Below are 229,137 nucleotides of genomic sequence, written 5' to 3'. Positions count from 1 at the left end.
CCGACCTGCTCGAACGGCTGCGTGACCTGATCGTGCTCCAGCAGGTGCCGGACGCCGCCGGCAAGGGCCTGATCGACGGCCCGGCCGACCAGATCGAGCGGATGGCCGCCCAGGCTCAGCAGCTCGGCCCGGCCACCCTGTCCCGCTGCGCCGACATCGTGCACAACGGCCTGGTCGACATGCGGGGCACCACCGCGCCCCGGCTGCTGCTGGAGCTGATCTGCGCCCGGATGCTGCTCCCCGGGGCCGACGACTCCACCGGCGGCCTGCTCCAGCGCCTGGAACGGCTGGAGCGCCGGCTCACCCTGGGTGGCGGGGAGCTGCCGCCGGCCCCCGCCGGCTCCGCACCCCCCACCACCTCCCCGGAGGTACGCCCCACGGCCCCCGCCCCGGGGGCGGCTGCCGCCGCGTCCGACCCGCTGACCGCCGGCCCGCCGGCGGCTGCCGGTGGGCTGACCGGGGCGGCCGCCGCCCGTGCCGCCGCTGCGGCGGCGGGTACCCGTGCCACTTCGCCCGGCCCGCGTCCCGCTCCCGGCGATCCTGCCGGCACGGCGGACACCCGCCCGGACCCGGCCGCCGGCATGGGGGTGGGCGGTCCCGCCGCCGACGTTCCTGCCCAGGGTGGCCCGACCGGCCCGGCCTCCGCTCCTTCCGCCGGGTCGACGGGTTCCGGGGCGGTCGCTGCCAGCCCGACCGGCGCCGACCCGGCCTCCGCCGGGCCGATGGCTTCCGGGGCGGTCGCTGCAGGCCCGATGGGCTCCGACCAGGGCTCCGTCAGGCCGACCGGATCCGGTGGTCCCGCCGTCGGCCAGCCGGGTGTCGAAGCGCCGGTCCGCCGTCCGGTGCCGGCCTCGGCGGTGATGCCCGACCCGGCGACCCCGGAGCCGCCCCGGCCCGGTGCCGCCGCGCCCGGTGCGCTCGACGCGGTCGCGGTGCGCCGGGTGTGGCCCGAGATCGTGGCCAAGGTCAATCGGGTCAAGAAGCCGGCCGCGGCGCTGATGCGCGACGCGGTGGTCCGCGACGTGGACGGGGACGTCCTGGTGCTGACCGTCAAGTCGCCGGTGCTCGCGCAGATGATGGGCGCGCACACCTCGGTCCTGGCCGACGCGCTCTACGAGGAGTTCGGCGGTCGCTGGCAGATCCGCTGCGAGGTGGCCGGTGAGCGGGGCGGCTCCGCGCTCGGCGGCCCGGCCCGACAGTCCGCTCCGCCCCGCCCGGCAGCCGTTCCGGGTGCCGACGCCGGTGGCCCGCCCCGTCCGACGGCCGTTCCTGGTGCCGACCCCGGTGGCCCCGGTGGTGCGGGCGGCCCGGCGGTTGCCAGCGGTGGTTCCGTGGGGCCGGCGGTTGTGGTGGGCGTCGGGGTGGACCGGGGCGGTCCGGCCGGTGCCGCGTCGGCCCCTGCTGCCGGGCGGGCGGATGCGGGCGAGCCCCGGCGCTCCGGCGTGCCGGCGGTCGGGGAGGCCGCGTCGGGCGCTGCTCCGGCTGAGGACGAGGAGGACTGGCCGGAGGCGGCCCGTCCGGGCGGGGCCACGGCCACCGCGACGGCGGCTCCCGCCGTGTCCAGGCCGGCTCCCGCCGTACCGCAGCCGGTCGGACCACCGGCCAGCCCGGCACCGCCCGCGGCGGGTGCGTCCGGCGGGCCGAAGAGCAGTGCGATCGCGGCGGCCCGGGCGGCTGCGGCGGCGGCTGCCGCCGGCACCGCCAAGGGGCCGCGCTCAGCTCAGCCGGCCCGCAAGACGGCCGACGCGGACTGGGCCGGTGAGCCGCCGTACGACCCGGACTACGACGGGCCGGTGCGTGGCGGTGGCCGGGTCGCCCCGGCCGCCCCGGCCTACGAGGGGTTCGACCCGGGCGACGAGCCGCTGGACGAGGTGATCGACGAGCGGACCGCCCGGCAGTCGAGCGAGGAGCAGGCGGTGCAGCTGCTCCGGGAGGCGTTCGGCGCCGAGACGATCGACGAGGTGGACGCGCGCTGACGCGCCGTTCCCCGGACGGGACCACCGGCCGCCCCCGACTAGGCTGGGCGCGGCCGAGCAGACGAGTGCGAGAAGGAGCCCTCCGTGCGCCCAGGTGGACAGCCGAACATGCAGCAGATGCTGAAGCAGGCGCAGAAGATGCAGCAGCAGATCGCCAAGGCGCAGGCCGAGTTGGCCGAGGCTGAGCTGACCGGCACCGCCGGTGGTGGTCTGGTCACCGCGACCGTGTCCGGCTCCGGCGAGATCAAGAGCATCAGGATCGACCCGAAGGTGGTCGACCCGGAGGACGTCGAGACCCTGGAGGACCTGGTCGTCGCGGCCCTGCACAACGCCGCCGAGGCGGCGAAGGAGCTGACCGACCAGAAGATGGGTCCGGTGGCCGGCGGCATGGGCGGCCTCGGCCTGCCCGGATTCTGACCCGCGGATGTACGAGGGTGCCATCCAGGACCTGATCGACGAGCTGGGGCGGCTGCCGGGCGTCGGCCCGAAGAGTGCCCAGCGGATCGCCTTCCACGTCCTGTCGGCGGATCCGGCCGACGTCAACCGGCTGGCCGGCGCGCTGCGCAAGGTCAAGGACCTGGTCCGGTTCTGTACCACCTGCTTCAACGTCGCCGAGTCGGAACAGTGCCGGATCTGCCGCGACCCGCGCCGCACCGACGAGGTGATCTGCGTGGTCGAGGAGCCCAAGGACGTGGTGGCGATCGAGCGGACGGGTGAGTTCCGGGGCCGCTACCACGTGCTCGGCGGGGCGATCAACCCGCTGGAGGGGATCGGCCCGGACAACCTGCGTATCCGGGAGCTGATGAGCCGGCTCAGCGCGGGCACGATCCGGGAACTGATCCTCGCCACCGACCCGAACACCGAGGGCGAGGCGACCGCGACGTACCTGGCGTTGATGGTCAAGCCGATGGGGATCGCGGTCACCCGGCTGGCCAGTGGCCTGCCGGTCGGCGGCGACCTGGAGTACGCCGACGAGATCACCCTGGGCCGGGCCTTCGAGGGCCGCCGCGCGGTCTGAAACCCCCTGCGCCCGGGTGGGTGGTCCGGCGCTGCCTACCGTCGCTGGTTGGTGGTCCGGCGCTGCCCACCGTCGCTGGTTGGTGGTCGCAGCGTTCCGCCGTCCCATGTTCGTGGAGAGTTGTTGCTGCTGGGGCGGCAACAACTCTCCACGATTCACTGCGACATGCCCGCTGGCCGGCACCCGTGGTGGGGTGCCGGCCAGCGATGTCTCTCGAGGGTGCGGGTGGGGGTCAGCTGTTCCAGTGGTCGGTGACGAGGTCGGCGGCCTGCTGTTCCCACTGGGCGTAGTGGTCGGGGTAGGCGGAGACCTGGACGGTCTGGGCGGCCTTGGTCAGGGGCATGTCCTGCCAGCCGTCGACCTGCTTGAGGCCCTTGAGGAACGCGGTGGTGGCGTACTCGGGGTCGGTGATCTGCTCGACCGTGCCCCAGCCGGAGGACGGGCGCTGCTGGAACAGGCCCTGGGAGTCGTGGTCGTTGCGGTCGCCGAGGTGGCCGAGGTTCTCCAGCTTCGACTCCTGCAGGGCGGTGGCGATGGACACCACGGCGGCGCGTTCGTCCATGCCCGCCTTCTTCGTGGCGGCGATGATGGCCTTGACGTTGGCGGTCTGCTCGTCGTCGAGGTCGATGCGGGACTGGTCGCCCTGCACACCGTGCGGGATCAGCTTGTCCTTGTCCACGGCCGGCTTGTCGGCTTGGACGGTGGTGGTGACGCCGGTGGTGGGGGTGGTGGCGTGGGCGTGGGTGGCGGGGCCGGCGAGGATGCCGCCGGTGAAGGCGAGGCCGGCGATGCCGAGGGCGGTCTTGCGCAGGATGGTGGTGTTCATGGGGGGCTCCTTCGGGGGTCGACACCCTGGCTCCCGGCCGGCGAGGGTCGGGGTGCGCCTGTCCCGGGGGACTGGCGCGGCGGGTGTGGGCACCACGTCGGGCGCTCGTGCGGGGGGTGGGGTGCGGCGGGGCCTGCCCGGGGGGCGGCCGCTCGTGCCGAGTCAGGTGTAACGACCGCCGGCCCCGGGTCATTCCACCGGGGGCGGCGGGACCTGCCGGGGGCGGCGGGGTCTGCCGGGGCGGCGGGGTCTGCCGGGCGGGGGTGGGATCTGCCGGGCGGGGGTGGGGTCTGCCGGGCGGGGGTGGGGTCTGCCGGGCGGGGATCCGCCGGCTGGGGATCCGCCGGCTGGGGTGCTGCTGCGGGTCGTACGCAGGGTGTAACGCCGTCGACCCGGCCGGGATTCCGGCCCGGCGGCGCCGACGGTCACCGGACACCGACCCCTCCGCGCTCGGAGCCGGCGAAAACCCCCGTGGGCAGCCCGCCGGACCGGACATCCGGGGGTCCGTCGGGCACCCGGGTGGCCCGCGCGGAGCGCGGGAGGGGGCGGGGTGACGGTGGGTGAGCAGCGTCGGCAAGCCGTTTCGGATTATCCGCCGATTTCCCCACATCGCGCCGCAGCGTCGCTGTGACAGTCCCGTTTGTCGGGGGATCTGCCGGTGTCAGACAAAGCGGTTGGTGTCGGCTTGGTAGCGATTGCCTAACGGCCGTTCCGCTTCGGTGTGTCGTGTCATAGCCTCCCGCTCACGGACCGAGCCATGGACCGGCGTTGTTCAGGCGGATGACAGAGGTGAGAGATGCAGGCGAGAAGGCTAAGGACGGCCGTGAGCCTCGTGGCCGTTGCAGCCCTGGCGGTCGGCGCGGCCGGCTGTGCGGAGAGTGACCGCGGCGATGACAGCAGTGGCGAGGCCAAGACGGGCGGCACCTTCATCTTCGCCGGTGCCGGTGACCCGAAGAACTTCGACCCGATCTTCAACGACGACGGTGAGTCGTTCCGGCCGGTCCGGCAGATGTACGACACCCTGGTCCAGCACAAGCCCGGCACGGCCGACCTGGTAGGTGGCCTGGCCGAGAGCTGGGAGCACGACCCCGAGGGCAAGGTCTGGACCTTCAAGCTCCGCCAGGGTGTGAAGTTCCACGACGGCACCCCCTTCAACGCCGCCGCGGTCTGCTACAACTTCGACCGCTGGTACAACATGAAGGGCGCCGCCGCCCAGTCGCAGATGATCTACTACCAGGACGTCTTCGGCGGGTTCGCCAAGAACGAGGCCGAGGGTGCCGGCGAGGCGCTCTACAACAAGTGTGAGGCCAAGGACGACGGCACCGCCGTGGTCACCCTCAACAAGTACAAGGGGGCGTTCCCCGGCGCCTTCGCGTTGACCGCGCTCTCGATCGCCAGCCCGGAGGCCCTCAAGAAGGGTGACGCCGACACGGTCAAGCAGAACGGCGACTCCTTCGAGTACAGCTCGTTCGCGACCACCACCCCGGTCGGCACCGGCCCGTTCACCTTCGGCGGCTGGGACAAGGCCAAGAACGAGATCACCCTGAACCGGAACCCCGACTACTGGGGCGAGAAGGCCAAGGTCGACAAGGTCATCATCAAGGTGATCAAGGACGAGAACACCCGTAAGCAGGAGCTGCGGGCCGGCACCGTCCAGGGCATCGACTTCCCGGCCCCGGCCGACCGCAAGGCGCTCTCCGGTGAGGGCTTCCAGGTCCTGGACCGCCCGGCCTTCAACATCCTCTACCTGGGCATCAACCAGAAAAACCCGAAGCTGAAGGACCTGCGGGTGCGGCAGGCGATCGCCTACGCCCTCAACCGCGAGCAGCTCGTCCAGACCAAGGGCCCGGGTGGCACCAAGGTCGCCGACGAGTTCATGCCGGACACCGTGCTCGGCTACGCCCCGGACGTGCAGAAGTACGAGCACAACCCGGACAAGGCCAAGCAGCTGCTCAAGGAGGCCGGTGCCGAGGGGCTGACCCTCAACTTCTACTACCCGCCGGACGTCTCCCGGCCGTACATGCCGAACCCGCAGGAGATCTTCACCGTTCTCGCCAACGACCTGCAGGCCGTCGGCATCAAGGTCAACGGTGTGCCGCGTCCGTGGAACGGTGGTTTCAAGGACGACGTGCAGCAGTTCGGCAAGCAGGACCTGCACATCCTCGGCTGGACCGGTGACTACAACGACCCGGGTAACTTCGTCGGCACCTTCTTCGGCCGGGGCAAGGTCGAGTTCGGCGACCAGGCCATGACCGAGATGTTCGACGCGATCGCCAAGGCCGACGGCACCGTCGACGAGGCGGGCAAGAAGGCGGCCTGGGAGCAGGTCAACCGGGACATCGCCGCCAAGTGGCTGCCGGCCGTGCCGGTCTGGCACGCCCCGCCGGCCATCGTCGTCACCAAGGACGTGCAGGGGATGATCGCCAGCCCGTTGACCGACGAGCGGTTCAACACGGTCAGCGTCAACAAGTGACGTCAGTCGGCTGACGCCGTAGGCGTGCATCGGCCCGGGTCGGAGCAAGTGCCGACCCGGGCCGATGCCGCGACCATCGAGAGTCTGGTGTGTGAGAGATGTTGCGAGTCATAGTCCGCCGCCTGCTGCAGCTGGTGGTGACGCTGATAGCGCTGTCCGCGCTGATCTTCGTCTGGCTGCGGAACCTGCCCGGTGGGCCGGTCGAGGCGCTGCTCGGCGAGCGGGCCACCCCGGAACGCCGGGCTTTGCTGATCAAGGCCCTCGGTTACGACCAACCGATCCTCGTGCAGTACGGCAAGTTCATGCAGCGGGTCCTCACCGGGGACCTGGGCAACTCGATCCGGACCGGTGACCCGGTCACCGACGTCATCGCCCGCGCCTTCCCGGCCACCATCGAACTGGCCGTCGCCGCCATGATCATCGCGGTCGGCCTGGGCGTGCCGCTGGGCTACCTCGCCGCCCGCTACCGGGGCCGACTCCTCGACAACCTGACCATCGCCGGCACCCTGCTCGGCATCTCGATCCCCATCTTCTTCCTGGGCTACCTGCTCAAGGACGTACTCACCCAGGACATCCACTGGTTCCCGCCGTCCGGGCGGATCAGCACCGGGATGGACAACACCAGCGTGACCGGGTTCTACGTCCTGGACGGCCTGCTGACCCGGGAGTTCGACGCCAGCGCCGACGCGCTCTGGCACCTGATCCTGCCGGCGATCACGCTGGCCACCATCCCGCTGGCGGTGATCGTGCGGATCACCCGGGCCAGCGTGCTCGACGTGCTCAACGAGGACTACGTGCGGACCGCCGAGGCGAAGGGCCTGCGGCACCGCACCATCCGGGGCCGGCACATCCTGCGCAACGCCCTGCTGCCGGTGGTCACCACCATCGGCCTCCAGACCGGCGCGCTGCTCTCCGGTGCGGTGCTCACCGAGAAGGTCTACAACTGGGGCGGCCTCGGCACCCTGATCACCGACTCGATCAGCGGCGGCCGGGACTACCCGGTGCTCCAGGCGATCATCCTGCTCGCCGCGCTGGTCTTCGTGCTGGTCAACCTGCTGGTCGACCTCTCCTACGCCTTCATCGACCCGAGGGTGCGTGTGCGATGAGCGATCCGACCACCCGTCCCGGCGTGGGCAAGCCCCGTACCGGCGACAGCCCCGCCGACCACCCGGCCGGCACCCCCGCCGACCAGCCCGGCCAGGCCGGCGAGAACCCGACCGGCGATACCCCCACCGGCCGGGCCGGAGACAGCCCGGCCGAGCGGCGGGAGCGCAGCATCGGCCGGCTCGGCGACCGCAAGCGGGCCCGGCTCGACGAGCTGGCCCGGGCCACCGCGGACCAGGGCGGGGTCAGCCTCTACCGGGACGCGCTGCGCCGGTTGCGCCGCAACCCGGTGGCCATCGTCGGCTTCGTCATCGTCGGGCTGTTCGTGCTGGTGGCGCTCTTCGCCCCGCTGATCGCCCCGCACGACCCGGTGCAGCGCTTCGACGAGCTGACCCGGGACCTGACCGTGGACAGCATTCCGGGTGCCACCGCCGGGCACCCGTTCGGCTCGGATCCGCTCGGCCGGGACTTCCTCTCCCGGATGATCCACGGCAGCCGGCAGACCCTCTTCGTCGGCGTGCTCGCCACCCTGATCGGCCTGACCCTGGGCGTGCTGCTCGGCGCGGTCGCCGGTGCCTTCGGCGGTTGGGTCGACGTGGTGCTGATGCGGCTCACCGACGTGATGCTGGCGCTGCCCAGCCTGCTGCTGGCGATCACCCTGGTCGCGATGGCCAGCCGGTCGAGCCAGTGGACGGTCATCTTCGCGGTGGCCATCGTCAGCGTGCCGATCTTCGCCCGGCTGCTACGCGGCTCGATGCTGGCCCAGCGGGAGAGCGACCACGTCCTCGCCGCGCGGGCGTTGGGCGTCAAGGAACGCAACATCGTGCTGCGGCACATGCTGCCCAACTCGTTGACCGCGGTGATCGTGCAGGCCACCCTGACCTTCGCGGTGGCGATCCTGGACGCGGCGGCGCTGTCCTTCCTCGGCCTCGGCGACCCGGACATCAACCGGGCCGAGTGGGGCCTGATGCTCGGTGTCGACGGCCAGCGCTACTTCGAGGTCCGCCCCGAGCTGGCCTACTACCCGGCGTTGGCGATCATCGTGGTCGCGCTCGGCTTCACCCTGCTCGGTGAGGCGATGCGCGAGGCGATCGACCCGAAGAACCGGCGGTGACGGCGGTGCGGCGGGCCGGGGTACGACCCGGACGACCGGCCGTACGGCGGGCCGGGGTGGCCGGTCGCCCCGGGCTGGGCGGGAACCCGGCGGGCCGGCGACCGCGGTCGGGAGCGAACCACCAGCACAGTGAGGAAGTGACCCGATGAGCCTGCTCGACGTACGCGACCTGAGCGTGGTGTTCCAGCGGCGGGGCGAACGGCCGTTCACCGCGGTCGACCAGGTCAGTTTCACCGTGGAGCCGGGGCAGACCGTGGGCCTGGTCGGTGAGTCCGGCTGCGGCAAGAGCGTGACCAGCCTGGCGATCATGGGGCTGCTCCCCAAGCGGGGCAACCGGGTCACCGGCGAGGTGCTGTTCGAGGGCACCGACCTGCTCGGGCTCCGCCCGGACGACCTGCGGGACCGGCGGGGCCGGGACATCGGCATGATCTTCCAGGACCCGCTCTCCTCGCTGAACCCGGTCATCCCGATCGGGGTGCAGGTCGCCGAGGTGCTGGAACGGCACCGGGGAATGGACCGGCGCAAGGCGCTGCGGGAGGCCCGGGAACTGCTCGACGCGGTCGGCATCCCGGACCCGGACCGCCGGCTGTCGGAGTTCCCGCACCAGATCTCCGGCGGCATGCGGCAGCGCGCCCTGATCGCCATCGCGCTGGCCTGCAAGCCCCGGCTGCTCATCGCCGACGAGCCGACCACCGCGCTGGACGTGACCATCCAGGCGCAGATCCTCACCCTGCTCAAGCAGTTGGTGGACGAGACCGGCACCGCGCTCATCATGATCACCCACGATCTCGGGGTGGTGGCGGGCCTCTGCGACACGGTCAACGTGCTCTACGGCGGCAAGGTGGTGGAGCGGGCCGCCCGGCACGACCTGTTCGCCCGCCCCCGGCACCCGTACACGCACGGGTTGCTCAGCTCGGTGCCCCGGCTCGACTCGGTGCGGGGCGAACGGCTGCACGCGATCCGGGGCTCGGTGGCCGACAACATCCCGTGGGTCGAGGGCTGCGCCTTCGCACCCCGCTGCGACAACGTGGTGGACGCCTGCCTGGACGGCCCGCCACCGTTGGAGCCCACCGCCTCCGGCGGCGACCTGCGATGCAACAACCCCGTTTCGGAGGAGGTGGCGGTGCCGTGACCGAGCGGACCGGACCTGAGGACGACACCGTGGCCGAGCCGACGGCAGCCGCACCCGCCGCGACCGCGCCGACCGGAGCGCGGGAGGACACCGGAACCGGGCGGGCCGGGGCCGGGGCGGAGCGGCCGCTGATCGAGTTGCGCGACGTCAAGGTGCACTTCCCGATCAAGAGCGGTCTGCTCTTCGACCGTACCGTCGGATACGTCTACGCGGTCGACGGCGTGTCGTTGTCGATCAACGCGGGTGAGACGTACGGGCTGGTCGGCGAGTCGGGGTGCGGCAAGTCGACGCTCGGCCGGGGCCTGCTCCGGCTGGTCGAGCCGACCGACGGCGAGATCGTCTTCGACGGCACCGACGTCCGGGCGCTCAAGGGCGAGGCGATGCGCCGGACCCGCCGCCGGATGCAGATGATCTTCCAGGACCCGTTGTCCAGCCTGGACCCCCGGCAGTCGGTGGAGTCGCTGCTGGTGGAGGGGCTCAAGGCGCACGGGCTGGCCGACGACAAGGAGGCGACCAGCCAGCGGCTGCGGGACACCCTGAAGGCGGTCGGCCTGCCCGCCTCGGCGTTGAGCAAGTACCCGCACGAGTTCTCCGGCGGGCAGCGGCAGCGGATCGGCATCGCCCGCGCGCTGGTGCTCGACCCGGATCTGATCGTCGCCGACGAACCCGTCTCCGCCCTGGACGTGTCGATCCAGGCCCAGGTGCTCAACCTGCTGGAGGACCTCCAGAACGAGCGCGGGCTGACGTACCTGATCATCGCGCACGACCTGGCGGTGGTCCGGCACATCGCCGACACGGTCGGGGTGATGTACCTGGGCGGGCTGGTGGAGGAGGCGACCAGCGACGACCTCTACCGGGAGCCGATGCACCCGTACACGAAGGCGCTGATGTCGGCGGTGCCGGTGCCGGATCCGCTGGTGGAGGACCGCCGGGAGCGGATCCTGCTCGCCGGTGACCTGCCGTCGCCGACCAACCCGCCGCCCGGCTGCCGGTTCCACACCCGGTGCCCGTGGGCGCAGCCGACCCGCTGCGCCGACGAGCGGCCGGCGCTGCGCGAGGTGGTCGGCGGGCACCGGGTGGCCTGCCACTTCGCCGAGGACATCGCCGCCGGTCGGCTCCGCCCGCACGAGGTGGAGCCGGAGCTCGTCCGACCGGACGACGGCGGTGCGCCGGGTGACCCCGGGGAGCTGATCCCCACCCCCTGAGCACACGACGAGGGCCGCCTTCCGCGGGTACGGGAAGGCGGCCCTCGTCGGCGTGTTCCCGCCGGGTCGGCGCGGTGTCACCCGCGCCGACGGTGAGCACGGTGCCGGTCAGCCCTCGGGGCGGTGCAGCAGGGCGACCGCGACGGTGTGCACCGCGTCCAGGTCGGCCGGGTCGGCCAGCTTGGCGGTCCCGCCGGTCACCGCGTACCACTCGTCGGCGTCCTTGTACTGCACGGTGAGGGTGACCTGGCCGTCGGCGTACCGGGTGAGCAGGGTCAGCTCGCCGGTGACCACGCCCACCTCGTCGGTCATCACCCCGCCGGGGCCGGGGACCAGGTCGGCGGTCAGTTCCCGGGGCGTGCCGGTGCCGCCGGCGTCGGCGGTCATCCCCGCGCCGGGCACCCCGGCCGACGCGGCGGGTCTGCCGTCGGCGGTCATCCCGGCGGTGGTCGCGCCGGTCGCCGGTGCGGCCCGGTCGACCCCGCCCCCGTCCGCCCCGGAGCCGCCCCCGGTGTCGGCGGCCGGCCCGGTCGGGTCCGGGCCGGCGTCGCCGTCCGGACCGGTCGGTGTCACCGCTTGCTCGCCCATGTGCACCCCCCCAACATGTCGCTGATGGCGGCCTTCTCGGCGCTGGTCACCGTCAACCGCCAGTGGTGCTTCACCGTTACCCAGTGTTCCGCGTACGTGCACCAGTAGGCGCGGTTCGGCGGTTTCCACTGCGACGGGTCCTGGTCACCCTTGGACCGGTTGGAGCTGGCAGAGACCGCGAAGAGCTGCGGCCGGGTCAGGTCGTTGGCGAAGTCACCCCGCTTGGCGTCGTCCCACTCGTCGGCACCGGAGCGCCACGCGTTGGCCAGCGGCACCATGTGGTCGATGTCCACGTCGGAGGGGTCGGTGAAGGTCCGCCCGTCGTAGACGCTCTCCCACCGCCCACCGACGACGTTGCAGCCGGAGAGACGGATGTCCTTGCCGTCCCGCTGGAGCACGCTGTCCCGGACGTCGCAGTTCTTGCCGGTGTCCCGCCAGTGCGGGAAGCGGTTCCGGCTGTAGCCCTTCATCGAGCCGGCCTCGGCGACGGTCAACTCCGAGAGTTGCTCACCGACGTTGCCGGCGTTGGCGGGAGGTGCCTCCGGCTCCTCCACCGAGACGTCACAACCACCCACGCCGAGGGCGAGCAGCGCGGCGAGGGCCGCCGCCACCGCCGCGCGGCCTCCTGATCTGGTACGCACAGACGACACCTCTCCAGCTTGCGGGCTTCCGGCGATCCCGCACAGTACCCAAGCACGGTTTCCGCGTTTCGTGGCGTCTCCGGCCCGGCCCGGGCAGATTGGTACCCATGACCGCACCGGCTCACGCACTGCGCATCCGTACCCCGGCCGGGCGGGGGACACTACTCGCCGCCATCCTCGCCTCGGGCATGGTCTTCCTGGACAGCACCGTGGTCAACGTGGCGCTTCCCCGGCTGGGTGCCGAACTCGACGCCACCGTGGCAGGTCTCCAGTGGACGGTCAACGGGTACGCCCTGATGCTGGCGGCCTTCGTCCTGCTCGGCGGGTCGCTGGGGGACCGGTTCGGCCGGCGGCGGATCTTCCTGATCGGAGTGGTCTGGTTCGCGGTCGCCTCGGTGCTCTGCGGGCTCGCCCAGGACACCAGCCAGCTGATCGCCGCGCGGTTCCTCCAGGGCGCGGGTGGCGCGCTGCTCACCCCGGGCTCGCTGGCGGTGCTCCAGGCGAGCTTCCACCCCGATGACCGGGGCCGGGCGATCGGCACCTGGTCCGGGCTGTCCGGCGTGTCCACCGCGCTCGGCCCGTTCGTCGGCGGCTGGCTGATCGACGCGCTCTCCTGGCGGTGGATCTTCTTCATCAACCTGCCGCTCGCGGTCGGCGTGCTACTGGCGGCGGTGCGCTGGGTGCCGGAGAGCCGGGACGAGAACGTCTCGCGCAGCGCCGGTCGACGGTTCGACATCGCCGGTGCGCTACTCGGCGCGGCGGCCCTGGGTGGGCTCACCTACGCCCTGATCGACGCCCCGGTACGCGGGGCCGGCTCCTGGCCGGTGCTGCTCGCCGCCGGTGCCGGTGTCCTCGCCGCGGTCTCCTTCGTGCTGCTGGAACGGCACCGGGGCGAGGGGGCGATGCTGCCCACCACGATCTTCGGCAGCCGGCTCTTCTCGGTGCTGAACGTCTTCACCGTGCTGGTCTACGCCGCGCTGAGCGGGTTCACCTTCTTTCTCTCCGTCTACCTGCAGAACGTCGTCGGCTGGTCGGCGCTGCGGACCGGGCTGGCCACCGTGCCGATGACGGTGCTGCTGCTGCTCGGTTCGGCACGGGCCGGGGCGCTGTCGGCGCGGATCGGCCCCCGGCTGCTGCTGACCGTCGGCCCGGTCGTCGCCGCCGCCGGCCTGCTGCTGCTGCGCCGGGTCGGGCCGGGCGCGTCGTACTGGTGGGACGTGCTGCCCGGGGTGCTGCTGTTCGGGGTCGGGCTGACCCTGGTGGTCGCGCCGTTGACCGCGTCGGTGCTGGCCGCCGTCGCGGACCGGTTCGCCGGGGTGGCCAGCGGCTTCAACAACGCCGCGTCGCGTACCGGCGGCCTGCTCGCGGTGGCCGCGCTGCCGCTGCTGGTCGGCCTCTCCGGCACCGGCTACGAGCAGGCCGCCGCCCTCACCGGGGCGTTCCGGGGCGCGATGGCCTGGTGCGCCGGCCTGCTGCTCGGCGGCGCGCTGCTGGCGGCGCTGCTGGTCCACCGTCCGCCCCGTGCCGAGCCTGCCGCCTAGCCGTGCCCCCTGCCTAGCGGGTCTGCCGCCTAGCCGGGCCTGCCGCCTAGCTGTGCCGGCCACTGCCGGCCCCCTGCGGGATCGCCGCCCCGCAGGGGGCTCCGGAGTCAGTGTCGGGCGCGGTTGGTGGCGCTGGTCACGGCCTTGATCGAGGCGGTGACGATGTTGGGGTCGGTGCCGACGCCCCAGACCGTCCGGCCGTTGATGTCGCACTCCACGTAGGCGGCGGCCTGGGCGTCGCCGCCGGAGGAGAGCGCGTGCTCGTGGTAGTCGAGCACCCGTACCGCCACCCCCACCGACTGGAGTGCGTTGACGTACGCGTCGATGGGGCCGTTGCCGATGGCGGTGAGCGTGCGCTCCGCGCCGTCCACGGTCACCTGGGCCTCGATCTCGACCTTTCCGTCGACCGTGGAGATCGTGTAGCCGGCCAGCGTCAGGACCGGCTCGACCTGGTGGTCGAGCAGATAGTTGCGGGCGAAGATCTGCCACATGGTGCCCGGCTCGACCTCACCGCCGTCGTGGTCGGTGACCTGCTGGACGACGCCGGAGAACTCGATCTGGAGCCGGCGCGGCAGGTCCAGCTGGTGCTCGGACTTCATGATGTACGCCACGCCGCCCTTGCCGGACTGCGAGTTGACCCGGATGACCGCCTCGTAGGTGCGGCCCAGGTCCTTGGGGTCGACCGGCAGGTAGGGCACCCCCCAGGTGAAGTCGTCGATCGGCACCCCGGCCGCCTCGGCGTCCCTGGCCAGCGCGTCGAGGCCCTTCTTGATGGCGTCCTGGTGGGAGCCGGAGAAGGCGGTGTAGACCAGATCCCCGGCGTACGGGTGGCGCTCGTGCACCGGCAGCTGGTTGCAGTACTCGACGGCCCGCTTGATCTCGTCGATGTTGGAGAAGTCGACCATCGGGTCGATGCCCTGGGAGAACAGGTTCAGGCCCAGGGTGACCAGGTCGACGTTGCCGGTGCGCTCGCCGTTGCCGAACAGGCAGCCCTCGATCCGGTCGGCCCCGGCCAGCAGGCCCAGCTCGGCGGCGGCCACCCCGGTGCCCCGGTCGTTGTGCGGGTGCAGGCTCAGCACCAGGCTGTCCCGGCGGGGCAGGTGCCGGTGCATCCACTCGATCGAGTCGGCGTACACGTTGGGGGTGGCCATCTCGACGGTCGCCGGCAGGTTGATGATCAGCTTCCGGTCCGGCGTCGGGTCGATCACCTCGATGACCTTGCCGCAGACCTCCACCGCGTAGTCCAGCTCCGTGCCGGTGTACGACTCGGGCGAGTACTCGTAGTAGATGTCGGTGTCCGGGGTGTGGATCTCGGCGTACTTGCGGCACAGCCGGGCGCCCTGGGTGGCGATGTCCGCGATGCCGTCGCGGTCCAGGCCGAAGACCACCCGCCGCTGGAGGGTGGAGGTGGAGTTGTAGAAGTGCACGATCGCCCGGCGGGCACCGCGCAGCGACTCGAAGGTCCGCTCGATCAGGTGCTCCCGGCACTGGGTGAGCACCTGGATGGTGACGTCTTCGGGGATCAGGTCCTGCTCGATGAGCTGCCGGACGAAGTCGAAGTCGGTCTGGCTGGCCGACGGGAAGCCGACCTCGATCTCCTTGTAGCCCATCTGCACCAGCAGCTGGAACATCCGGCGCTTGCGCTCCGGTGACATCGGGTCGATCAGCGCCTGGTTGCCGTCGCGCAGGTCGACGGCGCACCAGCGGGGGGCGGCCTCGACGTGCCGGGTGGGCCAGGTGCGGTCCGGCAGGTCGATCCGGAACTGCTGGTGGTAGGGCTGGTAGCGCTGGTACGGCATCCGGCTGGGACGTTGCCGGGCGATCGGGTCGGTCTCGACGTCGGTGAAAGGTTGAGCCATGACGGAGTGCTCCCGTGGGTCAGGTGGCGTCAGCATGCGAAGGTGTCGGCGCCGGGCGGCGGTGCCCGGACGGCTGCCGAGAAGTGGTTCGGATCTGCTGGACGGCGCGGTTCGACTCCGCGACGGGGTGCCGGCCGGTCAGGCCCCGTCGCGGCGACCAAGGAGAAGGTACGCCCGCCACATGACAGGGTGACCCTACGTGATGAGACGGGGGGTGGGAAGGCGGGTCCGGACTATGAGATGGGAATCGCACCCAGAGGTCTCCAGCCCTGGTCAGGATGTCCCCGGGCTCGGCACGGCCGCCGCCTGCTGCCCCAGCGGCTCGCCGGCCACCACCGGCCCGGCCAGCGGCACCGTGTCCGGAGCCGGGCCGGGCGGTCCGGCCAGGGTCAGCGTGCCCAGCGCCGCCCGGACGAAGGTGAGGGTGCCGTCCGGCGCGAAGCAGTAGATCCCGACGTCCAGCGGAGGGGTCAGCGAGGCGGCGGTGCTCTCCACCGCGTAGCACCTTCCGGGCACCCCGGCCGGCGCGGTCGCGGCCGAGACCGACAGCGCGGTACGCCGGTCGGTGAGCACCGCCAGCCAGTCGGTGAACGGGTGCTGCACCCGGGGATCCACCCGGCGCGGCACCGCGTCGTCGCGGTCGCCCAGCCGTGCGCAGGTCGCCGGATCGGGACGGCCGGCCGAGGGCAGCGCGCACTGGAACAGCCCGGCCGGGGTGGCGGCGAGCGCGATGTCGGCCGTCCCGCCGAGCGCGCCCCCGGGCACGTCCACCCGCCAACTGCCGTCGTTCGCGCTGGTCACCGTGATGTCGCGGGTCGGTCCGCCGGTGCCGGACAGGGTGTACCGGGCGGTCAGGTGCCGGTCCCGGGCGGCGGCGGCCAGCGCGGCCAGCTCCTCCCGGGCGGTGTCCCCCGGGGCGGGGGCCGGATCCGAGACCGGCGCGGTCGGCGGCGCGCTGGGGCCGTCGGCGGTGCAGCCGGTCAGCAGCACCAGCAGCACCGGCAGCGCCAGCAGCACCGGTGGTAGCGGCAGCCCCGGTGGTAGCGGCAGCACCGGCAGCGCCGGCCGGAACGGGGTCGGGACGACGGTCGGCCGGCGGAGGGAACGACGCGGGCGGTCATGCACCGGGTCATTCTGCGCCGGACGGCCGGGCGTCACCGCCCCGTCCGTGACGGGTGCACGCCAGCGTCACCGCCCCGCGCATGACCGGTGCGGGCCGGCGTCACCGCCCGTGCGTGACCGGTGCGGCGCCCCGCGCGGGACCGGTCCGCGCCGGGTGGCGGGCCGCTGCCGAGCCCGTCCGCGGCGCCGTCCAGATCGGCGACCTGCGCCGGATGGTGGGATCACCTGACCCGCACTCGCGTACCGCCCGATACCCTGGGGTGGTCTGACACGCGCCGCCGGACTTCAGCCGGCGGCGTCGGCACGCTCAGGGTCGTCGCTGGGAGGGAGTGCGCCGTCGTGGCACTCGTGGTGCAGAAGTACGGCGGGTCCTCCGTCGCCAACGCCGAGCGGATCAAGCGGGTGGCCGAGCGGATCGTCGCCGCCCGCAAGGCCGGCGACGACGTCGTGGTGGTGGTCTCCGCGATGGGCGACACCACCGACGAGCTGCTCGACCTGGCCAACCAGGTCAGCCCGCTGCCGCCGGGCCGTGAGCTGGACATGCTGCTCACCGCCGGGGAGCGGATCTCGATGGCGCTGCTGGCCATGGCGATCCACAACCTGGGGTACGAGGCCCGCTCGTTCACCGGTTCGCAGGCCGGCGTGATCACCACCTCGGCGCACGGCCGGGCGCGGATCATCGACGTCACCCCCGGGCGGCTCAAGGGCGCGCTCGACGAGGGCGCGGTGGTGATCGTGGCCGGCTTCCAGGGGGTCTCGCAGGACACCAAGGACGTCACCACGCTGGGCCGGGGCGGCTCGGACACCACCGCCGTGGCGCTCGCCGCCGCGCTGCACGCCGACGTCTGCGAGATCTACACCGACGTGGACGGCATCTTCACCGCCGACCCGCGGATCGTGCCGAACGCCCGGCACATCAAGCACATCACGTACGAGGAAATGCTGGAGCTGGCCGCCTGCGGCGCGAAGGTGCTGCACCTGCGCAGCGTCGAGTACGCGCGCCGCGCGGGGCTGCCGATCCACGTCCGTTCGTCATACTCGACCAACACCGGCACCATGGTCACCGGATCGATGGAGGACCTTCCCGTGGAACAGGCGCTGATCACCGGGGTTGCCCACGACCGCAGCGAGGCGAAGATCACGATCGTGGGGGTGCCCGACGAGCCGGGGGCCGCCGCCAGCATCTTCGACACCGTGGCCGGTGCCGAGATCAATATCGACATGATCGTGCAGAACGTCTCCACCGAGGGGACCGGCCGTACGGACATCTCGTTCACCCTGCCCAAGGCCGACGGGCCGACCGCGATGGCCGCGCTCAGCAAGATCCAGGAGCCGGTCAAGTTCAAGGGCCTGCTCTACGACGACCACGTCGGCAAGGTGTCGCTGATCGGCGCGGGGATGCGCTCGCACCCGGGTGTCGCGGCCGGTTTCTTCGCCGCCCTCGGCGCGGCCGGGGTGAACATCGAGATGATCTCCACGTCGGAGATCCGGGTCTCCGTCGTCTGCCGGGACACCGATCTCGACCGGGCGGTCCGCGCCATCCACGACCAGTTCGAGCTGGGCGGTGACGCCGAAGCCGTGGTGTACGCGGGGACCGGGCGGTAGCCCCGGTGGCGTCGCTGCCCACCCTGGCCGTGGTCGGGGCGACCGGGGCCGTCGGCACCGTGCTGTGTGACCTGCTCTCCTCCCGGCGCAACGTCTGGGGGGAGATCCGGCTGATCGCCTCGGCCCGCTCGGTCGGGCGCACCATGCGCTGCCGGGGGGAGGAGCTGACCGTCGGCGCGCTCACCCCGGAGGCGTTCGACGGCGTCGACGTGGCGGTCTTCGACGTGCCCGACGAGGTGTCGGCGCACTGGGCGCCGATCGCGGTCGACCGGGGCGCGGTGGTGGTGGACAACTCCGGCGCCTTCCGGATGGAGCGGGACGTCCCGCTGGTGGTGCCCGAGATCAACCCGGACCAGGTGCGCCACCGGCCCCGGGGGATTCTCGCCAACGCCAACTGCACCACGCTGACCATGATCGTGGCGATCGCCCCGTTGCACCGCGAGTACGGCCTGCGTGAGCTGGTGCTCGCGTCCTACCAGGCGGTGTCGGGGGCGGGCCAGGCCGGGGTGGACGCGTTGCAGCGGCAGCTCGGCAAGGTCGCGGGGGACCGGGTGCTCGGCTCCCGACCCGGCGACGTCCGGCAGGCGGTCGGCGACGAGCTGGGGCCCTTCCCGGCGCCGCTGGCGTTGAACGTGGTGCCGTGGGCGGGCTCGCTGGTCGACCAGGGGTGGTCCTCCGAGGAGATGAAGATCCGCAACGAGTCCCGCAAGATCCTCGGCCTGCCCGACCTGAAGGTCTCCGCCACCTGCGTACGGGTGCCGGTGGTGACCGGCCACTCGGTCGCGGTGCACGCGGTCTTCGGCACCGAGGTGGACGCCGAGAGCGCCCGGGAGGCGCTGCGCAACGCCCCCGGCGTGATCCTGGTCGACGACCCGGCGGCCGGTGAGTTCCCGATGCCGATCGACGCGGTCGGCACCGACCCCTCCTGGGTCGGCCGGATCCGTCGCGCCGTCGACGACCCGCGCGCCCTCGACCTCTTCGTCACCGGCGACAACCTCCGCAAGGGCGCCGCCCTCAACACCGCCCAGATCGCCGAACTCGTCGTCCGGGACCGCTCCCGCTGACCGGCCCGCCGGTCCCTCGCGGTCACCGGGACGTGCCTGTCGCCCGCCGGTGCCCTGCCGTCACCGGGACCGGCCCGCCCGTGCCTGGTGCTCACCGGGACCGGCCCGCTCCGCCTCACGGGGTGGCGAGGTGCACGGTGTCCCGCCCCCGGCTCTTGGCGGCATAGAGGGCCTGGTCGGCGCGGTGCAGGGTGCGGTCCGCCGGCTCGCCCGGGTGGGGGAGGGCCACCCCCACGCTGATCGTCCGGCCGGTACGGCGGGCGGCCTCGACGAGCCGTCCGGCGATCCGGACCGCCTCGTCGGGGTGGCCCACCTGGATCACCGCGACGAACTCGTCGCCCCCGGTGCGGTACAGCTCGTCGCCGTGCCGCAGGGCCGCCTCCAGGGCGCGGGCCAGCCCCACCAGCAGCCGGTCCCCGGCCTGGTGACCGTAGGTGTCGTTGACCGTCTTGAAGCCGTCCACGTCGATGGCGAGCAGCGCGGTGCTGCCGGGGCTGGCCGCCGCGATCCGCCGCCCGAACGTGCCGGTGTGCGGCAGCCCGGTGAGTGGATCGAGGCTGGCCTGCTCGCGAAGCTGGGCCAGGGTGCGCAGCCGCTCCAACGCGCCCCACGCCTGGCCGGCGAGCAGCTCCATCAGGTTGACCGTTGTCGGGTCGGGGCGCAGCAGCCGGTCGTCGGCGACCAGCAGCACCCCGCCGCCGTCCGGCGGGCCGACCGGCACCGAGACCAGGGTGCGGACCCCGGCGCGGGCCAGGGCGGCATGCTCCTCGGTGGGCGGGCACCCCGCCTCGCCCAGCGTGTACGCCGCGCCGTACCGGTGTGCGCGTGCGACGAGCCGACCGAGCTGCTCGGCCGGTGCGTCGGCCAGGGCGGCCCGCACCCGCGACTCCAGCTCCCCGGGGGTGCCGGTGGGTGCGCCGAGCCGGGGACCGCGTCGACCGGCGAGCACCAGCACGGCGGCGGAGAGGGTGGAGACCTCGCGGGCGGCGGCGAGCGCGGCGGTCATCAGGTCCCAGTCGGTGGGGGCGGAGGTCATCGCGGTGGCGTGCCGGAGCAGCTTCTCGCTGCGACTCTCGGCGGGTGGCCCGCCCAGTGCGGTGATCCGGGCACCGAGGCGTTCGGCGACCCGCTCGGCGGTCTCCCGCCACGGGGCGAGCTCCACCGGCCCGCTCCACTGCAGGTCGAGTACGCCGACCGGTCGGCCCGCCGGGTCGCGTACCGGCACGCAGACCTCGGCGGTGACGTCCGGGCGCAGCGGCAGGTAGTCGGGATCGGCGCCGACGTCGGCGACGGTGGCGCCCGCGCCGGAGGCGTACACCCGGCCGACGATGCCCGACTTGGGCGGGACGGCGGAGAACACCTGCCAGGCGCCGGTCGCGGCGACACAGCGCAGCCGGTCGTGGACCTGGAGCAGGACGGCGACCGTGGCGGGGACGTACCGGGCGAGCGCGGTCACCGTCCACCGGCAGGCCTCGGCCGGGGTCGACGCCATCGGCAGCCGGACCGTGACGTCCCGGAGGACTCGCTCGTGATCCACGTTCTTCCCAGGTGCGCAGGACCCGGCGGGTGCCGGGAGCTGCGACCAAGCGTACTCAGCAGGGCACGGGCCGCCCACGACAAGATCATTTACGGTACGCGTGCCCCGGCCGCCGGTCGATAGCGTGGGAACCCGGGCGCGCGGGGAGGAGCCGGGGTGGAGTTGCTGTGGTACGTCGCCTACGGCTCGAACCTGCACGCCGCCCGGCTCGGCTACTACCTCGCCGGTGGCCGGCCGCCCGGCGGGCTGCGGTCGTACCCCGGCTGTCGGGACCGCCGACCACCGCGCCGGACCGTGCCGGTGCGGATCCCCGGCGGCGTCTACTTCGCCGGGGAGTCCCGGGCCTGGACCGGCGGGATGGCCTTCTACGACCCGGCGCTGCCCGGCGTCGCGGCGGCCCGGGGCTACCTGCTCAGCCGGGCACAGTTCGCCGACCTCGCCGCCCAGGAGATGTACCGCCCGCCCGGCGACGACCTGCCCGCGCTCGACGTGGCGGTGGCCGACGGCCGGGCCGCCCTCGGGCCGGGACGCTACGAGACCCTGCTGCGGGTCGGCACCCGCGACGGGCTGCCGATGCTCACCTTCACCGCGCCGTGGCGGGCGGCCGACGTGACGTGGACCCCGCCCGCGCCGGTCTACCTGCGGATGATCGCCGACGGGCTGCGGGAGGCGCACGGCTGGTCGCCGGCCGGGACGGTCGACTACCTGGCCGACCGGCCGGGGATCGCCGGCCACTGGACCCGCCCCCGGCTGGCCGCCCTGCTCCACCCGGCGGGGGAGTGCGGGTCGGTGGAAGGGACGCCGCCGCCGGACGATCGCGTCGTCCATGATCGCCATTAAGGTCCCACTGCCGGGACTGGCGGACCGGTTTGCCGGCGCGACGCCTTTCGAGTCCACAGTTGACGGTCGGCACCGATAGCCTCGGCCCACTTTCCGCGGTCGGCGTCCTCCGACACCGGCCCGTGAACCTGTGGGGGTACGTGTGAAGAACAACAGGCTCGTCGGATTCACCGCAGCGCTCGCCGTCGCCATCGGCTGCTCGCTCACCGCCGCTGCGCCGGCCCAGGCCGCCACGCCGGCCGTGGAGATCACGAAGGTCTACTACAACTCCCCGGGCACCGACAACCGCTCCAACACCAGCCTGAACGCCGAGTACGTCAAGCTGACCAACCGGCGCAGCAGCACGCTCAACCTGAAGTCCTGGACGGTGCGCGACAAGTCCAACCACGTCTACACGTTCTCCGGCGACTTCCGGCTCGCCAAGGGCGCCAGCGTTTACCTCCACACCGGTAAGGGCACCAACACCGCCGCGCACCGGTACTGGGGCTCCGGGAACTACGTCTGGAACAACACCGGGGACACCGCCTACCTGCGCAACTCCGCCGGCAGCAGGATCGACTCCTGCAGCTGGGGGAGCAAGGGCAGCTACACGTACTGCTGACCACCGGGGCCGGTGACGGCCCGCACGGTACCCACGGTGACCGGAGCGTTGAGGGGCGTACTCCGGACATCGTCCGACCGTCCCGGGAAGGTGGCCGGCGACTCCTCGCACCGGGGGTCGCGGGCCGGTTCCCGGGGCGGTCGACCCGTCTCCACCCTCCGATGCCCCTGCCCCGGGCCTCCCCGCCGACCCTGCCCAGGGCCTGCGGGCGGGTGCGTATCGGTCGTTTCTGCCATGCTGGGCGGGTGACGGTGACCTGGCGACACCTACCCACTCCGGCCCGCGAGATCGCGGTGGCCGCCACCGAAGCGGTGGAGGCCGCACAGGCCCACGACGGCGCGACGTACGACCGGGCGGTGCTCCGGCTCGCCGGTGCCGACCGTGCCGGGCTGGTCCTCGGCGGGATGGTCCGGCTCCTGCTGGAACAGGCGCACCCCGACGGGCTCGACGGCAGCGACATCCGGCGGGTGCTGGAACACTGCATCCGGTCGGCCGAGACCTGGCAGCCCGACGTCGATCCGCACGTCGTGCTGGTGCTGCTGGCCGGCGCGCTCGGGATCTACGATCCGGCTGACGGCGACGCCTCGCCCGATCCGGTGACCGTCGCCCGGCACGCCCCGCTGCTGGTGACCGACCTGCTCGAGGTGACCGGGATCCCGTTCGCCGGTTGTCTGGAGGCGGCGTTCAGCGAGGTGGCCCGCACCGAACGCCACGACGACTGACCGCAGGCCGACGGCACCGCCCGGCCGCTGCGGCGTCACCGCCGGGTCAGGGGCTGGCGGCGAGGAAGACGAACGCCGCGAGCAGCACCAGGTGCACCCCGCCCTGCAGGACGGTGGCCCGGCCCGGCACCACGGTCAGCACCCCGGTGACGACGGTCAGCGCCAGCAGGGTCAACTGGGTGCCGCCGAGGCCGAGCAGCAGCGGCCCGTCCAGCCAGATCGAGGCGAGCGCGATCGCCGGGATGGTCAGGCCGATGCTCGCCATCGCGGAGCCGAGCGCGAGGTTGAGACTGATCTGCACCCGGTCCCGCCGGGCGGCGCGGGCGGCGGCGAGGGTCTCCGGCAGGAGCACCAGCAGCGCGATGACCACCCCGACGAAGGCCTGCGGCAGGTTCGCCGCCGCGACCCCGGCCTCGATGGTCGGGGAGACGGTCTTCGCGTCGCCCACCACGGCGACCAGGGCGACGACGAGCAGCACCAGACTCGTCACGGCGGTCCGTCTCGACGGCGGATCGGCGTGCCCGTCGCCGTCGGAGTCGGGCACGCTGCCGGCGAGGGCGGGCACGATGCCAGCGGAGGCGGGGGAGGCGGGCACCCCGCCGTCGGCCTCGGGCACGCCGCGGGAGGCGGGCGCGCTGCCGGCGGGGGTGGGGGCGCTGCCGTCGCTGGTCACCGGGAGGAAGTAGTCCCGGTGCCGGCCGGTCTGCACCATCACGAACAGCCCGTACAGCGCGAGCGACGCCACGGCGGCGAAGGCGAGCTGGGCGGGGGAGAACTCCGGGCCGGTCTTGCTGGTGGTGAAGGTCGGCACCACCAGGCTCAGGGTGGCGAGGGTCGCCACCGTGGCCAGCGCCCCGCCGGTGCCCTCCGGGTTGAACACCGCCACCCGCCGCCGGAGCGCGCCGAGCAGCAGGGAGAGCCCGAGGATGCCGTTGCAGGTGATCATCACGGCGGCGAAGACGGTGTCCCGGGCCAGCGCCTGGGTCTTGTCGCCGCCACTGATCATCAGGGTGACGATCAGGGCGACCTCGATGACCGTGACCGCCACCGCGAGCACCAGTGAGCCGTACGGCTCGCCGACCTTGTGGGCCACCACCTCGGCGTGGTGCACGGCCGCCAGCACCGCGCCGGCCAGGAAGGCGGCGACCACCGCGACCAGCGGACCCGGTAGCTCGCGGTTCCAGGTGACGAGCAGCAGCAGCACCGCGAGGACGGGCACCACCACCGTCCAGTCGGACATCCGGGGGCGGAGCAGCGCGGGCATGCCGTACACCTTGCCAGGAAAACCGGGTCGTCGCGCCGTGCCGGGCGGCGGACGCCGCCCCGAGCGTGGTGGTCCGCGCGGTCACGCCATGCGCGTGGTGGTCGGGGCGGTCACCGCCCCGCGCGTGGTGGTCGGGGCGGTCACCGCCCCGGCTCGACCACCGCTGCCTCGCCCGGGACGCCCCGGTCGACCTCGACCGGCGGGTCGCCCGGCCGCCGCCACGACCGGTAGTGCCGGAAAGCCATCGGTAGACCCCGCGCGGTGTACGGGTCGGCGGCGTCCATCACCTGGAGGTGCAGGTGCGGCTGGGTGGAGTTCCCCGAGTTGCCGCAGTCGGCCAGCTCCTGCCCGACGTCGACCGGGTCGCCCACCGCCACCCGGGCCGACCCGGCGCGCAGGTGGGCGAGCAGGACGTACCCCCGGTGTCCGGCCAGCTCGACGATCACGTGGTTGCCGGCGACGGCGCCCGCGCCCCGGCGGACCCGGGCCGCCTGGGTGAGGGCGTAGGCCAGCAGCGTCGACGGCGACCGGCGGGCCTCGTGGTCGACCTCCCCGTCGTGCACCGCCACCACCCGCCCGGCGGCGGGGGCGAGGATCGGCCGTCCGAAGGCGAGGAACCGCTGCGGCGGCTCGGTCGCCAGCAGCGTCCGCCAGTCCCGGACGGTCGCCGTCCGTCGCCCCCGCACAGCCACGAAATCCATCGCGTACGTGGTGGCGAAGAGGTCGGTGCCGTGGCTGGGCACCCGCCGGGCGGGGCTGTTGCGCACCAGCCAGGTGCCCCGGAACGGCAGGGCGAGCACGACCGGATCGGGGATCGACATCGGGCTCCTCCGTGGCTGATGGGCCAACGGTACGACTCCGCTGCCACCGGCATCCCGGGGGCGAATCCGGCCCGGTCGTGACGTTCCACATCGGCCGGACAATTCTCCCGATAAAAACAGTACGCCCGTTCCGAATGGTCGGCGCGGCGGCGTTCAGTCCATGACCCGACAGGCAGGCGTATTGCCTGACGTAAATCGATAGATGATGCTCTCGATGGCGGGCATCCGCCATTTATCGAGAGGGTGCAGATGAACAATTCGCTCCGAAGAATCCTCGCCCTGGTGGGCGTGGGTATCGTACTGCCGTTCATGGCCGCGCCGGCCAACGCGGCAGCACCGGGACCGCTGAGCGTCGAGGCGGTGGCAGCCATGACGCCGGAACGACAGGCCACGGTGCTCGAACCGCTGCGACTGGCGGCCGACGCGGTGGCCCAGGTCGGCCAGGGCACCCGACCGGACATCTACACGCAGGTCGAGATGGCCGCCGACTACCGGTCGATCAACGTCTACCTGACCGACGTGCGGCAGGGACGCGCCTTCATCGCCGCGGTCCGTCGGGTCAACCCCAAGGTGAACACCCGGCTGATCAACGTGGTGCAGAGCAGGAAGTCCCGGCAGCAGCTCCGGCAGGAGATCACCGCCCTCACCGAACGCACCGACCTGCCCTTCACGGTCGGCCTGGCGGGCAGCTCGGTCGACGGCAGCGTCATCGAACTCGCCGTGGACGACGCCCGGGCCGCGCACGCCTACCTCGCCTCGCCGGCCGTCGCGCAGCGGCGCGCCGCCGCCGACGCCACCGAGATCCGTATCCGGCAGGCACCCCCGTCGAAGCCGCTGAGCCGCTGGAACGACACCTCCCCGTTCTACGCGGGAGCAGCCCTCGGGCCGGCCTACGGAAGCGAGTCCTACTGCACCAGCGGCATCCCCGCCGTCAGCACCTGGGACGGCCGGCAGTGGCTGGTCACCGCCGGCCACTGTTACAACGTCGGCGACAACGTCTCGGCGGCCGGCGGCAATTACATCGGCCAGGTCAAGTACAAGCGGGCCGATCTCGACTCGGTATTCATCGAGGCGCCGACGTACCGATACACGTGGGACGGCGTCGACGCGACCGGCTACGCCCGCTATCTCAACGGCGTACGCAATGTGGCGGTCGGCGATTTCACCTGCCAGCTCGGATACAACTCGAAGGTCGTCTGCAACATCAGAACGGTTTACGCGGGCAATGCCAGCTGGGTCGTGAACGGCACCACCGTCTGGGGCAGCTACGGCGTACCGAACGGCGGCGGCATCGTCGGTCGCGGTGGCGACAGCGGCGGGCCGGTCATCTACCTCAACGACCCCAACTCCCGCCAGCTCAACGGCATCGTCAGCGTCGGCTACGGCTGCGGCGCGTCCGGCTGCACCACCGGGCTGGGCTGGGTCGACGTGTGGTCGATCTTCAACGGGTTCTCCATCAAACTGAACCCGTCCTGACCTGACCGACGGGTTCCGGCGGGCACGGCTGACCGTGCCGCCGTCGTCCCCGACAGCGCCAGGGGCCACTCTCTGTTGCAGGGAGTGGCCCCTGACCGTCTCACCACGGCACCTTCCCGCCGTCGTCGAAGAACCCGCCGCTGGGGCACTCCCGCCCCAGCGTGGCCAGCCGCACCACCACCGCCGCGCCCTCGGCCGGCGTCCGGGACAGCTGAAAGGGCAACCCTTTGGCGAAATCCGTGTCACAGGCGCCCGGCGCGATCGCGTTCACCAGGATCCCGTCCCCGGCCAGCGCCTTCGCATACTGCACGGTCAGCATGTTCAACGCCGCCTTGGACACCGGATAACCCAACGACGCCGGCATCCGGCTCAGATAGTGCGTCGCGTCGGTCGTCCACGCCATCGACGACGTGCCACTGGACACGTTCACGATCCGCGCTCCGGTCGAGCGGCGCAGCAGCGGCAGCATCGCCTCGGTCACCGTCACCACCCCGAACAGGTTCGTCTCGAACACCTCCCGGATGCCGTCCAGCCGGGCCGCACCCGGTGCCTGCGCCGTCAGGTCACCGCTGATCCCCGCGTTGTTGACCAGGATGTCCAGCCGGCCGAACCGGGCACCGATCTCCTCGGCGGCAGCGGCGACCCCGGCCGGATCGGTCACGTTCAGCCGGATGGCCGACGCGCCCTCGATCTTCGCCGCCGTCTCCGCGCCCCGCTCCGGATCCCGGGCACCGACCAGCACCGTGATCCCCAACTCGGCGAGGCCCTCGGCGACGGCCCGCCCGATCCCCTTGTTCGCCCCGGTCACCAGCGCGATGCGTGCTCCACTCATGCCCCGAGCCCATCACCGGCAACGCCTGCGGACCAGGACCGAACCGGTCCGTGGCGATACCTTGGCGGTATGGATGACGTCGAGACGCGCGAACTGCGCTACTTCGTCGCGGTCGCCGAGGAGCTCCACTTCGGCCGCGCCGCACAGCGCCTCGGCATCGCCCAGCCACCCCTGTCCCGAGCGATCCGCCTGCTCGAACGCCGGATGGGTGTCACGCTGCTGGAACGCACCAGCCGCGCGGTCCACCTCACCCCGCCCGGCGAGGTGCTGCTCACCGAGGCCCGCGGCGCGCTCGACGCGGTCGAGGCGGCGATTCGGCGTACCCGAAAAGCTGCCCGGACCACCCCGCACCTGACCCTGGCCCTCAAACCCGGCGGCGACGCCGGACTGCTGCGCACCATCCTCGACCGCTACGCGGCATCGCCGGGGGCCGTCCCGGTCGACCTCGACTTCCGGGTCGGCGGACGCGCCGCCATGGTCCGCGACGGCCGCGCCGACCTCGCCCTGCTGCACCGGCCGCAGAACGACCTGACCGGCCTGGACAGCGAAGACCTGCACACGGAGGACCAGGTCGTGCTGCTGCCCGAGGGCCACCGGCTCGCCGGACGCGCCACCGTGTCGATGGCCGACCTGCACGGCGAGCCGATGCCCCGCTGGCCCGAAGCCCGCCCCGGCGTCACCGGCCACCCGGTCGCCGACAGCAACCAGATGCTGCACCTGATCCAGCTCGGCCGCCTGATCGCGGTCGTCCCGGAATCGGTAGGCGAGTACCTGCCCCCGGGCCTGATCAGCCGCCCCGTCCTGGACGCCGACCCGGCCACCCTGGTCCTCGCCTGGTCGCAGACCAGCACGTCACGCGAGGTCGCCGCCTTCGTCCGCGCCGCGGTCACCGCCTGACACCGGCCCACCGTCGCAGCGACACCCGCGCAGCACCTGCCCGCCCACCGCGTCGGGCACCACGTCGACCCCGTGCAGCCGTACAGACCTGCTTGTACGTCACTGCTGCACAAAGCACTAGAGGGCACATCCATGGATCGGATGTGCCCTCTGACCTCTGTCGGGGTGGCCGGATTCGAACCGACGACCTCTTCGTCCCGAACGAAGCGCGCTACCAAGCTGCGCCACACCCCGAGGCGTGCGGTGAAATAGTAGCCCACCCGCTCCGCCGATCAAACTCGGTACCCCCGGCACCGGCGAGGGGCTGGCCGGCACCCGCCTCTGGCCTGCCCGTCCCCATGATCAGATTGCCGAAATGCTGACGACACGCCGTCACGACTGCGCGAAACGGCAATCTGATCATGGGTGGAGCGGTGGGGGCAGCAGAGCGGGGAGGGCCGGGAGGGCGGTGGAGGCAGCAGAGCGGGAGGGGTGGGAGGGGCAGGGCGGGTGGAGCAGGGCGGAATCGCCATGGGTGGAGTGGGTGGGGTACGGGTCGGTGGGGTGGGGGCGGGAGGAGGCGGGGTCAGCGGGGGGTGAGGGTGAGGATGCTGGCCTCGGGTGGGCAGGCGAAGCGGACCGGGGCGGTGGGGTGGGTGCCGAGGCCCGCCGAGACGTGCAGCCAGGAGTCGGAGCCGGGCCAGCGGTGCAGGCCCTTCGCCATCGACCGGGGCAGCCCGCAGTTGGTGACCAGCGCGCCGTAGCCGGGCACGCAGACCTGGCCGCCGTGGGTGTGCCCGGCGAGCAGCAGGCCGAAGCCGTCGGCGGCCATCTGGTCGAGCAGGGCCGGTTCCGGGGCGTGGGCGAGCGCGATGGACAGGTCGGCGGTGGGCGGGACCGGGCCGGCGACGGCCGGGTAGTCGTCCTGCCCGATGTGCGGGTCGTCCACGCCGACCAGCTCGACGACCCGGCCACCGGCCTTGATCGAGGTCCGCGCGTTGTTGAGGTCCGCCCAGCCGGCCCCGGTGAGCACGTCCCGCAACTCCTCGTACGGCAGGGCCGCGCCCTCGGTGTACTCCCGGTCGGGCAGGAAGTAGGTGAACGGGTTCTTCCAGACCGGCCCGGTGTAGTCGTTGGAGCCGAAGACGAACGCGCCGGGATAGTCGAGCAGCGGTTGCAGGGCGCGCAGCACCCCGGGCACGGCGTCGGGGTGGGCCATGTTGTCCCCGGTGACCACCACCAGGTCCGGGTCGAGGGCGGCCAGCGACGCCACCCACTGCTGCTTGCGCCGCTGGTCGGGCATCATGTGCAGGTCCGACAGGTGCAGCACGCGCAGCGGCTCGGCGTCGGCCGGGAGCACCGGCACATCGAACCGGCGCAGGGTGAACATGTTGCGTTCGACGAGGGACGCGTACGCCAGGGTGGCCGCTCCGGCGGCGACGGTCCCGGCGGCGAGGCCGAATAGTGTGCGCTTTCGCATGCCGACCAGGGTAGTTTGACCGTCCATGAGCACGCTGAAGGACCGCCTGACCGCAGACATGCGCGCCGCTCTCAAGGCGCGTGACGAGCTGACCACCTCCACGTTGCGGATGGCCCTGGCCGCCGTCGGCAACGCCGAGGTCGCCGGCAAGGCCAAGCGCGAGCTGTCCGACGACGAGGTGCTCGCGGTGCTGACCAAGGAGGCGAAGAAGCGCCGGGAGGCGGCTGCCGCCTTCGCCGACGCCGGCCGCGCCGAGCAGGCCGACAAGGAGACCGCCGAGGGTGCGGTGCTCGACCGCTACCTGCCGAAGCAGCTCTCGGAGCAGGAGCTGACGGAGCTGGTGTCGGGGGCGCTGGGCGCGGGCGGCTTCACCGAGAAGTCCCAGATGGGCCCGGCGATGAAGGCGGCCCAGGCCGCGGTGGCCGGCCGGGCCGAGGGTGGTCGCGTCGCCGCCGAGGTACGCCGACAGCTCGGCCTCTGACAGGTTGACAGCTCGGCGGCGCTGACCGCCGGCAGCGCGGCCTCCGGCAGCTCGGCGGCGCTGACTGCCGACAGCTCGGCCTCCGGCAGCCGGCCGTCGATGGCTCGGTGGCTCTGACACCCGTACCGCCGGTTGGTCCGGTGGATCGGTGCGGTGGATGTGCGACGGGCGGGCACCCCCGGTGGGGTGCCCGCCCGTCGGCGTCGGTGCGGGGTCAGTTACCCGGTGGGCGGCCCGGTGGGTTGCCGGGCGTGTTCCCGGGGGTGCTGCCGCCCCCGCTGCTCACCTCGAGGGTGACCACGCCGCCCTTGATGGTGCGGCCTTCGGGGCTGGTGCCGGCGACGGTGCCGGCCGGGCAGTCCGAGCTGATCTTGTTGTCGGAGACGACCACCGAGAAGCCGGCCTCCTTGAGTTCGCCCCGGGCGCTGTCCACCGACTGGCACTTGACGTTGGGGATGGACCGCTGGTCGCCATTTATGATCTTGCCGTTGGGTGGAGTGAACTCGATGCCGGGCTTGCCCTTCATGGCGTCCCGCAGCGTCTGGTAGACCGCCGGGTTGATGCCGGTGGGCGTGTCGTGACCCATCTGCTGGTTGGTCTGCGCCCAGTCCGGGTCGGCCATGATGCCGGCGACCGCGAACTGCTTGGTCATCGCCACCAGCGAGGAGGTCTTCTCGCTGTCGGTGGTGCCGGACTTGCCGGCCACCGGCTTGCCGACGATGCCCCGGACGTTGCGGGCGGTCGCCCCGGAGCACTTGGAGACCGACGACCGGTCACCGACCGGGCAGCGGGCCGCGTCCACGGCGGCCCGGGCCACCTCGGTGGAGATGCGCTGCTCGCAGCGCGGGTTGGCCACGTCGAGCTTGTTGCCCTCCGGGTCCTTGATCTGCTGCACCGGGATCGGCTCGCAGAACTTCCCGTCGGCCGCCAGGGTGGCGTAGGCGTTCGCCAGCTCCAGCGGGGTGGTCAGGGAGACACCCAGGGTGAACGCGCCCCACTGGTCGGCGCCGCCCTCCTTGGTGGCCCGGCGGGCGTCGTCGCTGCTGCGGAAGGTGATACCGAGCTTCTGCGCCGCCTTGATCACGTTCTCCGCACCGACCTGCTGCTCCAGCGGGACGAAGTAGGTGTTTACCGAGTTGCCGAAGGCGGTCCACATGTTGTGCACGCCGGCCATGCTCGCCGAGGCGTTCTTGGGGCAGTAGAAGTGCGTCCCCGGGCAGGCGGCCGGTGAGCCCTGCTCGACGATGTACTCCGACTTGAAGACCGGCGGCGAGTTGATCGAGTAGGCGAGCGGGACGCCCTTCTCCAGCGCGGCCACCATGGTGAACATCTTGAACGTCGAGCCGGCCTGGTAGCCGGTGATGCCCTGGCCGCCGCTGAGCAGCGGGTTCACCGTGTTGGGGTAGTTGCCCCGGATCTTCTTCTTGGCCTTCTTGGGGTCGCTGGAGAGCTTGTTCTGCGGCTTCTTCGGGTCATCGATCTTGAAGTTCCGGTTGACCGACAACGCGCGTACCCGACCGGTGCCGGGCTCGATCGCGGCGACCATCCGGGCGGCCTTGCTGTTCACCCCGAGGTTCTTGCGGACGGCCCGGTCGGCGCCGTTCTGCGCCTGCACGTCCAGCGTGGTGGTGATGGTGTAGCCGCCGCTCTTGAGCCGCCGCTCCCGGTCGTACGTGGTGGAGCCGAAGGTCTCCTGCGCGAGCCACCAACGGTAGAAGTAGTCGCAGAAGAAGCCCCAGTCCTTCTGGTTGGTGGCGACGCAGCCGTTCGGGGTGCGCTTGTCCTTCACCACCAGCTTGACCGCCTTGGCGGCGTCCGCCTCCTGCTGAGTGATGGCGTTCGTCTTGACCATGTTGTCGATGACGTAGTTGCGTCGGTCGAGCGCCAGCGGGTAGCCGCTGCGGGTGGTCGGATCGTTGGTGGTCGGCGCCTTGACCATGCCGGCCAGCAGCGCCGCCTCCTCGATCTTGAGGTTCTTGGGGGACTTGCCGAAGTAGACCTGGCTGGCGGCGAAGATGCCGTACGCGCCGTTGCCGAAGGAGGCGAGGTTCAGGTAGCGGGTGAGGATCTCGTCCTTCGAGAACTCCTTGTCGACCTGGAGGGCCAGCTTCATCTCGCGCAGCTTGCGCTCGCTGGTGTCCTCGGTCGCGGCGACCACGTCCGCCGGGTGGGTGGCCGAGTAGGCGATGGCCAGCCGGACGTACTGCATGGTCAGCGTCGACGCGCCCTGCTGGGAGTTGGCGCCGGACTGGTTGTTGACGAAGGCCCGGGCGATGCCGTTCAGGTCCACGCCGTTGTGCTTGTAGAAGTCGTGGTCCTCGGCGGCGATGATCGCCTTCTGCATGAAGGGGGAGATGTCGGCGAGCTTGACGTCGCGCCGGTTCTCGTCGTAGAGCGTCGCCAGCGGCGTCTTGCTGTCGTTGGCGAGCAGGTAGCTGATCTGTGGCGCGCGGGCCACGGTCAGCTCCTTGGGTAGTGCGCCGAACGTCTCGGCGCCGGCCTTGGCCGCCAGGCCGGACATCGCCACCGCGGGGAAGGCCGCCGCCGCCACCACCACACCGGCCAGCAGGCCGCAGATCAGTAGCGATGCGGCGTTGGTGAAGACATTGTGGTCACGTTTCCGCATCCAGGTCACCTCGACAGGGTACGCGAGTAGGGAACGAGGGGCGCCGGGGCGTTCTTTCCCCATTTCCTGCGTGCGCCGACCTCGTTGTGCTAAACGCACGACCCCCGGTGCGTGGTTGCGTGTGACCCGCGCCGAGTCTCCACCGATCGGTGGAGCCCGCGCAGCGTTTTCACGTACTTCGGCGGGGTAAGCGGCGGGCGAACGCCCGGGACGCCGGGACTGTCCGGAATGCTAGATTTTGGCCGACAACGTTGCGTAATCGTGTGACTACAGAGCATGATGGTGGCGGCGACAGGGCCACACGTCGTTCGTGCCTCCTTGGGGAAGGAAGGGCCGGACGGCCGGGGGGATCGACGGCTGGTCGCACGAGGTCGGTAGGTACTGCAAGGGGGGACGGGAACAGATGGGGATGATCACTGACTGGCCGTCGCTGGCGGCGTGTCAGAACGGGGATCCGGACGCGTTGTTCGTACAGGGCGCCGAGCAGAACGTGGCGAAGCGGATCTGCCGCAGCTGCCCGGTGCGGTACGAGTGCCTGGCCGACGCGCTCGACAACCGCATCGAGTTCGGCGTGTGGGGCGGCATGACCGAGCGGGAACGTCGCGCGCTGCTGCGCCGGCACCCACAGGTGGCGAGCTGGCGCAAGATGTTCGAGGCGGCGATGAAGAAGAACGCCAAGGACAAGCCCGGCAAGGACAAGATCCTGGTCACCGCCGCCGGCTGAGCCGCCCACCCGGCGGGTGGCCGGCCCGGTGGGCCGGTCACCGGTCAGGGCCGGCTGATCGCCGCGCCGATCGTCCGCAGCCCGTCGACGTCGTGCACGTCGGCGGGCTGCGCGGTCACCGACACCGTCGGCACCGCCGGGAACGCCTCGGTGAACCGCAGGGCCACCTGCTCCTCGCGGGCCGCCTGCTGGGCCAGGGCCGCGTGCGCCCGCAGCACGTCGACCACGGCGTCGTGCCCGCCCAACCCGGCCAGCCGGTCGGCCGCCGCCCGGCTGTCCGCCGCGTCCAGGGCCACCGCCGGCCGGTGCACCCGGTTGAGCACCAGCCCGGCCAGCGGCATCCGCTCCGCGCCCAACCGCCCGGCGAAGTAGGCCGCCTCCCGGACCGCGTCCGGCTCCGGCGTCGCCACCAGCAGGAACGCTGTCTCCCGGGCCTGCAGGATCCGGTACGTCTGCTCGGACCGCTGCCGAAAGCCGCCGAACATCGAGTCCAGGGCGGCGACGAAGCCGGAGAGATCGGTCAACAACTGCGCGCCGAGCACCTTCTGCACCACCCGGGAGAACATTCCGAAGCTGGCGGTGACGAAGCTGAACATGCTCCGCCCCCCGCTGCGGGCCGGGGCGAGCAGCAGCCGCAGCATCCGGCCGTCGAGGAAGCGGGAGAGCCGGGCCGGGGCGTCCAGGAAGTCCAGCGCCGAACGGGACGGCGGGGTGTCCACCACGATCAGGTCCCACTCGCCCCGGGCGTGCAGCTGGCCCAGCTTCTCCATCGCCATGTACTCCTGCGTGCCGGCGAAGGTCGAACTCATGGCCTGGTAGAACGGGTTGGCGAAGATCTCCGCCGCCTTCGCCGGGTCGGTGTGCTGGAGCACCACGTCGTCGAAGGTGCGCTTCATGTCCAGCATCATGGCGTGCAGCTCACCGCCGCCGGCCTCGACGTCGATCCCCTTGACCCGGCGGGGGGTGTTGTCCAGCTCGGTCAGGCCGAGCGACTGGGCCAGCCGGCGGGCCGGGTCGATGGTGAGCACCACCGTCCGCCGGCCGTGCCGCTCGGCCGCCCGCAGCGCCAGCGCCGCCGCGGTGGTCGTCTTGCCCACCCCGCCGGCGCCACAGCAGACCACGATCCGCACGCCGGGGTCGGCGAGGATCTGGTCGACGTCCAGCACGGGCGCCGCGTCTTCGGAAGGCACCAAACGAGCGTATCGGGCCGGTGGGGTCCGTGCGTCCGTGCCGACGTGAGGTGTGCGTCAATCCGCCCGGCGGAGGATCTCGGCGAATGCCGTCAACCCGGCGGAGTCCACCCCGTCGGGCAGCAACGGCAGCTCGGTCAACGGCCGTCCGAGCTCCGCCAGGTCGGTCCGCAGGGAATCCTCCAGCTCCCGTCGTACCTGCTGGTCCCGGGCCTCGCCGGCCAGCCCGGCCACGGTCGCCGGGTCGGTCGGCAGCCCGGCGGCGGCCAGCCCGCGCTTCAGCTCCGCCCGGGTCACCTCCCGGCCGGTGGTCAGCGGCGGGCGGGCGGCGTTGACGATCACCCGGCCCACCGGGAAGCCGAGCTGGGTCAGCTCGGCGATGGCGTCCACCGTCTCCTGGACCGGCATCTCCTCCAGCAGCGTCACCACGTGCACCGCGGTCATCGGGGAACGCAACAGCGCGGACACCCCGTCGCTCTGGGTCTTGATCGGGCCGACCTTCGCCAGCCGGGCGGTCTCCGCGGTGACGTTGAGGAAGCGGCCGATCCGGCCGGTCGGCGGCGCGTCCAGCACCACCGCGTCGTACACCCGGCGCTGGCCGACGGTGCGGGTGGTGGCCTCCTTGACCTTGCCGGTGAGCAGCACGTCCCGCAGACCGGGCGCGATGGTGGTGGCGAAGTCGATCGCGCCGAGCTTGCGCAGCGCCCGGCCGGCCGCGCCGAGCTTGTAGAACATGTCGAGGTACTCCAGCAACGCCTCCTCGGCGTCCACGGCCAGGGCGCGCACCTCGCCGCCGCCCGGGGCGTCGGCGAGGTGACGCTCGGCGTACGGGAGGGGTTCGACCCCGAAGAGCTGGGCGATGCCCTGCCGCCCCTCCACCTCGACCAGCAGGGTGCGCCGACCGTCGGTGGCCAGGGCGAGCGCCAGCGCCGCCGCCACGCTCGTCTTGCCCGTGCCGCCCTTGCCGGTCACCACGTGCAGGCGGGACGGCCACCCGGTGCCGGCCGGGTCGGCCGGCCGCTCAGCTGCTCGCACCGGTCGAGCCTATCCACCCCCCGGGGTCAGCCGACCTCGCAGACCCACCAACCCGTCTTCCGTACCACGGTGAACCGCAGCTGCTGCTCGGCGATCTTCTCGTCGGCGGTGGTCATGGTCAGCTTGGTGGAGACCGTGGCCCGGTCACCGTTCTGGTTGTCGACCGTCGGGGTGGACCAGCGGAACCGCGGGCTGGTGTAGGTGGTCGCGTACTTCTGCACCTCGGCCACCTTCGCGCTGATCTTCTGCTGGTCGCGTGCCTCCGCGCAGACGAAGTCGGCCGCCCTGCCGGCGTCCCGGTCCTGGTAGACGGCGGTGAGGAAGCCGTCGACCGCCACCGTCGGCTCCTTGGCGCCCGCTCCGCTCTCGCGGTCGCGCAGGGCCATGAAGGCGAGCGTCCCGCCGCCGCAGAGCACCACGGCCGCGGCCACCGCGAGCGAGGCGACCAGCGCACCGCGTCGCCGTGCCGGTGCCCGGTACGCCGGGTAGCCGGGCGGGCTGTCGGACGCGGAGCCGCCGGGGGTGGCCCTGCCACCCGGGTCTGACTGGTCGTGCCGCGACGCCGGGACGCCTGGCGATCCGCTCGGGCCACCGAACGGTGGTTGGGTCATGTGGTCCCCCGGGGGATGGGGCGCCGTCACCGCCCCTGGCGACGACGCGGGTACGGGCGCGGCGGGCGACCCCTGATCGCCCGTCCGAGGCGCAAGGGTATCGGTCGATGGGCGGCCCGTGGCGGACTGTTCACGACGTGCGAGGGAGCGCGGTCAGCTTGCGGACCACGCGAGTGTCGCATATGTGACTTTCGGTGTTCGGTCGTGCGCGTCCCGTTGTCCCCCGCACCGGCGGGGTCCTACGTTCGTCCGGGTGTGGGGGAGCGGATCGGGTCGGCGCCCGGTCCGGTCGGCGGTCAATCACGGTACGAGGCCGGAGGCAGGTACATGCGCGACGCGGAGAACATCGCCCGAGCCCAGTTCTCACCAGGGGACCGGGGGAGGCGGGCCGGTTCGACCGGCGACGCGGACGGGCTGGGTGGTGGGCTGCCGGTGAACGAGCGGTCCTACCGGCGCTGTGCCGAACCCGCCGAGGTGCTGCGGCTGCTCGGCCGCTCCGCCGAGCGGGGCCGCGACGACGACGACCCCGGCTACGTCATCCACCTGCCGATCCGGGTGGCCGACCTGACGGCGGCGACCGCCCTGGCCGGCACCGTGGCCACCTCGCTCGGTTTCCTGGTCGAGCTGGACGCCGGCGAGACGACCGTCTCCACCGTCGACGACCAGAACAACCGGCACCGGGTCTTCTGCGACCTGCTGCTGCCCGACCGGTCCCGCTGCCCCCAGCCGTACGACCACGCGGGGCAGTGCGGTGAGCTGCCGACCACCCCGGAGCAGCGTCCCGCGCCCCGGTCGTAGCCCGGACCGTAGGCTGTCGGCGGAACAGTCCACGTCAGGCAAGGGAGCCCTCCACCGATGCAGAAGTGGGAATACGCCACGGTCCCGCTGCTGGTCCACGCGACCAAGCAGATCCTCGACAACTGGGGCGAGGACGGCTGGGAACTCGTCGCCGTGGTGCCCGGCCCGAACCCGGACCAGTTGGTCGCCTACCTCAAGCGCCCCAAGGGCTGAGGGTCCGACGATGAGCAACGGACCCCACGCCAAGCTCGCCGAGCTCGGCCTGACCCTGCCCGACGTGGTGCCGCCGGTGGCCAGCTACGTCCCGGCCGTGCAGTCCGGCCAGCACGTCTACGTCTCCGGCCAGCTGCCGGTGGCCGAGGGCAAGCTCCTCGCCACCGGCCAGGTCGGCGCGGGTGTCTCGCCCGAGCAGGCCAAGGATCTCGCCGAGCGGTGCGCGCTGAACGCGCTCGCCGCGGTCGACTCGCTGGTCGGCCTGGAGAACATCGTCAAGATCGTGAAGCTGACCGGTTTCGTGGCGTCCGCACCGGGCTTCCACGGCCAGCCGGCCGTGATCAACGGGGCGTCCGACCTGCTCGGCGCGGTCTTCGGGGAGGCCGGGCGGCACGCCCGTTCCGCCGTCGGGGTGGCCGAGCTGCCGCTGGACGCCCCGGTCGAGGTCGAGCTGATCGTCGAGGTCGGCTGAGCCACCGCGCCGTCCCGCGCCGCGGCGCGCGGCAATGAGCCACCGCCCCGCCGAGCCACCGCCGCGCGGCGCGGTAACGAGCCGCCGCGCCCCGCGGTAACGAGCCGCCGTGCGGCAACGAGCGGCTCGTTGCCGCAGTGCGTCGTTCCCTGGTCCGCCGGCCCGGTGGGCACCACGACCCCCGGGCCGGTCGGCCGATGGAAAGCCGCGAACAACCACGAACCGGATGCACCGACTCGGCAAGATCGCGGGGAGTGGCGGGCGGGGTCGTACGATCGCAGCCATGACCGGGCATGTGACGGCACCGCCGGCCGGGCTGGCCGACCGGCTGCCGGACTGGGTGACGTTGCTGCGTGCCCCCAACCCTGGGCCGATGACCCTGGAGGGGACCAACACCTGGCTGCTGCGCGCCCCCGGCGCGGAGCACGCCGTCGTCGTCGACCCGGGGCCGGCGGACGAGGCGCACCTGGCCGCCGTCGCGGCGTGCGGGCCGGTCGGGCTGGTGCTGATCACCCACGGGCACCCGGACCACACCGAGGGCGCCCCCCGGCTGAGCGAACTGCTCGGCGGGGCACCGGTACGCGCCGCCGACCCGGCGCACGCCATCGGCGGTGCGCCGCTGACCGGGGCGGCACCGCTCGACGCGTCCGGCCTGACGGTCGACCTGGTGCCGACCCCCGGGCACACCGCCGACTCGCTCTGCTTCCTGGTGTCGTACGGCACCGAGCGGGTGGTGCTGACCGGGGACACCATCCTCGGCCGGGGCACCACCGTCGTCGCCCACCCCGACGGCAACCTCGGCGACTACCTGGCCAGCCTGGAGCGGCTCGGGGCGTACCGGGGGATCGCGGCGCTGCCCGGGCACGGCCCGGCGCTGGCCGACTGCGGTGCGGCGGCCGACTTCTACCTGGCCCACCGCCGGGCCCGGCTCGACCAGGTGCGGGCCGCCGTCGCCGCGGGCGCCCGCACCGCGCCCGAGGTGGTGGCGACGGTCTACGCGGACGTCGACCGGTCGCTGTGGTGGGCCGCCGAGTGGTCGGTCCGCGCCCAACTGGAGTACCTGGGAGTGGAGCAGCCGTGACCTGCCCGGTGTGCGGCACGCTCGCCGTCCCCGGCGCGCGGTTCTGCCACAACTGCGGGGCGGCGTTGCCGGCCGCCGCCACCCTGCCGACCGCCGAGCGTCGGGTGGTCACCGTGCTCTTCGGTGACCTGTCCGAGTTCACCTCGTGGTCGGAGGACCTCGACCCGGAGCGGGTCGGCGCGGTCACCGACCGGGTGCTCGCCGCGCTCGCCGGTGCGGTCAAGACGTTCGGCGGGCACGTGGACAAGCTCACCGGCGACGGGATCATGGCGGTCTTCGGTGCCCCGGTGGCCCACGAGGACGACGCCGAGCGGGCCGTCCGGGCCGCCCTGTCGATGCAGCGGGCGGTCCGCCGGGTGCTCGACGACGAGCGCGGCGGCGGGGCGCCGCTCGGCCTGCGGGTCGGGCTGAACACCGGGGACGTGATCGCCGGCATCCAGGCCGCCATCGAGTACACGGTCATCGGGGACACCGTGAACACCGCCGCCCGGCTGGCCGACGCCGCCGCCGTCGGCGCGATCTACGCCGGTGCCCGGACCTCCTCGGCCACCCGGCACGTCGCCTCCTGGCGGGTGCTGCGCCCGCTGCGGCTCAAGGGCAAGCGCGAGCCGGTCGAGGCGTACGAGCTGCTGGGTCTGCTGGACGCCCCGGGCACCCGGTCGGGGCTCGGTGACGAGGCGCCCTTCGTCGGGCGGGAGACCGAGATCGGCCGGGTCGCCGGCCGGCTCGCCGAGGTGATCGACCGGGGCGAGCCCCGGGTGCTGCTGATGACCGCCGAGGCGGGGATCGGCAAGTCCCGGTTCGCCGCCGAGGTGGAGCGCCTCGCCGCCGGCTACGACGTCGGCGCGGGCCGGTACGCCGCCCACAGCGGCGCGCGGGTGCTCTCGGTCCGCTGTGCGGCCTTCGGCGAGCGACGTCGGCTGGCGCCCCTGGCCGACCTGGTCCGGGCCGCCGTCGGCCTGCCCAACGACACCTCCACCGCGCTCACCCGGCCGGCCGTGGAGGAGCGGCTGCGCCGGCTCGGCCAGCGCCTCGGCCGGCTGACCGCCGACGCACCGCCGATCGGCGCCGACCAGCTGCTGGCCCTGCTCGGCTACGCCGAACTGCCCGCCGGCAGCCCGGGTGAACAGGGCGGATGGGGGGCCACCCCGCCGGCCGCCGACGCCGAGGCGGTGCCGGTGGCGGTGGCCGGGCTGCTCAGTGCCCTGGCCGCCGAGGCGCCGCTGGTGATCGTCGTCGACGACCTGCACGACGCCACCGCCGAGACCATCGACGCGCTCGGGGCCACCCTGTCCCGGCTCACCGGGCCGGTGCTGGTGATGCTGCTGGGCCGCCCCGAGCTGGTCCGGACCGCGGGGGCGTTGACCTGGATCGCCGACGCCGAGGTGCAGCCGCTGCCGCCGCTGCGCGGTGCGGACGCCTCCCGCCTGCTCACCAGCTACCTCAACGGCGGCCGGCTGCCCCAGGCCGACGCCGACCGGTTGCTCGCCACCGCCCAGGGCAACGCCTTCTACCTGGCCGAACTGGTCACCCTGCTGCGGGAGCGGGGAGCGCTGACCGCCGGCCCGGACGGCGGCTGGCGGCTGGTGCCCGGCTCGCTGGGCAGCCGGCTGCTCTCCCGCGACCTCGCCGCCGTACTGGCCGCCCGGATCGACGCCCTCCCGCCGGAGGCCCGGTCGGCGCTGCGGGATGCCGCCGTGGTCGGTGACGTGGTGCCGGCCGGCGCGTTGGAGGCGTTGCGCGAGCAACGGGCCGGGCGGGACGGCCGGCCCGCCGCGGTGGCCGCGGTCGAGCTGGAACGGGCCGTGGAGGAGCTGCTGCAACGCCGGATGCTGCACCGCACCCGCAGCGGCTTCGCGTTCGCCACCCCGCTGATGCGGGAGGCCGCCTACACCGGGGTGAGCAAGGCGGAGCTGGCCGAACGGCACGCCGCGCTGGCCCGCTGGGCCACCGGAGCGCCCGGTTCGTCGGTCGCCCCGCCGGGCGGGTTCACCGACGCGGCCCGGGACGACTTCGTGGCCGAGCAGGTCGAGCGGGCCGTCGCCCTCGCCGACGCGGTGAAGCTCCGCCCGGATTCGCCGGCCCGCACGGTCGCCCCGCTGGGGGTGGCCGCGCTGGGCCGGGCCGCCCGCCGGTCCCTCCAGGTCGGTGAGCCGGCGTTGGCCGTCGAGTACGCCGAACGCGCCGCCGAGCTGGCCCGCGAGGGGATGCCCCCGGCCGACCGGGTGGCGCACGCCCGCGCCCTGCTCCAGGTCGGCCGGGCCGGTGACGCGCTCGCCTTCGCCGAGAAGATCGCCGCCAACGCCGGTGACGACGCCGGCACCCGGGCCAGTGCCCTGCTGCTCGCCGGCCAGGCCCACCAGACCCTGGGCGACCAGGGCCGGGCGGTGGCCTGCTGGCAGGAGGCGTTGCAGGTGGCCACCGCCGGTGAGGTGACCAACCTGCGCGCCTCGGCGATGCGCCGGCTGGGGATGGCCGACTTCGTCGCCGGCCGGCTCGGGCAGGCCAGCAGCCGGCTCGCCGCCTCCTACCAGATCAGCCTGGCCGCGAAGGACCTGCGCGGGCAGGCCTGGGCGTTGCAGAACCTCGCCTGGGTCACCACCACCCGGGGTGACTTCGCCGGCACCGACGCGGTGCTCGGTCGGGCCGCCCGGCTCTTTGCCGAGTTGAAGGACCCGTACGGGCGGGCCTGGCTGCGCGGCACCACGGCCTTCGCCCGGCTGTTGGCCGGGCGGCTCGGGGAGGCCTGCCGGCTGGCCGGGATCTTCCTGCCGTTCGGGGAACGGGTCGGCGAGGCGTGGGCGGTGGGCACGTTGCGCGCGGTCGAGGCGTTCGCCGGGGCCGAGCTGGGCGAGGTGGCCGAGGCGGACCGGGCGGCCCGCCGGGCGTACCGGGACTTCGCGGCGGTCTCCGACGACTGGGGGCGTGGGTTCGCCCTGGTCGTCCGGGGGGTGGTGGCGCGCGGGCTGGGCGAGCCGGAGCACGCCGCCGACCTGTTCACCGACGCCCTGGCGTACGCCGGCCGGACCTCGCACCCGCTGCTCACCGGGATGGCCGGCACGCTGCGGGGCTTCGTGGCGTTGGACATGGGCGACTGCGAGACCGCCGAGCGGGACGCCCGCGCGGTGCTGACCGCCGTCGAACCGCACAACCCGCAGGCTCCGGCGCAGGCCGCGCCCCGGGTGCTGCTGGCCACCGCCCGGCTCGCCGCCGGGGATCCGGCCACCGCGGTCGGGTTGCTCGCCCCGGTGGCGACGACCGCCGCGAAGACGGCGACGCTGCTCTTCTCCCGCCGGCAGACGTTGGCCCGCTACGCGTCCGCGCTGCTCGCCCACGGTCAGTCGGAGCAGGCGTTGGACTGGGCGCGGCGGGCGGTCGCCGCCCCGGCGGAGGACGTCCGCAGTCAGGTGATCGGGGCGTGCGTGCTGGCCGAGGCGCTGGCGGTCGCCGGTCGTCCGGTCGAGGCGCTGGCCAGCGCGCAGGAGGCGGTGCGGCTGGCCTACGCGACCGAGCAGCGCAGTGAACGGGCCAGTGCCGACGCCCTGCGGGACCGGCTGGCCGCCGGGGTCTGACCGTGGTCGGGGCGGCCGTCGGGTGGGCGCGGGCCGGTGCGGGCAGGTCGGGGCGGTCGGTCGGGGCCGGAGGGCAGGTCTGTCGGTTCCGGTGATGTGCCCGTCGGTGGGGACGGTTAGCGTGTCACTTCACGCGACCGCCCCTCGGTGCCGGTCGTGCCGTCGGGGTGGGGGGACAGATGAGGTTGCCGCGTTCGGGTGCCGGCTGGACGATCGCGGTCTTCGGGGTGCTGGCGGTGCTGCTCGGCGCGCTCGGCCTGGTGTGGCCGGAGGCGCAGCTCAGGATGCTCGGCTTCGCGGTGCCGCAGACCCGGGCGGCCGGCGACTACACCGGCACGTTCCTCACCGCGTCCTCGATGGCCTCGTTCAACATGGGGGTCTACTACCTGCTCGCGGTGGCGACCGAGTGGCGGGCGTTCTACCGGTTCACGGTGGTCTTCCGGTTGGTCACCTTCACCGTCTTCACGTTGACCGTGCTGGCCGACGTGGCGCCGGACCGGTTCATCGGGGTGGCGCTCTGGGAGGGGGCGGGCGCGCTGGCGACCGCGCTCGGCCTGCGGTGGGACGCCCGTCGATCGGTGACCGTCGTCGCCGATGGGCACGGTAGCGCTCCCACCTCTCCGGCGGGGTCGACGAAAGGCCAGGTCAGCGACGTTTCCGAGGATGCGGAGATCGGGTCGGCCGCTGCCGGCCCGGCCGCTCCCGCCGGTACGGACCGCTGAGCGGCCCGGCGGAACAGGTATTTTCGAGCCGTGACCGAGACCCCGCCCGGCGCCGCCAGGCTGCCCATTGTGCCCGGTCTGACCGACTTGCAGGTCTTTGCCCGTGGCGGGTACGCCACCGTCTACCGGGCCACCCAGATCTCCGTGGGTCGGGAGGTCGCCGTCAAGGTGGAGAACCGCACCCTGGACAACGAGCGTGACCAGGCCCGGTTCCTGCGGGAGGCACGGGCGGCCGGTCGGATGTCGTCGCACCCGCACGTGGTGGACCTCTTCGACGTCGGGGTGACCGTCGACCGGCACCCGTACCTGATCATGGAACTCTGCGACGGGTCGTACGCCGAACGGATGCGGACCTCGCCGCTCGACGCCTCCGAGACCCGCGACCTCGGCATCAAGATCGCGGATGCGTTGGCCCACTCGCACGCGGCCGGGGTGCTGCACCGCGACGTCAAGCCGGCCAACATCCTCCACTCGCACTTCAACTCGGCGGTGCTGGCCGACTTCGGGCTGGCGGTGCTGGCCGAGGCGCGGGACGCCTCGGTCACCCTGGAGGTGCTCACCCCGGCCTACGCGCCGCCGGAGATGTTCAACCACAGCCCGCCGTCGCCGGCCGTCGACGTGTACGCCCTCTGCGCCACCCTCTACGCGGTGATGACCGGCCGCCCCCCGCGCTGGCAGACCGAGCGCAACCCGAGCCTGGTCACCGTGCTGGAGATGTTCCACCAGCCGATCCCCGACCTGCCCGGGGTGTCGAACGAACTCGTCGACGTGCTCCGCGCCGGGATGTCCAACGACCCCGACGCCCGCCCCTCCGCGCTCGAACTGCGCGACCTGCTCACCGCGCTGCCCCTCGACCCGGCCCCCGCCCCGGTCAGCGGTGCGCCGGTCTCCGGCGGGCCGTCGGGCGGCGGTGGGCCGTACTCCCCCGGGTGGACCACCGGCCATCCCGGATGGACCACCGGCCAACCCGGGCGGACGACCGGCCAGCCCGCACCGCGCCCACCCGCCCAGGACGACCAGCCGACGGTGGCGCACGGCGAACGTCGGCGGCGGCGCTGGTTCTTCGGCGGGGCCGGGGTGCTCGCGCTGGCCGCCTCGGCGAGCGCCGGGGCCTGGGTCGCCGGTGGTGCGCCGCCGGTGGCCGGGCCCACCGCCTCCCCGACGACGGTCGGCTCGTCCAGCCCGGCCGCCCGCTGGGGAACCCTGCCCGGCTGCGCGGCCGACGGCACGGCCGCGACCCTGCCGCCGGGTGCCCGGTGCGCCCCGGTGCTGGAGTGTTTCGGCCCGGTGCGGCTGCGTGCCGACCGGGCGGAGGCTCCGCAGCTGTCCTGCGAGGGGCGGCACACCTGGGAGACGTACGTCGAGGGGCAGCTACCGGCCGCGCTGGCCGGAGCCGGGCACGCCGTGATCAGCGCCGACCCGACGGTCCGGGCGGTGTGCAACGCGCGGACGTTTCGGCTGACCAGCGGGATCGACTACACCAACGGCTGGCGGCTGGAGGTGTTGCCGCCCGCCGAGCAGGATCTCGACCGGACCTACCGCTGCCTCGCCGGGCGGGGGGTGGACGCGCTGGTCGCACCGACCCTCACTGGTCGCTGACCTCGCGCACCGACACTGACTGGTCGCTGACCTCGCGCATCCGATTCAGCCGGCTGAGCACCGCGGCGGTGTCGAGCGCGTCCAGGGTGTCCGCGTCGAGGAACGAACCCGCCGCCAGTTGACCGGGGACGGGCACGGCGACCGGTGCCTCCCCGGGGTTGCGCTCGCGCAGCGCGGCCAGCGCGGTGCCGGTCACTGTCGCGAACACGACACCGAGCAGGGCCAGCCCCACCGTCAGGATGCCGGCCGGATGCCGGAAGGCCAGCACCACCAGCACCACACCGGTCGCCAGCGCGCCGACCGTCGCCACGGTCCGCGCGCCCGGTCTCAGGATTCGCCTCACCCGACAAGCATGGCCCGGATGGGCGCGCTGTCAATCCGTACGGCTCGGTGTGGTTGACCGTTCTGCTGACAGTGACGCCGTCGGGGTGGCGACACCGGCCGGCCGGGCGGCGGGGCGGGGATGGATACGAGCGGCTACTCTCGGTGTCCCCCAGGCTGTCCGTCAGCGAGGTGCGCCGATGAACGACACGTCCGCCCGCCACCGGGTCCGATCGGTCGCCACCACCCTGGCGGTGGCGCTGACCCTCACCCTGGCCGCCGCCGCGGGCTGCGACAACCGCCGCGAGCCGTCCCTGCCCTCGGTGCGCGACAAGCTGCGGGAGTCGCACATCGACGGTCAGTCGAAGATCAAGATCGGGGTGGCCACCACCGAGCCGCTGATGGGCGAGCTGCGCAACGGCGCACACGTCGGCTTCGACGTGGAGATCGCCCGCTACGTCGCCTCCTACCTCGGCTACGAGGGCGACCAGCGCATCGAGTGGGTCTCGGTGACCACCGAGGACCGGATCCCCGCCCTCCAGGGTGGCGTGGTCGACCTGGTGGTCTCCAGCTTCTCGATCACCGAGGAGCGGGAGAAGCTGGTCAGCTTCGCCGGGCCGTACTTCGTCACCACCCAGGAGGTGATGGTGCCGACCCGGCTCAAGGACAAGATCCGCACCATCGAGGACCTCCGTGAGCCGGCGTACAAGGTCTGCACCAGCGGTGGCTCCACCACCGAGGCCGAGCTGGCCAAGCACGACGTGAAAGCCCTGGTGGTCAAGGAGGTCGGCGACTGCGTCAAGGGCATCCGGGAGGGCCGCTACGACGCGGTCAGCTCCGACGAGACGATCCTCGCCGGTTTCCTCTCCCTCTACCCGACCGAGTTCGAGATCGTCGACATGCCCTTCGGCACCAGTGAACTGCTCGGCATCGGCGTGCCGATCGGTGACCCCGCCCTGCGCGACCTGGTGGCCTTCGCCCTCCAGAAGAGCTACCTGCAGGGGCGCAGCGGGATCAGCAGCCCGTGGCTCACCGCCTACAACCGGACCCTGGGCCCGTGGCTGAAGGCGGAGAAGGCCCAGCCGCAGCCGCTCAAGGTGCCGGAGCTGGTCGACTTCGACGACAAGGCGCCGACCCGGTGACCGCCCCGGCCGTACCGCAGGAGCTGGGTGGCACCACCGTCGCGGTGCGTGACGGCTGGGATCCGGCGGTGGAGCGGCGGGCGCGGGCCAGCCAGTCGTTCTGGACGGCGGTGGTGGGGGTGCCCGCCATCTTCTCCGTGCTGCGCCTCGGCGTCGAGGCGGGCGGTGAACTCCAGACCACGCTGCTGCTGGTGGCGAACGTCGGGCCGGTGAACCTGCTGGCCGGCTTCCTCACCACCGCCGCCCGGCTGCTCTCCACCGGCCTGGTCGCGGTCTTCGCACTCGGCGCGGTGCTGCGGGTCAGCGTCGAACGGATGCCGCCCACCGTGCGTCGCCCGCTCTTCGTCCGCTGGGCGGACCTCACCCCGGCCTGGTTCGTGCTGGCCAGCTTCCTCACCGCCCTGGTCACCTGGCAGCTGCTCTACCTGCCCCTGCTGCTGCCGGCGTTCGTGGCCGCCTTCCAGCTCACCCCGGCGCGACTGCACGAGCACCTGCTGCCCCGGGTGCTGATCGTGGTGGCGCTGCTCGCCGGCTACGGCTGGCTGCTCGCCCCCACCCTGGTCGACGCGTGGCAGCAACGGGAACTGCTCGCCCTGACGCTGCTCGTCATCCCGCCGCTGCTCGCGCTCACGGTGACCGGCCCGCTTCCCGGGGCGGTGATCCGGCCGCTCGCCTCGGTCACCGAGGCGGCGGTGCTGGCCATGCTGGTCTGGGCGGCGCTGCCGGTGATCACCACGCCGGTGCTGCCGCTCACCGTGACCACCGTGGAGTCGAGCCCCGGTGTCACCGAGGACGTCCGGGGGCACGTGGTCACCGTGGACGACGTCAACATGGTGCTGCTCCAGGAGCGGGGCGGCGTCCGCTACGTGCCGGTGGACGACGTCCGCGCCCAGGTGCTCTGCCCCAGCGAGGAGGAGCTGCCCCGGCACCGGCTGCGGATCCGGGACTACCACGTCGAGGACTCGCTGCTGGAGGGGCTGGGTCGGCGGGTGCGGCCGGTACACCGCACCGACGCGGCCTGCCGCGCGGTGAACTGACCCCCAGGTCAGTAGGACTTCTCCTGACCGAGTACGTGCTGGGCGACGAAGTTGAGGATCATCTCCCGGCTGACCGGGGCGATCCGACCGGCCCGCACCGCGCCGAGCAGCGTCGCCACGCCGTACTCGGTGGTCATGCCGGCCCCGCCGAGGGCCTGCACGGCGGTGTCCACGGCCAGCGCGGCGGCCTCCCCGGCGGCGTACTTGGCCATGTTGCCGGCGACCCCGGCCTCCAGGTCGCGGCCCGCGTCGTAGAGGGTGGCCGCCTTAGCGATCATGAGCCGGGCCAGCTCCACCTGCACCGCCGCGTGCGCCAACGGATGGGACACCCCCTGGTGCGCGCCGATGCTCCGGCCACCCCAGACCTTGCGGGTGGCGGTGTAGTCGGTGGCCCGCTCGATGGCGTACCGGCCGGTGCCGACACCCATCGCGGCGACCGTGATCCGCTCCGGGTTCAGCCCGGCGAACAGCGCCGGCAGGCCGGCGTCCAGCGACCCGCCGACCAGCGCGTCGGCGGGCAGCCGGACGTCGTCCAGGTAGAGCAGGAACTGGTTCTCCGGGGAGACGATCTCCATGTCCAGCCGGGACCGGGTCAACCCGGCCGCATCGGTCGGCACCAGGAACAGCGCCGGCTTCAGCTTCCCGGTCGCCGCGTCCTCGGTCCGGGCGACCACCAGCACGTACTGCGCCTCGTCCACGCCGGAGATGTAGCACTTGCGGCCGGAGAGCAGCCAGTCGTCGCCGTCGCGGCGGGCCACCGTGCCGAGCCGGTGGAAGTTCGACCCGGCGTCCGGCTCGGTGATCGCGAAGACCACCTTCAGCGAGCCGTCGGCGAACCCGGGCAGGAAGCGCTTGCGCTGCTCCTCGGTGCCGTGCCGGTTGATCACGGTGGCGGCGATGGCCGGCGACACCACCAGCAGCAGCAGCGGGCAGCCGGCGGCGGCCAGCTCCTCGCAGACGATGGCCAGCTCGGTCAGGCCGCCACCGCCGCCGCCGTACTCGGTGGGGACGTTGACGCCCAGGTAGCCGAGCCGACCGGCCTCGTCCCACAGCTCGGTGGTGTGCCCGCCGGATTTCGCCTTCTCGACGAAGTAGGAGTGGCCGTACCGGCGGCCCAGCGCGCGGACGGCATCCCGGAGCTGGTCCTGCTCCGGGGTGAGGTCGAAGTTCATCGGGGTGCCTCCTCGGGGTCGACCACGGCCAGCACCGCGCCGGTCTCGACCTGCCCACCGGCGGGCACCGGCAGGTCGGCGACCACGCCGTCGGTCGGGGCGAGCACGGGGTGTTCCAACTTCATCGCCTCCAGGGTCAGCAGCAGGTCACCGGCGGCGACCCGCTGACCGACCCCGACGTGCACCCGGGCCACCGTGCCGGGCAGCGGCGCGAGCAGCGACCCGACCGCCAGCGCCGCGCGGTGCAGCGGGAAGCGGGGCAGCGCGGTCAGCTCCGTCGCGCCGTCCGGGCCGTCCACGAAGACCACCGACCCCGCCCGGTGTACGCGGAACGCCTGCCGCACCCCGGCCACGTCGAGCAGCACCCGGTCCGGTGCGGCCGTCACCAGCGCCACCACCGGCCCCGGTCCCGTGGTGGACGGGTCGTCCGGTGCGGCACCCGTGCCGTCGGGGGACGTCCGGTCGGGCTCGGCGACGGTCCGGCCGGGCTCGGTGACCGTCGGGTCGGTGGACCAGTCGGCGAGCGCGCCGGAGCGGTCCAGCCGGTAGCGCACCTCGATCCCGTCCCCGGTCGTGGTGGCGTACCGGACGACCTGGGGGACGGCCGGCACGTTGCGCCAGCCCGACGGGAGGCCGGCGAGCACCCGGGCCTCGGCCCGTCGCGCGGCGGCCCCGGCCAGCGCGGCGGCCAGCGCGGCGACCGGGAGGCGGTCGGGCGGCAGCAGCGGCGCGAAGACCTCGGGGTGCGCGGCCAGGAAGCCGGTGTCGGCCTGCGCCGCGCCGAACTCGGGACTGCGCAGCACCCGGACCAGCAGGTCCCGGTTGGTGGCCACCCCGTGCAGCTCGGCGCGGGCCAGCGCCCCGGCGAGCAGCCGGGCCGCCTCCGCCCGGGTCGGCGCCCAGGCCACCAGCTTGGCCAGCATCGAGTCGTAGTGCACGCCCACCGTCGAACCGGTGCACACCCCCGAGTCGAGCCGCAGGCCCCGGGTCGGGGCGAACTCGCCGGCCACCCCGGGGACCGCGAACCGGTGCAGGGTGCCGGTGGCCGGGCGGAACCCCTGCGCCGGGTCCTCCGCGCAGAGCCGCACCTCGATGGCGTGACCGTCGGTGGGCGGGGTCGCCGGCACCGGCAGGGCGCCACCCTCGGCGACCAGCAGTTGCAGCCGTACCAGGTCCAGCCCGGTGACCGCCTCGGTGACCGGGTGCTCCACCTGGAGCCGGGTGTTCATCTCCAGGAAGAAGAACTCGCCCGTCGGGGCGAGCAGGAACTCCACCGTCCCCGCCCCGACGTAGCCGACCGCCCGCCCGGCGGCCACCGCCGCCGCGTGCAGCCGCTCCCGGACCCCGTCGGGCAGCACCGCCGGGGCCTCCTCGACGAGCTTCTGGTGCCGCCGCTGGATCGAGCAGTCCCGCTCACCGAGCGCCACGACCGTACCGGCGGTGTCGCCGAAGATCTGCACCTCGACGTGCCGGCCGCGCTCGACGTACCGCTCGACGAAGACCGTGCCGTCGCCGAACGCGGCGGCGGCCTCGCGGCGCGCGGACTCCACGGCCGCCAGCAGGTCGGCGGGGTCACGGACGACGCGCATCCCCCGCCCGCCGCCCCCGGCGGACGCCTTGACCAGCACCGGAAAGTCGGTGATCTCGTCGTCGTCGGTCCAGGAGGGCAGCATCGGCACCCCCGCCCCGGCCAGCAGTTCCTTCGCGGCGATCTTGTCGCCCATCGCCGCGATCGCCCCGGCGGGCGGGCCGACCCAGGTCAGGCCGGCGTCGACCACCGCCGCCGCGAACCCGGCATCCTCGGCGAGGAAGCCGTAGCCCGGGTGGACCGCGTCCGCGCCCGTGCGGCGGGCCGCGTCCAGGATCAGCTCGATCCGCAGGTACGTCTCGACCGGCGTGTTCCCCGGCAGGCGGACCGCCTCGTCGGCCTCGGCCACGTACGGCGCGTCCGCGTCGGCGTCGGAGTGCACGGCGACCGTCGCCACACCCAGCGCCCGGCAGGTGGCGAAGACCCGCCGGGCGATCTCCCCCCGGTTGGCCACCAGCAGTTTCCGAATCACCCGTGCCCCCTACATCCGGAAGACGCCGAAGCTGTCGGCGCCCTTCACCGGTGCGTTGTGGATCGCCGACAGGCAGAGCCCGAGGACGGTACGGGTGTCCCGCGGGTCGATCACCCCGTCGTCGTAGAGCCGGCCGGAGAGGAACAGCGCCCCGGACTGCGACTCGATCTGCTGCTCGACCATCATCCGCATCGCCGCGTCGGAGTCCTCGTCGTAGTCCCGGCCCCGGGCGGCGGCGGCCTGCCGGGCGACGATCGACAGCACCCCGGCCAACTGCGCCGGCCCCATCACCGCCGACTTCGCGTTCGGCCAGGTGAACAGGAACCTCGGCTCGTACGCCCGGCCGCACATGCCGTAGTTGCCGGCCCCGTACGAGGCGCCCAGGTTGACCGTCAGGTGCGGCACCGTCGAGTTCGCCACCGCGTTGATCATCAGGGCGCCGTGCTTGATGATGCCGCGCTGCTCGTACTCGGTGCCGACCATGTAGCCGGTGGTGTTCTGGAGGAAGACCAGCGGGGTGTCGGTGGCGTTGGCGAGCTGGATGAACTGGGCCGCCTTCTGCGCCTCCGCGCTGAACAGCACCCCCCGGGCGTTCGCCAGCACGCCGACCGGGTAGCCGTGCAGCTCGCCCCAGCCGGTGACCAGGGCGGTGCCGTACGCCGGCTTGAACTCGTCGAACTCGCTGCCGTCGAGCACCCGGGCCAGCACCTCACGCGGGTCGAACGGCACCTTCAGGTCGGCGCTGACGATGCCGAGCAGCTCCTCCGGGTCGTGTCTCGGCGGGCGGGGGGCCGGGTCGCGCGGCGGTGGACCCTGCTTGCGCCAGTTGAACCGGCGGACGCACCGCCGGGCCAGCCGGATGCCGTCCCGCTCGTCCTCGGCGAGGTGGTCGGCGAGGCCGGACGTGCCGGCGTGCATCGCCGCGCCGCCCAGCGACTCGTCGTCGGTGACCTCGCCGGTGGCCATCCGCACCAGCGGCGGCCCGGCGAGGTAGACCTGTGACCGGTCCCGGATCATGATCACGTGGTCGGACATCCCCGGCACGTACGCCCCACCGGCGGTGGCGTTGCCGAAGACCACGCTGACCGTGGGGATCCCGGCGGCGGAGAGCCGGGTCAGGTCGCGGAACACCCGGCCGCCCGGAATGAAGATCTCCGCCTGGGTGGGCAGGTCCGCACCGGCGCTCTCCACCAGGTTGACCATCGGCAGCCGGTTCGCCAGGGCGATCTCACCGGCCCGTCGGGTCTTCGCCAGCGACCACGGGTTCACCGCGCCGCCGCGTACCGTCGGATCGTTGGCGACGACCAGGCACTCCACGCCCTCGACCACGCCGATGCCGGTGACCACGCTCGCCCCGACCGGGAAGTCGGTGCCGTACCCGGCGACCGGCGACAACTCCAGGAACGGGCTGTCCCGGTCCAGCAGCAGCTCGATCCGCTCCCGAGGCAGTAGCTTGCCGCGCCCGTGGTGCCGGGCCACGTACTTCTCCCCGCCGCCGGCCCGGGCCTGGTCGAGCGCGGCGTCCAACTCGGCGAGACGTTCCCGCAGCGCGTCCCGGTTGGCCACGAAGGCCGGCGCGGCCGGATCGACCGCACTCTCCAGCGTCGTCACGGAATCCCCCCGTTCGTTCGCGACTGCGGGGCTCGCAAACCCGGCTCACTCCTCGCGCTCACAGGCCCAGACCTTTCGCGATGATCTCGTTCATGATCTCGGTGGTGCCGCCGCCGATGCCGAGGATCCGGGCGTCCCGGTAGTGCCGCTCGACCTCGGCGTCACGCAGGTAGCCGAACCCGCCGTGCAGTTGCAGCGCCTGGTCCACCACCTGGTCGCAGGCGGCCACCGCGACGTTCTTCGCCATCGCCACCTCGGTCACCACCGGCTCGCCGGCCGCCACCCGGGCTGCCACCTGGTGCACGTACGCGCGGGCCGCCTCGGCGCGGGTGTGCATCTCGGCCAGCCGGTGCCGGACCAGTTGCCGGCTGACCAGCGGACGGCCGAAGGTGGACCGGTCCCGGCACCAGCGGGTCGTAAGCTCCACGCAGCGCTGCGCGGTCGCGTACGCCTGGGTGGCCAGGGAGAGCCGCTCGGTGGCGAAGTTCTGCATGATCGCCAGGAAGCCGGTGTCCTCCTCGCCGATCCGGTTGGTCACCGGCACCCGGACGTCGACGAAGGACAGCTCGGCGGTGTCCGAGCAGTGCCAGCCGAGCTTGTCCAGCCTCCGGTCGACGGTGAACCCGGGGGTGCCCTTGTCGACCACCAGCAGGTGCAGCGATCCGCTGCCCGGGAAGTCACCGCAGACCGCCGTGGTGACGAAGTCGGCGCGTACCCCGCTGGTGACGTACGTCTTGGACCCGTTGACCAGGTAGTGGTCGCCGTCGCGGCGGGCGGTGGTGCGGATCGAGGCGACGTCGGAGCCGCCGTCCGGTTCGGTGATCGCCAGCGCGCCGATCAGCTCGCCCGCCAGCGTCGGCCGGACGTACCGGGTGACCAGGGGATCGTCGGCGGCGGACGGGCGGGCGGCGAGCCGGCCGCCGAGCGTCCCGCCGGTGCGCGCCCCGGCCGCCGCGACGATGTGCGGCAGCGCGATGCCGTGCGTGAACAGGGCGGCGACCAGCCCGGACGAGCCACCGGACCGGATGATCTCCTCGGTGACCACGATCGCGTCGAGCAGGTCGCCGCCGCTGCCGCCGACCGACTCGGGGAAGCCGACGCCGAGCAGGCCGATCTTCGCGGCGGTGGCGTGCAGCGCCCGGGGGACCTCGCCGGCCCGCTCCCAGTCGGCCAGGTGCGGCAGCACCTCCCGGGTCACGAAGGCCCGGGTCAGCTCCCGCAACTGCCGCCGCTCGGGCGTGTCCACGATGGTCACCGGTTCGCCTCCCCGGCTGTGGGCGGGCCGGGGGTGAGGGCGGCGGGCAGGTCGACGACGCGGGAACGGAGCAGTTCGCCGAGCGCCTTGGCCTGCGGGTCGAACCGGGTGGAGGCGGCCACCCCCTGCCCGAGCAGGCCCCGGATGACGAAGTTGACCGCCCGCAGGTTCGGCAGCTCGTACCGTTCGACGGTCGACGCGGCCGTCTCCGGCAGCAGTTCGGCCAGCCGGTCGACGGTCAGCCACTCCCGCAGCCACCCCCAGGTGGCGTCGCTGCGCGCCCAGACGCCGAGGTTGGCGTCGCCGCCCTTGTCGCCCGACCGCGCCCCGACCAGCTCGCCCAGCGGCCCCCGCCGGGTCGGCCCGACCGCCCGTGCCGGTGCCGCCCGCGTGGGCTGCGGCGGAGCCGGGGTGCGTTCTGTGGCCGGTGCCCCGGTGCGCGACGGCGGGGGGACCGGCAGCCGGGTGCCGTCCGGCAGGACTGCCACGTGGGGCACGTCGGCCTGCGGCACGGCGTCGGCGGTGAACACGCCGTAGGGGGTGGCGTCACCGGGCAGGGTGGTCAGCGTGCAGCCCGGGTAGGAGGCCAGGGCCAGCTCCACCGCCGCCGCCGAGAACGCCCGCCCGGCCCGCGCCCGGTCACCGTCGCGCAGGTGTACGTGCAGCAGCGCGCTCGCCGTCTCGGTGTCGGCCGCGTCGGGACGGTCGGTACGGGCCAGGGTGAACTCCAGCCCGTCCGCGCCGACCGCCGCCTCGACCTGCCCCCGCACCAGGGCGGCCTTGGCCGGGATGTCCAGCCCGCAGAGCACGAAGGTCATCGAGTTGCGGAAACCGCCCAGGTTGTTGACGCCCACCTTGAGGGTGGCCGGCGGCGGGGTGCCCCGCACCCCGTCCACCCGGACCCGGTCCGGTCCGTCCTGCCGCAGCCGTACCGTGTCCAGCCGGCTCACCACGTCCGGGCCGAGGTAGTCGGGGCCGGCCACCTCGTACAACAGTTGCGCGGTGACCGTTTCGACGGTGACCGCGCCGCCGGTGCCGGGGTGCTTGGTGAGCACCGACGAGCCGTCGGGACGGATCTCGGCGATCGGGAAACCGGGCCGGTGCCCGCCGTCGGGCAGCTCGGTGAAGAAGCTGAAGTTGCCGCCGGTGACCTGCGCCCCGCACTCGATCAGGTGCCCGGCGACGGTGGCTCCGGCCAGCCGGTCCAGGTCGTCGGGTCGCCAGCCGAACCGGGCGATGGCCGGCCCGACCGCCAGCGAGGCGTCGGTGACCCGCCCGGCGACCACCACGTCGGCTCCCGCGTCCAGGCAGGCGGCGATGCCGAACGCGCCGAGGTAGGCGTTGGCGGTGAGCGCGTCCGGCCGGGGCAGGGAGTCGCCCTCGACGTGGCCGACCCGGACGCTGAGGCCGAGCCGGTCGGCGAGCGCGCCGATCGCGGTGGCCAGCCCGGCGGGGTTCAGGCCGCCCGCGTTGGTGACGATCCGCACGCCCCGGTCCAGGGCGGTGCCGAGGCAGCCCTCGAGCTGGCGGAGGAAGGTCCTCGCGTAACCGAGGCCCGGGTCGCGCAGCCGGTCCCGACCGAGGATCAGCATGGTCAGCTCGGCCAGGTAGTCGCCGGTCAGCACGTCCAGCTCACCGCCGTCGAGCATCTCCCGCCAGGCGGTGAACCGGTCGCCGTAGAAGCCGGAGGCGTTGCCGACCCGCAGGACGCCGGTCATGCGGCGGCCCCCTCGCGGTCGGCGCGGCGGGCACCGGCGACGCGCGGCGGGGCCAGGAACCCGGCGGCTTCGTCCTCGACCAGTCGGCCCGGGGCGGTGGTCGAGCTGACCGGGGCGTGGAACGCGGCGACGAGCGTGTCGAGCTGCTCGGACTCGTCGGTCAGGTCGGCGAGCAGGGCGGTCGGGTCGACCATGGTGCCTCCGGGCGGGTGGGCCGATGAGCGCGGATCAGGTCGGGTCGGTGGAGCCGGTGCGGCCGGTTGGGCCAGCGTGGTTGTTCGGGTCGGCGTGGCCGGTCGGGCCGGTGCGGGTCGGGTCGGCGTGGCGGGCGGAAGCGGACGGGTCCGGTGGCCGGGGGTTTCCGGATCGCCGGTCAGCAGCTTCCGGGGTGAGCAGGGTGGCGAGCTGGCGCTTCCAGGTGTGTAGCAGGGCGGTGCGGCGGGCCGAGTCGTCGTTGAGCAGATTGGCCACGCCGAGCCCGCGGAGCAGGTCGAGGGTGGCCTGCACCGCCTCCCGGACCCCGGGTCGACGCTCGTCCACGTCGAGCAGCGCGACGGTGAGCCGGTGCATCTCCCGCCCCACCCGGGCCTCCAGCGGCACCAGCGCGTCGCGCAGCTCCGGGTCGGTCCGGGCGGCCACCCACAGCTCCAGCGCGGCTACGAAGAGCGGCCCGGTGAAGGCGACGCCGAGCAGGTCGACGACGCGGTCGAGTCGCTGCGGCCCGACCGGCAACGCCTCGGCCTCGACGCGCAGCTCCTCGGCCCGTCGCTCGGCGAGGTGGGCGACGGCGGCGGTCACCAGCGCCGCCTTGGTCGGGTAGTGGTGCAGCTGGGCGCCACGGGAGACCCCGGCGTGGGTGGCGATCACCGTGGTGGTGGTGCCCGACCAGCCGTAGCGCACCAGGCAGTCGACCGTCGCCTCCAACAGCCGGGCGCGGGTGGCGCGGCTGCGCTCCTGCTGGGGGACGCGGGTCGATGCGGGGGCCACCGGGACAGCGTGCCGCCGCCGAAACAAACAGTCAAGCCTGACTTTTTCTGCCCGGTGTCCCGTCCCGGCGGTCTGCCGGTGCCCGGCCCGGTGCTCTGCCCGGGGATCCGGCCCGCCGGCCCCTCCGGTTTGCCGGCCGCCGGCCGCCGGCCCGTCCGGTCGCCGGTCAGCGGCCGTCGCGGGGGGCGAAGGCGGTCAGCGCGTCGAGGTCACCGTGCCGGGAGCGCAGGTACTCGTCGGCCCAGGCGGCGGCCTCCGGATAGGCCGACCCGGTGGCGACCCGGGCGCACGCCGCGTCGACGTCGAACGTCGTCCGGCGCAGCTGCACCCCCGGGCCGAGCAACGCCCAGTACGCCCCCGGCCCGCCGTACGGCATGCCCACGCTGCCCGGATTGACCACCCGGCGGCGGTCGACCAGCCGGGTGAACGGCATGTGGGTGTGCCCGCAGACCACGGTGCGCACCTGCGCCGGCAGGCCGGCGAACACCTCCGCCCAGCGGGCCGGCCGGGAGTCGACCAGCACCACCTCCGCGTCGTCCCGGGGCGTGGCATGGCAGAAGAGCACCGGGCCGAGGCCGACGACGGGAAGGGTGAGCGTCAGCGGCAGTCCGGCCAGCAGGGCCACCTGGTCGGCGCGGAGCTGGTCCGCCGCCCAGTTCGACACGTCGTGCTCCGACGGTCGGCCGGCGCGGGCCTGGACCAGCTCCCGGTCGGCGTTGCCACGTACCCAGCGGACCCGGTCACCCAACCCGACCAGCACGTCCAGCACCTCGACCGGCTGCGGGCCGGCCGCCACGTCACCGGTCACCACGATCAGGTCGGCCGTGGCCACCTCCGGCTCGGCCAGCACCGCCTCCAGCGCGGGCAACGCACCGTGGACGTCGGAGAGCACCGCGACCCGTTCCAGCATCCGTCCACGGTCACCCGGCGGCAGCGCGTTGTCGAGACATTCTGCGCCGGGCAGACACCGGACCACGGCACCCGGCCGGTACGCGCACCGGCCCGGGACCGCCGGTCGCGGCGGCCTCGGGCCGGTGTTCACCTGGGTGCCCGGTCAGGCCCGGGCCGGTGCGTACGCGGGTGTCGGGTCAGACCCGGGCGCGGCGGGCGAGACGCTCCGGGTCGAGGATGATGATGCTCTTGCCGTCCAGTCGCAGCCAGCCACGGGAGGCGAAGTCGGCGAGCGCCTTGTTGACCGTCTCACGGGAGGCGCCGACGAGCTGGGCGATCTCCTCCTGGGTCAGGTCGTGGGTCACCCGCAGCACGCCACCGTCGCGGGTGCCGAACCGGCCGGCCATCTGGAGCAGGTTCTTGGCGACCCGGCCCGGCACGTCGGTGAAGATCAGGTCGGCCAGCGAGTCGTTCGTCCGGCGCAGCCTACGGGCCAGCACCCGGAGCAGTTGCTCGGCGATCTCGGGCCGGTTGTTGAGCCACGGGCGCAGGGCCTGCTTGCGCAGCCGTACCAGCCGGGTGTCGGTGACCGCGGTGGCGGTGGCCGTACGCGGACCGGGGTCGAAGAGCGACAGCTCGCCGACCATGTCCGACGGACCCATCACGGCGATCAGGTTCTGCCGGCCGTCGGCCGCCCGTCGCCCGACCTTGATCTTGCCTGACAGGAGGATGTAGAGACTGTCGCCGGGCTCGCCCTCGTTGAAGACGATCTCGCCCTTGCGGACGTCGATCGTCTCCATCTCCTTGGCGAGCGCCTCGGCAGCCTCCGGGTCGACACCCTGGAAGATCCCGCTGCGAGCCAGTACCTCATCCATCGCGCACCTCCGGTTGCGCGTTGCCGTCCCTCGGCCGGGTCCGCCGTCCGCTGATCCCTCGCGCGCCGCCAAGTCTAGGCGCATGTGAGGACGAATCAGAGCTGCACCCCTGGAAACTTGATCGTTGGGCGTAACCTCGGCGACCCGATCGGCCATTACCATCGTCCGCCCGAACCACCTGGTCACCGGTAGTCGGCGCCGCTGGTCGTAGGGTGTCCGGGTGCTGAGCGACCCGGTGCTGACCCACCGCCCCGAGGACGGACAGGACATCCCGCTCCTCGTCTGGCGGGCGCACCCGCCGCTGCGGGCGGTCAGCTCCGGCCCGCTCGGCGGCGGTGTGGGCGTCCGGCACTGGGTGGTCAACGCGACGGTGCCGATGTCGTACCACCGGGACGACCCGGCGGCCCACCTGACCGCGCTCGCCGACCGGCTCGGCCTCGACGGACCGGGGGTCGGCCTGCTCACCGGCGTGGACGTCGCCGAGGTGGCCGCCCGCGCGGACACCGGGGTACGGGCCTGGGCCACCGTCGGCCTCGGCACCCCCCTCTGGGCCGCCGCCCCGGCGCAGCCGCCCGACACCCCGACCCAGCCCACCGCCCCGGACCGGGCGCTCGACACCCCGACCCAGCCCACCGCCCCGGTCGCGCGGGTCGGGACGGTCAACGTCGTCGTCTACGTGCCGGCGGCGCTCGGGGACGCCGCCCTGGTGAACGCCGTCGCCACCGCGACCGAGGCGAAGTGCCAGGCGATCCGGGAACTGGGCCTGCCGGGCACCGGCACCCCCACCGACTCGGTGACCGTGCTCTGCCCGGCCACCGGGCCGGCCCAGCCCTACGGCGGTCCCCGGTCCGCCTGGGGGGCCCCGCTCGCCCGCGCGGTCCACGCGGCCGTCCTGGCCGGCGGGTCGGTGCCCTGCGTCCCGTGGTCGCAGCGGCGGACGTGCTGAACTTCCGTCCGATCGGCCGTCGTCGGTCGATTACCCGCCCGGTAGCGTCGCGGGCGATGTACTCTGCCGCCTTCCCCCAGCCCCGTCCCCGCCGCCGCGCCGTGCTCGCCTCCGGTGCGCTGCTCGCCGTGCTCCTCGCCGGCTGCGCCCAGCACGACACCCCGGACCCGGTCTGGCGACCGGGCGGCGGCGGTGGTGCCAGCGGCTCCCCGGTGCCGACCACCGGGCCGACCGGCAAGGACGAGGCGGTCACCCTGTCGGCCACCGGGGACATCGTGATGGGGATGGCACCGTCCCGGCTGCCCGCCAACGGCGGCAAGGGCTTCTTCGACGAGGTGAAGGGCGCGCTCAAGGCCGACCTGGTGATGGGCAACCTGGAGGAGCCGCTCACCACCGACACCGGCACCGGCAAGTGTGGCGCGAACGCCAGCAACTGCTACCAGTTCCGCGTCCCGCCGGAGTACGCCGGGCACCTCAAGGACGCCGGGTTCCAGCTGCTCAACCAGGCCAACAACCACGGCTACGACTTCGGCCCGCAGGGCTACGAGAACACCCAGCAGGCGCTGGAGAAGCACGGTCTGAAGCACACCGGAGCGCCGGACCAGATCACCGTGGTCGAGGTCGGCGGGGTGAAGGTCGCGGTGGCCGGCTTCTCGTCGTACCCCTGGTCCAACAGCCTGGTCGACATCGACGCCGCCAAGGGGGTCGTCGAGAAGGCCGCCACCATGGCCGACCTGGTGGTGGTGCAGGTGCACATGGGTGGCGAGGGGTCGGACAAGACCCGGGTCCGCCCCGGCACCGAGATGTTCCTCGGCGAGAACCGGGGCGACCCGGTGAAGTTCTCCCACGCCATGATCGACGCGGGGGCCGACCTGATCGTCGGGCACGGCCCGCACGTGCTGCGTGGGATGGAGTTCTACCAGGGCCGGCTGATCGCGTACAGCCTGGGGAACTTCGCCGGGGGCGCCCGCTCGCTCAACCCGACCGGCCGGCTCGGCTGGGGCGGGGTGCTGAAGGTCTCCCTCAAGCCGGACGGCAGCTTTGCCGGCGGTTCCTTCACCTCCACCCGGATGAGTTCGGTGGGCAAGCCGGGGCTGGACTCCGCCGACCAGGGGCTCGGCCTGGTCAAGCAGCTCAGCGGCAACGACTTCCCGCGTACCGGGGCGCGGTTCGACGGCAAGGGGAAGATCAGCCCGCCCGACGCCGGCTGACCGGGCGGCGTGGCCCGGCGGCGCGTCGGGGCGGCGACGTAGGCTGGCCGGCGTGACCATCAGCTCTCCCGGCCGGGGCGAGACGGACCTCGGCCGTACCCGGCGTGCCCGGCGGATCGGTCGGGCGTTGACCGAGGCGCACCCGGACGCCCACTGCGAACTCGACCACTCCACCGCGTTGGAGCTGGCCGTCGCCACGATCCTCTCCGCCCAGTGCACCGACAAGAAGGTCAACGAGGTCACCCCCAAGCTGTTCGCCCGCTACCCGACGGCGGCCGACTACGCCGGGGCGGACCGGGCCGAGCTGGAGGAGCTGATCCGGCCGACCGGTTTCTACCGCAACAAGACCGACTCGCTGATCAAGCTGGGTCAGGCCCTGACCGAGCTTTACGACGGCCGGGTTCCCGGCCGGCTGGCCGACCTGGTGACGCTGCCCGGGATCGGCCGCAAGACGGCCAACGTCATCCTGGGCAACGCCTTCGACGTGCCGGGGATCACCGTCGACACCCACTTCCAGCGGCTGGTGCAGCGCTGGGGGCTGACCGTCCAGACCGATCCGGTCAAGATCGAACACGAGATCGGGGCGATGTTCCCGAAGCGGGAGTGGACCATGCTCTCGCACCGGATCATCTTCCACGGCCGGCGGGTCTGCCACGCCCGCAAGCCCGCCTGCGGGGCGTGCACCCTGACCCGGCTCTGCCCGTCGTACGGGCTCGGGCCGACCGAGCCGGCCGCCGCCGCCAAGCTGCTCAAAGGTCCCCGCGCCCGGGAGCTGGCGGTCGCCGCCGGGGTCGACCCGGAGCTGGTGCCCGCCCAGGCCACCGTCGCGGAGGCACCGTGAGGCGTCGGCTCGCCGCGCTGGCCGTACCGGTGCTGCTGGTCCTCGCCGGCTGCACCGCCACCACCGGCCCGCAGGACGCCGCCGCCGGCCCCGAGCGGGGGCGGCCCACCCGCCCGTCGCCGTTCGCCGACTGCGCCACCCTCACCGCCCCGCCGGCCACGCCCCTTGCGTCCGGGTCCGCCGGGGCCGGTGACGGCGGGGGTACGCCCGGCAGCCCGGACCCGGCCGACGGCGGCAGCCGCCTGCCCGAACTGGTGCTCTCCTGCTTCACCGGCGGTTCCCCGGTGGCGTTGCGCGACATCCGCGGCCCGGCCGTGATCAACGTGTGGGCCTCCTGGTGCCCACCCTGCCGCAAGGAGCTGCCCGCGTTCCAGCGGCTCAGCGTCCGTGCCGCCGGCCAGCTCCAGGTGATCGGGGTGAACAGCCGGGACAGTCGGGACGGCGCGCAGGCCATCGGCGAGGACTTCGGCATCCGCTTCCCGGTGCTCTTCGACCAGGGCGAGGCCCTGCAACGCGAGCTGCGCCGCTCGGCTGTCCCGTTGACCCTGCTGGTCGACGCGCAGGGGCGGGTCCGGCACACCGACACCTCCGGCGCACTCGACGACGCCCGCCTCGCCGACCTGGTCCGCCGCCACCTCGGCCTGGCGGTGCCCGCGTGACCTCCCACCCCCGGGTGGCCCCCGGTCTCCGGCCCACGGCGTCGGCTCCCGGTTTCCGGCCTGCGGTGTCGGTCGCCAACCTTGAGCGCGCGGCGTCGGCTCCCGTCGCCCGCCCGGAGCCGGGGCGATGAATCCCCGTCCGCCGTCCTGGCTCGACCCGCTGGTGGACCGGCTCGGCACCGCGCGGGCCGAGGACTTCACCCGGCTGACCACCCCCGAGGAGGGTGGCCGGGAGAGCGCGGTGCTGGTGCTGCTCGGTGAACAGCCCGGCTCCGGCCCCGACGTGCTGGTCCTCCAGCGGGCCGCCACGCTGCGCAACCACGCCGGCCAACCGGCCTTCCCCGGCGGCGCGGCCGACCCGGGGGACGCCGACGCGCGGGCCACCGCGCTGCGCGAGGCGAACGAGGAGGTCGACCTCGACCCGGCCAGCGTGACCGTCCTCGCCGAGCTGCCCAGGCTGTGGATCCCGGTCAGCTCCTTCGTGGTCACCCCGGTGCTGGCCTGGTGGCACAGCCCGCACCCGGTGCACCCCCGGGAACCGGCCGAGGTCGCGCACGTCGCCCGGCTGCCCGTCGCCGAGCTGGTCGACCCGGCCAACCGGATGCGGGTCCGGCACGCCAGCGGCTGGATCGGGCCGGCCTTCTCCGTCCGCGGCATGCTGGTCTGGGGGTTCACCGCCGGGGTGCTGGACGCCCTGCTGGAGATGGGCGGCTGGGCCCGCCCGTGGCCCTGGTCGCGGGTGGTCGAGCTGCCGCCGACCGGGGCCACCCCGGCCCCCTCGGCCGGCACCGAGGAGGCCGACGAACTGGCCGGTCCCCGGACCTGACCGTCACGTTCCGCAGCCGCGGCGCCGTACCGGTGTCCGGTGCACGTACCCTTGACCGGTGTCGGCCGTGGATCTCGTTCTGCTCCTGCTCATGCTCGTGTTCGCGATCAGCGGATACCGTCAGGGCTTCGTCATCGGGGCGTTGTCGTTCTCCGGGTTCTTCCTGGGCGCGCTCATCGGCCTCCAGCTCGGGCCGATGCTGGCCCGCCAGTTCATCGACAGCGGGACGAGGGTGCTGGTCTCCCTGGTCGCCGTCTTCGGGCTCGCCGTCCTCGGTCAGGCGCTCGCCGGCTGGCTCGGCTCCCACCTGCGCCGCACGATCACCAACGACACCGCCAAGCGGGCCGACGACATCGGGGGCGCGTTCGTCTCGATCCTCGCGGTGATGCTGGTGGCCTGGCTGGTCGCCGTCCCGCTGGGCTCCTCGTCGCTGCCCTGGCTGGCCGCCTCGGTCAAGAACAGCGCCCTGCTGACAGTGGTCGACCGGGTCCTGCCGGACCAGGCACAGGAGCTGTCCACCGCGCTGCGGGACACCGTCGACACCAACGGGTTCCCCGACGTCTTCAACGGCCTGGGCCGTACCTCGGCGCGCCAGGTCGCCCCACCGGACCCGGCGCTGGCCGGCTCCCAGGTGGTGGCGAACAGCCAGCGGGCGGTGGTCAAGGTGCTGGGTTCCGCGCCGAGCTGCTCGCGCCGGATCGAGGGCTCCGGCTTCGTCTACGCCGACGACCGGGTGATGACCAACGCGCACGTGGTGGCCGGCACCCGCTCGGTCGCGGTCGAGCTGCGCGGCGAACGGTACGACGGCGAGGTGGTCGTCTACGACCCGGACCGCGACCTGGCCGTGCTGTACGTGCCGGGGCTGCCCGGCCCGTCCCTGCGCTTCGCCGCGGGACAGGCCGGCAGCGGCGCGGACGCGATCGTGCTGGGCTTCCCCCTCGACGGCCCGTACGACGCCCGCCCGGCCCGGATCCGGGACGTGGACCGGATCGAGGGCCCGGACATCTACAACGCCAGCAAGGTGAACCGAGAGATCTACACGATCCGGGCGCTGGTCCGCAGCGGGAACTCCGGTGGCCCGCTGGTCTCCTCCAACGGCCTGGTGCTCGGGGTGATCTTCGCGGCGGCGGCGGACGACCCGAACACCGGGTTCGCGGTGACCGCCGAGGAGGCCCGACCGGTGGCGCTGGCCGGCGCGGAGCGTACCCGCGGGGTGGGCACCGGCGACTGCACCTGAGCCCCGCCGACGAGCCGACCGGGCGCGGGAGCCGGGCTCAGCCGGCGGCCGGGGCGGGGGCGGGCGGGGTGTCCCCGCCCGCCGGGGTGAGGCCCGGCAGCTTGGCCCGGCCCCAGGTCAGGGAGCGGTCGAGCACCGCCCGCGCCATGATCGCCACACAGGTGCCGCCGTTGACGAAGGACGCCACCACGTCGCTCGGGTGGTGCATGCCCCGGTACATCCGGGTCAGCGCCACCCCGAGCGGGACCAGCACCAACAGCGTCCACCAGGTGACCTTCCCGGCGGTGCTCTTCGCCCGCAGGGCCAGCAGCAGGGCGATGCCGACATAGAGGGCGACCGCCGCCGAGGTGTGGCCGGACGGGAAGCTCGACGTCGGCGGGGAGACGTCCATGTGCTCCACGGCGGGCCGACGCCGGTCGATGGCCATCGTGGTGAGCAGGAAGACCAGCGCCTGGGCGGTCACCGCCGCGCACAGGAACAGCGGCTCCCGCCAGCGGTGCAGCACCAGCCGCAGCACCAGCGCCACCAGCACGGTGACCGTGACGATCAACTGGGTGCTGGCCAGCGTGCTGAACACCAGCGAGACGTCGTTCCACCCGCTGGTGCGGTCGGCGGCCAGCTCCCGGTTGACCGCGTCCTCCACGGTGAACGGCCAGACGTCCGGGAGCACCCGGGTCACCAGCAGCCCCAGCAGGACCATGGCGGAGAGCAGCAGGGACACCGGAAGGAGGACCCGCTTGGCGACCTGCGCGACGATGGTGGACATGGGCCGCCCAGTACCCCGGACGGCGGCAGGCTACGCGCGCGGGTCGACCAGTTCCGGCGCGACCCCGTCGACGGCGGTGCGGCCAGCGGGCAACCCGGCCTGCTCCCGCCAGGTCCGGAACGCCGCCGCGGTGGCCGCCACCACCGCGCCGCCCAGCAGCCAGCCGCCGAGCACGTCGCTGGCCCAGTGCACGCCCAGCGCCACCCGGCTCAGCCCGGTCACCCCGACGAGCAGCACGGCGACCGTCCAGAGCAGCAGCCGGCCCCCCGGGCGGCCCCGGGCGAACGGCAGGAACACCAGCAGCAGCACCCCCGCCGCGAGGGTCGCGTTCAGCGCGTGCCCGGAAGGGAACGAGAACCCGGCGGCCCGGGCCACCGGGTCGAGCAGCTCCGGCCGGTCCCGCCCGACCAGCAGTTTCAACAGCGCGCCGAGCGCCCCGCCGACGGCCATCGTGGTGACCACCCAGAGCGCCAGCCGCCGCGAGCCGCGACGCCACACCCACACCACCACGGCCAGCGCGGCGACCCGCAGCGGACCCGGTGAGAAGACGTGCGTCCACGCCTTCATCACCCGTACCCAGCCCGGATGGTCGGCGGCGAACCGGTGCAGGGCCGCGGTGACCGCCGCGTCCAGCTCGTGCAGCGGGGTCCACGACCCGACCACCAGCACCGCCAGCAATGCGAAGGGCACCAGCACCAGGAACGCCGCCACCGCCGCCAGGGTCAACCGCAGCCCGAGCGAACCGTCCCGGTCCAGGCGACGGTCCCGCCAGGACCGACCCGACGGGGACACCGAGGAACGCGGACCGGGGGAACTCATGCGGTCTGCTCTACCCACCCGTACGCGAAATCAGGCCCGCTTCAACGACCCCACAGCCGGAACCGGCGGACCATCAACGCCACCCCGATGACCAGGGCGACCGTCACGGCGACCCCGGTCCACAACCGGCGCGGGGCGGCGTCGTCCGCACCGCCGGCCGGCTGGGCCGTCCACCGGGTGTGCTGCCGGGGCGCGGTGAAGCCGAGCGGGTCGCTGCCGGTGCCGCCGGCCCGGGTGTCCGCGACGGAACCGGGGGCCGGGCCGAACCCGGCCACCCCGGGGGAGTCGTTGTCGTCCAACGGGTTGCGGTGGATCAGGGGCAGGTCGGCGGTGAGCGCGGCGACCGGGTCGACCATGCCGTACCCGAAGCGGTCGTCCCGGCCGGGGGGACCGATGTCCTTCGCGGTGCCCAGCAGCCGGTTGACCACGTCACCGGCGGACATGTCGGGGTAGCGGGAGCGGACCAGGGCGGCGGTCGCCGCGACCAGCGGCGCGGCGAAGCTGGTGCCCTGCACCCCCCAGTAGTTGCTCGGCGGGCGGGCCCCGACCAGGCCGGTCGCCGGGGCGGTCAGCGTCGTCGGGTGGCCGGTGATCGAACCGGACCAGAGGTTCTCGCTGTCGCGTTCCAGGCCGGCCACCGCGATCACCCCGGGCTCCCGCGCCGGGTACCAGACCTTCGACGTGGTGGACGTGGCGACGTTGCCGGTGCAGGCGACCACCACCACGTCCCGGGCGAACGCGTAGTCCAGCGCGGCCGCCAGGGCCGGACTGTCACCGCTGCCGCCCAGCGACAGGTTGATCACGCGGGCGCCGTTGTCCACCGCCCAGCGCACCCCCCGGGCGACGATCATCGCGTCGTCGTAGCGGTTCTCGTCGTCGAGCACCCGGACCGGCAGGATCCGGGCGTCCGGGGCGAGCCCGACCACGCCCCGCCGGTCGTCGCCGCGCCCGGCGATCAGACTGGCCACCGTGGTGCCGTGCCCCACCGGGTCCGGCTCGTCCGTGCCGCCGGGGGAGACCAGGTCCATCCCCGGCAGCACCTGGCCGACCAGGTCGGGATGGCCACCGTCCACCCCGGAGTCGATCACCGCCACCGTGACGCCGCGGCCGGTCGAGGTACGCCACGCGGTCGCCGCGTTCAACGTGTCTAGCTGGAACTGGTCGTCGCGGACCCGGTCGGCGCGGGCCTCCACCGGGGCGAAGTCGGGCTCGGCCAGCGGACCGGCGGCGCGCGGCACGACCACCGTGGCCGGCTGGCCGGCGAGCACGGCCGGTCGGGCCGGCGTCCCGGCGACCGACGGCCGGTGCCCCGGGACGACCGACGGCGGGGCCGCCACGACAGCCGGGGCCGCGCCGAGCACGCTGACGGTGGTCGCCGCGACACCGAGCAGCGCCCGCCCGGCGAACCGGTGCAGCGCGGTCGGAGAGCCCTGCCGAACCCTTGTCACATCGTCAGCCATTCATCGCGCGGGACACCTGCTGCTCGGAGATTACCGGTTCCCCCTGCCGAGACGGCACGTTCCGACACACCCGGATCACGGCGGCGGCAGATGTGCCAGCTGCACGAGGCGTACGCCCTCGCGCCGGGTGACCAGCCGACCACGCCCCGCCGGCAACGGTCCCGGCCGCACCGCGCCGACCAACGGCCCCTCGTCCGGGCTGCCGCTCATCACCAGACCGGCGGTGGACAGCTCCCGCAACCGCTGCACGATCGGCTCGTACTGGGACCGGCCGGCGCCACCGCAGCGGCGGGCCAGCACCAGGTGCAGGCCGACGTCGCGCGCCTGGGGTAGGTGTTCCTCCAGCCCGTGCAGCGGGTTCGCCGGACCACTGGCCACCAGGTCGTAGTCGTCGACCAGGATGAACAGCTCCGGGCCGGACCACCAGGAGCGGTCCCGCAACTGCGCCGGGGTGACCCCCGACCCGGGCAGCCGGTCCCGCATGTAGCCGGCGACCGACTCGATCAGCTCGGTGGTGTGCGCGGCCGCCGTGCCGTACCCGATCAGGTGGTCGGTCTCGACGGTGCCGAGCAGGCTGCGCCGGTAGTCGACCAGGATCACCCGGGCCTGCTCCGGGGTGAACCGCTCGACGATCGAGGTGGCCAGCGCCCGCAGGAACGACGACTTGCCGCACTCGGCGTCGCCGAAGACCACGAAGTGCGGCTCGGTGGCGAAGTCGAGCAGCACCGGTCGCAGGTCCGCCTCGGCGATCCCGACCGGGAACGCCAGGCCGGTGCCGGCGGTGCGGTCCAGCTCGGCGTAGGGCAGCACCGGCGGGAGCAACCGGACCCGGGGCGCGACCGGCCCCGACCAGGCAGCCCCGACCGCCTTCACCAACTCCGCCGGATCCCCGCCGGCGAGCTGTGGCAGGGCGGTGAGGAAGTGCAGGCTCTGCGCGGTGATCCCCCGCCCCGGCTGCTCCGGTACGCCGGCCGCCGCCGCCCGCTTCACCACCGAGTCGGACGGGTCACCCAGGCGCAGCTCCAGCCGCGAACCGAACAGGTCCCGGATGCCGGGCCGGAAGTCCAGCCAACGCACCGCGCTCGCCACCACGTGCACCCCGTACGACAGGCCCCGGGTGGCCAGGTCGGTGATCAGGGGTTCCAGGTCGTCGTACTCGCCGCGCAGGGTGGCCCAGCCGTCCACGACGAGGAACACGTCACCGAACGGGTCGTCGGTGGGCTGACCGGCGGCGGCGAGCGCCCGACGCCGCTCACGCCAGGCGGCCGTCGACTCCACCCCCAGCTCGGTGAAGCGGCGTTCCCGCTCGGCGAGCAGGGTGGCGATCTCGCCCACGGTCCGCCGGACCACCGTCGGGTCGGCCCGGCCGGCGACCCCGCCCACGTGCGGCAGCTCCCGCAGCGCGGTCAACCCGCCGCCGCCGAAGTCCAGGCAGTAGACCTGCGCCTCGGCCGGGGTGTGGGTGAGCGCGAGCGCGCAGACCAGCGTCCGCAACGCCTGCGACTTGCCGCTCTGCGGAGCGCCGACCACGGCCACGTGCCCGGCCGCGCCGCCGAGCGCCAACCACAGCAGGTCGCGGCGCTGCTCGTACGGCTTGTCGACGACCGCCACCGGCACCTGGAGACCACCGTGCAGCTCCGGATTGGCGAAGCCCAGGCCACGCTGCGGGTCGACGACGGGTGGGCCGAGCAGCTCGTCCAGGGTGGGCGCGTGCTCCAACGGCGGCAGCCACACCTGGTGGGCCGGCGGTCCCTGCCCCGCCAGCCGGCCGACCAGCGCGTCGAGCAGGCTCTCGGTCTCCTCCTCGCCGGCCGGCGGGGGCACCGCGACGGCCGGTTCCGGCACCGGCACGAGATGGGTGGAGAAGGCGAGCAGCCGGGCCGCGCCGCCCGCCCCACCGGTGGCCGTCGCACCCCGGCGGCGGACCGGGCCGGAGACGTACGCGGCCCGGAACCGGACCAGCGGGTCGGTGCCGGCGCGCAGGTAACCGTGCCCGGGGGAGCGCGGCAGCTCGTGGGCGTCCGGCACCCCGAGCACCGTGCGGGACTCCAGCGCCGAGAAGGTGCGCAACCCGATCCGGTACGACAGGTGGGTGTCCAGCCCGCGCAGCCGCCCCTCCTCCAGCCGCTGGCTGGCCAGCAGCAGGTGCACGCCGAGGGACCGGCCCAGCCGGCCGATCTGCACGAACAGGTCGATGAAGTCGGGCTTGGCCGACAGCAACTCGGAGAACTCGTCGCAGACCAGCAGCAGCGACGGCAGCGGGGCGAGCGGGGCACCGGCCGTCCGGGCCCGTTCGTAGTCCCGCAGGCCGGCGAAGTTGCCGGCCCGGCGCAGCAGCTCCTGGCGGCGCATCAGCTCGCCGTTGATGGCGTCCACCATCCGGTCGACCAGCGGCAGCGCGTCGACCAGGTTGGTGATCACCGCGGCGGTGTGCGGCAGCCGGTCGAAGGAGGCGAAGGTGGCCCCGCCCTTGAAGTCGACCAGGACGAAGTTGAGCTGCTCCGAGCTGTGCGTGGCGGCCAACGCCAGGACCAGGGTGCGCAGCAGCTCCGACTTGCCGGACCCGGTCGCCCCGATCAGCAGCCCGTGCGGGCCCATCCCGTCCTGCGCCGACTCCTTGAGGTCCAGCTCGACCGTGCCGCCGTCCGCGCCGACGCCGATCGGCACCCGCAGCCGGTCCCGGGGCGAGCGGGGCAGCCAGCCCTGGTCGGCGGTGAACCCCTCCGGGTCGCCCAGCCCCAGCAGCTCGGGCAGGCCGGGTTCGGCCCCCGGGGCGGCCTCGGTGCCCCGGGCCGCGGCGGCGAGCCGCAACGGGGCGAGCCGCCGGGCGACCGCCTCGGCGTCGGCGACGGCCAGCCGGTCGGCGGTGCCCACCTCGGCGTGCCCCTCGGCCGACCAGGAGTGCAGCCGGCCGGCGCGGACCTCCAGCAGCAGGGCGAAGCGGTCCAACAGGCGCGGTGCCGGGGTGTCCAGGTCGAGCACGGTCACCGCGTCGATGCCGCCGTCGCCGGTCAGCTCGGTGGCGTCGGTCAGGTCACCGCCGTCGAGGAGCACCACCACGTGCGGGCCGTCGGTGGCCGGCCCGGCCGGGCTGAACCGGGAGCGGCTGGCGAGCACCTCGTCGAGGAGCCGTTCCAGCTCGACCGCGGAGCTGGTGACCAGCCGGACCGGGCCGAGCGCGTCGACCCTGCTCGGATGGTGGGCGTGCGGCAGCCACTTCACCCACTCCCAGTGCCGACGCCGTTCCGGGCCGGCGCAGACGGCGACGAGCAGCTCGTCGGGGGCGTGGAAGACGGCGAGCTGGGTGACCATGGCGCGGGCCAGCGCCTGCGCGTCGGGCGATCCGGTGCCGCCGCTCTGCGCCGTCCCGCCGGTGCCGCCCGACGGCCCACCCCGGACGAAGACCCGGGCGAAGCTGCGCAGCGAGAGCGCCACCGGCAGGTCCGGCACCACCGAGTACGCGTCGAGGAAGCGCCGCAGCGCCCCGGCGGTCATCGGCTCCAGCTCCTCCAGGGGGCGGGTGACCGGTGGGACCAGCGGGGTGGCCAGCGTCTGCGGCCCGACGGCGACCCGGACCACGCCGAAGTCCGGGTCGCCGGGGCGACGTTCCCAGACCCGGTGACTGTCCACCGTCGACCAGAGCCGCCCCGGGTCGGGATGCCGGTAGTACAGCCCGGCCCGCTGCTGCCGGGCGGTCTGCCGGACCCGTCGCCGCAGCGCGGCCAGGTGCCGCAGGTACTCCCGGCGGGCGGCCATCATCTCCGACTTCTTCGGCGTGCCCGAGGCGCTGCCCCAGGAGGTCATCAGCATCGCCACCGAGGAGAGCCCGAACATCCCGCCGACCACGTACGAGTAGGCGCCGCCGCCCCGGCCGAACATCATCGCCATCGCCACCGTGCCGCCCAGCATCGGCAGCACCATCAGCGCCTGCTGCCAACGCCCGCCGGTGACCACCGGGATCTCCGGCGGACCCTCCACGGGCAACTCGCCGACCGGGATCTCCGGGGCGGGTCGACGTGGTGGCCGCCTGATGACGACAGTGGACAAATCCACCTCCCTGTGGCGCTCGGTAACCCGAACCTGGCTCATCGTAGGTAAAGTGCGCGTCGTCCGTCAGCCGCCACCTCCTATCGATATGGAGTCCAGTCGATGACCATCGGGCTGGCCAGGGTCACCATCAGCGCCCCGGGACGACGCCTCGACGTGGCCCTGCCGGAGCAGGTCCCGCTGGCCGAGCTGCTGCCCGAGGTGCTGCGGCACGCCGGGGAGGGGCTGGCCGACGACGGCGAGCGGCACGGCGGCTGGGTGCTGCGGCGTACCGACGGCGCGGTGCTGGTGACCGCCCAGCCACTGCTGCCGCAGGGGGTGCGCGACGGCGAGGTGCTGCACCTGGTGCCCGCCCGGGAACAGTGGCCCGAGCTGGAGTACGACGACGTGGTCGAGGCCATCGCCGAGGGCGCCCGTCGGCGGGGCGCCGCCTGGTCGCCGCCGGCCACCCGGGCCGCCGCGCTGGCCGGCGCCGGGGTGCCGCTCGCCGTGGGACTGCTCGCCGTGCTGCTGGCCGGGCCGGGGGAGACCGCCGGCTGGGCCGCCGGAGGCACGGTCGCGCTGCTGCTCACCCTCGCCGGCACGATCGCCTCCCGGGCGTACGGCGACGGCCCGACCGGGGCCACCCTCGGCGGCTACGCCCTGCCGTACGCCGCGGTGGCGGCCGCCCTCGCGGTCAGCTCCGGCGACCCGGTCGGGGTGTTCCGGCCGCTGCCCTGGCTCGGTGCGCCCGAACTCCTCGCCGGTGCGGTGGGGCTGCTCCTGGCGGCCGTGCTGGGGCTGTTCGGCGTCGCCACCCGGCTCCGGGTCTTCGTGGCCGGCGCGACAGCCGGCGCGGTGGGCGCGCTCGCCGGCCTGACCGGGCTGCTGCTCGCCCCGGCCGGCACCGCCGCCGTCCTGCTCTGCGTGCTGGTCTTCGCCCTCGGGGCGGTGCCGCTGCTGGCGATCCGGCTGGGCAGGGTGCCGCTGCCCCCGATCACCCTGCCCGCCGGCCCGACGGGCGGCCCGGACGGGGTACGGGACCTACCGGACCGGGAGCGGGTGCACGCGGCGGTGGCCCGCAGCGAGGAGATGCTGACCGGGATGCTGATCGGGCACGCCGTGCTGGTCGTCGCCGCGGTGCTGGTGCTCGCCGCGAGCGGCGGGGTCGCCGGGCCGGTGCTGGTGGCGGTCGGCTCGGCGGTGCTGGTGCTACGTTCCCGGCTGTTCGTGGCCGTCCGGCACCGGGTGCCCCCGGTGACGGCCGGGCTGGCCGGGTTCGCGGTGCTCGGCGCGGTGCTCGCCGGCCGGGCCGGGGCGGCGGGGCTGCTGGCGTTGAGCGGGGGCGGACTGCTGCTCGCGCTGGTCGCCGTCGCGGCCGGCACGTCGTACGCCCGGCGGCCGGTCTCGCCGTACCTCGGTCGGTTGGCCGACCTGACCGACACCGCGCTGGTGGTCTCGGTGGTGCCGGTGGCCTGCGCGGTGCTGGACCTCTACGACGCCGCCCGGGGCCTGCTGGGCTGACCGCCCCCGCCCGGCCGGTCAGGTGGGCGGCCGCCGCGCCCGGTTGGTCAGGTGGCGGCCACCGCGCCCGGCCGGTCAGGGGGGCGGAATGGTCGAGCGGCCCGGACCGACGGGTCCGGGCCGCTCGGTGGAACGGGTGGTTCAGTGTCCGGTGCCGCCCTGCGCCTCGGCGTCGCGGGCGCGCTGGTAGGACGCCCGAACCTCGGCCTCGGCCTCGACCCGGCCGACCCAGGTCGCGCCCTCGACCGACTTGCCCGGTTCGAGGTCCTTGTAGACCTCGAAGAAGTGCTGGATCTCCAGCCGGTCGAACTCGCCCAGGTGGTGGATGTCGCGCAGGTGCTCCTGGCGGGGGTCCTCGTAGGGCACGCAGAGGACCTTGTCGTCGCCGCCCTTCTCGTCGGTCATCCGGAACATGCCGATGGTGCGGCAGCGGATCAGGCAGCCCGGGAAGGTGGGCTCGGGGACCAGCACCAGGGCGTCCAGCGGGTCGCCGTCCTCGCCGAGGGTGCCCTCGATGAAGCCGTAGTCGGCCGGGTACTGGGTCGACGTGAACAGGGTGCGGTCCAGCCGGATCCGGCCGGTCGCGTGGTCCACCTCGTACTTGTTGCGGTGACCCTTCGGGATCTCAACCGTGACGTCGAAATCCATCTCCCACGCTCCCTCGTCTGCCCACGCTGGCTGAACGGAACCACTGACGCCCCCGAGCGGATGAATGGCCACCCGCCGGCTCCGGACGCCGCATAGTCTTCGGACCGAAGTAGTGTCACCCAGGCGAGTTCGGCGGCGGGAGGAGGGGGTCGTGGGGAGGGAAGATTCACACTACCGCCCGGAGGGGGTTGACGGGCGGGGATCGGGCCGGTCCGTGACCGGCGGGGCCACCGGCCGGGTCTCGGTGCCCGACGCGAGCGTTCCCCGTCGCCCCGACTCGGCTCCCGTGTCGCCGTCCGCCGCTCCGGCCTCGGGGCCGCCGCTCGTCGGTCCGGCCTCCGGGCCGCCGCCGGCCTGGCGACCGCCGTCCGTGGCCACCGCCGGTCGGGCGGCCGTCGGGTCCGCCCCGGTCGCCGCGCCGCCGAACGGCGGTGGCCCGCCCCCGCCCGCCGCGCCCCCGCCCGCCGCGCCCCCGCCCGCCGCGCCGCCGCGCCGACGTCGGCGGTGGCTGCCGGTGCTGCTGGTCGTCGTGCTGCTGGTCGGCCTCGCCGGGGCAGCGGTGGTCCTCCGCCCGGGTCCGGTCGCCGGCTGGCTGGGAGCGGAGGCCGGCACCCCGTCGGCCGCCGCCCCGCCCCCCGAGCCCGCCCCCGCCCCGGTGCTCGCCGGCCCGGACGCCGCCGCGCCGCAGCCGACCGCCGCCGGGGTACGCGCCGCGGTGGAGCCGCTCACCGACGCCCCCGCCCTGGGCAGCCGGGTCAACCTGTCGGTGGCCGACGTGGTCACCGGTGAGTCGCTGTACGCCAAGGGGGGCGACGACGCGACCGTCCCCGCGTCGGTCACCAAGCTCGCGACCGGGGTGACGGTGCTGAAGGCACGCGGTCCCGGCTACCGGATCGCGACCCGGGTGCTCGCCGGGGCGAACCCGGGCGAGGTGGTGCTGGTCGGCGGCGGCGACCCGACGCTGGCCGTCGACAAGAACGGCTTCTACCCCGGCGCGGCCCGGCTCGACACCCTCGCCGCGCAGGTCAAGCAGGCCCTCGGCGGGACCGCCCCGACCAGGGTGGTGGTCGACTCCACGCTCTTCCCCGGCCCGGTCCACGGCCCGGGCTGGGACGCGGACATCCCGACCGGCGGCTTCGGCGCGTCGATCACCGCGCTGATGACCGACGGTGCGCGCCGGGATCCGGTGCGGGCGCGGAAGACCTTCGCCGACTCCCACGGCGCGGCCGAGCGGTACGCCGAACCGGACCTGGCCGCCGGCCGCTCGTTCGCCCGGCTGCTCGGCCTGCCGCAGAGCAGGGTGGTCCGGGGCACCGCCCCGGCGGCCGGTGGGGCGGGAGAGACCGGTGCGCCCGCGCCCGGCACCGAGCTGGGCAGAGTCGAATCGCTGCCGATGGTCCGGCTGGTCGATCTCATGATCAGCGACAGCGACAACGTGATCGCCGAGGCCCTGGCCCGGCAGGTCGCCCTGGCCCGCAACCAGCAGGCCTCCTTCGGCGGCGGGGCGGCGGCGATGGACGAGGTGATCGGCGAGCTGGGTCTGCCGGCCGACGAGATCAGCCTCGCCGACGGCAGTGGGCTGTCCCGCAGCAACCGGATCAGCCCCTCGCTGCTCACCGACCTGATCGCGACGGCCGGTAACGGCACCCATCCGGAACTCACGGCGATCTTCGGCGGCCTCCCGGTGGCCGCCTGGTCGGGCACCCTCGGTACCCGGTACGAGTCGACGGCCACCGCCGCGGGGGCCGGCGTGGTCCGGGCCAAGACCGGCACACTGACCGGGGTGCACGCCATCGCCGGCCTGGTGACCACCCGCGACGGCCGGCTGCTCACCTTCGCCGTGCTCACCGACCAGGCCCCGGCGGGCGACCCGGAGGTCACCCGGGCGGCGCTGGACCGGATCGCCGGCGCCCTGGCCGGCTGCGGCTGCCGCTGACCTGACCGGCGGCGAGTGCCGCTGCCGGGCTGCCGCCGGGCGGCCGGGCACGAGGTGCCCCACCCCGCGCGACCGGCCGGGGTGTCGCGGCGCGGGTACGGTGGGTGCCATGGCGCAGTTCGTGGACTGGGATCTGGCCGCCGCCACCGCTGGGGCGCTGAGCAAGTCGGGCCCCCGCGTGTCGTACGCGGAGGCCACCGAGGTGGTCGGCGAACTACGCCGGCTCACCGACGAGGCGGCCGGGCACGTCGCCGACTACACGGGGCTGCGCCCCCAGGTGGATCATCCGCCGGTGCGGGTGGTGGACCGGCGGGACTGGGCGGCCACCAACATCGCCGGCCTGCGTGAGGTGATCACCCCGCTGGTCAGCCGGCTCTCCGGGGACAAGCCGCCCGGCGTGCTCACCGAGGCGGTCGGCTCCCGGCTCACCGGGGTGCAGGCCGGCACCGTGCTGGCGTACCTGTCCGGCCGGGTGCTCGGCCAGTACGAGGTCTTCTCGGCCGACCCCGGGCAACTGCTGCTGGTCGCGCCGAACATCGTCGAGGTGGAACGGAAGCTGGGGGCCGACCCGCGGGACTTCCGGCTCTGGGTCTGCCTGCACGAGGTCACCCACCGCACCCAGTTCACCGCCGTACCGTGGATGCGGGCGTACTTCCTCGGCGAGGTGCAGGCGTTCGTGGACGCCTCACAGGGCACCGAGCACCTGGCCGAACGACTGCGCCGGGGGGTGTCCACGCTCTCCGACGCGGTGAAGGACCCGGACAGCCGTACCAGCGTGCTGGACATCGTGCAGACCCCGGCGCAGCGGGCCGTGCTGGACCGGCTCACCGCGCTGATGACCCTGCTGGAGGGGCACGCCGAGTTCGTGATGGACGGCGTCGGCCCGCAGGTGATCCCCAGCGTGGAGCGGATCCGGGCGGGGTTCGACCGACGTCGTGCGGCGGGCAATCCGCTGGAGAAGGCGATCCGCCGGCTGCTCGGTGTGGACGTCAAGATGCGCCAGTACGCCGAGGGCCGCAAGTTCGTGCACGGCGTGGTCGAGCAGGTCGGGATGGCCGGCTTCAACAAGATCTTCGGTTCGCCGCTGACCCTGCCCCGGCTGGACGAGCTGGGTGACCCGGCCGCCTGGGTGGCCCGGGTGCACGGGCCGACCGGCGCCACCCCGACCGCCGGCTGAGCGGTGGGCGGCCGGCGTACCCCCGCTCTCCCGGAGGTGGCCGGGGGGCGGCCCGGGGCGGCGCCCGCCCCGTCGGTGGCCGCCGTCCGGGTCGCGGTACGCCGCGCGCTGGCCGGGCTGCCCGCCGACGGACCGGTCCTGGTGGCCTGCTCAGGCGGGGCTGATTCGTTGGCTCTCGCCGTGGCCACCGCCTTCGTGACGGCCCGCCTGGGCCGGTCGGCCGGACTGGTAACCGTCGACCACGGGTTGCAGGCCGGGTCGGTCGAGCGGGCCGCCGCGGTCGCCGAGTGGGCCGGGCAGGTCGGGTTCGATCCGGTCGAGGCGGTGCCGGTGACGGTGGCCGGACGTCCCGGTGGCCCCGAGGCGGCGGCCCGGCAGGCCCGCTACCAGGCGTTGACGGACGCCGCCCGACGACACCGGGCCGTCGCCGTCCTGCTCGGGCACACCCGCGACGACCAGGCCGAGACGGTGCTGCTGGCGCTCGCCCGGGGCGCCGGCCCGCGCGGGTTGGCCGGGATGCCCACCCGGCGGGAGATGGCCGGGGTGCCGCTGCTGCGTCCACTGCTCGACGTCACCCGCGAGCAGACCCGTGACGCGTGTGCGGCGCTGGGCCTGGTCCCCTGGCAGGATCCGCACAACACCGATCCGTCGTACGCCCGGGCCCGGGTCCGCGCCGACGCGCTGCCGGCGCTGGTCGCCGCCCTCGGCGTGGGGGTGCGGGACAACCTGGCCCGGACGGCCCGGCTGCTGGCCGCCGACACCGCCGCGCTGGACGACCTGGCCGCCGCCGCCCTCGCCACCCCCCGGGCCGGATCCGACGGGTCCGCGTCCGACGCTTCCGCGCCGGACGGGTCTACGTTCGACGGCTCCGCGCTGGACGGTTCCGCGCTGGACGGTTCCGCGCTGGACGGTTCCGCGCTGGACGGTTCCGCGTGGGGCGGTTCCGCGCTGGACGGTTCCGCGCTGGACGGCTCCGCGCGGGGCGGTCCGGTGCGCGACGGTTCCGCGCCGGTCGGGTCCGGGGTGCGGGCGGGGGGCGGGCTGTCGGTCGCGGCGCTGGCCGGGCTGCCGGGCGCGGTACGTGGCCGGGTGCTGCACGCCTGGGCGCGGGAGTTGGGAGCCGCCCCCGGTGCGCTGTCCCACCGGCACGTCGACGCGCTGGACGCGCTGGTCACCGCCTGGCGTGGCCAGGGGCCGACCGCCCTGCCGGGTGGCCGCCGGGTGGGTCGCCGCGACGGTCGGCTGCTGCCCGTCGACTGATCCCCGTCGACTGCTCCCCGGCGGCGTTCCCGGCCGGCGCGAGAGATCGGCCGGTGCGGGTGGTCGGCCGGCCCGGTGCGGTAGACATGGCGGGTGACGTACCCCCGGCGTACCCTGTTCGCCCCGCACGGTGCCGTCTCGACCAGCCACCCGCTCGCGGCGGCCGCGGGCCTGGCCGTGCTGCGGCGCGGCGGCAACGCCGTCGACGCGGCGCTGGCCACCGCGATCACGTTGACCGTGGTGCAACCCCCGTCCAACGACATCGGCGGTGACCTGTTCGCCATCGTCTGGGACGGCGACCGGCTGCACGGCCTCGCCGCCGCCGGGCGGTCACCGGCCGCGCTGACCAGGGAGCTGGTGCTGACCGCCACCGCCGGGGTGCCGGTGGCGGCGGTGGACGCGCTCGGCGGCGCGCAGGCGGCCGGGCCGGCGATGCCCGCCCGGGGCTGGCTGCCGGTGACCGTGCCCGGTGCCCCGGCGGGCTGGCGGGACCTGCACGACCGGTTCGGTGTGCTGCCCTTCGCCGACCTGTTCACCGACGCGGTCGGGTACGCCGACGACGGCCACCCGGTCTCCGCCGGCACCGCCGCCACCTGGGCGCGGGCCGTGGCCCAGCCTGTGCCGACCGACGTCGAGTACGCCGAGTTCGACCGGGTCTTCACGGTGGCGGGCCGGGCGCCGCGCCCCGGTGAGCACTGGCGCAACCCGGCGGCGGCCCGCACGCTGCGGCTGATCGCCCGGACCGGCGCGGACGACTTCTACCGGGGCACCATCGCCGAAGCACTGGACCGGCACGCCGCCCGTACCGGTGGCTTCCTCACCGCCGCCGACCTGGCGGCCCACACCTCGACCTGGGTCGACCCGGTCAGCGTCCGCTACCGGGACCACGAGGTGTGGGAGCTGCCGCCGCCGGGGCAGGGGCTCGCCGCGCTGTCGGCGCTGGGCATCCTGGACGGCCTCGACCCGCCCGGCGACCCGGTGGAGCGGGTGCACCGGCAGGTGGAGGCGGTCAAGCTCGGCTTCGCCGACGCGCACGCGCACGTGGCCGACCCGGAGCGCATCGACGTACCGACGGCCGGCCTGCTCGACCCGGGCTACCTGGCGGCCCGGCGGACGCTGCTCACCGACCGGGCCGGTGACCCGGTGGCGGGCGACCCGGAACGGGGCGGCACCGTTTATCTGTGCACGGCCGACGCCGACGGCCTGATGGTCAGCCTGATCCAGTCCACCTACCTGGGGTTCGGCTCCCGGGTGGTGCTGCCCGGGTACGGCTTCGCCCTGCAGAACCGGGGTACCGGGTTCCGGCTCGATCCGGGTCACCCCAACGTGGTCGGACCGGCCAAGCGGCCGTTCCACACGATCATCCCGGGCTTCCTGACCCGCGACGGCGCCCCGGTCGGCCCGTTCGGGGTGATGGGCGGGCACATGCAGCCGCAGGGCCACCTCCAGTGGGTCGCCGGGACCGTCGACGGCGGCCTCGACCCGCAGGCCGCCCTCGACGCCCCCCGTTGGTACTGGCACGCTGGCCGGACGCTGCTGGTCGAGCCGGCCCTGGCGGCCGTGCCCGGCCTGGTCGCGGGGTTGCGCGCCCGGGGCCACCAGGTGACCGTCGCGGCCGAGCCGTCGGTCTTCGGGTACGGGCAGGCGCTGCGGCGGGCTCCGGCCGGCGGCTGGGTGGTCGGCACGGAGCCCCGGGTCGACGGCGCGGCGGTGGGCTACTGACCTCCGACCGGGGGCGCGGCGCGGGGGGTCAGCCGGCGGGGACGCGGTCGCGGAAGGTGGTGCGGTAGCCCTGCGGGGTGGTGCCCACCCGGCGGGCGAAGTGGTGGCGCAGGGCGGCGGCGTCGGGGAAGCCCGAGTGGTCGGCCACGCTCTCCACGCTGAGGTGGGTCTCCTCCAGCAGCCGACGGGCCAGCAGCACCCGCTGGTTGGTCAGCCAGTCGTGCGGGGTGGTGCCGGTCTCGGCCCGGAACCGGCGGGCGAAGGTGCGCGGGGACATCCCGGCACGGGCGGCCAGCTCGTCCACCGTGGTCGGCCGGTCCAGGTGCCCCACCAGCCAGCTCAGCACCGGTTCGAGGGTGGGGGCGTCGGGGGTGGCCGGGATCGGCGCCTCGACGTACTGGGACTGGCCGCCGTCGCGGTGCGGGGGGACGACCATCCGGCGGGCCAGCCGGGTGGCGGTGCCCGAGCCGTGCTCCTGCCGGACAAGGTGCAGGCAGGCGTCGATGCCGGCGGCGGTGCCGGCGCTGGTCAACACCGGTCCGTCGGCCACGTAGAGGCTGTTGCAGCGGACCCGCGCCGACGGGTGCCGGCGTTGCAGCTCGTCGGCGTACTTCCAGTGGGTGGTGCACTCCCGGCCGTCGAGCAGGCCGGCCGCGCCGAGCACGAAGGCCGCGGAACAGACGCTGAACACGTAGGCCCCCCGGTCGGCGGCCCGGCGCAGCGCGGCCAGCACCGCCTCGGGGATCTCGCCGCCCCGGGTGTAGGCGGGGACGGCGACCAGGTCGGCCTCGTCGACGGGGGCGAGGTCCGCCTGCGGGGTGAGGCCGAAGCCGGACGCGGTACGGACCGGGCCGCCGTCGGCGGTGCAGACGGTGAACCGGTAGCCGGGGAAGCCGTCCTCGGTGCGGTCGGTGCCGAACACCTCGGTGAGTACGCCGAGCTCGAAGACGGCCACCCGGTCCAACGCGATGACGGCTACCGATCGGATCATGTGACGAGGGTAACCGCAGTGCTGGCAGAAAATCGAGGGGGTATGGCATTTCTGCCACTGTTCCGGTGCCCGTGGACGGCGGAAACTGGAGTCAGTCCGGTGCGCACCGGCGGCGAAAACCACTCAGATGATCAGAAAGTGAGCGCCGCCATGGAGTTCCTCCTGCTTCTGCTCCTCCTCGCCGTGCTGGCCGCCGCCCCGGCGTCCGGCCTGACCGCCGACACCCGCGACTCCGCCGACTGGAAGCCCACCGACGAGGGGCGTCGCTGGCGATCCCGGGTCTGCTGACGTGATTGCTCCCGGTCTGTCGGAAAAACCCGTGGCGGGGCCGCGCCGAAAGGTGCGGCCCCGCCGACGGGAGCCGGCCGGCGTACGGCAGGCTAGGAGCATGGCTGACGGCTCCTGGTACGACGCCGACATCGATCACGTGATCATCTCCGAGGCGCAGATCCGCGAGAAGACCGCGGAGCTGGCCAAGCAGGTCTCGGCGGACTACGCCGGAGTCACCGACGGACTGCTGCTCGTCTGCGTGCTCAAGGGCGCGGTCATGTTCATGGCCGACTTCGCCCGCGCCCTGGGCCGCCAGGGTCCGCCCGTCGAGCTGGACTTCATGGCCATCTCCTCGTACGGCCAGGGCACCACCTCCTCCGGGGTGGTACGCATCCTCAAGGACCTGGACCGGGACATCGCCGGCCGGCACGTGGTGGTCGTCGAGGACATCGTCGACTCCGGCCTGACCCTGTCCTGGCTGCTGCGCTACCTGGAGTCCCGGTCGGCCGCCAGCGTCGAGGTGGTGGCCCTGTTCCGCAAGCCGGACGCGGTGAAGGTCACCGTCCCGGTGAAGTACGTGGGCTTCGACATCCCCACCGAGTTCGTGGTCGGCTACGGCCTCGACTTCGGCGAGCGCTACCGCGAACTGCCGTACGTGGGCGTGCTCAAGCCCGAGGTCTACGCCCGCGCCTGACCCGCCTGACCCGCCCGGCGGTCCGACCCGCCTGGGTCGCCCGTCATCGAGCCGACGTCCAGCGGGCTCCCAGCCAACCCGGCTACCGTGGGCTCCGGTGGCGCGGAGCAGTTCCGCGTCCGGCACCCCGACCCGCACGACCGGGCGGTCGGTGGGGTCGGTGCGCAGTTCCCGTCACGCCGGCTGAACCCGGTACGCCGTCCGTGGGGCTCCGGGCTGGCAGGCCCGCCATTGCGGGGGCTCGCAAGCTCGCTCCTCGCGCGCGTGAGGTCACGAATGTGCCCGACTGCGGGGCTCGCAAGCTCGCTCCTCGCGCGCGTGAGGTCACGAATGTGCCCGACTGCGGGGCTCGCAAGCTCGCTCCTCGCGCGCGTGAGGTCACGAATGTGCCCGACTGCGGGGCTCGCAAGCTCGCTCCTCGCGCGCACGGTGTACCGTCGAATGACCGCGGTGCGGCAGTTTGCGCGCCTCGGGGTCGAGGCCGGCCCGCACGGCGGCTCGACGCCGCCATCGGCGGCGACACCATTCAGACGGTCAGGACGTCGATCAGGAGGATGCGGGCGCCTCGGCGCTCGACAACAGCATGGAACGTACGCGTTTCTTCCGCCGACCGGTGGTCTGGATCATCCTGGTCATCCTCGGCGCCGTTGTGCTCAGTCAGCTGTTCACCGCTGGTCCCAGCTACCACCGGGTGGACACTTCCGTTGCGCTCGACCAACTGCACACCGCCAAGATCAACAAGGTCGTCTTCCAGGACAAGGAGCAGACGCTCCAGCTCAACCTGGCCGAGAAGACCAAGTTCGGCGACACCACGACCGACCGGATCGAGGCCCAGTTCCCGTACCAGGCCGGCGAGCAGGTCTGGAACGAGGTCCTCGAGGCCAAGGCGGCCAACCGGGTCACCGGCCCGGCCGACGCCAAGGTGTCGTCCGACAGCATCTGGGTGAGCCTGCTGGTCAACCTGCTGCCCATCGCGCTGCTCGTGCTCCTGCTGCTCTTCTTCATGTCGCAGATGCAGGGCGGCGGCTCCCGGGTGCTCAACTTCGGCAAGTCCAAGGCGAAGATGATCACCAAGGACACCCCGAAGACGACCTTCGCGGACGTGGCCGGGGCCGAGGAGGCGGTGGAGGAACTCCACGAGATCAAGGACTTCCTCCAGAACCCGGCCAAGTACCAGGCCCTGGGTGCCAAGATCCCGAAGGGCGTGCTGCTCTTCGGGCCGCCCGGTACCGGTAAGACGCTGCTGGCCCGCGCGGTCGCCGGCGAGGCCGGGGTGCCGTTCTACTCGATCTCCGGCTCCGACTTCGTCGAGATGTTCGTCGGTGTCGGCGCCAGCCGGGTCCGCGACCTCTTCGAGCAGGCCAAGGCGAACGCCCCGGCGATCGTCTTCGTCGACGAGATCGACGCCGTCGGCCGGCACCGTGGCGCCGGCATGGGCGGCGGTCACGACGAGCGCGAGCAGACCCTCAACCAGCTGCTCGTCGAGATGGACGGCTTCGACACCAAGGGCGGGGTCATCCTGATCGCCGCCACCAACCGGCCGGACATCCTCGACCCGGCGCTGCTGCGTCCGGGCCGGTTCGACCGGCAGATCCCGGTCGACGCCCCCGACATGGAGGGCCGCAAGGCGATCCTGCGGGTGCACGCCAAGGGCAAGCCGTTCACGCCCGACGTCGACCTCGACGCGGTCGCCCGGCGTACCCCCGGCTTCTCCGGGGCCGACCTGGCCAACGTGATCAACGAGTCGGCGCTGCTCACCGCCCGCAAGGAACAGCGGGCGATCAGCAACGACTCGCTGGAGGAGTCGATCGACCGGGTGATCGCCGGGCCGCAGCGCCGGACCCGGGTGATGAGCGACCAGGAAAAGAAGATCACCGCGTACCACGAGGGTGGGCACGCGCTGGTGGCCTGGGCACTGCCGCACGCCGCACCGGTGCACAAGGTGACGATCCTGTCCCGGGGTCGCTCGCTGGGGCACACCCTGGTCCTGCCGACCGAGGACAAGTACACCCAGACCCGGGCCGAGATGATCGACACCCTGGCGTACGCGCTGGGTGGTCGGGCCGCCGAGGAACTCGTCTTCCACGAGCCCACCACCGGGGCCGGCAACGACATCGAGAAGGCCACCCAGCTGGCCCGCGCGATGATCACGCAGTACGGCATGAGCTCGAAGCTCGGCGCGATCAAGTACGGCACCAGCGGGGACGAGCCGTTCCTCGGCCGCAACATGGGCCACGAACGGGACTACTCCGACTCGGTGGCCGCCGAGATCGACGGCGAGATGCGGGCGCTGATCGAACTGGCCCACGACGAGGCCTGGGAGATCCTGGTGGAGTACCGGGACGTCCTGGACAACATGGTCCTGGAGCTGATGGAGAAGGAGACCCTCTCCACCGCCGACATGGCCCGGATCTGCTCCCGGGTGGTGAAGCGCCCGCCGATGGCCCCGTACAACGGCTTCGGCAAGCGCCTGCCCTCCACCGAGCCGCCGGTGCTCACCCCGGCCGAGAAGGAGAAGTTCACGGCGCAGGCGACGGCCGACGGCATCTCCGTCGGCGGCTCCTCGAACAACTCGGACGGTCTGCACTGAACACCGACGCCGCGGCCAGCCCCGACCAGTCGGGGCTGGCCGCCTCGTCCACCGAGCCCGGTGACGAGGCGCTCGACTACGTCGCCGCCCGACTGATCAGCGGAAAACTCAACGGCCGCCCGATCGAGGACACCATGGACCTCGGCCGGATCGAGAAGGCGGTCCGCGAGATCCTCATCGCGGTCGGGGAGGACCCCGACCGCGACGGCCTCCAGCAGACCCCGGCCCGGGTCGCCCGGGCGTACGCCGAACTCTTCGCCGGCCTCCGGGTCGACCCGGCCCAGGTGCTCAGCACCACGTTCGAGGCCAACCACGAGGAGCTGGTGCTGGTCCGGGACATCGACGTGATGAGCCTCTGCGAGCATCACCTGCTCCCGTTCCGGGGCAGCGCGCACATCGGCTACATCCCCGGCCCGGACGGCCGGATCACCGGCCTGTCCAAGCTGGCCCGGCTGGTCGAGGTCTTCGCCCGCCGCCCGCAGGTGCAGGAGCGGCTCACCGCACAGATCGCCGACCTGCTGATGAGCAAGCTGCAACCACGCGGTGTCATCGTGATACTGGACTGCGAGCACATGTGCATGGCGATGCGCGGCATCCAGAAGAGCGGCGCCAAGACCATCACCTCGGCGGTCCGCGGCGTGCTCCAGCACGACGCGAAGTCCCGCGCCGAGGCGATGTCGTTGATAATCCCCCGCTGATCCACCGCCCGACGTCGGCGCAGGGCAGCCGCCGCGCCGGGTCAGCCGGTCAGCAGCGCCAGCATGAGCCCGGCGGCGGTCACCACCGCCGGCACCAGACAGGTCAGCAGCCCCAGCCGGGGCGTGCGGTCCCACCGGCCGTCGGCCCCCGGCGGGAACAGCCGCCCCACCCCCACCCAGCCGGCCGCGAACGCCACCGCCGGCATCGGCAGGCCCACCAGCAGCGCCGCCACACTCACCGGCCCGGGGCCGGCAGCCAGGAACACCAGGAGCTGCACCACCGGTACGACCAGCGCCAGCGGACCGTAGACCAGCAGGTTGCGCAGCCGGGGCGGCCAGCCGGCGGGACGCCGCGGACCGCGGGCCGCCAACGCCGCGTCGGCACCCGCCACCCAGCCCTGCGCCGTCCGAAGACCGGTCAGCACCGCGGCCGGGCCACCCCCCATCGACCGGGCGGCCTCGGTCACCTCCGGTGGCGTGGGGACCAACGAGATCGCCGGCACGCCCAGGTCCCGCAGCCGGGCGTGCTGCGACGCCAGCCGGGCGCGTACCCCGGTCAACTCCGTGCGGGCCGTCTCCACGGCGTGGGACTGCGCGGCGGCGGCCGTCGCCGCTCCCCGGCGTACCCCGTCGAGCTGGCGGGCGGCGGCCAGGTAGTCGGTCCAGGCGGCGGCCACCGACGGAGCCGGCCCGCCACCGCCGCGCTGCCGGACCGGCACCGCCGTCACGGCGTCGTCGATGCTCATCCCCGGTCCTCCCCACGGCCGACCCGGCACGTCCCCGGCCGGCTCCTCCTGCGGTCGGTCATGGCTGGTCCTGGCCCGGATCTCCCCGTGGTCGGTGCCGGCTGGTCCTGATCCCGGGCGGTTCTTCCTGCCGTCGGCCCTGGCAGGTCCTTCCCGCTGCCGGTCATGGCTGGTCCTGACGGCGGTCGGCCTGGTCCGGTTCGGCCTCCGGCCGGTCGGGTCCGGGCTCGTCGGCGGCGGGGCGCGCCGGATCCGCCTCGTCGGCGAACGGCACCAGCACGGTGCCACGGTCGTCGGGGGAGTCCCAGAGGACCACCCGGTCCGGCCGGGGACGCCACGGCACCGGTCGACCGAAGACCGGGGCGAGCTGGGCGCCCGGCACGTCGACCGCGGCCACCGCGGCCAGCTTCCCGACCTCACCGTCCGGCTCCACCAACCCGGCGAACGGTGGCACCGTCCGCCACCAGCCCAGCAGGTGCCGGCCCGCCGCCGGCCCCTCCCGCAGCAGCGCCCGCAGCCGGTCCACCGGCAGCTCCACCGCCGACGGGGCGTCCACCCCGAACACCACCAGGTAGGTGGGGCCGGGGCCGTCGACCACGGTCAGCAACCCCGGGCCGTCGACCATCGACACCCGCTGGCAGCCGGCCAGCTCGGCGGCGAGCGCGGTGGCCTGCGGGGTCGACCCCTCATCCAACGGGGCGATCACGAACTCCACGGTGCCCGGCGGATGGTGCGCGGCGGTGCTCCGCGCCGCCGTCGCCAACAGCGAGGCCGCCGCCCGACCCGGTCCGAGGACGGCCAGGTTCCGCCCCGCCACCGGATCCAGCGGCACCGCGACGGTCGTCCGGGCCACGTCCACCGCCCGCCCCAGCAGAGCCGCCGGGGCACCGGAGCGGCCAGCCACCGCCGCCCGCATCCGTGGATCGTTGCGGAGCAACGGTCGGGCCCAACCGGCGAACACCACCGGCGGTACGGCATCCTCCGGCCGGGCCGCGAACAGCCGGTGCCGCAGTCGCTCGACGACCTCCGGAGCATCGTGCGGGTCGGGGAACCGGACCAGCCGCTCGTGTCCACGGGTCGCGCCGCGCGGCCCACCGAGCCCGCCGGCGGTGTTCACCACCGCACTGCCCACCGCCAGGCCGGCGGCGGCGTCGTTGGTCGGCATCAACACGGGGCCGCCACCGGCGAGCGCCACCCGCACCGGGAACTGCCCCAGCACCGAGTCCCGGGGCGCCGGCCCCGCGCCGACGCCCAGGTCACCCGCTCCGGCCAGGACCAGATGGACGCCGTACCCGCGCCCCGACCGGGCCAGCCCGTCCAGCCGGGCCAGCACCTCGGCGGCCACCGGATCGCGATCCGACAGCAGCAGCGGAAAGTTGTCGACGACGCAGACCACGCGCGGCAGTGTCTGGTGGTCGCGCAGCTCCGCGAAACGCTGACCGCCGCCCCGGGCCGCCGCCTCCTCCCGCCGGTGGATCTCCGCCGTCAACTGGTCGAACAGGTCCCGGACGTATTCCGGGTCGGCGGCCATTCCGGCCGCCCGGACCTGCGGCAGCCAGGACCGGTCCCGCTCGGTCTGGAGGAACTCCACGAACGACTCGCCGTCGCCCAGGTCCACCAGGTACAGGGCCAACTCGTCCGGGCCGTAGCGGGCGGTGAGGCCGAGCAGGGCGTTGGTCAGGAACGCCGACCGGTCCGCGTCCGACCGGCCGCTGACCAGCCAGTGCGGGGTCAACTCGGTGAACCCCACGGTGACCGGCCGGCCGCCGGCGTCCCCAACGGTGGTGGACAGGCCGTCGACCGACGTCGTCGTCCACAGCTCCGCGTCGGCGGGTGGCAGAAGCTCGGCGAGACCCAACCGGGAACCCGCCTCCACCCGATCGGCCAGCCGACGGCAGACCGCCCCGATCAGCTCCGGACCGGGATCGTCGTCCACCAGGACAGGACAGTTCAGACCCCCCGGCGCATCGGTGCCCGGCCCGCTGAACGAACTGCCTGGCGGATCCCCCAGCAGCGCGTACGAGGTGCGCAGCCGGACCGGCGTGGCCTGCGGCAACGGCGGCCGGTCGGCCACCGGCCAGCCGGCGACCACCAGATGCAGGCCAGCCCCCCGCCCCCGCTCGGCCAGTGCCACGATCCGGTCCAGGTCGCTCGCACCGGTGGACTCGGGCAGCCCGGCGATCACCAACAGCAGCGTCCGGTCATGTCGGCGGGGCCGGCCGGCCCCCGGAGAGACCCACTGCTCGGCCTCGGTGAGCACCGCCCGCAATCCGGCCACGTCGGTCGCCGGTGGCGGCAACAGACCAGCATCGGCCAGCGCGGCGAACGGTGCGAAGGTGCCGACGGTGAAGTCGACGCCCCGGGGGTCCGGCTGAGCGGTGTCGTCGGTGCCCCGACTGTCCGGCTCGACGGAGGCCCCGGTGCGGGGCTCGGCAGGGGTGCCGGTGCCGGGGGTCTGATGGTCGGCGGGGGCGCCGGTGCTCCGGGTGTGGTGGTCGGCGGGGGCGCCGGTCCTCCTGGTGTGGGGCTCGACGGAGGTGCCGTCGACGGCGCGCACCAGGAGGCAGCCGGCCGGGGTAGCCGCCAGCAGGCGTAGCAGCACGGCCCGCAGCAGGCCGACCACCCGGAGGTCCCGGACGTCAGCGTCGATCGTCAGATGTCCCGAGCCGAGCAGTGGCACCAGCGCCGGGAAACAGGCGTTCTCGAGCGCTGCCCCGGTGCCGATCCGGACGAAGGGCGGATTCTCCTCGCCACAGGGAGCGTCCGCCGCCAGGCTCTCCAGGTCGCTGCCGGCCCACCCCGGAGCGAGGAGCGCGGCAGCGGAGCGCAGCCGGTCCGCCAGCTCGTACTGGCGACGCTGGTCGGCAGGGGCCGGACGGATCTCGTCGAGGACCGCTGCGGCAGCGGTGGCGCTGGCAGCGGCGCGGCGGTGCAGGGCAGCGGCGCGGTTGGTACGAGCCCTCGGACCGGCCACCGCGTCCACCCCTCTTTCCGAGGTTGGAAACCTCCCCGACTGCAGACCGTATCCCAGCCGGGGCCGGTGTCCCGGGAAGCACGACGGCGATGCGCCGGGCTTGTCGCACATGGCGATGGATTCTCACCTCGCGAGGTTGTCCTGTCACGATCCGCAGCTTCCGGGGCATTGGGTACGGGGCGCACAGCCGATAGCCTCAGGGGGTGGAATCAGTGCAGCCCCCCGCCGGTTCCCAGGTGTCCCGTGTACCGGCGCAGCGGACCCCGCCGGACCAGCTGGCACCCCCGGTGCCGCTGCCGGCGCCGGTGCGTCCACCCCGTCGGCTCCGGACCGTCCTCACCGTCGTCGCCGGGGTGCTGGCGTTGCTCTGCGTGGGGGGCGGGGTGACCGGCTACCTGCTGTACGACCGAGCCACCACCCCCGACCGGAGCGCTCCCGACGTGGTGGTGGACAACTACCTCCGCGAATTCCTGGTCAACGAGAACGACATCCGCGCAGGCCTCCTCAGCTGCGAGGGAAACCCTGATGGACTGGCCGAGCTGCGAGCGCTCCGCGACGACCTTCGTAACAGGGAGCGTCAATTCGCGACCACGTTTACGATCAGCTGGGGTGCACTTCCGACGCAGCGATACGGCCAGACGGCACAGGTGGAGACCGATCTCATCCTCTCAGCCGCCGTCGACGGTATTTCTCAAAGCGATCGACAGCGATGGCGATTCCAGACGCGCCTTAACGACCATTGGAGAGTCTGCGAGGCAACCAAGGTCATCTGAGATCACTCGATCCACAGCAGATGGACTGGTACCTCCAGTGTGGTGGGCGGTTGCCCGCGCCAGGCCCACCGGTACCACTCCAGTTCCGACGTGACCCGGACACAGATGTCGCCGTCCGCGCCCGAGTAGGACTCGGTCACCGCGCGAAGGTCACGGTGTTCGACGGAGTCCTCGACATGCACCACTCGACGGCCGCTGACGGCATCCGTCTCGAAGACAGGAGTGGGGGGGCGGTGTGTGGGTCCGTCCAGGGAAACCAGCCGGATGGCCTGTTCGCGCGTGGAGCCGGCGGCGGCAGCGGGCCGGTCGGCCAGGGTCTCCACCCAGACCCTCTCCACCGGGACTAGTGGCGCGAAGACCTCCACCTGGTCGGACTCCGCGCGGTACCACTCGTGTTCGGGGATGATCGGCACGTACGTGCGACTGCCCTGCACGACCCGTTCGTCAGCGCGTAGGTCCCCCCGCCAGCCGAGGCCGGGCAGCCCGACGAGGACGCGACGGCCACGCAACTCGACCCGGCCGGTGGCGGGAACGATCTCGATCGGCCGTGGTGGCAGGGGTGCCCAGTCGGGCTGACCGGCGAAGGGGTCCGGCAGCGGTCCGGTCATCGTTTCGAGGGCCTCATGCCGACCCGTTCAGCGGTGCCCCGCGCTGACGCATGAAAGGCACCGGATTGATCCCGCCAGCGAAGCTGCGATCACTGTCTACGTGCACCTCGAAGTGCAGATGTGGGCCGGAGGAGTTCCCACTGCTGCCGACCAGTCCGATCACTTCTCCAGCCTTGACGAGTTGCCCAGGGACCACCCGGGGCTTTTCGATCATGTGACAGTAGCGGCTGATGTAACCGCCGGCGTGCAGGATGTCGACGAACCAGCCACATCCACCTTTTCCGGGGAAGCCGTCGACATCGCAGGTGCGGTTCCCGTTATGGTCCGGGTCGCAGCGGGCGACCAGCACCCGACCGGTGGCGGCCGCGTGGATCTCGGTTCGCTTGCGGGCACCGATGTCCACCCCGTTGTGCCGTGGCCGGCTGGCGGTACGGAACCCGGAGCCGACCCCGCCGTCGATCGGAGCGGTCCAGCCGGAAGCGGCGATGGCTCGCGCGGAAGCACGGTCGCATACCGAGCGGTCGGCGATCTGGACGGTCCGCGCGGCGCCACCGGCGAGCGCGTTGACGATCTGACTGGCGACGTCCTCGTGCTTCGCGTAAGCATCGGGGTAGGCGCTGATCTGCACCTTCTGGGCGGCCCGGGTGAGGGGCATCCGCTCCCAGCCGTCGACCTTCAGGAGCTTCTCGTAGAACTTGCGGGCGGCGTAGTCGGGGGACATCCGTTGTGTGACGCTGCCCCAGCCGGCGCGCTGCTGGAACAGGCCGACGGAGTCGTGGTCCGAACCGACGCCTTCGTTGGGGATTCCGCGGGAGCCGGCGACGGTGCTGTTGGACAGGTTCCGCAGGGCCGACTCCTGCATCGCCGTGGCCACCGCGATCACCCAGCCTCGGGGCGGCACCCTCATATCCTCCCCGACTTTGATGATGACCGCCGCGTTGCGGAGTTGACTCGTCCCGTACTGGGACATCCGGGGCATCTTGCCGGTCACGTTGACCCGACGCCCCTCCTCGCACTGCTGTTCCTGCGACACCAGGATCTCCGGGTCGCCGCCGAGGTTCGTCAAGAAGAACGCCGCACTGCCACCACCACAGCAGAGCAGCGCGAGGGTGCCCGTCAACATGGCTGCGACGGCGCCGGTCCGGAGCTGGCGGCGCGGTGGCTTCCCCGAGGTCGGCGTCTCAGCAGTCATTCCCGCTCCCAGTCCACGGCGTCCACCAGCCAGCGGCCGTCAGACGCAACCAGCTCCAACCGCAGCCGTCCGCCCTCCAACGGAACCCACACCTCCGCGAACATCGCCGTTCGAGGCCGGAGCGTCGGGGCACCCGTGACCTTTCCAGCCGGCACCCCGGCCGGGTCGACACCGGCCAGCTTCTCGGTGAGCGCGGGTGTGGACAGCGGTCGAAGAGCCGACTGCCACTGCTCCGCAGGAGCTGTGGACCCGTCGAGCCAGGCAGTGGTGAACCGAGTCGCGGTCTGTTCAGGGGTCAGTTCTCCGGGCCGGGTACGCGGGGATTCCGGCGCCGGGGTGGCGATGACACCATCGTCGCCTTCTTCAGGGTCGACAGTGGTTATCGGTTCACGGGGGCGGCTGCTCAGCCCCGTCGTGAGGTCGCTCGGACCGGAAACCAGACGGGCTGTTCCGATCACACCGAGCACCAGCACGGCGATCATCAGCGCGATGCCGAGCCGGGAACGGATCAGCCGGGTGAAGAGCAACTCCACCGCTCGTCTCATCGTCATCACCTGGCCTCGGAGCGTATCCGGGGGGTGGGCTTGACCGGCACGGGTGCTGGTGCGGCGGAGTCGGGCCGGTAGACGACAAACGAGGGTGCTTCCTCCGGCACATCCGGCTCGGTCCAGGATGCCGCCGACCGCCGACGGGGGCGGGGTGCGACAGTGGGGCGGCCGCTCTCACGCGGCGGCGAAGTCGGCTCGGTCTCCTCGGTGTGCTCCCGGCCGTCCGGCCGTTCCTGCAGGGCTGGTGAACCGACGGAGGAGTGGCTGGGATCCTCCCGTCGGGCCTCCGGTCGCAGCGTTGCCGGCTCCAGGGCCGCGCCCCGCCGCCGCGTACTCTTCGGCTCGGCCGTGCCGCCGGGTTCGGCGACGTCCAGCCGGGCGGCGACCCGCATGTCCCGGAAGAACCGGCGGTGCCACGACCCGGCGGAGCCCACCGCCTCGCTGCTGTCCTTGCCGCCCAACTGGGTGATCCGGCGATACGGCCGAAGCAAAAGCCAACCGACCACACCGCAGAGCCATACCAGTACCACCTGGAGCCAACCGGGCAGGGTGGGGGTGCTCATGATCAGGTCCACGGCGAACAGGTAGATCGCCGCTCCCGTACCGAAGATGGCGATGTTGAAGACGGCAGCGACCACGGCGTTCGCCAGCCGCCGCAGCCCGGCACTGGCCGGGCGGAGCAATCCGATCGTGCCCAGGATCGGGGCCGCGATGACCGCCCATCGGAAGATCATGAAGCCGAGCAGGACCAGCAGGGATGCGGTGAGGTCGAACATGGCGAAGAGCAGCGAGGCGAGAACGGCAATGAATCCGGCCCCGATCCGGTCCATGTCCCTCTTGCCTTGCAGGTATTCATATGCTTCAGGGTCTTCGATCTTGATCTGGTCGGCGACGGTCATCCATTGCTGCTGCTTCGCCTTGATGGTCGAATCCCGGGTGGCCGGGTTCTGCCGCAGCTTCTCCGCCTCTTCCCAGGAAAGCGACTTGGCGTCGTAGAGGGCTGCCCCGTACTTCTTCGCCATCTCGTTGTCCGCCGAACCCAGAACGCCCCGCAACCAGTTTCGGTACAACATCGACTCGGTGGCGGTGTCGCTGGCGCGGACGGCAGGTGGGCGTTTATCCACACATGCTTCAGGATTCGGCAGGACACATCGGTCTGGCGGTATATCTCGGGTCGCAGGACCAACTGCGTCGTGGACGATACCCAGCGAGGTGATGAGGGTGCCGTCGGCGATGTTGGCGGACTTCACCGGCCAGGCTGCCAGTGCGGTCACCGCGACCATCACCAGCAGTGCCCAGCCCGCGGTGGTCATGGCGTTACTCATGTCCGACTGGCGGGAGCGCCAGAGTAGGTAGAGACCCACCACGCAGAGCGTCACGATGCCGAAGACACTGAACACCTTCTGGTAGACGGCCTTGGTCGCCTTCTCGACCAGTGGGTCGGCCCAGTTCCACATCGACCGCGGATCCCAAGCACGTTCCCGCAGCGCGTTCGAGGCACCGACGACCGCGGTGGCCATCATCAGTTCGCCGTTGGCGACGGTCGTGGTGAACTTGTAGTCCGGATGCAGCAGGGTGGAGGCGCAGCCGCCGTCCACGTCGTAGGTGTTGAAGCTGTATCCAGCGTAGCCGTAGTCGCTGTAGAGGCCTTTGGGACCGGGGAGTTTCGACGCGTCGGGCCGGGAGGAGAACCAGCCGGCCAGGCCGGAGTCGGGGGCAGAGGGTACCGGTGGCTTGCGGCAGTCCACCTCGTTCTCGCTGACCTGCTTCAGGCCCTTGACGCAGGTGCGGAAGTCGGCCTGCCACTCCTTGGTCGTGCAGAGGTCCGCGGCGGCCTGTGCCGTCGCGGGTGGCCGGGCGTACGCCGGTGTGGCCCCGATCACCGGCCAGGCGATCGTGGCACCGGCGAGTACGCCGAGTGCGAGGAGGAGCGCCGTGATCCGTGCCCGGGTCCTCGCCATAGTCACGCCTCCAGATCAGCCAGGACGGTCGGCAGTATCCCGGCGGCCTGGGCGACCGCGGCGGGGGTGGTGTCGAGGTGGTCGAGCAGCCCCTCGACGTACGACACGTCGACCCGGACCTTCTGCACCCGGCCGTCCACGTCGCGCATGACGAACTCGCGGAAGCCGAGCCGGGTGGCGGAGGTGGTGTCCACGGCGGACAGGGAGGCGAGGGTGGCCTCGTAACCGTCGTCGACCGGAACCCGGAGCAGCCGGAGCGCCTCGGAGGCGATCTCTGTGTCCTCGGCGATCCGGCCGACGAAGACGGTGGAGACGAGGTTCTGGACGTCGAGGCCGAGGATGTCCTTCGGGTTCTGCGAGGCGACCAGGGCGGCCAGGTTCCACTTGCGGGAGTCCCGGGCGAGCCGGACCAGGAAGGAGCGGCCGGAGCGCCAGCCTTCCATGAAGTGCGCCTCGTCGAGGCCGACGAGTTTGCGGGATGACATCGATCCGCCGTAGCAGCGGCGTACGGCGAGACGGTGCGCGGTGTGCAGCATCGGCAGGGCGAGTGCCTCCTCGGCCGACCAGTACTCGCGTTCGATCTTGAGGTCGGGCAGCCGGAGGCCGGCCATGGTGATCACGGTGAGCGCCGCCCCCGCGCCGAGCAGCCCCTCCGGCGGGCGACCGAAGAAGAGCATGGCCAGGGGCATCTCGGCGGTGTCGAGCAGCAGGTGGGCCAGTTCCCGGCCGGCGTCGTCGTCGAGCCCCTGGAGGCAGGTGACGACGTCGTCCAGGGTGGAGGTCTCCTCGGCCGGCACCTGGCGTACCGCGTGCCGGAACAGGGTGGCGGTGGACGCCTCCCGGGCCACCTGCGGCGGCACCAGCATCATGCAGATGTCCTGCACCAGCATGCGTCGCTCGGCCCGGGCGTTGGAGACGGCGATCTCGAACTCCCGGTCGCCTGCCGCGCCGGTGCTGAACTCGCTGCGCAGCGGGGTGGGGATGAGCGCGTACGGCGCCAGCGTCCCCGGCTCCGAGCCGGTCAGGTTGAGTACCCGGGCGTAGGGCTTGAGCTCGGGCATGGCGCAGAGCCGGGCCAACGGGCCGGACGGGTCGAGCAGGGTGACCTGAACGCCCCGGCGGGCCGCCAGGTAGCCGAGCGCGCCGAGCAGCGTCGACTTTCCACCGCCGGGTTCGGCGACGAAGACGGCGAGCCCGGAGCGTTCGCGTACCTCCATCGGGAAGTGCAGGTCGAGGAAGACCGGCCGACGGCAGGTCCCGGCGGTACGCCCGATCAGGTCGCCCCGGCGGTCGCCGACGGTCGACGCCGCCTGGGGGAGCGCGGCGGCCAGCAGCGGCACCGGCATCCGGCGGACGTAACCGGTGTTGGCGATCGGTTCGCCGGGAATGAACTCCCGGGCCAGCCAGTCCTGGTTCTTGGGGTGTTGCAGCGAGATGCGCAGTTCCCGGGAGTAGAGCTGGATGAGCCGGCGGGCTCGTTCCATGCACTCCTCGCGGGTCCGGCCGCCGACGGCGATCCGGTGCCAGCCGTGCGCCCGCGCGGAGTCCACCGGTAGGCCGGTGGTCATCTCGTCGCCGATCACCAGCGCCCGCTTGGCGAGTCGTTCCAACTCGGGCGGGGCGTCGATGCCGTGCTCGGCGTAGTCGAGCTGCTGCGACCGGATCATGCGCAGCCGGTGTTCGAGGTTGCGGAAGGAGTCGCCCGAGCCGAGGATGTCGACCCGGGTGGAGATCTCCATCGGCCAGGGCAGCCGCTCGTGGAAGTGCAGCCAGGGCTCGTGTCGTTCGGGGATCTCCAGCGGCTCCATCCGGCCGACCGCGAGTACGGCGACGTGCCGCTCCTCGCCGGTCATCCGGTTGACCAGCTTGACCGTCGTGCCGTACGGGGTGCGGTAGCGCTCGACCTGTTCGGTGAGGGCGAGCAGGTCACCGCGTTCCCACCGGCCATTGGTCACCGGGGAGAGCGTGCCGGGCGGGGCCATGCAGAGGGCGACCGAGCGGTAGAGCAGCCATTCCAGCTCCTGGGCGGTGACCCGCCGGCCGCGCATGCCGAAGCTGCCCAGCACCTCGTCGAACTGTTCGACGGTGCGGCCCAGTTTGCGGCGTTCCCCGTCGGCGGTGCCCTTGCCGAAGGCCCGCAGGAGCCGTTCGGTAAGGGAGTCGCCGAGGGAGCGGCGGGCGAAGGTGACCCCGAGGTAGGTCTGCCCCTCGGCGTGGTTGACCGACATCAGGTGCTGCTGGGCAGCGACCAGGTGGTCGGCCCAGCCGTGCGTGCCGGGGACGTCGGGCAGCGGTGACGCGGTGTGCGCGTCGATGGTGCGGGCCCACTCGTCGGCGGGGAACGGCCGGGTGGTGCGGCGCAGGTGCAGCCGGAAACCGGCCAGACCGGCGTACTGCTCGGAGATCGCCGAGAGTAGCGCCTCACGTTCGGCGTCCGGGCGGAACGCCCACCGGACCTCGGGGAGCCAGTACCAGGCGGTCACCGTGTTGGGGGTGAAGGTCAGGTGACCGGCGATCTCGGTGATCGCCAGTTCGATGGAGGGATCCCGGTCACCGAACTTGATCTTCGGTGGGCGTACCCGGACCGGTTTGGTCGGAGCGTTGCGGCGGCTCGCCGCGCGCTCCCGCGGCGTGACCAGGTCCCGGGGGCCGGGGTCGGTCCGCTCGGGCTCGACGAGGTCGCGGGGGGCCGGCTCGGCGGCCAGCGCGCCCGCCGGGCCGGTCACGGCCTCCACCCGGATTGGTTCGACGGTCTCCGGCCAGGCCGCCGGTGCGGTCTCCACCGGGCCGGGCCGGGGCCGGGCGGTCAGCACCCCGTCCCGGTGGGCCTGGTCGGCACTCTCCCGCCGGGCCGTCTCGGCAGCCTTCCGCCGGTCCCGCTCGTCGGCGTCGCGCCGGGCGGCCTCGATGGCGTCGCGCCGGGCCGCTTCGATCGCCTCGCGTCGGGCGGCTTCGGCGGCCTCCCGGCGGGTCTGTTCGGCGGCGTCGCGGCGGGCGGCCTCGGCGGCCTCCCGGCGGGCCTGTTCGGCGGCTTCCTGTTCGGCTGCTGCGCGCCGGGCCTGCTCGGCCGCCGTGCGGCGGGCCGTCTCGGCGGCGTCGCGGCTGGCGGCTTCGGCGGCCTCCCGGCGGGCCTGTTCGGCGGCCTCGCGCCGGGTGCGGTCGGCGGCCTCCCGGGCCCGCTCGGTGGCCTCGCGGCGGGCCCGCTCGGCCGCCTCCCGGGCGGTCAGCGGCTCACCGGTGTCCCGGGGGAACAACTCGGCCGGGACGATCCGGCGGGGCGCCCGCTGCGGCGTCTCGGCGTTCCGGTCGGTGGTCGGCGTCGTGGCCAGCCGGTCGCCCTGCTGGTGCGGAACCCGGGTGCGGGCGGGCCGCTCGGTCGGCGGGGCCGCCTCGATGGCCGCCGGGGGCGCCTGCGCCTCAATGGCCGCCGGTGGGGTCGGCCCTGTTGGTTGATGCGGGACGGGCGGGTGCTCCCGGCCGTTGCCGCGTCGCGTCGGGGTGCCCGGGGTAGGGGCGCCACCCGGGCGCGGGCCGCCGCCGAAGAGGTCGAGGAAGGGGGAGTCGATGTCGGTGCCGTCACCGATCAGCATCGGCGGGGCGGGGGCCGGCTCGACCGGGGGGGTGGTGCCACGACCGGGGGCGGGTCGGGGCGGCTGGAAGACGCCCACGCCGCCCTGACCCGGGCCGGTGAGCAGGGCCGGATCGTACGGCTCGTCGTCCGGCAGCTCCTCCTGGGGGTAGTCGAACGACCGCGCACGGTTACCGTGCGGGGCGCTGTGTCGTCCGGCCGGGAAACCCGGCGTGGAAGAGCGACTCATTCGACCGCCTCACCCATCTGGTCCGACTGCCCGATTCGGGTACGCCCGGTCATGCCAGTTCCTCCCGGATCCTGATCCGGCTGCCGACCAGGCGGGGATCCCGCAGCTCGGCGGCCGGTTCCCGGGTGCGTCGCCAGTCGGTGAGGGCGGTGCGGATGACCATCCGCGCCGGCCGGTCCGGGTCGACGTACCGGAAGATGAACGAGGTGCTCACGATGGCGAGGGCGATCTCCCAGGCGGGGAAGAGCTCGACCTGCAACGTGAACAGCCAGTGGATGAACATGTAGAGGGGCACGAGCAGCATGAACAGCCCGTACTGGGCGTACGGCAGGTGGACCGGAAGGGTGTAGCCGGGCGGCCCGAGGTAGACCAGGCGGGCCCGGTAGATGTCGTCGTCGGTGCGCAGCCGCATGTCTCGCCCGCGCCTATTCGAAGATCAGGTCGATCAGGTAGTCACCGATGAAGAAGAGTGTGGCCGCGCCGGCGATGAAGGCCAGCCCGACGATCGCGATCGCGGAGCTGGTGAGCACCTTGGAGATCTCGCCCCGGCTGGCCCGGCCGATGAAGATGACCCCGAGCACGGCGAGCAGGATGGGTGCGATCTTGCTGGCGAAGAAGGTGACGACACCGTTGGTGTCGATGCCCTTGGGGGCCGGTTCGGCGAGTGGCGCCGTCGCCAGGGTGTGCAGCACCTGCGCGACGCCGGACGACGTCGTCTCCACGAGCTGGTAGGCGATCACTGGAACCTCCCCATAACGCGGCCGGCGGTGCCGCGGTGGTGCAAAAGGTAAGCCTGGCGGGAATGTGCTCGATCTGGGCAGCGCGATTGACGCCCTGCTGGTTTCTCGCCACGCAGAGTGGCGAGATTTGGGGGGATTCTCCCGCTTTGGCCCTCCCTCCATGCTTCGCCGACTCTTGATGCTGGGCAATTCCACAGCGTACGGGCCGCCCCCCTTTGCGACAAGCCGCGAAGACTCGACCCGATTCCGCCCCGACGGCCGATAGTACACCTGTGCCAATCAGCACGTCAGTGCCCACGTGGAGCGGCCGGTGGGGGTCCGCTGGGCACGGCGGCGCGACCGGTACCGTCTAGTCGTGACCGATCTGGTACGGACGCGGAATCCGGTGGTGATGGGCGTCCTCAACGTCACGCCCGACTCTTTCTCCGACGGTGGTCGGTACGCCGATCTCGATGCCGCCGTCGCACACGGGGTGCGACTGCACGGCGAGGGCGCGCACCTGGTGGACGTGGGCGGCGAGTCCACCCGGCCGGGTGCCGACCGGGTCGACCCACGGACCGAGGCGGGCCGGGTGCTACCGGTGATCCGGGAACTCACCGCGGCCGGGGTGCCGGTCAGTATCGACACCACCCGGGCGTCGGTGGCCGAGGCGGCCGTCGCCGCCGGTGCCGTCGTGGTCAACGACGTCTCCGGTGGACTGGCCGATCCCGACATGGCCCGGGTGGTCCGCGACGCCGGCTGCCCCTGGGTGCTGATGCACTGGCGGGGGCACTCACGCGGGATGCGGGAACTGGCCAGCTACACCGACGTGGTCGTCGACGTCCGGACCGAACTCGCCCAGCGGGTCGACGACGCGCTGGCCGCCGGGGTGGCCGCCGACCGCCTCGTGATCGACCCCGGGCTCGGCTTCGCCAAGACCGCCGCGCACAACTGGGAACTCAGCGCCCGCCTGCCGGAGCTGCTCACCCTCGGGCTGCCCCTGCTCTTCGGCGCCAGCCGCAAGTCCTACCTGGGCCGGCTGCTCGCCGACCCGGACGGCACCCCGCGGGACACCGACGGCCGGGCGGCCGCCACCGTCGCCACCAGCGTGCTCGCCGTCGCCGCCGGCGCCTGGGGGGTCCGCGTGCACGACGTCCGGGGCACCGTCGACGCGCTCGCCGTCTGGTCGGCCACCGGCCGCCCCCGGCTCGCCGCCCCCACCGGCACCCCCGGAGCGGATCCGACCGGCCGGGCCGTCGCACCGTTGGAGGCCGGCCGGGCCACCGGGGCGCTGGACCACCCCGGTTCGCCGAACGCTGCCGGTTCGCCGAACGCTGCCGGGTGGCCGGACCACACCGGGTCACCGGACGGTGCCGGGTGGCCGGACAACGCCGGGTGGCCGGACAGCGCAGGGCGGCCGGACAGCGCCGGGCGGCCCCCGCCGGGCGGCGGGGACGACCCGGATCGGACCGTCCGGGGGAGGGCGGAGCGATGACCGACCGGATCACCCTGACCGGGCTGCGGGCCCGGGGCCGGCACGGCGTCTACGACTTCGAGCGGGCGCAGGGCCAGGAGTTCGTGGTCGACGCCGTCCTCGAACTCGACCTCGCCCCGGCCGCCCGCTCCGACGAGGTGACCGACACCGTGCACTACGGCGAACTGGCGGAGCGGCTGGTCGCGGTGCTCACCGGCGAGCCGGTCAACCTGATCGAGACGCTCGCCGACCGCCTGCTCGCGGTCTGTCTGGCCGAACCGCTGGTCGCCGCGGCCACGATCACGGTGCACAAGCCCGAGGCCCCGATTCCGCACACCTTCGCCGACGTGGCGGTCACCCTGCGGCGTACCCGGTGACCAGGGCGGTGCTGTCGATCGGCAGCAACCTGGGCGACCGGCTGGGCCACCTGCGCGCCGCGGTGACCGGCCTCGGCGAGGCGGTGCTGGTCGTCTCCGGCGTCTACGAGACGCCCCCCTGGGGGGACGCCGAGCAGCCGGCGTACCTGAACGCGGCGGTCATGGTCGCCGACCCCGCCGCGGCCCCGCGCGACTGGTTGGCCCGTGCCCACGCCGTCGAACGGGCCGCCGGCCGGACGCGTGACCCGGCCCGCCGGTTCGGGCCGCGTACCCTCGACGTGGACGTCGTGGCCGTCTGGGACGACGCCGGTCGACCGGTGCTCAGCGACGAACCCGAGCTGGTCCTGCCGCATCCCCGCGCCCACCAGCGCGCCTTCGTGCTCCGACCGTGGATCGACATCGACCCGCACGGCCGGCTGGCCGGGCACGGCTGGCTCACCGACCTGCTCAACGCCGAACCGGTCGCCGGGGACGCCCTCGAACTGACCCCGCGTCCCGATCTTTCGTTAGAGTCGGACGTATGAACCAGTGGAGCCGGCCGGCATGACGCAGCCCCGACCGCCCCGTGACCAGGAGCCGGACGGACCGAGGATGGGGCCCACCCGGTTCTCTACCCTGCTGGTCGCCGCGCTCGCCGCCGCCGCGGTGGCCTGGCTGCTGATCAGCAGCTTCTACTACAGCGGTACTCCCCGGCTGCCCTGGCTGCCGGTGGTCACCCTGGCGGCGCTCGCCGTGCTGGAGGCGTACGCGGCGGTCAACACCCGCAGCCGGATCGAGCGCAAGCCCGGCCGGGAACCGGTCAACCCGTTGCTGGTCGCCCGGTTCGTGGTGCTGGCCAAGGCGTCCGCGCTGGCCGGGGCGATCTTCCTCGGTTTCTACGCCGGGCTGACCGGCTGGCTCTTCGCCGAGCCGACCAACGCCGCGATCGAGGACCGGCCGGCCGCCGGGGCCGGCGCGCTCGCCTCCCTGGCACTGGTCGCCGCCGCGCTCTGGCTCGAACGCTCCTGCCGGGTTCCCGAGTCCGAGGACGACGTCGACGACCGGCAGGACCGCCCCGGGCGCTGACCGAGGGGTTACGTCCGGCCCTGCGCGCAGGTACGGTGCCTGGCGACCGGAGAACAGTCAGCCGTCGCCGGGGACGGCCGGTCACCTGGGAGGCGCACCGCATGGTGTACGACGATCCGGGCCGGGCCGCATCGGCAGAGGTGCCCGGGGCCGCGGCGGAGAACGTCTTCGACGATCCGGCGCAGGGCGAACCGGGCCGGGACCGGCTCGGCGTGCACGTGGCCTGGGAACTGGTCCTGCTGGTGGCGCTCGCGGCGCTGGCATACCTGCTCTGGCGGGAGGACCCCGACGCGCTGCGCGGGGACGGTCTGCGGCGGCTGCTCGTCGACGCGGTCGCACTGGGTCTGCTGGTCGTGGCCGCCGGGCTGAGCCTGCGTACCGCCGCGGTGAACCTGGCTATCGGTCCGGTCGCCCTGGCTGCCGCGCTGCACTTCGCCGAGCAGGGCGACCGGGGCATGTCGACGGCGCTCGTCCCGGCCCTGGTCGCCGCCGCCCTGGGCGGGCTGGCCCTGGCCTGGGCGGTGGTGGTGCTGCACGTCCCCGGCTGGGCGGCCAGCCTTGCCGCCGCCGCCGGGATGATCGTCTGGATCGAACGGTGGAAACTGCCGGTGGCGGTGCAGGCCGACTACGACCCCCGGCGCAACGCCTACTACCTCTTCGCCGGCTTCGCCGCGGTGGCCGTCCTGCTCGGAGCGTTCGGCGCGATCCGGACGGTGCGCCGGCTGGTCGGCCGGTTCCGTCCGGTCGCCGATCCGGCCCGGCGGCGCGGGATGGCCGCCGCCCTGGTGACCGCTGCCGCGTTGACCACCTCCACCGTGCTCGCCATGCTCGCCGGGGTGCTCGTCGCCGCCAACGGGACCGGGCCGGTGACACCGGGGTCGGGACTGGACTGGACGGTGCTCGCGGTGGGCGCGTCCCTGCTCGGCGGCACCAGCGCGTACGGCCGGCGCGGTGGCATCTTCGGTGCCCTGCTCGCGGTCGCGCTGGTGGTGACCTATCTGGCCTGGGCGGCCGAGACCGGTGCCGCGACCGACCGCTGGGCCGTCGGTGGGGCGGCGCTGGCCGCCGGCCTGCTGGTCACCCGGATGGTCGAGACGTACGGCCGGCCGCGTACCGCCCGGGGCGAGCCGGTCGAACTGCCGCCGGTGCGGGACGGGGCGATCAGCTCCGGTTGGTCGATGCCCCCTGCGGGTGAGGCGCGCAACTGGACCCCGGCGCTGCCGGAGCGGACGGCCGACACCGACACCCCGCCCGACCCCTGGGAGGCCCCCCGGTGGCAGCGTGACCCGCCCCGCTGGGACACCGGCGACCGGTGATCCGCCGCCGTCCGGTGGATGCCCGGGCGGGTCGGTCCGCGCCCCCGGCCGGGCCGCGACCGGTGACCGGGCGGCGGGGACGCGGTGCGCCCGGGCGCGGACGACGGGCCGGGGAGGATCTCGCCGGTTAGGCTCGCGGGCATGACCGAGACTCCTTCCGCCGGCACCGGCCACACCTTCGACCAGCTCGACGCACTCTCCACCGAGGAGTTGCGGGAGCGGGCCTTCGCGCGGGCGCGGGAGCGACGCGACGTCGGGTTCTTCTGGTCGGTGCTGCGGCACCTGCCGAACGCCGACGAGGCCGCCGCCCTGGACGGGGCGCCGAACTCGGTCGGACCGACCATCGACGAGGCGGCGGCGTTGTGGCGGGAGCTGACCGGCCACGGTTACGAGGAGTCCGCGCCGCTGCTGCGGGCGGCCTTCATCGACTACCTGATGAAGCACTGACCGGCCGCGCCGCCGGTTGGCGGGAGAGGTTCGCCGGCCGGGGCGGGTCGGGAACCTCCCGCCGCACGGCCCGCACCCGACGCCCCCGGACCGTGCGGGGCTACGGCACGGCCGCCGGCACCGGCACCGTCGCCGCGCTCATCCTCGTCGGTGTCTGCGGCAGTCCCTGGTACGTCGGCTGGGCCGAGGACCACACCGACCCGAACTCCGCCGGTGGCTGGTACCTGCGGTTGCTCGCCTGGCCGGCCTGGCGGGTCGACCCGGCGGACCCGGACCACGGGGTGCTCGCCACCGACCTGCGGGCCATCCTGTTGCTGGTGTCCGCCGCGGCGCTGCTCTACCTGCTGCCGGCCGGTCAGGTGGCCCGGGTGCCGGGTTCGGCCAGCCAGTTCTTCTCCGGCTGGGCGGCGTACATCCTGGCCGGGGCGGCGGCCACCCTGCTGGCGGCGCTGCTCACCGCGGACGGCCCGCTCCAGGCCGCCTTCGAGACCACCGCCACCGGTGCCGGCTACGGCTTCTTCGCCGGCTGGATCATCGGTCTGGCCAGCCTGGGCGGCCGGGCCTGAGCCGCCGGTCCCGATCCTGCCGGTCCCGATGCGCGGGCCGCCCGGGGGGGGGCGATCCGCGCTGCCGCTGCCGGACCGGGCATCCGGACCCGGCCGGCACACCGACCCGGACGCCGACCGGCTGGCTAGCTGCCAGCCTGCCCGAGGTCGAGCACCCGGGCCCGGCTGAGCGTGCCGGCGGGGCGACCGTCGGCGGTGACCACGACCGCGTCCGTGCCGGCGGTCAGCATGGCGGCCAGCGCGTCGTACGCCGACCGGCCCAGCGGCAGCTCCGGCAGGGTGGCGTCGGTGACGGTGGCGTCGGCCTCCCCGTCGAGCACCTCCCGGGTGACCGGGGTGACCGCCAGCCGGCGGATGCCCCGGTCCGCGCCGACGAACTCCCGGACGAACGGCGAGGCGGGCGTGCCGAGCAGGGCCGCCGGGGTGTCGTACTGCTCCAGCCGCCCCCCTTCGGAGAGCACCGCGATCCGGTCACCCAACCGGACCGCCTCGTCGAGGTCGTGGGTGACCAGCACGATGGTCTTGCGGACCTCGGCCTGGAGCCGGAGGAACTCCTCCTGCAACCGGCTCCGCACGATCGGGTCGACGGCGGAGAACGGCTCGTCCATCAGCAGCACCACCGGGTCGGCGGCCAGTGCCCGGGCCACCCCGACCCGCTGCCGCTGCCCGCCGGAGAGCTCGTGCGGGTAGCGGCGTCCGAACTGGGCCGGGTCCAGCCCGACGAGCTCCAGCAGCTCGCCGCTGCGCCGTCGGATCCGCTCCTTCGGCCAGCCGAGCAGCCGGGGTACGGTGCCGACGTTGGTGGTCACCGTCTGGTGCGGGAACAGCCCCACGTTCTGGATCACGTAGCCGATGCGCCGTCGCAGTTTCACCGGGTCGACCCGGGTGATGTCCTCGTCGCCGAGCAGGATCCGGCCGCCGGTCGGCTCGATCAGCCGGTTGACCATCCGCAGCACCGTCGACTTGCCGCAGCCGGACGGGCCGATCAGCACCACCAGCTCGCCGGCGGTCACCTCCAGGCTCAGTTCGCGGACCGCCTCGGTGCCGTCCGGGTACCGCTTGCGGATGCCGTCCAGCCTGATCGAGGCGGCGCTGTGTCCTGCGTCGCCGGTGCCCCCGGGGGTAACGTCCACGTGTGTCCTTCCACCTGAGTTACCGGGCCGAGCCGGGTAATCCGTGGTTCTCCTGGCAGTATGTGCGGGACAACTCTGACACCATTCTCGCCGCGTTGCGCGAGCACGCCTCGTTGACCGGTCGGGCGGTGCTGCTCGCCGCCCTGGTCGCCCTGCCGCTGGCGGTGCTGGCCTACTGGTACCGGCGGCTGACCGGCCCGATTCTCGCACTGGCGGGGGTGCTGTACACGGTCCCCTCCCTGGCCCTGTTCGCGTTCATCGCCCCCTACCTGGGCATCGGCGCGGTGACCGTGCTGACCGTGGTGGTGCTGTACGCGCTGCTGGTGATCGTCCGCAACGCGGTGGCCGGGCTGAACCAGGTCCCCCCGGAGGTCCGCGACGCCGCCGAGGGCATGGGGTACGGCCGGTGGGCGCGGTTGTTCCGGGTCGACCTGCCGCTGGCCCTGCCCGGCATCCTCACCGGCGTACGACTGGCCACCGTCTCGACGGTGGCGCTGGTCACCGTCGGGGTGGTGATCGGTCGGGGCGGCCTGGGGCAGTTGATCTTCGCCGGGTTCCAGAACAACTTCTACAAGGCCCAGATCATGACGGGTACGGTGCTCTGCGTCCTGTTGGCCCTGGTGCTGGACCTGATCCTGGCCGGCGTGGGCCGGCTGCTCACCCCCTGGCTGCGGAGCCGACCCCGATGACCCCCGCAGTCGCGAGCGGAAGGATGGTCCGGTGAGCGCGAGGAGTGCAGCGCAGCGGAGCCCCGCAGTCGCGAGCGGAAGGATGGTCCGGTGAGCGCGAGGAGTGCAGCGCAGCGGAGCCCCGCAGTCGCGAGCGGAAGGATGGTCCGGTGAATCCGGTGCAGCAGGCGGTGGTCTGGCTCAACGATCCGCTGAACTGGACCAACCCGGGTGGCGTGCTGGACCGGATCGGGGAGCACCTGAGCATGTCCGCCGCGGCGGTGCTGCTGGGTTGCCTGGTGGCCTGGCCGGTCGGCCTCTGGCTGGGGCACTCGGGACGCGGTGGCGGCGCGGTCGTGCTGATCTCCAACCTGACCCTGTCCATCCCCACCCTGGCGCTGTTGACCATCCTGCCGCTGACCTTCCTCGGTTTCGGCCGTCCCTCGGTGGTGGTCGCGCTGGCCGTCTTCGCGGTGCCGCCGCTGCTGGCCAACGCGTACACCGGGGTGCGGCAGGCCGACCCGGAGGCCCGGGACGCGGCGCGCGGGATGGGGTTGTCCGGGTGGCAGGTGCTGCGCCGGGTGGAGCTGCCACTGGCGGTGCCGTACCTGGCCGCCGGGTTCCGGACGGCTGCCGTGCAGGTGGTGGCGACGGCGGCGCTGGCGTCGTTCGTCAACGGCGGCGGACTGGGGCAGATCATCCGGGCCGGCTTCGGGCTGGACATCGCGGCCGGTGGCGGGCAGATCATCGCCGGTGGGGTGCTGGTGGCCGGGCTGGCGCTGGCGGCGGAGGGGGTGTTGGCGCTGGTCGAGCGGGTGGTGACGCCGCGACCGCTGCGGCGTGCCCGCCGGGGGGCCGACCGCCGTGCGGCGGACGCCACGGCGGGAAATTGATCTGCCGCGTGACGATCAGGTGACGAAAGTCCCGCTGAGTTTGTCGGTCGGTCCTGGAGGATATTGGCTGGAACTTGCGGGCGGCGACCGTCGCCCGTCGGACACGCGGCCGGCCCTGTTCGGGCCGCGCCGGGACACGGAAGGCGGGCGCGATGCGCGCACGGACACGGCTGGCGGTAGGCGCGGTGGGCGCCCTGACCATGGCGGGTCTGTTGACCGGGTGCGGGGATGCCGGTTCGTCCGGCACCGATGCTCCGGAGCAGGGGGCGAGCGGCGCGGGCTGTGCCCCGGTCGCCGGTGAGCAGCTGGTCGTCCTCGACGACGACAAGAAGCTCCAGAACACTGACAACATCATCCCGGCGGTCAACGCCAAGGTGGCGAACCCGCAGCTCCTCGCCGCTCTGGACAAGGTCTCCGCCGCGCTGGACACGCCGAAGCTGATCGCCCTCAACAAGGCGGTCGACGTGGACCGCAAGACGCCGAAGTCGGCGGCCGAGGAGTTCGCCGCCAGCACGGGCCTGACCACCGGGATCGCCAAGGGGCCGGGCGGGCCGATCGTCGTCGGGGCCGGCAACTTCTCCGAGAGCCAGACCCTGGCCGAGCTGTACAGCATCGCCCTGACCGCGGCCGGCTACCAGGTCAAGGTGCAGCAGATCGGCAACCGCGAGCTGTACGAGCCGAGCCTGGAGAAGGGCGAGATCCAGGTCGTTCCGGAGTACGCGGCGACCATGGCCGAGTTCCTGAACACCAAGGCCAACGGCAAGGACGCCACCCCGGTCTCCTCGCCGGAGCTGGGCAAGACGGTCAGCGCGCTGAAGTCCGAGGGCGACAAGGCGGGCCTGACCTTCGGCACCCCGTCCGCCGCCCAGGACCAGAACGCCTTCGCGGTGACCAAGGCGTTCGCCGACAAGTACGCCCTGAAGACCCTCTCCGACCTGGCCGCCAAGTGCTCCGGCAAGGAGACCGTGCTGGCCGGCCCGCCGGAGTGCCCGCAGCGGCCGAAGTGCCAGGCCGGTCTGGTCGAGGTCTACGACTTCAAGGCCGGTTCCTTCAGCTCGCTGGACGCCGGTGGTCCGCAGACCAAGAACGCGCTGAAGACCGGCACGGCCAGCGTCGGCCTGGTCTTCTCGTCCGACGGCGCGCTCGCGACCGGCTGAGCCTGTGCCCGGTCGCGGTCGGGGCGTTGCCTACCGACCGCGACCGGGGCGGTCCGGGGGTGGCCGGTCGTCCGCGGTCGGCGGGGCGGTGCGGTGGCCCGTCGACACGCCCGGCCCGGCCACGTCGTACCGGCTGAGATCGGGGCATTTCTGCCGTGGGACCGTTTCCACTCCGCTTACTTCTCGGTAGGCTGCACAGCCATGCCCTCCCCGGTGGTCTCCGAGAAGCGCAGTCCGCAGCTACTGACCGTGCTGTTCTGGGTCGGTGTGGCGTTCGCGCCGGTGGCCGCCCTGATCCTGCTGTTCGCCGACGGCAACGGTCCGCTCCGGTTCGCCGCGGTCCTGGCCATCGCCGCGGTGGTGCTGATCGGTCTGTCCATCGCGCTGCGGGCCGACGGCGGCACCCGGTCGTCCGGTGCCGAGGTGCAGGACGAGTTGGCGCAGCTCCGACGCGAGTTGCGTAGTGAGATCGTCGCCGCCGCCCAGCGGGGCAATCAGGCGTTGGACCAGTCCCAGCGGGCCGAGGAACAGGTCACCGCGTTACGGCGGCGGCTGGACGCGGCCACGGCCGTGATCGCCGCTCCCGACGGTGGCCCGCCGGTCGCCGACGAACGGGCCGGCGGGGCGGGCCGGGCCCGGATTCCGGCCGTCGAGCCGGAGCCGGAGGCCCCGGTCGGTCGTCGCCGGGCGGTCGCCGAGGAGGCCCCGGCGGACTGGGAACGGCCGGAGGCCGCCGAGCCCGCAGTGGCGGGCCGGAGCCGGGTCGCCGCCGACCCGGAGGCTGTCGCGCCGGCCGCCCGTCGGCACGCCCCGGAGCGCCCGGCCACCGGCCGGACCGGCGTGTACGGCGCGTCCACCCGGGAGCGTGGCACGGTGCCGTCGGCGGCCGGCTCGGCGGCGCGTCCCCTCGGGGTGGTACGGCACACCGAGACCGTGCACGTCACCACCCGGCACACCGTCGTCGACGGGGCCGATCCGGCGGGCGGTGGCTACGGCGGGTACGCCGGCCGGTGGGCGGCCGGCTCGCCAGAGTCCTCCTGGACCGGCGGGGAGCCGGAGCGCTCCTGGTCGGGCCAGGTGGAGTCGGACGACCGGGGTTGGTCGACTCCGCCGGACGAGCGTGCCCGGCCGGCCCGCCCGGCATCCCGCGACGAGCGTGCCTGGCCCGCCGCCGACCCGTCCTGGCGGGCGCCGGACGCCGACGGGCACTGGCGGGCGCAGGCCACTGACGCGCCGCCCTGGCGGGCGTCAGCCGCCGATCCCTCCCGCGGTGGTTCGACCGACGTCGGCCCTTCCCGGGGCGGGCGGGTCGACGACCGGCCGGAGCCGGCCCCGTCGGAGCGTCCCCCGGTCGGCGGGGAGACCGACGGCTGGCTCGGCGGCCGGGCCGGATGGACCGCCAGCGCCGAGCCGCCCTCGCGTACGGGATGGGCCGGGGACCGTGCCGAGCCGTCCCCGCATGCGGTCCGCGCCGGTGACCGGTGGGCCGAGGTCCGCGACGACGGGCACGCCCGGGAGCTGCGGGTCGGGGAGCGTCAGGCGGAGGTGCGTGCCGACGGTGCCGGCTACCACTACGCCGACCGCTGGGCCTCGGTCCGGCGAGAGGACCCGCACCGGGACGCGCCGTACCGCGACGAGCCGGAGCGGGGCGGCGAACAGTGGGGTGCGGGCCGCCCGGCGCGGGACGAGCGTCCGGCGCTGCCGGCCGGTGGCGTTCCGGTACCGCAGCAGTGGCGGGAGGCGTCCCGTGGTCAGCGGCCCGCCGAGCAGTGGCCCGACCGGCCCGCCGAGCAGTGGCCCGACCCGCCCACCGGTGAGTGGCCCGCCCCGCCGGCTGAGGAGTGGCCGGCCCGCACCGCCCAGGCCACCCCGCACCGGTCGGCGCGTGAGCCGGCCCAGGAGTGGCCGGCCCCGGCCGGGCAGCCGGCGGCGGAGCGGTCCGCGCGGGTGGCCCAGCCGACGCCGGACTGGCCCGCGCAGGCCGACGGTCAGCGGTGGGGAGGGCAGCCGACCGAGCCGCGGCGGGACCGGGCGCCGGTGGTGTCCTGGCGTACCCCGGAGCCGGAACCGGCTGACCGCCGGCAGTGGGACGGCGAGCAACGCTACGGCTATCCGCCGCAGGACGACGCCCCGCGCGCCGGTGGCCACTGGCGCTGACCGGTCGGCGGACCCGCGCCGCGCGGGATCCGGCGGTTCACTTGTCGATGTCGCCGACCACGAAGAACATCGAGCCGAGAATGGCGATCAGGTCGGGGACCAGGCAGCCGGGGAGCAGGGTGGCCAGCGCCTGCACGTTGGCGTACGACGCGGTGCGCAGCTTGAGCCGCCACGGCGTCTTCTCCCCCCGGGACACCAGGTAGTAGCCGTTGATCCCGAGCGGGTTCTCCGTCCAGGCGTAGGTGTGTCCCTCGGGGGCCTTGACCACCTTGGGCAGCCGGGTGTTCACCGGCCCGGTGAGCTGGTCCACCCGGTCGAGGCACTGCTCGGCGAGGTCGAGGGAGGCGTACACCTGGTCGAGCAGCACCTCGAAGCGGGCGTGGCAGTCCCCGGCGGTGCGGGTGACCACCGGCACGTCGAGCTGGTCGTACGCCAGGTAGGGCTCGTCGCGGCGCAGGTCCAGGTCGAGTCCGGAGGCGCGGGCGACCGGCCCGGACGCCCCGAACGCGGCGGCGTCGGCGGCCGACAGCACCCCCACCCCGACGGTGCGGGCCAGGAAGATCTCGTTGCGTCGGATCAGCCGGTCCAGGTCGGGCATCCGGCGGCGTACCTCGGCGATGGCGGCGCGGGCCCGGCCGGTCCAGCCGGCGGGGACCTCCTCCTTGAGCCCGCCGACCCGGTTGAACATGTAGTGGATCCGGCCGCCGGAGACCTCCTCCATGACCGCCTGGATGGTCTCCCGCTCCCGGAACGCATAGAAGACCGGGGTGATCGCGCCGATCTCCAGCGGATAGGAGCCGAGGAACATCAGGTGGTTGAGCACCCGGTTCAGCTCGGCCAGCGCCATCCGCAGCCAGGTGGCCCGCTCGGGCACCTCCATGCCCATCAGCCGTTCCACGGCGAGCACCACGCCCAGCTCGTTGGAGAACGCCGACAGCCAGTCGTGCCGGTTGGCCAGCACGATGATCTGCCGGTAGTCGCGGACCTCGAACAGTTTCTCCGCGCCGCGGTGCATGTACCCGACGATCGGCTCGGCGGCGACCACCCGTTCCCCGTCGAGCACCAGCTTGAGCCGCAGCACGCCGTGCGTCGAGGGGTGCTGCGGGCCGATGTTGAGCACCATGTCGGTGCCGAGCTGCTCCCCGCCGGCCCCGGTGCCGACGGTCAGCTCGCGCAGTTCACCGGTGTCCGTGGTCATGCCGGTCATCGTGCCATGAGGGGGGCGACGGCGACGCCGACCGGCTGGAGCAGCCAGTCGTGCCCGCCGAGTCCGGCCGGGTCGGTCAGCTCGGCCACCGCCGACGCGGCGGCCAGCGCCCGCAGGTATCCGGCCGGGTCGGTGCCGGCCAGGCTCAGCGGCGGTCGGCCGCCGTCGGCCCCGAGCGCCCGCAGCGCCTCCCGCTGCGACACCAGGGTGTACGCACACCCGGCGACCCCGGCACCGGCGGCGGCGACCGCGTCCACGGCGACGTGCGCGGTGATGTCACACGACCCGTCCGGCACCGGTGGCACCTGTCGTCCACCCCGGTATCCGGTCAGCGTGCCGTCCACCGGCCGCGCCTGCCGCAGGTGCCCGTAGTCCACGGCCAGCGCCAGCCCCCGTGCCACCCGTCGTACGGCGTCCGCCCACGCCTCGTCCCGGCTCCGCCCGATCTCCACCCGGCCGGCCGGGAGGTCCGGGTCGTCCGGTGTCCCCCCGGCCGGCGGGGGGTCGGGCCACCAGCGGGCCAGCCAGGCGGCATCCTGGCCGGTGACCGGGGGGCCGACGGACTCGACGCCGGTGTCGGGGTCCACCAGGCGGTAGCGGTGGGTGGACGTGGTGGCACCGGGGGCGGGGGCGGCCAGGTCCAGCGGGACGTTGTCGAGCCACTCGGTGGCGACGAGCAGACCGGTCACCGGGTCCGGGAGCGTCGTCGTCCAGGCGACGTGCGGTGGGAGGGTCGGGGGGCGGGGGGCCAGTTCGACGGCGGTGAGGCGGAGACGCCGGGCCAGCGGCACCGGCCCCGGGCCGGCCGGGCCGGTGTGGACCAGGGTGGCCAGGGTGTGCAGCAGTTCGCCCCGGCCGGCCCCGACGTCGACCACGTCGAACGGGGTGGGGAAGCCGAGGGCGGCGTCCAGGCGCGACACCAGCCGGTGCACCGCCGCCGCGAACGCGGGGGAGGCGTGCACGCTGGTCCGGAAGTGGTCGGCCGGTCCCGTGCCGGAGACGAAAAAGCCGTCCGGCCCGTAGAGGGCGGCGTGCATGGCCTCCCGCCAGCGGATCGGGTTCGTCCCGGGTCGAGGGTCCGTCACCGGGCCGACCCTACGGTCTGCGGGCCGGGGACGGGTGGCACCGGGGTCGGTACCTGCACACCGTGCCGTGGTGCGCCACCGGGCGGAGGGGTGGTCGCGGTCGGTGAAGGTTTTCACACATCCTTGTTCGGGTTCCCTGCCCCCGGCGCATACTTGCCATCGACCGGTACCCCCTTTTCGAGGACTGGATCGTTGCCATGAGCGCACCGCTGCGCCCGCGTCCGGCCGCCCCCGCAGGGGCCGCCGTACCGCCGGCCCCTGTCGTACCCGGTGTCCCGTTCGTCCTTCCCCGGCGTCTCACCGTGGGCGTCGTCGGCGCCGGCCGGGTGGGTGCCGTGCTGGGGGCGGCGCTGGTCGCCGCCGGGCACCGGGTGGTCGCCGCCTCCGGTGTCTCCGGGGCCGCGACGGCCCGGATCGCGCTGCTGCTGCCGGAGGCCGTGAACCGGTCGCCTATCGCGGTCGCCCGGGACGCCACCGACCTGCTGCTGGTCGCCGTGCCGGACGACGCGCTGGCCGGGGTGGTCGCCGGGCTGGCCGACACCGGGGCGCTGCACCCCGGCCAGGTGGTCGCGCACACCTCCGGCGCGCACGGCCTGGCCGTGCTGGCCCCGGCCGTCGCCGTGGGTGCCCGACCGCTGGCCCTGCACCCCGCGATGACCTTCACCGGTACGCCGGACGACCTGTCCCGGTTGGCCGGGATCTCGTACGGGGTGACCGCCCCGGCGGAGCTGCGGGCGGTGGCGGCCCGGCTCGTGGCCGACCTGGGCGGGGTGCCGGAGTGGGTGGGCGAGACCGACCGGGTGCTCTACCACGCGGCCCTGGCCCACGGCGCGAACCACCTGGTGACCCTGGTCAACGAGGCGGCCGACCGGCTGCGGGACGCCGGTGTGACACAGCCGGAGAAGGTCCTCGCGCCGCTGCTGCGGGCGGCGTTGGAGAACGCGCTGCGGCTGGGCGACGACGCGCTCACCGGCCCGGTGTCGCGGGGCGACGCGGGCACCGTACGGCGGCACCTGGACCGGCTGGCCGAGACCGCCCCGGAATCCGTCGCCCCCTACCTGGCGTTGGCCCGACGGAGCGCGGACCGGGCGATGGCGGCGGGCCGGCTGCGCCCGGTGGACGCCGGCTCGCTGCTGGACGTCCTGGCGGGCGTCCACCGCGAGGTGGCGGCGTGAGCCGGTGTTGCGAGCCCCGCAGTCGCGAAACGGAGGGCGGGGTGGTGAGCGCGAGGAGTGAGCCGGTGTTGCGAGCCCCGCAGTCGCGAAACGGAGGGCGGGGTGGTGAGCGCGAGGAGTGAGCCGGTGTTGCGAGCCCCGCAGTCGCGAAACGGAGGGTGACACGGTGACGGAGTTGGTGCACACACGGTCGGAGCTGGCGAAGGCCCGGGCGGGGCTGACCGGCACGGTCGGCGTGGTGATGACGATGGGCGCGCTGCACCCGGGGCACGAGACCCTGATCCGGGCGGCCCGGGAGCGGGCGGACCACGTCCTGGTGACGATCTTCGTCAACCCGTTGCAGTTCGGCCCGAACGAGGACTTCGACAGGTACCCGCGCACCCTGGACGACGATCTCGCGGTGTGCCGGCGGGCCGGCGCGGACCTGGTGTTCGCCCCGGCCGTGACGGACATGTACCCGGGCGGACAGCCCCTGGTCCGGATCGCCCCGGGGCGGCTCGGCGAGGAGCTGGAGGGGCAGAGCCGGCCCGGTTTCTTCCACGGGGTGCTGACCGTGGTGCTGAAGCTGCTCCAGCTGACCAGGCCCGATCTCACCTTCTTCGGGGAGAAGGACTACCAGCAGCTCACCCTGGTCCGCCGGATGGTCCGGGACCTGGACGTGCCGGTCGAGGTGGTCGGGGTGCCGACCGTACGGGAGCCGGACGGTCTGGCGCTGTCGAGCCGCAACCGCTACCTGTCGGCGGACGAGCGACGGGTGGCGCTGAGCCTGTCCGGCGCGTTGCGGGCCGGGGCGGCCGCCGCCGGGCGGGGTGCCGACGCCGGTGACGTGCTGGCGGCCGCGCACGTGGTGCTCGCCGAGGTGCCCGGCGTCGAGCTGGACTACCTGGTGCTCACCGATCCGGACCTGGAACCGGGGCCGGTCGCCGGGCCGGCCCGGCTGCTGATCGCGGCCTGGGTGGGCGGTACCCGCCTGATCGACAACCTGGCCATCCGGCTGGCCCCCCGCTCCTGACCACGCACATCACCATTCGAGAGGCACGCCGATGTTCCGGACCATGCTCAAGTCGAAGATCCACCGGGCGACGGTGACCCAGGCCGATCTGCACTACGTCGGTTCGGTGACGGTGGACCAGGATCTGCTCGACGCCGCCGACCTGCTCCCGGGTGAGCAGGTGGCGATCGTGGACGTGACCAACGGGGCCCGGCTGGAGACGTACGTGATCCCGGGGGAGCGGGGCAGCGGCGTGATCGGCATCAACGGCGCGGCGGCGCACCTGGTGCACCCGCAGGATCTGGTGATCCTGATCTCGTACGGTCAGATGGACGACGTGGAGGCCCGGACGTACCGGCCCCGGGTGGTCCACGTGGACGCCGACAACAGGGTGGTTGAGCTGGGCGGCGATCCGGCCGCGGCGGCTGTCGGGACGGCCGGCGACCCGGTGCCGAGTCCGCTCGCGGTCGTCGGCTGACCAGAATTCCGGTCTGTTACCGGAAGGTCATTTTTGGTTACCCTGGGCTGACCGTCGGATTGACGGTCGTCGGCTGGGGGAGGCCGCGTTGCGCCGTGCGATGAGGGTCTGCCGAGCGGTGACGCTCGTGGTCGCCGCCGTGGCGGCGGGAGCGGTCCTGTCGGCCTGCGGTGCCCCGGGGGGTCTCGACGGCGATCTCACCGACGACTGGGCGGCCCTGCCGACGCCCGGGCCGTTCACCCCCGTGGCGGGGGTGTGCCAGGTCGCCGACTTCACCGACACGGTCGCGCTGGCGGCGTACGCGCCGGTGGACTGCGCGGTGCCGCACCGGCTGGAGACGGTGCACGTGGGCGCGTTGCCGGGGGAGCGGGCGACTGCCCCGGCCACCGGTTCGCCCGAGTTGCGGGGCGCGTTCGCCGAGTGCGACACCCGGGCCGCCGGGTACCTGGGTGACGACTGGCGGGCGGGTCGGCTGCGGCTGGCGGTGGCGCTGCCGACGACGCCCGGCTGGGCGGCGGGGGCCCGCTGGTTCCGGTGCGACCTGAGCGAGGTGACCACGGTCGAGGCGGCGGCCACCGTCGTCACCCGGACGGGCAGCCTGCGGAACGCGTTGAAGGGGCCGTCCCCGCTGCGGTTGGGCTGCCAGCGGGCGAAGAGCGGCCGGGGCGCCGGGGTACAGGTGCTGGTGCCGGTGGAGTGTTCGGCCGTGCACGAGGCGGAGTTCGTGGGCGCCTGGAAGGCCCCCGATCGGCCGTACCCGGCGAAGGACGCCGACTGGCTGCCGCTGTACGCCGGCTGCCGTACCCTGCTGGGCCGCTACGTGGGTGTGCCGGACGATGTTGACCTGCGGTTCCGCAGCGGTGTGGTGGTGCGTCCCCCCGGTCCGGGCCGGTGGCGGGTCGGCGACCGGGGCGTCCGCTGCTACCTGTGGCTGAGCGACCGGACGGTGACCGCCTCGCTGAAGGGTGGTGGCCCGGCCGCCCTGCCGGTCCGGACGAAGTAGCGGACGGGGTAGTCGAAACCACTCGTCCCGCCCCCGCCGCCCGTGGTGAGAATCGTTCGGGTTGACTGTGGGTATGGAACTTCCGTCGACCGTCGAGTTGCCGGCCCTGCCCAGCCTGTTGGCTGCTCCCGCGCCCGGTTGGGTGGAGACCACCGACGTGATCGTGGTCGGCTCCGGGGTGGCCGGGCTGACCGCCGCACTGCACCTGCGCGAGGCGGGCCTGCACGTCACCGTGGTCACCAAGGTCAACATCGACGACGGCTCGACCCGCTGGGCACAGGGTGGGATCGCCGCCGTGCTCGATCCGGCCGACTCGCCCGCCGCCCACGCCCGGGACACCGAGGTCGCCGGGGTCGGGCTCTGCGATCCGGCGGCCGTCCGGCTGCTGGTGGAGGAGGGGCCGCTGCGGTTGCGGGAGCTGATGCGGATCGGCGCGGAGTTCGACCGCAACCCGGACGGTTCGCTGATGCTCACCCGGGAGGGCGGGCACCGGGCCGACCGGATCGTGCACGCCGGTGGCGACGCCACCGGCGCGGAGGTGCAGCGGGCGTTGCACGCGGCGGTCCGCCGGGATCCGTGGATCCGGCTGGTGGAGCATGCCCTGGTGCTGGATCTGTTGCGCGCCCCCGGTGCCGGTCCGGGCTCGCCCGGCCGGGCCTGCGGCATCACCCTGCACGTGCTGGGCGAGGGCAGCGAGGACGGCGTCGGCGCGCTGCTGGCCCGCGCGGTGGTGCTGGCCACCGGCGGGATGGGGCAGGCCTTCTCGGCCACCACCAACCCGGCGGTCTCCACCGGGGACGGCGTGGCGTTGGCGATGCGGGCCGGCGCGGCGGTCACCGACGTCGAGTTCGTGCAGTTCCATCCGACCGCGCTGATCGTGCCGGAGCAGGCCCGGGTGCCGGGCGCGGGCCTGGCCCAGCAGCCGCTGGTCTCCGAGGCGCTGCGCGGCGAGGGCGCCCACCTGGTCGACGCCGACGGCAAGCGGTTCATGCTCGGCCAGCACGAGCTGGCCGAGCTGGCCCCCCGCGACGTGGTGGCCAAGGGGATCCACCGGGTGCTGCTGGCCACCGGCGCGGATCACGTGTTTCTCGACGCCCGGCACCTCGGCGGCGACTTCCTGGCCGGGCGGTTCCCGACCATCGTCGCGTCCTGCCTGGCCATCGGGGTCGACCCGGCGACCGACCTGATCCCGGTCGCCCCGGCCGCCCACTACGCGTCCGGCGGCGTCCGTACCGACCTGCGCGGCCGGACCTCCATCCCCGGCCTGTACGCCTGCGGCGAGGTCGCCTGCACGGGCGTGCACGGCGCGAACCGGCTGGCCAGCAACTCGCTGCTGGAGGGGCTGGTCTTCTCCCGCCGGATCGCCGAGGACATCGCCGCCGGGCTGCCCGAGCAGGCACAGCCGGCCGAGACCGGCGCCTGGGTGGGCGGCGGGGGCGGGGTGCTGCCCGCCGAGGGGGTGCCGGCGCTGCAACGGGCGATGACCCGGGGCGCGGGGGTGCTGCGGTCGGCGTCGACCCTGGCCGCGACCGCCGCCACCCTGACCGAGCTGGGCCGGGGCCAGGGCCGGCCGGGTACCGCCAGCTGGGAGGCGACGAATCTGGTCACCGTGGCGTCGACCCTGGTCGCCGCGGCGTACGCCCGGCAGGAGACCCGGGGCTGCCACTGGCGGGAGGACTTCCCGACGGCCGACGAGCGGTGGCGCGGGCATCTCGTCGCGGCCGTCGGCGCCCGGGGCGAACTGACCGAGCGGTGGGAGGCACTGTCCTGACCACCCGGCAGCGGGGTTTGCGAGCCCCGCAGTGGCGAACGAGAGGATCACAGTGCGGGAATCGACGCGGCAGGCGCTGACGGCGGGTGGGCTGGACCCGGAGCGGGTACGGCGGGTGATCGTCGACGCGCTGACCGAGGACCTGGGGGCGGACTTCCTCGACGTCACCAGCGTCGCCACCATCGCGGCCGGGCAGACCGACACCGCCGACCTGGTGGCGCGGGCCGACGGGGTGGTGGCCGGGCTGGCGGTGGCCGCCGCGGTCTTCGAGCTGGTCGGCGAGGTGACCGCCGCGGAGCGTACCGTCGAGGTGTCGATGGTGGCCCGCGACGGCGCGCGGGTGGCCCGCGGCGAGGTGCTGGCCACGGTGACCGGCCCGACCCGGTTGCTGCTCACCGCCGAGCGCACCGCGCTGAACCTGCTCTCCCGGATGTCCGGGGTGGCCACCCACACCCGGGCCTGGGCGGACGCCCTGGCCGGCACCAAGGCGACCGTGCTGGACACCCGCAAGACCACGCCCGGCCTGCGGATGCTGGAGAAGTACGCGGTCCGGGCCGGCGGCGGCACCAACAAACGGATGGGCCTGTACGACGTCGCCATGATCAAGGACAACCACAAGCTGGCCGCCGGGGGCGTCGGGGCGGCCTTCCGGCGGGTCCGGCGGGCCTTCCCGGACGTGCCGGTGCAGGTGGAGGTGGACACCCCGGCCGAGGCGGTGGAGGCGGTCGAGGCCGGTGCCGACTTCCTGCTGCTGGACAACATGTCCCCGGCGACCCTGCGGGAGGTGGTCGCGGCGGTCGGCGACCGGGCCGAGCTGGAGGCGACCGGCGGGCTGACCCTGGAGGTGGCCGCCGAGTACGGGGCGACCGGGGTGGACTACCTCTCGGTGGGCGCGCTGACCCACTCGTCGCCCATCCTGGACATCGCCCTGGACCTGCGCGAGCGGTGAGCAGACCGTCGACCGGGTGGGCCGCCGTCTAGGCTGCGAGCGTGCTGCTCTGCATCGACATCGGAAACACCAACACCGTGCTGGCGACCTTCGACGGCGACAAGCTGGTGCACTCGTGGCGGATCAAGACCGATGCCCGTTCGACCGCGGACGAGCTGGGTCTGATGTTCCGGGGGCTGCTGGCCGGCGACGCGGTGGAGATCACCGGGGTGGCCGCCTGCTCGACGGTGCCGGCGGCGCTGCGCTCGCTGCGGACCATGCTGGCCCGTTACTACGCCGATCTGCCGAGCGTGGTCGTCGAGCCGGGGGTCCGTACCGGCGTGCAGCTGGCGATCGACAACCCGAAGGAGGTGGGCGCGGACCGGGTGGTCAACACGCTGGCCGCGTACACCCTCTACGGCGGGCCGTCGATCGTGGTGGACTTCGGCACCACCACCAACTTCGACGTGATCAGCGGTCGGGGCGAGTTCCTCGGCGGGGCGTTCGCGCCGGGCATCGAGATCTCCTTCGACGCGCTGGCGGCCCGCGCCGCCCAGCTGCGCAAGGTGGAGGCGAACAAGCCGCGCTCGGTGATCGGCAAGAACACCGTGGAGTGCCTCCAGTCGGGCCTCTATTTCGGCTTCGCCGGGCAGGTCGACCGGATCGTCGAGCGGATGACCGAGGAGCTGGGCGAGGTCCGGGCGGTGATCGCCACCGGTGGGCTGGCCTCGGTGGTGATCGGTGAGTGCCGGACCATCACCCACCACGAGCCGATGATCACCCTGATCGGCCTGCGGATGGTCTACGAGCGCAACACCTGAGCGGCCGTCCGGGCCGCCCCGGGTGCCGGTCGGCCCCGGGCCGGGGTGGGCTGGACCACGGTGGGCGGGTTATCCCGTAACGGCCGGCCGGGTGCCTGAGTACGCTCATGGGCTGACCCCGCCGAAAACTCCCTTAGCCGAGGAAGCGTGCCGTGACCGAGCAGAGCGCCGTGCCAGTGGACCCCGCCGACGACCTTCCCGAGCAGATGAAGGTCCGCCGGGAGAAGCGGGACCGGATGCTCGCCGAGGGCGTTGAGCCCTATCCTGTCGGGTTCCCCCGGACCACCACCCTGGTCGAGGTCCGCGAGCGGTACGCCGACCTGCCCACCGACACCGCGACGGGGGACCGGGTCGCGGTCACCGGGCGGGTGATCTTCGTGCGGAACACCGGCAAGCTCTGCTTCGCGACCCTGCGCGACGGCGACGGCACGGAGTTGCAGGCGATGCTCTCCCTGGACCGGGTGGGAGTGCAGCGGCTCGACGACTGGAAGCGCCTGGTCGACCTGGGCGACCACGTGGGTGTCACCGGCGAGGTGATCACCAGCCGGCGGGGCGAGCTGTCGGTGCTCGCCGACGAGTGGGCGGTGACCGCCAAGGCGTTGCGGCCGTTGCCGGTGGCGCACAAGCCGCTGAGCGAGGAGGCGAGGGTCCGGCAGCGTTACGTGGACCTGATCGTCCGCCCGCAGGCCCGGCAGATGGTCCGGACGCGGGCCGCGGCGGTACGCAGCCTGCGTGATTCGTTGCACGGCCAGGGATTCATCGAGGTCGAGACGCCGATGCTCCAGTTGCTGCACGGCGGCGCGGCGGCCCGCCCATTCGTGACCCACAGCAATGCACTGGGTACGGATCTGTATCTTCGAATCGCGCCTGAACTGTTTCTCAAGCGCGCTGTGGTCGGCGGGGTCGACCGGGTGTTCGAGATCAACCGCAACTTCCGCAATGAGGGAGTCGACTCGTCGCACTCGCCGGAGTTCGCGATGCTGGAGACCTACCAGGCCTACGGCGACTACGACACGATGGCCGAGCTGACCCGCAATCTGGTGCAGCAGGCGGCGGTGGCGGTCAGCGGCTCGACCACGGTGACCCACGCCGACGGCCGGGAGTTCGACCTGGGCGGCGAGTGGCGCTCGGTCACCCTCTTCGGGGTGCTTTCCGAGGCGCTCGGCGAGGAGGTCACCGTCCGCACCGACCGGACCCGCCTGGTGGAGTACGCCGACAAGGTGGGGCTCGCGGTCGATCCGAAGTGGGGTCCGGGCAAGCTGGCCGAGGAGCTGTTCGAGGAACTGGTGGTGCCGAGCCTCCAGGCGCCGACCTTCGTGCGGGACTACCCGGAGGAGACCAGCCCGCTGACCCGGGCCCACCGCAGCGAGCCGGGCCTGGCCGAGAAGTGGGACCTCTACGTGCTCGGTTTCGAGCTGGGTACCGCGTACTCCGAGCTGGTGGACCCGGTGGTGCAGCGCGAGCGGCTGGTGGCCCAGGCGCAGCTCGCCGCCCGGGGGGACGACGAGGCCATGCGGCTGGACGAGGACTTTCTCCGGGCGATGGAGTACGGAATGCCGCCGGCCGGGGGTATGGGAATGGGAATCGACCGGCTCCTGATGGCGCTGACCGGCCTGGGAATTCGGGAAACCATCCTCTTCCCCTTGGTCCGCGCCGAGTAGCCGTCGGGGGACCTTTGCCGGGTCGTTACGGCATCCTATTGACGTGGCAAGCATCGGGCGGGTTATCGTGCTCCTATTGCAGGAGCACCCTGCTCGAAAGGAATGTGGGACGTGGCCAAGCAGATCATTCACAAGCTGGTCGATGACCTGGACGGCGGGGACGCGGACGAGACCGTCAAGTTCGCGCTCGACGGCGTTCAGTACGAGATCGACCTGTCGAACTCCAACGCCGACAAATTGCGGGATGTTTTCGCGCCCTACGTGGCCGCCGGCACCCGGGTCGGTCGGGGCGGCGTGGTCGTGGGCGGCCGGGCCGCCCGGGGCCGGGGCGGGGCGACCGCCGACCGCGAGCAGAACAAGGCGATCCGGTCCTGGGCCAAGAAGAACGGCAAGGACATCTCCGACCGGGGTCGCATCCCGCAGGAGATCGTCGACGAGTACCACGCGACCCGCTGAGCCGTCGGCGGCGAACCGACGCCGGGCCGGAGCATCCCTCCGGGCCGGCGTCGCCGTCTCCGGGCGGGAAGGTCTCCGGGGCCGGGGGCGTTGTCCACAGCCGGTGGAGAGCTCGTCCACAGCCTGTGGACGACCCACGGGGGCGCCGGAGGGCGGTCTGCGCCCCGGGTGAATTTCGCTCTGCGCGTACAGGCTGGGGTGCCGGAACACCTCCTGAGCGCGGATGGTTGGTCAAAACGACGTCGGAACGGCTCGGTGCGAGGAGACACGACCTCAGCGGAGTCGGTCAGCGGCGATAGAGTAAGGAGGCACGGACGCCCGTCCCGGACGTTCGCGCACCGGCCCCGCCAAGATCTCGCAGTCGAGGCGCACGGCACGTGAGGAGCACGAGGGCATGTTCGAGCGGTTCACCGACCGAGCGCGACGGGTTGTCGTCCTGGCCCAAGAAGAGGCCCGGATGCTCAACCACAACTACATCGGTACGGAGCACATCCTGCTGGGCCTGATCCACGAGGGTGAGGGCGTCGCGGCCAAGGCCCTGGAGAGCCTCGGCATCTCCCTGGAGGGCGTCCGCCAGCAGGTCGAGGAGATCATCGGCCAGGGCCAGCAGGCGCCGAGCGGGCACATCCCGTTCACGCCCCGGGCCAAGAAGGTGCTGGAGCTGTCCCTGCGCGAGGCGCTGCAGCTCGGCCACAACTACATCGGCACCGAGCACATCCTGCTCGGGCTGATCCGCGAGGGCGAGGGCGTCGCCGCCCAGGTGCTGGTGAAGCTGGGCGCCGACCTCAACCGGGTCCGCCAGCAGGTGATCCAGCTCCTCTCCGGCTACCAGGGCAAGGAGCCGGCCGCCGCCGGCACCGCGCCGGGTGAGGCCGCCCCGTCGACCAGCCTCGTGCTGGACCAGTTCGGTCGTAACCTGACCCAGGCTGCCCGCGAGGGCAAGCTCGACCCGGTGATCGGGCGGGAGAAGGAGATCGAGCGGGTCATGCAGGTGCTGTCCCGCCGCACCAAGAACAACCCGGTCCTGATCGGCGAGCCCGGGGTCGGCAAGACGGCCGTGGTGGAGGGCCTGTCCCAGAAGATCATCAAGGGCGAGGTGCCCGAGACGCTGAAGGACAAGCAGCTCTACACCCTCGACCTCGGCGCCCTGGTCGCCGGCTCCCGGTACCGCGGTGACTTCGAGGAGCGCCTCAAGAAGGTGCTCAAGGAGATCCGCACCCGGGGCGACATCATCCTGTTCATCGACGAGATCCACACCCTGGTCGGCGCGGGCGCCGCCGAGGGCGCGATCGACGCGGCGAGCATCCTCAAGCCGATGCTGGCCCGGGGCGAGCTGCAGACCATCGGCGCGACCACCCTCGACGAGTACCGCAAGCACCTGGAGAAGGACGCCGCGCTCGAGCGCCGTTTCCAGCCGATCCAGGTGGGTGAGCCGTCGCTGGCGCACACCATCGAGATCCTGAAGGGCCTGCGGGACCGCTACGAGGCGCACCACCGGGTCTCGATCACGGATGCGGCCCTGGTGGCCGCCGCGACGCTGGCCGACCGGTACATCTCCGACCGCTTCCTGCCGGACAAGGCGATCGACCTGATCGACGAGGCCGGTGCCCGGATGCGGATCCGCCGGATGACCGCGCCGCCGGACCTGCGCGACTTCGACGAGCGGATCGCCCAGGTGCGCCGGGACAAGGAGTCCGCGATCGACGCGCAGGACTTCGAGCGGGCCGCCCAGCTCCGGGACAAGGAGAAGCAGCTCCTGGGGCAGAAGGCGCAGCGGGAGAAGGAGTGGAAGGCCGGTGACCTGGACGTCGTCAGCGAGGTCGACGACGAGCAGATCGCCGAGGTGCTCGGCAACTGGACCGGCATCCCGGTCTACAAGCTGACCGAGGAGGAGACCTCCCGGCTGCTGCGGATGGAAGACGAGCTGCACAAGCGCGTCATCGGCCAGGAGGACGCGGTCAAGGCGGTCTCGAAGGCGATCCGGCGTACCCGGGCCGGCCTGAAGGACCCGAAGCGGCCGTCCGGCTCGTTCATCTTCGCCGGCCCGTCCGGTGTCGGTAAGACCGAGCTGTCCAAGGCGCTCGCCGAGTTCCTGTTCGGCAGCGAGGACGCGCTGATCCAGCTGGACATGTCCGAGTTCCACGACCGGTACACGGTGTCCCGCCTGGTCGGTGCCCCTCCCGGCTACGTCGGTTACGACGAGGGCGGGCAGCTGACCGAGAAGGTTCGCCGTCGGCCGTTCTCGGTGGTGCTCTTCGACGAGATCGAGAAGGCCCACCCGGACGTGTTCAACACCCTGCTCCAGATCCTGGAGGACGGTCGGTTGACCGACGGTCAGGGCCGGATCGTGGACTTCAAGAACACGGTCATCATCCTGACCACCAACCTGGGCACCCGGGACGTGGCCAAGGCGGTGTCGCTGGGCTTCCAGCAGTCGGAGGACTCCGAGTCCACCTACGACCGGATGAAGCAGAAGGTCAACGACGAGCTGAAGCAGCACTTCCGGCCCGAGTTCCTGAACCGGATCGACGACACCATCGTCTTCCACCAGCTGCGCCAGAACGAGATCCTCTCGATCGTGGACATCATGATCCAGCGGATCGAGGGCCAGCTCCGCAACAAGGACATGGGCCTGGAGCTGACCGAAAACGCCAAGAAGTACCTGTCCAAGAAGGGCTTCGACCCGGTGCTGGGCGCCCGTCCGCTGCGTCGGACGATCCAGCGCGACATCGAGGACAACCTCTCCGAGCGGATCCTGTTCAACGACCTGACCCCGGGTCAGATCGTGGTGGTGGACTGCGAGGGAGACCCGGAGGACATCGACAAGTCGAAGCTGGTCTTCCACGGCTCCGACCGTCCGGCCGCGGTGCCGGACGCCGTTCCGGCCGACCTGGGTGGCACCGCCGCCGCAGGCGAGTAGGCAGGACAGAGCACCAGGGCGACGGCCCGGTGGCGCGAGCCACCGGGCCGTCGCCCGTTCGTTTATGCCGTGTGCCGTGCGGACCGTGCCGAGCCGGCGGCCGGTCGCGTCGGTGGTCGGCTGCGCCGGTGGTCCGGCGGGCACGCCCGATCGCCGTCAGCGGTACCCGCCGCCGGTGCCCCGGGTCAGCCGGGGAGCGGCTGGACGGCGGGGCCGTCGCCGACGAGCCGGAAGTTCTCCTCGCCGACCGGTTCGACCAGGCCGTCCTTCACCAGCCCGGCCAGCGCCCGGGCCCGCTGTACGTCGTCGTGCCACACCTGGTCGAGCCGCTGGTGCGGCACCGGGCCGGTGGTGTCCCGGAGGACCTCCAGCAGCAGCCCCCGCACCTGACGGTCGGTGCCGGCGTACCGCTGGGTCTTGCGGGTCGGGCCGCTCGGCGCGACCTGACCGGAGGCCCGCCAGGCGCAGATCGACTCGACCGGGCAGGCCGGGCAGCGCGGGGAGCGGGCGGTGCAGACGATCGCGCCGAGCTCCATGAAGGCGGCGCTGGCCAGCGCGGCGGCACTCGGCTCAGTGGGTAGCAGCTCCGCACAGGCGACCAGATCGGCCGGGGTGGTGGCCGGCCCGGCGTCCGGTTCCCCGGCGACGGCCCGGGAGACGACCCGCCGGACGTTCGTGTCGACCACCGGGTGCCGCTGACCGAACGCGAACGCGGCGACCGCCCGCGCCGTGTACGTCCCGACCCCGGGCAGCGCCAGCAACTGCTCCAACTGGTCGGGCACCCGCCCGCCGTGCCGTTCCACGATCGCCACCGCGCAGTCGCGCAGCCGTACCGCCCGGCGGGGGTAGCCGAGCCGGCCCCACATCCTGATCGCCTCGGCCTGGGTGTCGGCGGCGAGGGCGGCGGGATCGGGCCAGCGGGCGAGCCAGGCGTGCCAGGCGGGCAGGACCCGTACCACCGGCGTCTGCTGGAGCATGACCTCGCTGACCAGGATCGGCCAGGCCCCGACCCCCGGCACCCGCCAGGGCAGGTCACGGGCGTTCTGCACGTACCACCGGCTGACCAGGGTGGTGAAGGTCTGTTCAGTCATCGCGTCGACGATGATGTCACGCGGCCACTTCCCGCTGGGTGGGCGGGCCGGGCGGGGCATCGCCGGGGCGACGGGTGGATCGGGCAGAATGCCCGGATGAGCGAGCTCGCGATCACCGTCATCGGTCGGGACCGGCCCGGCATCGTGGCCGACGTCGCCGAGGTGCTCGCCGGGCTCGGCGCGAACCTCACCGACTCCACCATGACCCGGCTACGCGGCCACTTCGCCATGACGTTGATCTGTGTGGGGCCGGCCGCCGCCGAGGTCGAGGCCGCCCTGACGCCGCTGGCCGCCGACGGTCAACTACTGGCCACCGTACGCGCGGTCACTCCGGACGGCGCTGCGGCCCCGACGGGTGAGCCGTACGTGCTGGCGGTGCACGGCGCGGACCGGATGGGCATCGTGGCGGCGATGACCCGGGTGATCGCCGAGGCCGGCGGCAACGTGACGGACCTGAGCACCCGGCTGGCCGGCCCGCTCTACGTGGTGGTGGCCGAGGTGGACCTGCCGCCCGGCAGCGCCGCCGGGTTGACCGGCCGGCTCTCCGAGGTCGCCACCGACCTGGGCGTCGGGGTGTCCCTGCGCCCCGCCGACCCGGAGCTGCTGTGAACGCGAGGAGTGAGCCGGGTTTGCGAGCCCCGCAGTCGCCCAGCGGGGGGAATCCGTGGAGCGCGAGGAGTGAGCCGGGTTTGCGAGCCCCGCAGTCGCCCACCAGGGGAAATCCGTGAGTGGGGCGCCGTCCGTGGGGCTCGGCGGCTGGACCCCGGCGGCGCTGGGCGTGCCGGGGGAGGTGCGCCCGGTGGTCTGTGCCCCCGAGCCGGTGCTGAGTCGGCCGGGGCCGGAGGTGGACCCGACGGCCGCGGAGACCGTCCGGCTCGCCGCCGACCTGGTCGCCACCATGCGGGTCTCGCCCGGGTGCGTGGGTCTGGCGGCGCCGCAGGTGGGGGTGGGCGCGCAGGTGTTCGCGGTGGACGTGACCGGCCATCCGAAGGCGGTGACGGTGCACGGCACGTTCGTGCTCTGCAACGCCCGGGTGGTGGAGGCGAGCCGGTGGAAGCCGGGCCGGGAGGGCTGCATGTCGGTGCCCGACCTGACCGGTGACGTGAAGCGGGCCAGCCGGCTGGTGGTCGAGGGGGCGCTGCCCGGGAGCGGTGCGCCGGTCCGGCTGGTCACCGACGGCTTCGAGGCCCGCGCCCTGCAACACGAGATCGACCACTGCGCCGGGCTGCTCTTCCTCGACCGGGTGGCCGGCGCGCACGCGGTCTACCAGCGCAAGGTCTACCTGTGATCCACCGGGCCGCGACGGTGACACCCGCGGTGCGGGGACGGCCCGGCGCGGGCGGGACGGACGACGACCGGCGGGGACGCGGTGCGCCGGCTGTGCGGGTTCCGGGTCGCGGTGCGCTGGCTGTGCCGGGTCGGGGTCGCGGTGGACGGTGGCGGCCGGACCGGGGCGTGCTCCGCTCGACCGTCGTGTGTGGAGTGTTGTTTCCGGCCCGGCGGCGGACGTCCGGCGAGTCGTGGTCGGTCCTCGTGCGTCGCGCCGCTACGGTGGGGGCATCATGCGTCTGACGGTCGGTCCCCTGCCATCCGCCGTGTACTGGCGGCGTCGTGCCGTCGTACTCGGAGCGGGGCTTCTGTTCTTGATTGTCCTGCTCTACTCGTGCACCCGGTCGGCGGACACCAGCACCACACCGGGTGCCGGTGCCTCGTCGTCGGCTCCCGCGGCGGGTGGTCCGTCGCCGACGGCCTCCGGGTCCGCGTCGCCGGCGGGGCCGTCCGACGCGCCGGACTCGTCGGCCGGGCCGGGCACCGAGTCGGGTACGAGCACCACGCCGCCGGCCGATCCGCCCGCACCGCCGGTCAACCCGGCCGGGGTGGACGACGGCACCTGCACCGACAGCGAGATCGCGGTGACCCCGGTGGCGCTCCCGTCCGAGGTCCGGCGGGGCGCCCCGGTGGACCTCAGCCTCAAGGTCCGGAACAAGTCCGGGCGGACCTGCAGCCGGGACGTCGGCGCCGACGTGCAGGAGTTGTTCATCAAGTCCGGCGCGGAGAAGGTCTGGTCGTCGGACACCTGCGGCACCGGCAAGGGCTCCGACGTGCAGTCCTTCACCCCTGGTTTCGAACGCTCCTACCAACTCACCTGGAACGGCATGGACGCCAGCCGGTGCAGCCAGGGGGTGGCCTCGGGTCCACTGCCGCCGGCCGGCAACTACCAGGTCTTCGCCCGGGTGGGCACCAAGCTGAGCGAGCCGGTCAAGCTGGTCGTCGTCGGCTGACCCGCCCCGGTCGGGTCGACGACCCGTCGCCGGTCAGACGTAGCGTTCCAGGATGGATGCCTCGGCCAGCCGGGAGAGCCCTTCCCGGACGCCCCGGGCCCGCGCGTCACCGACCCCCTCGACGGCCTGGAGGTCCTCAACGGTGGCGCCGAGCAGCCGCTGGAGGCTGCCGAAGTGCAGCACCAGCCGGTCGACGATCGCCGCCGGCAGCCGGGGCACCTTGGCCAGCAGCCGGAACCCACGCGGGCTGACCGCCGCGTCGAGCGCGTCGGAGGCGGCCGGGTAGCCGATCGCCTTGGCGACCGCGACCAGGTCGATCAGCTCGGTCGCGCCGAGCAGGTCCAGCTCGACCAGGGCCTCGTCGAGGGTGCGCGACTTGCGGCCGGTGGGCAGGTAGTCCCGGATGACCAGGGTACGGTCGGCGTCGACGCCGGCCATCAACTCGTCGAGCTGGAGGGCGAGCAGCCGGCCGTCGGTGCCCAGCTCGACCACGTACCCGGCGATCTCGTCGGCGATCCGGCGGACCATCTCCAGCCGCTGTACCACGGCGACCGCGTCCCGGACGGTGACCAGATCCTCGATCTCCAGCGCGGAGAGGGTGCCGGAGACCTCGTCGAGGCGGAGCTTGTAGCGCTCCAGGGTGGCCAGGGCCTGGTTGGCCCGGGAGAGGATCGCCGCCGAGTCGTCCAGCACGTGCCGCTGCCCGTTGACGTAGAGGCTGATGATCCGCATCGACTGGCTGACCGAGATGACCGGATAGCCGGTCTGCCGGGCCACCCGCTCGGCGGTGCGGTGCCGGGTGCCGGACTCCTCGGTGGGGATGGACGGGTCGGGCATCAGGTGTACGCCGGCCTGGACGATCCGGGTGCCGTCGCTGGAGAGCACCACCGCGCCGTCCATCTTGCACAGCTCCCGGACCCGGGTGGCGGAGAACTCGACGTCCATCGGGAAGCCGCCGGTGCAGATCCCGTCCACGACCTTGTCGTAGCCGAGGACGATCAGCGCACCCGTACGGCCGCGCAGGATGCGTTCGAGCCCGTCACGCAGCGCGGTGCCCGGTGCCATCAGGGCGAGATTGGCCCGGAGCGGGTCACCGGCGCTGCCGGTCGCTCCGGTGACGCTCACGCTGATCGGACGGGCGGGCGAACCCACGGCTGCGGCGCGGGTGTGGGGCGTCGCGCCGGCAGGCTTGGCGGCGTCGCGGTCGGTCGGCACGTGCACAGTCTACGGACTGCCCTGCGGTGGGTGCTCCCGTGGTTACTGTGATGTGTCGCGGCGTCGGATTCTTCCCACCCGCCAGGCCGTGACGGACTTTGCTCGGTATGGCCCGATCGGTCCGTGCGCTTCGCCACCCGGATTCACTCCGCGGAGGCCCGGGCGACCGCCTGGAGCGCTGATCGCACGTCCGTGACCTCGGTCACCTGCATCCGGTCCGGGCCGGCACCGGTGCTGTCGGGGCCGCAACCGGGTGGCACCAGAGCCACCCGGAAGCCGAGCCGGGCCGCCTCGGCCAGCCGGCGGGGGACCGCGCCGACCCGGCGTACCTCACCGGTCAGCCCGACCTCGCCGATCGCCACCAGGTGCGGCGCGATGGCCAGGTTGAGCCCGCCGGAGGCGACCGCCAGGGCGACCGCGAGGTCGGCGGCCGGCTCGACCACCCGGATCCCGCCGACGGTGGCCGCGAAGACCTCCCGGTCGTGCAGGGTGAGCCGTTCCGTGCGGCGCTGGAGCACCGCCAGCACCATGGCCAGCCGGGCACTGTCGAGCCCGGACACGGTACGTCTCGGCGAGCCGGCCACCGTCGCCCCGATCAGCGCCTGCACCTCGGTCAGCAACGCCCGCCGCCCCTCCATCGCCACCGTGACACAGGTGCCCGGCACCGGCTCGGAGTAGCGGGTGAGGAAGAGCCCGGACGGGTCGGCCAGGCTGCTGATGCCCCCCTCGTGCATCTCGAAGCAGCCCACCTCGTCGGCCGCGCCGAACCGGTTCTTGACCCCCCGCACCATCCGTAGCGAGGAGTGCTTGTCGCCCTCGAAGTGCAGCACCACGTCGACCAGGTGCTCCAACACCCGGGGACCGGCCACCTGACCGTCCTTGGTGACGTGGCCGACCAGCACGGTGGCGATGCCGCGCTCCTTGGCGACCGCGACCAGGGCGGCGGTGACGGCCCGGACCTGGGTCACCCCACCCTGCACCCCCTCGGTGCCGGTGGTGGAGATGGTCTGCACCGAGTCGAGGACCAGCAGGCCCGGCTTGACCGCGTCGAGGTGGCCCAGCACGGCGCTCAGGTCGCTCTCGGCGGCCAGCCAGAGCTGCTCGTGCAGGGCGCCCATCCGCTCGGCACGCAGGCGGACCTGGCTGACCGACTCCTCGCCGCTGACCACCAGCGACGGGCTGCCGGCGGTGGCCGCCCACTGCTGTGCGACGTCGAGCAGCAGGGTGGACTTGCCCACGCCCGGCTCGCCGGCCAGCAGGACCACCGCGCCGGGAACCAGCCCGCCGCCGAGGACCCGGTCGAGTTCGCTGACCCCGGTGGGACGGGCCCGCGCCGGCGCGGCGCTGATGGTGGCGATCGGCCGGGCCGGCTCGGCCGGCATCCGGGAGCTGACCACCCGGCCGGAGACGACCGGCCCGGTGACCGTGGACTCGACCACGGAACCCCACTCGCCGCACTCCGGGCAGCGCCCCACCCACTTGGGCGGTTGGTGGCCGCAGGCGTCGCACTCGTAGGCGGGACGGGGCTCACGGGCGGCCCGGCCCCGGGACACGCCGGACGCGCCGCGGGCGGGCGTGGATCGGGAGGTGGTCACCCCAGGACGCTAACCCCCACCGGTGACGAAAACACCGTCGGCGTGGTGGTCACCACGCCGACGGTGTCGTCGGTGCACAGGATGCCGCTGGTTCAGCCGCCGTGGCCGGAGGTGCCCTCCTGGCCGCTCTCCTCGCCGCCCTCGCGGTGCACGATCGGCGGGGCCGGGGCGCCCGGGCTCAGCGGCACGCCGACCGGGACCGGGGTGCTGACGGTACGACCGCCACCGAAGTCGAAGGTCAGGTCGACCTGCTGGCCGCTGCGCAGCTCCTCGTTCAACCCGACGAGCTGGAGGTGTCGCCCGCTCTGCACGTTGAGCAGGACGTAAGCGAGCGCCGGGATCTCGATCCGGGCCGGCTCACCGGCAGGCGCGGACGGCGAAGCGCCCTCGGACGGCGAAGCCCCCTCGGACGGGGAAGCGCTGCCGGACGGGGAGGCACCCTCGGACGGGGAAGCGCTGCCCGACGGTGAAGCGCCCTCGGACGGCGAGGCGCTGCCCGACGGGGAGGCGCTCCCGCTCTCCGACGGCGAGGCGGAGGCCGACGCGCCGGCCGTGCCGGTGAGCACGATCTGCCGGGCGCTGTCGGTGGTGACGGTGACGGTGACCGGATCCCGCGTGTCGTTGTAGATCACCGTGTTGATCGCGGCGTTCCCACCGGCGGCGAAGCCGTCCTCGCCGGGGTACTCGACGTAGAGGCCGCGCACCTTGTACGCGTCGTCCGGCGTCTGGACGTTGACGCCCTGGACCGACGGCTGCTTGTTGGCGGTCTCGGACACCTGGCCCGCCCCGCAGCCCGTCGCCAGCAGGGCGGTCGCCGCCAGGCCGGGCAGCAGCAGGGCGGCCCGCCGGGAACCCCTGATCGAGCGCGTCACGTCGGTCCTCCTCGTCACGATCCCCACCCGGTGCGGATCATCCCCCGGGCACGGGGTGGTCATACCCGCGCAGACCGCGCTCCAGGGTAGTTGGAGCTGATCGAGGGCCGCACACGGACCCGGTGCCGCCACCCGCGCGGGTGCCGGTCAGACCACCCGACCGCTCGCCACCAGCAGGACCACATCGATCAGGGCCACCACCAGCACGGCCCGGAAGGCGGCCACCGAGCGGCCCCCGCCCCGAATGGCACCGCGTCCCGCGTACCAGCCGACGACCGGCACCACGACGGCCGCCGTGAGGGCCGACCAGCCGACCCACGACGGTGGCCCGGGCGGGCCGACGACCAGGGCGACGGTGGCGGCGAGCAGCAGCCCGGCGGCGGCCAGCCGGCTGCCGGTGGCACCGAGCAGGTGCGGCAGCCCGCGCACCCCGGTCCGGGCGTCGTCGGCCAGGTCGGGCAGCACGTTGGCGAAGTGCGCGCCGGCACCCAGGCAGGCCCCCGCGACGACCAGCCAGACCGGTGGCGCGGGTGCCCCCGGCAGGGCGAGCACCACGAAGGCGGGCAGCGTGCCGAAGGAGACCGCGTACGGCAGCACCGAGGCCGGGGTGGACTTCAACGGCCAGTCGTAGAGCAGCGCCGAGACCAGGCCGACGGTGTAGCAGAGCGCGGCGACCGGGTTGGTGGTCAGCGCCAGCAGCGGGGTGGCGAGCGCGGCCAGCCCGGCGGCCACCGCCACGGTACGGCGGCTCACCGCCCCGGCGGCGACCGGCTTGTCGGCCCGGCCCACCGTGGCGTCCCGCCCGGCGTCCACCGCGTCGTTGGTCCACCCGACGGCGAGCTGGCTGGCCAGCACGGTGAGTACCACGGCGACCGTCCCGGCCGGACGGTGGCCGACGCCGACGGCGAGCAGCCCGGCCACCGTGGTCACCGCCAGGCCGGGCTCCGGATGACTCGCCCTGACCAGCCCTAACACCCTCCGCGACATATGGGAAGTCTGGTCGTTACCGGCCGGTCGTGCCACGCTCGGTGCCATGCGTGACGGTGCGGTCTCCAGCGGTGTCCGGGTGCTGCCCCCCAACGACCCCCGCCAGTACGACGACCTGGCCGGGGAGTGGTGGCGGCCCGACGGCGCGTTCGCGATGCTGCACTGGCTGGCCCGCGCCCGCGCCGCCCTGGTGCCGCCGGCGGTCCGGCCCGGCGCGGTGGTGGTCGACCTGGGCTGCGGTGCCGGGCTGATGGCCCCCCACCTGGCCGGCCGGGGCTACCGCCACGTCGGGGTGGACCTCACCCGGTCCGCCCTGGTGCAGGCGGCGGCGCACGGGGTGACAGTGCTCGCCGGTGACGCCACGGCGGTGCCGCTCGCGGACGGTTGCGCCGACGTGGTGGCGGCCGGCGAACTGCTGGAACACGTGCCCGACTGGCGCACCGCGGTCGCCGAGGCGTGCCGCCTGCTGCGCCCGGGTGGACTGCTGGTGCTGGACACCCTGAACGACACCGTGCTGGCCCGGCTGGTCGCGGTGGAGTTGGGCGAGCGGCTGCCCACCGTGCCCCGGGGCATCCACGACCCACGGTTGTTCGTGGACGACCGGGAGCTGGTCGCCGAGTGCGCCCGGCACGGTGTCGCCCTGCGGGTGCGGGGGATCCGGCCGTCGCTGCCGGCGACACTGGGCTGGCTGGTGCGACGCACCACCGGTGGTGCCGGCCCCGGCCAGCGCGGGCGGGCACCCGGGATCCGGCCGACCTGGTCGACCGCGGTGCTCTACCAGGGCCGTGGGGTCCGGCTGGGGCAGCCGGACCAGGGCCGTGGGGTCCGGCGCGGGTAGCCGGCCAGCTTGGGGGTACCAGGAAGTCCCAGGAAGGGGACCGTATGACTGTGGACGCAGTGGCGGCGGCCCGCCGGTTGGCGCCGAGGTTCGCCGCGCGGGCGGCCGGACACGACCGGGACGGCACGTTCCCGGTCGACGACTTCGCCGACCTGCGGGCATCCGGACTCTTCGGGCTGATGGTCCCGGCCGGGCTGGGTGGCGCGGACGCCACCTTCGCCGGGTACGCGGCCGTCGCCACCGAGCTGGCCCGGGGCAACGGCGCGACCGCGCTGGTGTTCAACATGCACGCCTCGGTCACCGGCGCGCTCGGGGCGGTCACCGAGGAGTTGGCCGATGCGTTGGGCGTACCGGACGAGGCGCTGGCCGCCCGGGACCGGCTGCTCAGGGCGGCGGCCGAGGGCGCCTGGTACGCGGTGGCGATGAGCGAACGCGGCGCGGGTGCCCGGCTGTCCCGGCTCAGCACGGTCTACGAACCGGTCGACGGCGGCTGGCGGATCAAGGGGAGCAAGACGTTCTGCTCCGGCGCCGGGCACGCCGACGGCTATCTGGTGGCCGCCCGCAGCGCCGCCGACCCGTCGATGGTCTCCCAGTTCCTGGTGCCCGCCGGGGAGGGGGTGACGGTGGAACCGACCTGGGACGCCCTGGGCATGCGGGCCACCTCCTCGCACGACCTGCACCTGGACGTGACCGTGCCGGCGGACCGGCTGCTCGGCGGGGTGGAGGGGTTGGCGCTGGTGGTCGCCCAGCTCATGCCGCACTGGCTGGTGGCCAGCTATGCCGCCGTCTACGTGGGGGTGGCCCGGTCGGCGGTGGACGCCGCCGCCGAGCACCTCAACGCCCGGGAGCTGGGTGGCCTGCCGGCGGTGCGTGCCCGGCTCGGCCGGGCGGACGCGGCGGTGGCGGCGGCGGAGCTCGTGGTGGCCGAGGCGGCCCGCCGGGTCGACGACGCCCCCGGCGACGCCGAGACGAACCGGTGGGTGTGGCGGGCGAAGCTGCTCGCCGGCAGTACGGCGGCGGAGGTGGCGGCGTCCATGCTGGAGGCGGCCGGCACCTCGGCGACGCGTCGGGGGCACCCGCTGGAACGGCTCTACCGGGACGCCCGCTGCGGCTCGCTGCACCCGGCGACGTCGGACGTGTGCGCCGACTGGCTCGGGGTGGCGGTGCTCGGGGGTGACCCGGACCGGGACGGAACGGCCCCTCGTTGGTGAGGGTGACGGAGGTCGGGGCGACCGCCGGACGGGCAGTGTGGACGAGAGGTGGGGACGGATGGCCGTGCCGTTGATCGCGGGGTTGGGGACGGCCCACCCGCCCGGCGCCAGCCAGGACGAGCTGTGGACGGGTCACTTCGCGAAGCACTTCTCGGGCACCACCCACGCGTTGGCCGAGCGGATCTTCGCCAACTCGGGGGTGTCCCGTCGGCAGGCGGCGGTCAACCCGCTGCTGGAGGACGTCTCCGACTGGCCTACCGAGCGGCGGATGCGGCGCTACCAGGTGGAGGCGTTGCCGCTGGGCAAGGAGGCGGTGGGCCGGGCGTTGACCGCAGCCGGGCTCGCGGCGGGTGACCTGGGGTTGTTCGTGGTCTGTTCCTGCACCGGCTACGCCACCCCCGGGCTGGACATCCTGCTCGCCCGGGACCTGGGCATGGCCCCGGACACCCAACGGATGTTCGTCGGGCACATGGGCTGTTACGCCGCCCTGCCGGGGTTGGGTGCGGCGAGCGACTTCGTGGCGGCGCGGGGACGGCCGGCGCTGCTGCTCTGCGCCGAACTGACCAGCCTGCACATCCAGCCCGCATCGGCCCGGATGGACACCCAGCAGATCATCTCGCACGCCCTCTTCTCCGACGCCGCGGTGGCCGCGGTGGTGGTCCCGGAGGCGGGGGCCGGCACGGCGGGGTACGCGCTGCGCGAGGTCGCCTCGGTCACCGACACCTCGACCGCCGACCACATGACCTGGGACGTCACCGACACCGGTTTCCGGATGGGCCTGTCGCCGAAGGTGCCGCAGGTGCTCTCGACGCACGTCCGGGGGCTGACCGCCGACCTGCTGGCCCGGCACGGCACGACGATCGACGAGGTGGACGGCTGGGCGGTGCATCCGGGCGGACCGCGCATCCTGCAGGTGGTGGAGCGGGAGCTGGCGCTGCCCGTCGACGCGCTGACGACCTCCCGGACGGTCCTCGACCAGCACGGCAACTGCTCGTCGCCGACGGTGCTGCTGATCCTGGACCGGTTGCTCCGGGCGGCGGTGCCACCCCGCAGGATCGTGCTGCTCGCCTTCGGCCCGGGGCTAACCCTCTACGCCGCCCTGCTCGAACGCCGGTCCTGATCCGCCACGCCGGCCGCCCTGCGCCACGCCGGCCGCCCTGCGCCACGCCGGCCGCCCTGCGCCACGCCGGCCGCCCTGCGCCACGCCGGCCGCCCTGCGCCACGCCGGCCGCCCTGCGCCACCCGGCCTCCGTGGGTCGTGTGGGCCTCCGGAGGGGCCGTACGGCAGGTTGCGCGGCCCCTGGAGGCCGTCGGCGGGGCCGTGGGGGCTGTGTGCGTAGGCACCCGGCCGGGATGAAGTGCCTGGTCGGAGCGGCCGGGGTCGGCGCTGCGCCGCGCGTCGTCGCCGGCTCCTGGTTACCCTCGCCGGGTGGGGGTCGAGGTGGGCGGTGGGGACCGGCTGCGCGGTGCGGTACTGGCCGGCGCGGCCCTGGTCGCGCTGCTCACCGGCGGTTGGTGGTGGTCGGCGTCCGCTCCGACGACCGCCCCCGCCGGGGCGGTACGGGCGGTGACGCCGAGGCCGTCGGCCGGTGTGGAGGCGACCCGACGGGTGGTGGTGCTCGACCTCCGGACCGGGCGGGTGCTGGAGTCGACAGAGCTGACCGGTGGGTCCGGTGACCCGGACGTGGGCCTGCCGACGTTCACCGACACCCAGTGGCGGGAACGGATGACCCTGGGGTCCGGTGGCGTGCCGGTCCGCCGGGAGTCGGCGGCCGACGGCGCGCGGCACCTCCTCCAGTACCGCTGCTCGGGGGACGGGACACTGCTGGTCTCGGTCCTGCACGACGATCCGCCACACCGACGACAGGCCGACTGCGACGGTGAGCTGGTCGCGTGGGAGCTGACCGGGCCGGACGGGCGTACCCGGTTGGAGTTCTCGGCGGTGGGGCCGGGGCCGGTGGAGCTGGAGGCGCAGGTCGTCGCGGTGCCCTGAGCGACGCCGTGGTGGGCCGGCCGGGTCAGCCGGCGAGCCGGGCCAGGTCGTCCCGGTAGTCGGCGGTGCCCCCCAGCTCGGGCAGGACCCGGACCACCGTGCCGGCGCGGTCCACCAGCAACGCCGGGGCGGCACCGGGCCGGGCGGGCAGGTGCACCGCGGCGCGGAGTTCGCCGGTGGGGTCGGCGAGGGCGCGGACCCGGCCACCGACCGGTGGGGCGGGGGTGACCTCGCGTCCGCCGGCCACGCTGACCACCTGGACGCCACCGGGTGCGGCGCCGGCGGCGGCGGCCAGCTGGGCGGCGCAGGCGCAGCTGTCCACCAGGATGATCATGGCGGGTAGCAGGCCGCGCAACGGCACCGGGGTCTGGTCGGCGTCGACCAGGTCGAGCGCGGGCAGCGACCGCCCGACCAGCGGGACCGGCGTGGTCGACTGCGGCAGCACGGTGGGCCGGTCGGTGCCCCGGGACGACCGGGGCCAGGTGACGGTGACCAGGCCGGCGGCGGTGGCGAGCACCGCCACCAGGAGGATCAGCAGGGGTAGCCCGAGCGGTGGCCGGCCGTCCGGGTGCCCGGTCGGCCCCAGCCGTCGCCGCCGGGCGGCCGAGGCGCGGCGGCGCAGCTCGCGTCGGAGCTGGGCGGCCTCGTCGGCGAGCGCGGACGCGTCGTCCGGCACGACCACCCGACCCCACTCCGGCGGGAGGCCGGGCAGGCCGTCGGATGGACCGTGGCCCTCTGCGTCAGGCATGCCCATCGGACCCCCGGTGAGTGGTGCGGCGAGCGGTGTGCGGTGCCCCTCCAGCGTCCCGCACGTACCCTCCTGCCGCCAGACCTGGGCGGCCGGGACGCCGCCGGGCTACCATGGGAGGAGCGCATAGCCCGAGAAATCCACGCTCCGATCACCCGTGCCGGGGTGTCATCCGCTGCTCACGGAGCGTGTTTGAACCATTGGTTTGGCCGCCTGTCAAGCTGAAGAAAGACCTCTCACAGGGCCCCTGAGCTGCGCCAACGGTCAGGACGGCAGCGGGACATTGGTGCCTGAGCGTGTTACCCTAGACACAGCGAAAGGGGTTTCGAACCTATGGTTTTCAGCGTCGGCGAGACCGTTGTTTACCCCCACCACGGGGCCGCACTCATCGAGGCAATCGAGACTCGGGTCATCAAGGGCGAGCCCAGGGAGTACCTGGTCTTGAGGGTCGCGCAGGGTGACCTGACGGTTCGGGTGCCCGCCGAGAACGCCGAGATCGTGGGTGTGCGTGAGGTGGTCGGCGAAGAAGGCCTGGGCAAGGTCTTCGACGTGCTCCGCGCACCGCACACCGAGGAGCCGACCAACTGGTCGCGGCGTTACAAGGCGAATCTGGAGAAGCTGGCCTCCGGCAACCCGCTGAAGGTCGCCGAGGTCGTGCGTGACCTGTGGCGCCGGGAGCGGGAGCGGGGCCTCTCCGCGGGTGAGAAGCGCATGCTCGCCAAGGCCCGCGACATCCTCGTCGGCGAGGTCGCGCTGGCGGAGAAGAGCACCAAGGACGAGGCGGAGACGCTGCTCGACAAGGTCCTCACCGAGGCCTGATCCGACCGCATCGTCGTACCCGACCCTGTAGCGAAGATTCCCGAGGACCGCGACGTGACCGCGCAGCTCAATCCGCGCGGTGACGTCGCGGTCCTCGTTCCTGCGGCCGGTGCCGGGGTACGCCTCGGTCCGGGCGGCCCCAAGGCGCTGCGGCTGCTCGGCGGCGAGCCCCTGCTGGTGCACGCGGTACGCCGGATCGCCGCCGCGCCGTCGGTGCACACCGTGGTGGTGGCCGCGCCGGCCGCCGAGGTCGACGCGGTCCGGCGGCTGCTGGACCCGGTGGCCCCGGTCCTGGTGGTGGCCGGCGGCGCCGAGCGGCAGGCGTCGGTGGCGAACGCCCTGGCCGCGGTGCCCCCCGGTCCGGCCATCGTGCTGGTGCACGACGCGGCCCGCGCGCTCACCCCGTCCGCGCTGGTGGAGGCGGTGGCGGCGGCGGTCCGGTCCGGTCACCAGGCGGTCATCCCGGTGCTGCCCGTGGTCGACACGATCAAGGAGGTGGACGCCGACGGCGTCGTCCTCGGCACCGTCGACCGGTCCGCCCTGCGGGCCGTGCAGACCCCGCAGGGGTTCCGTCGGGAGGTGCTGGCCGCCGCGCACGCCGCCGCCGGTGATCCGCTCACCGACGACGCCGGCCTGGTCGAGCAGCAGGGCGTGCCGGTGTTCTGCGTCCCCGGCTCCGAGTACGCGTTGAAGGTCACCCGCCCGTTCGATCTGACCCTGGCCGAGCAGCTGCTGGCCGCGGGGCATTGACGCGTACCCTCGATTCATGATCGTTCCCAGGGTCGCCGTCGGCACCGACATCCACGCCTTCGCCGCCGGCCGGCCGTGCTGGCTGGCCGGCCTGCACTGGCCCGGCGAGGACGGCCTGGCCGGGCACTCCGATGCCGACGTGGTCGCGCACGCCGCCTGCAACGCGTTGCTCTCCGCGGCCGGGCTCGGCGACCTCGGGGCGAACTTCGGGGTCGACGAGCCGGAGTGGGCCGCCGCCTCCGGGGTGACGCTGCTCACCGAGTCCGCCCGCCGGGTCCGCGCGGCCGGGTTCGCCATCGGCAACGTCTCGGTGCAGGTGGTCGGCAACCGGCCGCGGATCGGGCCGCGACGCGACGAGGCTCAGCAGGTGCTCTCCGCGGCGGTCGGCGCACCGGTCACCGTCACCGCGGCCACCAGCGACGGCCTCGGCTTCACCGGGCGCGGCGAGGGCCTGGCCGGCATCGCGGTGGCCCTGGTCTACGACGCGGCGGCCGGGTAGGTCCGCGATGACCGACGACGAATCGACCCTCGACGGCTACCGGCAGCGGTCCCAACTGCTGGCCGAGCTGGGCCGTTACGACGAGGCCGCCGAGGAGCTGGGCTTCGCACTCGCGCTGGCCCCGGCCGACCCGTCCGCGCTGACGTTGCTGGCCCGGCTGCACCTCGCCGCCGGTCGGCCCGGTGCGGCGGTCGCCGCCGCCGATGCGGCGATCGGCGGCCCGCCGGATCCGCCGGAAGCACCGGCGGCATTCGCCCCGCCGCCCCCATCCGGATCGCCAATATCGTCGGCCCCGTCGGCCCCGCCGTCCCCATCCGGATCGCCAATACCGCCGGTCCCGTCGGAGCCGCCGGGCTCACCGGGGGGATCGCAGCCGGTGGGACCGCCCGGCCCGCCGTCGAGCCGGCCCGGGCCGGCGGTCGGTTCCGGTCCGCCCGGGGAAGCCCCGGCGGTGGTGCCGACCGCTGCGCTGGTCATCCGGGCCATCGCCCTGGCCGACCTGGGGGAGTACGCCGAGTCGGCGCGTACCGCCGATCGGATTCTGGCGGCCGGGCCGACCGACGCGTACGCCCAACGGAGCGCGGCGGCGATCCTGGCCGAGGCGCGCAACGGCCAGCCGGCGCTGGACGCGGCCTGGCGTGGGGTGGAGCTGGCCCCCGACGAGCCGCAGGCGCATCTGGTGCTGGCCCTGGTCGCCGGCCGGCTGGAGCTGTTCGACCTTGCCGAGCGGGCCTACCGGGAGGCGTTGCGGCTCGATCCGGAGCTGGCCGGGGCGCGGGACGACCCGGGGGTGCTCCGGCTGGAACGGCGTCGCTGGGTGCTGGCGCTGGAACAGGTCGCCGCGTTGGCGCCGGTGCACCCGGCCCGGGCGGAGAAGGTGCCGGTCTGGGCCGGGCTGCGGCGGCTCGTCCTGATCGGCTGCGGCTGGTCGCTGGTGGCCAGTCTGCTGGTCGCGGTCCTGGCCGCCGGTGGGGCGGGGGCGAGCCGGCTGGTGGCGGTGCTGGCGGCGGCCGGGGGCGGTCTGCTGGCCTGGCGGCTGGCGAGGCAGGTCCCCGGGCTGGGCCGGGTGGTGCTGCCGGTGCTGCGCCGGGAGGACCGCCCGCTGGCGTTCGCGGTGTACGCGGTCCCGGCCGGGCCGGCCCTGCTCCTGCTCTTCGCCCTGGTGGGCAGCCCGTGGCCGCTGGTGGCCGCGATCACCGTCGCGGTGCCGGCCACCATGGTCGCCGGCACCCGAGCGGGCGTCTCCTAGCGCCGCACCCCGCCGCCTGGCGGGCTGTGTCCGAGCGGACGCACCGGCGGGGAGGCCGCCGGGCGTCGGCTGGTCATCGGCGGTCCGGAAGCCCGGGGCGGCACGCCGACCGGAGGCCGGGGTCAGGGGCGGCGGTTCCAGGTCCAGGCGTAGCCGGGGTCCTCGCACTCCACCGCCGCGTCGCAGAGGTCGAGCGGGCGGAAGGTGTCGACCATGACGGCCAACTCGTCGAAGAAGTCGACGCCGATGGACCGCTCGGCGGCGCCCGGCTGTGGGCCGTGGGTGAAACCGGACGGGTGCAGCGAGATCGAGCCCTGTTCGATGCCGGAGCCGCGCCGGGCCTCGTAGTTGCCGCCGGTGTAGAAGAGCATCTCGTCGGAGTCGACGTTGTGGTGGTGGTACGGCACCGGGATGGCGTCCGGGTGGTAGTCGACCTTGCGGGGCACGAACGAGCAGATCACGAAGTTCGGCCCGGCGAAGGTCTGGTGCACCGGTGGCGGCTGGTGGAGGCGGCCGGTGATCGGCTCGAAGTCGTGGATGGAGAACGCCCACGGGTACTGGTGCCCGTCCCAGCCGACCACGTCGAACGGGTGGTGGGCGTAGACGTGCCGGGTCCAGACGGTGCCGGTGGCCGTCCGGGCCCGGTGGCGGACCAGCACCTCGACCTCGGTGCCGTCGACCAGCAGGGGCGCGTCCGGTCCCCGGACGTCCCGCTCGCAGTACGGCGAGTGTTCCAGGAACTGGCCGCGCGCCGAGAGGTAGCGCTTGGGCGGGCCGATGTGCCCGGTGGCCTCGATGGTCAGCAGCCGGACCGGGGTGTCGCCGGTGGGGACCAGCCGGTGGACCGTCGAGGTGGGGATCACCGCGTAGTCGCCGGCGACCAGGTCGAGCGCGCCGAAGCTGGACTCCAGCCGCAGCGTGCCCGCCTCGACGTAGAGGCACTCGTCGCCGGTGGCGTTGCGGTAGAGCGGGGACGGGCGGTCGGCCAGCGCGTACCCGATCCGGACGTCGTCGTTGGCGAGCAGGTGACGCCGGCCGAGCACCGGGTCGGCCCCCGCGCCGTCGAGCTTGTGGGTGCGCAGGTGGCGCGGCTTGAGCGGATGGTTCGGCAGCCGGGTGTACCCGGGTGGGGTGAACTCCTCGGCGGCGACGATCGCGGTCGGCGGGTACCGGTGGTAGAGCAGGGACGCGTCGGCGGAGAAGCCCTCCTGGCCCATCAGCTCCTCGGTGTAGAGGCTGCCGTCGGGCTGGCGGAACTGGGTGTGCCGCTTGCGGGGCACCTCGCCGACGCTGCGGTAGTACGGCATGTCGCCTCCCGTATTGTCCCGATATCCGGCCGGCGGCGTCCGGTAACCGGACGGCACTGTCCGTTCCTTGACAGCGTCCCGTAGATTCTTGTCTCGTGTCAACGCAGGTCCCCCGCCTCCTCGCCGGGCTCGTCGACGACGCCGCCGTCTTCCCACCCGGGAGCGCGTCGCTGCCCGACGCGGTCGCCGCGCACCACGAACACCGCGTCTCCTGGTACGCCGACCTGGTGGGCCCGCTGCTGGTGCCCGCCTCCGCCGTCGTCGCCGGCGAACTGGACGGCCTGGCCGAGGGCGTCGTGACCGGGCTGATCGGGGACACCGGCCTCGACCGGCTGCCCGCCGCGCTGGCCCGCCTCGACGCCGCCGGCACCACCGTCCGGCAGGTCGAGGTGGCGGTCGCCCGACGCGGCGAGGACCCCCGGCCCGGCCTGACCGCGCTGCACGACCTGGTCACCCGGCGCGACGACCTCGACTGGTACGCCGAACTGCCGCTCACCTTCGGGCTGACCAGCGCGCTGGACACCCTCGCCGAGGCCCGCGCCACCGGCCTGCCGGTCGCCGCGAAGTTCCGCACCGGCGGGTTGGCCGCCGAACTCTTCCCCACCCCGGTCGAGCTGGCCGCGGTGATCTGCGCCTGCCGGGACCGGGGCCTGCCGTTCAAGCTGACCGCCGGGCTGCACCACGCGGTGCGCCACCTCGACCCGGAAACCGGCTTCACCCACCACGGCTTCGGTAACGTGCTGGCCGCCACCCTCGCCGCCGTCGACGGCGCCGAGGTGGACGAGGTGGCCGTCCTGCTCGCCGCCACCGACGCGGCGCGGCTGGTCGAGCCGGTCCGGGCGGCCGGCGACGCCGACCGGCCGCTGTGGGGCGGATTCGGCTCGTGCAGCGTCCGGGAACCACTGACCGATCTGATCCGGCTGGGGCTGGTGAACGGGGGATTCGACCGATGAGCTGGGTACCGGGCGTGGACGGGTCGCCGTACGGGGTGACCAACCTGCCGTACGGGGTGTTCCGGCACGACGGGCGACCGCCCCGGATCGGGGTACGCGTCGCCGATCTGGTGTTCGACCTGGCCGGCGCGGAAGCGGCGGGGCTGGTACTCGCCGCCGGGGCGTTCGGCCGGTCCTCCCTCAACGACTTCATGGCGCTGGGCCGCCCGCAGTGGACCGCGGTCCGGCAGCGCCTCGTCGAGCTGCTCACCGACCCGGCGCACCGGCCCGCCGTCGAGCCGCTGCTGGTGCCGCTGGCCGAGGTCGAGCTGCTGCTGCCGTTCGCGGTGGCCGACTACGTCGACTTCTACTCCTCGGAACACCACGCCGGCAACGTCGGGCAGATCTTCCGTCCCGGTCAGCCACCGCTGCTGCCGAACTGGCGGCACCTGCCGATCGGCTACCACGGCCGGGCCGGCACGGTGGTCGTCTCCGGCACCCCGATCGTCCGCCCGACCGGGCAGCGCCCCTCCGGCCAGGGTCCGACCGTCGGCCCGTCGGCACGCCTCGACATCGAGGCCGAGGTGGGCTTCGTGGTGGGGGTGCCGAGCGCGCTGGGTGACCGGGTGTCCACCGCCGACTTCACCGACCACGTCTTCGGGGTGGTGCTGGTCAACGACTGGTCGGCCCGGGACATCCAGGCCTGGGAGTACCAGCCGCTCGGGCCGTTCCTCGGCAAGTCCTTCGCCACCTCCGTCTCCGCCTGGGTGACCCCGCTGGACGCCCTGGCCGACGCGTTCGTGCCGGCCCCGACGCAGGAGCCGCCGGTGCAGGACTACCTGCGACAGACCCCGCACCTGGGGCTCGACCTGCGGCTGACGGTCGAGTGGAACGGCGAGCGGGTCACCGAGCCGCCGTTCGCCGGCATGTACTGGACCCCGGCCCAGCAGTTGGCCCACCTGACCGTCAACGGTGCGTCCCTGCGCACCGGCGACCTGTACGCCTCGGGCACGGTCTCCGGCCCGGAACGTGGGCAGGTCGGCTCGTTCCTGGAACTGACCTGGGGCGGCGCCGAACCGGTGACCGTCGGCGGCGAAGCCCGCACCTTCCTGGCCGACGGGGACACGGTCACCCTGCGGGCCACCGCCCCCGGCCCGGACGGCACCACCGTCGCCCTCGGTGAGGTCACCGGGCGGATCCTGCCCGCCCGCTGACCACCGGTCCGGCCGGATTCCGGTCCGCCGGTCTGCTCGTCCGCCAGCCGTGCTGTCGGTCTGCTCGTGTCCGCCCGGCTCCGGCCCGCCGGTTCGCACCGGTCGCACCGGCTGTCCGATCGTCAGCGTCCCCTGCCGCGTTGGTTCCACCGATTCCGTCGACACACCCCGCGCCGCCCGCCTCCCGTCGGCGACGTGGGGTGTGCCGGCGTGGCACGACCCAGTGGACAGGAGGTACGAGGATGAACGATCTCGTCGGCGCGGTGTGGCGCACCAGTAGCCGCTCGAACGACCAGGGGCTCTGTGTGGAGGTGGCGGACAATCTCGCCCGTACCCGGGCGGTGGTCGGGGTACGCGACTCCAAGGACCCGTCGGGTCCGGCCCTGGTCATCGGCCCGCCGGGCTGGACGGCGTTCGTCGACGCCGTGCGGGAGGGGCTGTTCCGCCCCTGAGTGACCGGTCACCGGTGCCCCGCCCGGGGCGCCGGTGACGGAATTTTCGCCGACCGGCCCCCCGGGGACCGCTCACCCCCCGTACGGTGGACGACACGGGAGGTGTCATGTCGACGGTTGCGGTCACCGAGTTCGTCGAGGCGTCGGCTGTCGACGTGTGGGCACTCCTGACCGACCTGCCGGTCCGCGTCGACTGGCTCTGCACGGTCAGCGCCGTCGAACTGCTCACCCCCGGGCGGCTCGCCCCGGGCACCGCGTGGCGGGAGACCCGCACCCGGCCGGACGGCGGCGACCAGCCGGAGGAGTTCGTCGTGCTCGCCGCCGAGCCGCCGCACCGGCTGGTGCTCAGCTCCCCCGGCATCGGGGTGGACTACCGGATCACCTGGACCCTGCGTGCCGTGCAGCGTCGCCGCCGGGGCCGTACCGCCGTCACCGTCGAGCACCGGGCGGTGCCGACCGCCCCGTACGGCCGGATGGTGGCGCTGCTCTTCGGCGGCCTGGCGGCCCGGACGGTGGAGGGCGCGATCCGGCGGGACCTGACCGCCCTGGCCGGCACCGTGCACCGTGTCGGCCGGGCCACCGCCGCCTGACCCGGATCCGGCGGCCGGCCCCGCGACTCTTCCACTGCCGGTGGTGACCGGCCCGGGGGATTCGGGACGGCCGTCCACGCGACGCGGTGTGACCTGACCGGTCACCCGGAGAGAAGCCTGGGTAGGGTGCCGGGCGGAGGTGGGCATGGGATTCCCAGAAGGGCGACGGCGACTCGTGGTCGCGGTCGCCACACTGCTCACCCTCGCGGTGGTCGTCGGCATCGGCTACCGGGTGCTCGCGCCCGCCGAGGTCAGCACGCCCGCCCGGGGCGCACCCCCGGCGGCGGGCACCCCGGCGATCGGGGTGGTGGGCCGGCTGCCGGTCGCGCCGTTGGTGGTCGCGGGACGGCTCCGGGTCTACGCCGCCGAGCGTCAGCTCTACGCCGACCAGCCCGCCGACGGCCGCAACCGGGTCACCCCGTTCTGGTCGTACCGGCGCTGGCCCGCCTCGCTCGACGGGGTGCTGGCGACCGGCACGACGGTGCTCAGCCGCTGGTCGGACGGGAAGCTGGTGGCGCTGGACGCGCTCACCGGCCGGGTCGCCTGGCGGGCCGACGGGCCGACGCCGGTCGACGCCCCACCCGCCCGGCGCACCGGGGCGGCCACCGTCTGGGATCCGCGCGGGATCTCCGTCACCCCCGCCCCGGCGGGCCGGACCGTCCTGGTGGTCTCCGGGTCGGGTGGTCCGCGCGGTTACGACCTTGCCGACGGGCGGCCGCTCTGGCGGGTCGACGGCGACCGGGACTGCCGCACCGACCTGGGTACCACCGCCGCCGGGCAGGTCTTCTCCGTCGACTCCTGCGACGGCCGGACAGCGGTCGAGTTCCGGGACGGGGCCACCGGCACGGTCGCCACCCGCTGGCGACCACCGGACGCCCCCGCCCGGTTCACCGTCACCCCGGTCGGTTGCCTCACCCCCCGGTCGCAGTGCCGGGGGCTGCGCACCGACGACGGCTCCGGCGGCCGGGGCTGGCAGGTCGGCCCGGGTGCGCCGATGGCCGCCCCCGCGCTGGACGCCGCCGACACCACCCTGGTCGGCGAGCTGGCCGTCGGCGACGACGGCGGGGTGCTCAAGGGGTGGGAGGCGCGCAGCGGCAAGGAGCGCTGGCAGCGCGGGGACCTGGGTCCGGTCCAGGTCCTGGCCACCGAGGCCGGGCGGCTCTACGTGCTGACCGAACGCCGGGAACTGATCACCCTCGATCCGGTCACCGGCGCGCAGCGGTCCCGGTTCCCGATGACCCCCGGCCGGGACGGCATCGGCTGGAAACCCGGCCGGGCGTACGCGGCCGGCGGTTACGTCGCGGTGGAGCGGCTGCGGGAGCGCGCCGACCCGGACGACGACGACCAGGCGTACTTCCTGATGGCCGAGCCGGTGGTGCTCGCCGCGACCTGATCCCGGCCCCCGCCGGCCCCCGGATCCGGTGCGCCCCGGCCGGGCCGGCGGCTCAGGACAGCGCGGCCCCGACCTGGGCGGCGGTTCAGGACAGGGCGGCCTCGGCCGCGGCCAGGAAGGCGTCGTTCTCGGTCGGGGTGCCGATGGTGACCCGTACCCCGTCCCCGGCGAACGGCCGCACGATCACGCCGCGCGTCTCGCACGCCCGGCCGAACGCCACGGCCCGCTCGCCCAGTGGCAACCAGACGAAGTTGGCCTGGCTGGTCGGCACGTCGGGGACGAGCTTGCGCAGCGCCTCGGTGACCCGGTCCCGCTCGGCGACGACCAGCGCGCAGCGTCGCTCCACCTCGTCGGCCTGGGCCAGCGCGGCCAGCGCGCCGGCCTGGGCGGCGGTGCTGGTGGAGAACGGGGTGACCACCTTGCGTACGGCGGCGGCCACCTCGGGGGCACCGACCAGCCAGCCGATCCGCAGCCCGGCCAGCCCCCACGCCTTGGACAGGGTGCGCAGCACCACCACGTTGGGCCGGTCCAGGTAGGTCAGGCCGTCCGGCACCGCCGGGTCGGTGACGAACTCCCGGTACGCCTCGTCGATGACGACCAGCACGTCGTCGCCGACGGCGTCGAGGAACCGGTCCAGCTCCGGCCGGTGCACCGCCGTGCCGGTGGGGTTGTTGGGGTTGCAGACCAGCACCATCCGGGTCCGGTCGGTCACCGCCGCGGCCATCGCCGCCAGGTCGTGCCCGTGGCCGGCGTCGTTGGGCACCCGCACGCTGCTCGCGCCGCTGGTCGCCGCGATGATCGGGTACGCCTCGAACGAGCGCCACGAGTAGAGCAGCTCGTCGCCGGGCAGGCAGGTGGCCCGGACCAGGTGCTCGGCCAGCGCCACCGACCCGCAGCCGGTGGCGACCCGCTCGGGGTCCACGCCGTACCGCTCGGCGAGGGCGGTGCGCAGCGCCACCACGCCCATGTCCGGGTAGCGGTGCGACCCGGTGACCGCCTCGGTGACCGCCTCGACCACCCCGGGCAGCGGCCCGTACGGCACCTCGTTGCTGGCCAGCTTGATCGCCTCGGCCAGGCCCAGCTCGCGGGCCAGGTCGGCGGGGCTGCGCCCGGGAACGTAGTTCGGCAGGGCGTCCAGGTCGGCGCGGGTCAGCCGCAGCGGGGGCTGGTGACGTCCGGTGTCGGTCATGCGGTGTCTCCCGGGGGTTCGGGGTCGGTGGGGGTGTCGGCGTGGTCGGAGCGCGGCACCCGCACCACGACCGTCTGGGCCCGCTTGTCGTGCAGCGCCTGGCGCAGCGGGTGGTCGAAGAGCGCGGAGACCGCGTCGACGAACTGGAGCAGCAGGCCGAAGCCGCAGCAGAACCAGAGCAGGGTGGGCATGCCCATGGTGCTCCACCGCCGGGTGGCCCGGCCGAAGCCGAGCGGCTGGTCGGCGTCGACCGGCACGGCCCGGATGCGCAGCAGCCGCTTGCCCAGGGTCTGCCCGCCGGCGGCCGTCGTCGGCACCTCGTAGGCGAACCAGAGCGCGGTCGCGATGACCAGGATGGCGATCTGGAGGCCGCCGGCCTGCTCACCGATGGCGGGCAGCCCCTCCCGGGAGGAGTCGCCGGCCATCGCCCGGCGGAGCGCCTCCCGCAGGTAGGGCGCGGTCTCCTCGAAGTACCGCCAGACGAACCAGCCGTTGACCACCGCGTTGAGCAGCAGGACGACGCCGAAGTCGACCAGCCGGGCGAGCAGCCGGGCGCCGTAGCCGGCCAGCGGCACGCCGTGCGGACGCGGCTCGGGCGGACGCCCCGGCCAGGTCGGGTACGGCCAGCCGGGTGGCGGCCCGCCGGGCTGTCCGACCCCGTGGCCCGGGTGCCCGGGCTGCCCGGTCCAGGGCTGTCCCGCGCCCGGCTGCCCGGTCCACGGCTGCCCTGCTCCCGGCTGCCCGGTCCACGGCTGCCCTGCTCCCGGCTGCCCGGAGGGCTGTCCGGCCCAGGGCTGGCCAGCAGTGCCCGGCGCTGCGCCCGGGGTGCCCGGCGGCCGACCGGCTGTCGTCGGGCTGCCGGCGGCGGGGGAGGTCGGGGCGGGCGGCTCGGCGGCGGGCTCCGGCTCGGGCGGCGGCGGGCCGTCCGGCGGGGTGGCGTCGACCGGGATCGGGGCGCCGATCCAGCCCTCGCCGTCCCACCACCGTCGGGTGGTCGGGTCGGCCGGGTCGACGTGCCACCCTGGTTGCACGCTCACTGTCGCGCCCTGCGCTGTCCGGTACGGTCGCTCTGCTCGCTCACCCGGCAACCTTAACGACGACGGTGCCGGCGAACTTGTCGTGGAGGCACTGCTGCCACGGCTTGTCCCAGAGCTGCCACAGCCCGTCGAGGTAGCTGAAGACCGGAATGACCGCCCCGCCGATCTGGTAGACGGCCCACCGCTTGGCCGCCGCCGCGCGGGTCAGGGTGGCGGCCGGGTCGAGCGGCACCACCTGGATCTTCATCGCCCGCTTGCCGATGGTCTGCCCGGTCTTGAACATCATCTCGACCTGGTAGACGTAGCTCAGGGCGAACGCCACCACGAAGATCACGCCCTGCAACACCAGCATCGGAATCAGGAAGTTGGTGAACGGGTCGGAGGTGGGCCGGCCGTCGGCCGTGGTGGTCAGGTCGGGCAGGACCATCTGGAAGAAGACGATGAGGGCCGGCACGATGAAGACCAGGCTGGCCGCGCCGACCACCAGCCCGTCGATGAGCAGGGCGAGCAGCCGGTCACCGAAGCTGGCCAGCGGCAGGCCACGCGGCGACATCCCCGGGAAGCCGGGCGGCGGCGTGCCGGGTGCCGGCGGCGGGTACCCGGGCAGCCCGGCGTACGGGCCGGGCGGCGGCGGGTAGCCGCCGGGTTGCGGATAGCCGCCGGGGCGGGCGGCGTACGGGCCGGGTTGCGGCGGCACGGGGTACCCCTGCGGGTGCGGGCCGGCGGGCGGGGCGAAGCCGCCGGCGGCGGGCCCAGGCCCACCGGCCGGCGGTGTCGGGTAGCTCGGAGGTTGCGTCACGCGAGACAGTGTTACAAATTGCCGCGCGCTTCCTGCTCACGCTCGATGGCTTCGAACAGCGCCTTGAAGTTGCCCTTGCCGAAACCGAGCGAGCCGTGCCGCTCGATCAGCTCGAAGAAGACCGTCGGGCGGTCCTGCACGGGCTTGGTGAAGATCTGGAGCAGGTAGCCGTCCTCGTCCCGGTCGACCAGGATCTTGCGGGACTTCAGCTCCCCGATCGGCACCCGGACGTTGCCGATCCGGGCCCGCAGCTCCGGGTCGTCGTAGTACGAGTCGGGGGTGTCGAGGAACTCGACGCCGGCCGCCCGCATCGCGTCGACGCTGGCCAGGATGTCGTTGGTGGCGACGGCGATGTGCTGCGCGCCGGGGCCCTGGTAGAACTCCAGGTACTCGTCGATCTGCGACTTCCTGCGGGCCACCGCCGGCTCGTTGAGCGGGAACTTCACCTTCCGGGTGCCGCTGGCGACGACCTTGCTCATCAGCGCCGAGTAGTCGGTGGCGATGTCGTCGCCGATGAACTCCGCCATGTTGGAGAAGCCCATCACCCGCTTGTAGAACTCCACCCACTCGTCCATCCGGCCGAGTTCGACGTTGCCGACCACGTGGTCGACGGCCTGGAAGAAGCGCTTCGGCTGGAGGCCGGCGGCGATCATCGGCTGCCGGTCGACGATCGGTCCCCGGGCAACGAAGCCGGGCAGGAACGGGCCGGTGTAGCGGGACCGGTCGACCAGGCTGTGCCGGGTGTCGCCGTACGCGGCGATGGTGGCCAGCCGGACGGTGCCGTGCGCGTCGGTCACGTCGTGCGGCCCGATCAGGCCGGTCGCGCCCTGGGCCAGCGCGTGCGCGTAGGCGGCGTCGACGTCCGGCACCTCCAGCGCGATGTCGTCGACCCCGTCGGAGTGCTTCGCGACGTGCTCGGCGCCGGCCGCGTCGGGGCGGACCGCGCCGGTCAGCACGAACCGGGCCGAGCCGCTGGTCAGCACGTACTCGGCGTGGTCGCGGTAGCCCTGCTCCGGCCCCCGGTACGCCACGCAGGTCATGCCGAACGCGGTGGAGTAGTAGTGCGCGGCCTGCTTGGCGTTGCCAACCAGGAAGTGCACGTGGTCGAGGCCCTTGACCGGGAACGGGTCACGGGTGATGTCGTGGTCGACTGCGCCGACGAGCGTGTCGACGTCGATGTCCTCGGTCGACTGGGGTCGGTCGATCGCCTGGGTCACGGTGGCCTCCCTCGGTTGCGGCCGGCGTCGTGGGCCGGTGGTCCGTCAGCTCTTTCCGGAAGCATCGCGGGGGCGTGGCGGCTGGGCAACAGTCACCCTTCTCCCTGGTCAGGTTGTGCAATCGGTAGGGTGTACAGGCATGAGTGCTGGGCAGGGTGTACAGCTCGACGCGCTGGACGGCAGGCTGGTCCAGCTCCTCGCCGAGGAACCCCGGATCGGGGTGCTGGAATGCTCCCGCCGGCTCGGGGTGGCCCGCGGCACCGTCCAGGCCCGGCTGGACAAGCTCGTCGACCGGGGGGTGATCGGCGGGTTCGGCCCGGAGATCCGCCCGGCGGCGATCGGGTTCGCGGTGACCAGCTTCGTCACTCTGGAGATCAGCCAGCGGCACGGCCACGACACGGTGACCGCCCATCTGGCGGCGATCCCGGAGGTGCTGGAGGCGCACACCATCACCGGGGCGAGCGACCTGCTCTGCCGGATCGTGGCCCGCTCCAACACCGATCTCCAGCGGGTGATCGACCAGATCGTCTCGTCCGAGGCGATCCGGCGGGCCTCCACGATCATCGCGCTGGCCGAGCAGATCCCCTACCGCACCCTGCCGTTGCTGCGTTCCGCCGCCGGCTCCTGACTGCGGGATTGCGCTGATATAGCAGCATCCGAAGGCTCTGCTGGCGCTATTTCGGCGATGTTGTGATGCGTCCGATCTGCCCGACGGATGCGTCGTCCGCCGGGGAGAAAGCGGGGCGACACTCCGGCGCGGGGGCGGGACGGGCTGGTGAACGTCGCTACGGTGTGCGGTGTGAAGGGGCTCGGGGGGGTGCGGGGAGGGCTGCTGCTCGGGCTCGTCGTCGTGATCGCCCTCGCCGTCACCGGAGTGTGGAACCCCTTCCCCGGCGTGTGGGACTGGGTCGACCGCAGCGAACCGATCTCCGAGCCGGACGTGCTCTGGCAGCAGCGGATCGGCGGCACCCCGAAGAGCGTCACGATCGTCGGTGACACCGTCGTCGTCGAGCAGCGCACCCGGACCGAGGTCCGCAGCCTCGCCACCGGCGCCGCGCTCTGGGAGCGCAAGGCCGACTGGTCGGCGGTGGCCGGCGGCGACCGGGACGCCGTCGTCGCCGTGGGCAAGCTGCTGGTCAAGGGGTACGAGCTGCTCGACCCCACCACCGGGGCGGTACGGCGGCGCGACGGCGACGCGGTGGCCGTCTGGACGTACCGGAACATGCTGCTGGACGCCCGGTGCGTCGCCGCCACCGACTGCACCCTGAGCGCCTGGGATCCGCGTGGCACCCGCCCACTGTGGACGGCCTTCCTGCCCGGCGTCAGCAGCGGGCTCTTCGCCGACAACCCGGGCCTGCTCGGCACCCGGCGGCTCACCGCGCAGCGGATCGACGAGGCGGTGGCCGGGCCGGAGGCGGTGCCGCCGCTGCTCGGCTTCCCGGTGGACGGCCGGGTGCACGTGGTGGACACCGCCACCGGGCGGGTGGTGCAGAACGTCGAACCGGGCCGCGACGAGCGGTTGTCCGTGATCGGCGGCCGGATGCTGCGGATCACCGCCGTCTCCGTCGACGGCAGTTGCCAGTACGCCGTCTCGGGCCGGGATCCGGCCACCGGGCAGGAGGTGTGGCGGCGGACCGGGCTCAACCTGCGCACCGCCGACAGCGCCGGGTGCGTGCAGCGGGAGGACCCGCAGGGCGCCCGGAACGTGCTGACCGGGGTGGCCCCGGACGGCCGGGAGACGGTCCTCGACGGGTACGACGGCCGGCTGCTGCTGGTCGACGCGGAGGGGGAGAAGCTGCTCGCCGTGGACGACCGGTACGCCCTGGTGCGCAGCGCCGACAAGGAGTCGGTCGTTGCCCGGGAGCTGGGCACCGGCAAGGCCCGCTGGACCCGGCCGGCCGGCGCGAAGGCGGGCGCGGCGCTCACCCCGTACGCGGCGGTGCTGACCGGGGACAAGCCGAGCCGGCTGGTCGCCGTGGACCCGCGTACCGGGCGGGAACTGGTGGTGTTGCGGACCAGCGCCAACGCGCTCGCCGTCGGGCCGCACGGCATGGTCGTCGGCGAGGGCCGGGAGATCGGGTACGTCCGGTTCGGCGCGGGTGCCGGTGCGCCGCCGCCCGCCGCGCCACCGGCCGGCCCGGACGGTGCCGGCGGCCCCGGACCGGGGCGTACCGGTGGTGCCGGCGAGGTCGCGGACAGCTGCGGACCGAAGCGGGAACTCTGCCCCGACGGCGACGGGTGAGAGCGGCGTCCCACGACCCACCCGGCGGGTGTCACCGATCGACCGGTCTGCCCTAGGCTTTTCCGTCATGAGCAGTGCCGCCGCGTTCTCGTACGCCCCCTTGCTGCCGACCGGTCCCGACCAGACGGAGTACCGCCTGGTCACCGACGAGGGCGTCGACGTCGTCCACGGGCCGGGGGGCCGCCGCTTCCTGACCGTGGAGCCGGCGGCGCTGACCGCGCTGACCGCCGAGGCGATGCACGACATCGCCCACTACCTGCGACCGGCGCACCTGGCCCAGCTCCGGTCGATCATCGACGATCCGGCGGCCTCGCCGAACGACCGGTTCGTCGCGCTGGACCTGCTGCGCAACGCCAACATCGCCGCCGGTGGGGTGCTGCCGATGTGCCAGGACACCGGCACCGCGATCGTGATGGGCAAGCGGGGCCGGCACGTGCTCACCGACGGCGCCGACGCCGAGGCCATCTCGCGCGGGGTCTACCAGGCGTACACCAGGCTCAACCTGCGGTACTCGCAGCTCGCCCCGCTGACCATGTGGGACGAGCGGAACACCGGCAGCAACCTGCCAGCCCAGGTCGACCTGTACGCCGAGGACCCGGACGGCCATCCGGACGCCTACAAGTTCCTGTTCATGGCCAAGGGCGGCGGCTCGGCCAACAAGTCGTACCTCTACCAGGAGACCAAGGCGCTGCTCAACCCGACCCGGATGATGCAGTTCCTGGAGGAGAAGCTGCGGCTGATCGGCACCTCGGCCTGCCCGCCGTACCATCTGGCGGTCGTCATCGGCGGCACCTCCGCCGAGTACGCCCTCAAGACCGCCAAGTACGCCTCGGCGAAGTACCTCGACACGCTGCCCACCTCCGGCTCGATGGCCGCGCACGGCTTCCGGGACCTGGAGCTGGAGGCCGAGGTGCTGGAGCTGACCCGCAACTTCGGCATCGGCGCGCAGTTCGGCGGCCGGTACTTCTGCCACGACGTGCGGGTGGTGCGGCTGCCCCGGCACGGCGCGTCCTGCCCGGTGGCGATCGCGGTGTCCTGCTCGGCCGACCGGCAGGCGGTCGCCAAGATCACCCCGTCCGGGGTGTGGCTGGAGCGCCTGGAGACCGACCCGGCGCGTTTCCTGCCGGACGTCACCGACGAGACCCTGGACGCCTCCGACGTGGTGCGCGTCGACCTCAACCGGCCGATGGACGAGATCCGGGCCGAGCTGTCGAGGTACCCGGTGAAGACCCGGCTCTCGCTGACCGGCCCGCTGGTGGTGGCCCGGGACATCGCCCACGCCAAGATCGCCGAGCGGCTCGACGCGGGCGAGCCGATGCCGCAGTACCTGCGCGACCACGCGGTCTACTACGCCGGCCCGGCCAAGACCCCCGAGGGGTACGCCTCCGGCTCGTTCGGCCCGACCACCGCCGGCCGGATGGACGCCTACGTGGCGAAGTTCCAGGCGGCCGGCGGCTCCCAGGTGATGCTGGCCAAGGGCAACCGCTCCGGCCAGGTGACCCGCTCCTGCCAGCAGCACGGCGGCTTCTACCTCGGCTCGATCGGCGGCCCGGCGGCCCGGCTCGCCCAGGACTGCATCCGGCACGTCGAGGTGCTGGAGTACGCCGAGCTGGGCATGGAGGCGGTCTGGAAGATCGAGGTGGAGGACTTCCCGGCCTTCATCGTGGTCGACGACAAGGGCAACGACTTCTTCGCCGAGGTCACCAAGCCGGTCCTGACCGTGGGCCGCCGCTGAGCAACGACACGCGCTGCTCAACTTTCTTAATCGATTCACCTCCTCTCCTGGCGGTGTTAGCCTGTTCGGGAGATCACGGAGGTTTCTTTGCCGCACGTAGACGTGGATGAAGCCACGGACAAGTACCTTGCCTTCGCCGCCAGTATTGCTGGGTTGACCAAAGGGGAGGTGGTGGCGCGACTGGTGTTACAGGCTCAGGCAGCGACTGCTCTGCCACTCGGTGAGGGGGACAACGAGGAGCCCGCGTCCGTGCGGGTCTATGCCGACTACGCCGGCCACCGTACCTACGCGTCCTTCGTGCCCGGACCGGGACGGATCGATATCACCTCTGGTCCGCTGGCCGGGCAGTCTTTTCGGACCCCGAGCCAGGCGGCCCGGGAGATCGTCAGGCACTACAACCCCAACGTAAGCCCGCACCGGAACGGCTGGAGCTTCTTCTTCCTGGCGACCACCGGCGCACCGCTTCAGAGCCTCCGACACCGGGCAGTGTGAGGCAGTCGGATGGGGTCGCACATCTACGTGGACGAGACCAAAGAGCGAGGGTTCCTGCTCGTGACGGCCACGCTGGATACCTCGTATCTCACGGCTGCTCGGGCCACCGTCGGCCGCCTGGTGTTCCGTGGACAACGCAGTATCCACTTCTGTAAGGAACGGGACGAGCGGCGGCGGCAGATTCTCCGCGCTTTTCGAGACCTTCCTGTGGAGATCGTGATCTACGACGCCACGGCGTATCGGAATGTCAAACGTGCTCGTGACGCGTGCCTGCGCGGCCTCGTTTCCGATGCTGCCAAGGCGGCGGCCGAGCGGCTCGTACTGGACCTCGACGAGTCGTGTCTCGGCTCCGACAGGAGTCTCCTCGGACGCGAGTTGGGGGCGGTAGGCATGGCGGGTCGGCTCCGCTACGACCACCTTGATGCCCACGCGGATCATCTGCTCGCGATCCCGGACGCTGTGGCGTGGTCATGGGCCAAAGGTGGGCAGTGGCGTGCCATGGTCCGACGCATGGTCGGGGAGGTGCGGAACGTGTGAGTTGCGCCGAAACGCGCGAAACCCGGCCCACCCACCGTCCGGAAGGCTGCCGGGTTCACTTCCTGCAGCTAATGCTGCAGACAGCTGGATGGTAACTCAGCTGCAGGAGATTCGGCAAGTCGTCCTGACTTGCCTGTGGGTGTCCTGCGACGGTGCCCACGCCTGAGGGGCCGGCCTCGTCGCGCCGCCTTTCGGCTGTCATACGTGCTCTGCGGCATGCCCTGACCTTGGCCTAGGCGTCGTTCCTGCCCCAGTTGCCGAGTGCGACGATCGCCTCGCGCAGGGCGAACCCGCGATCGGTCAGCGCGTAGGCCCGGGTGTTGTGTCGAAGGGGCAGGCGGCACAGCACGCCAGCCGCTTCGAGTTCGCGTAGGCGTGTCGCGAGCATGTTCGTGGGCACGCCGAGGTCGCGCTGCAGATCGCCGTAGCGTTGTGGCCCGTCGAGCAGCCGTTCCACGATGAGCAGGGCCCAGCGTGCTCCGACGATGTCGAGGGCTGCGGCGAGGTCGCTCACGCGGCCGGATCGGTGTCCGTCTTCATCCAGAACGGCGAGTAGTGGTAGCCGTCGGGGTCGTCGAACTGGCGCTGGTACATGAAGGGGTAGTCGTCGGTGTCACCGATCCGCCCGCCAGCGGCGCCGGCGCGGTCGATGAGCTCGTCGACCGCCTCGCGGCTGCCCAGGTCGAACGAGACGGTGACCTTCGAGGGCGTGTGCGGTCCGCCGACCAGTTCTTCGACTCCGCCGACGCTCGCGTACATCTCGCGGCTGCCGAGCATGACGTACTGCTCGGGGGCGATCGCGAAGCACGAGACGTTGTGGTCGGACATCTCGGCGTTGAGGGTCCAGCCGAGGGCGGTGTAGAAGGCGGTTGCGCGCTCGACGCTCTCGACCGGGCAGGTGATGAAGAGACTCATGCGGGCCATGCTTGCAAAATGCAAGTGGTCCGTCAAGCGGCATCGTCCCGCACCAGGGTGGGTTGCTGTCTGCGTCTGACATTGACGGTCGGCCACCGCGTTCGGCATCAGGGTCCGCCTGCGCCGCGGTCAAGGGGTCCTGCAGGTGCGTCGGCCTGTTCACCGCCCGGAGGGCTGTCTAGTGTCGCTGGATGTTCCGACCGACGTACCCGATTCGTACGGCGCGGCTCATCCTGCGTCCGGTCACGCTGGACGATCTCGATGACGTGTGCTCATGGCAACGTCGACCGGAGGTCTTCCGCTGGACGCTCGGCGGGCCGCGTACCCGCGAGGAGTCGCGATCGTCGGTGCTCGCCATGGCGGGCGAGGACGCGCTGTGCGCCGAGGGGGACTGCCTGACGTTGGCCGTGGTCACCGACGCCGGGGTGGTCGGCACGGTGGAGCTGGTCTGGCGCAGCCGGACCGACCGCACGGCTGAACTCGGGTACGTCTTCCATCCCGGCCACGGCGGTCGCGGGTTGGCTACGGAAGCCGCGACGGCGCTGTTGGACTGGGGGTTCACCGAGTTCGGACTGCACCGGGTCTACGCGCGGTGTCACGGGCGCAATGCCGCGTCCGCCCGGCTGATGGCCCGGCTCGGCATGCGTCAGGAGGCGCACCACGTCGGAAGCTACCTGTTCCGAGGAGAGTGGGCCGACCAGCTCGTCTACGCCATCCTGGCCAGCGAGTGGGCTGCCACGGCGTCCAGCCCTCACGGTCAGCCGGACGGCGGCACCCCACGACCCCGGGCCAGCCGACGGTGATGTCGCGCCCACCACCGCCGACCCGACGGCCGGTGGCGTCGCGCGTGACGTACGAGGTTGCCGCACACGGTGTGTGTTGCCGTACATTCGCCGTACAGTAGGTTCGGGAGCGGCACACGACCGGATGGAGTCTCCGATGAGCGCCAAGACCGAGCGCATCGAGGTGAGAGCGGACGAGGCCAGTAAGTCGCGAATTGCCGAGGCGGCCGAGATGCTCGGCGAACCGGTGTCGGCCTTCATGGTGCGTTCCGCTCGTGCGGAGGCGGACAAAGTACTCGCAAGGGCGGAGCGGACCATCATGCCTGCAGAGCAGTTCGACCTGCTCATCGCGGCACTTGACGAACCTGACGAGGCGCCGGTGCTTACCGAGATCGCCAACCGTCCCCGGCGATTCCGGCGGGTGTGAGTTGTTCCTTTCCAGCCGACTCAAAGACCAACACCACCTCGCCCGGTTCGACTGTGGTGAGCCGTCGCTGAACGCCTGGCTTGCCGAGCAGGCCCGCCGTGCTCGGCGCGCCGGGACGTCCCGCACCTACGTCTGGACCCCGGAGGACAGCGACGACGTGGTGGCGTACTACTCGATCGCGCCGACGCAGGTCGAGCGGGCCGGCTTGACAGGCGGGCAGGCGGGCGGTTTCAGCGTCATTCCGGCCTACCTGCTGACCCGGTTCGCCCTCGATCGCTCCATCCAGGGGCAGGGTCTCAGCGACGATCTTCTGCTGGACGCCGTAGAGGTCATCACCAGGGCGGCGAGTACAGCCGGCGGTCGTCTGATCGTTGTCGACGCGATCAACAGCCGGGTGGCGGCCTACTATCGGCAGCGGGGCTTTCAACCGGTCAAGGGCGACGCCCTGCGGCTGGTCATGAAGGTCGAGACCGCGAAGCGGGCGCTGAGCACGGGCAAGATGACGGTGAGTGCCGGTGGCGGTCTGCGTGTGGCAGGAATCGTCCTGTCCACCCCTCGCGGCGAGGCGGCCTCGGTCGTCGCATCGCCGGACGAACTGCGGGCGATCGCCAGCGAGCTGGAGAACCGCGCCGACCTCGCGGAACCTTTCACCATGGATTCCCTGCGACAGGCCATCACCGTGGCGCTCGGCCGAGATCCCTTCAGCGAGGTCTGAGAACTGCTTCCTCGTATGCCGCCAGGCAGGGCCTCGGCAGTCGTGATCGAGTGGCCACAAGGCGCGGGACGAGCTCCCATCGGTTCTCGTCCGGCGCAGCTACTACCGCAGGCGCGAGTCGGGTCGATGCCTCTGGCCTCGTGCGGCGCGAAACCCGGCCCACCCACCGTCCGGAAGGCTGCCGGGTTCCCTCGCGTGGCTGCTGTTGCGGGCTCGGACGGTGTTGTTGGCGGTTACTGCCAGGTCCGAAGTTCGTATATCGCCGACCTGCCCTGCCCGTCGTCCATCTTGGCGAGCTTGAGGTCCCTGACGAGAACATCGATTTCCTGCCCGTTTCCACCACTTCCGGCATCCGCCCAGACCTGGACTACCCCGCCCTCGGGTAGTTCACGCGGCCCCACTAACAGGAGCCTCGCCGGTCGAGACCCGGCCACGTCACTCCCTTCCGGCGGGATGGATGTGGGCGCGTCCGGTGGAGCCTTGCCGGAGAGACGGTTCATCAGGTTGGACCTCCCATGTCGGTCGAATCCCGAGAGCGCTGCAACGCGACTCGGTGCCAATGAGCTTGCCACCACCATAAGGCAGAAGTGGCCACCTGTTAACCCCCAAGGAGGCAACTTCCGTATGCCGTCAGGTGGGGAGTGATGTGCATGATTGAGTGGCCACATGGCGGGCGACCTTGAGGCAGCGTCGGAGGCGTACCGGGCGGCGCTCCAGCGAGTGCAGGACGGGCTCGCGGAGGTCGCGGCAGCTCGCGCCGATGTTCCGAAGGTGCGCGAACAGCTGGCCGTCGCCATCGTGGCGGCTTACCGGAACGGCACGCGGGTCGGTGAGATCGCCCGGGTCGCCGGCTATGGCCGTGAACAGGTCCGGCGGATCCTGCGCGCCGGCGGTGTGGAGCCCGGGAGCGCCGGGGCTGTCGACGCCTGAGCGTCAGGGGGCGAGCCCCACCGTTGGGAGGCTTGAGTTGGCCTACTGTCTGGCCGGGGGCAATGGTTGCGCGGCCAACCTGGAGTCAGCGGCACGAAGGCTGCGCGCGGCGCAGGCCGGTGTGCCCCGCGCCGAGGAGCGGGCCGCCAGGCTCGTCGCCGACGCCCGCGCCCAGGTGAAGGCTGCTCGTGCCGAGCTGGCCGAGGCGATCCGCGCCGCTGACCGGGACGGCACACGTCAGGTCGACATTGTGGCGGCCACCGGCTACAGCCGGGAGCGGATCCGGCAGATCATCCGCAACGGAGAAGACTGACTGGCGTGGCCACCGAAATCGATCCGGTGTCGCCGGTGCCGCGATATCGGCAGTTGGCGGCGATCCTCCGTAGGGCGATCGAGGTCGGCCAGTACCCGCCCGGGAGTCGGCTCCCGTCCGAGAAGACCCTGACCCAGACTCACGGCGTAGCCCGGGAGACCGCTTCCAAGGCGATGGACGCGCTGGCCGCCGAGGGTCTGGCCGTGATGGTTCCCGGCGTGGGCTGGCACGTCCCGTCCGATGGCGCCCGGAGCCCTGACGTCTAGGTGGCCGTGTGTCGAAGGCGGAAGGCGTAGGCCGAAGATCGCGCTCGATCCTGGAAAGAGTGGCCTCCGCCTGCGAATGACACCACTCTTTCCCTGATCGAGCGCGATCTTGCCCTCGCGAGTCCGCCGCTAATTCTGCTCACCGGTCCGTCTGGGCTGCCATGCTGACTTCCTGGATTCTTCAAAGTTTTTAGAGTTTGCCCAGCGGTCAGGTTGCTCAGGAGGGGTGCTGTCGCTATCCTCCTCGGTGAGGAGGGTTCATGCCTGCGATCGATGTTGACGATGAGACTGACCGCTACCTTGCCTTTGCTGCTGGAATTGCCGGGCTGACGAAGGCCCAGGTGGTTGCCCGGCTCGTGGCGCAAGCTCAGGCAGCGGTTCAGGCAGCGGGGAGCCTGGATGCCGTGGACCAGGAGCCGGCGGCGGTGCGCATCTACGCCGACTATTCCGGGCACCGGACGTACGGGGTTTTCGTTCCCGGACCCGGACGCATTGACATCACATCAGGGGCCTTGGCTGGCAAGTCGTTTCGCACTCCGAGCGAGGCGGCTCGGGAGATCGTGAAGCACTACAATCCGGACGTTAGCCCGCATCGCAACGGGTGGAGCTTCTTCTATCTTGTTGGCACCGGTGCTCCGCTGCAGAGCCTGCGTGGCCGATAGATCCCAGGTGTGGCGTCCGCCGGCCCGCCCCAGTGCTGAAGCGCAATAGCAATGCCCCGGGCAGCATGCAAGCAGAGGCTGCGCCGGGGCGTACATGGGGAACTGTACCCAATTTTGGCCTTTGGAGCAACCTGAGTGTCCGACCTCATCGCGGTGGAGCAGGCTCTGTCGACCAGCCGCCTGGAGCCCTACATCAAGGCAGGCGGTGGAGGGCTTGCCGAAGGATTCGAGCTGTACGAGTGGAATCTCTCGGTGTCAGCTGCCTTCTTCGAAGTGCTGGCTCATCTCGAAGTCGGCGTACGCAATGCGTTGCATGCGCAGTTGGTCAGGCTGGCCGATCGCCAGGACTGGTGGGCTTCACCCCGCATGGTCCTTACCCCCATAGCGGTCGACATGCTGGACAAGGCGGTGGCAGAGGTGTCGAGGCGCAGCTCTCCCGGAGGGCCCGATCATGTCGTGGCTGCGCTGCCCTTTGGCTTCTGGGCGGGGCTGGTGAGTTCCGGTCATCGGTACAACTACGAGATGACCCTGTGGCGGCCCGGGCTGCATCGCGCGTTTCCCGGCTATCGGGGCACCCGCTCGGAGCTTCATCTTCGGCTGAACACCCTGCGGCTGCTGCGGAACAGGATCGCTCATCACGAGCCGATCTACCGCCGGCACCTCGCGGCCGACCACGATACGATCCTGATGCTGTCAAATTGGATCATGCCCGCCTTCGCCCGATGGATGGCCAGTCGGAGCAGGGTTCCCGATCTGCTCTCCTCCCGCCCGCATTCTGCCGGGCATTCCTGCAGGTAGCCGCTGGCCGGGGCAGGATGGGACGGGTGACGACTCCAGAGGCAGCGGGCTACCGGATCGAACGCGACTCGATGGGCGAGGTGGAGGTGCCCGCCGAGGCGCTGTGGCGGGCGCAGACTCAGCGCGCGGTGCAGAACTTCCCGATCTCCGGCCGGGGCATCGAGCCGGCCCAGATCAAGGCACTGGCCCAGATCAAGGGGGCCGCCGCCCTGGTCAACGGCGAGCTGGGGGTGATCGGCACGGACGTCGCCGAGGCGATCGCCGCCGCCGCCGCGCACGTGGCCGACGGCGGGTACGACGACCAGTTCCCGATCGACGTGTTCCAGACCGGCTCGGGCACCTCGTCGAACATGAACACCAACGAGGTGATCGCCACCCTGGCCACCCGGGAGCTGGGCCGGGACGTGCACCCGAACGACGACGTGAACGCCTCGCAGTCCAGCAACGACGTCTTCCCGTCCTCGATCCACCTGGCCGCCACCCAGTTCGTGGTGGAGGACCTGCTGCCGTCGCTGCGCCACCTGGCGGAGGCGCTGGAGGCGAAGGCGGCCGAGTTCGAAACGGTGGTCAAGGCGGGGCGTACCCACCTGATGGACGCCACACCGGTCACCCTCGGGCAGGAGTTCGGCGGGTACGCCGCACAGGTCCGCTACGGCGTCGAGCGGTTGGAGTCGGCGCTGCCCCGGCTGGCCGAGCTGCCGTTGGGCGGCACCGCCGTGGGCACCGGCATCAACACCCCGCTGGGCTTCGCCGGCAAGGTGATCGACAGGCTGCGCGCCTCGACCGGGCTGCCGTTGACCGAGGCCCGCAACCACTTCGAGGCACAGGGGGCGCGGGACGCGTTGGTCGAGACGTCCGGCCAGCTGCGTACCGTCGCGGTCGGGCTCTACAAGATCGCCAACGACGTACGCTGGATGGGGTCCGGCCCCCGGGCGGGCCTGCGGGAGCTGCGCATCCCCGACCTCCAGCCCGGCTCGTCGATCATGCCGGGCAAGGTGAACCCGGTGGTCGCCGAGGCGGTGCGGCAGGTCTGCGCCCAGGTGGTCGGCAACGACGCGGCGGTCGCGTTCGCCGGTTCGCAGGGCGACTTCGAGCTGAACGTGATGCTCCCGGTGATGGGCCGCAACCTGCTCGAATCGATCAAGCTGATCTCGGCGTCCAGCCGGCTGTTCGCCGACCGCCTGGTGGCCGGCCTGGTCGCGGACGCCGAGGTCTGCCTGGCGTACGCGGAAGGGTCGCCGTCGATCGTCACCCCGCTCAACCGCCACCTCGGGTACGACGAGGCCGCCTCGATCGCCAAGGAGGCGCTGGCGAAGCAGGTCTCCATCCGTGAGGTGGTGCTCTCCCGGGGGCACGTCGAGTCCGGCAAGCTGACCGAGACCCAGCTCGACGAGGCCCTCGACCTGCTCCGGATGACCCACCCCTGACCGCCGTGAGGTGACCGGACCGGTGGGGTGTGGCGGTGTCGGACGGGTACGACACCGCCACCGGCCCCACGCGGTCGTGGCCGCCGGGTCACCGCTGCCCGGTGGGCGGGCGGGTGCGGGGCACCCAGGCGAGGAAGCGGGTGAACAGGGCCGCCGGATCGGGGCCGGTGTCCGGGTGCAGCCGGTACAGGTCGGCCGCGGCGTCGTGCAGCACGGCGCAGAGGTGGACGTGCAGGGCGGTGCGGTCGTGGGCGTACTCGGCGACGAGGGCGAGGCGCGCGGTCCCGCAGGGCCACGGCCCGGCGCACACCCGGCACAGCCAGAGCGGACGCAGCGGCAGGTGCCGGCGCGGATGCCCAGCACCACCCACCGGCCCGTCCGGGCTTGCCGGGCTGTCCGGGCTGGTTGGCGGACCTGGACTGGCGGGGCTGACCGGGGTGGCTGGTCGACCTGGACTGGCCGGGCTGACCGGATCGGTCGGGTCGGTCGGCGCGTTCACCAGCGGCCTCCGTTGGCCCGCCACTCCTGTGCCCGGGTCAGCCACCCGGTGCGACCGACCCGGGGGAACGACACGGTGGTGTCCTCCCACCCGGGAGCCGGCATGTCGGGGCTCGCGCCGGTGGCCGGTCCCGGCGCTTCGGGACGGCCAGCAGGGTCGGGGCGGTCGGGTGCGGGTGCTCGGCGTCGTCCGGTGAGTCGGAACATCAGGGCAAGCCGGTGTCGCCAGGTGGGCCGGGGCATCGCGTCGCCTCCATGAGGGGTCGGCTGGTCGTCTCCCCCGGCGACGGGACCGCCGGCCGAAAGGCGAGCGGTCCCACCACGACACCGACGCGCCCGGAGGGGAGGGCGGTCGACGTCGCACTACACAGTCTGCTGACGGGACCACTACCGTGTGAAGGCTCGTGTCGGCTTCCGGTGTGGTCCGATGTGGTGGAGACGGCGGGCGTCCCCGGGTGTGGAGCGCTCCGGCTCAGGGGCGGCGGGCCGCCTTGCGTGCCCGGTAGGCGCTGACCGCGACCCGGTTGCCGCAGCCCGCCTCGCAGAACCGCCGGGACCGGTTCTTGGACAGGTCGAACAGCACATTGGCGCATTCGGGACGGGCGCAGTGCCGCAGCCGGTCCAACTCGTCGCCGCGGACCAGGTCGGCGACGGCCATCGCCGCCTCCACGGCCATCCGGCTGGCCAGCGGGGCGTCCCGGGGTACGGCGTGCACGTGGTACGGCTGGTCGTCGTGCCGGATCAGCTGCGGCAGCGCCCGGTACTCCTGGAGCAGGTCGTTGACCACGGCCACGACGGTGTCCAGGTTGTCGTCCCAGAGGCGGCGCAGGCGCGGGCGCAGCGCCCGGACGGCCCGTAGCTCGCTCTCGGTGTGTTCGTGCCGGCCGGTGAACCGGTGGGTGGCGACGAACCGGTCCAGCGCGGCGATGTCCGGTAGCCCTTCCCCGGTCGCACTGTCGGTGTTGACCAGGGCGGCCGCAGCAGTCAATCCACACTCGGTGTCATGAGTGAAAAGCAACTTGACCCCTGTCGTCGCCGGCCGCTAGCGTCACTGGCGTAATGCTACTTTGCTGATGTCGTACCGGAGGAATCCCGATGCCGCACCGCTCCACCACCGGCGTCGGCCTGGCCCTCGCCCTGCTCTCCGCCGTCACCTTCGCCACCTCCGGCACCTTCGCCCGCTCCCTGATCGAGGCCGGTTGGTCCGCCGAGGCCGTCGTGGTGGCCCGGGTCGGTCTCGCCGCCCTGGTGCTGGCCCTGCCCGCGGCGCTCGCGTTGCGTGGCCGGGCGACGGTGCTGCGCCGCAACCTCGGCCCGGTCACCGTCTTCGGCCTGCTCGGCGTCGCGACCGCCCAGGCCTGCTTCTTCAACGCCGTCCGCTACCTGCCGGTCGGGGTGGCCCTGCTGCTGGAGTATCTCGGCATCGTCCTGGTGGTGGGCTGGATGTGGCTGGTGCACGGGCAGCGGCCCCGCCGGCTCACCGTGGCCGGTTCGCTGGCCGCCCTGAGCGGGCTCGGCCTGGTGCTCGACCTGACCGGCACCGGCCGGCTCGACCCGGTCGGCGTACTCTGGGGGCTCGGCGCGGCCGTCGGGTTGGCCGGCTACTTCGTCCTCGCCGGCCGGGTCGACCCCGAACTGCCCTCGGTCACCATGGCCAGCGGCGGGATGGCCGTCGGCGCGGCCGTGCTGGCGCTGCTCGGCCTGGTCGGGGTGCTGCCGTTGCGGGCGACCTTCGGTGCCGTCGACTTCGCCGGGCAGCGGACCAGCTGGCTCGTCCCGATCGCCGGGCTGTCGCTGGTCGCCGCGGTGGTGGCCTACCTGGCCGGGATCGCCGCGACCCGCGTCCTGGGTGCCCGGCTGTCGTCGTTCATCGGGCTGACCGAGGTGATGTTCGCGGTGCTCATCGCCTGGTTGGTGCTGGGGGAGCTGCCGGTGCCGGTGCAGCTCGCCGGGGGCGCGCTGATCGTCGCCGGGGTGGCCCTGGTCCGCCTCGACGAGCTGCGCGAGGGCCGCACCGGGCCGACGCCGACCCGGGTCGAGGACCCGGCGCTGGCAGCATGCTCGGCGGGGTCGGGAAAGCCGACGTGAGAAGGTGTCGGACATGCTCAGCGTGGTGGTGTTCGACGCCGACGAGACCCTGATCGACCTGCGCCCGGCGGTCACCGGCGCGCTGGTGACCGTTCTCGACGAGATGCGTCGTCGGACCCCGGTGGCGGCCGGGGTGACCCTCGCCGAGGTGGAGTCCGACTGGCAGGCGGTCTTCGGGTCGATGACCGCCGCCCCGGTGACGGAGATCCGGCGGGCGGCGCTGGCCCGGTCGCTCGACCGGGCCGGGCTGGTCGGTCAGCTCGACGAGTTCGCCGAACTCTTCTTCGCCCGGCGGTACGCGCTCAGCCATCCGTACCCCGACGTCCTGCCGGCGCTGGCCGCGTTGCGCGCCGACTTCACCCTCGGCTACGCCACCAACGGCAACAGCCGGGTCGAGCACTGCGGCCTGCCCGACGTGTTCGCCTTCGCGCTGTACGCCCACGAGGGTGGCCTGCCCAAGAAGCCCGACCCGGCGTTCTACGCCGCGATCGTCGACGCCGCCGGAGTGCCGGCGGAGCGGATCGCGTACGTCGGCGACTCGATCGCCCACGACGTGCTCGGCCCCCGGCAGGCCGGGCTGCGCGGCATCTGGCTTAACCGGCACGGTCTGCCGCTCCCACCCGGGGTACGCCCCGACGCCGAAGTAGCGACACTCACCGATCTACCTGCGGCGCTGCGCAGCCTGCACCCGACGAATGCCTGATGCGGGACTAAATCCGACTTGTATCTGGCGGAATCGTCGCCGGTGCTATGGGATGGCTGCCACGTCCCTCAACGAGAGGATCTGATGTGGTGAGCAAGCGCTTCACCGCCGGAGCCGTCGCGACCGCGGCGGCCCTGGCACTTACGGTGACCGGCCTGACCGTCCCGGCGAACGCCGGGCCGACCACCAGCCGGACGTTCACCGTGGTGGCCGAGGACGGCGTCTCGGCGGACGCGGCGATCGCCGCGATCCGCGCCGCCGGTGGCACCGTCGTGTCCCGTACGGACGACGTCGGTCTGTACCAGGTCACCAGCGACCGGGCCGACTTCGCCGGCCGGGTCACCGCCGCCTCCGCGCTGGTCGGCGCGGCCGAGCAGCGGGCCATCGGTCGTAAGCCCAAGCTGGACCGGGTGGAGCAGGAGAACCTGCTGAACCGGACCAAGCAGGCCGTCAAGGCCAAGGGCAACGCCAACGGCAAGAAGCTGGACCCGCTCGACGACAAGCTCTGGGGCCTCGGCATGATCGGCGCCGACAAGGCGCGCAAGGTCATGCCGGGCGACAAGCGGGTCACCGTCGGCATCCTGGACACCGGGGTCGACGCCAGCCAGCCCGACCTCGCGCCCAACTTCAACTGGGCGCTGTCGCGCAACTTCGCCCCGGACATCGCCGACATCGACGGCCCCTGCGAGGTGGCGAGCTGCCTCGACCCGGTCGGCACCGACGACGGCGGACACGGCACCCACGTCGCCGGCACCATCGGTGCCGCGGCCAACGGCTTCGGCCTGTCCGGCGTGGCCCCGAACGTCTCGCTGGTGGAGCTCAAGGGCGGCCAGGACTCCGGGTACTTCTTCCTCAACCCGGTCGTCAACGCCCTGGTGCACGCCGGCAAGTCCGGCCTCGACGTGGTGAACATGTCGTTCTACGTCGACCCGTGGCTCTACAACTGCACCGCCAACCCGGCCGACTCGCCCGAGTCGCAGGCCGAGCAGCGGGCGGTCATCAAGGCGATGAAGCGGGCCCTGAACTTCGCCCACAACAAGGGCGTCACCCTGGTCGGCTCGCTCGGCAACAACCACGAGGACCTCGGCGCACCCCGCACCGACGTGTCCAGCCCGGACTACGGCGCCGACCCGTACCCGCGCCCGATCGACAACGACAGCTGCTGGGACCTCCCGGTGGAGGGCCCGCACGTGATCGGCGTGTCCGCCGTCGGCCCGTCCGGCAAGAAGGCCGACTACTCCAACTACGGCACCGAGCAGATCTCGGTCGCCGCGCCGGGTGGCTGGTTCCGGGACGGCTTCGGCACCGACACGCACCGCACCGACGGCAACATGATCCTCTCCACGTACCCGAAGAAGGTGCTCCAGGAGGAGGGCTCGGTCGACGAGAACGGCAACGTCGTGCCGGGCTTCGAGAACTCGGTGCTCAAGCAGTGCACCACCGCCGGTGAGTGCGGCTACTACACCTACCTCCAGGGCACCTCGATGGCGTCGCCGCACGTCAGCGGGGTCGCCGCGCTGATCGTCAGCAAGTGGGGCAAGAAGGAGGGCCGGGACGGCTTCGGCCTCGCGCCGGACAAGGTGGAGCAGCACCTCTACCGGACCGCCGCCGAGCACGCCTGCCCGGAGCCGCGCCTGCAGAGCTACGCCAACGAGGGCCGGTCGGCCGAGTTCGACGCGTACTGCGCCGGCTCGCTGAACTTCAACGGGTTCTACGGCTACGGCATCGTGGACGCGAACGCCGCGGTCCGCAGCCCGCTCAAGCCGAACGTCGCCCCCTGACGCGTCGGCTCGACGACCCGGGCTGACGCCCGACAGGTCAGCGGAGGCCCGGACGACCTCGGTCGTCCGGGCCTCTCCGTGTCCCGCCCCCGCCCAGGACGGGATGAGCGAGACCAGGGGGCCGATGTTGCGGTATCGGGGTGGTTGGGACAGCACGGCCTCGGCCCAAGTGAGTAGATCATCGGCGCCAGCCGCGTTGGGCGAGGACTGTGCGTACCTCACGGACCACGCCGGGGAAGTCGTCAGTCAGCCGGCGGCTGGTGACGTGGAGGACGATCCAGCCAGCGGCGACCAGTTGGTTGAGTCGGCGGCGGTCGCGGTGCAGTTGGTCCGGGTCGGTGTGCCAGTGTCCGTCGTACTCCATCGCCACCCGGAACTCCGGCCAGGCCAGATCGGGGTGCAAAAACAGGCCCGACGGCAGCCGTGCGGGATGTTGGGCGACGGGCCGGGGCAGGCCGGCCAGCACGAGGCGTACCCGCAGGTGCGATTCGGGTGGTGACTGCGCGGCCGGATCGGCCAGGTCGAAGACCCGGCGAGCCCGGCGGCCACCACGCCGGTCGGCGAAGCGCCGTGCTATCTCGCTGAGGGCGGCCGGACTGGTCAGGCCGCTGCCGAGCAGCGAGTCCACGATGCCGACCGCCCGGACCGGCTCCAGCCACGCGGCCGTCTCCCACGCGGCGAGTGCAGGGGACGAGCGGGGCGTCGAGGACGGGCCGGGCACGGCTGCCTCGGCCAAACCGGGTGGCGTGGCATGGGCGAGGTGGATCGGGGCGGTGCCCGAGGTGTTTCCGGCGAGCACGAGTGGGCTCGTGGCGGGGTGGGAGGCCGACCCGGGTGGCGGTGGTGGGCCAGCCTGGCCGGGCGCGTACGCCCAGCCGGATAGTGGAAACCCGGATGGTCCACCGGTGGCGGCGGTGGTGTGCACCCGTATGCCACCCGGGGAGCCGGACCAGCCACCACCCGCGCCGCCCCGAACCCCACCGGTCGAGGTGAGGCGGGCCGCACCCGCGCCGGGCCAGGCCGCACCCGCGCCGGGCCAGGCTCCACTGGTCGGGGCGCGGCGGGTAGAACCGGGAGGGGCGGACGGGACCACTCCCTGCGAGCCGACCCTGGCCGCCCGGGGCACGAGGACGTGCACCTCGTCACGGAAGCCAGCGGCGTGCTCCACCCCGTGCAGGTACGCCGCCGACGGGCCGGCGATCACCGTGCCCGCTGGCATCCGCAGGAGGGCGGCACGGCAGGTCAGCGCATGGTCCCGGTCGAGACGGGCATCGGCGTACACGTCGTGACCGAGCCGGAGCCAGGACGCTCCACGCAGGTGGTGGCGGGTGAGTAGGCCCTGTCGGATGGCGTCCGAGCCGCGGAACACCTGCCAGGCGAGGGCTGCCGGACGATGAGGTCGAGGTGGCATGACCCCAGCCTCGGGTCTCCGGACCAGCCGGCGACACCCCTGTGGACAACCCCGCCCGCCCGCCGCCCCTCTGTGGACAGCCCCCACCGCACGCGCAAGCGTGGTAATGCGCTTCCCCCACCCTTCCCGCTCGCTGGTAACCCCCAACTCCCCGCCGCCCGCTCTCCCATGAGCCCGGACGAGCGGGAAAGCACCTCGATCAACTCAGGTGGGTCGAAGTTGCGGGGTGGAGGCTCCCGGAACCCGCTATCTCGGCTCACCTGAGTCGATCATGCGGCGAATACGCCGTGGCCGGGCGTGACGGGGCCGGCTGGGCACCGTTGGGCGGGGCAGGCTGGGGGCGTGGGGGCCTGCCGTCAGGACAGGGCGGCGGCGATCGTGGCGGCGGCGGTGGTGACCTGCGGGCCGACCGTGTCGACCGGCAGCGGGGCCAGTGCGATCACCCCGACACTGGCCTCCAGGCCGGGCACCCCGCGCACCGGCGCGGCCACCCCGTACGCACCGGCCTGGAGCTCCCCGGCGGTGCTCACCGGCCCGGTGACGCCGGCCCGGCCGGCGAGGACGGCCCGCCCGGCGGCCCCGCGGTCGAGCGGGTGCCGGCTTCCCGGCCGGTACGCCACGTGGAACGACGTCCAGCTCGGCTCGACCACCGCCAGCGCCACCCCCTCGTCGCCCTCCACCACCGTCAGGTGCGCGGTCGCCCCGGTCTGTTCGGCGAGGCGGCGCAGCGCGGGCAGCGCGCCCTCGGCCAGCAGCGGCTGCGCCCGTCGGGCCAGGTGCAGCACGCCGACGCCGAGGCGTAGCCGGCCGTCGTCGCCCCGGCGCAGCATCCCGTGCCCGGTCAACGCGCCGACCAGCCGGTAGACGGCGGCCCGGCCGATGCCGAGCCGGTGGGCGGCCTCGGTGACGGTCAATCCGGCCGGCGCATCGGCCACCAGGTGCAGCAGGCGCAGCCCCCGGTCCAGCGTCTGCGCCGTCTCCCCGCCCGCGGGTGCCGGTTGACCCGCCGCCGTCGTCTCCACAGCAGGCAGCGTACGGCCCGGCTCGGGCCGACCCGGCGGAGTGCGGACAGCTACCCTGGTGAGGTGACGCTACGCTTGTATGACACCGCCACCCGATCGGTGCGGGACTTCGTCCCGCGGGAAGCCGGCAAGGTGGGGGTCTACCTGTGTGGTCTCACCCTCCAGGCACCGCCACACATCGGCCATCTTCGCTCCGGGGTCAACTACGACGTGTTGCGGCGCTGGTTGACGGCCGCCGGCTTCGAGGTCACCTTCATCCGCAACGTGACCGACATCGACGACAAGATCCTCGTCAAGGCGCAGGAGCAGGGTCGTCCGTTCTGGTCGATCGCGTACGCCAACGAGCTGATCCTGGCCCGGTCCTACCGGGCGTTGAACGTGCTGCCGCCGACGTACGAGCCGCGGGCGACCGGGCACATCCCGGAGATGCACGAGCTGATCGCCCGGCTGATCGAGACCGGTCACGCCTACCCGGCCACCGACGGGTCCGGTGACGTCTACTTCGACGTGGCCTCCTGGCCGGCGTACGGGTCGCTGTCCGGGCAGTCGCCGGACGACATGCAGTCCGCCGGGGACGCCCCCGAGCGGGGCAAGCGGGATCCCCGGGACTTCGCGCTCTGGAAGGGCGTCAAGCCGGACGAGCCGGCGGACGCGTACTGGCCGTCCCCGTGGGGTCGGGGCCGCCCCGGCTGGCACATCGAGTGCTCGGCGATGTGCCTGCGCTACCTCGGCGCGGAGTTCGACATCCACGGCGGTGGGCTCGACCTGACCTTCCCGCACCACGAGAACGAGATCGCCCAGTCGCAGGCCGCCGGGCTGCCGTTCGCCCGCTGGTGGGTGCACCACGGGCTGCTCAGCATCGGCGGGGCCAAGATGGGCAAGTCGCTGGGCAACGCCCTCGACCTGGGGTACGTCGACTCGCTCGGGGTACGCCCGGTGGAGCTGCGCTACTACTACGCAGCGGCGCACTACCGGTCCCGGATCGACTACTCGGAGGACGCGCTGCGCGAGGCGGCGGTGGCGTACCGGCGGATCGAGGGGTTCGTCCAGCGGGCCGCCGAGCGGGTCGGCGGCGGGCAGCTCGGGGAGTTGCCGGCCGCGTTCGTCGCCGCGATGGACGACGACCTCAACACCTCCGCCGCGCTCGCCGTCCTCCAGGCCACTCTGCGGGACGGCAACACGGCGCTGGCGGGCGGCGACGATGTGACCGTCCGCACCACCCTCGCCGCCACCCGGGCGATGCTGGATATCCTCGGGGTGGACCCCCTCGACCCGGCCTGGACCGGTGGTGGTCGCGTCGACGACCTACGCGGTGTGGTGGACTCCCTGGTCGCGTTGGCCCTCGATCAGCGCGCCCAGGCCCGCGGCCGGCGGGACTGGGCCGCCGCGGACGCCGTACGCGACCAGCTCAAGCAGGCCGGTGTCGTGGTCGAGGACACCCCCCAGGGCCCCCGTTGGACTATTGGAGAGCAGGACTGATGGCCGGCAACTCGCAGCGCCGTGGCCGGCGACTGACGTCGAAGGCAGGTGCCCCCAAGGGCTCCGGCGGCAAGAACAGGGACTCCCTCGCGGGCCGGGGCAAGACCCTGCCCGCCGACGAGCGGCCCTGGCACAAGGCGTACTCGGGCACCGAGAAGCTGCCCCAGCGCACCGCCTGGAAGCAGGACAAGGAGCGCCGGGCGGCGGCCGAGGAGGGCCGGGCTCCCAAGATCGGCCAGCCCGGCACCAAGGACACCACCTGGGGCAGGGGCACCCGGGGCGTGGCCCCCGCCCGGGCCGGCGGCGGTGGCCGGGGAGGCGCGGGCGGCCGGGGAGGCGCGGGTGCGGGTCGTAGTGGCCCCCGGGTCGCGCCGGGGCGCAAGTCCAACCCGTCCCGGGACACTCCCGAGCTGCTGGTCGGCCGGAACCCCGTACTGGAGGCGCTGCGCGCCCAGGTGCCGGCGACCGCGCTCTACACCGCGCAGGGCATCGACGCCGACGACCGGATCAACGAGATCACCCGGACGGCCGCCGACCGGGGCATCGCCATCCTGGAGGTCAGCCGGGCCGAGCTGGACCGGATGACCGGTGGGGTGCTGCACCAGGGCGTCGGTCTCCAGGTGCCGCCGTTCGCCTACCGGCCCTTCGAGGACCTGCTGGACGCCGCACTGGAGCAGACCGCCCCGCTGCTGGTCGCGCTGGACGGGGTGACCGACCCACGCAACCTGGGTGCGGTGATCCGCTCGGCTGCCGCGTTCGGCGCGCAGGGTGTGTTCGTACCCGAGCGTAGGGCCGCCGGGATCACCGCGACCGCCTGGCGGACCAGCGCCGGTGCGGCGGCGCGGGTGCCGGTCGCCCAGGTCACCAACCTGACCCGGTCGCTGAAGGCGTGTCAGGAGGCCGGCTTCATGGTGGTCGGCCTGGACGCCGACGGCGACACCGATCTGTACGACCTGGAGGCGGCTGTCGGTCCGCTGATCGTGGTGGTCGGCTCCGAAGGGCGCGGGCTGTCCCGGCTGGTCGGGGAGACCTGCGACCTGACCGTCAGCATCCCGATGATCTCGGAGGTGGAGTCGCTGAACGCCAGCGTGGCCGCCGCGGTCACCCTCGCCGAGGTGGCCCGCCGCCGCGCTGCGGAGGGCTGACCGGCACCCGCGCGGCCCGGCGACGAACCGGTCCGCGCGGGTGGACGACGAACCGGGCCGCGTAGCCGGCGACGAACCGGCCACGAGCCCGGTCGACGACGAACCGGAAAGGGGCGGCCCGCCGAAGCGGACCGCCCCTTTCGGACGGGTGGATCAGATCCGGTGGCCGGTGGCCGCGTTGAACACGTGGCTGCGGCCGGCCCGCGGCTTGACGAACACGGTGTCACCCATGTTCGGCATGGTCCGCCGGTCGGTGCGGACCACGAAGCGCTCCTCGTGGCCCTCCAGCGCGGCGTGGCCGTAGACGTTGGCGTCCGAGCCGAGGTCCTCGACCAGTTCGACGACGACGGGCATGCCGCCCTCGGTCGGGCTGACCAGGTCGCAGTCCTCCGGGCGGAAGCCGACGGTGACCCGGTTGTCGCCACCCTCGCTGCGGGCCGCCTCGACCTGCTCGCGGGTCAGCGGGATGTGCATCTCGGCGAAGGCCGCGCCCCGCTCGTTCAGCGAGACGGTCTTGATGTTCATGGCGGGGGAGCCCATGAAGCCGGCGACGAAGACATTGGCCGGGGTGTCGTAGAGCGCCCGCGGGGTGTCCACCTGCTGGAGGACGCCGTCGAGCATGACCGCGACCCGGTGCCCCATGGTCATGGCCTCGACCTGGTCGTGGGTGACGTAGACCGTGGTGATGCCGAGCTTCGCCTGGAGCGAGGCGATCTGGGTACGGGTCTGCACGCGGAGCTTGGCGTCGAGGTTCGACAGCGGCTCGTCCATGAGGAAGACCTGCGGCTCGCGGACGATCGCCCGCCCCATCGCGACCCGCTGGCGCTGACCGCCGGAGAGCGCCTTCGGCTTACGGCTGAGGTACTCCTCCAGCTGGAGCAGGCCCGCCGCCTCCTTGACCCGCCGGTCGATCTCGGCCTTGGGGGTCTTGCGCAGCTTGAGGGCGAACGCCATGTTCTCGTACACCGACATGTGCGGGTAGAGGGCGTAGTTCTGGAAGACCATCGCGATGTCGCGGGCCTTCGGCGGGAGGTGGGTGACGTCCCGGTCGTCGATGTAGATCGCGCCGTCGTCGACGTCCTCCAGGCCGGCGAGCATCCGCAGGCTGGTGGACTTGCCGCAGCCCGACGGACCGACCAGGACGAGGAACTCCCCGTCGCCGATCTGGAGGTCGAGCTGGTTGACCGCGGGGCGCTCGGTGCCCGGATATATCCGGGAGGCCTTCGCGTACGTGACCGTAGCCATGGTGGTGCGCTTCCTTTCACCGGCAGGAACGTGCCGGACGATCCGAGTGAAGGAGCTGTCGACGCCCTCGGCGTCGACCTACGGACCGCATCCGGGGCACGGCCGTGGCCGGACCCGGGTGTCATCCGTGTCACTGCACGGTAAACGGGATTTCCACCACTGCCAAGGTCGGATGCACCGAGTGGGACGGACGGCATACGCATTTCGGTCAGGCAGGCACGGCCGGGCATCAATCCCCTCGGTCGAGGGGGGTCCGCCTCACCGATTCGTCGGCGGTACGGGCGTGAAATTGACGTTTTCCATGCTCGGGGCCCCTGCCGGCCGGGATTTCCCGACGTCAGTCGCTATGCTGACCTCGCACCACGCGCCCCTGTAGCTCAGCTGGCCAGAGCACTCGCCTTGTAAGCGAGATGTCGCCGGTTCGATCCCGGCCGGGGGCTCCAATTCCACAGCACGGCCGCCACTGGCGTTGCCGCCTGTCGATCCGTCCCTAGCGGCCGGGCGTACGCTCCCGCCGCCGACATCCGGGCCGCTCCCGGAGTGCGTAACCGGACGGTCACTTCCGGTAGGCGAATCGAGCTGGTTGAGTGGGAGGACCCCACCCTACCGACTGGAACGGGCTGCCTCATGATTCGCACCGCCCCGCGTCGACTCGCTGCCGGTCTCACCGCCGGCCTGCTGGCGGCGACGCTTGTCGCGCCCGGCGTCGCCATGGCCGCGCCGAGGACGGACAGCGTCCCGGCCTGCCTGATGCGTCCGCTGCCCCTGCCGCCCGGTGGGAGCCTCGCCTGGGACGCCATGTTCGTCGACCCGGCCGGCCGGTTCATCGTCGGCACCGGCCGGCGGGCCACCGATCAGGGGCAGGAGTCGCTGCTGCTGCGGTGGGACGGCCCGCGTGTCACCGTGTTGACGAGATCACCCGGCCTGCTGGTGGCGGTCAACCGGCACGGTGTCCTGATCGGCGACAGCTCCACCAGCACCGGCAACCGACCGTGGCGCTACCGGGACGGCCGGGTGGAGTGGCTGCCCCTGCCGCCGACCGGAATCGGCGGCTATGTCACGGCCGTCAACAGCAGAGGGGACATCGTCGGCTACGGCGGTTACCTGGAGGAACCGGTGACCCTGCGCTGGCCCGTCGACCGGCCGGACACCGTCGAGGTTCTCGAGCCCGGCGGCCTACCGGTGGCGGTCCTCGACGACGGCACCATCGTCGGCGAGGTGCCCGGCGAGGAGGACCGGTCGTCGAACGGTGCCGGGGTGGGTGGTGCCGGCGGGCGCGGGGTCGCCCCGCCGCCCGTCGCCTGGGTACGTCGTCCCGACGGACGGGTCGACCGGCTCACCGCGCCCGGGGCCGTGAAGTCGACGGTGTCGGCGGCCCGGGGGAACTGGGCGGTCGGCCAGGTCGACGACACGGCGGACGGCCAGTACGAGCAGATGGTGCGCTGGGATCTCCGCACCGGTGTGGCGACCCCGGTCAGGCCGGGTCTGGATTACGTGACGGGCGTCAACGCCGCCGGCAGTCTGCTCGCCGGCCCGGTGGTCGATCACCTCGACCACCGGGTTCCGCTGCGCAATGCCACCTCGGACCCGGTGACCCGCATCGCTACCGGGGCCATCGCCGACGACGGCCTCGTCGTCGGCATAGCCGCCGGCCCGGAGGTCTCCTTCCCGGTCCGGTGGAGCGGCTGCTGAGCGTCCCGGCTCCCGCGGCCACCCGCGCCGGTCGCGGGGCCCCACGGTGCGGTCCGGCTGGGTAACCTGGCCGGCGCGGGGTAGACGACGGGCGGGGGCCGATGAGTCGTGCGGTGGAGCAGTCGAACCGGGCCATGTTGCGCGCCCGGGACGCGATGGACCGGGCGTACGCCGAGCCGCTGGACATCCCGGCGCTGGCCCGGATCGCGCTGGTCTCCGAGGCGCACTTCATCCGCACCTTCCGAGCCACCTTCGGCGAGACCCCGCACCGCTACCTGCAACGACGTCGGGTGGAGCGGGCGATGTCGCTGCTGGTGGAGACCGACCGGGACGTCACCGGCATCTGTTTCGCCGTCGGGTTCAGCAGCCTCGGCTCGTTCAGCCGTACCTTCCGCCAGATCGTCGGCGAGTCGCCCAGCGAGTACCGTAGCCGTCGGTCGGCCGGTGACACGCCGGTGCCGAGCTGCTTCGCCAAGGCCTGGACCAGACCCAGCAGTTTTGGATAAGCAGCAGGTCAGCAGCCTGGCATAGCGTTCACGGCATGACGATGAACGCGATCACCCGCTCCCAGCTGTACGTCCTCGACCAGGACGAGGCGCTCGACTTCTACGTCGGCAAGCTGGGTTTCGAGGTCAACACCGACCAGGATCTGGGCTTCATGCGGTGGCTGACGGTCAACGTCCCCGGCGACCCGCAGCGCGAGGTGCTGCTGGAGAAGCCCGGCCCGCCGGCTCTGGACCCGGCGACCGCCGAGCAGGTCCGGGAGCTGCTGACCAAGGGGGCGATCGGCGGCTGGCTGAGCATCACCACCGACGACGCCCGCAAGACGTACGAGGATCTCCTCGGCAAGGGGGTGGACATCACCGACGAGCCGACGGAACGTCCCTACGGTATCGACTTCGGCATCCGCGACCCGTTCGGCAACCGGATCCGGATCGGCCAGATGTTCCCCCGGGGCTGACCGGGTCACCGCCGCGACGGGAGCCCGGACGCCGGGCTACCGTCACCCGGTGACCACTCCGCGCTTTCCCGACCTGCCGACGTGCGAGTTCGCCTTTCCCGGTCCCCTGCGTGACCGGCTGGTGGCCGCCGTGCTCAGCGGGGCGAAGACCGCGACCACCGGCCTGCTCCAGGACTACGAGCGCACCGGCGAGCCGCTGCCGGCGGTGGGTGACCGGAGCGTGGTGGTCGACTCCGCCGACCGCCCGGTCGCGGTGATCGAGGTGACCGGGGTCCGGGTGGTCCGGCTCGGTGACGTCGACCTCGACCATGCCCGCGACGAGGGGGAGGGGTACGACTCGGTGGCGGCCTGGCGGGCCGGCCACGAGGGGTACTGGCACGGGCCGGACTACCTCGGCTGGATCGACGACCCCGGGTTCCGGGTGGACGACGACACGCTCGCCGTCGCCGAGCGCTTCCGCCTGGTCGGGTGAGGACGGTCAGCCGGCGGGTCGTTCCAGCTCGTCGCGGATGGCGAGGAAGTCCTCCTTGCGGTCGGGCTGCCTGGCGGGGGTGAGGAAGACCACCACGCCGGCAACCTGCGGGTCGGCCCAGGCGCAGGCGGTGAGGTGACCCTGGTCCGCGGTGCGTCCCCGCCCGCACCGGGCCTCGCCGCCGAACCGGCCGAACTCCACCGATTTCGGCTTGGGGATCCGGTACGGCTTGAGCAGCCGGGCCAGGGTGGCCTGCGGATCGGCGACCGTGCCCGAGACGGCGCTCACGACGATCGTCTCGGCGGTGGGTCGGCTGCGCCCGTACGTCGCCTCGAGGGTGCTGGTGGCGGGGGTGGCCTCCCGGGTCAGCTCGTCGAGCCGGAACCGGGGCAGCCCGGCCGGCAGGGGGACGGTCGAGCGGGGCATCGCCAGCAGGGTGTCCGGGGTCCGCAGGGTCCGGGCCGGCGGGGTCGGGACGGGGGCCGCCGGCCGTTCGTCGTCGATCGCCGCGCAGCCGGTGGCCAGGACGGTGGCGGCCACCGCCGACAGCACGCCGGCCACGCTGAGCGGGCGGCGCGGACCGGCGGGTCGACAGTTCGGCACAACGCTCCTCGCGGGATTCGGAGCGGGTAGGTTATCCGATCGACGCCGTCCGGCTGCCGGCTGCCGCCCGCCGCCGCTTCCTGCCGCCCGCCACCCCATCTGCCCGCGCTGGCTGCCCGCTACCTGCGCCGCCTGCCTGCGGCCGGTCCGCTCTGCCGCCGGCCCGCTCTGCCGCCGGCCCGCTCTGCCGCCGGCCCGCTCTGCCGCCGGCCCGCTCTGCCGCCGGCCGGCGCGCTCAGCCGGTCGTGGTGGTCTGCAACAGGAGGGTGGCCAGGTCGTGCGCGGCGGCCGGCGGTGGGGGACCGCTCGGGCAGTCGGTCCAGTCGACGCTGTGCGTCCCGATGGTGAGCCGGTAGGCGAAGGTGTCCGCGCAAGCGGCGTCGGGCGGGCTGTCGCGCTCCCGGGCGGCCGGGCCGGCGAGCGCCCGGAGCCGGTCGAGCTGTGTCGGCTCCAGCCGGCCGGTCCGTGTCGCGCCGGCCCGGTCGGTCGTGGTCCAGCGGCCGTCGGGCTCGACGGTCACCGTGTCGCGGTTGCCGGCGAAGCCGCCCGACCGGGTCAGGGTGATCCGCATGGCGGCGGTGCCGTCCGTCGGGCCGCCGGCGGTGGGGGCGGTGCCGCTCGGCTCGCCGGCGGTGGGGACGGGGCTGCCGGTGGTCGCGGCCGGTGTAGGCGCAGGTGAGCTCGGGTCCGCTGCTGAGCAGCCGGTCAGCAAACCGACGACGACGGCGACCGCGGCGAAGGCCGGACCCAGTGCTCTCATCCCTCTGGGACGCGCATCGACACCGTTCGGTTCCCTCAGTAGCACCCATCCCCCGTTCGGGCAGTGTCGTGTCATGGAACCGCTCCACCCCTTCTCTTTTCTTCGATGTATCGCTATATCTACATGCGTGACCACCCCCGTCACATCTTTCCCTTGCCAGGAGGGCACGTGAAAAGACCCCTCGCCGCCGTCAGCGCAGCTCTGCTCACCAGCGGATTGCTGACCTGCGTCGCCACCGCAGCGCAGGCGGCCCCGGCCGCCCCTGCCCCGGACACCGCCCCTGCCGCCCGCGCCGAGAGCCTGCTGCGCAGCAACCCCGGTGCCGTGCAGGGTGTCAGCGGAGAGGCCTACCAGGCCGTCCGTACCAAGGTCGACGCCAACGGTGCGGCGCACGTCCGCTACACCCGTACCTACCAGGGTCTGCGGGTGTACGGCGGTGACTTCGTCATCCACACCGCGCCCGACGGCACCCTCGCCGGCACCTCGGTCGGCCTGGCCGCCCCGCTGACCCTCGGCACCACTGCCAAGATCAGCCCGGCGGCGGCCGCCGCGACGGCCCGCAAGGCGTTCTCCGGCAAGATCACCGAGGTGGGTACGCCGGAGCTCTTCGTCGACGCCACCTCCGGCAAGGGCCGACTCGCCTGGGAGACCGTGCTGTCCGGCTGGAAGGCCGACCAGCAGACCCCGTCGAAGCTGCACGTCATCACCGACGCCAGCACGGGCCGGGTCATCGGCGCGCACGACGAGATCGAGTCCGTGGTCGGCAGCGGCCAGGGCATCTACACCGGCTCGGTCAGCATCGACACCACGCTCTCCGGCAGCACCTACCAGATGATCGACCCGTCGCACGGCAACGGCCGTACCTGCGACATGAACAACGGCACCAGCACCTGCACCACGTTCACCGACGCCGACAACGCCTGGGGCGACGGCACCAACGCCAACCGGCAGTCGGCCGGCGTCGACGCCCACTTCGGTGCGGCCAAGACGTTCGACTACTTCAAGAACGTGCACGGCCGCAACGGCATCTTCGGCAACGGCGCGGGCGTGCCCAGCCGGGTCCACTACGGCCGCAACTACATCAACGCCTTCTGGGACGGTGCCCAGATGACCTACGGCGACGGCGCCAGCAACTCCCGGCCGCTGGTCTCCCTCGACGTGGCCGGCCACGAGATGAGCCACGGCGTCACCGAGGCCGTCTCCGGCCTGGTCTACTCCGGCGAGTCGGGCGGTCTCAACGAGTCCACCAGCGACATCTTCGGCAATATGGTCGAGTTCTACGCCGCCGCGCCGAGCGACCCGGGTGACTACCAGGTCGGCGAGAAGATCAACATCAACGGCAACGGCACCCCGCTGCGCTACATGTACAACCCGTCGCTGGACGGCTCGTCCGACTCGTGCTGGACCACCAGCACCAAGAACAAGGACGTGCACTACTCCTCCGGCGTCGGCAACCACTTCTTCTTCAACCTCGCCGAGGGCACCGGCGCGACGTCGTACGGCACCTCGCCGGTCTGCGGCTCCGCCCCGGCGGTCACCGGTATCGGCCGGGAGAAGGCCGAGAAGATCTGGTTCCGCGCCCTGGACGTGTACTTCACCTCCAACACGTCGTACGTCAACACCAGCACCCCGGCCAACACCGCCCGCGCGTACAGCCTCAAGGCGGCGACCGACCTGTACGGCAGCTGCTCCACCGAGTACAAGGCCGTCCAGGCGGCGTGGACCGCGGTCGCCGTCTCCGGCAGCGACGCCCCCTGCTCCTCGACCGGTAACGACTTCTCCGTCACGCTCTCCCCGACCTCCGGCTCGGTGACCGCGGGCGGTTCGGTCGCCACCACCGTCGCCACCGCGACCACCAGCGGCACCGCGCAGACCGTGACGTTCTCCGCGTCCGGCCTGCCGACCGGCGCGACCGCGTCGTTCAGCCCGGCCTCGGTGACCTCGGGCGCGTCGTCGACCCTGACCATCGCCACCTCGGCCAGCACCCCGGCCGGCAGCTACCCGGTGACGGTCACCGGCACCGGCGCGGTGGCCCACTCGGCCAGCTACACGCTGGTCGTGAGCAGCGTCGGTGGCAGCTGCACCGCCGGCCAGCTCCTCGGTAACCCCGGCTTCGAGTCCGGCAACACGGTCTGGTCGGCCAGCACCGGCGTCATCGGGCAGCACGGCGCCAGCCAGCCCACCCACGGTGGCACCTGGGACGCCTGGCTGGGCGGCACCGGTGGCACCCTGACCGAGACGCTCTCCCAGACGGTGAGCGTGCCGGCGGGCTGCTCGACGTACAACTTCAGCTTCTGGCTGCACATCGACTCGCGGGAGGTGTCCAGCACCACCGCGTACGACAAGCTCACCGTGCAGGTGCTCAACTCCTCCGGCACCGTGCTGGCGACCCTGGCGACCTACTCGAACCTGAACAAGGCCACCGGGTACACCCAGCGCTCGTTCTCGCTGGCGGCGTACGCCGGCCAGAGCGTGACCCTCAAGTTCACCGGCACCGAGGACGCCTCGCTGCGGACGTCCTTCGTGGTCGACGACACCGCGCTCGACGTCTCCTGACCTGATCCCTGCGTCGGCGGGCCCGGCGGCCACCCCTCGTGGGTGGTCGCCGGGCCCGCGCCGTTATGGTCGCCGCACCGGTGACACGACGAGAGGGGTGCGACCGTGTCGGACGCGGAGTTGACCGTCGGGGTGACCGGCGCGGTGGCGACGGTGACGATCCGTAACCCCACCCGGCGCAACGCGATGACGCCGGCCATGTGGCGACGGCTGCCCGTGCTGCTGGACGGGCTGGAGGCCGACCCGGCGGTACGCGCCCTGGTGCTCACCGGCGCCGACGGGGCGTTCTGCGCCGGTGCCGACCTCGGCGACCTCGACGAGCTGCTGGACGCCAACGGGGACGCGGGCATCGCGGTCGCCGCCGAGGAGCGGCTGGCCGCCTTCGCCAAGCCCACCGTCGCGGCGGTGCAGGGCCCCTGCGTCGGCGGTGGCTGCCTGCTCGCGGTCGCCTGCGACCTGCGGATCGCCGCCCCGGACGCCCGGTTCGGGGTGCCGCCGGCCCGCCTCGGCCTGGTCTACCCGGCACCCTCCACCCGGCGGTTGGCCCGCCTCGTCGGCCCGTCCACCGCCAAGTTCCTGATCTTCACCGCCGAGTTGATCGAGGCCGACCGCGCGCTGCGGGTCGGCCTGGTCGACGAGGTGGCCGACGACCTGACCGGCCGGGTCGCCGCGATCACCGCCGCCGTCGCGGCCCGCTCCCAGCTCAGCATCGCCGCCGCCAAGGAGATCATCGACGACCGGGCCCAGCCGGCCCGGATCGCCTGGTGGCACCGGAAGGTACGGGACAGCGGCGAGGCCCGCGAGGGCATCGCGGCCCACCACGAACGCCGTCCCCCCGCCTTCCCGTGGTCGCCGTCCGCCGATCAGTGACCCGGCCGTACGGGTGGCGACGTAGCGGTATCCGAGCCGCCGGATGCTGCCACCCCGGCGACAAGGAGTCGATCATGGCAGGCGGTGGGGCCTTGCGAGCTGCTGGACCGGCAGACCCGGTTACGAGCGGACCGACCAGACGGTGACGTCGACCGAGGCCGGCGTCGCCTGGTAGCGGTTGCGGTCGATCCGGACGTAGTTGACCACCGTCGGGTCGCCCGGGTCGGGCTGGCAGTAGGTGACCGGGGTGGGTTCGAGCTGTTCGAGGTCGATGCTCGCGTACCGCTGCGCCTTCGGGTTCCGGCACCCCTCGTAGCTGAGGTCGGTCGGGTCGTCGGTCCAGTCGTAGAGGGCGAGCTGGTGGTGCTGGGCCTGGAAGATCAGGGTGCCCGCGCCGGTGCCCTTCGCCAGCCGGGGCTTCGGCAGGAAGTAGACCGCATCGTCGGCGTACAGGGTCCAGTGCGGTGCGCCCGCCGGCGGTACCCAGTCCGGCCCCGCCGGGCCCCTGGTCGGCGTCGGTCCGGCCGTGGGGGGCGGTGGGGGGCCGGTCGTCGGCCCGTCCGGGCCGGGGGCCGGCGTCGCCGGGGCGCCGGTGGGCGTCGCCCCGGACGGATCGGTGGTGGGTGTCGGCCCGGCCGGGGTCGAGGTGACGCCGGGGGCGGCCGATGCGGCGTCGACGGAGGTCGTGGGGGAGGCGTTCCGCGCGTCCGGTGTGCGGTCCGTCGGCCAGGAGAGCAGGGCCACCGTACCGACGATCACCAGCAGCAGGACCGCGATCCCGGCCGGCAGCCGCCAGCGTCGCCAGCGGTGGCGCGGCGGCGGGGTCGACCCGGTGGCGGCGGCCGGTGCGTCGGGCGCGGCCGGGGTCGCCCCCGTCGGCAGGGCGGCGGACGCCGCCTGGGACGACCGTGGGTCGATCGCGCTGACCAGGGACAGCAGCCCGATCGCGCTCGCGGCGAAGGCGCCGGCCAGGCCCACCAGGGCGTTGGCCTTGTCGACCCCCATCCGCCACGCCAGCACCGCCACCCCGGCAGCGGCCACGGCGAGCAACGTGTAGGCCTTTCGCGGTCCCGTCATGGGCATCATGGTGGACGCGGACGGCGTGACCCGGTGTCGGGTAGGCGACCCGGCCCGGCCATCGCGCGACATCGGGACCTTCGGCTGACCGGGCCCAGCCCGGCCGGCGCGAGGACGGGACCTTCGGCCACCGTCGGAGGGGTCCTTGCGCCCCACCGCCGAGACGGCTGTCGATGGAAGCTGAGGGTGTCCGAGACGCCGCCCGAACCGCCGAGGTGAAACATGTCGACCGCCCTCGCCACCACGATCGACGCCCTGGTCGCCGACGGCCTCAAGGCCCTGGCCGACTACGACCGGTACGACCAGGAACAGATCGACCACATCGTCCGGAAGGCGTCGGTGGCCGCGCTGGACCGGCACGCCGCCCTCGCCCAGCTCGCCGTCGCGGAGACCGGGCGGGGGGTGTTCGAGGACAAGGCGGTGAAGAACATCTTCGCCTGTGAGCACGTCACGCACAGCATGGCGAAGACCCGTACCGTCGGGGTGATCGCCCGGGACGAGATCAGCGGCATCGTCGAGATCGCCGACCCGGTGGGGGTGGTCGCCGGGATCACCCCGGTCACCAACCCCACCTCGACCACCATCTTCAAGGCGCTGCTGGCGCTCAAGACCCGCAACCCGATCATCTTCGCCTTCCACCCGGCGGCCCAGCGGTGCAGCGTCGAGGCCGCCCGCACGGTACGCGACGCGGCGGTCGCCGCCGGAGCGCCCGAGCACTGCGTGCAGTGGATCGAGGAACCGTCGGTCGAGGCGACCACCGCGCTGATGCACCACCCCGGGGTCGCCACCATCCTCGCCACCGGCGGCAACGCCATGGTGCGGGCCGCGTACTCGGCGGGGAAGCCGGCGCTCGGCGTGGGCGCGGGCAACGTGCCGGCCTGGATCGAGGCGACCGCCAAGCTCAAGCGCGCGGTCAACGACATCGTGCTGTCCAAGTCGTTCGACAACGGCATGATCTGCGCCTCCGAGCAGGCCGTCATCCTCGACGCGGCGATCCACGACGCGGCCATCGAGGAGTTCCGCACCCTGCACGCCCACCTGGCCACCCCGGCCGAGAAGGCGAAGCTGGAGGCGCTGCTCTTCCCCGCCGGGAAGCTCAACCCCGACGTGGTGGGCCGGACCGCCGCCTGGATCGCCGACGCCGCCGGGATCACCGTCGCCCCGGACACCTCGATCATCCTGGTCGCGGTCGACCGGGTCGGCCCCGACGAGCCGCTGACCCGGGAGAAGCTCTGCCCGGTGCTGGCCGTGCTGCGTGCCGACAGCCGGGAGCAGGGCCTGCGGTACGCCGAGCAGATGGTCGAGTTCCACGGGCTCGGGCACAGCGCGGTCATCCACACCGCCGACGAGGACCTGGTGGAGGAGTTCGGCCGCCGGGTGAAGGCCGTCCGGATCATCTGGAACTCGCCGGCCTCGCAGGGCGGCATCGGCGACATGTACAACGCGTTCCTGCCGTCGCTGACGCTGGGCTGCGGCAGCTACGGGCGTACCTCGGTGTCCGACAACGTCTCGGCGGTGAACCTGCTCAACATCAAGCGGATCGGCCGGCGGAACAACAACATGCAGTGGTTCAAGGTCCCCTCGAAGATCTTCTTCGAGGCGAACGCCATCCGCTACCTGGCCGAGATGCCCGACGTGCACCGGGTCACCGTGGTCACCGACGCCACCATGACCCGGCTCGGCTTCGTCGACCGGATCAACCGGGTGCTGCAACGTCGTCCCGGGCGGATCGCCCTGCAGATCATCGACGACGTGGAGCCCGAGCCGAGCGTCGAGACCGTCGACCGGGGGGCCGCGCTGATGCGGGCCTTCCGCCCCGACACCATCGTCGCCCTCGGCGGCGGCTCGGCGATGGACGCCGCCAAGGTGATGTGGCTGCGCTACGAGCACCCGGACGTGGTCTTCGACGACCTGCGGGAGAAGTTCTTCGACATCCGCAAGCGGGCCTTCACCTTCCCGACCCTCGGCGCGCTGGCCCGGCTGGTCTGCGTGCCGACCACGTCGGGCACGGGAGCGGAGGTGACCCCGTTCGCGGTGATCACCGACCACCGGACCGGCAAGAAGTACCCGCTGGCCGACTACGCGCTCACCCCGACCGTGGCGATCGTCGACCCGGTGCTGACCGCCAGCATGCCGGCCACCATCGCCGCCGACAGCGGCTTCGACGCGCTCACCCACGCCATCGAGGCGTACGTGTCGGTGTACGCGAACGACTTCACCGACGGGCTGGCCCTGCACGCCGTCCGGCTGATCTTCGCCAACCTGGAGCGGGCGGTGGTCGACGCCGACCCCGAGGCGCGGGAACGGATGCACAACGCGGGCACCATCGCCGGGATGGCGTTCGGCAGCGCCTTCCTCGGCATCGTGCACGCCATGTCGCACACCCTCGGCGCGACGTTCCACATCGCCCACGGTCGGACCAACGCGGTGCTGCTGCCGCACGTGATCCGCTACAACGGCACCGTGCCGGCGAAGCTGTCCGGCTGGCCGCGCTACGAGAGCTACCGGGCGCCGGAACGCTTCGCCGAGATCGCCGCCCAGCTCGGCCTGCCGGCCGGCACCCCGGCGGAGGGGGTGGCGTCGCTGGCCGAGGCGGTGGAACGGCTGCGCGACGCGGTCGGCATCGAACCGTCGTTCGCCGCGATCGGCGTCGACCGGGCGGCGTTCGAGGCGGCGCTGCCGCAGCAGGCCCTCAACGCCTACGAGGACCAGTGCGCCCCGGCGAACCCCCGGATGCCGATGCTCGACGACATGCAGCAGCTCATGCGGGCCGCCTACCACGGCACGGCACGCTGACCGGACGTCCCGCCCGGCCCGGCACCCCGGTAGCCGGCCCGGCACCCCGGTAGCCGGCCCGGCCCGGCCAGGCGGGCCGGCTGCCGGGCGGTTCACTTCCCGGCGAGCAGCCCCCGGGGGCGGATCGAGCGGACCGGCTCGGCGGCGGCCCCGGCGGCCCGCAGGATGTGGTTGGCGGCGATGATCCCGGTCGCCGCCGACCGCTCCATCAACGCGCTGGGGAAGTCGGTGCCGATGCCGTCCCCGGCCAGGTAGAGGCCGTCGGCGTCGGTGCGTACCCCGGGACGGCCGGCGTGGCTGCCCGGGGTGAACGCCGGGGCCTGCGCCTCGACCCGGGCGCGCAGCTCACGCACCCGCAATCCGCCGACCTCCGGCCAGAGCGCGGTCAACTCGACCCGCATCCGCTCGGCCAGTTCCTCCGCCGGCACCCCCTCGTCGCAGGCGTACGCGTGCAGCTCCACCACCGCGCCGCCGGTGCGCTGCGCCCAGCGGCGGGACTCGTTCTCCAGCCGGTGGTAGAGGGTCACCGAGTCCAGGGTGGGCTGTCGGGACACCCCGCTGAACACCGCCCGGTCGGCCCGGACGTCCCCGTCGAGCCAGTACCGCGCCACCGCGTACGGCGGGCCGGGCCGACCGAACGCGGGCATCCGGGCCACCAGCTCCGGTGCCGCCGCGACCAGGCCGGGGGAGGCGGCGACCAGCGCGGCCAGCGCGGGCGGGTCGACGGCCAGCACCACCTGCCCGGCGGAGTGGACGGTGCCGTCGACGGTGGTCACCCGCCAGCCGTCCGGTTCCCGGTCCAGCCGGGTGGCGGCGACGCCGGTGCACACCCGGCCGCCGTGCTGCTCCACGTGCCGGGTCAGCGGCTGCCAGATCGCCGTGGCGTAGTCCTCGTCGGGGCAGTCGAACGCCAACCCCTCCGGGTTGCCCAGCAGGTAGAAGTGGAACTGGGCGATCATCTCGGCGGCCGACATCTCGGTCTCGTGGTTGAAGAACGAGTGCGAGAAGACCTCGAACAGCATCGCCCGCGCCCGGTCCGGCAGCTTCAGCGAGGCGAGCAGCGCGTCGGCGGTGGTGTCGTCGAACTCGGCGTAGGTGCGTACCGGGTCGTAGCTGAGCAGCGGCAGCGCGGCGTCCCGGTCCATCGTGCGCAGGTCGGTCAGGCGCAGGCTGGGGCTACGCAGCAGTAACGCCAGCAGGTTGGCCGGCGGGGCCGGGGGCAGCCTGCCGAACTCCTCGGTGGGCCACTGCGCGGACAGGATCGGGTAGCCGGGGATCGGCCTGAGGAAACCGAGCGTCGGATCGACCCGCCGCAGGATCGACCGCCAGTTGTAGTACTGCCGGAAGAACGCGTGGAAGCCGTGCTCGTTGACCTGGCTTCCGTCGGCGAGCGCCTCCGGCCACGCGCCGAGCCGGCCACCGAGCGTCGGCGCGGCCTCCAGCACGGTGACCTCCACCCCGCGTTCGGCGAGCACCACCGCCGCCGACATGCCGGCGATCCCGCCGCCCACCACCACGGCAGTGGTCGGCCGGGTCACCCGGGGGGCGCCACCGCCGCCCGGGTCCACCTCGTGCTCGCGTACGCCGATGAGCCGACCCAGCTTCTGCGACAGCGCCATGTGCACCTTCCGACCCGAGGGGCCTCCAGTCTGCCCGACCAGGCGGAATCCGGCCCGGTCAGGAAGCCGCGCCGTCGCCGCCGGTGGGGTGTCCGGCGGCGAGCGGGGGACGGTCGGACGGTGGCCAGACGTACTCCAGGTCGGACGGCACGTCACCGAACCGGGGGCGGTAGTGCTCCGGGTCCTTGCGCAGCAGCGCCGACCGGTGGCTGCGGTGCAGGTCGTCCCGGCCCAGCCAGGGCGGCAGCTCACCGGCGGCGGCCAGCTCGGCCTGGGTGCGTACCCGACCCGTGCCCCGGGCGGCGGTCAGGTCGGTGACCAGGGTCGCCGCGCAGGTGTCCGCCCGGCCCGCCGCCGCCCAGACCGCGCACACGTCCAGCCCGTACCGGGTCAACGCCTCCTCGTAGCCGGCCCACATCCGCACCGCCGGGTGGTGACGCCAGCCGTATCCCGGCCGGGTCAGCCCGCGCAGCACCTGGAGCGCCTCCACCCGCTGCTTGCCCAGCCGCCGCTGGTCGAGGACCCGCGCGCTGGCCAGGAAATCCGGGTACGGCAGGAACGTCTGCACGACACCGCTCTACCCGCCGCCACCCGCACCATGCCTGGGGCGGCCCACCCGGCCGGGCCAGGGCTGCGCCGGTGAGGACCGGCTGGCTACCATCCGGGCATGGCCGAACCCCTGCGGGACCGGGCCCGGCGGGCGACCGGCTGGCGGCTGCGGATGAACGGCGACTCCCGTCCGCACTACGTGGTCTGCGGCGACGATCCGTTGACGTACTGGGTGGTCCGGGCGTTGCTCGGCACCGAGCTGGCCCACGGCCGGGTCCAGATCACCCTGGTCGTGCCGGAGCGCCGCCGCTCCGAAGGCCCCGACGGCCGGGACGTCGACGGGGTGCAGGTGGTCCGGGCCGACCGGCTCGACGAGGCCACCTTCCGCCGGGCCGGGCTGGCCGGCGCGGACGGGCTGGCCCTGCTGCACCAGGACGACGTGGGCAACATGCACGCCGCGCTCTGCGCCCAGGAGGTCGAACCGCAGCTGCGCCTGGTGGTCCGGATGTTCAACACCAGTCTCGCCAACGGCCTGCGGCAGCTCTTCCCCGACTCGGCGGTGCTCTCCGACGCCTCGATGGCCGCTCCGGCGTTCGTCGCCGCCGCCCTGGGCGAGGTCGCCCCGACCCACTTCCGGCACGGCGGCCGTACCCTCTACGTGGCCCGCCGCGACGACGTCCGCCCCGCCGACGTGGTCTGCGGGCTGGCCGTCACCACCGACCCGGAGCTGGTCCGGGTGCTGCCCGCCGACGAGTCCGCCGCCGACGTGGTGCTCGCCGAGGCGACCGGCCAGCCGGCCGGCACCGAGCTGGCGGCCCGTCGGCTGGTCCGTGCCCGGCGTCGCCGGCAGCCGCTGGCGGTGCTGCTCCGGGCGGTCCGCAGCTTCGCCACCCGCAAGATCGGTATCGCGGTGCTCACCCTGCTCGGGGTGATCGCGCTGCTCGGCTGGCTGAACGCCCGCGCGGTCGAGGTGAGCTGGACCGAGGCGCTCTACCTGACGCTGGTGACCACACTGAGCGGTCAGGACCCGGACGTCGCCAAACCGGCCGCCGCCCAGATCATGCAGGTGGTGCTCAACCTGGCCGGGCTGGCACTGATCCCGCTGATCACCGCCGTGGTGGTGGACGGCATCGTGAACGCCCGGCTGGCCCTGCACGCCGGCCGGATCCAGCCGGAGCGCACCGGACACGTGGTGGTCGTCGGGCTGGGCAACATCGGCACCCGGGTGATGGCCCAGTTGAACGACTTCGGTGTCGAGGTGGTGGCGATCGACCGGACGGCGGAGGCCCGCGGCGCGGCGCTGGCCCGACGGCTGGGCGTACCCCTGATCGTCGGGGACGCGGCCCGCGAGGAGACGCTGCGCTCGGCCTCGGTGGAGCACTGCCAGGCGCTGGTGGTGGTCTCCACCGACGACGGGGTGAACCTGCGGGCCGCGTTGAACGGCCGGGCGCTCAACCCGGAGCTGCGGGTGGTGCTGCGGCTGTTCGACGGTGACTTCGCCGAGCGGATCCAGCGGGCGTTCGGCATCGGCATCTCGCGCAGCGTGTCCTACCTGGCTGCACCGTCGTTCGCCGCCGCCCTGCTGGACCGGGCGGTGATCGCCACCATCCCGGTCGACCGGCACGCCCTGCTGGTGGTCGAGGTGCCGGTGGTGGCCGGTGCCGCGTTGGACGGGCGTCCGCTCGCCGCGGTGGCCCGGCCCGGCGAGGTGCGCCTGCTGGCCCACTCCCGGGCCGGGCAGAAGACCGACTGGCGGGCCGACCCCCGGATGGTGATCAGCGCGGGGGACCGGCTGACCGTGGTGGCCCGCCGGGCCGGGCTGAGCGCCCTGCTCCGCGAGACCACCCCGCCCCCACCGCCGGCCGCCCCGCCAGCGTCCACCGGCGTCCCGACGTCACGTGATCCGCAGGACTGACCGGCGGCGGCGCGGGGCGTACCAGAGCGCGCCGAGGGCGAGCACGCCGGAACCGGTCAGGACACGGGCGGGCGGCCGCGGCGGCGTCAGGCGCAGATGCTGAAGTTCGCGTAGGTGTACGAGAGGAGCTGCCACTCCAGGTCGGGGCCGAGGCTCATGTCCCACCTGCCGTCGGCGCGGCGACCGAAATAGATGACGTTGGTGCCGGCACCGTCGTAGGAGAACCACGACTCGTACCCGCTGAGGCGGGTCGCCGCCTTGGTCAGGGTGGCGGAGCCGACGACACCGTCGCCGCGTAGGCCCCGGTCACTCTGCCACCTCGTCGTGGCGGCGGTCGTGACCGGCCCGAACCGACAGTCGATTCCGGAGCGGTCGAGATAGCCGTCGGCCCACAGGATCATCTGCCACATGGCGACGACGTTGCTGTGCGGGCGGGTCGAGGCGGAGACGGGGCCCTCGTCCGCCCAGTCGTCGGTCCAGGCCCCGGTGCCCGCGACGTACCCCTGGCTGACGGAAGCCGACGCGGGCGCTGCGGACATGGCGGGAGCGCCGAGCACGGCGACGGCCACCGCCGTCGCGACGACCCTGATGCGCAGAAACATGGGCATCCCCTCTGACTGCCGGACGGGCTCCGCTGGGCACAGGCTCGACGATTTCTCGTCCCCGGTCAGGCAGCCTTCCGTCGCCAGGAAGGCGGAAAGCGGACAGTCGGCCCGGGGCAGGGCGGGCGCGGCCCGGCTAGGCGTCGGAGGTGAACGGGCGGTCCCGGCCGCGCAGCCGGGCCGGTAGCGGCAGGTCGTCCCAGGGGACGCGGCGCAGCAGCCGGTCCAGCAGCAGGCCCAGCAGCAGCCCGGCCACCGAGTCGGTCAACCAGTGCCAGCCCAGGTAGGTGGTGGTGCCGAGGACCACCAGCGGCGGCACCACCCGGACGGCGGTGACCAGCGGCCGGGGCATCCTCCGGCCGACGGTGCGCAGCAGCGGGGCGAGCAGCAGGGCGATCACCCCGTACCAGACGATCGCGTTGGCCACGTGCCCCGACGGGTACGACTGGGCGTAGCCGACCGGCAGGTCGTGCTGGAACAGCGGCAGGGTCTGCTCCGGCGGCAGGAACGGCTCCTTGACGCTGGCGGTGGGGGCCGGGCGGGCCGTCCACACCTTGAGCGGGCCGATGGTCAGCAGGGTGAGCCCGAAGGCGACCACCGGAGGCAGCAGCGGACGCACCGAGCGGAGCCGGACGGCCAGCAGCACCCCCAGGGCGGCGGCCAGCAGGGTCAGCGGGCTGCCCTGGCCGAGCAGGTTGAGCACCCGGGCGATCCAGTACGTCGCGGTCGGCCGGTGCGCGTCCGCCCAGTCGACGACCGCCCGGTCGACGGCGAACAGGTGCTCGGTGGCGAGGGCCACCGTGAGGCCGACCAGGGCGGTGAGCAGCAGCAGGTCGTACCACCAGCCGGCCGGGCGGACCGGCCTGAGCCGCGCCCGGCCGCGTACCGTCGTGGTGGTCTGCCGCACGCGATCACGCTACCCCGGCCGACCACGGGGCCGTGGTGGCGAGGAGCGCGGCCGGCCCTGGCGTGGCCCGCATGGGTCGGTGGCGTGGCCGGCGGGGGCCGGTGGCGCGGCCCCCCGGGCGGGTGGTGGCGCGGGCCCGGTCGATGTGTGTCGAACCACGAAGAGGGGCGCCCGCCGGGGAGCACCCGGCACACTTGTCCCCGTGCGGATCACCTCGGCCCTCGTCGACCCGGCGCTGCTCGACCTTCCCTGGTCGACCCCGCTGGAGCAGTGGCCTGCCCGGCACCTGGTCGCGTTGCCGCAGGGCATCTCCCGGCACATCGTCCGGTTCGTCCGCCTGGGCGACTACGTGTACGCCGTCAAGGAGACCGGGGAGCGGGTCGCCGAACGCGAGTACGACCTGCTGCGGGCGCTGGAACGGATCGACTTCCCGTCGGTGGAGGCGATCGCGATCGTGGCCGACCGGCAGGCCGACGACGGCACCCCGCTGGACCCGGTGCTGATCACCCGGCACCTCCAGTTCTCGCTGCCCTACCGGGCGCTCTTCTCCCGCACGCTGCGCCCGGAGACGATGGGCCGGCTGCTCGACGCCCTCGCCGTGCTGCTGGTCCGGATGCACCTGACCGGTTTCTTCTGGGGCGACTGCTCGCTGTCCAACACCCTGTTCCGGCGGGACGCCGGGGCGTTCGCCGCCTACCTGGTCGACGCCGAGACCGGCGCGCTGCACCGTTCGCTGTCCAACGGGCAGCGCGGCGAGGACCTGGAGATCGCCCGGGTCAACATCTTCGGCGAGGCGCTGGACCTCCAGGCGGCCGGGCTGCTGCACGAGTCGATCGACCCGGAGGTGGTCTGCGAGGAGGTCGTGCAGCGCTACGAACGGCTCTGGCACGAGATCACCTACGAGCAGCAGGTCGAGCGGGAGGCCCGGCACGACATCGAGGGCCGGATCCGCCGCCTCAACGAGCTGGGCTTCGACGTGGCCGAGGTGGCCCTGTCGACGGTCGACGACGGGCGGTACCTGGTGCGCCCGAAGGTCGTCGACGCCGGGTACCACACCCGGCGGCTGATCCGGCTCACCGGCCTGGACGCCGAGGAGAACCAGGCCCGCCGGCTCCTCAACGACCTGGACGCCTACCGGGTGGAGAGCGACCTGACCGACGAGCAGCAGGCGGCCCACCGCTGGCTGACCGAGGTCTTCGAGCCGGTCGTCCGGGCGGTCCCCGCCCACCTGCGGCACAAGCTGGAGCCGCAGGAGATCTTCGCGCAGATCATCGAGCACAAGTGGCTGCTCTCCGAGCGGGCCCGCCGGGACGTGGGGATGGGGCCGGCGGTGCAGTCCTACCTGTCCGAGGTGCTGGTGCACCGCCCCGACGAGCAGGCCGTCCTGGGCGTCGAGGTCCCGACCGGCTGACCCGCCCCTGCCCGCTCCGTCGAATGGGGTCAGTCGAGCCAGCTGCCGGCACGCATGACCCGGACCACGGTCAGCTCGTCGTCGAGCACCACCAGGTCGGCGCGCCGGCCGCTCTGCAGCGCGCCGACCCGGTCGCCGAGGCCGATGGCGCGGGCCGGGGTGGTGGCGACCATCCGTACCGCGTCGGTGATCGGGACGCCGGCGGTGACGGCGTGCCGCAGCGCCGCGTCCATGGTGAGGGTGCTGCCGGCGATCGCCCCGTTGCCGGCCAGCCGGGCCACCCCGTCGGCCACGGCGACCGGCTGGCCGCCCAGCTCGTAGTCGCCGTCGGGCATGCCGGCGGCGGCCATCGCGTCGGTGACCAGCGCGACCCGTTCCGGGCCGGCCACGGCGGTGACGAAGGTGAGCATCCCGTCGTGCAGGTGCACCCCGTCGGCGACCAGCTCACAGACCACGTTCGGGGCCTCCAGCAGGGCCACCACCGGGCCGGGCTCGCGGTGGTGCAGCGGGCGCATCCCGTTGAACAGGTGGGTGCCGACGCTCGCCCCCGCCGAGACGGCGGCCCGGGTCTGCTCCCAGGTGGCGTCGGTGTGGCCGACGGCGGCGACCACCCCGTGCGAGGTGAGCAGCTTGATGGCGTCCAGCGCGCCGGGACGCTCGGGGGCCAGGGTGACCATGCGTACCGTCCCGTCGCCGTCGGCGATGAGCCGGCCCAGCTCGTCGGTGGACGGGTCGCGGAGGAACTCCGGGTTCTGCGCCCCGCACCGGGCCGCCGACAGGTACGGCCCCTCGAAGTGGACGCCGGCCAGCACGCCCTCGTGGACCAGCGGCGCGAACGCGGCGGTGGCCGTCCGCATCAGCTCGAACGGGGAGCTGACCAGGCTGGCCAGCAGGGTGGTGGTGCCGTGGCGCAGGTGGAACGCGGCGGCCTCGCGGGCGGCGGCGGCGTCGCCGGTGGTGAAGGTGTGGCCGCCCCCGCCGTGGGTGTGCATGTCCACGAAGCCCGGCACGATCCAGTGCCCGTCGCGCTTGGCCGGGTACTCGGCGACGGCGGTGATCCGCTCGCCGTCCAGCTCCACGCACCCCTGCCGGATCACGCCGGTCGGGGTCACCACCTTGCCGGTCACCCGCTGGGTCATCGTCTCTCCAGACTGTCGAGGGCGAGCAGGGCCGCGCCGAGGCAACCGGCCTCGTCGCCCAGGGCCGCCGCGACCAGGCGCGGCTCCCGATGGAAGGTCATCCGTTCGTGCAGGGCGGCCCGGAGCGGGCCGAGCAGCTGCTCGCCGGCCCGGGCCAGGCCGCCGCCGATCACCATGGTGTCCACGTCGTAGAGGGCCTGCCCGGTGGCGAGCCCGTCGGCGAGCGCCTCGACGGCCTCCCGCCACACCCGGCCGGCCAGCTCCTCGCCGGCCGCCGCCCGCCCGGCCACGTCGGCCGCGCTCACCGCGCTGCGGGTCGGCGCGGTGTCGGCGGGGGCCGCCCCGGGACCGGTTCCGGCCGCCCCGGGTCGTGGGTCGTCGGCGAGTGCGGCGTAGCGGCGGGCGACGGCCGAGGCGGACGCGAGCGCCTCCAGGCAGCCGGTCCGGCCGCAGCCGCAGCGCGGCCCGTCGGGGCGTACCAGGATGTGGCCGATCTCGCCGGCCGCACCGTGCGCCCCGACGGCGGCCGACCCGGCCACCACGTGGGCGGCGGCGATGCCGGTGCCGATCGCGACGAAGAGCACGTGCCGGGCGTCCCGGCCGGCGCCGAGCCGGGCCTCGGCGATCCCGCCCACCCGCACGTCGTGGCCGAGCGCCGCCGGCAGTCCGAGCCGCGTCGCCACCAGGTCCCGCAGCGGTACGTCCCGGAAGCCGACGTTCGCCGACCAGACCGCCACCCCGGCGGCCTCGTCGACCACCCCGGGCACGGCGACGCCACACGCCACCGGGGTGGCCCCGGCGGCACGCGCCCGGTCGGCCAGCCCTCCGGCGACCGCGAGGACGGTCGCCACCACGGCGTCCGGGCCGCGCCCGGCGTCGGTCGGGTGGCGTTCGGCGTGCGCCGTGCTGCCGTCCGGGCGGACCAGGGCGCACTTCATCCCGGTGCCGCCGACGTCCAGCGCGACGACGAGACGTTGGTCGTCGTCCGGCCGGTCGGTCACGCCAGCACCACGGAACGGGTCAGGTGCCGGGGCGCGTCCGGGTCGAGGCCGCGGCTGGTCGCCAGGGCCACCGCGAAGCGCTGGGCCAGGATCAGGTCGGCCATCGGGTCGACCGGGGTCCGGCCGGCCGCCCAGCTGCCCAGCACGGTGTGGCAGCCGTGGTGGCGGCTGTGCACGAACGCCGCCCCGGTGGCCGCCACGTCCTCCGGCAGCCCGTCGGGCAGCTCCCCGAACGCCCAGACCAGCCGGCCGGGTGCGGCGATCGAGATGGGACCGTGCCGGTAGTCCATCGCCGGGTACGCCTCGGCCCAGAAGGTGGCCGCCTCGCGGCACTTCAGCGCGGCCTCCTGGGCCAGCCCGACCGTCCAGCCCCGACCGAGGAAGGTGGCCTGGTCGACGCGGGCCGGGTCGAGCGGCAGCGGAGCCCGGACGGCCACCTCGGCGTCGGCGGCCAGCGCCTCGACGTTGTCGCCGAGGTGGGCGCGGAGCAGCGCCAGGGCGGTGGTGGCGAACCGGGTCTGCACCACCGAACGCTCGTCGGCGAAGGGCATCGGCACGGCCGTGCCGGCCAGCGCGACGGCGGGCGAGCCGGGGTCGCCGACGAGGACGGTGGTGGGTGTCCGACCGCGGTGCGCGGCGAGCAGGTCGAGGACCTCGGTGGTGGTGCCCGAGCGGGTGACCGCGATCAGCCGGTCGTAGCGGCGGTCGGCGGGGAACTCGCTGGCCTGGAAGGCGTCGGTCTCGCCGTGACCGGCCCGCTCGCGTAGCCCGGCGTACGCCATGGCCATGAACCACGACGTGCCGCAGCCGACGACGGCGACCCGCTCGCCGGGCCGGGGGAGGCCATTGGCGACGGTGCCGGAGAGCCGGGCCGCCTCCCGCCAGCAGTCGGGCTGGCTGGCGATCTCCGCGTCGACGTACGCCATGGGGAACTCCTCGCACAGGGGAGGGAGGTGCGCAATACGGCTCATTACCACCGTCTTTCGCGCGTTATTCTGCGCGAAACGGGGTGGGTGTGGCAACCTGCCCCCGGATCGCGCAGAGCAGGGTTTTGCGCACCGTCAGTTTCGCGCACTACTGTGCACGCCATCAATCACCGTTCGGGCAGAGTCATCGGAGGCCCCTCGTGGACCGGTACGCCAGGTGGAACGCTCTGCTCGAGATGCTCACCGGCAGTGGCCGGGTCAGCGTCGAGGAGGCCGCCGACCGGCTGGACGTCTCCCAGGCCACCATCCGCCGCGACTTCGACCAGCTCGCCCAGCAGCAGATGATCACCCGGACCCGGGGCGGCGCGGTCGCCAACGGTGTCTCGTACGACCTGCCGCTGCGCTACAAGACGGCCAAGCACTCGGCCGAGAAGCAGCGGATCGGCGCGGCCGCCGCCGCGCTCGTCTCCCCGGGCACCGTGGTCGGCCTCAACGGCGGCACCACCAGCACCGAGGTGGCCCGGGCCCTCGCCGTCCGGCCGGATCTGAACACCAACGCCGAGGGTGCCCAGCTCACCGTGGTCACCAACGCCCTGAACATCGCCAACGAACTGCTGGTCCGCTCCCGGATGAAGGTGGTGGTCGCCGGGGGTGTGGTGCGGCCGAAGTCGTTCGAGCTGGTCGGGCCGCTCGGTGGGGCGCTGCTGCGTGAGGTCACCCTGGACGTCGCCCTGTTGGGCGTGGACGCGCTCGATCCCCAGTTGGGTGCCGCCGCCCACCACGAGGGGGAGGCGGCGATGAACAACCTGATGGTGGCCCGGGCCAAGCGGGTGGTGATCATCGCGGACTCGTCGAAGCTCGGCGGCCACGCGTTCGCCCGGATCTGCCCGGTGGAGCGGGTGGAGACCCTGGTGACCGACTCCGGGGCGGCCCCGGAGCTGGTCGCTGCGTTCCGTGCCGCCGGAGTGGCCGTCATCTGCGCCTGAGTGATCCCTCGGTGCACCGTCGGTAGTAATCGAGCGCCGATGCATACCGGGTATTGCCACCCGGGGCATACCGAGTATGGTGACCGCTGTCATCAGCCACCATCGGGGGAGGCGCAGCTTGTCGGCTGTCCTGGAGATCGAAGGTCTACGTAAGACGTACAAGAGCCGCAGGCGTGGTGTCCGCAACGCGCTGGACGGCTTCGACATGCGGGTGGAGGCCGGTCAGGTGCACGGCTTCCTCGGCCCCAACGGGTCGGGCAAGACCACCACGCTACGCACCCTGCTCGGGCTGATCCGGCCGGACGGCGGGCGGATGGCGATCCTCGGCCACGAGGTGCCCACCGCGCTGCCCACCGTCGCCGGTCAGGTCGGCGCGATCGTGGAGAGCCCGCAGTTCTTCCCGCACTTCACCGCCCGGGACACCCTGTCCCTGCTGGCCGGGGCCGGCGACGTCCCCGCCGTCCGGGTCGACGAGGTGCTCGAACTGGTCGGGCTGCGGGACCGGGCCGGCGAGCGGGTCAAGACGTACTCGCTCGGCATGAAGCAGCGGCTCGCCGTCGCGTCCGCCCTGCTCAAGAACCCGAAGCTGCTGATCCTGGACGAGCCGGCCAACGGCCTCGACCCGGGCGGCATCCGGGAGATGCGTACCCTGATGCGTACCCTCGCCGAATCCGGGATGACGGTGGTGCTCTCCAGCCACATCCTCGGCGAGATCCAGCTCATCTGCGACGAGGTCACCATCATCTCGCTGGGCCGTCGGGTCGCCGCCGGCCCGGTGGAGCAGGTGCTCGCCCAGCACTCGCACGGCGGGGTACGGGTGCGGCTGGACGCCGCCGAGGACCTCGCCGCCGCGGCCGACCTGCTCGGCCGGGCCGGGGTCGCGGTCACCCGGCACCCCGACCACCTGATGCTGGCCGGCGTCGACAAGCCGGCCACGGTCAGCCGGCTCCTCGCCGAACAGCACCTGTACGTCAGCGAGCTGGCCCCGGTCTCGGTGGACCTGGAGAGCGTCTTCCTGGAGATCACCGCCACCGCGCCGGTCCCCGGCCAGCACCGCCAGGTCGACGAGTCCACGAAGGTCGGCGAGCCGGGCCACACCGGCGGCACCACGGGAGGGTGGGGCGCATGAGCCTGTACGTCACCGAACTGCGTCGGCTGGCCAAGCGTCGGCTCACCCGGGTCATGCTGGTCCTGCTGGTACTGGGCCTGGCCGGCATCGTCACCGCCTTCGGCTTCTCCAGCCACAAGCTCTCCCCGGCCGTGATCGCCGAGGCCCAGGCCGAGTCGGACGCGAACTTCCGGCAGGCCGTCCGGGACTGGGAGCGTTCGATCGCCGACTGCGAAGCGGCCAAGGCCCGTGGCGAGCAGACCGAGGACCGGTACGGCCCGAACTGCGGCCGGGACTGGCAGCCCACCCCGGACATGTTCGACCCGAAGTGGAACCTGCCCTACCAGTTCGACTTCCGGGCCGAGTTCGAGATCTTCATCGCCGTCTTCGCCGGGGCGGTGGCGCTCTTCGCCTTCCTGATCGGCGCCTCCTTCGTGGGGGCCGAGTGGAGCAGTGGCGGAATGATGAACCTGCTGCTGTGGCGGCCGAAACGGCTCGCCGTGCTCGGCACCAAGCTGGCCGCCGTGCTCACCACGCTGACCGGGGTGACGGTGGTGCTCGGTGCGCTGTGGACCCTGGCCTTCTGGCTGATCGCCACCTACCGGGGGACCACCGCGAAGGTCACCTCCGGGGTGTGGCAGTCCGTCGGGATCAGCGGACTGCGGGCACTGGCGATCATCCTCGCCGCCGGTGCGGTGGCCTTTGCGCTGGCCTCCCTGGGCCGGCACACCTCGATGGCGCTCGGTGTCGCCGTCGGCGTCGGGGTGATCAGCGAAATCGGCATCCGGATCGCGATGACCATCGCCGGGGTCCGGTTCGGGGACCGTTGGGTGCTCTCCACCTATGCGCTGGCCTGGTTCCAGAAGCAGTGGACGCTGATCGACTACCGCTCCTGCGAGTTCGTCCAGGGCGAGTGCACGCCGAAGGAGATGCTGGTGACCTGGCAGGACTCGGCGTTGGTCTTCGGCCTCGGCACCGCGGTGGTGGTGGCTGCCGCGTTCTGGTTGATGCGTCGGCGCGACATCACCTGAGCCGGGCGGCCCGGCACCGGATGCGGCGGGCTCGGGTCGACCAACGGTCGACCCGAGCCCGCCGTACGTCGTCAGCGTCGGCCGACAGCCGTCGGGCGGAAGCGTCGCCCACCCTGGTTAAGCTGGGATTCCCCGGCCGGCCCGCCCGGTCGTCCACCCTGCCGAGGAGCGCCATGCCGCCCGCCGACGCCATGCCGCCCGCCGACGCCATGCCGCCCGCCGACGCCATGCCGCCCGCCGACGCCATGCCGCCCGCCGACGCCATGCCGCCCGCCGACGCCGTGCCGTCCGCCAAGCCCGTGCTGTCCGCCGACGCCGAACTGTCCGCCGACGGTATGGCCCGGTCCGGGGCGTCGCCGGAGCCGGTCGACGCGCCGCAGCAGGCACCGTCGGTGCCGTCGCCCCGAGCGGCCCCGGACGACGAGCGGACCGGTGCGCGGGCGGCTCCGGCCGGTGCCGACGAGCTGACCGAACGGGAACAGCGGATCCTCGCCTTCGAACAGCAGTGGTGGCGGCACGCCGGGGCCAAGGAACAAGCCATCCGGGACACCTTCGGGCTCTCGGCGACCCGTTACTACCAGCTGCTCAACGGTCTACTCGATCGCCCCGCCGCACTGGTCGCCGAGCCGCTGCTGATCGGCCGGCTTCGCCGCCTGCGCGCCTCCCGGACCCGTAACCGGCGTCGCTGAGCCTTCCGCCCAAGCCCGCCGCCGGCACCGTGGGTGAATCCGGACCGACCGGCCGAGACGTCCGGCCGGACCGCCAGTCGCCGCCCAAAGGGGTGGACGGACGTCGGTGCGGGCGGCAGACTGCGGCACGTGGCAGGCGCGGTACGGCTGGAGCCGGTGGACGAGGCGAACCTGGAGTCGTTGCTCTCCGTAGCGGCGGCCGAGGCTGAGCCGAGTGACGTCATGCCCCCGGTCGAGGCCCCCGCCGGCTGGTCGCACGCCCGCCGGGAGGCGTTTCGGAACTTCCACCGGGCCAGCTTTGACGGCCTGGACGGCCCGAACCGCACGCTGATGTTCGCTGTGTGTGTCGGTGGCGAGGTGGTCGGCATGATCAGGATGACCCGCTGCGCCGCCCCCGGCGTGGTAGAGACGGGCATGTGGCTCGGCCGGTCGGCCCGGGGGCAGGGGCTCGGTGCCGCAGCCCTGCGGGAACTGCTGAACACCGCCGCCGCAGCCGGTATGCACTCCGTCGTCGCGGAGACCACCTCCGACAACGTGGGTGCTGTCTCGGTGCTGCGCAACTGCGGCGCCAAACTACGCGAAGAGGGTGGAAAGGTGCACGCGGAGATCTCCCTCGACGCGACCCCACCCGCCGTCGGCTGATCCGCCAACTCCCCCCGGGCGGTCGTCGTCATCGGCCCCGCCGGGGCAATGACACGCGTCAGCGCAGTGGCCCGCGCCAGCGCAGTGGGCAGCGGCATGCGGCTACGGCATGCGGCGGCGCCATGCGGCGAGGACCTCCGACGCGGCGGGCACGGCGACGGCACCCCCAGCCGGGCAGACGGCACCCCCAGCGGGGCGGACGGCAGCGGCAGCCGGGCAGGCGGCAGCGGTAGCGGGGCGGACGGCAGCGGCAGCCGGGCAGACGGCACCTCCAGCCGGGCAGGCGGCACCGGTAGCGGGGCGGACGGCACCCCCAGCGGGGCAGACGGCACCTCCAGCGGGGCAGACGGCACCTCCAGCCGGGCAGGCGGCACCGGCAGCGGGGCGGACGGCAGCGGCAGCCGCCGCAAAGGCAGACGGCAGCGGCAGCCGCGGCGACGGCCCCTGGATGAGGCGGCGTGTCGCGGACACTTGTGCTTCCCGCGACGAGTGGTATGCCCAGCAGTCATATTTATGCCTCTCAGGCATAACGCTCGCTGCCTGACTACTGGTCTGCGCCGACACGCCCAGACGGCCCCGAGCATCCAGCACCAGCACCGGCACCGGCACCGGCACCGGCACCGGAGCATCCGGCACCCGAGCACCCGGCACCGGCACCCGAGCACCCGAGCACCCGAGCACCCGGCACCGGCACCGGCACCGGCACCCGAGCACACGGCACCCGAGCACCCGGCGATCCGCAGCCACCCGCCGTCCCGTCGGGCGTGCCCGTGGTCAGCCCGCGTGTTTGTCGGCGTACGCGGCGAGCCAGGCGACCTGCGTGGGGTCCAGGGACGGGCGGACGCGACGGCGGGCGGTGGCGACGTGGGCGGCGGTGACCGTGGCGGCGGACAGGGACTCCCGCATCGCGGCCAGCGCCGCCTCCCGCACCAGCGCCGCGCAGTCCGCCGCCGAGAAGCCGGTCAGCTCCTCGCCGAGGGCCGGCAGGTCCACGTCCCCGGCGAGCGGTACGGCACGGGACGCGGCGCGCAGGATCTCCGTGCGGGCCGGGCCGTCCGGCGGCGGCACGTACACCAGCCGTTCCAGCCGGCCGGGGCGCAGCAGCGCCGGATCGACCAGGTCCGGGCGGTTGGTCGCGCCGATCACCACCACGTTGCGCAGCGCCTCGACCCCGTCCAACTCGGTCAGCAGCGCGGCCACCACCCGGTCGGTGGTGCCGCCGTCGGTGGCCTGGCCGCGTACCGGGGCCAGCGCGTCCATCTCGTCGAGGAACACCAGCGTCGGCGCGGCCTCGCGGGCGCGGCGGAACAGCTCCCGGACCGCCCGTTCGCTCTCGCCGACCCACTTGGAGAGCAGTTCGGCACCCTTCACCGACAGCACGTTCGCCCGCCCGGTTCCGGCCAGGGCGGTCACCAGGTAGGTCTTGCCGCACCCCGGCGGCCCGTACAGCAGCACCCCCCGGGGCGGCTGCACCCCGAGCCGGGCAAAGGTGTCCGGGTAGGTCAGCGGCCAGAGCACCGACTCGGTGAGGGTCTGCTTCACCTCGCCGAGACCACCCACGTCGTCGAGGGTGACCGTGGCCAACTCCAGGGTGGAGGCCGCCATCGTGGTCGGCCGGACCACCTCCAGCGCCGCCGAGAAGTCGGCCATCGCCACGGTGGGCTGCTCGGCCGTCTTCTGCCGCAGCGCCGCCCGTACCCCGGCCTCCCGGACCAGCGCGGCCAGGTCGGCGGCGACGAACCCGGGGGTACGACCGGCCACCTCGTCCAGCCGGACGTCCGGGGCCAGCGGCACCTGGCGGGTCAGCACGGTCAACTGTTCACGGCGCAGCGCCGGATCGGGCAGCGGCACCGTGATCCGTAACGACAGCAGGTCGGGCGCGCGTAACCCCGGGTCGACCGACTCCGGGCGCGAGGTGGTGCACACCACCGCCGTACCCGATCGGACGGCCCCGGCGACCACCTGCCGGAACACGGTGGCCAGCGGCCCGGCGTCCTCGGCCGGGGCCAGCGCCTCCACGTCGGTGACCAGCAGCACCCCCGGCCCGCCGTCGGCCAGCCCGGCGGCGGCCTCGCGGAGCCGGCGGGCCGCCGCGTCGTTGGTCAGCGCGGCGAGTTCCGGCGCCCACAGCGGGCGTACCCGGGCACCGACCGCCTTGGCCACCGCCCGCACCAGTGCCGACTTGCCCGAGCCGGCCGGGCCGCTGAGCAGCACGCCGAGCGAGACCGTGGTGCCCAGCCGGCCCAGCACCTCCCGGTGGTGGAAGCCCAGGTCCAACAGCTCGGTCAGCTCCTCGGCCTGGCCGCGCAACCCGGGCAGCTCGTCCACGTGCGGTACGTCGTCGTCCGCAGGTTCGTCGTCCGCTCCGGTAGCCGCCGGGCCACCGGCCACCGGCCCCGGACCCGTCGAGGTCCCCGCCGTCGAGGCGTCGGTGGTCCGGTCGCCGGACCGAAGGTCGTCGGCGCCTGTGGTCGTCCCCCGGTGAGGCCGGGACGGGCCGGAGGAGCCGTGGGTGACCTGGCCGTGTTCCCAGCCGACCACGGTGTCCATGGTCACCAGGGCACCGGTCGCCGGTTCGGCGGCGACCACGGTGAGCAGGCTGCTCGTCCAGGCGTACCCGACGCTGTTGGCGAGGCTGCGTCGGGCGGCCTCGACCAGACCGCGTACCGACGCGTCGGGGAGGACGTCCTGGGGCAGCAGCGAGACGTCGTCGCCCTCGGTGACCATCTTGCCGAGCAGCGCGAGCCGGAGCATCTCCGGGGACACCGCGGCGAGTACCGGCACCGGGCCGCTCAGGGTCACCCGTCGGGCTGGGGTCAGCGGGACCGGACCGACCGTCACCTGACCACCGTCGCGGACCCCGAGATTACCCAGGGTGAGGTCGTCGGCGTAGAGCAGCGCGGCGCTGGTGGTCGGTTCGGCGGGCGCGACGATCCCGGCGGTGACCCGTCGACCGGCCAGCCGCACCGGGTCACCGGGGCGCAGCGCCAGGGCGGTCAGCACCTCCGGGTGCAGCCGGACGATGCCGCGTCGGGCATCCAGAGCGGCCGGGCGCAGGCTGGCGGTCAGGGTGAGGTCCGGTGCGGGCATCGCCCGACAGTAGCCGCCCGGTGCCGCCGGCACCCCTCAGCCGTTGTTGTCGAGCAGCGTCGGGTCGCGTCGGATCAGTTCGGCCAGCCGGGCCGCCGGGTCGACGCCGGGCATCTCCCGGGCCGGCGTCCACGCCGGTGACGTCCTGCTCGCCGGAGGCCAGCCGGGTGGTGGCGCGGGAGGGTCAGGGGCGGCCCGTACCTCGGCTCCGGCCCGCTCGTCGGCGGCGTCCGCCCGCTCGACGCGCAGCGGGTACGTCCGCCCGGCGTACTCCACCCGCAACCCCACCGACAGGCCCGGCCATCCGGCGACCACCCGGCGGACCGCCTCGGCCACCGCCTCCACCGGGTCGACACCGGCCGGCACGGCCACCGCCCCCGGCTGCCCGGCTGCCGGGGCCGCCGGACCGGTGGCGTCGAAGGCCACGGTCGGCGTGCCGTCGTCGACCTCCGCGCCCTGATCGACCGACCGGCGGCGACGGGCCTCCTCACGGCGTGCCAGCCGGGCCAGTGTCTCGTCCAGACCACCCCTCATGACGTCCCCCTCTCCGAATGGAACGGTCCCGGGCGCCGATTCGTTCAGACGCCCTTCTCCCGCACCGCCCGGTCCAGCGCCCGGTCCAGGACGACCAGCAGGGCGTCCCGCACCGACAGCCGGTCCCGGGCGTCGAACTGCACCAACGGCACGTGGTCGCCGATCGCCAGCGCCCACCGGATCGCCCCCAACTCGTGGGTGAGCCGGCCGTCGAAGGCGTTCACCCCGACCACGAAGGGCAGGCCGGCCCGCTCGAAGAAGTCGATCGCCGGGTAGCAGTCGTCCAGCCGGGAGCTGTCCACCACCACCAGCGCGCCGAGCGCCCCTCGGGCGAGGTCGTCCCACATGAAACCGAAGCGGTGCTGACCGGGCGTGCCGAACAGGTACAGCTTCAGGCTCCGGTCGATGGTGACGCAGCCGAAGTCCATCGCCACCGTGGTGGTGGTCTTGGCGCTGCCCAGCCCCGGATCGTCCACCCCGATGCCGGCGCTGGTCATCTCGGCCTCGGTGGTCAGCGGGGCGATCTCGGAGATCGCCCCGACCGTGGTCGTCTTGCCCACCCCGAAACCACCGGCGATGAGAAGTTTGACCGGGATGGGTGGGGCGGCGCCCGCACCGGTCCGGGTGGTGGGGACCGGTGCGGTGGCCGCCGGGACCGCCGGCGGCCGGTACGGCGGTGGCGGGGGCGGGTGCTGAGCCGGGGTCGGAGGGCCGCCCACCGGCTGGCCGTAACGGGTGGAGGCACTGTTCGCGGCGAGCCCGCCGAGCGGGGCGACCGGCCATTCAGGAGATCGCACGGAGTCCATCAATCACTCGCAGGATGAGGTCGGGGTCAAATGCGTCGTCGACGGCGCCGACGTGCACGTCGAGGTGGCCGGCGGCCCGTAGGTCACCGACCAGCACCCGGGTCACGCCGAGTTGCAGCCGCATCCGGGCGGAGATCTCCGCGACCGAGATGGGTTCGCCGCAGAGCGCGACGATCGCCTGCAACTCGGGCGCGAGCAGGGCCACGACGGCAGCCCGGCCCGGCTCGGACCGGGCGGTGACCTGGGTCTCCAGGCCGATCGCCGGGTCCGCGCCGGCGACCCGTCCGGCCGTCAGCACGAACGGGCGGGGGCTGCTGGTCGGCCGGTCGGCCTCCGGCTCGGGAGCGGGTGTCGCCGCCCCGCCCCCCGGCGGGGTCCGCAGGTAGGGGCGGACCCGGACCGACGGTTCGGGCTCCGATTCCTCGCCGGCGGCGTCCCGGGTCATTGCTGAACGGCGTTCTTCAGCTCGGCGATCAGTCTCGGTGTCAGCGCGCCGCCGGCCCGCCCGGCGAAGAGCGTCATCTCGTACGCGACGGTGCCCAGGTTGGCCGACCGGTCGGCGATCACGCCGAGGACCGAGCCGCTGCTGATGGCGGTGATCAGCAGGTAGCCGTCGGCCATGTCGACGATCACCCGGTTGAGCCCGCCGAGGGCGTACCAGCTCGCCGCGCCGCCGGCCAGGCTGGTCATGCCGGAGACGACGGCGGCGAGGCGTTCCGCGTTGGACCGGTCCTTGATCGACGACATGGCCATCAGCAGCCCGTCGGAGGAGACCGCGATGGCCTCCAGGACGCCGGCCGTGCTGGAGGTGAACGAGTCCAACAGCCAGTTGAAGGTGCGCGCCTCCGGGCTCAGATCACCGGCCGGGTGGTTCTGGTAGTCGACGTTCTCGTGTACGTGCGGGCTGGTCACCGTGTCGTTCCTTCTTCAGTGCGGCGGTCGGTGCGGACTTCGCGCAGAGCACGGGCGACGCCCGTCTCGAACGCGTTGATGAGATCGCGGACCTCGCCCGGATCTCCCGGGTGCTGGCTGGGTGGTTGCCGGGGTGGTGAGACGGTCAGGTTGGCACCCGGGATCCGCCGGGTCAGTCGGGGCGTCGCCGGTTCGGCGGGGTGGTCGGCGGCCGGTGCGGCCTGTTCGGCCCGTTGTACCCCGGACTGGAACTCCTCGACGAGAGCACGGGCGGCGGCCGGGTCGGCGTGGGTGGCGTCCACCGGACCGACGACCGGGGCGGTGCGGGGCAGGCTCGCGCCGGGTACCCGCTGCCGGATACCGGTCAGCGGGGCCGGTGGAGCGGCCGGGGCGGCCCGGCCGGCCGGGACGGTGTCGGCCGGCGGGGCGGCCGTCCGGCTCGGGTCCGCGTCGACCGGGGCCACCGTGGCGGTTCCCCGGGCCGGCAGGACGGGTGCGTCGGCCGGCTGCCCGGCGGGCCGGACCGGAAGACCGTCCGGACCGGCCGGCAGGGTCGGCTCCGGCGCGGCGGGCACGGTGCCGAAGGCGTCCCAGGGGCCGGTGGCCGCCATGCTCCGGGTCGCCTTGCCGACCAGCGTCGGGTCGAACCCGGGCAACGCCGCGGGATCGACCAGGGGCCGGGCCGGGCCGGCGTCCACCAGTGGCCGGTTCGGGCCGGCGTCGACCGTGACCGGTGTCCGACCGGTCCGCAGGGGGCTGTCGGGTTCGCCCGTCCCGACCGGGATGCCGACTCCGGGTCGGTCCCGCGACGGCAGCGCGGCGGGAGCGGTGGTCCCGGGCCGGTCGCGCGACGGGAGTACGGCGGGAGCGGTGGTCCCGGGCCGGTCGCGCGACGGCAGCGCGGCGCGGGCGACGGGTTCGCCGTGCCGGCCGCTGGTGGCCTGGACCAGGGCGGAGCCGGGGAGCGTCAGGGTGGCGGTCACCCCGCCGCCGGGGGTCGCCGCGAGCTCCACCGTCCAGCCGTGCCGGCGGGCCAGCCGGCCGACCACGAAGAGCCCGAGCACCTCGGACGGGGCCAGGTCCAGCCGCTCCCGGCGGGTGAACCGGGCGTTCTCCTCGGCCAGCCGCTGCGCGCTCATGCCGATGCCCTGGTCGATCACGGCCAGCCGCGCGCCGTCGTCGGTCGGTTCGCCGGCCACCACGACCCGGGTGTGCGGCGGGGAGAAGATGGTGGCGTTCTCCATCAGCTCGGCCAGGGCCAGCACCAGGTCGCCGATGATCGCCGGGACGGCGACCACCTCGGGTGGGACCTGCACGTCCACCCGGGTGTAGTCCTCGATCTCGCCGAGTGCCAGCCGGACTACGTCGGCCACCGGGACCGGTGCGACGTGTGCGTCGTCGCCCGCCGCGCCGGAGAGCACCACCAGGCTGCCCGCGTTGCGGCGCAACCGGCTGGAGATGTGGTCGAGCCGGTACAGGTGCTCCAGCCGGCCCGGTTCGGTCTCCTGCTGCTCCAGCCGGTCGATCAGGGCGATCTGCCGGCCGACCAGGTTCTGGGTACGCCGGCCCACGTGGCCGAACATCTGGGCCACGTTGCGCCGGCTCGCCACCTGCCGTTCCACCAGCCGGGCGGCGGTGTTCTGCACCCGTTCGAAGGCGCGGGCCAGGTCGCCGATCTCGTCCCGGGCACCCACGTCGACGGGGTCGAGGCGTACCGGTGAGCTGGTTTCCGACTCGTCGTCGGCGACCCGGACCAACTCGGACTCGGCGACCCGGGCGACCCGGTCGGCGGAGCGGGTGAGCCGGGTGAGCGGCCGTGCCACCGCGCGACCGACGGCCATGGTGAGCAGGATGACCGCGATCAGGATCGTCACGATCAACAACGTCACCCAGTACGCACCGGCGAGCGCCACCTGCCGGTCGGCGCGCACCTCGGCGGTGACGTCGGCGGCCAGCTTCTTCTCCACGAACTGGCCCAGGGTGATCATCGAGGAGACGGTGGGGAAGAGGGTCGCCACGTCCAGCGAGCCGATCGCCGTGGCCGGGTCCAGGGCGCTCTGGTTGATGAAGTCCGGGCCGGTGCGGTTGGCCACCGCGACTTCCTCGAGGGTGAGCAGGTCGAGCTGCTCGGGGGTGACCAGGGCCTGGAGCCGGGCGCTCTCCTCGGAGAGGACGGCGAAGTTGGCCACGTAGGCGGTGACGGTCTGGGCGTTGGGCCGGGCGGCGACCAGCACGATCAGGGTGGCGCCGGCGCTGAGGCTCTCACCGGTGCGCAGCAGACCGTCCAGGGCCAGCACCTGCCGCCCGGTGGGGGTACGGGTGTCCGCGTTGAGCCGTAGCCGGAGCGAGTCGATCAGGGTGGTGTTCACCGGCCCGTACCCCGCCATGATCTGGTCCGGACCGGTCTGCCCGGCCACCGCGGCGGTGCGGAGGGCGGCCAGTTGCCGTACCCCGTCGAGGGCGGTGTCGACCTCCGCCGGCAGGTCGTCCCCGGCCTCGGCGCGCAGGTCGGCGATCCGGTCGTCCACCTCGGCGATCTTCTGCACCAGGTCGGTGCGCCCGACCTGGCCGAGCAGCAGACCGATGGCGAGCAGGCGTTCCTGCTGGAGGTGTTGGAGGATCGTGCCGACCCGGCTGGCGATCCGCACCCGGTCGGCGAGGTCGCCGGCCCGCTGGGCCACGGTCGCCCGGTCCCAGACCACCGGCACCGTGAGCCCGGTCATGCAGAGCAGCGGGACCAGGACCAGCAGGGCGAGCTTGCCCCGGATCCGCAGCCTACCGAGCAGCATCGAAGGGCCTCCACCGCTCGGGTCCGGCGCTCTGCCCCGCCGGCTGGAGCACCGGGACCGACCCGTCCGGTCGGCGGTCGGGCCGGGCCGGCGGCTCCCACGGGACGGCCTCGGTCGCCTCGGCCGGCCCGCCCGGGGCGGTGCGCCGACCCCCCGGGGTGTCACTCCGGCGGGACAGCCAGCCGCTGGCGGCGAACGCGACCAGGAGCAGCCCGGCCAGCCCGCCGGCACCGAGGATCAGCAGGCCGTCGCGGTCGAGCTGGTCGAGCCGCTGCCGGAGCACCCGGTCCAACTCGTCGAGGATGACCGGCTGGAGTTCCCGGACCGCACTCTGGGCCTGGGTGCGCGCACCGGCGAGCTTGGTCAGGTCCAGCTCCTGGGTGCGGCCGGTGGGCCGGGACAGCGCGGCCAGCGCCTCGACCGCCCGCTGGTAGTTGTCCAGCGGGGTGAGCACCTCGGCGCCGATCGCGGCGCTCTCCGAGGTGTCGACCACCGTCTGGAGGTCGCCGACCAGGTCACCCGCGGGTTGCAGGGCGGCGAACCGGAGGGCGGCCAGCTCCCCCGCGGTGCGGGCCTGCTCGGCGGCGGGTCGCCGCTGGGCCAGGACGGCCAGGTCGACCAGCCGTCCGGTGGCGACCATCGCCTCGGGCATCTCCTCGCCGACGCCGTCCTGGAGGAAGTACGAGTCGGAACCCGGGTCGCGGATCAGGCCGGAGGTCTCCCGTACCTTGCCGTGCAGGGCGAGCAGCAGGTCGGTGACCTCGCCGTACGCCGTGAAGGCCGCCTCCGGGTCGGTGAGCGACCGGCTGGGCAGGCCCTCCAGTTTGGCCCGGAGCCCGGCCCACCGTTCGGTGCTGCGCAGCTCGCCGCCGATCCGGGTGTCGACCGCCGCGGCCTGCTCCACCGCCCGGTCCAGGGCGTCCCGGGAGACCGGTCGGCCGGCGACGGCGGCGGTCTGCGCGTCCACCAACGCCTCGGTGACCGGGCCGAGGGCGCGCAGGTACTCGACGCCGAGGCGCTCCCGTGCGGCCAGCTCGCGGTCGGCGTCCACCAGCCGGTGGCCCTGTACGACGAGGAACGCCACCGGCAGCAGCAGCGCGGTGGCGAGTAGCAGCGGCAACAGGCGGCCCGGTGTCCTGGGCCGTCGACGGACCCGCGAGGCGGGAACGGTCATGGTTGTCTCCTCCGGCGGCGGCGCAGGGGTTCGGGGATGGCGGGAAACTTCGGTCCCGTGCGTCGGACCGGAACCTAATCGAAGGTCGATGCCTGGCCGGAGCTCTGCACCCGTCAGTTTTGCGTCACTTCGAGTGATGTGACGCGACATCGACCTGCTCGCCACGCTGCGTACTGTTGTCGCGGTGACATGCTCGTTTCCATAGCGGTATCGCGCCTTTGGTGTGAATTCACGAATTCCGAATTCGGTCTGGGTGAACGCCGGGTGACCCTGTGCGGTTTGCCCTGTCGGGCCGACGATCGGCTGAGCGGGACGGACGTACGGCGGATCTCAGCCAACGCTCAGCTTGCGGGCCGTACCGTGAGCCGAATGACATCGCCGTTGTCGGTCGCGCGGATCCGTCGCGCCCTGCCCACCGGCCGCCGGGCGGTCGCCGCGTCGGTGGCCGTCGTCCTGGTGGCGGCGCTCGTCGGGTGGGCGGTGTGGCCGGACCGGTCGGGCTTCCGCACCGAGTCCACCATGCTGACCGTGCGCTCCGGGCCGACCGGCGACGAGCCCGTCGACCTGGACACCACCCTCTACCTGCCGCGGGACGCGTCGACCGGCCGGAAGGTCCCGGCCGTGCTGCTGGCCCACGGCTTCGGTGGCACCAAGGACTCGGTCCGGGCCGACGCCGAGGACCTGGTGGGCCAGGGCTACGCGGTGCTGACCTGGACCGCGCGGGGCTTCGGCCGCAGCGGCGGCCAGATCCACCTGGACAGCCCCGACCACGAGGTACGCGACGCGCAGCGGCTGCTGGACTGGCTGGCCGCCCGCCCCGAGGTGCGTACCGACGCCGCCGGTGACCCCCGGGTCGGGGTGGTCGGCGGCTCGTACGGCGGCGGCCTGGCCCTGCTGCTGGCCGCGCAGGACCCCCGGGTCGACGCGATCGTCCCCATGATCACCTGGAACGACCTGTCCCGGGCCTTCCTGCCGGAGAGCACCGGCAAACCGGCCACCGAGGGCGTGTTCAAGAAGGGCTGGGCCGGCATCTTCTTCGGCGGCGGCGGCAGCGCCGGTTCCGGACCGGCCGGCCTCTCCGGCGACACCGCCGCCGCCCAGCCGGAGGGTGCTCCCGCGTCGGCCGGTGCACCCAGCCCGCAGCCGGGCAACGGGCCGGGCAGCCGGTCGTCGCGTGCCCCGGGGGCCGCCGCCGACCCGTCCTGCGGCCGGTTCGCCGCCGACGTCTGCGCCGCGTACCTGCGGATCGCCAGCACCGGGCGGGCCGACCAGGCGGCGGTGGACCTGCTGCGGCGCTCCTCCCCGGCCGACGTGCTGGGCCGGATCAAGGCCCCCGCCCTGCTGGTGCAGGGCGAGGCGGACACCCTCTTCCCGCTCACCGAGGCGGACGCCAACGCGCGCGGCATCGCCGCCGCCGGCACCCCGGTGCGGGTGGCCTGGTTCACCGGCGGCCACGACGGCGGCTCCGGGCCGACCAGCGACTCCGACCGGGTGAAGTACCTGACCGTGCAGTGGCTGGACCACTACGTCAAGGGCATCGGCGCGGCCCCCGGCGACGACTTCACGTTCTCCCGGATCGCCGGCTTCGACGCCCTCGACCGGGGGCTGGTCGCCACCGGTTACCGCACCGGGGACTACCCCGGGGTCACCGGGGACGCCCGGCGGGAGGTGCCGGTCGACGGGCCGGCGCAGCCGGTGGCCAACCCGCCCAACGGCAACCCGGCGGCGATCTCGGCGGTCCCGTTCGCCGGGTCGCTCGGCTCCCTGCTCGACGGGGTGGCCGGTGACGTGCCCGGCCAGCACGCCCGGTTCGAGTCCGCGCCGCTGGCCGAGGCGGTGGACGTGGTGGGCGCACCCACCGTCACCGTCCGGGCCGCGTCGGCGACCGGCGAGGCGGTGCTCTTCGCCAAGCTCTACGACGTCGACCCGGCCGGCGCGGCGACGCTGCCCTCCGGGTTGGTCGCCCCGATCCGGTTGACCGGGCTGCCGGCCACCATCGACGCGGCGCGGCCGGTCCAGGTCACCCTGCCGGCGATCGTCCGGCGGGTCGAGGCCGGGCACCGGCTGCGGGTGGTGCTGGCCACCGCCGACCAGGCGTACACCACACCGGCCGCGCCGGCCGTCTACACGGTGGCGGTCGACGGCGCGGTGAGCCTGCCGACGGTGACCGCCACGCCGATCCCGACCACCGCGACGGTGTGGCGCTGGGTGCTGGTCGGCCTGCTGGCCGCGATCGTGGTCGGGCTCGCCGTGGTCGTCGCCGTGGTCCGCCGCCGGCACCGCCGCCAGGACGACTCCGTCCATCCCGAGTACGCGGGCATCCCGCTGGCCGTCCGCGACCTGCGCAAGGAGTACGCGGACGGCTTCGTCGCGGTGTCCCGGGTGGACTTCGAGGTGCACCCCGGTCAGGTGATGGGGCTGCTCGGCCCGAACGGCGCCGGCAAGACCACCACCCTGCGGGTGCTGATGGGGCTGACCCAGCCGACCGCCGGGGAGATCTACGTCTTCGGGCACCGCCTGGTGCCCGGGTCGCCGGTGCTGTCGCGGATCGGCGCGCTGGTGGAGGGGCCCGGTTTCCTGCCGCACCTGTCCGGCCTGGAGAACCTGAAGGCGTACTGGCGGGCCACCGGACGGCCGTGGGCCGACGCGCACTTCGACGAGGCGTTGGAGATCGCCGGCCTGGGTGCCTCGGTGCACCGGCGGACCAGGAAGTACAGCCACGGGATGCGGCAGCGGCTGGCCATCGCGCAGGCCATGCTGGGCCTGCCGGAGCTGCTGGTGCTCGACGAGCCGACCGACGGGCTGGACCCGCCGCAGATCGCCGAGATGCGCCGGGTGCTCCAGCGGTACGCCACCGACGGCCGGGCGGTGCTGGTCTCCAGTCACCTGCTGGCCGAGGTGGAGCAGACCTGCACGCACGCGGTGGTGGTGAACAAGGGCCGGATCGTCGCCGCCGGTCCGGTCGAGGAGATCGTCGGCGAGTCGCCGAGCACCCTGTTCGAGGTGACCGACCAGGCCGCCGCGCGGGCGGTGCTGAGCCGGCTCGACACGGTGCAGGTGGTGGCCGACGACGACGGTGGCGGGTTGGTGGTGGACACCAACGGGACGGCCCGCAGCGAGGTGGTGGCCGAGCTGGTCCGGGCCGGGATCGGGGTGGACCGGGTGGTGCCACGGCGTCGCCTGGAGGACGCGTTCCTCGCCCTGGTGGGCGAGAACTCTCGGGGAAGCGGTGACCGGTGATGACGGGTTCTGCGGCGGCTTCGGCGTCGGGCGCTGGCCCGAACGGCGGCGCGGTTCCGTCCGGTGCGGCGTCGGGCGGCGCGGCCCCGGACGGGAGCGCGACGAGGGCGTTCGGGCCGGGTGGGGCGGCGGCCGGGTACCGGCCGGGGGCGACCCTGCCGTTCGGGGCGGAGTTCCGCCGGCAGGCGTCGCGGCGGCGTACCCAGTTGGCGCTCGGGTTCATGGTGCTGCTGCCGCTGATCATCCTGGTGGCGTTCCAGTTCGATTCCGGGGACGACGACGGCGGTGGGCGTGGCGAGTTCTCCAGCCTCGCCGACCTGGCCACCTCGGGCGGGCTCAACTTCACCCTCTTCTCGATCCTGGTGTCGGCGTCGTTCCTGCTGGTCGTGGTGGTGGCGCTGTTCTGCGGTGACACGGTGGCCAGCGAGGCGAGCTGGGGCAGCCTGCGCTACCTGCTGGCGGTGCCGGTGCCCCGGGCGCGGCTGCTGACGGTGAAGCTGCTGGTGGCGCTGGCGTACTCGGGGCTGGCCCTGCTGCTGCTGGCCGGCACGGCCCTGCTCGCCGGCACCCTGCGCTACGGCTGGTCGCCGCTGACCAGCCAGGTCGCCGCCGAGCTGACCCCGACCGAGGGGCTGCTGCGGCTGCTGGCGGTGCTGGGCTACCTGGCGGTGGTGCTGCTGGTGGTGGCCGGGCTGGCGTTCCTGCTCTCGGTGCTCACGGATGCCGCGCTGGGCGCGGTCGGCGGCGCGGTGCTGCTGTGGATCCTGTCCAGCATCCTGGACCAGATCACCGCGCTGGGGGTGCTGCGCGACTTCCTGCCGACCCATTACAGCAGCGCCTGGCTGGGCCTGCTCTCCACCCCGATGCAGACCGACGACGTGGTGCGGGGTGCGATCTCGGCGATCAGCTACGCCACCCTGTTCTGGGGCCTGGCCTTCTGGCGCTTCACCCGCAAGGACGTCACCAGCTGACCCGGCCGATCGGCGCCGACCCGGCCAGGTTGCCGGGCGGGTTGCCGGGCGGCTGTCGCAGCGGGGCCGGTGGTGCGGTGTCACTGCCGGCGGACACCGCACCATCGGCCCCGTTGAATGGATCACCCCGGTGTCGGGCGCACCCGCCGGCGTGGCCGACGGGGCGACCGCAGCGGCCCGGCGGGAAGTCGGCAGTGGCCGGGGCCGTCGAGCGGGGCGTCGCACCAGATCCGGGTACGCACGGACTGACCAGTCCTCCGGCGACAGGGTCGTCCCGCCGAAGTCGATGGCGAGCAGGTGTCCGAGTGGGCGACGTAACGCCATCGCCAGAGCGGCGACCTCGTCGGCGCTGGTCAGCGTTGTGATGGTCTCGTGGTGGTGGCATGCCTTCGGATCGTGGATCGCGCACGATCGTGGGGCTACTCCGTCTCGTTCTCCACGGCTGCACGGGCGGTGGCGCCGCTGCGGACCAGGATGGGGTTCCGTGGTGTGCCGGAGCGGATTCCCATGATCGTTTGCAGATTAGGGAGACGACACGCCGTGCCGAGTGCGCGAAAAGGTTAAATGATCATGGGTGCCCACCTGTGCCCACACCGGCGGTGCGGCTCCCACCCTCACCGGAGTGCGGCCTGCGGGGGCGGTACGACCTTGTCGAGTTGCCGTTCGAGGCTGAGCGGGTCGTCGAAGAACTCGACGTCGCTGACCGTGCGCAACTCGGCGACGATCGCTGCCGGCCAGTCGCGCGCCGAGCCGTCCAGCGCCGCGACCCGACTCTCTCTCGCGATCGTTGACAGGCCGAAGACGTGGTAGCAGTGCTCGGCTGCCTGATCGGGATCACGCAGGCTGACGGCTTGGACGTACGCCGCCTTGCTGTCGTTGGCGACCCGTAGGGTGACCGAGCGGTTGCGTCCCGACTCCAGCGGAATCGGAGCGTCACGTTGGAGATGTCGGCCACGCCCGGCCCAAGCGGTAACCCGGTCCGTGACCCGATCGACGAATCTGATCCCCGCCTGACGTGGGGCGAGCCATCGCAACTGATCAGCGCGGAGGGAGGCTTGGGCGACGTCAAGCACCAGCCTGCCCAGATCATCAGCGGCCCCGAAAGTCGTGATCTCACCAGGTGCGGCGTTGACCCCGTTGAGGCCGCCCCCAGTCATGATCTGGGCGAACGCCTCGGCTGCGCGGCCGGCCACCAGGTTCACTCCTGCCATGGCCAGCAGGGAAGCGGCGGCGGCACGATCGGTCACCCGGTAGCCGGAGCCCATCGGCTCGACCAACACCCGCACTCCGTCACCGTCGCCGTAGGACAGCGGCAGATCGACCAGCAGGCCGTCCCCGTACGGGTGCACGACGGTGTTGTCGTTGACGGCCCGGAGGACAGCACCGATGACATTCGTGGCGTTCACGATCATCTCCCTCCTCACGGCTCCCGCCAGATGAAGTCGTCCCCGATCGAGATGAAGCACTCTGCGGCGAACGCTTCCAGGATCGCACGGTACGTGCCGGGTGCGACCCTCGGTTGAAGCGGAACGGCAGGGATGTCGTCTGGTGCGTAAGCGCCCTCTTCGCCGCCGCCGGGCTCGCTGCGGTGCTTGTGGGTGCCGGGAATTGGGCGATGTGGGGTGTTCAGGCACAGACGGCGGGCGGAGAAGCCCGAACGACCGTCGCCAACGAGGTACTGAAGTTTCGGCTCGCTGGGTTCCAGCTCATTCACCATCATGCGGATTCGGCACGGAGCGAGCGCCATGATGTCGGTGTCGACCCGGAGCAAACCGTGTTTGATCATGGGGCTCTTGGCGGTCCACGAGATGCCGCCCACGGTTGTCGCTGCCGCAAGTGGTGACAGCAGGGCGCCCAGATTGGCGGCCGTCATCAGGGGGGACACCTGCCGACTCACGTGCGGACCCCTTCCTGCCGCCAGAGGTGACGACGTGAGACCACCTCGCTCTGTGTCGGGCCGGACACTATCGGAGACGGCGACGATGGGCGCAGAAGCAGCGCTCGTGTCGAGTCGCGAACCTGACACTGGTCGAAGCGTCAGCGAGTCCTCGTACCAAAGGCCGGGCGCGGTGGGGGTCAGCCGGGGGTGGGGAGGGAGACGGTGACCACCAGGCCGCCCTCGGGGCGGGGGGTCGCCCGCACCGTGCCGCCGTGCGCGCGGGCCACCGCCCGGACGATGGACAGCCCCAGGCCGAAGCCCCGCTGACCGGCGACCCGCTCCCGGTTGAGCCGGCGGAACGGCAGGAACATCGTCTCGATCTCGTAGCCGGGCACCACCGGCCCGCTGTTGCGGACCGTCAGGGTGGCCCGACCGTCGACCACGGCGGTGGCGACGGCGAGCCAGCCACCCTCGTCGACGTTGTGCCGGACGGCGTTCTCCACCAGGTTCTGGGTGAGCCGTTCCAGCAGGACCGGATCACCGACGGTGGGGGCCGGGGCCAGCTCACGGGTGACGCGCAGCGTGGTGGACCGGGCGGTCTGCTCCGCGACGTGCCCGGCGACCTCGGCGAGGTCCACGTCGGTGCGTTCGGCGAGTTCGTTCTCCGAGTCGGCGAGGGTGAGCAGCCCGTCGATCAGCCGCTCGTGGCGTTCGTTGACCGCCAGCAGGGTCTCGCCGAGCTGCCGCAGCTCGGGCGGGGCGTCCGAACGGGTGATCGCCAGCTCGACCAGGGATCGGTTGATCGCCAGCGGGGTACGCAGTTCGTGGGAGGCGTTGGCGACGAAGCGCCGCTGCCCGTCGAAGGACCGGTCGAGCCGTTCGAGCATCAGGTCGAAGGTGTCGGCCAGCTCCTTCACCTCGTCGGTCGGACCGACCAGGGCGATCCGCTCGTGCAGCCCGCGGCCCGCGCCGTCCGCCCCGGCGATCCGGCGGGCCGTGCCGGTGATCTGCTGCAACGGCTGCAACGCCCGGCCGGCGACCAGCCAGCCGAAGGCGACCGCGGCGATGGTCACCACGGCCAGCGCCACCCCACCCTGGGTGAGCAGCGAGTCCAGGGCGTCCCGCCGGGCGTCGTCCTGCACCTGCCGGACGATGGTGCGCAGGTGTTCGGCCTGGCTGGTACTGATCTGGGTGCCCTGCGGCAGCGAGATCGACTCCTGGCCGCCGCTGCCGCGCAGGTTGAACCCGAGCCCGTGGGCGAGCCGCTGGTCGACCAGCACGTACGTCACGGCGAGCAGCACCGTGCCGGCGAGCAGGAACAGGCCGCCGTAGATGATGGTCAGCCTGGCCCGGATGGTCGCTTTCCTCATCGGATCTGGTACCCCACTCCGGGCACCGTCTCGATGACCGGCGGGTCACCGAGCTTGCGTCGCAGCTTCATCACGGTGACCCGCAGCACGTTGGTCATCGGGTCGATGTGCTCGTCCCAGGCCCGTTCGAGCAGGTCCTCGGCGGAGACCACCGCGCCGTCGGCGCGCAGCAGCTCGGCCAGCACGCTGAACTCCTTGCGGGACAGCGGCACGAAGTTCCCGTCCCGAGTGACCTGCAACCGGGACGGGTCCAGGACGATCCCGGCCCGGGTGAGCTGCGGCGGGGCCGCCGGCCGGGTGCGCCGGGTCAGCGCGTGCACCCGGGCGCTCAGCTCGACGAACGCGAACGGCTTGGTGAGGTAGTCGTCGGCGCCGATGGCCAGGCCGGCGACCCGTTCCCGGACGGCGGCGGCGGCGGTCAGCATCAGGATCCGGGTGTCCCGCTCGGCCCGGACCAGCGCCCGGCACACGTCGTCGCCGTGCACCACCGGCAGGTCCCGGTCGAGCACCACCACGTCGTAGCCGTTGACGCCGATCCGTTCCAGGGCCGCGTCACCGTCGTACGCGACGTCGACCGCGAACGACTCCCGACGGAGCCATTCGGCGATCGCGTCCGCGAGCAGCTTCTCGTCCTCGCACACCAGTACGCGCACCGTTACATCCTCGCCCACGCCGGGATAACCACCGCGTTAACGCCACCGCTTATGCCCTGGATACCGCCTCAGGAGTTGAGTTATCCCTAATGCCGGCTCTCTGCCGGCCGGAAGGGAGACCGACGATGCGACGAAATCCGCTGAGCCTGCTGCTGGCCCTGCCCGTGGTGGCGGCCCTGGCCCTGAGCGGCTGCCAGTCCGCCGGCGACGACGATCCCGGGGTGGCCACCGCCGGTGGCGGCGGCGCGGAGCCCTCGGTGTCCGCCGCCGGGCTGAGCGACGAGCAACGCCAGCTCAAGTTCACCGCGTGCCTGCGGGAACAGGGCCTCGACGTGCCGGACCCGCAGCCGGGGCAGAAGGGGCCCCGGTTCGACTCCGGGTCGGACATCGACCTGGGCAAGGTGCAGGCGGCGCTCCAGCAGTGCCGCGAGTACGCCCCCAACGGCGGGCAGCCCCGGCAGCTCGACGCCGAACAGACCGAGCAGGTCCGCAAGCTGGCCGGCTGCATGCGGGAGAACGGCGTGCCGGACTTCCCGGACCCCGCTGCCGACGGGCGTATCCAGCCCGGCAAGGCCAACATCGACCTGAAGGACCCGAAGGTGCGGGCCGCGTTCGACAAGTGCCGGGAGATCATGCCCAACCTCGGTGAACGCCGGAGGACGTCATGAGCACCACGACCCGACCCGCCGAGTCGACCGCCGCACCCGACGAGCCACCGGCGCGGCGGCGACGCCCACGGGTCGGGGTCCTCCTCGGCGCGGTGGGGTTGCTCGTCGTGGCGGTGGCGGTCGTCGCGGTCACCTCCGCGTCCGACGGTCAGGCCGACCGGTCCACCGCCGTCGACCGGCCGCCGGCGACCGCCACCGTGACCCGGCAGACCCTGGTCGACCGGGAGACCAAGAACGGCGAGCTGGGGTACGGCACCCCGCGTGCCCGGGAGAGCCGGCTGGCCGGGACGGTCACCTGGCTCGCCGCGGGTGGCGCGACGGTCAAGCGGGGCAGGGCGCTCTACCGGATCGACGACGAGCCGGTGGTGCTGCTCTACGGCGGCCTGCCCGCGTACCGGATGCTGCGCTCCGGGGTCAGCGGCACCGACGTCAAGCAGTTCGAGCAGAACCTCGCCGCGCTCGGGCACACCGGCTTCGACGTCGACGAGGACTTCACCTCGGCGACCGCCGACGCGGTCCGCGACTGGCAGGAGGACCTGGGCCTGCCGGAGACCGGCCAGGTCGAGCCGGCCCGGATCGTCTACGCCCCCGGCGAGGTCCGGGTGGAGAGCCACGGCGTGGAGGTGGGCGACACGGTCGGCGCGGGCAAGGTGGTGCTGTCCACCACCGGGACGGCCCGGCTGGTCACCTGCACCCTGGACGTCGAGGACCAGCGGCTGGCCCGCAAGGGCGCGGAGGTGACCATCACCCTGCCGGACGGCACCCGCAGCACGGGCCGGGTCGACACGGTCGAGACCGTGGTGCAGACGTCGGCGGCGTCCGGCAAGGACCCGGAGACCGAAACCAAGATCGAGGTCACCGTCACCGGGGACGACCCCAAGGTGCTGGCCGGCTACGACAAGGCGGCGGTGGATCTCGGGCTGATCGCCTCGGAACGCCCCGACGTGCTCTCCGTACCGGTCGCGGCGCTGCTCACCCTCGCCGAGGGCGGTTACGGGCTGCAGGTCGTGGAGGAGACCGGTACCCGGATCGTCGCGGTGCGTACCGGCCTCTTCGCGGCCGGTCAGGTGGAGGTCTCCGGCGAGGGGGTCACCGCGGGGCTGACCGTGGGGATGCCCGGTGACTGAACCGGCCCGGGTCGCCGGCCCCGACCACGTGGTCGAGCTGCGCGACGTCACGAAACGGTACGGCGACACGGTCGCCGCCCTCGGCGGGGTGTCGATGACCGTCGACCGGGGTGCCCTGGTGGCCATCGTCGGCCCGTCCGGGTCGGGGAAGTCCACCATGCTCAACGTGATCGGCACCCTGGACCGGCCCAGCTCGGGCGCGGTCCACATCGACGGGTACGACGCGGCGCGGCTGTCCGACCGGGAGCTGTCCGCGTTGCGGGCCAGCCGGATCGGCTTCGTGTTCCAGCAGTTCCACCTGGCTGCCGGCCTACCCCTGGTGGAGAACGTGGCGGACGGCCTGCTCTATGCCGGGGTGCCCCGGCGGGAGCGGCGGCGGCGGGCGGAGACGGCGCTGCGCCGGGTCGGCCTGGGCCACCGGCTGGACCACCGGCCGCACCAGCTCTCCGGCGGGGAGCGGCAGCGGGCGGCGATCGCGCGGGCGGTGGTCGGTGAGCCGCCGCTGCTGCTGGCCGACGAACCGACCGGCAACCTCGACTCCAGCTCCGGCGCGGGGGTGATGGAGCTGCTGCACGAACTGCACGCGGCCGGCACCACCGTCGTGGTCATCACCCACGACCGGGAGATCGCGGCGAGTCTGCCCCGGCAGGTGCAGATGCGCGACGGGCTGATCGTGGCGGACTCCGCCGCGCCGACCGGGGGGGTGCTCCGATGACCACGAGCCCGGTGCTGTCGACCAGGGTGCGGCAACAGGCCGACACCGGGCGGCCGGAGCGGCTGCGACCGGCCCGGATGAGCCCACGGGACGTGCTGCGGGTCGGCGGCGTGGGGCTGCGCACCCGGCCGCTGCGGGCGTTCCTGTCCGCCCTGGGCATCGCCATCGGCATCGCGGCGATGATCAGCGTGGTCGGCATCTCGTCGTCGTCCCGGGCCGACCTGGACCGGACGCTGGCCGCCCTCGGCACCAACCTGCTCACCGTCGCGCCGGGCAGCACCCTGTTCGGGGCCGACGCCCAGTTGCCGGTCGAGGCGGTCGGCATGATCAGCCGGATCGGCCCGGTACGCCAGGTGTCGGCCACCGCACAACTGGCGGACACCCCGGTCTACCGGTCGGACCGCATTCCGGTGGCGGAGACCGGTGGGCTGGGCACCCAGGCGGTGGAGCTGGACCTGCTCGACACCGTCGGCGGCACGTTGGCCAGCGGCACCTGGCTCAACGAGGCGACCGCGCAGTATCCGGCCACGGTGCTCGGGTCGGTCGCCGCGCAGCGGCTGGGCCTCGGCGCGGCCGGGCCGGACATCCAGGTGTACGTCGACGGGCGGTGGTTCACCGTGATCGGCATCCTGCGGCCGGTCCCGCTCGCCCCGGAACTCGACTCGTCGGCGCTGGTCGGCTGGTCGGCCGCGACCACCTACCTCGGCCTGGACGGGCATCCGACCCGGATCTACACCCGCTCGGTCGAGCAGCACGTCGAGGCGGTCCGGGCGGTGCTGGCGGCGACGGCCAACCCGGAGCAGTCCAACGAGATCCAGGTCTCCCGGCCGTCGGACGCGCTCGCCGCCCAGCAGGCCACCGACGAGGCGTTCACCGGCCTGCTGCTCGGGCTGGGCGCGGTGGCGTTGCTGGTCGGCGGGGTGGGGGTGGCCAACACCATGGTCATCTCGGTGATCGAGCGGCGGGCCGAGATCGGGCTGCGGCGGTCGCTGGGCGCGACCCGGGGGCAGATCCGGACCCAGTTCCTCGCCGAGTCGCTGCTGCTGTCCGCCCTGGGCGGGGTCGGCGGGGTGCTGCTCGGCGGCCTGGTCACCGCCGGTTACGCCAGCTCGCAGGGGTGGCCGACGGTGGTGCCGCTCTGGGTGGTGGCCGGCGGCATCGGGGCGACCATCGTCATCGGCGCGGTGGCCGGGCTCTACCCGGCGATCCGGGCCAGCCGGCTCTCGCCCACCGAGGCGCTCGCCGCCCCGTGACCGCCCGGTCCGGCCCGGCACCGCCCGGCCGGTGACCTGCCGACGGACACGACCACCGGCCCGCGCGCCACACCCGTCACCGGGATGTGGCGCGCGGGCCGGGGTGGCCCGGCGGCCGTCGGGGGACCACCCCGGCCGCCGGGCCACGGTCAGCCGGCCGGGGTCACCGGCGGCTGACCCGGATCAGCTCCCAGCCCCCCTTGGGGACGCCGGGCGTCGGGTCGGTACGCAGGTTCATCGGGTTCGCCATCCCGACGTAGAGCGTGGAACCGTCCACGATCATCGTGCGGACCCCCTGGTTGAGCGGGTTGCCGAAGCCGCCGGTGTCGACCGCGCGGGCGGGCCGGTTCGGCGCGTCGAACGCCCAGAGGTCGGAGCCGAAGGTGGGCGGGGTGGTGGTGGCACCGGCGGGCGGCGTCGGCATCTGCCCCTCCAGGGAGATGTACGCGAAGTCCATGGTGCCGATGTAGAGCCGGCCACCGGCCACCGCCATCTTCCAGGCGTACAGGTTGAACGGGTCGCCGAAGCCGGAACCGCCGTAGACCGGGGTCACCCCGGTGGATGCCGGCGCCCAGGCACCCACGCCGTTGTTCGCGGTCGGGTCGAAGGCCGGCAGCGTCGACTCGCCGTAGAGCGTCTCGATCCGTTCGTGCGACCCGCCGAGGTTCTGGCCCTGGAAGACGGCGAACGCCCGCTGGGTGTTCTGCACGGTGGCCTGGAGCTGTGCCTGGGTACGCGGCGGGTACACCGAGACGTGCAGGGCGGTCGCCTGCAGCGGCACGTGCATGGTGCCCCAGTAGAGCCGGCCGCCGAAGGAGGCGAGCCCACCGAGGGCGTACGCCCGGCGGACCACCGGGTCCGGCTCGTACTCGGCCGCCGACCAGACCTGCTTCCAGTTCCCGGCGTCCTCCGGGTTGAGACCGGGTGCGCCGACGGCGAGCAGCGGGCTCATCCAGATGCTGGCCAGGTCGTTGACGTCGTCGGCCGGGGGCGGTGCCAGCGGGGTGCCGCCGTCGCCGGAGGCCGGGGCCACCGTGCTGACCGGGGACGGCGCGACCGAGCCCTCGACGATCGCCTTGGGCCAGGTGGAGACGTAGAGCCGGCCCTGGTGTTCGGTCAGGTCGGCGACCTGGGTGGGCAGGTCGGCGACCTCGGTGAAGGTGAACGGGCTGGTGCGGTCACCGGTCCAGCGCAGCACCTTGCCCGACTCGCCGCCGTTGATGCCCACGCCGACCCCGGCGTAGAGCACACCGCCGGCCACCACCCAGTGCCGGATGTTCTCGTACGCGGAGAGGTTGGTCGAGCCGAGGTACCGGCCGGTGATGCCGTCGAAGGCGAACACGTTCACCCCACCGACCACGCTCGGGCCGGCGAGCAGCACGACCCCCTGGTGGGAGGCGGCGCTGCGCAGCCCGGCCGTCGTGTTCAGCAGGTCGGCGTCCGCCGGGGAGGCCGACGTGATGTCGGCGGTGCGCTCGGTGAGCCGCTCGGTGGCCAGGTCGTAGGTGTAGACCTCGGGGGCACGGTGGTCGCCGAGGGTCGCCGGCCAGGCCGGGTTGTTCCGGGCCGGCTGGCTCTGGTTGAACTCGCAGACGTAGTCGTCGTTGAGGATCGGTTCCCGGACCTGGTAGCCCTTGGGCTTCAGGCAGAGCACGTTCGCCCCGGTGCCGAACCAGAGCCGGCGGCCGGCCTGGGCGAGGCCCCAGACGTACGACTGGTTGACCTTGGGCTGCCCCACGGCGCAGGGCGGTCCGGCCGGGTAGTCGACGCCGACCCCGGCGAAGCACTCGTCGGCGGCGGCCTTGGCGAGCAGGCGCACCGACTCGGGCGGGACGTCGGCGCTGGCCGGGGTGGGGAAGGTGGGCAACAGAATCAGGGCGGCCAATGCGGGTAGTAGTCGTCGGGGCAGCGGGTTTCGACGTTGCACGGTGGTCCTTTCCGGGAATGGCCGGTCGGTGTGGCGGTGGCCGGGACAAGGTGGACCGGACCGCCTCCGACCAGCGGGTGGATGATCGACGTCGGGCACGGAAATGCAGGTCAGGCCGATGATGGTGCGTCGGCTGACCGGAACGGGAATTGCCGGCACAGGGGCCGGGCCGGCGCGGCGGGGTGGTGTGGGGGTGAGGCGGTGATCCGGAGAATGGTGCCGTGGTCCGGACCGATCTGCCGACGAGGTTAACGCATTTCAATGCCGCTCATTACGGTGAGACTTGTTAAGGATTATTGAACCGCCAAGATCGCTGACCGACCGGGTCGGCGCGTCCCGGAATGCGCGTCGGGACGCCTCCGGCGGGCACAATGGAAATTGCTGATGCGTGGGACGCTTGAGGGTGTCCAGGGCATATCGTGCCAACTGGTCGCTGTCGCCGGAATTCGCCGTGGGCGGGGGGACGGGAGCTGATCCGGGCCGGCGACGGACGGCTCCGGGGCGGCCCGTTCCGGCACCCGGGCATCACCACTGCGAGCAGCGGGAACCCGGGCCGCGTCCGGGTGCCGTGCCGGTGGGGTGACGGAGTGCGGCGCGGACCGCTGGGCCGGGTCGGCGACATCGGCATCGGCAGCGCGCCCGCACCGGTCGACCCGGTGGGTCCACCGGGCCATCCCGGCGGGTTGCCGGGCGACCCCAACGAATTGTGTGCATGTTTATTTTCCATAAACACGGGCTATGAACTTGATGACAGTTAATGCAAATTTCTCAATCAGTTCGTCAGGCGGTGGCGCGGTGGCACGTCGCCGGGTGGTGGCGCGGTGGCGTCGGATGGCTCGGGGCGGCTCGGGGTGGCTCGAAGCGTCGTCCGGCGGTGCGGCCGGGGGATGGCGGCGTGGGTGCGGGCCGGGCGGGTGGGGCCGGGGTGGGTCGGGCCGGGGTAGGTCGGGCCGGGGTGGGTCGGGCCGGTCGGGGCGGCTGACCGGATCGGACACCACCATGTCGAGCAGCTCGGCCGGCAGGTGGGGATGGTGGGTCGGGGCGGGCCGTCGGGCCGGCGTGCGGTAAAGTTTTCTAGCGGGATGTTCCCAGTTACAAAGTTTTCACGAACTTCTATGCGCTGATGCCTCATGATGGATGGATCGATCCCCATCAATGGAGGTATCCCCATGAACGTGTCTCGGCTCGGCGGGCCGACACTGTCGCTGTACCGCATCGTCATCGGCCTGCTGTTCATGCTGCACGGCCTGTCCTCTGTCTTCGGGCTGTTCGGCGGCAACCCGATGACCGGCAAGGCCATCCCGGTCGGCACCTGGCCGGGCTGGTGGGCGGCGCTGATCCAACTGGTCTGCGGCGCGCTGGTGCTGGCCGGTCTGTTCACCAGGCCCGCCGCGCTGCTCGCGTCCGGCTCGATGGCGTACGCCTACTTCGTGGTGCACCAGCCGGACGGCCTGCTGCCGCTGCGCAACGGCGGTGAGCTGTCGGCGCTCTTCTGCTGGTCGTTCCTGCTGATCGCGGTGCTCGGCCCGGGTTCCTGGGCGCTCGACACGCTGCTCACCCGGCGGCGTGCCGACGCCCCGCCGGCCCCGGTGGCCGAGCACGAGCGCAACTCCGTGCCGGCCTGACCGACCGGTCCGCGCCGCCGGAGCCTCGACGAGGCGGCCCCGGCGGCGCCCCCGGTCAGGGGTGGTGGACCACGAGGGTGGCGTCCGTTCCGTCGGCGCGGTCGGGCGCTACTCCGGTCAGGGGTTGTAGGGGGCGTCGGTGTGGCTCACCTCGGTGAGCTTGGAGCCGGAGAGCTTGTAGACCGACGTCCGCTTGATGTTCAGCTCGGCCATCCCCCGGCCGGGGCCACGGGTCAACCAGACCACGGTGGCCCGGCCGTCGGCCACGGTGATCGACACGACCGGCGTCCGGTCGCCGAGGTCGGCCAACGCCCGGAACGTCGGCGTGCCGCCGCTGTTGCGCCACGCGGCCAGCGTGTAGAAGGTGCCGGTGCCCCCGGAGTTGATCGCCACCGCGCCCACCGCGTCGTCCGCGCCGTCCCCGTCGAGGTCGCCGATGCCGCACGGCTTCTGCAGCGTGACGGTGGCGCCGTCCTCGCCCGACCACTGCCCGTCGGCCAGTGGCAGGTAGTCCGGGTAGCCGTTGTAGGGCACCTTGCTGCTGCCGAGTCGGGCCTGGGCGAGGTGGGCACAGGTCATCGGCTTCTTGGCCGGGGCGGCGGCGGGGGTGGTGCTGATCGCCGATGCGGTGGGGGAGGCGCTCTTCGGCTGTGGCGCGGGTGTCTCGCTGGTCGGACTCGCCTCGGGCGTGGTCGCGTTCAGCACCGAGGCGGTGGAGGGCTCGGTGGACGGGCCGACCGTGGGAGCCGCCCCGCTCTGCTCGGCCTGTCCACCCCCGCAGGCGGCGAGCAGGCAGAGCAGGGTGAGGGCCGTGAGGGCCGACGGGATCCGTCGCATGGTCGGGGGTCCTCTCTCGACGTCAGATGCCCGCACCGTACTGATCGATGGCAATACCGGTCATCGGCTCGACGGCCGGGCCGCACCGGCCTGTCGGAGCGGTGTCAGGGGCCGACCGGCGGGCCGGTGTACGGGTGTCCGGGATCGGTGGGCGCAACCGTCCTGAGCTGGAAACCTGCCCGTAACATCGGCCGCCGTCGTCGCCGCCGGGGGCGGATGGGCCGAGGGTTGGCTCACACCGTGGGAGCGGACTGGGCGATGGCGGCGAAGCTGCCTAGACTCGACCTCACAACTGCATACCTCATCCAGAGGGGCTGAGGGATACGGCCCGACGACGCCCCGGCAACCACCCCGCGCGCTCATCGCTGAGCGTCCCGTGGGGCAGGTGCCAATTCCGTCCCCGCCGCAGGGTGCGATGTGGGGAAAGATGAGAGGAATCCGACATGACGTCGACGCTCGCCGCCCCCGGTATCGACACCACCGCCAGCCCCGCCCGCGCGCTGGTCTGCCGGGCCTGCTCCGCCCGCTACCCGCTCGCCGCGCAGCACGCCTGTTACGAGTGTTTCGGCCCGCTGGAGGTCGACTACGACGCCGCCGCGCTGGCCGCCGTCACCCGGGAGCAGATCGAGGCCGGTCCGCAGAACATCTGGCGGTACGCCGCCCTGCTGCCCGCCGGCCAGGACCCGGCCACCCGGGTCACCCTCGACCCGGGGCTCACCCCGCTGGTCGCGGCCCCGCACCTCGCCGCCGAGCTGGGCATCAGCGCGCCGCTCTGGGTCAAGGACGACAGCGCCAACCCGACCCACTCGTTCAAGGACCGGGTCGTCTCGGTGGCGCTGACCGCCGCGCAGGCGCTCGGCTTCCGCCGGTTTGCCTGTGCCTCGACCGGCAACCTGGCCAACTCGGTGGCCGCCCACGCCGCCCGTGCCGGAGCGCCCTCGGTGGTCTTCATCCCCGGTGACCTGGAGCAGGGCAAGGTGATCACCACGGCCGTCTACGGCGGCGACCTGGTGGCCATCGACGGCTCGTACGACGACGTGAACCGGCTCTGCGGCGAGCTGGTGGAGACCGACGAGTTCGAGGACACCGCCTTCGTCAACGTGAACGTCCGGCCGTACTACGCCGAGGGCTCCAAGACCCTCGGGTACGAGGTGGCCGAGCAGCTCGGCTGGCGGATCCCGGCCCAGGTGGTCATCCCGATGGCCTCCGGCGAACTGCTCACCAAGATCGACAAGGCGTTCACCGAACTGGTCGAGATCGGCCTGGTCGAAGCACCGGCCGGGGGCTGGAAGGTGTTCGGCGCCCAGTCGGCCGGCTGCAACCCGATCGCCACCGCCCTGCACGCCGACACCGACGTCATCACCCCGGTCCGGCCGACCGGCATCGCCAAGTCGCTCAACATCGGCGACCCGGCCGCCGGCCTCTACGCGCTGGAGGCGGTCCGGCGTACCGGTGGCTGGATGGAGTACGTCGACGACGACGAGATCCGCGCGGGCATCCGGCTGCTGGCCCGGACCACCGGCGTCTTCGCCGAGACGGCCGGCGGGGTGACCGTGGCGGTGCTGCGCAAGCTGGTCGAGTCCGGCCGGCTCGACCCGGCCGCCGAGACGGTCGTCTTCAACACCGGCGAGGGTCTGAAGACCATCGACGCGGTAGCGGGTCAGGTCGGCCCCACCCACCGGATCAAGCCGTCCCTGCGGGCCGCCCGCGACGCCGGTCTGCTCTCCTGAACCCCACGGAGTTGATCTTTGAGTGACCGGGTTTTCGCGGTGCGTGGCGAAAACCCGCCGGGAAGGACTTGACGGCAGGAACCGGACGGCGCAAGATGCTCCGTGCGGGAGGGCTTTCGCCGGAGACTTTTCAAGCCTTGCGACCCAACGCCGGAGGCGTTGTGCGAACGTCCCTCCCGACCAACCTCCGAAGGGGGCCAGCGGAAATCCGCTGGCCCCCTTCGCTCGTCAGCACCGGCCGGACTGTGACAGGCCCCTACTGATCTGGTCGTCATCTGTTGCATGATGGCGGGCATGACGGAGACCCCGCACCCGCTGTACGACAGGCACGCCGACACCCTGCACCGCGCGCTGACCGCGATCGCGGAACGCGGGTACTGGTCCGCCTACCCCGAATCGCCCAGCCCCCGGGTGTACGGCGAGACCGCCGCCGCCGACGGTAAGGCCGCCTTCGAGGCGTACCTCGGTGGTGACTTCCCGCTCGACCAGCCCGGCACGGCCGACCGGGTGGCCACCGAGACGAGCCCGTTCGGGGTGGCCCTGGACGTGCGGTACCCGCACCCGGGCGCGGACGAGGCGGTCGCCGCCGCCTCCGCCGCCCTGCCCGCCTGGCGCGACGCCGGCCCGCAGGCCCGGGTGGGGGTCTGCCTGGAGATCCTCGACCGGCTGCACAGGCACATCTTCGAGCTGGCCAACGCGGTGCAGTTCACCAGCGGCCAGGCGTTCGTGATGGCCTTCCAGGCCGGCGGCGCGCACGCGCTGGACCGGGCGCTGGAGGCGCTCGCCTACGGGTACGCGGAGATGACCCGGCACCCCGCGACGGCGGGCTGGGAGAAGGCCGCCGGCAAGGGCGACCCGCTGCGGATGACCAAGACGTTCCACGTGGTCCCGCGCGGGGTGGCGCTGGTGATCGGCTGCAACACCTTCCCGACCTGGAACTCGTACCCCGGGCTGTTCGCCTCGCTGGTCACCGGCAACCCGGTGGTCGTCAAGCCGCACCCGCGCGCGGTGCTGCCGCTGGCGATCACCGTGAAGTACGCCCGGGAGGTGCTCGCCGAGGCCGGCTTCGACCCCGACCTGGTGCTGCTCGCCCCCGAGGCCCCCGGCGAGAAGCTGGCCTCGACCCTGGCCCTGCACCCGGCCGTGAAGATCGTCGACTTCACCGGCTCCACCGAGTACGGCGACTGGCTGGAGGCCAACGCTCGGCAGGCGGCCGTCTACACCGAGAAGGCCGGCCTCAACACCGTCGTGATCGACTCCACCGACGACTTCGCCGGGATGTGCCGCAACCTGGGCTTCACGCTGACCCTCTACAGCGGTCAGATGTGCACCACCTCGCAGAACATCCTGATCCCCGCCGCCGGCATCACCACCGACCAGGGGCACAAGAGCTTCGACGAGGTGGCCGCCGGCATCGCCGCCACCATCGGCAAGCTCACCGCCGACCCGGCCCGGGGCGTCGAGCTGACCGGCGCGATCGTCAACGACGGGGTGCTGGAGCGACTGGACGAGGTGACCAAGGTCGGCCAGCCGGTGCTGGAGTCGCGTACCGTCGCGCACCCCTCGCTGCCCGACGCGGTGGTCCGGACGCCGACCATCGTCAAGCTCGCCGCCACCGACACCGAGGTCTACGGCCGGGAGTGGTTCGGGCCGATCTCCTTCGTCATCGCCACCGACTCCACCGCGCACAGCATCGAGATCATGCGGACGACGGTCGGCGGCTGCGGCGCGTTGACCGCCGCCGTCTACTCCACCGACGAGGCGGTGCTGGACGCCGTCGAGGCCGCCGCGATCGACGTCGGGGTGCACCTGTCGGCCAACCTCACCGGCGGGGTCTTCGTGAACCAGTCCGCCGCCTTCTCCGACTTCCACGGCAGCGGCGCGAACCCGGCCGCCAACGCCGCCCTCACCGACGGCGCCTACGTGGCGAACCGGTTCCGCATCGTCCAGTCCCGCCGCCCCGCCTGACCCTCCCGGCTCTCACCCGCCCCCGCCCCCTCGGCGCGGGGGCGGGCTCCCCGTCGTGCGCGCTCCCCGTCGTGCGCGCCGGCTCCGCGGTGTTGCACGGGGCTGCTCGGTGATCAAGAGGTTTACGTCATGCGCGGGCTTTCAGGGTGACCCGAATCTCTTGATCACCGGGGCGGGCCGAGGTGGGCACGCAGCATGGGTGCCAGGCTCCTCGGTGATCAAGAGGTTTACGTCGTGGGCGGGTCTTCGGGGTGACCTGAATCTCTTGATCACTGGGATGGGGTGGATTGGGCTCCTGGCCCGGCAGCGGGCTGTTCGGTGATCAAGAGGGCTATGTCATGAGCGGGCCTTCGGATGACTTGAATC

At 73.3% G+C, this 229,137-nt stretch carries 202 protein-coding genes, 2 tRNA genes, 4 pseudogenes and 1 riboswitch (1 of these 209 running past the window's edge); of the genes and pseudogenes, 123 read left to right on the top strand and 85 right to left on the bottom strand.

The features are described 5' to 3' along the window. From O7625_RS05455 to recR, 3 genes are all read left to right on the top strand, one after another. A protein-coding gene (locus tag O7625_RS05455; protein ID WP_282344772.1) for a DNA polymerase III subunit gamma and tau crosses the window boundary here: on the top strand, positions 1-1,976 show its 3' portion. The gene continues 853 nt to the left of window position 1, outside the view; 1,976 of the gene's 2,829 nt are visible here — the last part of the coding sequence; its start codon lies off the left edge, out of view; it ends in the stop codon at positions 1,974-1,976. Between the two features lie 108 nt (positions 1,977-2,084). Next, positions 2,085-2,393, top strand: coding sequence for a YbaB/EbfC family nucleoid-associated protein (locus tag O7625_RS05450; protein ID WP_282344770.1), 309 nt, complete (start codon positions 2,085-2,087; stop codon positions 2,391-2,393). A gap of 7 nt (positions 2,394-2,400) precedes the next feature. Next, positions 2,401-2,994: a recombination mediator RecR gene (gene recR, locus O7625_RS05445; RefSeq protein ID WP_067309855.1), complete on the top strand. Its 594-nt coding sequence runs from the start codon at positions 2,401-2,403 to the stop codon at positions 2,992-2,994. Between the two features lie 232 nt (positions 2,995-3,226). Here the strand turns inward: recR and O7625_RS05440 are convergent, their stop codons facing one another. Further along, on the bottom strand, positions 3,227-3,820 hold the full coding sequence (locus O7625_RS05440) for a hypothetical protein (protein WP_282344768.1): 594 nt from the start codon (positions 3,818-3,820) through the stop codon (positions 3,227-3,229). A 796-nt stretch (positions 3,821-4,616) separates the two neighbouring features. Between O7625_RS05440 and O7625_RS05435 the strand changes: the two genes are divergently transcribed. From O7625_RS05435 to O7625_RS05415, 5 genes are all read left to right on the top strand, one after another. Next, positions 4,617-6,293, top strand: a complete 1,677-nt coding sequence (locus O7625_RS05435) for an ABC transporter substrate-binding protein (protein ID WP_282344766.1) — start codon at positions 4,617-4,619, stop codon at positions 6,291-6,293. Between the two features lie 98 nt (positions 6,294-6,391). Continuing rightward, entirely contained in the window at positions 6,392-7,399 is a 1,008-nt protein-coding gene (locus tag O7625_RS05430) for an ABC transporter permease (RefSeq protein ID WP_282344764.1), read from the top strand. Between the two features lie 170 nt (positions 7,400-7,569). After that, positions 7,570-8,511 (top strand): ABC transporter permease, encoded by a 942-nt coding sequence (locus O7625_RS05425; protein ID WP_067308204.1) that lies wholly within the window; start codon positions 7,570-7,572, stop codon positions 8,509-8,511. Positions 8,512-8,656: 145 nt separating this feature from the next. Continuing rightward, the gene (locus O7625_RS05420; protein ID WP_282344759.1) at positions 8,657-9,643 is read left to right on the top strand and encodes an ABC transporter ATP-binding protein; all 987 of its coding nucleotides are present in this window, start codon (positions 8,657-8,659) and stop codon (positions 9,641-9,643) included. A 128-nt stretch (positions 9,644-9,771) separates the two neighbouring features. Next, positions 9,772-10,848, top strand: coding sequence for an ABC transporter ATP-binding protein (locus O7625_RS05415; protein ID WP_067308207.1), 1,077 nt, complete (start codon positions 9,772-9,774; stop codon positions 10,846-10,848). 108 nt (positions 10,849-10,956) lie between these two features. Here O7625_RS05415 and O7625_RS05410 read toward each other — a convergent pair whose 3' ends face one another. Continuing rightward, positions 10,957-11,436, bottom strand: coding sequence for a hypothetical protein (locus O7625_RS05410; RefSeq protein ID WP_282344757.1), 480 nt, complete (start codon positions 11,434-11,436; stop codon positions 10,957-10,959). Continuing rightward, entirely contained in the window at positions 11,418-12,077 is a 660-nt protein-coding gene (locus O7625_RS05405) for an HNH endonuclease family protein (protein ID WP_282344755.1), read from the bottom strand. The genes O7625_RS05410 and O7625_RS05405 overlap by 19 nt, the downstream gene beginning before the upstream one ends. Before the next feature lie 107 nt (positions 12,078-12,184). On the opposite strand from O7625_RS05405, the gene O7625_RS05400 reads away from it, so the two are divergent. Further along, positions 12,185-13,618, top strand: coding sequence for an MFS transporter (locus O7625_RS05400; RefSeq protein ID WP_282344753.1), 1,434 nt, complete (start codon positions 12,185-12,187; stop codon positions 13,616-13,618). A 107-nt stretch (positions 13,619-13,725) separates the two neighbouring features. Here the strand turns inward: O7625_RS05400 and leuA are convergent, their stop codons facing one another. Together leuA and O7625_RS05390 are read right to left on the bottom strand one after the other, a co-directional pair. Then, a complete protein-coding gene (leuA, locus tag O7625_RS05395) occupies positions 13,726-15,477 on the bottom strand; it encodes a 2-isopropylmalate synthase (RefSeq protein WP_282344751.1) in 1,752 nt (583 codons plus the stop codon). A gap of 273 nt (positions 15,478-15,750) precedes the next feature. Then, positions 15,751-16,602: a hypothetical protein gene (locus tag O7625_RS05390; RefSeq protein WP_282344749.1), complete on the bottom strand. Its 852-nt coding sequence runs from the start codon at positions 16,600-16,602 to the stop codon at positions 15,751-15,753. Between the two features lie 336 nt (positions 16,603-16,938). Here O7625_RS05390 and O7625_RS05385 point away from each other — a divergent pair, with 336 nt between their 5' ends. Together O7625_RS05385 and O7625_RS05380 are read left to right on the top strand one after the other, a co-directional pair. After that, the gene (locus O7625_RS05385) at positions 16,939-18,204 is read left to right on the top strand and encodes an aspartate kinase (protein WP_067308157.1); all 1,266 of its coding nucleotides are present in this window, start codon (positions 16,939-16,941) and stop codon (positions 18,202-18,204) included. Positions 18,205-18,209: 5 nt separating this feature from the next. Next, entirely contained in the window at positions 18,210-19,268 is a 1,059-nt protein-coding gene (locus O7625_RS05380; RefSeq protein WP_282344746.1) for an aspartate-semialdehyde dehydrogenase, read from the top strand. A 115-nt stretch (positions 19,269-19,383) separates the two neighbouring features. Here O7625_RS05380 and O7625_RS05375 read toward each other — a convergent pair whose 3' ends face one another. Continuing rightward, positions 19,384-20,805, bottom strand: coding sequence for a diguanylate cyclase (locus O7625_RS05375; protein WP_282344744.1), 1,422 nt, complete (start codon positions 20,803-20,805; stop codon positions 19,384-19,386). 156 nt (positions 20,806-20,961) lie between these two features. Here O7625_RS05375 and O7625_RS05370 point away from each other — a divergent pair, with 156 nt between their 5' ends. The 3 genes from O7625_RS05370 (at position 20,962) to O7625_RS05360 (ending at position 22,968) form a co-directional block, all read left to right on the top strand. After that, positions 20,962-21,645, top strand: a complete 684-nt coding sequence (locus O7625_RS05370) for a histone deacetylase (RefSeq protein WP_282344742.1) — start codon at positions 20,962-20,964, stop codon at positions 21,643-21,645. Between the two features lie 142 nt (positions 21,646-21,787). Beyond that, complete coding sequence (locus O7625_RS05365) at positions 21,788-22,246, top strand: lamin tail domain-containing protein (protein ID WP_282344740.1); 459 nt, start codon at positions 21,788-21,790, stop codon at positions 22,244-22,246. 245 nt (positions 22,247-22,491) lie between these two features. Beyond that, positions 22,492-22,968, top strand: coding sequence for a hypothetical protein (locus tag O7625_RS05360; RefSeq protein ID WP_172898431.1), 477 nt, complete (start codon positions 22,492-22,494; stop codon positions 22,966-22,968). A 46-nt stretch (positions 22,969-23,014) separates the two neighbouring features. Here the strand turns inward: O7625_RS05360 and O7625_RS05355 are convergent, their stop codons facing one another. Both O7625_RS05355 and O7625_RS05350 read right to left on the bottom strand, forming a co-directional pair. Next, positions 23,015-24,232: an ionic transporter y4hA gene (locus O7625_RS05355; RefSeq protein ID WP_282344738.1), complete on the bottom strand. Its 1,218-nt coding sequence runs from the start codon at positions 24,230-24,232 to the stop codon at positions 23,015-23,017. Between the two features lie 140 nt (positions 24,233-24,372). After that, positions 24,373-25,053, bottom strand: a complete 681-nt coding sequence (locus tag O7625_RS05350) for a M23 family metallopeptidase (RefSeq protein WP_282344737.1) — start codon at positions 25,051-25,053, stop codon at positions 24,373-24,375. A 249-nt stretch (positions 25,054-25,302) separates the two neighbouring features. Here O7625_RS05350 and O7625_RS05345 point away from each other — a divergent pair, with 249 nt between their 5' ends. After that, on the top strand, positions 25,303-26,529 hold the full coding sequence (locus tag O7625_RS05345) for a hypothetical protein (protein ID WP_282344736.1): 1,227 nt from the start codon (positions 25,303-25,305) through the stop codon (positions 26,527-26,529). A gap of 100 nt (positions 26,530-26,629) precedes the next feature. Here the strand turns inward: O7625_RS05345 and O7625_RS05340 are convergent, their stop codons facing one another. Next, the gene (locus O7625_RS05340; RefSeq protein ID WP_282344734.1) at positions 26,630-27,361 is read right to left on the bottom strand and encodes an SDR family NAD(P)-dependent oxidoreductase; all 732 of its coding nucleotides are present in this window, start codon (positions 27,359-27,361) and stop codon (positions 26,630-26,632) included. Between the two features lie 69 nt (positions 27,362-27,430). Here O7625_RS05340 and O7625_RS05335 point away from each other — a divergent pair, with 69 nt between their 5' ends. Further along, entirely contained in the window at positions 27,431-28,258 is an 828-nt protein-coding gene (locus tag O7625_RS05335; RefSeq protein WP_282344733.1) for a LysR family transcriptional regulator, read from the top strand. A gap of 160 nt (positions 28,259-28,418) precedes the next feature. Here O7625_RS05335 and O7625_RS05330 read toward each other — a convergent pair. Both O7625_RS05330 and O7625_RS05325 read right to left on the bottom strand, forming a co-directional pair. Continuing rightward, positions 28,419-28,492 (bottom strand) — tRNA-Pro (locus tag O7625_RS05330). A 331-nt stretch (positions 28,493-28,823) separates the two neighbouring features. Further along, positions 28,824-29,717 carry a metallophosphoesterase gene (locus tag O7625_RS05325; protein WP_282344732.1) on the bottom strand — a complete coding sequence of 298 codons (894 nt, stop codon included), beginning with the start codon at positions 29,715-29,717 and terminating at the stop codon, positions 28,824-28,826. Between the two features lie 25 nt (positions 29,718-29,742). On the opposite strand from O7625_RS05325, the gene O7625_RS05320 reads away from it, so the two are divergent. Continuing rightward, positions 29,743-30,198, top strand: coding sequence for a GatB/YqeY domain-containing protein (locus O7625_RS05320; RefSeq protein ID WP_282344730.1), 456 nt, complete (start codon positions 29,743-29,745; stop codon positions 30,196-30,198). 214 nt (positions 30,199-30,412) lie between these two features. On the opposite strand, the gene O7625_RS05315 is transcribed toward O7625_RS05320, so the two are convergent. Then, complete coding sequence (locus tag O7625_RS05315) at positions 30,413-32,824, bottom strand: transglycosylase domain-containing protein (protein ID WP_282344727.1); 2,412 nt, start codon at positions 32,822-32,824, stop codon at positions 30,413-30,415. 403 nt (positions 32,825-33,227) lie between these two features. On the opposite strand from O7625_RS05315, the gene O7625_RS05310 reads away from it, so the two are divergent. Next, on the top strand, positions 33,228-33,548 hold the full coding sequence (locus O7625_RS05310; RefSeq protein ID WP_089004137.1) for a WhiB family transcriptional regulator: 321 nt from the start codon (positions 33,228-33,230) through the stop codon (positions 33,546-33,548). A gap of 44 nt (positions 33,549-33,592) precedes the next feature. Here the strand turns inward: O7625_RS05310 and O7625_RS05305 are convergent, their stop codons facing one another. The 3 genes from O7625_RS05305 to O7625_RS05295 are packed head-to-tail and all read right to left on the bottom strand — an operon-like array spanning position 33,593 to position 36,384. After that, complete coding sequence (locus tag O7625_RS05305) at positions 33,593-34,741, bottom strand: ArsA-related P-loop ATPase (RefSeq protein WP_172898432.1); 1,149 nt, start codon at positions 34,739-34,741, stop codon at positions 33,593-33,595. A gap of 54 nt (positions 34,742-34,795) precedes the next feature. Continuing rightward, entirely contained in the window at positions 34,796-35,773 is a 978-nt protein-coding gene (locus O7625_RS05300) for an ArsA-related P-loop ATPase (RefSeq protein ID WP_282344722.1), read from the bottom strand. 26 nt (positions 35,774-35,799) lie between these two features. Continuing rightward, entirely contained in the window at positions 35,800-36,384 is a 585-nt protein-coding gene (locus tag O7625_RS05295) for a hypothetical protein (RefSeq protein ID WP_282344720.1), read from the bottom strand. Between the two features lie 327 nt (positions 36,385-36,711). Between O7625_RS05295 and O7625_RS05290 the strand changes: the two genes are divergently transcribed. The 7 genes and pseudogenes from O7625_RS05290 to O7625_RS05260 all read left to right on the top strand — a co-directional run bounded on the left by O7625_RS05290 (position 36,712) and on the right by O7625_RS05260 (position 44,841). After that, a complete protein-coding gene (locus tag O7625_RS05290) occupies positions 36,712-37,182 on the top strand; it encodes a hypothetical protein (RefSeq protein WP_067308198.1) in 471 nt (156 codons plus the stop codon). A 57-nt stretch (positions 37,183-37,239) separates the two neighbouring features. Further along, positions 37,240-37,395: a hypothetical protein gene (locus O7625_RS05285; protein ID WP_088959894.1), complete on the top strand. Its 156-nt coding sequence runs from the start codon at positions 37,240-37,242 to the stop codon at positions 37,393-37,395. A 10-nt stretch (positions 37,396-37,405) separates the two neighbouring features. Then, complete coding sequence (locus O7625_RS05280) at positions 37,406-37,867, top strand: RidA family protein (protein ID WP_067308201.1); 462 nt, start codon at positions 37,406-37,408, stop codon at positions 37,865-37,867. 283 nt (positions 37,868-38,150) lie between these two features. Further along, a complete protein-coding gene (locus O7625_RS05275; protein ID WP_282344718.1) occupies positions 38,151-38,948 on the top strand; it encodes an MBL fold metallo-hydrolase in 798 nt (265 codons plus the stop codon). Beyond that, the gene (locus O7625_RS05270; protein ID WP_282344716.1) at positions 38,945-42,520 is read left to right on the top strand and encodes an adenylate/guanylate cyclase domain-containing protein; all 3,576 of its coding nucleotides are present in this window, start codon (positions 38,945-38,947) and stop codon (positions 42,518-42,520) included. Before O7625_RS05275 ends, O7625_RS05270 begins: the two co-directional genes overlap by 4 nt. Positions 42,521-42,699: 179 nt before the next feature. Further along, positions 42,700-43,098: pseudogene (locus tag O7625_RS05265) on the top strand (hypothetical protein); the annotation flags it as partial. A gap of 174 nt (positions 43,099-43,272) precedes the next feature. Then, positions 43,273-44,841, top strand: coding sequence for a serine/threonine-protein kinase (locus tag O7625_RS05260; RefSeq protein WP_282344711.1), 1,569 nt, complete (start codon positions 43,273-43,275; stop codon positions 44,839-44,841). Here the strand turns inward: O7625_RS05260 and O7625_RS05255 are convergent. After that, entirely contained in the window at positions 44,828-45,184 is a 357-nt protein-coding gene (locus tag O7625_RS05255) for a hypothetical protein (protein WP_282344709.1), read from the bottom strand. The genes O7625_RS05260 and O7625_RS05255 overlap by 14 nt on opposite strands. A 178-nt stretch (positions 45,185-45,362) precedes the next feature. Between O7625_RS05255 and O7625_RS05250 the strand changes: the two genes are divergently transcribed. Next, complete coding sequence (locus tag O7625_RS05250) at positions 45,363-46,304, top strand: transporter substrate-binding domain-containing protein (RefSeq protein WP_282344707.1); 942 nt, start codon at positions 45,363-45,365, stop codon at positions 46,302-46,304. Further along, the gene (locus O7625_RS05245) at positions 46,301-47,341 is read left to right on the top strand and encodes a hypothetical protein (protein ID WP_282344706.1); all 1,041 of its coding nucleotides are present in this window, start codon (positions 46,301-46,303) and stop codon (positions 47,339-47,341) included. The genes O7625_RS05250 and O7625_RS05245 overlap by 4 nt, the downstream gene beginning before the upstream one ends. 8 nt (positions 47,342-47,349) lie before the next feature. On the opposite strand, the gene O7625_RS05240 is transcribed toward O7625_RS05245, so the two are convergent. The 9 genes and pseudogenes from O7625_RS05240 to O7625_RS05200 all read right to left on the bottom strand — a co-directional run bounded on the left by O7625_RS05240 (position 47,350) and on the right by O7625_RS05200 (position 57,910). Beyond that, positions 47,350-48,513 carry an acyl-CoA dehydrogenase gene (locus tag O7625_RS05240; protein WP_282344704.1) on the bottom strand — a complete coding sequence of 388 codons (1,164 nt, stop codon included), beginning with the start codon at positions 48,511-48,513 and terminating at the stop codon, positions 47,350-47,352. Continuing rightward, on the bottom strand, positions 48,510-50,573 hold the full coding sequence (locus O7625_RS05235; protein ID WP_282344702.1) for a biotin carboxylase N-terminal domain-containing protein: 2,064 nt from the start codon (positions 50,571-50,573) through the stop codon (positions 48,510-48,512). Before O7625_RS05235 ends, O7625_RS05240 begins: the two co-directional genes overlap by 4 nt. A gap of 9 nt (positions 50,574-50,582) precedes the next feature. Continuing rightward, positions 50,583-52,184 (bottom strand): carboxyl transferase domain-containing protein, encoded by a 1,602-nt coding sequence (locus tag O7625_RS05230; protein ID WP_282344700.1) that lies wholly within the window; start codon positions 52,182-52,184, stop codon positions 50,583-50,585. 58 nt (positions 52,185-52,242) lie between these two features. Then, a complete protein-coding gene (locus tag O7625_RS05225; RefSeq protein ID WP_282344698.1) occupies positions 52,243-53,439 on the bottom strand; it encodes an acyl-CoA dehydrogenase family protein in 1,197 nt (398 codons plus the stop codon). Then, positions 53,436-55,157, bottom strand: a complete 1,722-nt coding sequence (locus O7625_RS05220) for an acyclic terpene utilization AtuA family protein (RefSeq protein ID WP_282344696.1) — start codon at positions 55,155-55,157, stop codon at positions 53,436-53,438. Before O7625_RS05220 ends, O7625_RS05225 begins: the two co-directional genes overlap by 4 nt. Further along, on the bottom strand, positions 55,154-55,351 hold the full coding sequence (locus O7625_RS05215; RefSeq protein ID WP_282344694.1) for a hypothetical protein: 198 nt from the start codon (positions 55,349-55,351) through the stop codon (positions 55,154-55,156). The genes O7625_RS05220 and O7625_RS05215 overlap by 4 nt, the downstream gene beginning before the upstream one ends. A 229-nt stretch (positions 55,352-55,580) precedes the next feature. Further along, positions 55,581-56,144, bottom strand: a pseudogene (locus tag O7625_RS05210) (TetR/AcrR family transcriptional regulator); the annotation flags it as partial. 166 nt (positions 56,145-56,310) lie between these two features. Next, positions 56,311-57,054: a metallophosphoesterase family protein gene (locus tag O7625_RS05205; RefSeq protein ID WP_282344692.1), complete on the bottom strand. Its 744-nt coding sequence runs from the start codon at positions 57,052-57,054 to the stop codon at positions 56,311-56,313. A 178-nt stretch (positions 57,055-57,232) separates the two neighbouring features. Further along, complete coding sequence (locus O7625_RS05200) at positions 57,233-57,910, bottom strand: Crp/Fnr family transcriptional regulator (protein WP_067306583.1); 678 nt, start codon at positions 57,908-57,910, stop codon at positions 57,233-57,235. 220 nt (positions 57,911-58,130) lie between these two features. Here O7625_RS05200 and O7625_RS05195 point away from each other — a divergent pair, with 220 nt between their 5' ends. From O7625_RS05195 to O7625_RS05170, 6 genes are all read left to right on the top strand, one after another. Then, positions 58,131-58,856, top strand: a complete 726-nt coding sequence (locus tag O7625_RS05195) for an adenosylcobinamide amidohydrolase (RefSeq protein WP_282344689.1) — start codon at positions 58,131-58,133, stop codon at positions 58,854-58,856. 56 nt (positions 58,857-58,912) lie between these two features. After that, positions 58,913-60,067 carry a CapA family protein gene (locus O7625_RS05190; protein WP_282344687.1) on the top strand — a complete coding sequence of 385 codons (1,155 nt, stop codon included), beginning with the start codon at positions 58,913-58,915 and terminating at the stop codon, positions 60,065-60,067. 52 nt (positions 60,068-60,119) lie between these two features. Beyond that, a complete protein-coding gene (gene nth, locus O7625_RS05185) occupies positions 60,120-60,908 on the top strand; it encodes an endonuclease III (RefSeq protein WP_282344685.1) in 789 nt (262 codons plus the stop codon). After that, a complete protein-coding gene (locus O7625_RS05180; RefSeq protein WP_282344684.1) occupies positions 60,905-61,567 on the top strand; it encodes a TlpA disulfide reductase family protein in 663 nt (220 codons plus the stop codon). Before nth ends, O7625_RS05180 begins: the two co-directional genes overlap by 4 nt. 127 nt (positions 61,568-61,694) lie before the next feature. Then, positions 61,695-62,393 (top strand): CoA pyrophosphatase, encoded by a 699-nt coding sequence (locus O7625_RS05175; RefSeq protein WP_282344682.1) that lies wholly within the window; start codon positions 61,695-61,697, stop codon positions 62,391-62,393. Positions 62,394-62,451: 58 nt separating this feature from the next. Then, complete coding sequence (locus O7625_RS05170; RefSeq protein ID WP_067306561.1) at positions 62,452-63,630, top strand: MarP family serine protease; 1,179 nt, start codon at positions 62,452-62,454, stop codon at positions 63,628-63,630. A gap of 37 nt (positions 63,631-63,667) precedes the next feature. On the opposite strand, the gene O7625_RS05165 is transcribed toward O7625_RS05170, so the two are convergent. The 4 genes from O7625_RS05165 to eccCa all read right to left on the bottom strand — a co-directional run bounded on the left by O7625_RS05165 (position 63,668) and on the right by eccCa (position 70,722). Then, positions 63,668-64,396: a phosphatase PAP2 family protein gene (locus tag O7625_RS05165; RefSeq protein WP_282344679.1), complete on the bottom strand. Its 729-nt coding sequence runs from the start codon at positions 64,394-64,396 to the stop codon at positions 63,668-63,670. Positions 64,397-64,426: 30 nt separating this feature from the next. Next, positions 64,427-65,215 (bottom strand): phosphatase PAP2 family protein, encoded by a 789-nt coding sequence (locus O7625_RS05160; RefSeq protein WP_282344677.1) that lies wholly within the window; start codon positions 65,213-65,215, stop codon positions 64,427-64,429. A 41-nt stretch (positions 65,216-65,256) separates the two neighbouring features. Further along, on the bottom strand, positions 65,257-66,675 hold the full coding sequence (mycP, locus tag O7625_RS05155; RefSeq protein ID WP_282344676.1) for a type VII secretion-associated serine protease mycosin: 1,419 nt from the start codon (positions 66,673-66,675) through the stop codon (positions 65,257-65,259). A 75-nt stretch (positions 66,676-66,750) separates the two neighbouring features. Next, positions 66,751-70,722, bottom strand: coding sequence for a type VII secretion protein EccCa (gene eccCa / locus O7625_RS05150; protein WP_282344674.1), 3,972 nt, complete (start codon positions 70,720-70,722; stop codon positions 66,751-66,753). Between the two features lie 102 nt (positions 70,723-70,824). Between eccCa and eccD the strand changes: the two genes are divergently transcribed. Then, positions 70,825-72,225 carry a type VII secretion integral membrane protein EccD gene (eccD, locus tag O7625_RS05145; RefSeq protein ID WP_282344673.1) on the top strand — a complete coding sequence of 467 codons (1,401 nt, stop codon included), beginning with the start codon at positions 70,825-70,827 and terminating at the stop codon, positions 72,223-72,225. Between the two features lie 141 nt (positions 72,226-72,366). Here the strand turns inward: eccD and O7625_RS05140 are convergent, their stop codons facing one another. Next, entirely contained in the window at positions 72,367-72,873 is a 507-nt protein-coding gene (locus O7625_RS05140; RefSeq protein WP_067306541.1) for an inorganic diphosphatase, read from the bottom strand. A 514-nt stretch (positions 72,874-73,387) separates the two neighbouring features. Here O7625_RS05140 and dacB point away from each other — a divergent pair. The 4 genes from dacB to O7625_RS05120 all read left to right on the top strand — a co-directional run bounded on the left by dacB (position 73,388) and on the right by O7625_RS05120 (position 78,968). Beyond that, complete coding sequence (gene dacB / locus O7625_RS05135; protein WP_282346812.1) at positions 73,388-74,809, top strand: D-alanyl-D-alanine carboxypeptidase/D-alanyl-D-alanine-endopeptidase; 1,422 nt, start codon at positions 73,388-73,390, stop codon at positions 74,807-74,809. 109 nt (positions 74,810-74,918) lie between these two features. Continuing rightward, positions 74,919-75,986, top strand: a complete 1,068-nt coding sequence (locus tag O7625_RS05130; RefSeq protein WP_282344671.1) for a zinc-dependent metalloprotease — start codon at positions 74,919-74,921, stop codon at positions 75,984-75,986. A gap of 36 nt (positions 75,987-76,022) precedes the next feature. After that, on the top strand, positions 76,023-77,246 hold the full coding sequence (gene tilS / locus O7625_RS05125) for a tRNA lysidine(34) synthetase TilS (protein WP_282344669.1): 1,224 nt from the start codon (positions 76,023-76,025) through the stop codon (positions 77,244-77,246). A 93-nt stretch (positions 77,247-77,339) separates the two neighbouring features. After that, positions 77,340-78,968 carry a gamma-glutamyltransferase family protein gene (locus O7625_RS05120; protein ID WP_282344667.1) on the top strand — a complete coding sequence of 543 codons (1,629 nt, stop codon included), beginning with the start codon at positions 77,340-77,342 and terminating at the stop codon, positions 78,966-78,968. Between the two features lie 28 nt (positions 78,969-78,996). Here the strand turns inward: O7625_RS05120 and O7625_RS05115 are convergent, their stop codons facing one another. Beyond that, entirely contained in the window at positions 78,997-79,959 is a 963-nt protein-coding gene (locus O7625_RS05115; RefSeq protein ID WP_282344665.1) for a helix-turn-helix domain-containing protein, read from the bottom strand. A 138-nt stretch (positions 79,960-80,097) separates the two neighbouring features. Here O7625_RS05115 and O7625_RS05110 point away from each other — a divergent pair, with 138 nt between their 5' ends. From O7625_RS05110 to folE, 4 genes are all read left to right on the top strand, one after another. Beyond that, positions 80,098-80,247 carry a hypothetical protein gene (locus O7625_RS05110; protein ID WP_157517444.1) on the top strand — a complete coding sequence of 50 codons (150 nt, stop codon included), beginning with the start codon at positions 80,098-80,100 and terminating at the stop codon, positions 80,245-80,247. Between the two features lie 100 nt (positions 80,248-80,347). Then, positions 80,348-80,923 carry a hypoxanthine phosphoribosyltransferase gene (gene hpt / locus O7625_RS05105; RefSeq protein WP_067302270.1) on the top strand — a complete coding sequence of 192 codons (576 nt, stop codon included), beginning with the start codon at positions 80,348-80,350 and terminating at the stop codon, positions 80,921-80,923. A gap of 583 nt (positions 80,924-81,506) precedes the next feature. Beyond that, a complete protein-coding gene (gene ftsH, locus O7625_RS05100) occupies positions 81,507-83,513 on the top strand; it encodes an ATP-dependent zinc metalloprotease FtsH (RefSeq protein WP_282344663.1) in 2,007 nt (668 codons plus the stop codon). Positions 83,514-83,548: 35 nt separating this feature from the next. Continuing rightward, on the top strand, positions 83,549-84,211 hold the full coding sequence (folE, locus tag O7625_RS05095) for a GTP cyclohydrolase I FolE (RefSeq protein ID WP_067302263.1): 663 nt from the start codon (positions 83,549-83,551) through the stop codon (positions 84,209-84,211). Positions 84,212-84,252: 41 nt separating this feature from the next. Here the strand turns inward: folE and O7625_RS05090 are convergent, their stop codons facing one another. Both O7625_RS05090 and O7625_RS05085 read right to left on the bottom strand, forming a co-directional pair. After that, a complete protein-coding gene (locus O7625_RS05090) occupies positions 84,253-84,957 on the bottom strand; it encodes a hypothetical protein (RefSeq protein WP_282344661.1) in 705 nt (234 codons plus the stop codon). 163 nt (positions 84,958-85,120) lie between these two features. Next, on the bottom strand, positions 85,121-87,940 hold the full coding sequence (locus tag O7625_RS05085) for an FtsK/SpoIIIE domain-containing protein (protein WP_282344659.1): 2,820 nt from the start codon (positions 87,938-87,940) through the stop codon (positions 85,121-85,123). A gap of 203 nt (positions 87,941-88,143) precedes the next feature. Here O7625_RS05085 and O7625_RS05080 point away from each other — a divergent pair, with 203 nt between their 5' ends. Continuing rightward, entirely contained in the window at positions 88,144-88,704 is a 561-nt protein-coding gene (locus tag O7625_RS05080) for a hypothetical protein (RefSeq protein WP_282346811.1), read from the top strand. A gap of 2 nt (positions 88,705-88,706) precedes the next feature. Here the strand turns inward: O7625_RS05080 and O7625_RS05075 are convergent, their stop codons facing one another. From O7625_RS05075 to O7625_RS05045, 7 genes are read right to left on the bottom strand one after another with little or no spacing between them, the layout of a single operon-like run. Continuing rightward, the gene (locus O7625_RS05075; protein ID WP_282344658.1) at positions 88,707-89,312 is read right to left on the bottom strand and encodes a hypothetical protein; all 606 of its coding nucleotides are present in this window, start codon (positions 89,310-89,312) and stop codon (positions 88,707-88,709) included. Between the two features lie 13 nt (positions 89,313-89,325). Beyond that, the gene (locus tag O7625_RS05070) at positions 89,326-90,504 is read right to left on the bottom strand and encodes a M23 family metallopeptidase (RefSeq protein ID WP_282344656.1); all 1,179 of its coding nucleotides are present in this window, start codon (positions 90,502-90,504) and stop codon (positions 89,326-89,328) included. Then, positions 90,501-91,058 carry a hypothetical protein gene (locus tag O7625_RS05065; RefSeq protein WP_282344654.1) on the bottom strand — a complete coding sequence of 186 codons (558 nt, stop codon included), beginning with the start codon at positions 91,056-91,058 and terminating at the stop codon, positions 90,501-90,503. Before O7625_RS05065 ends, O7625_RS05070 begins: the two co-directional genes overlap by 4 nt. Next, positions 91,055-93,013 carry an MFS transporter gene (locus O7625_RS05060; protein WP_282344652.1) on the bottom strand — a complete coding sequence of 653 codons (1,959 nt, stop codon included), beginning with the start codon at positions 93,011-93,013 and terminating at the stop codon, positions 91,055-91,057. The genes O7625_RS05065 and O7625_RS05060 overlap by 4 nt, the downstream gene beginning before the upstream one ends. Before the next feature lie 2 nt (positions 93,014-93,015). After that, complete coding sequence (locus O7625_RS05055; RefSeq protein WP_282344650.1) at positions 93,016-96,831, bottom strand: ATP-binding protein; 3,816 nt, start codon at positions 96,829-96,831, stop codon at positions 93,016-93,018. A 49-nt stretch (positions 96,832-96,880) separates the two neighbouring features. Next, positions 96,881-97,243, bottom strand: coding sequence for a hypothetical protein (locus tag O7625_RS05050; protein WP_067302246.1), 363 nt, complete (start codon positions 97,241-97,243; stop codon positions 96,881-96,883). A gap of 13 nt (positions 97,244-97,256) precedes the next feature. Then, positions 97,257-97,571, bottom strand: coding sequence for a hypothetical protein (locus tag O7625_RS05045; protein ID WP_067302242.1), 315 nt, complete (start codon positions 97,569-97,571; stop codon positions 97,257-97,259). A gap of 355 nt (positions 97,572-97,926) precedes the next feature. Here O7625_RS05045 and folP point away from each other — a divergent pair. From folP to O7625_RS05010, 7 genes and pseudogenes are all read left to right on the top strand, one after another. Next, positions 97,927-98,763 (top strand): annotated as a pseudogene (folP, locus tag O7625_RS05040) (dihydropteroate synthase); the annotation flags it as partial. 278 nt (positions 98,764-99,041) lie between these two features. Continuing rightward, entirely contained in the window at positions 99,042-99,401 is a 360-nt protein-coding gene (gene folB, locus O7625_RS05035; RefSeq protein WP_282344648.1) for a dihydroneopterin aldolase, read from the top strand. Beyond that, complete coding sequence (folK, locus tag O7625_RS05030; protein ID WP_282344645.1) at positions 99,398-99,925, top strand: 2-amino-4-hydroxy-6-hydroxymethyldihydropteridine diphosphokinase; 528 nt, start codon at positions 99,398-99,400, stop codon at positions 99,923-99,925. Before folB ends, folK begins: the two co-directional genes overlap by 4 nt. A 19-nt stretch (positions 99,926-99,944) precedes the next feature. Further along, complete coding sequence (locus O7625_RS05025; RefSeq protein WP_067302285.1) at positions 99,945-100,466, top strand: DUF3180 domain-containing protein; 522 nt, start codon at positions 99,945-99,947, stop codon at positions 100,464-100,466. A 101-nt stretch (positions 100,467-100,567) separates the two neighbouring features. Beyond that, entirely contained in the window at positions 100,568-101,782 is a 1,215-nt protein-coding gene (locus O7625_RS05020; RefSeq protein WP_282344642.1) for an ABC transporter permease, read from the top strand. A gap of 141 nt (positions 101,783-101,923) precedes the next feature. Further along, complete coding sequence (locus O7625_RS05015) at positions 101,924-102,229, top strand: hypothetical protein (protein WP_088643875.1); 306 nt, start codon at positions 101,924-101,926, stop codon at positions 102,227-102,229. Positions 102,230-102,321: 92 nt separating this feature from the next. Further along, positions 102,322-102,795, top strand: coding sequence for a hypothetical protein (locus O7625_RS05010; protein WP_282344641.1), 474 nt, complete (start codon positions 102,322-102,324; stop codon positions 102,793-102,795). A 125-nt stretch (positions 102,796-102,920) separates the two neighbouring features. On the opposite strand, the gene O7625_RS05005 is transcribed toward O7625_RS05010, so the two are convergent. Continuing rightward, positions 102,921-103,928, bottom strand: coding sequence for an ATP-binding cassette domain-containing protein (locus tag O7625_RS05005; protein WP_282344640.1), 1,008 nt, complete (start codon positions 103,926-103,928; stop codon positions 102,921-102,923). Between the two features lie 2 nt (positions 103,929-103,930). Between O7625_RS05005 and O7625_RS05000 the strand changes: the two genes are divergently transcribed. The 4 genes from O7625_RS05000 to O7625_RS04985 all read left to right on the top strand — a co-directional run bounded on the left by O7625_RS05000 (position 103,931) and on the right by O7625_RS04985 (position 108,803). After that, positions 103,931-104,617, top strand: a complete 687-nt coding sequence (locus tag O7625_RS05000) for an ABC transporter permease (RefSeq protein WP_282344639.1) — start codon at positions 103,931-103,933, stop codon at positions 104,615-104,617. Positions 104,618-104,766: 149 nt separating this feature from the next. Further along, positions 104,767-105,489, top strand: coding sequence for an ABC transporter permease subunit (locus O7625_RS04995; protein WP_282344637.1), 723 nt, complete (start codon positions 104,767-104,769; stop codon positions 105,487-105,489). Positions 105,490-105,641: 152 nt separating this feature from the next. Continuing rightward, positions 105,642-106,646, top strand: coding sequence for a glycine betaine ABC transporter substrate-binding protein (locus O7625_RS04990; protein ID WP_282344636.1), 1,005 nt, complete (start codon positions 105,642-105,644; stop codon positions 106,644-106,646). A gap of 201 nt (positions 106,647-106,847) precedes the next feature. Continuing rightward, positions 106,848-108,803: a hypothetical protein gene (locus tag O7625_RS04985; RefSeq protein WP_282344634.1), complete on the top strand. Its 1,956-nt coding sequence runs from the start codon at positions 106,848-106,850 to the stop codon at positions 108,801-108,803. Positions 108,804-108,840: 37 nt separating this feature from the next. Here the strand turns inward: O7625_RS04985 and O7625_RS04980 are convergent, their stop codons facing one another. Together O7625_RS04980 and O7625_RS04975 are read right to left on the bottom strand one after the other, a co-directional pair. Next, positions 108,841-110,010, bottom strand: a complete 1,170-nt coding sequence (locus tag O7625_RS04980; protein ID WP_282344632.1) for an NADH-quinone oxidoreductase subunit D — start codon at positions 110,008-110,010, stop codon at positions 108,841-108,843. After that, the gene (locus O7625_RS04975; RefSeq protein ID WP_282346810.1) at positions 110,007-111,047 is read right to left on the bottom strand and encodes an SAM-dependent methyltransferase; all 1,041 of its coding nucleotides are present in this window, start codon (positions 111,045-111,047) and stop codon (positions 110,007-110,009) included. The genes O7625_RS04980 and O7625_RS04975 overlap by 4 nt, the downstream gene beginning before the upstream one ends. 245 nt (positions 111,048-111,292) lie before the next feature. Between O7625_RS04975 and O7625_RS04970 the strand changes: the two genes are divergently transcribed. The 10 genes from O7625_RS04970 to O7625_RS04925 all read left to right on the top strand — a co-directional run bounded on the left by O7625_RS04970 (position 111,293) and on the right by O7625_RS04925 (position 123,299). Continuing rightward, entirely contained in the window at positions 111,293-112,270 is a 978-nt protein-coding gene (locus O7625_RS04970) for a DUF2520 domain-containing protein (RefSeq protein WP_282344630.1), read from the top strand. 166 nt (positions 112,271-112,436) lie between these two features. Then, a complete protein-coding gene (gene panC, locus O7625_RS04965; protein WP_282344628.1) occupies positions 112,437-113,282 on the top strand; it encodes a pantoate--beta-alanine ligase in 846 nt (281 codons plus the stop codon). 31 nt (positions 113,283-113,313) lie between these two features. Beyond that, positions 113,314-113,739 (top strand): aspartate 1-decarboxylase, encoded by a 426-nt coding sequence (gene panD / locus O7625_RS04960; RefSeq protein WP_067302199.1) that lies wholly within the window; start codon positions 113,314-113,316, stop codon positions 113,737-113,739. Positions 113,740-113,839: 100 nt separating this feature from the next. Beyond that, complete coding sequence (locus tag O7625_RS04955; RefSeq protein WP_282346809.1) at positions 113,840-114,742, top strand: septum formation family protein; 903 nt, start codon at positions 113,840-113,842, stop codon at positions 114,740-114,742. A 73-nt stretch (positions 114,743-114,815) separates the two neighbouring features. Beyond that, positions 114,816-116,513 (top strand): L-aspartate oxidase, encoded by a 1,698-nt coding sequence (locus O7625_RS04950; protein ID WP_282344626.1) that lies wholly within the window; start codon positions 114,816-114,818, stop codon positions 116,511-116,513. A gap of 52 nt (positions 116,514-116,565) precedes the next feature. Beyond that, complete coding sequence (nadC, locus tag O7625_RS04945) at positions 116,566-117,462, top strand: carboxylating nicotinate-nucleotide diphosphorylase (protein ID WP_282344624.1); 897 nt, start codon at positions 116,566-116,568, stop codon at positions 117,460-117,462. A 41-nt stretch (positions 117,463-117,503) separates the two neighbouring features. Continuing rightward, positions 117,504-118,262 (top strand): type III pantothenate kinase, encoded by a 759-nt coding sequence (locus O7625_RS04940; RefSeq protein WP_067302186.1) that lies wholly within the window; start codon positions 117,504-117,506, stop codon positions 118,260-118,262. Positions 118,263-118,414: 152 nt separating this feature from the next. Beyond that, positions 118,415-119,923 (top strand): lysine--tRNA ligase, encoded by a 1,509-nt coding sequence (lysS, locus tag O7625_RS04935; RefSeq protein WP_282344623.1) that lies wholly within the window; start codon positions 118,415-118,417, stop codon positions 119,921-119,923. A 111-nt stretch (positions 119,924-120,034) separates the two neighbouring features. Next, positions 120,035-120,379, top strand: a complete 345-nt coding sequence (locus tag O7625_RS04930) for an Lsr2 family protein (protein ID WP_168222573.1) — start codon at positions 120,035-120,037, stop codon at positions 120,377-120,379. 394 nt (positions 120,380-120,773) lie between these two features. Then, positions 120,774-123,299: an ATP-dependent Clp protease ATP-binding subunit gene (locus tag O7625_RS04925; RefSeq protein WP_067302176.1), complete on the top strand. Its 2,526-nt coding sequence runs from the start codon at positions 120,774-120,776 to the stop codon at positions 123,297-123,299. Positions 123,300-123,484: 185 nt separating this feature from the next. Here the strand turns inward: O7625_RS04925 and O7625_RS04920 are convergent, their stop codons facing one another. Further along, complete coding sequence (locus O7625_RS04920; RefSeq protein WP_282344622.1) at positions 123,485-124,390, bottom strand: A/G-specific adenine glycosylase; 906 nt, start codon at positions 124,388-124,390, stop codon at positions 123,485-123,487. 96 nt (positions 124,391-124,486) lie between these two features. Between O7625_RS04920 and O7625_RS04915 the strand changes: the two genes are divergently transcribed. The 3 genes from O7625_RS04915 (at position 124,487) to O7625_RS04905 (ending at position 126,672) form a co-directional block, all read left to right on the top strand. After that, positions 124,487-124,999 (top strand): ACT domain-containing protein, encoded by a 513-nt coding sequence (locus tag O7625_RS04915; protein ID WP_067302170.1) that lies wholly within the window; start codon positions 124,487-124,489, stop codon positions 124,997-124,999. A gap of 115 nt (positions 125,000-125,114) precedes the next feature. Beyond that, entirely contained in the window at positions 125,115-125,678 is a 564-nt protein-coding gene (locus O7625_RS04910) for a peptide deformylase (protein ID WP_282344621.1), read from the top strand. Between the two features lie 274 nt (positions 125,679-125,952). After that, positions 125,953-126,672 (top strand): hypothetical protein, encoded by a 720-nt coding sequence (locus O7625_RS04905; RefSeq protein WP_282344620.1) that lies wholly within the window; start codon positions 125,953-125,955, stop codon positions 126,670-126,672. A gap of 33 nt (positions 126,673-126,705) precedes the next feature. Here the strand turns inward: O7625_RS04905 and disA are convergent, their stop codons facing one another. From disA to O7625_RS04885, 4 genes are all read right to left on the bottom strand, one after another. Beyond that, on the bottom strand, positions 126,706-127,887 hold the full coding sequence (gene disA / locus O7625_RS04900) for a DNA integrity scanning diadenylate cyclase DisA (RefSeq protein ID WP_067302160.1): 1,182 nt from the start codon (positions 127,885-127,887) through the stop codon (positions 126,706-126,708). Positions 127,888-128,030: 143 nt separating this feature from the next. Continuing rightward, positions 128,031-129,482, bottom strand: coding sequence for a DNA repair protein RadA (radA, locus tag O7625_RS04895; RefSeq protein WP_067302157.1), 1,452 nt, complete (start codon positions 129,480-129,482; stop codon positions 128,031-128,033). Positions 129,483-129,574: 92 nt separating this feature from the next. Further along, positions 129,575-130,354 (bottom strand): hypothetical protein, encoded by a 780-nt coding sequence (locus O7625_RS04890; protein ID WP_282344619.1) that lies wholly within the window; start codon positions 130,352-130,354, stop codon positions 129,575-129,577. A 147-nt stretch (positions 130,355-130,501) separates the two neighbouring features. Then, entirely contained in the window at positions 130,502-131,341 is an 840-nt protein-coding gene (locus O7625_RS04885; RefSeq protein WP_282344618.1) for a UbiA family prenyltransferase, read from the bottom strand. A gap of 46 nt (positions 131,342-131,387) precedes the next feature. Here O7625_RS04885 and O7625_RS04880 point away from each other — a divergent pair, with 46 nt between their 5' ends. From O7625_RS04880 to O7625_RS04865, 4 genes are all read left to right on the top strand, one after another. Further along, on the top strand, positions 131,388-132,179 hold the full coding sequence (locus O7625_RS04880; protein WP_282344617.1) for a methyltransferase domain-containing protein: 792 nt from the start codon (positions 131,388-131,390) through the stop codon (positions 132,177-132,179). Between the two features lie 44 nt (positions 132,180-132,223). After that, the gene (locus tag O7625_RS04875) at positions 132,224-133,390 is read left to right on the top strand and encodes an acyl-CoA dehydrogenase family protein (protein WP_282344616.1); all 1,167 of its coding nucleotides are present in this window, start codon (positions 132,224-132,226) and stop codon (positions 133,388-133,390) included. Between the two features lie 58 nt (positions 133,391-133,448). Further along, positions 133,449-134,510 carry a 3-oxoacyl-[acyl-carrier-protein] synthase III C-terminal domain-containing protein gene (locus O7625_RS04870; protein WP_282344615.1) on the top strand — a complete coding sequence of 354 codons (1,062 nt, stop codon included), beginning with the start codon at positions 133,449-133,451 and terminating at the stop codon, positions 134,508-134,510. 309 nt (positions 134,511-134,819) lie between these two features. Continuing rightward, positions 134,820-135,383 carry a hypothetical protein gene (locus O7625_RS04865; RefSeq protein WP_282344614.1) on the top strand — a complete coding sequence of 188 codons (564 nt, stop codon included), beginning with the start codon at positions 134,820-134,822 and terminating at the stop codon, positions 135,381-135,383. Positions 135,384-135,408: 25 nt separating this feature from the next. On the opposite strand, the gene O7625_RS04860 is transcribed toward O7625_RS04865, so the two are convergent. Further along, entirely contained in the window at positions 135,409-136,137 is a 729-nt protein-coding gene (locus O7625_RS04860) for a hypothetical protein (protein ID WP_282344612.1), read from the bottom strand. 327 nt (positions 136,138-136,464) lie between these two features. On the opposite strand from O7625_RS04860, the gene O7625_RS04855 reads away from it, so the two are divergent. The 4 genes from O7625_RS04855 to O7625_RS04840 are packed head-to-tail and all read left to right on the top strand — an operon-like array spanning position 136,465 to position 139,448. Continuing rightward, positions 136,465-136,950 carry a CarD family transcriptional regulator gene (locus tag O7625_RS04855; RefSeq protein ID WP_013288937.1) on the top strand — a complete coding sequence of 162 codons (486 nt, stop codon included), beginning with the start codon at positions 136,465-136,467 and terminating at the stop codon, positions 136,948-136,950. 54 nt (positions 136,951-137,004) lie between these two features. Next, on the top strand, positions 137,005-137,700 hold the full coding sequence (ispD, locus tag O7625_RS04850) for a 2-C-methyl-D-erythritol 4-phosphate cytidylyltransferase (protein ID WP_282344610.1): 696 nt from the start codon (positions 137,005-137,007) through the stop codon (positions 137,698-137,700). 16 nt (positions 137,701-137,716) lie between these two features. Then, positions 137,717-138,199, top strand: a complete 483-nt coding sequence (gene ispF, locus O7625_RS04845) for a 2-C-methyl-D-erythritol 2,4-cyclodiphosphate synthase (protein ID WP_067302128.1) — start codon at positions 137,717-137,719, stop codon at positions 138,197-138,199. A 7-nt stretch (positions 138,200-138,206) separates the two neighbouring features. Beyond that, a complete protein-coding gene (locus O7625_RS04840) occupies positions 138,207-139,448 on the top strand; it encodes a tetratricopeptide repeat protein (RefSeq protein WP_282344605.1) in 1,242 nt (413 codons plus the stop codon). Positions 139,449-139,570: 122 nt separating this feature from the next. On the opposite strand, the gene O7625_RS04835 is transcribed toward O7625_RS04840, so the two are convergent. Next, a complete protein-coding gene (locus O7625_RS04835; protein ID WP_282344603.1) occupies positions 139,571-140,755 on the bottom strand; it encodes a cupin domain-containing protein in 1,185 nt (394 codons plus the stop codon). 95 nt (positions 140,756-140,850) lie between these two features. On the opposite strand from O7625_RS04835, the gene O7625_RS04830 reads away from it, so the two are divergent. The 5 genes from O7625_RS04830 to O7625_RS04810 all read left to right on the top strand — a co-directional run bounded on the left by O7625_RS04830 (position 140,851) and on the right by O7625_RS04810 (position 145,336). Further along, positions 140,851-141,708 carry a hypothetical protein gene (locus O7625_RS04830; protein WP_282344601.1) on the top strand — a complete coding sequence of 286 codons (858 nt, stop codon included), beginning with the start codon at positions 140,851-140,853 and terminating at the stop codon, positions 141,706-141,708. Next, a complete protein-coding gene (gene fahA / locus O7625_RS04825; RefSeq protein ID WP_282344599.1) occupies positions 141,705-142,901 on the top strand; it encodes a fumarylacetoacetase in 1,197 nt (398 codons plus the stop codon). Before O7625_RS04830 ends, fahA begins: the two co-directional genes overlap by 4 nt. 242 nt (positions 142,902-143,143) lie before the next feature. Continuing rightward, complete coding sequence (locus O7625_RS04820) at positions 143,144-143,353, top strand: DUF397 domain-containing protein (protein WP_067302111.1); 210 nt, start codon at positions 143,144-143,146, stop codon at positions 143,351-143,353. Positions 143,354-143,460: 107 nt separating this feature from the next. After that, positions 143,461-143,943, top strand: coding sequence for an SRPBCC family protein (locus O7625_RS04815; RefSeq protein ID WP_067302107.1), 483 nt, complete (start codon positions 143,461-143,463; stop codon positions 143,941-143,943). Positions 143,944-144,088: 145 nt separating this feature from the next. After that, the gene (locus O7625_RS04810) at positions 144,089-145,336 is read left to right on the top strand and encodes a PQQ-binding-like beta-propeller repeat protein (RefSeq protein ID WP_282344596.1); all 1,248 of its coding nucleotides are present in this window, start codon (positions 144,089-144,091) and stop codon (positions 145,334-145,336) included. Between the two features lie 85 nt (positions 145,337-145,421). Here the strand turns inward: O7625_RS04810 and hisC are convergent, their stop codons facing one another. From hisC to hppD, 4 genes are read right to left on the bottom strand one after another with little or no spacing between them, the layout of a single operon-like run. Beyond that, positions 145,422-146,525 (bottom strand): histidinol-phosphate transaminase, encoded by a 1,104-nt coding sequence (hisC, locus tag O7625_RS04805; protein ID WP_282344595.1) that lies wholly within the window; start codon positions 146,523-146,525, stop codon positions 145,422-145,424. Further along, a complete protein-coding gene (locus O7625_RS04800; protein ID WP_282344593.1) occupies positions 146,522-147,562 on the bottom strand; it encodes an RDD family protein in 1,041 nt (346 codons plus the stop codon). The genes hisC and O7625_RS04800 overlap by 4 nt, the downstream gene beginning before the upstream one ends. A gap of 40 nt (positions 147,563-147,602) precedes the next feature. Continuing rightward, complete coding sequence (locus O7625_RS04795) at positions 147,603-148,361, bottom strand: RDD family protein (protein WP_282344592.1); 759 nt, start codon at positions 148,359-148,361, stop codon at positions 147,603-147,605. Between the two features lie 11 nt (positions 148,362-148,372). Beyond that, positions 148,373-149,578, bottom strand: coding sequence for a 4-hydroxyphenylpyruvate dioxygenase (gene hppD, locus O7625_RS04790; RefSeq protein WP_282344591.1), 1,206 nt, complete (start codon positions 149,576-149,578; stop codon positions 148,373-148,375). Between the two features lie 139 nt (positions 149,579-149,717). Here hppD and O7625_RS04785 point away from each other — a divergent pair, with 139 nt between their 5' ends. From O7625_RS04785 to O7625_RS04765, 5 genes are all read left to right on the top strand, one after another. Then, the gene (locus tag O7625_RS04785; protein ID WP_282344589.1) at positions 149,718-150,206 is read left to right on the top strand and encodes an Lrp/AsnC family transcriptional regulator; all 489 of its coding nucleotides are present in this window, start codon (positions 149,718-149,720) and stop codon (positions 150,204-150,206) included. 201 nt (positions 150,207-150,407) lie between these two features. Continuing rightward, the gene (locus O7625_RS04780; protein WP_282346808.1) at positions 150,408-151,820 is read left to right on the top strand and encodes a PQQ-binding-like beta-propeller repeat protein; all 1,413 of its coding nucleotides are present in this window, start codon (positions 150,408-150,410) and stop codon (positions 151,818-151,820) included. A gap of 67 nt (positions 151,821-151,887) precedes the next feature. Continuing rightward, complete coding sequence (locus O7625_RS04775; RefSeq protein WP_282344587.1) at positions 151,888-153,555, top strand: fumarate hydratase; 1,668 nt, start codon at positions 151,888-151,890, stop codon at positions 153,553-153,555. 87 nt (positions 153,556-153,642) lie between these two features. Next, the gene (locus tag O7625_RS04770; RefSeq protein WP_197700006.1) at positions 153,643-154,047 is read left to right on the top strand and encodes a hypothetical protein; all 405 of its coding nucleotides are present in this window, start codon (positions 153,643-153,645) and stop codon (positions 154,045-154,047) included. Between the two features lie 27 nt (positions 154,048-154,074). Further along, a complete protein-coding gene (locus tag O7625_RS04765) occupies positions 154,075-154,584 on the top strand; it encodes a hypothetical protein (protein ID WP_282344584.1) in 510 nt (169 codons plus the stop codon). 232 nt (positions 154,585-154,816) lie between these two features. On the opposite strand, the gene O7625_RS04760 is transcribed toward O7625_RS04765, so the two are convergent. Together O7625_RS04760 and O7625_RS04755 are read right to left on the bottom strand one after the other, a co-directional pair. Next, positions 154,817-155,098, bottom strand: coding sequence for a helix-turn-helix domain-containing protein (locus O7625_RS04760; RefSeq protein ID WP_282344582.1), 282 nt, complete (start codon positions 155,096-155,098; stop codon positions 154,817-154,819). Further along, entirely contained in the window at positions 155,095-155,499 is a 405-nt protein-coding gene (locus O7625_RS04755) for a VOC family protein (protein ID WP_282344579.1), read from the bottom strand. The genes O7625_RS04760 and O7625_RS04755 overlap by 4 nt, the downstream gene beginning before the upstream one ends. A 191-nt stretch (positions 155,500-155,690) precedes the next feature. Between O7625_RS04755 and O7625_RS04750 the strand changes: the two genes are divergently transcribed. From O7625_RS04750 to O7625_RS04710, 9 genes are all read left to right on the top strand, one after another. After that, on the top strand, positions 155,691-156,302 hold the full coding sequence (locus O7625_RS04750) for a GNAT family N-acetyltransferase (protein WP_282344577.1): 612 nt from the start codon (positions 155,691-155,693) through the stop codon (positions 156,300-156,302). Positions 156,303-156,438: 136 nt separating this feature from the next. Next, positions 156,439-156,708, top strand: coding sequence for a DUF1778 domain-containing protein (locus O7625_RS04745; RefSeq protein WP_157746987.1), 270 nt, complete (start codon positions 156,439-156,441; stop codon positions 156,706-156,708). A gap of 1 nt (position 156,709) precedes the next feature. Further along, positions 156,710-157,423 (top strand): hypothetical protein, encoded by a 714-nt coding sequence (locus O7625_RS04740; RefSeq protein ID WP_282344574.1) that lies wholly within the window; start codon positions 156,710-156,712, stop codon positions 157,421-157,423. Positions 157,424-158,089: 666 nt separating this feature from the next. Further along, positions 158,090-158,353 carry a hypothetical protein gene (locus O7625_RS04735; protein WP_282344572.1) on the top strand — a complete coding sequence of 88 codons (264 nt, stop codon included), beginning with the start codon at positions 158,090-158,092 and terminating at the stop codon, positions 158,351-158,353. A 37-nt stretch (positions 158,354-158,390) separates the two neighbouring features. Next, a complete protein-coding gene (locus O7625_RS04730; RefSeq protein WP_282344570.1) occupies positions 158,391-158,666 on the top strand; it encodes a hypothetical protein in 276 nt (91 codons plus the stop codon). 5 nt (positions 158,667-158,671) lie between these two features. After that, a complete protein-coding gene (locus O7625_RS04725) occupies positions 158,672-158,932 on the top strand; it encodes a GntR family transcriptional regulator (RefSeq protein ID WP_282344568.1) in 261 nt (86 codons plus the stop codon). A gap of 260 nt (positions 158,933-159,192) precedes the next feature. Continuing rightward, the gene (locus O7625_RS04720; protein ID WP_282344566.1) at positions 159,193-159,594 is read left to right on the top strand and encodes a hypothetical protein; all 402 of its coding nucleotides are present in this window, start codon (positions 159,193-159,195) and stop codon (positions 159,592-159,594) included. Between the two features lie 135 nt (positions 159,595-159,729). Further along, positions 159,730-160,392: a hypothetical protein gene (locus O7625_RS04715; RefSeq protein WP_282344564.1), complete on the top strand. Its 663-nt coding sequence runs from the start codon at positions 159,730-159,732 to the stop codon at positions 160,390-160,392. 17 nt (positions 160,393-160,409) lie between these two features. Continuing rightward, positions 160,410-161,819: a class II fumarate hydratase gene (locus O7625_RS04710; protein ID WP_282344562.1), complete on the top strand. Its 1,410-nt coding sequence runs from the start codon at positions 160,410-160,412 to the stop codon at positions 161,817-161,819. Between the two features lie 88 nt (positions 161,820-161,907). On the opposite strand, the gene O7625_RS04705 is transcribed toward O7625_RS04710, so the two are convergent. Both O7625_RS04705 and O7625_RS04700 read right to left on the bottom strand, forming a co-directional pair. Then, positions 161,908-162,189 carry a hypothetical protein gene (locus O7625_RS04705; protein WP_282344560.1) on the bottom strand — a complete coding sequence of 94 codons (282 nt, stop codon included), beginning with the start codon at positions 162,187-162,189 and terminating at the stop codon, positions 161,908-161,910. A 600-nt stretch (positions 162,190-162,789) separates the two neighbouring features. Then, complete coding sequence (locus O7625_RS04700) at positions 162,790-163,335, bottom strand: CGNR zinc finger domain-containing protein (RefSeq protein ID WP_282344558.1); 546 nt, start codon at positions 163,333-163,335, stop codon at positions 162,790-162,792. 77 nt (positions 163,336-163,412) lie between these two features. On the opposite strand from O7625_RS04700, the gene O7625_RS04695 reads away from it, so the two are divergent. The 3 genes from O7625_RS04695 (at position 163,413) to O7625_RS04685 (ending at position 166,889) form a co-directional block, all read left to right on the top strand. After that, positions 163,413-164,405 (top strand): EamA family transporter, encoded by a 993-nt coding sequence (locus tag O7625_RS04695; RefSeq protein ID WP_282344556.1) that lies wholly within the window; start codon positions 163,413-163,415, stop codon positions 164,403-164,405. A 13-nt stretch (positions 164,406-164,418) separates the two neighbouring features. Continuing rightward, entirely contained in the window at positions 164,419-165,108 is a 690-nt protein-coding gene (locus O7625_RS04690) for an HAD family hydrolase (protein ID WP_282344554.1), read from the top strand. 89 nt (positions 165,109-165,197) lie between these two features. Beyond that, the gene (locus O7625_RS04685; RefSeq protein WP_282344552.1) at positions 165,198-166,889 is read left to right on the top strand and encodes a S8 family serine peptidase; all 1,692 of its coding nucleotides are present in this window, start codon (positions 165,198-165,200) and stop codon (positions 166,887-166,889) included. Positions 166,890-167,067: 178 nt separating this feature from the next. Here the strand turns inward: O7625_RS04685 and O7625_RS04680 are convergent, their stop codons facing one another. Both O7625_RS04680 and O7625_RS04675 read right to left on the bottom strand, forming a co-directional pair. Beyond that, complete coding sequence (locus O7625_RS04680) at positions 167,068-168,300, bottom strand: hypothetical protein (protein WP_282344550.1); 1,233 nt, start codon at positions 168,298-168,300, stop codon at positions 167,068-167,070. Positions 168,301-168,656: 356 nt separating this feature from the next. After that, the gene (locus O7625_RS04675; protein ID WP_282344548.1) at positions 168,657-169,322 is read right to left on the bottom strand and encodes a helix-turn-helix domain-containing protein; all 666 of its coding nucleotides are present in this window, start codon (positions 169,320-169,322) and stop codon (positions 168,657-168,659) included. A gap of 63 nt (positions 169,323-169,385) precedes the next feature. On the opposite strand from O7625_RS04675, the gene cysS reads away from it, so the two are divergent. Next, a complete protein-coding gene (cysS, locus tag O7625_RS04670) occupies positions 169,386-170,801 on the top strand; it encodes a cysteine--tRNA ligase (protein WP_282344546.1) in 1,416 nt (471 codons plus the stop codon). Continuing rightward, positions 170,801-171,946, top strand: coding sequence for a 23S rRNA (guanosine(2251)-2'-O)-methyltransferase RlmB (gene rlmB, locus O7625_RS04665; protein ID WP_067304813.1), 1,146 nt, complete (start codon positions 170,801-170,803; stop codon positions 171,944-171,946). The genes cysS and rlmB overlap by 1 nt, the downstream gene beginning before the upstream one ends. 153 nt (positions 171,947-172,099) lie before the next feature. Here rlmB and ugpC read toward each other — a convergent pair whose 3' ends face one another. Continuing rightward, positions 172,100-173,191, bottom strand: coding sequence for a sn-glycerol-3-phosphate ABC transporter ATP-binding protein UgpC (gene ugpC / locus O7625_RS04660; RefSeq protein ID WP_067304815.1), 1,092 nt, complete (start codon positions 173,189-173,191; stop codon positions 172,100-172,102). 366 nt (positions 173,192-173,557) lie between these two features. On the opposite strand from ugpC, the gene O7625_RS04655 reads away from it, so the two are divergent. From O7625_RS04655 to O7625_RS04635, 5 genes are all read left to right on the top strand, one after another. Next, positions 173,558-173,634 (top strand) — tRNA-Thr (locus tag O7625_RS04655). Between the two features lie 184 nt (positions 173,635-173,818). Continuing rightward, positions 173,819-174,883 carry a hypothetical protein gene (locus O7625_RS04650; protein ID WP_282344543.1) on the top strand — a complete coding sequence of 355 codons (1,065 nt, stop codon included), beginning with the start codon at positions 173,819-173,821 and terminating at the stop codon, positions 174,881-174,883. A gap of 101 nt (positions 174,884-174,984) precedes the next feature. Further along, positions 174,985-175,389 (top strand): AraC family transcriptional regulator, encoded by a 405-nt coding sequence (locus tag O7625_RS04645; protein WP_282344541.1) that lies wholly within the window; start codon positions 174,985-174,987, stop codon positions 175,387-175,389. Positions 175,390-175,424: 35 nt separating this feature from the next. Next, on the top strand, positions 175,425-175,844 hold the full coding sequence (locus O7625_RS04640; RefSeq protein WP_067304824.1) for a VOC family protein: 420 nt from the start codon (positions 175,425-175,427) through the stop codon (positions 175,842-175,844). Between the two features lie 49 nt (positions 175,845-175,893). After that, complete coding sequence (locus tag O7625_RS04635) at positions 175,894-176,316, top strand: ASCH domain-containing protein (RefSeq protein ID WP_282344537.1); 423 nt, start codon at positions 175,894-175,896, stop codon at positions 176,314-176,316. Between the two features lie 6 nt (positions 176,317-176,322). Here the strand turns inward: O7625_RS04635 and O7625_RS04630 are convergent, their stop codons facing one another. Continuing rightward, positions 176,323-176,919, bottom strand: coding sequence for a hypothetical protein (locus O7625_RS04630; RefSeq protein WP_282344535.1), 597 nt, complete (start codon positions 176,917-176,919; stop codon positions 176,323-176,325). A 235-nt stretch (positions 176,920-177,154) separates the two neighbouring features. Beyond that, on the bottom strand, positions 177,155-177,679 hold the full coding sequence (locus O7625_RS04625; protein ID WP_282344533.1) for a hypothetical protein: 525 nt from the start codon (positions 177,677-177,679) through the stop codon (positions 177,155-177,157). A 168-nt stretch (positions 177,680-177,847) separates the two neighbouring features. On the opposite strand from O7625_RS04625, the gene O7625_RS04620 reads away from it, so the two are divergent. Further along, on the top strand, positions 177,848-180,235 hold the full coding sequence (locus O7625_RS04620; protein WP_282344531.1) for a M4 family metallopeptidase: 2,388 nt from the start codon (positions 177,848-177,850) through the stop codon (positions 180,233-180,235). A 105-nt stretch (positions 180,236-180,340) separates the two neighbouring features. Beyond that, entirely contained in the window at positions 180,341-181,105 is a 765-nt protein-coding gene (locus O7625_RS04615) for an enoyl-CoA hydratase/isomerase family protein (RefSeq protein WP_282344529.1), read from the top strand. 120 nt (positions 181,106-181,225) lie between these two features. Here O7625_RS04615 and O7625_RS04610 read toward each other — a convergent pair whose 3' ends face one another. Continuing rightward, positions 181,226-182,182, bottom strand: a complete 957-nt coding sequence (locus O7625_RS04610) for a hypothetical protein (protein WP_282344527.1) — start codon at positions 182,180-182,182, stop codon at positions 181,226-181,228. A gap of 222 nt (positions 182,183-182,404) precedes the next feature. On the opposite strand from O7625_RS04610, the gene adhE reads away from it, so the two are divergent. After that, positions 182,405-184,978 carry a bifunctional acetaldehyde-CoA/alcohol dehydrogenase gene (adhE, locus tag O7625_RS04605; RefSeq protein ID WP_282344526.1) on the top strand — a complete coding sequence of 858 codons (2,574 nt, stop codon included), beginning with the start codon at positions 182,405-182,407 and terminating at the stop codon, positions 184,976-184,978. 92 nt (positions 184,979-185,070) lie between these two features. Here the strand turns inward: adhE and O7625_RS04600 are convergent, their stop codons facing one another. Together O7625_RS04600 and O7625_RS04595 are read right to left on the bottom strand one after the other, a co-directional pair. Beyond that, entirely contained in the window at positions 185,071-186,597 is a 1,527-nt protein-coding gene (locus O7625_RS04600) for an FAD-dependent oxidoreductase (protein WP_282344524.1), read from the bottom strand. A gap of 58 nt (positions 186,598-186,655) precedes the next feature. Continuing rightward, a complete protein-coding gene (locus tag O7625_RS04595) occupies positions 186,656-187,165 on the bottom strand; it encodes an MSMEG_6728 family protein (protein WP_282344522.1) in 510 nt (169 codons plus the stop codon). A gap of 99 nt (positions 187,166-187,264) precedes the next feature. Between O7625_RS04595 and O7625_RS04590 the strand changes: the two genes are divergently transcribed. Then, complete coding sequence (locus O7625_RS04590; RefSeq protein WP_282344521.1) at positions 187,265-189,061, top strand: potassium channel protein; 1,797 nt, start codon at positions 187,265-187,267, stop codon at positions 189,059-189,061. A gap of 86 nt (positions 189,062-189,147) precedes the next feature. On the opposite strand, the gene O7625_RS04585 is transcribed toward O7625_RS04590, so the two are convergent. After that, a complete protein-coding gene (locus O7625_RS04585; protein ID WP_282344519.1) occupies positions 189,148-189,663 on the bottom strand; it encodes a peptidoglycan-binding domain-containing protein in 516 nt (171 codons plus the stop codon). Positions 189,664-189,799: 136 nt separating this feature from the next. Then, entirely contained in the window at positions 189,800-190,570 is a 771-nt protein-coding gene (locus tag O7625_RS04580) for a phosphatase PAP2 family protein (RefSeq protein ID WP_282344518.1), read from the bottom strand. 202 nt (positions 190,571-190,772) lie between these two features. Here O7625_RS04580 and O7625_RS04575 point away from each other — a divergent pair, with 202 nt between their 5' ends. Continuing rightward, positions 190,773-191,981 carry a DUF4032 domain-containing protein gene (locus tag O7625_RS04575; protein WP_067304856.1) on the top strand — a complete coding sequence of 403 codons (1,209 nt, stop codon included), beginning with the start codon at positions 190,773-190,775 and terminating at the stop codon, positions 191,979-191,981. Between the two features lie 29 nt (positions 191,982-192,010). Here the strand turns inward: O7625_RS04575 and nagA are convergent, their stop codons facing one another. The 3 genes from nagA to O7625_RS04560 are packed head-to-tail and all read right to left on the bottom strand — an operon-like array spanning position 192,011 to position 195,047. Next, positions 192,011-193,120 carry an N-acetylglucosamine-6-phosphate deacetylase gene (nagA, locus tag O7625_RS04570; protein WP_282344517.1) on the bottom strand — a complete coding sequence of 370 codons (1,110 nt, stop codon included), beginning with the start codon at positions 193,118-193,120 and terminating at the stop codon, positions 192,011-192,013. Further along, positions 193,117-194,121 (bottom strand): ROK family protein, encoded by a 1,005-nt coding sequence (locus tag O7625_RS04565; RefSeq protein ID WP_282344516.1) that lies wholly within the window; start codon positions 194,119-194,121, stop codon positions 193,117-193,119. The genes nagA and O7625_RS04565 overlap by 4 nt, the downstream gene beginning before the upstream one ends. After that, positions 194,118-195,047 (bottom strand): sugar isomerase, encoded by a 930-nt coding sequence (locus O7625_RS04560; RefSeq protein WP_282344514.1) that lies wholly within the window; start codon positions 195,045-195,047, stop codon positions 194,118-194,120. Before O7625_RS04560 ends, O7625_RS04565 begins: the two co-directional genes overlap by 4 nt. A 200-nt stretch (positions 195,048-195,247) precedes the next feature. Here O7625_RS04560 and O7625_RS04555 point away from each other — a divergent pair, with 200 nt between their 5' ends. From O7625_RS04555 to O7625_RS04535, 5 genes are all read left to right on the top strand, one after another. Further along, positions 195,248-196,033, top strand: a complete 786-nt coding sequence (locus O7625_RS04555) for a DeoR/GlpR family DNA-binding transcription regulator (protein WP_067304864.1) — start codon at positions 195,248-195,250, stop codon at positions 196,031-196,033. Between the two features lie 118 nt (positions 196,034-196,151). Beyond that, positions 196,152-197,162, top strand: coding sequence for an ATP-binding cassette domain-containing protein (locus O7625_RS04550; RefSeq protein ID WP_282344510.1), 1,011 nt, complete (start codon positions 196,152-196,154; stop codon positions 197,160-197,162). Next, positions 197,159-198,172 carry an ABC transporter permease gene (locus tag O7625_RS04545; RefSeq protein ID WP_282344508.1) on the top strand — a complete coding sequence of 338 codons (1,014 nt, stop codon included), beginning with the start codon at positions 197,159-197,161 and terminating at the stop codon, positions 198,170-198,172. Before O7625_RS04550 ends, O7625_RS04545 begins: the two co-directional genes overlap by 4 nt. 209 nt (positions 198,173-198,381) lie before the next feature. Continuing rightward, positions 198,382-198,861 (top strand): DUF3263 domain-containing protein, encoded by a 480-nt coding sequence (locus O7625_RS04540; RefSeq protein ID WP_282346806.1) that lies wholly within the window; start codon positions 198,382-198,384, stop codon positions 198,859-198,861. Between the two features lie 129 nt (positions 198,862-198,990). Continuing rightward, the gene (locus tag O7625_RS04535) at positions 198,991-199,503 is read left to right on the top strand and encodes a GNAT family N-acetyltransferase (protein ID WP_282344506.1); all 513 of its coding nucleotides are present in this window, start codon (positions 198,991-198,993) and stop codon (positions 199,501-199,503) included. A 774-nt stretch (positions 199,504-200,277) separates the two neighbouring features. On the opposite strand, the gene O7625_RS04530 is transcribed toward O7625_RS04535, so the two are convergent. Genes O7625_RS04530 through O7625_RS04500 form a run of 7 tightly spaced genes read right to left on the bottom strand, consistent with a single transcriptional unit; the run spans position 200,278 to position 208,808 of the window. Then, complete coding sequence (locus O7625_RS04530; protein WP_282344504.1) at positions 200,278-202,593, bottom strand: AAA family ATPase; 2,316 nt, start codon at positions 202,591-202,593, stop codon at positions 200,278-200,280. A 36-nt stretch (positions 202,594-202,629) separates the two neighbouring features. Then, the gene (locus tag O7625_RS04525) at positions 202,630-203,127 is read right to left on the bottom strand and encodes a hypothetical protein (RefSeq protein WP_282344502.1); all 498 of its coding nucleotides are present in this window, start codon (positions 203,125-203,127) and stop codon (positions 202,630-202,632) included. 44 nt (positions 203,128-203,171) lie between these two features. Beyond that, the gene (locus O7625_RS04520) at positions 203,172-203,933 is read right to left on the bottom strand and encodes an ATP/GTP-binding protein (protein ID WP_172898436.1); all 762 of its coding nucleotides are present in this window, start codon (positions 203,931-203,933) and stop codon (positions 203,172-203,174) included. Next, positions 203,911-204,378 carry a DUF742 domain-containing protein gene (locus tag O7625_RS04515; RefSeq protein ID WP_067305311.1) on the bottom strand — a complete coding sequence of 156 codons (468 nt, stop codon included), beginning with the start codon at positions 204,376-204,378 and terminating at the stop codon, positions 203,911-203,913. Before O7625_RS04515 ends, O7625_RS04520 begins: the two co-directional genes overlap by 23 nt. After that, on the bottom strand, positions 204,375-204,845 hold the full coding sequence (locus tag O7625_RS04510; protein ID WP_067305308.1) for a roadblock/LC7 domain-containing protein: 471 nt from the start codon (positions 204,843-204,845) through the stop codon (positions 204,375-204,377). The genes O7625_RS04515 and O7625_RS04510 overlap by 4 nt, the downstream gene beginning before the upstream one ends. Continuing rightward, the gene (locus O7625_RS04505) at positions 204,842-207,634 is read right to left on the bottom strand and encodes a nitrate- and nitrite sensing domain-containing protein (protein ID WP_282344500.1); all 2,793 of its coding nucleotides are present in this window, start codon (positions 207,632-207,634) and stop codon (positions 204,842-204,844) included. Before O7625_RS04505 ends, O7625_RS04510 begins: the two co-directional genes overlap by 4 nt. Continuing rightward, positions 207,621-208,808, bottom strand: a complete 1,188-nt coding sequence (locus tag O7625_RS04500) for a hypothetical protein (RefSeq protein ID WP_282344499.1) — start codon at positions 208,806-208,808, stop codon at positions 207,621-207,623. The genes O7625_RS04505 and O7625_RS04500 overlap by 14 nt, the downstream gene beginning before the upstream one ends. Before the next feature lie 369 nt (positions 208,809-209,177). Between O7625_RS04500 and O7625_RS04495 the strand changes: the two genes are divergently transcribed. After that, complete coding sequence (locus O7625_RS04495) at positions 209,178-212,048, top strand: alpha/beta fold hydrolase (protein WP_282344498.1); 2,871 nt, start codon at positions 209,178-209,180, stop codon at positions 212,046-212,048. Beyond that, positions 212,048-213,019 carry an ABC transporter permease subunit gene (locus tag O7625_RS04490; protein ID WP_067305298.1) on the top strand — a complete coding sequence of 324 codons (972 nt, stop codon included), beginning with the start codon at positions 212,048-212,050 and terminating at the stop codon, positions 213,017-213,019. The genes O7625_RS04495 and O7625_RS04490 overlap by 1 nt, the downstream gene beginning before the upstream one ends. Positions 213,020-213,141: 122 nt before the next feature. Here O7625_RS04490 and O7625_RS30235 read toward each other — a convergent pair. The 5 genes and pseudogenes from O7625_RS30235 to O7625_RS04470 all read right to left on the bottom strand — a co-directional run bounded on the left by O7625_RS30235 (position 213,142) and on the right by O7625_RS04470 (position 216,921). Continuing rightward, positions 213,142-213,421, bottom strand: a pseudogene (locus O7625_RS30235) (hypothetical protein). Positions 213,422-213,633: 212 nt separating this feature from the next. Continuing rightward, positions 213,634-214,431, bottom strand: a complete 798-nt coding sequence (locus O7625_RS04485; RefSeq protein ID WP_282344497.1) for a hypothetical protein — start codon at positions 214,429-214,431, stop codon at positions 213,634-213,636. A gap of 8 nt (positions 214,432-214,439) precedes the next feature. Then, complete coding sequence (locus O7625_RS04480) at positions 214,440-214,892, bottom strand: hypothetical protein (RefSeq protein ID WP_282344496.1); 453 nt, start codon at positions 214,890-214,892, stop codon at positions 214,440-214,442. Between the two features lie 203 nt (positions 214,893-215,095). Then, positions 215,096-216,268: a HAMP domain-containing sensor histidine kinase gene (locus O7625_RS04475; RefSeq protein WP_282344495.1), complete on the bottom strand. Its 1,173-nt coding sequence runs from the start codon at positions 216,266-216,268 to the stop codon at positions 215,096-215,098. Beyond that, entirely contained in the window at positions 216,265-216,921 is a 657-nt protein-coding gene (locus O7625_RS04470) for a response regulator transcription factor (protein ID WP_067305293.1), read from the bottom strand. The genes O7625_RS04475 and O7625_RS04470 overlap by 4 nt, the downstream gene beginning before the upstream one ends. A gap of 125 nt (positions 216,922-217,046) precedes the next feature. On the opposite strand from O7625_RS04470, the gene O7625_RS04465 reads away from it, so the two are divergent. The 4 genes from O7625_RS04465 (at position 217,047) to O7625_RS04450 (ending at position 220,684) form a co-directional block, all read left to right on the top strand. Further along, entirely contained in the window at positions 217,047-217,589 is a 543-nt protein-coding gene (locus O7625_RS04465) for a hypothetical protein (RefSeq protein ID WP_282344494.1), read from the top strand. Then, entirely contained in the window at positions 217,586-218,716 is a 1,131-nt protein-coding gene (locus tag O7625_RS04460) for a peptidoglycan-binding domain-containing protein (protein ID WP_282344493.1), read from the top strand. Before O7625_RS04465 ends, O7625_RS04460 begins: the two co-directional genes overlap by 4 nt. Before the next feature lie 28 nt (positions 218,717-218,744). Further along, a complete protein-coding gene (locus O7625_RS04455; protein WP_282346805.1) occupies positions 218,745-219,431 on the top strand; it encodes an ABC transporter ATP-binding protein in 687 nt (228 codons plus the stop codon). 77 nt (positions 219,432-219,508) lie between these two features. Next, positions 219,509-220,684: an ABC transporter permease gene (locus O7625_RS04450; protein WP_197700124.1), complete on the top strand. Its 1,176-nt coding sequence runs from the start codon at positions 219,509-219,511 to the stop codon at positions 220,682-220,684. 163 nt (positions 220,685-220,847) lie between these two features. On the opposite strand, the gene O7625_RS04445 is transcribed toward O7625_RS04450, so the two are convergent. Then, a complete protein-coding gene (locus tag O7625_RS04445) occupies positions 220,848-222,611 on the bottom strand; it encodes a hypothetical protein (RefSeq protein ID WP_282344492.1) in 1,764 nt (587 codons plus the stop codon). Positions 222,612-223,780: 1,169 nt separating this feature from the next. Here O7625_RS04445 and O7625_RS04440 point away from each other — a divergent pair. Next, positions 223,781-224,236 carry a DoxX family protein gene (locus O7625_RS04440; RefSeq protein ID WP_067305282.1) on the top strand — a complete coding sequence of 152 codons (456 nt, stop codon included), beginning with the start codon at positions 223,781-223,783 and terminating at the stop codon, positions 224,234-224,236. 117 nt (positions 224,237-224,353) lie between these two features. On the opposite strand, the gene O7625_RS04435 is transcribed toward O7625_RS04440, so the two are convergent. Further along, entirely contained in the window at positions 224,354-225,073 is a 720-nt protein-coding gene (locus O7625_RS04435; RefSeq protein ID WP_282344491.1) for a hypothetical protein, read from the bottom strand. A 298-nt stretch (positions 225,074-225,371) separates the two neighbouring features. Next, positions 225,372-225,507: riboswitch (SAM riboswitch) on the top strand. 9 nt (positions 225,508-225,516) lie between these two features. Here O7625_RS04435 and thrC point away from each other — a divergent pair. Together thrC and paaN are read left to right on the top strand one after the other, a co-directional pair. Beyond that, positions 225,517-226,803 (top strand): threonine synthase, encoded by a 1,287-nt coding sequence (thrC, locus tag O7625_RS04430; protein WP_282344490.1) that lies wholly within the window; start codon positions 225,517-225,519, stop codon positions 226,801-226,803. 294 nt (positions 226,804-227,097) lie between these two features. Next, the gene (gene paaN / locus O7625_RS04425; protein WP_282344489.1) at positions 227,098-228,771 is read left to right on the top strand and encodes a phenylacetic acid degradation protein PaaN; all 1,674 of its coding nucleotides are present in this window, start codon (positions 227,098-227,100) and stop codon (positions 228,769-228,771) included. Positions 228,772-229,137: the final 366 nt, after the last annotated feature.

Origin of the sequence: Micromonospora sp. WMMD714 (assembly GCF_029581315.1) — a bacterium.
In the GTDB taxonomy this organism is placed as follows: domain Bacteria; phylum Actinomycetota; class Actinomycetes; order Mycobacteriales; family Micromonosporaceae; genus Micromonospora; species Micromonospora rifamycinica.
The sequence above is the reverse complement of the archived record's forward strand: the minus strand, read 5'-3'. Positions and strand labels throughout refer to the sequence as shown.

What these genes read in the sequence shown, in the direction of transcription:
- O7625_RS04475 (WP_282344495.1), bottom strand. Translation starts at nt 216,268, where the DNA reads ATGAGGAAAGCGACCATCCGGGCCAGGCTGACCATCATCTACGGCGGC.
- O7625_RS04855 (WP_013288937.1), top strand. Translation starts at nt 136,465, where the DNA reads ATGGTTTTCAGCGTCGGCGAGACCGTTGTTTACCCCCACCACGGGGCC.
- O7625_RS05140 (WP_067306541.1), bottom strand. Translation starts at nt 72,873, where the DNA reads ATGGATTTCGACGTCACGGTTGAGATCCCGAAGGGTCACCGCAACAAG.
- O7625_RS05325 (WP_282344732.1), bottom strand. Translation starts at nt 29,717, where the DNA reads ATGCGAAAGCGCACACTATTCGGCCTCGCCGCCGGGACCGTCGCCGCC.
- O7625_RS04505 (WP_282344500.1), bottom strand. Translation starts at nt 207,634, where the DNA reads ATGCTGCTCGGTAGGCTGCGGATCCGGGGCAAGCTCGCCCTGCTGGTC.
- nagA (WP_282344517.1), bottom strand. Translation starts at nt 193,120, where the DNA reads ATGACCCAGCGGGTGACCGGCAAGGTGGTGACCCCGACCGGCGTGATC.
- O7625_RS05240 (WP_282344704.1), bottom strand. Translation starts at nt 48,513, where the DNA reads ATGAACTTCGACCTCACCCCGGAGCAGGACCAGCTCCGGGATGCCGTC.
- O7625_RS05060 (WP_282344652.1), bottom strand. Translation starts at nt 93,013, where the DNA reads ATGGCGAGGACCCGGGCACGGATCACGGCGCTCCTCCTCGCACTCGGC.
- O7625_RS05175 (WP_282344682.1), top strand. Translation starts at nt 61,695, where the DNA reads ATGAATCCCCGTCCGCCGTCCTGGCTCGACCCGCTGGTGGACCGGCTC.
- O7625_RS05215 (WP_282344694.1), bottom strand. Translation starts at nt 55,351, where the DNA reads ATGGTCGACCCGACCGCCCTGCTCGCCGACCTGACCGACGAGTCCGAG.
- O7625_RS04515 (WP_067305311.1), bottom strand. Translation starts at nt 204,378, where the DNA reads ATGACCCGGGACGCCGCCGGCGAGGAATCGGAGCCCGAACCGTCGGTC.
- O7625_RS04690 (WP_282344554.1), top strand. Translation starts at nt 164,419, where the DNA reads ATGCTCAGCGTGGTGGTGTTCGACGCCGACGAGACCCTGATCGACCTG.
- O7625_RS04950 (WP_282344626.1), top strand. Translation starts at nt 114,816, where the DNA reads ATGGAACTTCCGTCGACCGTCGAGTTGCCGGCCCTGCCCAGCCTGTTG.
- O7625_RS04540 (WP_282346806.1), top strand. Translation starts at nt 198,382, where the DNA reads ATGCCGCCCGCCGACGCCATGCCGCCCGCCGACGCCATGCCGCCCGCC.
- O7625_RS04905 (WP_282344620.1), top strand. Translation starts at nt 125,953, where the DNA reads ATGCGTCTGACGGTCGGTCCCCTGCCATCCGCCGTGTACTGGCGGCGT.
- O7625_RS05290 (WP_067308198.1), top strand. Translation starts at nt 36,712, where the DNA reads ATGCGCGACGCGGAGAACATCGCCCGAGCCCAGTTCTCACCAGGGGAC.
- O7625_RS04775 (WP_282344587.1), top strand. Translation starts at nt 151,888, where the DNA reads ATGAGCAGTGCCGCCGCGTTCTCGTACGCCCCCTTGCTGCCGACCGGT.
- O7625_RS05160 (WP_282344677.1), bottom strand. Translation starts at nt 65,215, where the DNA reads ATGAGTTCCCCCGGTCCGCGTTCCTCGGTGTCCCCGTCGGGTCGGTCC.
- O7625_RS05310 (WP_089004137.1), top strand. Translation starts at nt 33,228, where the DNA reads ATGGGGATGATCACTGACTGGCCGTCGCTGGCGGCGTGTCAGAACGGG.
- ispF (WP_067302128.1), top strand. Translation starts at nt 137,717, where the DNA reads ATGATCGTTCCCAGGGTCGCCGTCGGCACCGACATCCACGCCTTCGCC.
- O7625_RS05295 (WP_282344720.1), bottom strand. Translation starts at nt 36,384, where the DNA reads ATGACCCAACCACCGTTCGGTGGCCCGAGCGGATCGCCAGGCGTCCCG.
- mycP (WP_282344676.1), bottom strand. Translation starts at nt 66,675, where the DNA reads ATGGCTGACGATGTGACAAGGGTTCGGCAGGGCTCTCCGACCGCGCTG.
- O7625_RS04920 (WP_282344622.1), bottom strand. Translation starts at nt 124,390, where the DNA reads ATGACTGAACAGACCTTCACCACCCTGGTCAGCCGGTGGTACGTGCAG.
- O7625_RS05200 (WP_067306583.1), bottom strand. Translation starts at nt 57,910, where the DNA reads ATGGATGAGGTACTGGCTCGCAGCGGGATCTTCCAGGGTGTCGACCCG.
- O7625_RS04880 (WP_282344617.1), top strand. Translation starts at nt 131,388, where the DNA reads ATGCGTGACGGTGCGGTCTCCAGCGGTGTCCGGGTGCTGCCCCCCAAC.
- O7625_RS05020 (WP_282344642.1), top strand. Translation starts at nt 100,568, where the DNA reads ATGGTGTACGACGATCCGGGCCGGGCCGCATCGGCAGAGGTGCCCGGG.
- O7625_RS04970 (WP_282344630.1), top strand. Translation starts at nt 111,293, where the DNA reads ATGAGCGCACCGCTGCGCCCGCGTCCGGCCGCCCCCGCAGGGGCCGCC.
- O7625_RS04645 (WP_282344541.1), top strand. Translation starts at nt 174,985, where the DNA reads ATGAGTCGTGCGGTGGAGCAGTCGAACCGGGCCATGTTGCGCGCCCGG.
- O7625_RS04785 (WP_282344589.1), top strand. Translation starts at nt 149,718, where the DNA reads ATGAGTGCTGGGCAGGGTGTACAGCTCGACGCGCTGGACGGCAGGCTG.
- O7625_RS04520 (WP_172898436.1), bottom strand. Translation starts at nt 203,933, where the DNA reads ATGGACTCCGTGCGATCTCCTGAATGGCCGGTCGCCCCGCTCGGCGGG.
- O7625_RS05090 (WP_282344661.1), bottom strand. Translation starts at nt 84,957, where the DNA reads ATGAGCATCGACGACGCCGTGACGGCGGTGCCGGTCCGGCAGCGCGGC.
- O7625_RS05055 (WP_282344650.1), bottom strand. Translation starts at nt 96,831, where the DNA reads ATGAGTCGCTCTTCCACGCCGGGTTTCCCGGCCGGACGACACAGCGCC.
- O7625_RS04985 (WP_282344634.1), top strand. Translation starts at nt 106,848, where the DNA reads ATGCCCTCCCCGGTGGTCTCCGAGAAGCGCAGTCCGCAGCTACTGACC.
- O7625_RS04650 (WP_282344543.1), top strand. Translation starts at nt 173,819, where the DNA reads ATGATTCGCACCGCCCCGCGTCGACTCGCTGCCGGTCTCACCGCCGGC.
- hisC (WP_282344595.1), bottom strand. Translation starts at nt 146,525, where the DNA reads ATGACCGACACCGGACGTCACCAGCCCCCGCTGCGGCTGACCCGCGCC.
- O7625_RS04695 (WP_282344556.1), top strand. Translation starts at nt 163,413, where the DNA reads ATGCCGCACCGCTCCACCACCGGCGTCGGCCTGGCCCTCGCCCTGCTC.
- O7625_RS05450 (WP_282344770.1), top strand. Translation starts at nt 2,085, where the DNA reads ATGCAGCAGATGCTGAAGCAGGCGCAGAAGATGCAGCAGCAGATCGCC.
- O7625_RS04590 (WP_282344521.1), top strand. Translation starts at nt 187,265, where the DNA reads ATGGCCGAACCCCTGCGGGACCGGGCCCGGCGGGCGACCGGCTGGCGG.
- ftsH (WP_282344663.1), top strand. Translation starts at nt 81,507, where the DNA reads ATGGAACGTACGCGTTTCTTCCGCCGACCGGTGGTCTGGATCATCCTG.
- O7625_RS04435 (WP_282344491.1), bottom strand. Translation starts at nt 225,073, where the DNA reads ATGCGACGGATCCCGTCGGCCCTCACGGCCCTCACCCTGCTCTGCCTG.
- thrC (WP_282344490.1), top strand. Translation starts at nt 225,517, where the DNA reads ATGACGTCGACGCTCGCCGCCCCCGGTATCGACACCACCGCCAGCCCC.
- ugpC (WP_067304815.1), bottom strand. Translation starts at nt 173,191, where the DNA reads ATGGCTACGGTCACGTACGCGAAGGCCTCCCGGATATATCCGGGCACC.
- O7625_RS05205 (WP_282344692.1), bottom strand. Translation starts at nt 57,054, where the DNA reads ATGCTGGAACGGGTCGCGGTGCTCTCCGACGTCCACGGTGCGTTGCCC.
- O7625_RS04530 (WP_282344504.1), bottom strand. Translation starts at nt 202,593, where the DNA reads ATGCCCGCACCGGACCTCACCCTGACCGCCAGCCTGCGCCCGGCCGCT.
- rlmB (WP_067304813.1), top strand. Translation starts at nt 170,801, where the DNA reads ATGGCCGGCAACTCGCAGCGCCGTGGCCGGCGACTGACGTCGAAGGCA.
- O7625_RS04745 (WP_157746987.1), top strand. Translation starts at nt 156,439, where the DNA reads ATGAGCGCCAAGACCGAGCGCATCGAGGTGAGAGCGGACGAGGCCAGT.
- O7625_RS04710 (WP_282344562.1), top strand. Translation starts at nt 160,410, where the DNA reads ATGGGACGGGTGACGACTCCAGAGGCAGCGGGCTACCGGATCGAACGC.
- O7625_RS04490 (WP_067305298.1), top strand. Translation starts at nt 212,048, where the DNA reads ATGACGGGTTCTGCGGCGGCTTCGGCGTCGGGCGCTGGCCCGAACGGC.
- panD (WP_067302199.1), top strand. Translation starts at nt 113,314, where the DNA reads ATGTTCCGGACCATGCTCAAGTCGAAGATCCACCGGGCGACGGTGACC.
- O7625_RS05420 (WP_282344759.1), top strand. Translation starts at nt 8,657, where the DNA reads ATGAGCCTGCTCGACGTACGCGACCTGAGCGTGGTGTTCCAGCGGCGG.
- O7625_RS05320 (WP_282344730.1), top strand. Translation starts at nt 29,743, where the DNA reads ATGAGCACGCTGAAGGACCGCCTGACCGCAGACATGCGCGCCGCTCTC.
- O7625_RS04440 (WP_067305282.1), top strand. Translation starts at nt 223,781, where the DNA reads ATGAACGTGTCTCGGCTCGGCGGGCCGACACTGTCGCTGTACCGCATC.
- O7625_RS05075 (WP_282344658.1), bottom strand. Translation starts at nt 89,312, where the DNA reads ATGACCGGACCGCTGCCGGACCCCTTCGCCGGTCAGCCCGACTGGGCA.
- O7625_RS04680 (WP_282344550.1), bottom strand. Translation starts at nt 168,300, where the DNA reads ATGCCACCTCGACCTCATCGTCCGGCAGCCCTCGCCTGGCAGGTGTTC.
- O7625_RS05315 (WP_282344727.1), bottom strand. Translation starts at nt 32,824, where the DNA reads ATGCGGAAACGTGACCACAATGTCTTCACCAACGCCGCATCGCTACTG.
- O7625_RS04875 (WP_282344616.1), top strand. Translation starts at nt 132,224, where the DNA reads ATGACTGTGGACGCAGTGGCGGCGGCCCGCCGGTTGGCGCCGAGGTTC.
- fahA (WP_282344599.1), top strand. Translation starts at nt 141,705, where the DNA reads ATGAGCTGGGTACCGGGCGTGGACGGGTCGCCGTACGGGGTGACCAAC.
- O7625_RS05015 (WP_088643875.1), top strand. Translation starts at nt 101,924, where the DNA reads ATGACCGAGACTCCTTCCGCCGGCACCGGCCACACCTTCGACCAGCTC.
- folB (WP_282344648.1), top strand. Translation starts at nt 99,042, where the DNA reads ATGACCGACCGGATCACCCTGACCGGGCTGCGGGCCCGGGGCCGGCAC.
- hpt (WP_067302270.1), top strand. Translation starts at nt 80,348, where the DNA reads ATGGCTGACGGCTCCTGGTACGACGCCGACATCGATCACGTGATCATC.
- O7625_RS04500 (WP_282344499.1), bottom strand. Translation starts at nt 208,808, where the DNA reads ATGACCGTTCCCGCCTCGCGGGTCCGTCGACGGCCCAGGACACCGGGC.
- O7625_RS05070 (WP_282344656.1), bottom strand. Translation starts at nt 90,504, where the DNA reads ATGACTGCTGAGACGCCGACCTCGGGGAAGCCACCGCGCCGCCAGCTC.
- O7625_RS05350 (WP_282344737.1), bottom strand. Translation starts at nt 25,053, where the DNA reads ATGTCGATCCCCGATCCGGTCGTGCTCGCCCTGCCGTTCCGGGGCACC.
- O7625_RS04755 (WP_282344579.1), bottom strand. Translation starts at nt 155,499, where the DNA reads ATGAGTCTCTTCATCACCTGCCCGGTCGAGAGCGTCGAGCGCGCAACC.
- O7625_RS05130 (WP_282344671.1), top strand. Translation starts at nt 74,919, where the DNA reads ATGGCGCAGTTCGTGGACTGGGATCTGGCCGCCGCCACCGCTGGGGCG.
- O7625_RS04815 (WP_067302107.1), top strand. Translation starts at nt 143,461, where the DNA reads ATGTCGACGGTTGCGGTCACCGAGTTCGTCGAGGCGTCGGCTGTCGAC.
- O7625_RS05165 (WP_282344679.1), bottom strand. Translation starts at nt 64,396, where the DNA reads ATGTCCACCATCGTCGCGCAGGTCGCCAAGCGGGTCCTCCTTCCGGTG.
- O7625_RS05115 (WP_282344665.1), bottom strand. Translation starts at nt 79,959, where the DNA reads ATGATCCGATCGGTAGCCGTCATCGCGTTGGACCGGGTGGCCGTCTTC.
- O7625_RS05340 (WP_282344734.1), bottom strand. Translation starts at nt 27,361, where the DNA reads ATGAGTGGAGCACGCATCGCGCTGGTGACCGGGGCGAACAAGGGGATC.
- O7625_RS04735 (WP_282344572.1), top strand. Translation starts at nt 158,090, where the DNA reads ATGGCGGGCGACCTTGAGGCAGCGTCGGAGGCGTACCGGGCGGCGCTC.
- O7625_RS04495 (WP_282344498.1), top strand. Translation starts at nt 209,178, where the DNA reads ATGACATCGCCGTTGTCGGTCGCGCGGATCCGTCGCGCCCTGCCCACC.
- O7625_RS05220 (WP_282344696.1), bottom strand. Translation starts at nt 55,157, where the DNA reads ATGACCGGCGTCCTGCGGGTCGGCAACGCCTCCGGCTTCTACGGCGAC.
- O7625_RS04860 (WP_282344612.1), bottom strand. Translation starts at nt 136,137, where the DNA reads ATGGGCATGCCTGACGCAGAGGGCCACGGTCCATCCGACGGCCTGCCC.
- O7625_RS05250 (WP_282344707.1), top strand. Translation starts at nt 45,363, where the DNA reads ATGAACGACACGTCCGCCCGCCACCGGGTCCGATCGGTCGCCACCACC.
- O7625_RS04525 (WP_282344502.1), bottom strand. Translation starts at nt 203,127, where the DNA reads ATGAGGGGTGGTCTGGACGAGACACTGGCCCGGCTGGCACGCCGTGAG.
- eccD (WP_282344673.1), top strand. Translation starts at nt 70,825, where the DNA reads ATGACCATCGGGCTGGCCAGGGTCACCATCAGCGCCCCGGGACGACGC.
- O7625_RS05345 (WP_282344736.1), top strand. Translation starts at nt 25,303, where the DNA reads ATGAACAATTCGCTCCGAAGAATCCTCGCCCTGGTGGGCGTGGGTATC.
- O7625_RS04885 (WP_282344618.1), bottom strand. Translation starts at nt 131,341, where the DNA reads ATGTCGCGGAGGGTGTTAGGGCTGGTCAGGGCGAGTCATCCGGAGCCC.
- recR (WP_067309855.1), top strand. Translation starts at nt 2,401, where the DNA reads ATGTACGAGGGTGCCATCCAGGACCTGATCGACGAGCTGGGGCGGCTG.
- O7625_RS04460 (WP_282344493.1), top strand. Translation starts at nt 217,586, where the DNA reads ATGAGCACCACGACCCGACCCGCCGAGTCGACCGCCGCACCCGACGAG.
- adhE (WP_282344526.1), top strand. Translation starts at nt 182,405, where the DNA reads ATGTCGACCGCCCTCGCCACCACGATCGACGCCCTGGTCGCCGACGGC.
- O7625_RS04545 (WP_282344508.1), top strand. Translation starts at nt 197,159, where the DNA reads ATGAGCCTGTACGTCACCGAACTGCGTCGGCTGGCCAAGCGTCGGCTC.
- O7625_RS04560 (WP_282344514.1), bottom strand. Translation starts at nt 195,047, where the DNA reads ATGGCGTACGTCGACGCGGAGATCGCCAGCCAGCCCGACTGCTGGCGG.
- O7625_RS05355 (WP_282344738.1), bottom strand. Translation starts at nt 24,232, where the DNA reads ATGCCCGCGCTGCTCCGCCCCCGGATGTCCGACTGGACGGTGGTGGTG.
- O7625_RS04925 (WP_067302176.1), top strand. Translation starts at nt 120,774, where the DNA reads ATGTTCGAGCGGTTCACCGACCGAGCGCGACGGGTTGTCGTCCTGGCC.
- O7625_RS05335 (WP_282344733.1), top strand. Translation starts at nt 27,431, where the DNA reads ATGGATGACGTCGAGACGCGCGAACTGCGCTACTTCGTCGCGGTCGCC.
- O7625_RS04480 (WP_282344496.1), bottom strand. Translation starts at nt 214,892, where the DNA reads ATGACGGCCGCCAATCTGGGCGCCCTGCTGTCACCACTTGCGGCAGCG.
- O7625_RS05435 (WP_282344766.1), top strand. Translation starts at nt 4,617, where the DNA reads ATGCAGGCGAGAAGGCTAAGGACGGCCGTGAGCCTCGTGGCCGTTGCA.
- O7625_RS04450 (WP_197700124.1), top strand. Translation starts at nt 219,509, where the DNA reads ATGAGCCCACGGGACGTGCTGCGGGTCGGCGGCGTGGGGCTGCGCACC.
- O7625_RS05440 (WP_282344768.1), bottom strand. Translation starts at nt 3,820, where the DNA reads ATGAACACCACCATCCTGCGCAAGACCGCCCTCGGCATCGCCGGCCTC.
- O7625_RS04750 (WP_282344577.1), top strand. Translation starts at nt 155,691, where the DNA reads ATGTTCCGACCGACGTACCCGATTCGTACGGCGCGGCTCATCCTGCGT.
- O7625_RS04625 (WP_282344533.1), bottom strand. Translation starts at nt 177,679, where the DNA reads ATGAGAGCACTGGGTCCGGCCTTCGCCGCGGTCGCCGTCGTCGTCGGT.
- O7625_RS05050 (WP_067302246.1), bottom strand. Translation starts at nt 97,243, where the DNA reads ATGCGGCTGCGCACCGACGACGACATCTACCGGGCCCGCCTGGTCTAC.
- O7625_RS04485 (WP_282344497.1), bottom strand. Translation starts at nt 214,431, where the DNA reads ATGATCGTGAACGCCACGAATGTCATCGGTGCTGTCCTCCGGGCCGTC.
- O7625_RS04980 (WP_282344632.1), bottom strand. Translation starts at nt 110,010, where the DNA reads ATGACCGGCATGACCACGGACACCGGTGAACTGCGCGAGCTGACCGTC.
- O7625_RS04915 (WP_067302170.1), top strand. Translation starts at nt 124,487, where the DNA reads ATGAGCGAGCTCGCGATCACCGTCATCGGTCGGGACCGGCCCGGCATC.
- O7625_RS05430 (WP_282344764.1), top strand. Translation starts at nt 6,392, where the DNA reads ATGTTGCGAGTCATAGTCCGCCGCCTGCTGCAGCTGGTGGTGACGCTG.
- O7625_RS04600 (WP_282344524.1), bottom strand. Translation starts at nt 186,597, where the DNA reads ATGGCGCTGTCGCAGAAGCTGGGTCGGCTCATCGGCGTACGCGAGCAC.
- O7625_RS04585 (WP_282344519.1), bottom strand. Translation starts at nt 189,663, where the DNA reads ATGTTTCTGCGCATCAGGGTCGTCGCGACGGCGGTGGCCGTCGCCGTG.
- O7625_RS04835 (WP_282344603.1), bottom strand. Translation starts at nt 140,755, where the DNA reads ATGCCGTACTACCGCAGCGTCGGCGAGGTGCCCCGCAAGCGGCACACC.
- O7625_RS04720 (WP_282344566.1), top strand. Translation starts at nt 159,193, where the DNA reads ATGCCTGCGATCGATGTTGACGATGAGACTGACCGCTACCTTGCCTTT.
- O7625_RS05400 (WP_282344753.1), top strand. Translation starts at nt 12,185, where the DNA reads ATGACCGCACCGGCTCACGCACTGCGCATCCGTACCCCGGCCGGGCGG.
- O7625_RS04465 (WP_282344494.1), top strand. Translation starts at nt 217,047, where the DNA reads ATGCGACGAAATCCGCTGAGCCTGCTGCTGGCCCTGCCCGTGGTGGCG.
- leuA (WP_282344751.1), bottom strand. Translation starts at nt 15,477, where the DNA reads ATGGCTCAACCTTTCACCGACGTCGAGACCGACCCGATCGCCCGGCAA.
- O7625_RS05285 (WP_088959894.1), top strand. Translation starts at nt 37,240, where the DNA reads ATGCAGAAGTGGGAATACGCCACGGTCCCGCTGCTGGTCCACGCGACC.
- O7625_RS05190 (WP_282344687.1), top strand. Translation starts at nt 58,913, where the DNA reads ATGTACTCTGCCGCCTTCCCCCAGCCCCGTCCCCGCCGCCGCGCCGTG.
- O7625_RS05410 (WP_282344757.1), bottom strand. Translation starts at nt 11,436, where the DNA reads ATGGGCGAGCAAGCGGTGACACCGACCGGTCCGGACGGCGACGCCGGC.
- O7625_RS05275 (WP_282344718.1), top strand. Translation starts at nt 38,151, where the DNA reads ATGACCGGGCATGTGACGGCACCGCCGGCCGGGCTGGCCGACCGGCTG.
- O7625_RS04990 (WP_282344636.1), top strand. Translation starts at nt 105,642, where the DNA reads ATGCGCGCACGGACACGGCTGGCGGTAGGCGCGGTGGGCGCCCTGACC.
- paaN (WP_282344489.1), top strand. Translation starts at nt 227,098, where the DNA reads ATGACGGAGACCCCGCACCCGCTGTACGACAGGCACGCCGACACCCTG.
- O7625_RS04610 (WP_282344527.1), bottom strand. Translation starts at nt 182,182, where the DNA reads ATGACGGGACCGCGAAAGGCCTACACGTTGCTCGCCGTGGCCGCTGCC.
- O7625_RS04640 (WP_067304824.1), top strand. Translation starts at nt 175,425, where the DNA reads ATGACGATGAACGCGATCACCCGCTCCCAGCTGTACGTCCTCGACCAG.
- O7625_RS04840 (WP_282344605.1), top strand. Translation starts at nt 138,207, where the DNA reads ATGACCGACGACGAATCGACCCTCGACGGCTACCGGCAGCGGTCCCAA.
- O7625_RS05025 (WP_067302285.1), top strand. Translation starts at nt 99,945, where the DNA reads ATGACGCAGCCCCGACCGCCCCGTGACCAGGAGCCGGACGGACCGAGG.
- O7625_RS04870 (WP_282344615.1), top strand. Translation starts at nt 133,449, where the DNA reads ATGGCCGTGCCGTTGATCGCGGGGTTGGGGACGGCCCACCCGCCCGGC.
- O7625_RS04955 (WP_282346809.1), top strand. Translation starts at nt 113,840, where the DNA reads ATGAGGGTCTGCCGAGCGGTGACGCTCGTGGTCGCCGCCGTGGCGGCG.
- O7625_RS05280 (WP_067308201.1), top strand. Translation starts at nt 37,406, where the DNA reads ATGAGCAACGGACCCCACGCCAAGCTCGCCGAGCTCGGCCTGACCCTG.
- O7625_RS04820 (WP_067302111.1), top strand. Translation starts at nt 143,144, where the DNA reads ATGAACGATCTCGTCGGCGCGGTGTGGCGCACCAGTAGCCGCTCGAAC.
- O7625_RS04810 (WP_282344596.1), top strand. Translation starts at nt 144,089, where the DNA reads ATGGGATTCCCAGAAGGGCGACGGCGACTCGTGGTCGCGGTCGCCACA.
- O7625_RS04975 (WP_282346810.1), bottom strand. Translation starts at nt 111,047, where the DNA reads ATGCACGCCGCCCTCTACGGGCCGGACGGCTTTTTCGTCTCCGGCACG.